General features: G+C 35.8%; 183 protein-coding genes (1 of these 183 only partly in view). 62 read left to right on the top strand and 121 right to left on the bottom strand.

Annotated features, from left to right (window positions below; genetic code table 11):
• From NTX65_13315 to NTX65_13270, 10 genes are all read left to right on the top strand, one after another.
• A protein-coding gene (locus NTX65_13315) for a proton-conducting transporter membrane subunit (GenBank protein ID MCX6170320.1) crosses the window boundary here: on the top strand, nt 1-306 show its final stretch. It extends 1149 nt beyond the left edge of the window; only the last 306 of its 1455 coding nucleotides appear in the window; its start codon lies beyond the left edge, outside the window; its stop codon occupies nt 304-306.
• A complete protein-coding gene (locus tag NTX65_13310; protein ID MCX6170319.1) occupies nt 303-1781 on the top strand; it encodes a hypothetical protein in 1479 nt (492 codons plus the stop codon). The genes NTX65_13315 and NTX65_13310 overlap by 4 nt, the downstream gene beginning before the upstream one ends.
• Nucleotides 1782-1816: 35 nt before the next feature.
• On the top strand, nt 1817-2566 hold the full coding sequence (locus NTX65_13305; protein MCX6170318.1) for a hypothetical protein: 750 nt from the start codon (nt 1817-1819) through the stop codon (nt 2564-2566).
• Nucleotides 2567-2826: 260 nt separating this feature from the next.
• On the top strand, nt 2827-3933 hold the full coding sequence (locus NTX65_13300) for an efflux RND transporter periplasmic adaptor subunit (protein ID MCX6170317.1): 1107 nt from the start codon (nt 2827-2829) through the stop codon (nt 3931-3933).
• Nucleotides 3934-3936: 3 nt separating this feature from the next.
• On the top strand, nt 3937-7080 hold the full coding sequence (locus NTX65_13295) for an efflux RND transporter permease subunit (protein MCX6170316.1): 3144 nt from the start codon (nt 3937-3939) through the stop codon (nt 7078-7080).
• On the top strand, nt 7073-8347 hold the full coding sequence (locus NTX65_13290; protein ID MCX6170315.1) for a TolC family protein: 1275 nt from the start codon (nt 7073-7075) through the stop codon (nt 8345-8347). Before NTX65_13295 ends, NTX65_13290 begins: the two co-directional genes overlap by 8 nt.
• 113 nt (nt 8348-8460) lie before the next feature.
• Nucleotides 8461-8922 carry a thioredoxin gene (trxA, locus tag NTX65_13285; protein MCX6170314.1) on the top strand — a complete coding sequence of 154 codons (462 nt, stop codon included), beginning with the start codon at nt 8461-8463 and terminating at the stop codon, nt 8920-8922.
• A gap of 228 nt (nt 8923-9150) precedes the next feature.
• Nucleotides 9151-9699 (top strand): DUF1847 domain-containing protein, encoded by a 549-nt coding sequence (locus NTX65_13280; protein ID MCX6170313.1) that lies wholly within the window; start codon nt 9151-9153, stop codon nt 9697-9699.
• A 273-nt stretch (nt 9700-9972) separates the two neighbouring features.
• On the top strand, nt 9973-10509 hold the full coding sequence (locus NTX65_13275) for a glycosyltransferase (protein ID MCX6170312.1): 537 nt from the start codon (nt 9973-9975) through the stop codon (nt 10507-10509).
• A gap of 12 nt (nt 10510-10521) precedes the next feature.
• On the top strand, nt 10522-11097 hold the full coding sequence (locus NTX65_13270; GenBank protein MCX6170311.1) for a glycosyltransferase family 4 protein: 576 nt from the start codon (nt 10522-10524) through the stop codon (nt 11095-11097).
• Between the two features lie 34 nt (nt 11098-11131).
• Here NTX65_13270 and NTX65_13265 read toward each other — a convergent pair whose 3' ends face one another.
• Both NTX65_13265 and NTX65_13260 read right to left on the bottom strand, forming a co-directional pair.
• On the bottom strand, nt 11132-12094 hold the full coding sequence (locus NTX65_13265; protein MCX6170310.1) for an ROK family protein: 963 nt from the start codon (nt 12092-12094) through the stop codon (nt 11132-11134).
• 2 nt (nt 12095-12096) lie between these two features.
• Entirely contained in the window at nt 12097-13416 is a 1320-nt protein-coding gene (locus NTX65_13260; protein MCX6170309.1) for a sugar MFS transporter, read from the bottom strand.
• Between the two features lie 482 nt (nt 13417-13898).
• Here NTX65_13260 and NTX65_13255 point away from each other — a divergent pair, with 482 nt between their 5' ends.
• Together NTX65_13255 and NTX65_13250 are read left to right on the top strand one after the other, a co-directional pair.
• Nucleotides 13899-15530, top strand: coding sequence for an ATP-binding cassette domain-containing protein (locus NTX65_13255; GenBank protein ID MCX6170308.1), 1632 nt, complete (start codon nt 13899-13901; stop codon nt 15528-15530).
• A gap of 135 nt (nt 15531-15665) precedes the next feature.
• The gene (locus NTX65_13250; protein ID MCX6170307.1) at nt 15666-16163 is read left to right on the top strand and encodes a hypothetical protein; all 498 of its coding nucleotides are present in this window, start codon (nt 15666-15668) and stop codon (nt 16161-16163) included.
• A 120-nt stretch (nt 16164-16283) separates the two neighbouring features.
• Here NTX65_13250 and NTX65_13245 read toward each other — a convergent pair whose 3' ends face one another.
• From NTX65_13245 to NTX65_13220, 6 genes are all read right to left on the bottom strand, one after another.
• Entirely contained in the window at nt 16284-16478 is a 195-nt protein-coding gene (locus tag NTX65_13245; protein MCX6170306.1) for a YwbE family protein, read from the bottom strand.
• Nucleotides 16479-16481: 3 nt separating this feature from the next.
• The gene (locus NTX65_13240; GenBank protein ID MCX6170305.1) at nt 16482-17768 is read right to left on the bottom strand and encodes a DEAD/DEAH box helicase; all 1287 of its coding nucleotides are present in this window, start codon (nt 17766-17768) and stop codon (nt 16482-16484) included.
• A 261-nt stretch (nt 17769-18029) separates the two neighbouring features.
• Complete coding sequence (locus tag NTX65_13235) at nt 18030-19349, bottom strand: TolC family protein (protein ID MCX6170304.1); 1320 nt, start codon at nt 19347-19349, stop codon at nt 18030-18032.
• An 88-nt stretch (nt 19350-19437) separates the two neighbouring features.
• Nucleotides 19438-21060, bottom strand: coding sequence for a DHA2 family efflux MFS transporter permease subunit (locus tag NTX65_13230; GenBank protein ID MCX6170303.1), 1623 nt, complete (start codon nt 21058-21060; stop codon nt 19438-19440).
• A gap of 3 nt (nt 21061-21063) precedes the next feature.
• Nucleotides 21064-22056: an HlyD family secretion protein gene (locus NTX65_13225; protein MCX6170302.1), complete on the bottom strand. Its 993-nt coding sequence runs from the start codon at nt 22054-22056 to the stop codon at nt 21064-21066.
• Nucleotides 22057-22085: 29 nt separating this feature from the next.
• Nucleotides 22086-22700 (bottom strand): TetR/AcrR family transcriptional regulator, encoded by a 615-nt coding sequence (locus tag NTX65_13220; GenBank protein ID MCX6170301.1) that lies wholly within the window; start codon nt 22698-22700, stop codon nt 22086-22088.
• Between the two features lie 634 nt (nt 22701-23334).
• On the opposite strand from NTX65_13220, the gene NTX65_13215 reads away from it, so the two are divergent.
• The 3 genes from NTX65_13215 (at nt 23335) to NTX65_13205 (ending at nt 28469) form a co-directional block, all read left to right on the top strand.
• A complete protein-coding gene (locus tag NTX65_13215) occupies nt 23335-23913 on the top strand; it encodes a DUF2911 domain-containing protein (protein MCX6170300.1) in 579 nt (192 codons plus the stop codon).
• A gap of 185 nt (nt 23914-24098) precedes the next feature.
• Complete coding sequence (locus NTX65_13210) at nt 24099-26597, top strand: PIG-L family deacetylase (GenBank protein ID MCX6170299.1); 2499 nt, start codon at nt 24099-24101, stop codon at nt 26595-26597.
• 162 nt (nt 26598-26759) lie between these two features.
• Nucleotides 26760-28469 carry a sodium:solute symporter gene (locus tag NTX65_13205; protein MCX6170298.1) on the top strand — a complete coding sequence of 570 codons (1710 nt, stop codon included), beginning with the start codon at nt 26760-26762 and terminating at the stop codon, nt 28467-28469.
• Between the two features lie 52 nt (nt 28470-28521).
• Here the strand turns inward: NTX65_13205 and NTX65_13200 are convergent, their stop codons facing one another.
• The 28 genes from NTX65_13200 to NTX65_13065 all read right to left on the bottom strand — a co-directional run bounded on the left by NTX65_13200 (nt 28522) and on the right by NTX65_13065 (nt 70847).
• A complete protein-coding gene (locus tag NTX65_13200; protein ID MCX6170297.1) occupies nt 28522-31374 on the bottom strand; it encodes a T9SS type A sorting domain-containing protein in 2853 nt (950 codons plus the stop codon).
• A gap of 44 nt (nt 31375-31418) precedes the next feature.
• Nucleotides 31419-31667, bottom strand: a complete 249-nt coding sequence (locus NTX65_13195) for a hypothetical protein (GenBank protein ID MCX6170296.1) — start codon at nt 31665-31667, stop codon at nt 31419-31421.
• 345 nt (nt 31668-32012) lie between these two features.
• Nucleotides 32013-32345, bottom strand: coding sequence for a hypothetical protein (locus NTX65_13190; GenBank protein ID MCX6170295.1), 333 nt, complete (start codon nt 32343-32345; stop codon nt 32013-32015).
• Between the two features lie 22 nt (nt 32346-32367).
• On the bottom strand, nt 32368-32997 hold the full coding sequence (locus NTX65_13185; GenBank protein MCX6170294.1) for a hypothetical protein: 630 nt from the start codon (nt 32995-32997) through the stop codon (nt 32368-32370).
• Between the two features lie 17 nt (nt 32998-33014).
• The gene (locus tag NTX65_13180; GenBank protein MCX6170293.1) at nt 33015-34250 is read right to left on the bottom strand and encodes a fibrobacter succinogenes major paralogous domain-containing protein; all 1236 of its coding nucleotides are present in this window, start codon (nt 34248-34250) and stop codon (nt 33015-33017) included.
• Between the two features lie 384 nt (nt 34251-34634).
• A complete protein-coding gene (locus NTX65_13175) occupies nt 34635-35291 on the bottom strand; it encodes a hypothetical protein (protein MCX6170292.1) in 657 nt (218 codons plus the stop codon).
• A 295-nt stretch (nt 35292-35586) separates the two neighbouring features.
• Complete coding sequence (locus tag NTX65_13170) at nt 35587-38592, bottom strand: histidine kinase (protein MCX6170291.1); 3006 nt, start codon at nt 38590-38592, stop codon at nt 35587-35589.
• 2 nt (nt 38593-38594) lie between these two features.
• Complete coding sequence (locus NTX65_13165; protein ID MCX6170290.1) at nt 38595-39329, bottom strand: LytTR family DNA-binding domain-containing protein; 735 nt, start codon at nt 39327-39329, stop codon at nt 38595-38597.
• Between the two features lie 295 nt (nt 39330-39624).
• Entirely contained in the window at nt 39625-41355 is a 1731-nt protein-coding gene (locus NTX65_13160) for an ATP-binding protein (protein ID MCX6170289.1), read from the bottom strand.
• Nucleotides 41356-41357: 2 nt separating this feature from the next.
• Nucleotides 41358-42206: an HDOD domain-containing protein gene (locus tag NTX65_13155; protein MCX6170288.1), complete on the bottom strand. Its 849-nt coding sequence runs from the start codon at nt 42204-42206 to the stop codon at nt 41358-41360.
• Between the two features lie 5 nt (nt 42207-42211).
• Nucleotides 42212-42535, bottom strand: a complete 324-nt coding sequence (locus NTX65_13150) for a hypothetical protein (GenBank protein MCX6170287.1) — start codon at nt 42533-42535, stop codon at nt 42212-42214.
• Nucleotides 42536-43160: 625 nt separating this feature from the next.
• Entirely contained in the window at nt 43161-44762 is a 1602-nt protein-coding gene (locus NTX65_13145; GenBank protein ID MCX6170286.1) for a glycosyl hydrolase family 28 protein, read from the bottom strand.
• Nucleotides 44763-44778: 16 nt separating this feature from the next.
• Nucleotides 44779-45957, bottom strand: a complete 1179-nt coding sequence (locus NTX65_13140; GenBank protein MCX6170285.1) for an oligogalacturonate lyase family protein — start codon at nt 45955-45957, stop codon at nt 44779-44781.
• Nucleotides 45958-45984: 27 nt separating this feature from the next.
• On the bottom strand, nt 45985-46761 hold the full coding sequence (locus tag NTX65_13135) for a glucosamine-6-phosphate deaminase (protein ID MCX6170284.1): 777 nt from the start codon (nt 46759-46761) through the stop codon (nt 45985-45987).
• A 62-nt stretch (nt 46762-46823) separates the two neighbouring features.
• Nucleotides 46824-48575 (bottom strand): glycoside hydrolase family 88 protein, encoded by a 1752-nt coding sequence (locus tag NTX65_13130; protein MCX6170283.1) that lies wholly within the window; start codon nt 48573-48575, stop codon nt 46824-46826.
• A gap of 12 nt (nt 48576-48587) precedes the next feature.
• Nucleotides 48588-51158 (bottom strand): family 20 glycosylhydrolase, encoded by a 2571-nt coding sequence (locus tag NTX65_13125; GenBank protein ID MCX6170282.1) that lies wholly within the window; start codon nt 51156-51158, stop codon nt 48588-48590.
• Nucleotides 51155-52078 (bottom strand): sugar phosphate isomerase/epimerase, encoded by a 924-nt coding sequence (locus tag NTX65_13120; GenBank protein MCX6170281.1) that lies wholly within the window; start codon nt 52076-52078, stop codon nt 51155-51157. Before NTX65_13120 ends, NTX65_13125 begins: the two co-directional genes overlap by 4 nt.
• A gap of 14 nt (nt 52079-52092) precedes the next feature.
• On the bottom strand, nt 52093-53334 hold the full coding sequence (locus tag NTX65_13115) for an Nramp family divalent metal transporter (protein ID MCX6170280.1): 1242 nt from the start codon (nt 53332-53334) through the stop codon (nt 52093-52095).
• A gap of 57 nt (nt 53335-53391) precedes the next feature.
• Nucleotides 53392-55143 (bottom strand): hypothetical protein, encoded by a 1752-nt coding sequence (locus tag NTX65_13110; GenBank protein ID MCX6170279.1) that lies wholly within the window; start codon nt 55141-55143, stop codon nt 53392-53394.
• 3 nt (nt 55144-55146) lie between these two features.
• On the bottom strand, nt 55147-56400 hold the full coding sequence (locus NTX65_13105) for a hypothetical protein (protein MCX6170278.1): 1254 nt from the start codon (nt 56398-56400) through the stop codon (nt 55147-55149).
• A 155-nt stretch (nt 56401-56555) separates the two neighbouring features.
• Nucleotides 56556-58256: a sodium:solute symporter family protein gene (locus NTX65_13100; protein ID MCX6170277.1), complete on the bottom strand. Its 1701-nt coding sequence runs from the start codon at nt 58254-58256 to the stop codon at nt 56556-56558.
• A gap of 35 nt (nt 58257-58291) precedes the next feature.
• Entirely contained in the window at nt 58292-59518 is a 1227-nt protein-coding gene (locus NTX65_13095; GenBank protein MCX6170276.1) for a metallophosphoesterase family protein, read from the bottom strand.
• The gene (gene uidA / locus NTX65_13090; protein MCX6170275.1) at nt 59518-61296 is read right to left on the bottom strand and encodes a beta-glucuronidase; all 1779 of its coding nucleotides are present in this window, start codon (nt 61294-61296) and stop codon (nt 59518-59520) included. The genes NTX65_13095 and uidA overlap by 1 nt, the downstream gene beginning before the upstream one ends.
• A gap of 36 nt (nt 61297-61332) precedes the next feature.
• Nucleotides 61333-62481 carry a GntR family transcriptional regulator gene (locus NTX65_13085; protein ID MCX6170274.1) on the bottom strand — a complete coding sequence of 383 codons (1149 nt, stop codon included), beginning with the start codon at nt 62479-62481 and terminating at the stop codon, nt 61333-61335.
• 257 nt (nt 62482-62738) lie between these two features.
• On the bottom strand, nt 62739-64250 hold the full coding sequence (locus NTX65_13080) for a T9SS type A sorting domain-containing protein (protein MCX6170273.1): 1512 nt from the start codon (nt 64248-64250) through the stop codon (nt 62739-62741).
• A 56-nt stretch (nt 64251-64306) separates the two neighbouring features.
• A complete protein-coding gene (locus NTX65_13075; GenBank protein ID MCX6170272.1) occupies nt 64307-67192 on the bottom strand; it encodes a TonB-dependent receptor in 2886 nt (961 codons plus the stop codon).
• 66 nt (nt 67193-67258) lie between these two features.
• Nucleotides 67259-69172: a hypothetical protein gene (locus NTX65_13070; protein MCX6170271.1), complete on the bottom strand. Its 1914-nt coding sequence runs from the start codon at nt 69170-69172 to the stop codon at nt 67259-67261.
• Nucleotides 69173-69548: 376 nt separating this feature from the next.
• Nucleotides 69549-70847, bottom strand: coding sequence for an amidohydrolase family protein (locus NTX65_13065; protein MCX6170270.1), 1299 nt, complete (start codon nt 70845-70847; stop codon nt 69549-69551).
• A gap of 105 nt (nt 70848-70952) precedes the next feature.
• On the opposite strand from NTX65_13065, the gene NTX65_13060 reads away from it, so the two are divergent.
• Both NTX65_13060 and NTX65_13055 read left to right on the top strand, forming a co-directional pair.
• Nucleotides 70953-72080, top strand: a complete 1128-nt coding sequence (locus NTX65_13060; protein ID MCX6170269.1) for a hypothetical protein — start codon at nt 70953-70955, stop codon at nt 72078-72080.
• On the top strand, nt 72071-72715 hold the full coding sequence (locus NTX65_13055; protein MCX6170268.1) for a corrinoid protein: 645 nt from the start codon (nt 72071-72073) through the stop codon (nt 72713-72715). Before NTX65_13060 ends, NTX65_13055 begins: the two co-directional genes overlap by 10 nt.
• Nucleotides 72716-72805: 90 nt before the next feature.
• Here the strand turns inward: NTX65_13055 and NTX65_13050 are convergent, their stop codons facing one another.
• The 5 genes from NTX65_13050 to NTX65_13030 all read right to left on the bottom strand — a co-directional run bounded on the left by NTX65_13050 (nt 72806) and on the right by NTX65_13030 (nt 81353).
• Nucleotides 72806-76198, bottom strand: coding sequence for a M20/M25/M40 family metallo-hydrolase (locus NTX65_13050; protein ID MCX6170267.1), 3393 nt, complete (start codon nt 76196-76198; stop codon nt 72806-72808).
• Between the two features lie 70 nt (nt 76199-76268).
• Nucleotides 76269-78887, bottom strand: coding sequence for an insulinase family protein (locus tag NTX65_13045; GenBank protein MCX6170266.1), 2619 nt, complete (start codon nt 78885-78887; stop codon nt 76269-76271).
• Between the two features lie 299 nt (nt 78888-79186).
• A complete protein-coding gene (locus NTX65_13040; protein ID MCX6170265.1) occupies nt 79187-79525 on the bottom strand; it encodes an STAS domain-containing protein in 339 nt (112 codons plus the stop codon).
• A 366-nt stretch (nt 79526-79891) separates the two neighbouring features.
• A complete protein-coding gene (locus NTX65_13035; protein ID MCX6170264.1) occupies nt 79892-80779 on the bottom strand; it encodes a homocysteine S-methyltransferase family protein in 888 nt (295 codons plus the stop codon).
• A gap of 346 nt (nt 80780-81125) precedes the next feature.
• A complete protein-coding gene (locus tag NTX65_13030) occupies nt 81126-81353 on the bottom strand; it encodes a hypothetical protein (protein MCX6170263.1) in 228 nt (75 codons plus the stop codon).
• Nucleotides 81354-81672: 319 nt separating this feature from the next.
• On the opposite strand from NTX65_13030, the gene NTX65_13025 reads away from it, so the two are divergent.
• The 4 genes from NTX65_13025 (at nt 81673) to NTX65_13010 (ending at nt 85187) form a co-directional block, all read left to right on the top strand.
• Nucleotides 81673-82776, top strand: coding sequence for a histidine kinase (locus NTX65_13025; GenBank protein MCX6170262.1), 1104 nt, complete (start codon nt 81673-81675; stop codon nt 82774-82776).
• Entirely contained in the window at nt 82773-83498 is a 726-nt protein-coding gene (locus NTX65_13020; protein MCX6170261.1) for a LytTR family DNA-binding domain-containing protein, read from the top strand. The genes NTX65_13025 and NTX65_13020 overlap by 4 nt, the downstream gene beginning before the upstream one ends.
• A gap of 458 nt (nt 83499-83956) precedes the next feature.
• Complete coding sequence (locus NTX65_13015) at nt 83957-84421, top strand: HEAT repeat domain-containing protein (protein MCX6170260.1); 465 nt, start codon at nt 83957-83959, stop codon at nt 84419-84421.
• Nucleotides 84422-84686: 265 nt separating this feature from the next.
• Nucleotides 84687-85187 carry a hypothetical protein gene (locus NTX65_13010; protein ID MCX6170259.1) on the top strand — a complete coding sequence of 167 codons (501 nt, stop codon included), beginning with the start codon at nt 84687-84689 and terminating at the stop codon, nt 85185-85187.
• A gap of 190 nt (nt 85188-85377) precedes the next feature.
• On the opposite strand, the gene NTX65_13005 is transcribed toward NTX65_13010, so the two are convergent.
• The 4 genes from NTX65_13005 to NTX65_12990 all read right to left on the bottom strand — a co-directional run bounded on the left by NTX65_13005 (nt 85378) and on the right by NTX65_12990 (nt 94428).
• Nucleotides 85378-86406: a PorV/PorQ family protein gene (locus tag NTX65_13005; protein MCX6170258.1), complete on the bottom strand. Its 1029-nt coding sequence runs from the start codon at nt 86404-86406 to the stop codon at nt 85378-85380.
• A 22-nt stretch (nt 86407-86428) separates the two neighbouring features.
• Complete coding sequence (locus NTX65_13000) at nt 86429-89728, bottom strand: hypothetical protein (protein ID MCX6170257.1); 3300 nt, start codon at nt 89726-89728, stop codon at nt 86429-86431.
• 39 nt (nt 89729-89767) lie between these two features.
• Nucleotides 89768-92725 (bottom strand): TonB-dependent receptor, encoded by a 2958-nt coding sequence (locus NTX65_12995; protein MCX6170256.1) that lies wholly within the window; start codon nt 92723-92725, stop codon nt 89768-89770.
• Nucleotides 92726-93576: 851 nt separating this feature from the next.
• Nucleotides 93577-94428, bottom strand: a complete 852-nt coding sequence (locus tag NTX65_12990; GenBank protein ID MCX6170255.1) for an alpha/beta hydrolase-fold protein — start codon at nt 94426-94428, stop codon at nt 93577-93579.
• A gap of 734 nt (nt 94429-95162) precedes the next feature.
• Between NTX65_12990 and NTX65_12985 the strand changes: the two genes are divergently transcribed.
• Nucleotides 95163-95513, top strand: a complete 351-nt coding sequence (locus NTX65_12985; GenBank protein ID MCX6170254.1) for a hypothetical protein — start codon at nt 95163-95165, stop codon at nt 95511-95513.
• 247 nt (nt 95514-95760) lie between these two features.
• Here the strand turns inward: NTX65_12985 and NTX65_12980 are convergent, their stop codons facing one another.
• Complete coding sequence (locus NTX65_12980) at nt 95761-96045, bottom strand: STAS domain-containing protein (GenBank protein MCX6170253.1); 285 nt, start codon at nt 96043-96045, stop codon at nt 95761-95763.
• Nucleotides 96046-96629: 584 nt separating this feature from the next.
• On the opposite strand from NTX65_12980, the gene NTX65_12975 reads away from it, so the two are divergent.
• From NTX65_12975 to NTX65_12895, 17 genes are all read left to right on the top strand, one after another.
• Nucleotides 96630-97247, top strand: coding sequence for a phosphatase PAP2 family protein (locus tag NTX65_12975; GenBank protein MCX6170252.1), 618 nt, complete (start codon nt 96630-96632; stop codon nt 97245-97247).
• A 35-nt stretch (nt 97248-97282) separates the two neighbouring features.
• On the top strand, nt 97283-97501 hold the full coding sequence (locus NTX65_12970; protein ID MCX6170251.1) for a hypothetical protein: 219 nt from the start codon (nt 97283-97285) through the stop codon (nt 97499-97501).
• Between the two features lie 160 nt (nt 97502-97661).
• The gene (locus NTX65_12965) at nt 97662-98372 is read left to right on the top strand and encodes an HAD family phosphatase (GenBank protein ID MCX6170250.1); all 711 of its coding nucleotides are present in this window, start codon (nt 97662-97664) and stop codon (nt 98370-98372) included.
• Entirely contained in the window at nt 98369-99583 is a 1215-nt protein-coding gene (locus tag NTX65_12960) for an acetate/propionate family kinase (GenBank protein MCX6170249.1), read from the top strand. The genes NTX65_12965 and NTX65_12960 overlap by 4 nt, the downstream gene beginning before the upstream one ends.
• A gap of 10 nt (nt 99584-99593) precedes the next feature.
• Nucleotides 99594-102068 carry a phosphoketolase family protein gene (locus NTX65_12955; protein ID MCX6170248.1) on the top strand — a complete coding sequence of 825 codons (2475 nt, stop codon included), beginning with the start codon at nt 99594-99596 and terminating at the stop codon, nt 102066-102068.
• A complete protein-coding gene (locus NTX65_12950) occupies nt 102065-102433 on the top strand; it encodes an HPF/RaiA family ribosome-associated protein (GenBank protein MCX6170247.1) in 369 nt (122 codons plus the stop codon). Before NTX65_12955 ends, NTX65_12950 begins: the two co-directional genes overlap by 4 nt.
• A 111-nt stretch (nt 102434-102544) precedes the next feature.
• Nucleotides 102545-103567, top strand: a complete 1023-nt coding sequence (locus tag NTX65_12945) for a fructose-bisphosphate aldolase class I (protein MCX6170246.1) — start codon at nt 102545-102547, stop codon at nt 103565-103567.
• Nucleotide 103568: 1 nt separating this feature from the next.
• Nucleotides 103569-105218, top strand: coding sequence for a glucose-6-phosphate isomerase (gene pgi, locus NTX65_12940; protein MCX6170245.1), 1650 nt, complete (start codon nt 103569-103571; stop codon nt 105216-105218).
• A 131-nt stretch (nt 105219-105349) separates the two neighbouring features.
• Nucleotides 105350-105538, top strand: coding sequence for a hypothetical protein (locus tag NTX65_12935; GenBank protein MCX6170244.1), 189 nt, complete (start codon nt 105350-105352; stop codon nt 105536-105538).
• A gap of 60 nt (nt 105539-105598) precedes the next feature.
• Nucleotides 105599-106591 carry a class I mannose-6-phosphate isomerase gene (locus NTX65_12930; protein MCX6170243.1) on the top strand — a complete coding sequence of 331 codons (993 nt, stop codon included), beginning with the start codon at nt 105599-105601 and terminating at the stop codon, nt 106589-106591.
• 62 nt (nt 106592-106653) lie between these two features.
• The gene (locus tag NTX65_12925) at nt 106654-107397 is read left to right on the top strand and encodes an HAD-IIB family hydrolase (protein ID MCX6170242.1); all 744 of its coding nucleotides are present in this window, start codon (nt 106654-106656) and stop codon (nt 107395-107397) included.
• A 32-nt stretch (nt 107398-107429) separates the two neighbouring features.
• The gene (locus NTX65_12920) at nt 107430-108539 is read left to right on the top strand and encodes a hypothetical protein (GenBank protein ID MCX6170241.1); all 1110 of its coding nucleotides are present in this window, start codon (nt 107430-107432) and stop codon (nt 108537-108539) included.
• A 43-nt stretch (nt 108540-108582) separates the two neighbouring features.
• Nucleotides 108583-110820: a copper-translocating P-type ATPase gene (locus NTX65_12915; protein MCX6170240.1), complete on the top strand. Its 2238-nt coding sequence runs from the start codon at nt 108583-108585 to the stop codon at nt 110818-110820.
• A gap of 367 nt (nt 110821-111187) precedes the next feature.
• Complete coding sequence (locus tag NTX65_12910) at nt 111188-111553, top strand: STAS/SEC14 domain-containing protein (protein MCX6170239.1); 366 nt, start codon at nt 111188-111190, stop codon at nt 111551-111553.
• A 10-nt stretch (nt 111554-111563) separates the two neighbouring features.
• Nucleotides 111564-114158 (top strand): plasma-membrane proton-efflux P-type ATPase, encoded by a 2595-nt coding sequence (locus NTX65_12905; protein ID MCX6170238.1) that lies wholly within the window; start codon nt 111564-111566, stop codon nt 114156-114158.
• Nucleotides 114159-114228: 70 nt separating this feature from the next.
• Nucleotides 114229-115086, top strand: a complete 858-nt coding sequence (locus NTX65_12900) for a polyphosphate kinase 2 family protein (GenBank protein ID MCX6170237.1) — start codon at nt 114229-114231, stop codon at nt 115084-115086.
• Nucleotides 115087-115089: 3 nt separating this feature from the next.
• On the top strand, nt 115090-115287 hold the full coding sequence (locus tag NTX65_12895) for a hypothetical protein (GenBank protein ID MCX6170236.1): 198 nt from the start codon (nt 115090-115092) through the stop codon (nt 115285-115287).
• A gap of 646 nt (nt 115288-115933) precedes the next feature.
• Here the strand turns inward: NTX65_12895 and NTX65_12890 are convergent.
• Genes NTX65_12890 through NTX65_12855 form a run of 8 tightly spaced genes read right to left on the bottom strand, consistent with a single transcriptional unit; the run spans nt 115934 to nt 122554 of the window.
• Nucleotides 115934-116407 carry a DUF2062 domain-containing protein gene (locus NTX65_12890; protein MCX6170235.1) on the bottom strand — a complete coding sequence of 158 codons (474 nt, stop codon included), beginning with the start codon at nt 116405-116407 and terminating at the stop codon, nt 115934-115936.
• Between the two features lie 7 nt (nt 116408-116414).
• On the bottom strand, nt 116415-117680 hold the full coding sequence (locus tag NTX65_12885) for a cyclopropane-fatty-acyl-phospholipid synthase (protein ID MCX6170234.1): 1266 nt from the start codon (nt 117678-117680) through the stop codon (nt 116415-116417).
• On the bottom strand, nt 117668-118450 hold the full coding sequence (locus tag NTX65_12880; protein MCX6170233.1) for a DUF1365 domain-containing protein: 783 nt from the start codon (nt 118448-118450) through the stop codon (nt 117668-117670). Before NTX65_12880 ends, NTX65_12885 begins: the two co-directional genes overlap by 13 nt.
• A complete protein-coding gene (locus tag NTX65_12875; GenBank protein ID MCX6170232.1) occupies nt 118444-119706 on the bottom strand; it encodes an FAD-dependent oxidoreductase in 1263 nt (420 codons plus the stop codon). Before NTX65_12875 ends, NTX65_12880 begins: the two co-directional genes overlap by 7 nt.
• Entirely contained in the window at nt 119706-120431 is a 726-nt protein-coding gene (locus NTX65_12870) for a hypothetical protein (GenBank protein MCX6170231.1), read from the bottom strand. Before NTX65_12870 ends, NTX65_12875 begins: the two co-directional genes overlap by 1 nt.
• Nucleotides 120425-121462, bottom strand: a complete 1038-nt coding sequence (locus NTX65_12865) for a cyclopropane-fatty-acyl-phospholipid synthase (protein ID MCX6170230.1) — start codon at nt 121460-121462, stop codon at nt 120425-120427. The genes NTX65_12870 and NTX65_12865 overlap by 7 nt, the downstream gene beginning before the upstream one ends.
• A gap of 5 nt (nt 121463-121467) precedes the next feature.
• Nucleotides 121468-121803: a DUF1475 family protein gene (locus tag NTX65_12860; protein ID MCX6170229.1), complete on the bottom strand. Its 336-nt coding sequence runs from the start codon at nt 121801-121803 to the stop codon at nt 121468-121470.
• Between the two features lie 7 nt (nt 121804-121810).
• Nucleotides 121811-122554, bottom strand: a complete 744-nt coding sequence (locus NTX65_12855; GenBank protein ID MCX6170228.1) for an acyl-CoA desaturase — start codon at nt 122552-122554, stop codon at nt 121811-121813.
• A 199-nt stretch (nt 122555-122753) separates the two neighbouring features.
• Here NTX65_12855 and NTX65_12850 point away from each other — a divergent pair, with 199 nt between their 5' ends.
• The 12 genes from NTX65_12850 to NTX65_12795 all read left to right on the top strand — a co-directional run bounded on the left by NTX65_12850 (nt 122754) and on the right by NTX65_12795 (nt 133869).
• Nucleotides 122754-123710, top strand: a complete 957-nt coding sequence (locus NTX65_12850) for a MerR family transcriptional regulator (protein MCX6170227.1) — start codon at nt 122754-122756, stop codon at nt 123708-123710.
• Nucleotides 123703-124182 carry a glutathione peroxidase gene (locus NTX65_12845; GenBank protein ID MCX6170226.1) on the top strand — a complete coding sequence of 160 codons (480 nt, stop codon included), beginning with the start codon at nt 123703-123705 and terminating at the stop codon, nt 124180-124182. The genes NTX65_12850 and NTX65_12845 overlap by 8 nt, the downstream gene beginning before the upstream one ends.
• Before the next feature lie 9 nt (nt 124183-124191).
• Entirely contained in the window at nt 124192-124965 is a 774-nt protein-coding gene (locus NTX65_12840) for a DUF1295 domain-containing protein (protein MCX6170225.1), read from the top strand.
• A 2-nt stretch (nt 124966-124967) separates the two neighbouring features.
• Nucleotides 124968-125420, top strand: coding sequence for an SRPBCC family protein (locus NTX65_12835; GenBank protein ID MCX6170224.1), 453 nt, complete (start codon nt 124968-124970; stop codon nt 125418-125420).
• 39 nt (nt 125421-125459) lie between these two features.
• A complete protein-coding gene (locus tag NTX65_12830; protein MCX6170223.1) occupies nt 125460-126914 on the top strand; it encodes an SDR family oxidoreductase in 1455 nt (484 codons plus the stop codon).
• A complete protein-coding gene (locus NTX65_12825; GenBank protein MCX6170222.1) occupies nt 126914-127468 on the top strand; it encodes a CIA30 family protein in 555 nt (184 codons plus the stop codon). Before NTX65_12830 ends, NTX65_12825 begins: the two co-directional genes overlap by 1 nt.
• Before the next feature lie 155 nt (nt 127469-127623).
• Nucleotides 127624-128373 carry a hypothetical protein gene (locus NTX65_12820; protein MCX6170221.1) on the top strand — a complete coding sequence of 250 codons (750 nt, stop codon included), beginning with the start codon at nt 127624-127626 and terminating at the stop codon, nt 128371-128373.
• A gap of 30 nt (nt 128374-128403) precedes the next feature.
• Nucleotides 128404-128877, top strand: a complete 474-nt coding sequence (locus NTX65_12815) for a tryptophan-rich sensory protein (protein ID MCX6170220.1) — start codon at nt 128404-128406, stop codon at nt 128875-128877.
• Between the two features lie 44 nt (nt 128878-128921).
• Nucleotides 128922-130079: a Na+/H+ antiporter NhaA gene (gene nhaA, locus NTX65_12810; protein ID MCX6170219.1), complete on the top strand. Its 1158-nt coding sequence runs from the start codon at nt 128922-128924 to the stop codon at nt 130077-130079.
• A 47-nt stretch (nt 130080-130126) separates the two neighbouring features.
• Nucleotides 130127-131137: a TerC/Alx family metal homeostasis membrane protein gene (locus NTX65_12805; GenBank protein MCX6170218.1), complete on the top strand. Its 1011-nt coding sequence runs from the start codon at nt 130127-130129 to the stop codon at nt 131135-131137.
• Between the two features lie 829 nt (nt 131138-131966).
• A complete protein-coding gene (locus NTX65_12800; protein ID MCX6170217.1) occupies nt 131967-132974 on the top strand; it encodes an amidohydrolase family protein in 1008 nt (335 codons plus the stop codon).
• Nucleotides 132975-133074: 100 nt separating this feature from the next.
• Nucleotides 133075-133869 (top strand): sialate O-acetylesterase, encoded by a 795-nt coding sequence (locus NTX65_12795; protein MCX6170216.1) that lies wholly within the window; start codon nt 133075-133077, stop codon nt 133867-133869.
• A 439-nt stretch (nt 133870-134308) separates the two neighbouring features.
• On the opposite strand, the gene NTX65_12790 is transcribed toward NTX65_12795, so the two are convergent.
• The 14 genes from NTX65_12790 to NTX65_12725 form a co-directional block, all read right to left on the bottom strand.
• Nucleotides 134309-135163, bottom strand: coding sequence for a glycoside hydrolase family 16 protein (locus tag NTX65_12790; GenBank protein ID MCX6170215.1), 855 nt, complete (start codon nt 135161-135163; stop codon nt 134309-134311).
• A 134-nt stretch (nt 135164-135297) separates the two neighbouring features.
• Nucleotides 135298-137043: a trehalase family glycosidase gene (locus tag NTX65_12785; protein MCX6170214.1), complete on the bottom strand. Its 1746-nt coding sequence runs from the start codon at nt 137041-137043 to the stop codon at nt 135298-135300.
• A gap of 85 nt (nt 137044-137128) precedes the next feature.
• Complete coding sequence (locus NTX65_12780; GenBank protein ID MCX6170213.1) at nt 137129-139873, bottom strand: alpha-glucuronidase family glycosyl hydrolase; 2745 nt, start codon at nt 139871-139873, stop codon at nt 137129-137131.
• A gap of 75 nt (nt 139874-139948) precedes the next feature.
• The gene (locus tag NTX65_12775) at nt 139949-141682 is read right to left on the bottom strand and encodes a hypothetical protein (protein MCX6170212.1); all 1734 of its coding nucleotides are present in this window, start codon (nt 141680-141682) and stop codon (nt 139949-139951) included.
• 29 nt (nt 141683-141711) lie between these two features.
• Nucleotides 141712-143193, bottom strand: a complete 1482-nt coding sequence (locus NTX65_12770; GenBank protein ID MCX6170211.1) for an alkaline phosphatase D family protein — start codon at nt 143191-143193, stop codon at nt 141712-141714.
• A 110-nt stretch (nt 143194-143303) separates the two neighbouring features.
• Nucleotides 143304-145064: a hypothetical protein gene (locus NTX65_12765; GenBank protein ID MCX6170210.1), complete on the bottom strand. Its 1761-nt coding sequence runs from the start codon at nt 145062-145064 to the stop codon at nt 143304-143306.
• 77 nt (nt 145065-145141) lie between these two features.
• Nucleotides 145142-146698 (bottom strand): glycosyl hydrolase family 28 protein, encoded by a 1557-nt coding sequence (locus NTX65_12760; protein ID MCX6170209.1) that lies wholly within the window; start codon nt 146696-146698, stop codon nt 145142-145144.
• Between the two features lie 91 nt (nt 146699-146789).
• Nucleotides 146790-148919, bottom strand: coding sequence for an alpha-glucuronidase family glycosyl hydrolase (locus NTX65_12755; protein ID MCX6170208.1), 2130 nt, complete (start codon nt 148917-148919; stop codon nt 146790-146792).
• Between the two features lie 133 nt (nt 148920-149052).
• Nucleotides 149053-150063 carry a T9SS type A sorting domain-containing protein gene (locus tag NTX65_12750; GenBank protein MCX6170207.1) on the bottom strand — a complete coding sequence of 337 codons (1011 nt, stop codon included), beginning with the start codon at nt 150061-150063 and terminating at the stop codon, nt 149053-149055.
• Between the two features lie 110 nt (nt 150064-150173).
• Complete coding sequence (locus NTX65_12745; GenBank protein MCX6170206.1) at nt 150174-150596, bottom strand: alpha-glucuronidase family glycosyl hydrolase; 423 nt, start codon at nt 150594-150596, stop codon at nt 150174-150176.
• Nucleotides 150597-150722: 126 nt separating this feature from the next.
• The gene (locus NTX65_12740; protein ID MCX6170205.1) at nt 150723-151754 is read right to left on the bottom strand and encodes a T9SS type A sorting domain-containing protein; all 1032 of its coding nucleotides are present in this window, start codon (nt 151752-151754) and stop codon (nt 150723-150725) included.
• Between the two features lie 72 nt (nt 151755-151826).
• Nucleotides 151827-152804, bottom strand: coding sequence for a PorV/PorQ family protein (locus NTX65_12735; GenBank protein MCX6170204.1), 978 nt, complete (start codon nt 152802-152804; stop codon nt 151827-151829).
• Between the two features lie 33 nt (nt 152805-152837).
• Nucleotides 152838-154679: a hypothetical protein gene (locus tag NTX65_12730; GenBank protein MCX6170203.1), complete on the bottom strand. Its 1842-nt coding sequence runs from the start codon at nt 154677-154679 to the stop codon at nt 152838-152840.
• 42 nt (nt 154680-154721) lie between these two features.
• Nucleotides 154722-157661, bottom strand: a complete 2940-nt coding sequence (locus tag NTX65_12725; GenBank protein MCX6170202.1) for a TonB-dependent receptor — start codon at nt 157659-157661, stop codon at nt 154722-154724.
• A 359-nt stretch (nt 157662-158020) separates the two neighbouring features.
• Here NTX65_12725 and NTX65_12720 point away from each other — a divergent pair, with 359 nt between their 5' ends.
• Nucleotides 158021-159274 carry a hypothetical protein gene (locus NTX65_12720; GenBank protein MCX6170201.1) on the top strand — a complete coding sequence of 418 codons (1254 nt, stop codon included), beginning with the start codon at nt 158021-158023 and terminating at the stop codon, nt 159272-159274.
• Between the two features lie 720 nt (nt 159275-159994).
• Here NTX65_12720 and NTX65_12715 read toward each other — a convergent pair.
• From NTX65_12715 to NTX65_12670, 10 genes are all read right to left on the bottom strand, one after another.
• Entirely contained in the window at nt 159995-160639 is a 645-nt protein-coding gene (locus NTX65_12715) for a fibrobacter succinogenes major paralogous domain-containing protein (protein ID MCX6170200.1), read from the bottom strand.
• Between the two features lie 248 nt (nt 160640-160887).
• Nucleotides 160888-162093, bottom strand: coding sequence for a hypothetical protein (locus NTX65_12710; GenBank protein MCX6170199.1), 1206 nt, complete (start codon nt 162091-162093; stop codon nt 160888-160890).
• Between the two features lie 35 nt (nt 162094-162128).
• Nucleotides 162129-162611 (bottom strand): hypothetical protein, encoded by a 483-nt coding sequence (locus NTX65_12705; GenBank protein MCX6170198.1) that lies wholly within the window; start codon nt 162609-162611, stop codon nt 162129-162131.
• A gap of 495 nt (nt 162612-163106) precedes the next feature.
• On the bottom strand, nt 163107-163673 hold the full coding sequence (locus NTX65_12700; protein ID MCX6170197.1) for a hypothetical protein: 567 nt from the start codon (nt 163671-163673) through the stop codon (nt 163107-163109).
• A complete protein-coding gene (locus NTX65_12695) occupies nt 163670-163801 on the bottom strand; it encodes a hypothetical protein (GenBank protein ID MCX6170196.1) in 132 nt (43 codons plus the stop codon). The genes NTX65_12700 and NTX65_12695 overlap by 4 nt, the downstream gene beginning before the upstream one ends.
• Before the next feature lie 52 nt (nt 163802-163853).
• On the bottom strand, nt 163854-164489 hold the full coding sequence (locus NTX65_12690) for a hypothetical protein (protein ID MCX6170195.1): 636 nt from the start codon (nt 164487-164489) through the stop codon (nt 163854-163856).
• 11 nt (nt 164490-164500) lie between these two features.
• Entirely contained in the window at nt 164501-166756 is a 2256-nt protein-coding gene (locus tag NTX65_12685; protein MCX6170194.1) for a WD40 repeat domain-containing protein, read from the bottom strand.
• 15 nt (nt 166757-166771) lie between these two features.
• Nucleotides 166772-167200, bottom strand: coding sequence for a hypothetical protein (locus NTX65_12680; GenBank protein ID MCX6170193.1), 429 nt, complete (start codon nt 167198-167200; stop codon nt 166772-166774).
• Between the two features lie 3 nt (nt 167201-167203).
• Nucleotides 167204-168685, bottom strand: a complete 1482-nt coding sequence (locus NTX65_12675; GenBank protein ID MCX6170192.1) for a hypothetical protein — start codon at nt 168683-168685, stop codon at nt 167204-167206.
• Nucleotides 168686-169416: 731 nt separating this feature from the next.
• Nucleotides 169417-171396, bottom strand: coding sequence for a sigma 54-interacting transcriptional regulator (locus NTX65_12670; protein MCX6170191.1), 1980 nt, complete (start codon nt 171394-171396; stop codon nt 169417-169419).
• A gap of 348 nt (nt 171397-171744) precedes the next feature.
• Here NTX65_12670 and NTX65_12665 point away from each other — a divergent pair, with 348 nt between their 5' ends.
• The gene (locus tag NTX65_12665) at nt 171745-172332 is read left to right on the top strand and encodes a hypothetical protein (GenBank protein MCX6170190.1); all 588 of its coding nucleotides are present in this window, start codon (nt 171745-171747) and stop codon (nt 172330-172332) included.
• A 106-nt stretch (nt 172333-172438) separates the two neighbouring features.
• On the opposite strand, the gene NTX65_12660 is transcribed toward NTX65_12665, so the two are convergent.
• Nucleotides 172439-173881: a serine/threonine-protein kinase gene (locus NTX65_12660; protein ID MCX6170189.1), complete on the bottom strand. Its 1443-nt coding sequence runs from the start codon at nt 173879-173881 to the stop codon at nt 172439-172441.
• Nucleotides 173882-174416: 535 nt separating this feature from the next.
• On the opposite strand from NTX65_12660, the gene NTX65_12655 reads away from it, so the two are divergent.
• Nucleotides 174417-175178, top strand: a complete 762-nt coding sequence (locus NTX65_12655) for an integrase core domain-containing protein (GenBank protein MCX6170188.1) — start codon at nt 174417-174419, stop codon at nt 175176-175178.
• A 1072-nt stretch (nt 175179-176250) separates the two neighbouring features.
• Here the strand turns inward: NTX65_12655 and NTX65_12650 are convergent.
• The 19 genes from NTX65_12650 to NTX65_12560 form a co-directional block, all read right to left on the bottom strand.
• Nucleotides 176251-178374: a methyl-accepting chemotaxis protein gene (locus NTX65_12650; protein ID MCX6170187.1), complete on the bottom strand. Its 2124-nt coding sequence runs from the start codon at nt 178372-178374 to the stop codon at nt 176251-176253.
• Between the two features lie 35 nt (nt 178375-178409).
• Complete coding sequence (locus NTX65_12645; protein ID MCX6170186.1) at nt 178410-179195, bottom strand: hypothetical protein; 786 nt, start codon at nt 179193-179195, stop codon at nt 178410-178412.
• Nucleotide 179196: 1 nt separating this feature from the next.
• On the bottom strand, nt 179197-179682 hold the full coding sequence (locus tag NTX65_12640) for a chemotaxis protein CheW (GenBank protein MCX6170185.1): 486 nt from the start codon (nt 179680-179682) through the stop codon (nt 179197-179199).
• A gap of 13 nt (nt 179683-179695) precedes the next feature.
• Nucleotides 179696-180061, bottom strand: a complete 366-nt coding sequence (locus NTX65_12635; GenBank protein MCX6170184.1) for a hypothetical protein — start codon at nt 180059-180061, stop codon at nt 179696-179698.
• Nucleotides 180058-180489 (bottom strand): chemotaxis protein CheW, encoded by a 432-nt coding sequence (locus NTX65_12630; GenBank protein ID MCX6170183.1) that lies wholly within the window; start codon nt 180487-180489, stop codon nt 180058-180060. Before NTX65_12630 ends, NTX65_12635 begins: the two co-directional genes overlap by 4 nt.
• 38 nt (nt 180490-180527) lie before the next feature.
• Nucleotides 180528-180875 (bottom strand): hypothetical protein, encoded by a 348-nt coding sequence (locus tag NTX65_12625; GenBank protein MCX6170182.1) that lies wholly within the window; start codon nt 180873-180875, stop codon nt 180528-180530.
• Nucleotides 180876-180896: 21 nt separating this feature from the next.
• On the bottom strand, nt 180897-181982 hold the full coding sequence (locus tag NTX65_12620) for a hybrid sensor histidine kinase/response regulator (protein ID MCX6170181.1): 1086 nt from the start codon (nt 181980-181982) through the stop codon (nt 180897-180899).
• A 130-nt stretch (nt 181983-182112) separates the two neighbouring features.
• Nucleotides 182113-182865 carry a LytTR family DNA-binding domain-containing protein gene (locus NTX65_12615; protein MCX6170180.1) on the bottom strand — a complete coding sequence of 251 codons (753 nt, stop codon included), beginning with the start codon at nt 182863-182865 and terminating at the stop codon, nt 182113-182115.
• A gap of 40 nt (nt 182866-182905) precedes the next feature.
• On the bottom strand, nt 182906-186178 hold the full coding sequence (locus NTX65_12610) for a PAS domain S-box protein (GenBank protein ID MCX6170179.1): 3273 nt from the start codon (nt 186176-186178) through the stop codon (nt 182906-182908).
• Nucleotides 186179-186261: 83 nt separating this feature from the next.
• Nucleotides 186262-187596: a hypothetical protein gene (locus tag NTX65_12605; protein MCX6170178.1), complete on the bottom strand. Its 1335-nt coding sequence runs from the start codon at nt 187594-187596 to the stop codon at nt 186262-186264.
• Nucleotides 187597-187939: 343 nt separating this feature from the next.
• On the bottom strand, nt 187940-188338 hold the full coding sequence (locus tag NTX65_12600; GenBank protein ID MCX6170177.1) for a response regulator: 399 nt from the start codon (nt 188336-188338) through the stop codon (nt 187940-187942).
• Nucleotides 188339-188483: 145 nt separating this feature from the next.
• Entirely contained in the window at nt 188484-189110 is a 627-nt protein-coding gene (locus NTX65_12595) for a response regulator transcription factor (protein ID MCX6170176.1), read from the bottom strand.
• Between the two features lies 1 nt (nt 189111).
• Nucleotides 189112-192096 carry a PAS domain S-box protein gene (locus NTX65_12590; protein ID MCX6170175.1) on the bottom strand — a complete coding sequence of 995 codons (2985 nt, stop codon included), beginning with the start codon at nt 192094-192096 and terminating at the stop codon, nt 189112-189114.
• A 516-nt stretch (nt 192097-192612) separates the two neighbouring features.
• Nucleotides 192613-193092 carry a hypothetical protein gene (locus NTX65_12585; protein MCX6170174.1) on the bottom strand — a complete coding sequence of 160 codons (480 nt, stop codon included), beginning with the start codon at nt 193090-193092 and terminating at the stop codon, nt 192613-192615.
• Nucleotides 193092-193547: a helix-turn-helix transcriptional regulator gene (locus tag NTX65_12580; GenBank protein ID MCX6170173.1), complete on the bottom strand. Its 456-nt coding sequence runs from the start codon at nt 193545-193547 to the stop codon at nt 193092-193094. Before NTX65_12580 ends, NTX65_12585 begins: the two co-directional genes overlap by 1 nt.
• A gap of 21 nt (nt 193548-193568) precedes the next feature.
• Nucleotides 193569-194117 carry a hypothetical protein gene (locus tag NTX65_12575; protein ID MCX6170172.1) on the bottom strand — a complete coding sequence of 183 codons (549 nt, stop codon included), beginning with the start codon at nt 194115-194117 and terminating at the stop codon, nt 193569-193571.
• A 39-nt stretch (nt 194118-194156) separates the two neighbouring features.
• The gene (locus NTX65_12570) at nt 194157-197216 is read right to left on the bottom strand and encodes a DEAD/DEAH box helicase family protein (GenBank protein MCX6170171.1); all 3060 of its coding nucleotides are present in this window, start codon (nt 197214-197216) and stop codon (nt 194157-194159) included.
• A gap of 9 nt (nt 197217-197225) precedes the next feature.
• The gene (locus NTX65_12565; protein ID MCX6170170.1) at nt 197226-198518 is read right to left on the bottom strand and encodes a restriction endonuclease subunit S; all 1293 of its coding nucleotides are present in this window, start codon (nt 198516-198518) and stop codon (nt 197226-197228) included.
• A 2-nt stretch (nt 198519-198520) separates the two neighbouring features.
• A complete protein-coding gene (locus tag NTX65_12560; protein ID MCX6170169.1) occupies nt 198521-200848 on the bottom strand; it encodes a class I SAM-dependent DNA methyltransferase in 2328 nt (775 codons plus the stop codon).
• 317 nt (nt 200849-201165) lie between these two features.
• Between NTX65_12560 and NTX65_12555 the strand changes: the two genes are divergently transcribed.
• From NTX65_12555 to NTX65_12525, 7 genes are all read left to right on the top strand, one after another.
• Nucleotides 201166-201879 (top strand): hypothetical protein, encoded by a 714-nt coding sequence (locus tag NTX65_12555; protein MCX6170168.1) that lies wholly within the window; start codon nt 201166-201168, stop codon nt 201877-201879.
• Entirely contained in the window at nt 201876-202478 is a 603-nt protein-coding gene (locus NTX65_12550) for a hypothetical protein (protein MCX6170167.1), read from the top strand. Before NTX65_12555 ends, NTX65_12550 begins: the two co-directional genes overlap by 4 nt.
• A gap of 32 nt (nt 202479-202510) precedes the next feature.
• The gene (locus NTX65_12545; GenBank protein ID MCX6170166.1) at nt 202511-203395 is read left to right on the top strand and encodes a hypothetical protein; all 885 of its coding nucleotides are present in this window, start codon (nt 202511-202513) and stop codon (nt 203393-203395) included.
• Between the two features lie 159 nt (nt 203396-203554).
• A complete protein-coding gene (locus tag NTX65_12540; protein MCX6170165.1) occupies nt 203555-204133 on the top strand; it encodes a host-nuclease inhibitor Gam family protein in 579 nt (192 codons plus the stop codon).
• Complete coding sequence (locus tag NTX65_12535; protein MCX6170164.1) at nt 204105-204527, top strand: hypothetical protein; 423 nt, start codon at nt 204105-204107, stop codon at nt 204525-204527. Before NTX65_12540 ends, NTX65_12535 begins: the two co-directional genes overlap by 29 nt.
• Nucleotides 204520-204984, top strand: a complete 465-nt coding sequence (locus NTX65_12530; GenBank protein MCX6170163.1) for a JAB domain-containing protein — start codon at nt 204520-204522, stop codon at nt 204982-204984. Before NTX65_12535 ends, NTX65_12530 begins: the two co-directional genes overlap by 8 nt.
• 57 nt (nt 204985-205041) lie before the next feature.
• On the top strand, nt 205042-205260 hold the full coding sequence (locus tag NTX65_12525; protein MCX6170162.1) for a hypothetical protein: 219 nt from the start codon (nt 205042-205044) through the stop codon (nt 205258-205260).
• Between the two features lie 345 nt (nt 205261-205605).
• Here the strand turns inward: NTX65_12525 and NTX65_12520 are convergent, their stop codons facing one another.
• The 20 genes from NTX65_12520 to NTX65_12425 all read right to left on the bottom strand — a co-directional run bounded on the left by NTX65_12520 (nt 205606) and on the right by NTX65_12425 (nt 223714).
• The gene (locus NTX65_12520) at nt 205606-206862 is read right to left on the bottom strand and encodes a hypothetical protein (GenBank protein MCX6170161.1); all 1257 of its coding nucleotides are present in this window, start codon (nt 206860-206862) and stop codon (nt 205606-205608) included.
• Nucleotides 206863-207184: 322 nt separating this feature from the next.
• Nucleotides 207185-207721: a hypothetical protein gene (locus NTX65_12515; protein MCX6170160.1), complete on the bottom strand. Its 537-nt coding sequence runs from the start codon at nt 207719-207721 to the stop codon at nt 207185-207187.
• On the bottom strand, nt 207718-208041 hold the full coding sequence (locus NTX65_12510; GenBank protein ID MCX6170159.1) for a hypothetical protein: 324 nt from the start codon (nt 208039-208041) through the stop codon (nt 207718-207720). Before NTX65_12510 ends, NTX65_12515 begins: the two co-directional genes overlap by 4 nt.
• A gap of 281 nt (nt 208042-208322) precedes the next feature.
• Nucleotides 208323-209123 carry an ion transporter gene (locus NTX65_12505; GenBank protein ID MCX6170158.1) on the bottom strand — a complete coding sequence of 267 codons (801 nt, stop codon included), beginning with the start codon at nt 209121-209123 and terminating at the stop codon, nt 208323-208325.
• A 108-nt stretch (nt 209124-209231) separates the two neighbouring features.
• The gene (locus NTX65_12500; protein MCX6170157.1) at nt 209232-209468 is read right to left on the bottom strand and encodes a hypothetical protein; all 237 of its coding nucleotides are present in this window, start codon (nt 209466-209468) and stop codon (nt 209232-209234) included.
• A 123-nt stretch (nt 209469-209591) separates the two neighbouring features.
• Nucleotides 209592-209966 carry a hypothetical protein gene (locus NTX65_12495; GenBank protein MCX6170156.1) on the bottom strand — a complete coding sequence of 125 codons (375 nt, stop codon included), beginning with the start codon at nt 209964-209966 and terminating at the stop codon, nt 209592-209594.
• A 193-nt stretch (nt 209967-210159) separates the two neighbouring features.
• Entirely contained in the window at nt 210160-211404 is a 1245-nt protein-coding gene (locus NTX65_12490) for a hypothetical protein (GenBank protein MCX6170155.1), read from the bottom strand.
• A gap of 224 nt (nt 211405-211628) precedes the next feature.
• On the bottom strand, nt 211629-212390 hold the full coding sequence (locus tag NTX65_12485) for a T9SS type A sorting domain-containing protein (protein ID MCX6170154.1): 762 nt from the start codon (nt 212388-212390) through the stop codon (nt 211629-211631).
• Between the two features lie 527 nt (nt 212391-212917).
• The gene (locus NTX65_12480) at nt 212918-213451 is read right to left on the bottom strand and encodes a hypothetical protein (GenBank protein MCX6170153.1); all 534 of its coding nucleotides are present in this window, start codon (nt 213449-213451) and stop codon (nt 212918-212920) included.
• Between the two features lie 81 nt (nt 213452-213532).
• Nucleotides 213533-213988 carry a hypothetical protein gene (locus tag NTX65_12475; protein ID MCX6170152.1) on the bottom strand — a complete coding sequence of 152 codons (456 nt, stop codon included), beginning with the start codon at nt 213986-213988 and terminating at the stop codon, nt 213533-213535.
• Between the two features lie 95 nt (nt 213989-214083).
• Complete coding sequence (locus tag NTX65_12470; protein MCX6170151.1) at nt 214084-214908, bottom strand: zinc ribbon domain-containing protein; 825 nt, start codon at nt 214906-214908, stop codon at nt 214084-214086.
• A gap of 199 nt (nt 214909-215107) precedes the next feature.
• A complete protein-coding gene (locus NTX65_12465) occupies nt 215108-215671 on the bottom strand; it encodes a HEAT repeat domain-containing protein (protein MCX6170150.1) in 564 nt (187 codons plus the stop codon).
• Between the two features lie 279 nt (nt 215672-215950).
• Nucleotides 215951-216886 (bottom strand): alpha/beta hydrolase, encoded by a 936-nt coding sequence (locus NTX65_12460; protein MCX6170149.1) that lies wholly within the window; start codon nt 216884-216886, stop codon nt 215951-215953.
• A gap of 126 nt (nt 216887-217012) precedes the next feature.
• Nucleotides 217013-217444, bottom strand: a complete 432-nt coding sequence (locus NTX65_12455) for a DUF1801 domain-containing protein (GenBank protein MCX6170148.1) — start codon at nt 217442-217444, stop codon at nt 217013-217015.
• A gap of 159 nt (nt 217445-217603) precedes the next feature.
• A complete protein-coding gene (locus NTX65_12450; protein ID MCX6170147.1) occupies nt 217604-217774 on the bottom strand; it encodes a hypothetical protein in 171 nt (56 codons plus the stop codon).
• Nucleotides 217775-217913: 139 nt separating this feature from the next.
• On the bottom strand, nt 217914-218522 hold the full coding sequence (locus NTX65_12445; protein ID MCX6170146.1) for a hypothetical protein: 609 nt from the start codon (nt 218520-218522) through the stop codon (nt 217914-217916).
• 188 nt (nt 218523-218710) lie between these two features.
• Nucleotides 218711-219637: a DUF4268 domain-containing protein gene (locus NTX65_12440; GenBank protein MCX6170145.1), complete on the bottom strand. Its 927-nt coding sequence runs from the start codon at nt 219635-219637 to the stop codon at nt 218711-218713.
• A gap of 163 nt (nt 219638-219800) precedes the next feature.
• On the bottom strand, nt 219801-220418 hold the full coding sequence (locus tag NTX65_12435) for a DNA/RNA non-specific endonuclease (GenBank protein MCX6170144.1): 618 nt from the start codon (nt 220416-220418) through the stop codon (nt 219801-219803).
• A gap of 216 nt (nt 220419-220634) precedes the next feature.
• Nucleotides 220635-221804 (bottom strand): hypothetical protein, encoded by a 1170-nt coding sequence (locus NTX65_12430; GenBank protein MCX6170143.1) that lies wholly within the window; start codon nt 221802-221804, stop codon nt 220635-220637.
• A gap of 359 nt (nt 221805-222163) precedes the next feature.
• Complete coding sequence (locus NTX65_12425; protein MCX6170142.1) at nt 222164-223714, bottom strand: YCF48-related protein; 1551 nt, start codon at nt 223712-223714, stop codon at nt 222164-222166.
• A 2071-nt stretch (nt 223715-225785) separates the two neighbouring features.
• Here NTX65_12425 and NTX65_12420 point away from each other — a divergent pair.
• Nucleotides 225786-226349: a fibrobacter succinogenes major paralogous domain-containing protein gene (locus tag NTX65_12420; protein MCX6170141.1), complete on the top strand. Its 564-nt coding sequence runs from the start codon at nt 225786-225788 to the stop codon at nt 226347-226349.
• A gap of 223 nt (nt 226350-226572) precedes the next feature.
• Here NTX65_12420 and NTX65_12415 read toward each other — a convergent pair whose 3' ends face one another.
• The 3 genes from NTX65_12415 to NTX65_12405 all read right to left on the bottom strand — a co-directional run bounded on the left by NTX65_12415 (nt 226573) and on the right by NTX65_12405 (nt 230459).
• Nucleotides 226573-226932 (bottom strand): hypothetical protein, encoded by a 360-nt coding sequence (locus tag NTX65_12415; protein MCX6170140.1) that lies wholly within the window; start codon nt 226930-226932, stop codon nt 226573-226575.
• Nucleotides 226933-226943: 11 nt separating this feature from the next.
• A complete protein-coding gene (locus tag NTX65_12410) occupies nt 226944-227270 on the bottom strand; it encodes a hypothetical protein (protein ID MCX6170139.1) in 327 nt (108 codons plus the stop codon).
• Between the two features lie 534 nt (nt 227271-227804).
• Entirely contained in the window at nt 227805-230459 is a 2655-nt protein-coding gene (locus NTX65_12405) for a DUF5906 domain-containing protein (protein ID MCX6170138.1), read from the bottom strand.
• Between the last annotated feature and the right edge of the window lie 227 nt (nt 230460-230686).

Below are 230686 nucleotides of genomic sequence, written 5' to 3'. Positions count from 1 at the left end.
TTCGGAATATTTTTCAGTGAAATAAAAATATTTGAAGGAATGCTCTTTTCTAACAAACCGGCTCTTCTAGTATTAACAATGTTCTTCCTTCTTTTTATTTTTATTAATATGGGCAAGATCATTTTCTCTATGCTTTATAAAAAAAACAATGACGATAATTCTGAAGCAGGAACTGAACATTTTGATTTTATCCACTTGACTGTAATTCTTCTTTTAATTCTTTTAACAACAATATCCGTTCTTTCACCGGATGTTATTTATCAAAACATAATTAGTATAACAAAAGATTTTGGTATGAATTTATGATACCGCTCGAAGTTCAAAATAACCAGTCATTCGATCTAGCCGTAATTCCTTTTGAGGAAAGAGAAAATTTCAGAGATACAGTCTTAGAGGAATTATCTAACGGTAACAGAATGATCGGCCTCTTTCCAATTGATAAAACTCATCCTGAAAAATTATTAGCTTTATTTGCAGAGTTGGATTCTTCGATGATTCATATAATCGGCGGAGAATTTGATGAACATAGTCTTCAATTTGAAAGCTGGGCAAATGAATTTCCACAGACTAATTACTTTGAATGTGAGCTAGCTGAAAATTATGGATATCTGCCATTAAATCATCCGTGGCTTAGACCGGTTAGAAAGCAAAATTTTATTTTGGGAGACAAGCCATATAAATTTTACAGTTTGGGAGGAGAAGAAATTCATGAAGTTGCTGTCGGTCCAATTCATGCCGGTGTTATCGAGCCGGGACATTTTCGCTTTCAATGCCACGGAGAATTGGTATATAATCTTGAAATTAATTTGGGCTACCAGCATCGAGGAATTGAAAAATTATTATTAAGATCAAATTTGGAACAAAGAATTATTCTTTCAGAATCAATTGCAGGAGATACTGTTATTGGTCATACTCATGCACACTGTAATGCATTGGAAAATTTATCTAACACACAGGTTAGTTTGCGTTCGCAAGTAATTCGTTCTATTGCAGAAGAAATTGAACGAGTTGCCATGCATTTATCCGGATTAGGCGGAGTTGCCAACGATATTGGATTTTCATTGGTTTCATCTTCGTACGGCAGACTTCGGACACTCGCAATAAATAGTCTTGCATTATTATGCGGATCAAGATTCGGGAGGGGTTTATTCGTTTATGGCGGTGTTCGCTTCGATTATAACGATGACATAATTAAAGAAACAATAGCAAATCTTCAGATCATAAAAAATGATGTTGCCGCGATAAATGAATATTTATTTTCTTCAACAGGCGTTTTAACAAGATTTGAGAATACCGGAGTCATCTCAAAAGAATTAGCTCAACAAATTGGGATGGTGGGTCTAGCAGCTCGTTCGAGCGGAATTGAGAATGATGCACGAATCCAATTTCCGTACGGTGCTTACCGTTACAATCCGGTGTCGTTATTAACTTTATCAAGCGGAGATGTTTTTGCACGCGCCCGCTTACGAGCATTGGAAATAGATGAATCGCTAAAATTTATTAATGATCAATTAGAAAATCTTCCTCAAGGTGGAATAAAATCCAATGTTGAACAAATTGCTCCAAACAAAGGAGTTATTTCAATCACCGAAGGCTGGCGTGGAGAAATTGTTCATACGGTATTCACAGATAAGAACGGAAATTTATCATTGTATAAAATCAAAGATCCTTCATTCAATAATTGGTATGGGTTAAGTTTAGTTTTACACAAAACAGCCATTTCGGATTTTCCACTTTGCAATAAAAGTTTTGATTTATCTTATGCAGGGCACGATCTCTAAAAATTTATGTTTCTAAAGTCATCAAGATATTACTTATGAATGATGCAATAAAAATTAGAATACTTCAGGGCGATCCGATCGTTCATGATGTTAGACATGTTGAATTTCCGCCCTTATATCGCGGCTTGCCTTCGATTGCGGATAAACCATGTTTGGATAACTGCAGTAAATGCGCTGAAGTTTGTCCTACTCATGCGATAGAATTGAATCCTGTTAGAATTAATTTGGGGCTGTGTGTATTCTGTCCGCTTTGTGAAGAAACTTGTCCCGAAAAAATAATTCATTTTACGAACGATTATCATTTATCGGCAAGTTCTGCAGAGCAACTTATAGTTACAAAAGAAGCGAATAAAATTACTCCTGAAAAAGCTTCGGAAAAAATAAGAAAGTATTTTGGTAAGTCGCTAAAGCTCCGTCAGATTTCTGCCGGCGGCTGCAATGGATGTGAACTTGAACTTAATGCTCTTAGCAATGTTAATTTTGACATGGGACGTTATGGGATTGAATTTGTTGCTTCGCCCCGTCATGCAGATGGAGTTGTTCTAACCGGACCAATTACAAAAAATATGGCAAAGCCGACAGATATTTGTTTTGAAGCAGTTCCAAATCCGAAAATAATTATTCTTTTCGGGGCTTGTGCAATTTCCGGCGGTATATTTCAAAATTCGGATGTGCTTGAAAGAGAATTTTTAACGAAGAATAAAATTGATCTCTTCATTCCCGGATGCCCGCCGAATCCTCTAACGTTTATTAATGGGCTACTTGATTGGCTGGACAAGAAATAGGAATAGTTTCATCTATTTTCTTAATTGGCATATGACAGACTACCTTAATTCTAAAAATGCTCTTTTTAAATCCGATTCAAAACTTATGATCTCCTCTAAATAAAATATCAATTAAGGCATCCATCAATAAGCATAAATTCAAATTCAATTTTCATCTTACTACTTTCAAATAGTCGACCTCTAGTTGATAAAATCTTGAGAAAGGAAACCTTTTCCAGAGTATTTTGTTATATACATTGACATTGTAAAAAGGAAGTAAGATGCATTTTACCAAAAAATCATATTTGCTTATCGGAAGTGTGATTCTACTTTTAACGATGATATTCATAGTTAAAATCGCATCCGGCGATTCATCAAAACGACCGATTCCCCAGCCGGTTGTAGAACTTGGAGAGCCAGCCATCAAGGAAATTCAAAAAAGTGAAACTCTCACCGGAGATGTAGCCCCAATTCAACAAGCGAATATTTTTTCTAAAGTAAACGGTAATATTGAAAGGAATTTTGTTGATATCGGCGACCGGGTTTCGGCAAATCAATTACTTGCTTTAATTGATACAACCATCTATTCACAAAATGCTAAGCTTGCAAAAGCTAATTTAATGCAGGCGGAAGCGAATAATGAGAACTCGAAACTAAATTATGATAGAAATAAAAAACTATTCGATCAAAAACTTGTTGCCCAGCAAGATCTAGATAATGCTAAAGCAGCATTTGATATTTCCGTAGCTCAGAAAGCAGCCGCACAGGCTACTTTCAATAACGCCATAACACAATTAAGTTATTGTAAGATTACCGCACCTTTTGCCGGAACTATTACAAAAAGATTTTTTGATCCAGGCTCGTATGTGTCTTCTACACAAAACAATCAAAGTTCGGTATTATTTGTTTTGATGAACGTTGATCATTTAAAAACAATTGTAAATGTTCCCGAACGTGCCGTTCCTTATTTATCCGGTATTAAAGATGTAATCCTTACAGCCGATGCGGTACCAAACAAAATATTTAACGCAAGAATAAATCGAATAAGCCAGTCAATTGACCTAGCTACACGCACAATGCCTGTTGAAATTGCAATTGATAATCCCGGCGGTTTCCTTAAACCGGGAATGTTTGTTACAGTTCAATTGATAACACAAAAAAAAATCAACTCCGAGGTAATTCCTACTGAAGTTGCTTTAAATGATGATAAAGGAGATTATGTTTTTACACTCAACCCGGATACAACCGTATCGAAAAGATATATTAAAATTGGGTTACGAATGGATGATGTGGTTGAAGTACTTTCGGGTTTGAACGAGAAGAGTAAAATTGTTTTTGTAGGTCAGACATTAATAAAAGACAAAATGAAAGTTAAAATAGCAAAGTAGAATATGTGGCTGACCAGGTTTGCACTTAAATATCCCATTACAACATTAATGATGGCTATTGCTGTTTTTGTTTTGGGATTTGTTTCTTTTGTTCAATTGCCCATCGATATGCTGCCGAACATACAGATTCCGGTAGTAAGTGTAATCACTTATAATAACGGCGCCAGTCCAACAGATATGGAACAAACCGTCACTGTTCCAATGGAACGGGCCGTGAGTTCAACTAATAATGTTAGTTACGTTCAATCAACCACAAGAGAAGGTGTATCATCGCTTCGTGTTTATTTTAATTGGGATGCAAACACAGACGTTGGGTTGATAGATGTAATTCAGAAAGTAAATAGAGTTTTAAATTTCCTTCCGACTTCTGCTTCTCAACCACTTGTTCTTCGATTTGATATAACAAACATTCCCGTATGTACAATTGCACTCAGCGGGGATTTGGATCAAAGAGCATTATACGACTTAGCATATAACGTAATTGAACCACAACTTGAACACATTCCGGGTGTTGCATTCGCGCAAGTGACCGGCGGTAGAATTCGCGAAATTCATATAAAGGTAGATCGAAACAGATTAGATGCCCTTGGCTTATCATTGCAACAAATTACACAAGCTATGTCGTCATCAAACTTAATTGTTCCTTCGGGTGATCTTAAATCGGGAGTTTTTGACTATTCGTTAAAAACAGAAAGCCAATTTAATGTTGTTCAACCAATGGGTGATATAGTTGTAAAGAATCAAAATGGTGTCGCAGTAAGAATTAGAGATGTTGCTTTTGTAGAAGATTCGTATCAGGAACAAACAGAAGTAATACGAAATAACGGTAAAGAAGGAGTTGTAATACGCGTACAGAAAACTTCAGGTGCAAATACAGTTCAAGTTGTTGATGCGGTTGTCAAAGCACTTACTCAACTAAGAGATGTTCCACCATCTATTAAAGCATCTCTGGGAACCGACCAGAGTCTTTATATTAAGCAATCAATTAGCGGTTTGATGCAGGAAGCAATTCTGGGAGCTTTTTTAGCAACGCTTGTTATTTTAATATTCCTCAGAAATTCACGTAGTGCAATAATTATTTTTCTCGCCATTCCGCTTTCGATCTTTGTAACATTTATTTTCTTCCGCTTCAGCAGTACAACACTCAACATTATGACGTTCGGAGGACTTGCGCTAGGAATCGGACGGCTTGTGGATGACTCTATTGTTGAATTGGAAGCAATCAGCCGGCATTACGGATCTAGAAAAGCCGAAGGTAAATCGAAAATGCAGGCAACTCTAGATGCCGCCTCGGAAGTTGCCTCGCCAATTTTCATTTCAACTCTTACGACTGTAATAGTTTTTCTTCCTGTAGTGTTTTTATCAGGTATTGCAAAACTTCTATTTCTTCCATTAGTCATAACAATTACGGTAGCGCTTTTCGCCTCATTCTTTGTTTCGAGAACGGTTACACCATTGCTCTGTTATAATTATTTAGAAGCCGAACGAGAAAGCGATGCTGATTCGAAAAAATTAACTCACAGAATCCAGATTTATTTCAAGAATTTATTAGAGAAAATCGATAATTCTTATCAACGGACTCTAACACAAGCATTAAAACATAAACGCCTGGTAATATTTAGCGTAATTGGTTTTGCAATTATTTCATTCATCCTTTTCAAATTTGTTGGAACAGAATTCTTCCCCGATACAGATGAAAGTCAATTTTCAGTAAATGCAAGATTACCGGTCGGAACAAGGATAGAAGAGACCGAAAAACTTGTTGAAAAAATTGAAGGAATAATCAGAAAAAATGTGCCGGAGGTCAAGACTGTTATTTCTGACATCGGAGTGCCCTCCGCAAAAAGCGGGAATCCATTTGGAGGTAATTCAGGAGGGCATGCAGCAAATATAACCGTCTCTCTAACTCCTCCGGATGAAAGGGATAGATCTGTTTTTGATATTGTAAAAACAATGCGACCGAAATTATCCTCTTTACCAGGTGCGCAGATATTTATTAATCCCGGAGGATTTTTAAAATTTCTTCTCAACTTCGGATCATCCGCACCGATAGATATTATAATCAGCGGTCATGATTTTGAGACGGCAAATAAATTAAGTCAGCAAATTTATGAGATAGTAAAATCAACACCCGGTGCAACAGATGCGCAGATCACTCGAGAATTGAATTTACCTGAATTAAATATTTCTATCAATCGTGAAAAAGCCGGAGCCCTCGGCGTAAGCGTTTCTCAAATCTCGAATACAATAACTACTGCAATCTCCGGGTCTGTAGCGTCAATATTTACGGATCCGAATACAGGAAATCAGTATAATATTTTAGTCCGAATGGCGGAAGACTATCGTGATAAAATTGATGATATTAAAAATCTTAGTGTTGTGAATACGCAAGGCCAATTAATAAAATTATCAAATCTGGTTGATGTCAAATTAGTTAAATCTCCAATTCAGATAGACAGACGATACCAGGAAAGAATTGTTGAAGTAACGGCAAACAACACGGGGAGAGACTTAGGGAGTATATCAAAAGATATTAATGATAAACTAGCAAACATTAAAATACCAACCGGGTTTCAAGTACAAGTGAGCGGAAATGTTGAACAACAGAACAAAACATTTAGTGATCTTGGTTTAGCTTTAATCTTAGCTATCCTTCTTGTTTACATGGTAATGGCTTCTCAATTTCAATCTCTAATCGATCCATTTATTATAATGTTTACCGTACCATTGGGAATGATCGGAGTTGTTTGGGCACTTTTCTTAACAGACACAACTCTTTCCGTTACTTCATTTGAAGGCGTTATTGTGATGATCGGGATTGTAGTATCGAACGGAATTTTATTGGTTGATTATACAAACAAATTGCGTAAAACGGGAATGGAATTACATGAAGCTGTAATACGAGGGGGCAAGACAAGATTAAAACCAATATTAATGACAACACTTGCAACTGTGCTCGGATTAATTCCATTAGCATTGGGGATGGGAGGAGAAAAATCCCAGGCTCCGTTGGCAATTGCGGTTATAGGAGGACTAACAGTTTCGACTATGCTTACTTTACTATTTGTACCAACTCTTTATACACTTTTTGAAGAAAGATTCGGTAAAAAGAAAAATAATTTAAATAATGAAAGTGGATATGAATAAATACCTTCTATTAATTTTTGCTTTTTTATTCGCAGTTAATTTATCCCAGGCGCAAACCGATACACTCACAGTTGAGAAATGTATTGAGATCTCTTTAAAAAATAATCCGCAAATAAAAATTGCAGAAAGTAATTATGAAGCTTCATCTGCTAACTTAACGAGCACACGATCAGTTCTTTTTCCCCAGGTTACATTTAATTCAGGCTGGAATAGAAACGGAGGAAATTTTTTCGTAGGTCCGACGGCTCGGGAAGCCACTTATGAAAACTATTCATATGGTTTTCAGCTTCAGCAGCTAATTTTCGATTTTGGAAAATCTTACACACGGTTATCCGGTACTTCCGATTTGAAAAGCGCATCAGAACAAGATCTAACTTTATCAAAACAAAATTTAATTCTTAATACATATGTAACATATTTTAATTATTTATTGGCAGTACGTATAAAGAATGCAAGCCAGGAATCCTTGAATCAAGCCGATGAACATTTAAAACAAGCACAGAGTTTTTTTGATGTTGGAAAGAAACCGCAATTCGATGTACTCAAAGCCAAAACCGATGAGGCAAATGCGCGCTTAAATTTAATTAACGCGGACAATAATATTTTAGTGAGCAAACTGCAGTTAGAGAATGTATTGAACATGAAATTACCGGTGGATTTCAAGTTAAAAGACAATCTGGAAATCACTAAAGAAAGTATCGGTTTGGAAAACGCGCTTAGCAACGCAAGAGAAAATCGCCCGGAATTCATTGGTGCTAAGTTCAGGATGGAGGCAAGCAACTCATTCCTTAATTCTGCATGGACAGCCAATCTTCCTTCAATAAATCTTTCCGGCGGATATAACTGGAGAACATTTTCATTGAGTGAAAACTTTTTGAATTCATGGAATCTTGGTATTTCAATTTCTCTTCCAATATTCCAGGGCTTCTCTTTAGATGCCGGAATCGATTTGGCGCGAGCAAATTATAAAAATGCGGAAGCTCAATTGGATTATGTTACACAAGCGATCGATCTTGATGTTCAGCAGCAATATGCAAATTTAAAATTAGCCATTGCTAAAATTGATGCGACAAAATCGTTATTGGAACAGGCTGAAGAAACTTTACGACTTGCGGAAGCAAGGTACAAACAGGAAGTTGGCAGTCCAATCGAAATTACAGACGGAAGAGTAACAATGCTGAATTCTCAAATATTGTATGTGCAGGCATTGTATGATTATCAGGTAGCATACGTACGTTTGCAAAAAGCAACCGGCGAATTAAAATAAAGTGAATTGGAATTAGTAAGAATCTTGATCATTCTTATAATTTGTCGACTTCCCTTCTCAACAAAGCAAACTAATTTTTCGACTAAGAATAAACTGAATCTTTCTCCCATATAATGCATCCAATTATTGAAGATTATAAAAAACATTATGATCCTGGGACAGAAAACAAAATCAACAATAATATTAGACAAAGGGAAAATGTGATGGTGGAAGATTTAACAAAACAAACATTCTTAGAAAAAATATTCGATTTCGAAAAGAATCAAGAATGGAAATTTGAAGGCACTCTACCTGCTGTAATCGATTTTTGGGCTCCTTGGTGCGGACCTTGCCGCATGGTAGGCCCGGTCATGGATGAACTATCTAATGATTATGAAGGAAAAGTGAACTTCTACAAAGTGAATACCGATGAAGAACAAGAGTTATCAGCTGCATTTGGTATTCGCAGTATTCCGTCATTACTCTTCATTCCGGTTAAAGGAGATCCAAAAATGGCGATGGGTGCATTACCCAAAAAAGAGATAGAAAAAATTATTGAGCAGGAATTAGCTGTTACCATTACTGCTGTAAGCTAATCCGAAATCTCGGTTAGCAGAATACGAATTCAATTTTCTTTTCTGCTGCGTTAGAAGTTGTTCCTACATTTGCCAAATAAAGGGACTCTCAATTGTGAAAAATCTAGACTCTTCAAGATCATTCCATTTGTGATAAATAAAGTAATTATCAAGAAAAATAAACTGTAAAGAAGAAATTTACTTGTCCTTACAAAATTTATACACTCAACAGTATCCGGAATCTTAATTATGGATTGTGTTCAATGTTTTCCAAAATATTGCCGGACTACAGATTCTTGCGGAACCGAGAAATTTGAGACTGACAATTTACTTTCCGATTACAAAGAATCCGAAAATCAACAGATTGTTAGATCTTCTGCTGCCTTGGTAGATAATGGGAAAGCCGGTTTATTATCCAGATTGCAGGAGATAATCGAATTCATCAAATCAATGAACTATGCAAAAATTGGTCTGGCATACTGTTACGGAATGGAACAAGACGCTAAGGTTCTTAAGGATATTTTTTGGAAAGAAGGATTAAAGCTTATAACCGTTTCCTGTACTGTAGGCGGATTATCTCAAAACGAAATCAATACATCAAGTTCCAACCATAATGTTTCTTGTAATCCGATAGGGCAAGCACAGCAGCTTGAAGCCGAAGAAGTAGAGTTTGTTTTGTTGATGGGAATTTGCCTCGGTCATGATATTCTCCTGCATAGAAATCTAAAAGTCGATTTCACAACATTCGTGGTTAAAGACAGAGTCTATAATCACCAGCCGCATCTGGCACTTCGTTAAGATTATCACATTCATCTTCATAATTAATTTTCCATTCAAAATTACACTTCTCCAAATTTTTCACTTAGATATCAAGAAACTTATTTTTCGTGTTACATCGCACAGAATATTGAAGTTATTTCTTTTGTATGCAGATCGTTTTTAAAAATCTCCCGAATTTACTCATCCACGATTAATCAGAAAATATTTGTCATTCCGGTTTTAAACCTTTTGTTATTAAGGAACATCTAAAAGTGTCACGAATAATTCCACGATTAATAGAAACTTGCTAAATTGAAAATTTTAATAACATGTCTTTCTCAAAGTTGGGGCGGATTAGAAATGTATTCGCTCCAGACAGTGGAGATACTAATAGAATCCGGATTTGAAGTTGATATCTTATGTTTTCCGAATTCTCCACTTCATCTTGAAGCCGAAAAACGGAATGTTCCAACTTGCCGGCTTGAATTCTCAAATTATTTTAGTCCCGTTCAAATTGTAAAACTCAACAAAATCTTAAAAACTAGGAAATATGATCTAATCCATGTTGAAGCTTCGCGAGATTTATGGCTGATCGTTCCAGCGCTAAAAATTTCATCACTTAAACCCCCTTTGATTTTAACAAAGCATGTTGGATCGTACATTGTTAAAAAAGATTTCATGCACAGATGGCTTTATAAACGCGTGAATCTTGCCCTTGCAATTAGTGAAGTGATTAAGAAAAACCTTATTGACACTACTCCACTTTTGGATAGAAAAATTATACTGCTCCACAATGGAATTGATGTGGAAAAATTTAATCCGGAAGGAATAGATAAATGCAGTATCTGAGATGAATTTAATATTGGCGAAGATGATCTTTTAATCGGTATGAACGCTCGACTAAGTCCGGGCAAAGGGCATGAAGAATTCTTAAAGGCAGCTCACGAGTTAATCCAACTTTTTAAGAATATTAAATTTCTTGTAGTGGGAGGACCCAGTAAAGGTGAAGATCAATATGCAGAAGAAATAAAAAATATGGCTTCGGATTTGGGATTAGACGAAAAAGTAATTTTCACAGATTTCAGGAATGATATACCGGAAGTATTAGCATCACTCGATATTTTTGTTTTCCCCTCTCATGCGGAAGCATTTGGTTTGGCATTAGTCGAAGCAATGAGTATGAAATTACCATCTGTATGTTCAAATTCCGATGGCGTACTTGATATTGCTGTTGATAAAGAGACTTCATTTTTATTCCAGAATGAAAACTACCACGACCTTACAGAGAAACTTTCAGAACTAATTACTCATCCGGAAAAAAGATTTAGTTTTGGGAATGCCGCTCGAAAGAGAGCAGTGAAATACTTTAGTAACGATTTTATTACATCTCAGTTAATTGATATCTACAATAATCAGATTATTCGAAAAGCATCTTAATATTTCAATGATGCAAGAAATTGAGTCTCATCAATTAAGTTTTGTTCAATTCATTCCATATCAATGCACTGGCACCTAAGACTGCGGCGTGTGCACCAGGCAATGCCGATGGCAGAAGTTTCACCTTGTCCTTGAATATGTTCAGCATGAATTCTTCCATGTAATGTTTTGTTGGAAGAAATATCAAGTCTCCGGAAAGTGCGAGTCCTCCGAATAGAATTATTCCTTCCGGACTAAGATGTGCAACAGCATCGGCAAGTTTTAATCCCAGCACTTTTGCTGTGTAATCGAATGCTTTTAATGCCAGTTTGTCTCCCCGAGTTGCCGCATCGGCAATATCTTTTGCGCTCAGTTGGTTGAAACTGATTCCCCTAAGTCCGCTCGGAATATTTGTTGTGCCCATTAATTCAAAAACAGTCCGGCGTATTCCGGTAGCGGAGGCATAAGTTTCAAGACAACCTTTTCTTCCGCAGCCGCATTCCCGGCCGTTCATATCCACAATTGTATGACCGATCTCTCCGGCAAATCCGTCTGCGCCGTAAACAAGTTTTCCGTTAACAACAATTCCGCTTCCAAGACCTGTACCGAGTGTTATCACAATGAAATCTTTCATTCCTTTTGCCGCACCAAAAAGCATTTCTCCTATCGCAGCAGCGTTTGCATCATTTGTAATTGCGGCTGGAAGAGAAGAATATTTCTTTACCAATTCAATAACATTCACCTTTCCCCAATTTAAATTCGGAGGAAGTTCCACCGTGCCATTATAATAATTAGCATTTGGCGCCCCTATACCGATACCGACTAATTTATACTCAGCGGAAAATTTTTTGAAATCGTTATTGATATTCAAAAACAATCTTTCGAATAATTGATTTGCATTTTGTTCCGAATGAGTGGGTATTGATGACTCATAGATGCAGTTGCCTTCTTGATCTACAAAACCGAAAACTGTGTTCGTTCCGCCAACATCAATTCCGATTGCAATTCTTGTATTCATAGTTATGCCTTAGCAGTAATGTATGATGGTTTATGTCCTTTTAACCCGTAATAAGCAACAAATATATAGCAAAGAACCGGTACAAAGAATGCGTGGTGGATTCCGATATTATCTGCAAAGAATCCTTGTACTACCGGAAGAATTGCGCCGCCAACTATTGCCGTACACAAAATTCCGGATGCTTGACCGGTATGTTTTCCAAGACCATCAATCGCAAGTGTAAAAATTGTTGGAAACATTATTGAATTGAAAAATCCGACTGCAAGAATTGCCCACATTGCAACATGACCAAATGTGAGCATTGAAATTATTACGAGTGCCGAAGCAAAGAAAGAATTAAAAACCAAAACCTTTGCCGGATTAATTTTTCTTTGGACAACCGAGCCGATAAATCTTCCTACCATCGCTCCGCCCCAATAAAAAGAGACATATTTACCGGCGTCTGAATCTTTTAAGCCGGCAATAAACGGCTGACCGAAATAATTGACTAAAAAACTACCGATAGAAACTTCGGCACCGACATAAAGAAAAATTGCAACCGCACCATAAACAAGATGTTTATAACCCCATGCACTGTCATGCAAATCATGATAATTTTTCCCGTCATCACCGCTTGCCGATATTTCGGACGCTTCAATCTTTGGCAATTTTATAATTGCAAAAATCGCAGCAATTACAAATAGTACTGCCGCTAATCCAAGGTACGGAACCTGAACCGCACTGGCTTCCGCTAACCGATATGCATTCAATTCAGTTGTATTCATCGACTTCAGTTCTTCCGCAGTTTTTACTGCAATTGCCAGAATAATAAGAGACCCAAAATAAGGTGCTATTGTATGGCCCAAGGAATTAATTGCTTGAGATAAATTTAACCGGCTCGATGCTGTTTCCGGTTTACCAAGTATGGCTACATATGGATTTGCGGCAACTTGAAGAAGTGTTATTCCTGTTGCAAGTACAAATAATGCACCGAGAAACATTATATAAGATTGATATGCAGCGGCGGGATAAAAAAGCAAACAGCCGATACCTGCCGTAATTAATCCGATTATAATTCCATTTTTATAACCGATCTTTTCAACCATCATTCCAGCGGGTATCGATATTATCGCGTAAGCAGTAAAAAAACTGAACTGGATAAGCATAACCTGTGTGTAATTCAAAGTGAAAATTGCTTTTAAATGAGGAATGAGAATATCATTCAAGCAGGTAATAAATCCCCACATAAAAAAGAGCGTGGTAAGAACCGTAAGAGCGAAATTATAATTTTGTTCGCGGTTTGTTGTTCTACTTTTGGTTGACGCCGGCGCAATAGAAGCCATTCATTACTCCTCATTAATTGAATTTTTCTATTAAAACATAGACTGAAAATAAGCAGATAAAAAATATAATTCCGTTTATTTGCAAAATAGATTTCAATTTTTTCCGCCTTTATTTCAGTTAATGCTCGAGTCCGAATGAATAGATTAGTCCGATTTTACATGAACCGGAATTTTTTTGAGATTTTCAAAAGTACATTAGGTCCAGGTGAAATATAATATGCTTTGATAAGCTGCTGCTGTTTTGTGACCAACCGAATTATTTAGTATTTTTGTACCGGAGTTTTGAATAAGAACACTCCTAAACGAAAAAATTCTTGTTTCTTTTCTCATCATTTTTCAAGATTAACCTGACTTAACCAATCTTATTCGTCTTTGCAAATACTTATTTATGCAAATAGTTCCCGTGGTAAACAAGTCAAAAAAATTATGCAACTTGGCAGAAACAGCTCACTATTTTCGAAACAAAATATTGAATAGAATAAATGATAAGCACAAACAATCTGTCTCTTAGATTCGGTAAACGGACGTTATTCGAAGAAGTAAATTTGAAATTTACACCGGGAAACTGTTACGGTATTATCGGCGCTAACGGCTCGGGCAAATCTACTTTTATAAAAATTCTTTCGGGTGAAATTGAGCAAAGCTCCGGAGACGTAATTGTAACACCCGGTGAAAGACTTACGACCTTGAAACAAAATCAATTTGAATATGATGAATACCAGGTTTTAAAAACTGTGATGATGGGGCATCAGAAACTTTTTTCTGTTATGGAGGAACGTGATACATTATACGCCAAAGCTGAATTCAGCGAGAAGGATGGAATCAGAGCTTCTGAACTTGAGGGAGAATTTGCAGAGATGTACGGCTGGGAAGCAGAATCAGAAGCTGCCGAATTACTGAGCGGTCTTGGAATCAGCGACGAACAGCATACAAAATTGATGAAAGAATTAACCGGTAATGAAAAGGTGAAAGTCCTTCTGGCACAGGCTTTATTCGGAAATCCGGATATCTTATTGCTGGATGAGCCAACAAACCATCTTGATATTATTTCAATCGGTTGGCTCGAAGATTTTCTTGAAAAATTTAAAAATACTGTAATTGTAATATCTCACGATAGACATTTCCTTAATCAAGTCTGTACGCACATAGCAGATATTGATTTCGGGAAGATTCAAATGTACACAGGCAATTACGATTTCTGGCTGGAAAGCAGTCAGCTAGCTGCAAAGCAGGCAAAGGATTCAAATAAAAAGATAGAAGCAAAGAGAGCTGAACTGCAAGAATTTATTTTTCGTTTCAGCGCCAATGCATCTAAATCTAAGCAAGCAACATCAAGAAAAAAGCAGCTTGAAAATCTTACACTCGAAGACATCAAACCTTCTTCGCGTAAAATGCCTTACATTGCTTTTAAGCCGGAGCGTGAAGCAGGCAATAATTTACTTGAGATCAATAACCTCACAAAGAATTACGGTGAAGAAATTCTCTTGAACAATCTTACATTCAAAGTTGATACAGGTGATAAGATTGCGTTTGTCGGTCCCAATGATTTACTAAAAACGACCTTATTTAATATTATTACAAGCAAAGAGAAGGCAGATAAGGGAAACTTTATTTGGGGAGCTACGACTAGATTCGCATATTTTCCAAAAGACAATGCTGAATTTTTCGACGTCGATTTGAATCTTATTGACTGGCTGCGTCAGTATTCAAAAGAAAAAGATGAAACATATATAAGGGGTTTTCTTGGAAGAATGCTCTTTAGCGGAGAAGAAACTTTGAAGAAAGCTAGTGTACTTTCCGGCGGAGAACGAGTGCGTTGTTTGTTTGCAAAGATGATGTTAACCGGTGCGAACGTTCTGATCCTTGACGGACCGACGAATCACCTTGATTTGGAAGCAATCTCAGCGCTTAATAACAGTCTAATCGATTTTACCGGAACCGTACTTTTTAGTTCTCACGATCATCAGTTCGTTCATACAATTGCAACAAGAATAATAGAAATTATACCTTCGGGAATTATTGATAAACGAATGACATTTGACGAATACTTAAATGATGCCGGAATAAAGAAGCTGCATCTTGAACTGTACCATGCCTCAGCGATAGATTTATAATTTTAATTGATATACAAATAATAATTACTGTATATTCGATATGAATCAAGTCTCTTATTATTTCCTTTTCTGATCCTCCACCAATTTTCATTAACAAACAGATTGTTTCAATAATTATTTTTGGAGAAAAATCTGATGGAAAATAAATTAAATCCACAATGGCTAAAAGCAGCCCGTTGGGTAAAAATATATTCATGGATAACAGTCATAGTAGTTTTGTACGGAGCAATTGTAACACACATTCCTTATCTCATGGGTCATCCGTGGACATTATGCGATGGCTGCAGAGATCAATTATGGTGCAATATTATTTTTCATCTTTACGAAGTGCCGCTATTACTTTTCAATGCTTACATAGCCTGGTATGGTCTAAAAACCTATTCACCAAAAGTAGCACATTCATACATGTCCTTACTATCTTTCGCTGTAGCTACTAATCTGGTATTTTTAACATTCGAGACAGTATTACTTAATACAAATCTTCATGCAAATGCTGCCGATTGGGAAAACTTTTTATCGACTACAGTAGCTGTGATTCTTGTAGCCGGTTCTTTTCTTGGAATGTATGTAAAGCAGTTACTCGTTAAAGCAGTCTATCAAAAAAATAATGAGGAGAATAAAATATATGGGTGAAAGACATTTGATGAATACTTAAATGATGCGGGAATAAATAAGCAGCGTCTTGAGTTGTATCATTCTTCTGCAATCGATCTCTAATTTTTGTTGACAAGCCGGTAATGAATTAAATGCGTACTACTCAATTATTTTTTGTACGCGTCCGACTTCACCGGTTTCAAGGCGCACTTTAATTCCATGAGGATGGTTGGAAGAATTTGTAAGAATATCTTTCACAAAGCCTTCCGTTAGTTTTTGACTCCGCTGATCTGATTTAAGTACGATGGCTACATGCAAACCTTTCTTAATATTCTGACGGCTTCTTGATTCCAAGAATCAACCTCTTCCTCTATTATTCCAAACTTTGCTTTCTTTTCTTCTGGTTCGTTTTGGTTTTGAAGCCGAAGCGCCGAAAATCTTTTTTGTTTTTGATCTTGCGTGATCAGTTTTATCAACTAACTGTTTTGGATTTTCCCAAACCCACTCCGTAAGAACGTATGGATGATTTTCAATAACCGGTATTGGTTTTGAAATAAGTTTGTTTATTTCTCTAAGGTATGCTCTTTCTTCCGAATCGCAAAGTGAAAGGGCTACTCCGCCTAATCCCGCTCTCCCGGTTCGTCCAATTCGATGGATATAAGTTTCCGGAATATTTGGAATTTCAAAATTTATTACATGCGAAAGTTCGTCTATATCAATTCCTCGCGCTGCAATATCTGTTGCTACCAAAACTCTTGTCTGCTTAGTCTTAAAATTGTTCAACGCTCGCTGACGTGCGTTTTGTGCTTTATCACCATGAATAGCCTCCGCTTGTATCTTCGCATTATTCAAAACTTTGGCCACGTTATCAGCCCCATGTTTAGTTCGGGTGAATACAAGAGCCGATGCAATGGACGGATCTTTCAACAGATGAATAAGCAGAGCTTTCTTATTGGCCTTTGCTACATAGTAGATTCCTTGCTGAATTGCTTCCACTGTTGGTGATTCCGGGGTTACTACTATTTTAACAGGATTGTGCAAGATTGTATTTGCAAGTTTTACAATTTCCGGTGGCATTGTCGCAGAGAAAAACAATGATTGTCTTTTAGACGGCAACTTCGAAATTATTTTTTTTACATCATTTATAAACCCCATATCAAGCATGCGGTCGGCTTCATCAAGAACAAATAATTTAATGTGTTGAAGACTAATATAATTTTGGTTCATCAGATCAAGAAGTCTTCCCGGAGTAGCGATCAAAATATCAACTCCAGCTTTCAATTTATCCGTTTGTGCTTTTTGCGGAACACCGCCAAAGACAACTACATTTTTTAGTCCGGTATGTTTACCGTATGCGGAAAAACTGTCTCCAATTTGAATTGCAAGTTCTCTTGTTGGAGTTACAATTAAAGAATGGATAGTTCTTTTCTTTTCGCCCTCAATTTTTTCATTATAAAGAATTTGTAGAATTGGAACAGCAAATGCGGCTGTCTTGCCAGTTCCTGTTTGAGCACAACCAAGCAGATCTTTCCTTTCAAGTATAACCGGGATTGCCTGTTTCTGAATAGGCGTGGGAATTGTATAGCCTTCTTCTGCTAAAGCTTTTTGAATTGGTTTAATAAGATTGATTTTTTCGAATGACATTAATTCATTTTCCTTCTAAATCGTTTTGTTAAAAATTTATTATGTTTTGGATCAGCAGAGAGATGAATGAATATCTTATAAAGAATTACAAACAAGGTATGTCACTGAAGCATTACAAATAATTACGTTGTAAAATTAGCTTAATTTTTCACCATCTCAAAAAGATATAAGTCGTTAATATCACATGTCAAGATAAATTGATCTATCTACCCTTCGTAAAACCTTTGAAAAGATAATCATTTGACTACGATAATGATTTCTTTACAGGCTGGTTATAGTTCTTAAATCGCCTATTGCTCTGTGAAGAGAATAATAACTTATTATACTCTTATACTCTGCCTGAATGTTGAGCAGACGGGCTTGTGTTAATGCGGTCTCTGAATCCAGCACTTCGAGGTTTGTTCCGGCACCTTTTTCGTATTGAAGCTTCGCGCGTTCAAGTGAGCTGCGAGCATAATTAATCTGTTCTTGTGTAGAGTTCATTCTCTCTACATTTGATTTCAAATCGCTTTCTGACTGGTAAACGTCAGTTGATATTGATTCTTTGACCTGTTTGATTTTTTGATCAACGGCATCTATTGCGGCATCAGCTTCATTAATTTTATTTTCTGTAAGGTTCCCGTTGAAAATCGGGACATTGAGAGAGACACCCGCAAACCAATTCCCTCTCATTACTTCAATATTAGGTTCGAATCCGTTTTTAAATCCATAGCCTAAATCTGCCTTCACTACCGGTTTATCAGTTTGACTAACCATTTCTTTTTGAAGGTTCGCGGTGTTGCGTTCACTCGAAGCGAGTTTCAACTCTACTCTCTGACTATAAGCCGCTGTAAGAAGCGAATCATCATTTAAGATGTACTTTGGAAGATCAAGATAGCCTGAAATGAGTATTTCTTTACTTCTATCCATACCTATCAATTCTTTAAGATAAAGTTCTTGTTTGTTCTTTTCGTTTTGTAAATCAATTTTTTCATTCTTGATTTCAACCATACGTGTTTTAGTACTCAGTTCGTCATAATCTGTTGCGGTGCCGTTTTTAATTCTCAATTCGGTTACTTTCAAATGTTCTTGAAGCGCGACATACTGTGTGTCTTTAACAGCAATGCTTTTTTGCAGAAACAAAATTCCGTAGAAAACTCTAACGGCTTGATTAGCCAGATCATTCTTTATCAAATCCTCATTATTTTTGATTGAACTTAGAAATGACTTAGCATACTCAACTTGCGAATCCCGCTTGTCGAAATCATAAAGAGTTTGATGAACAAATACACCGACATTGTAATTGTTCGCAGGCGCCAATTCTAAATTTTCTCCTCCTAGAGCAAAAGCCGGAATTGGACCAATCCGGGTATAAACTGCCTCCGCTGTTACATCCGGTAAATAAAAACTTTTTTGTTGATCAACGCGGAACTGTGCTGCATGCAGCTCTGCTTCTTTTTGTTTGATTAGAGGATGATTTCCGATTGTAAGTTTTATTATATCCTTTAGAGATAGAGCATTATTCTCCATGCTTTGTGCTGATGTAAGCGAATTGATAAGGCAGAGCGATGCCGCAAAAATATATTTTAAATATTTTTTCATTGTTGATCCGTAATTTTTTTAATTAAGTATTTCATTTCTTGCTGATTTCGTTTTCAATATTGTTTCAAAAACGGAATGATAACTTTCTTCAATCCATAGTCACAATTTTTTGAGCAGGTCCTTTTTTCTTCTTATAGCGTAAAAACAAAATCGGAACGACACAGAGAATTGTAATCAATGCGGCTATAAAAAAATCATCATCAACCGCAGAGACAAAAGCCTGCTGGCTCAAATGATATGCTACTAATGCATTCGCCCTCATCGCAGATACTGCATTAGTTCCACCTACAGCATGTTGTGCGTATCTTGTTAATTCCGAAACGATATTTTTTGTTGCAGGAGCATATTGATTTACTGCTTGTCCGTATGAGGTTATATGAAAAATTGTTCTATCAGTTAAAAGAGTCCCCATAAGAGCAACTCCGAAGCTTCCGCCTACTTGTCTTAACACGTTAAAGAGCCCCGAGGCCTGTGCCATGCGTTCCCTCGGGATTCCTGATAGCGCAATAGTGCTTAGCGGTGTAAATACCCACCCCATTGCCAATCCACGCAGATAAAGAGAAATCATTATTGAAGATGTTTCTGAAAACAAAGAAAGAAAATGGTTTAAAAAAAGACTTGCTGCCAAAAGAACAATTCCAATTAACGCTGGAATTTTGGGATTAATTCTATCTGCAAAGTTTCCGGCTATCGGCGACATTACTGCTTGCAAAAATCCAATCGGCAAAAAGAGAGAGCCTGCCTGGAAAGCAGTATATCCGAGCCCGTTCTGCAAATAAAGAGGAAGAAGAAAAGTACTTCCAAACATTCCCATTCCAAAAATGAACAATATAATATTCGCCATTGCGAAATTAAAATTCTTTAGCAGACTGAGATCTATCAGAGGATGTCGTACATTTAATTCGGTAATCATAAAGACAACGAATGCAATTAATGAAATTGCGAAACATGTAACTATGAAGGGTGAGGTCCATCCGCCGGTATTCCATTCTGAATTACCGTCCGATAAAGCAATTAGAAGAGCGCTTAGAAATACTGCCATTGATATGAAGCCAATAAAATCAAAAGAGCGAGTAGCGGAAGTTTTATATTCCCGTTGGATAACCAGTGTCGCAAAAACTCCTACAATTCCGACCGGAACATTCACATCAAAAATTGCATGCCATGCAAAATTATCGATCAAGTAGCCGCCGAGCGTCGGACCAAGCGAAACGGACGCGGCTGCGGCAATTGTCCAAAACCCGATTGCGACGCCTCGACGTTCCGGCGGAAATTCTCTCATAACTATTGCCATCCCTACCGGCATCATTAATCCTGCGCCAGCCCCTTGAATTACACGGAATACTATAAGAGCCGATTCATTCCATGCTAACGAACAGAGAAGCGAACCAATTGTAAAAAGACCGAGTGCTGATGCATAAGTTTTTTTATAGCCGAAATGGTCGGCAATCCAGCCTGAAGTCGGAAGCATAATTGCAAAAACAAGGAGATAAGAAGTTGCAACCCATTTTACAGTATCAACACCAATTCCGAATGTCGCCATTATTTTTGCAAGCGATACATCAACTATGGTTGCATCAAGTACAGCCATAAATGTACCGATCATTACATTTGCCAGAACCCACCATTTATATGAAGTGTGCTCATGGTGAAGCGAAGAGATTTGGTTTATAGCTGCACCGCGAATTGATTTTCTTTTGGAATTAAACATTTGTTATTTCACTTTCACAGATACTTCCACAGACATACCAGGTCTTAATACAGTTTTATTTTCATTAGCAATGTCAATTGAAATTTTTACAGGAACTCGCTGTGTAACTTTTGTAAAATTTCCAGAAGCATTGTTTGGAGGAATTAAAGAAAACTCAGATGCAGTATAATTTCCAATGTCAATAACTTTACCGTAAAATTTTACATCCGGATAAGCATCGACATCAATTTCTACCGGTTCACCCACCCGAATATGCGTAAGCTTTGTCTCTTCAAGATTTGCGGTAATCCATAAATTTTTTAAATCATAGATTGTAAATATTGGTTGACCGGGCTGAACTACATCTCCAGTAAGCACCCAACGCTTTGCTACAACACCTTCCATTGGAGATTTAATTATTGTGTTGCTTAATTGAGATTCAATTACACCGATTTGGCTTTTAGCGCTTGGAATTTTTGAAAGTTCAATGTTAAATTCTGCTTTCGCCGCTTCGAATGCACCATACAAATGATCGTATTGTTCTTTAGTAATTATTTTGCTTTTATATTCGGTTTCGCCGCGGTTAAAATCATTTTGAGCACGGTTTAAATTTACTTGAGCGAGTGGTATGTTATTCTTTACCAGTCCCAATCCGGCTTTTGCCGATACTTCCTGCGCGCGGAAATCACCGTCATCCAGCTTTACAAGAACCTGTCCGGTCTTTACAGTATCGCCTTCATCTGTCCCAAGAAAATTAATTCTTCCAAGCATTTTGGTACTTATTGATAAACTGTTAGCAGCTACATAGGCATCGTCTGTAGAAACGAAATCTTGCATATTCATATACCAAAAATATCCGCCAACCGCAGCGGCAGTTAACAAGAGAAGAAGAGGAATAATCATACGTTTCTTCTTAAACAATGGAACGTCATCTATGCTTTCATCTTTTTCATTGTCAAGAAGGGCTTCTTTTGATTCCAACTTAATTTTATCTTTTAGATCTTCGCTTTGTGCCATTTATATTCCCTTTATAAATATTTTTTTGGTTACTTTTTCTCAATACCATAAATAAAAAAATCAGTCGCAGCTTTCATTTCTTTCTGCAAATTTATATGTGTCTCATCATCAAGACTCTGCCCCTTCGCCCAACGAAGAACCCGGCATCTCAGCCCTTGCAATACATGCAGAAAGATTAATGCGGCATCTTCAGGTAAGCCGGAATTGAATTCATTTTTCAACTTTCCTTCATCAATAATTTTTTTAATTAAATCCAGCTCGACCTTTTCAAAATCCAAAAACAATTTTTTAAAGACCGATTTGATATCAAAATAAGAGTGAACACTTAGAGTACCGAGGTTGATTAAGACTTTGAAAAAAATCATTCTTTGTTCAACATATTCATGAAGTTTTTCCGACGCAGATTTCTGTTTTTCCAGTATCCGTTCAATATTTTTTTTAAGCTCGTTTTGTTCCTGTAAGATTACTCCACGGAAAAGATCTTCCTTGGTCGGAAAATAATAGTACAGTGAAGCCTTGCCCATCTCTACATCACTAGCAATCTCCTCCATTGTCACTTTTGAAAAGCCGTAATGTGCAAATCTCTTTCTAGCTGCATCAATTATGGCGTTTTCTTTCTCTTTTGGAAGCTTTTCAGATATCAAATTTCATCCTCTCGACTATTTTACTTGAACAGTCGAAACATATAATAAGTTCTACTTTAGTCAAAGAAAAATTTAGAGCAAATACTTTTAGTTAAACCGCGATTTATAACCCAAATATGTTTTTAGTAATTTCGTTTCACTATCTGTAAAGTGTCTCGTGAATTAAAAGATATAGTTTAACAAACTGTTGAAACAGTTAAAAAATCCTTGTTTCAGTTATTAACCCCGCGATTAATCGCGGGGTTAGAAACACAAAGCACAATGTTAGAACCGTTTTAACGGTTTACATTCTAATTCACACAACGGGTTATCTGTATTGATTTAACACTTAAATAATTGTTTAGAACAGTACTCGTCTTTTGTCCTTACTCTTTGAAAACCTGAACTCAACTAAGATTTGAGAATATTTATATCAGAAAGTATTTCTAATGTGTGGTTGAAAAGCCGGTTCATAAATATTCGCACTAAAATCGCCATCTCATTTCATTGGAGGTTTAATAAATAATTTTTATATTGATCAAGACTTCGGAAAGATCATCTACAAAAATTGTAAGATTGATTTCCTCTTCCTGCGCAGAAGTTTCCTATTACAGTCATCAAATATTCATTCATCAACATAAATTTAGGAGGCAGTATGAAAATAAAAGTTACACTAGCCGCAGTATTATCTTTTCTGATACTGATTTCATCTTTTACTCTTGCACAACAGAATAATAAACCCCGCGCAAGTTTAAAAGCCGGAGTCTCCCAGAGAATCGGAATTGATACAGATATTAAAATTGATTACAGCAGACCCGGCGTAAAAGGAAGAGAAATTTGGGGAAAACTTGTTCCATATGGAATGACACCCGGCGATAATTATTCAAAAGGGAAACCCTATCCATGGCGCGGAGGCGCAAATGAAAATACCACAATCGAATTCAGTAAAAATGTTTTAGTGGAAGGGAGTAAATTACCCGCCGGCAAATACGGTGTTCATTTTATTCCCGGAGAAAAGGAATGGACAGTTATATTCAGCAAAAACAACTCGAACTGGGGTAGTTTTACATATGACGAAAAAGATGATGCTCTTAGAGTTACAGTTAATTCGGTAAAAGCTCCGTTCCAGGAATGGTTGGAATATGGGTTTGATAATCTAGAGGCTACATCAACTACAGCTTATCTTTATTGGGCTGAATTAAAAGTACCGTTCAAAATTTCTGTTGCGGATTGAGCAGCAAAATTTTAGAACTTTCATTACTAACGATTGTATAATCCTGCGCTGTCAATCTGTTTGAGTAGTAGTTTGAAATGACGACATCTTTCTCAAACAGATTGATAGTTTTTGTTAAACTGTAAATTATTACAAAATATTTTTTTTGTTAGAGATTCAAAAACCTAATTAGAAATGAACTTGTTATGGATAAATCCTTCAGGAAAATCTTCTTTTACATACTACTTACATCACTCTCTTTTTCATTAAAATCAAACGCACAACCGGAAAAAATAAAGAATGGTTCGGAAATTCAACTTGCACTTGAAAAACTAAACGTTCTCGGCAGTGTATTGTATATAGGAGCCCATCCAGATGATGAGAATACCGGTTTAATGGCATATCTCTCAAAAGGGAAAAAATATCGAACCGCATATTTATCTCTCACTCGCGGTGACGGCGGACAAAATTTAATCGGTTCCGAAAAAGGAAGTGAAATCGGTATTCTTAGAACGCAGGAATTATTGCAAGCCCGGGTTATCGATGGGGGTGAACAATTTTTTACACGTGCAATTGATTTCGGATATTCCAAAACTCCGGAAGAATCTTTAGAAATCTGGGGCAAAGAAAATGTTCTTTCAGATATTGTCTGGGTGATAAGAAAATTCAAACCGGATATAATAATTACACGTTTTCCACCGGATGGAAACGGAGGGCATGGTCATCATACTGCTTCTGCGCAACTCGCTAAAGAAGCATTCACTGCTGCGGCAGATCCTAAAAAATTTCCCGAACAATTAAAATATGTTCAGCCATGGCAGACAAAAAGAATATTCTGGAATAATTTTAGACCGACTCAGGATGAAGTAAAAAATTTGTTGAATGTAGATATCGGCGAATATAATCCCTTACTTGGAAAATCTTATGCCGAAATTGCCGCAGAAAGCAGATCAATGCACAAAAGTCAAGGGTTTGGAGTTTCGGCTTTTCGAGGATCGAGAAAAGAATATTTTACATTTGTCGATGGAGAAAATCTTAATAAAGATCTCTTTGATGGGATAATAACTTCCTGGAATAGAATTAAAAATGGTGCAACTATTGAACATAAATTAGAATCGATTATAAAATCTTTCAATCCGGCTGAACCCTCAGAATCATTGGGTAAGTTGATCGATCTTTATACAGAATTAAGTAAGTTTGAAAATAATTATTGGGTTGACGTTAAAAAGGAAGAACTTCTTAAGATCATCCAACCATGTGCGGGGTTATGGATGGAGGCTGTTGCTTCCGATTATTCTGCCGCACCGGGAGATGAAGTAAATATTAAAACTACTCTTGTTGCGCGATTATCAAATAATTTAAAAGTTGAGAAAATTGAATTTCCTTCGATACCCACTAATTCTGTTGTGAACGGTAAGTTGGAAATTAATCAACCATTTAGTATCGAAAGCAAAATAAAAATTCCGGAATCATATCCGATCTCTCAACCATATTGGTCGGTAAATAAACCTTCTAAAGGATTGTTCTCCGTCTCTGATCAGAAGATGATCGGCTTAGCGGAAAATCCTCCATCGATACCGGTTAAGATATATCTCAATTATGATGGAACAATTTTAAATTTTACAATTCCTCTTTTCTATAGATGGAATGACCGTGTTGAAGGTGAACTTAACCGCCCGTTTGAAATTCGTCCGCCCGTAACAGCTAATACTAAAGATCAAGTATTTATTTTTCCGGATGAAAAAGAGGAAGAAGTAGAGATTAAATTGAAGAATAATACTTTCAAAGTCGGAGGAGAAATTCATTTTATAACAAGCGCCAATTGGAAAGTTACACCTTCGGCAATTCCTTTTTCATTTAATAATAAATATGATGAACAAACAGTAACGGTTAAAATTACTCCCCCGCCAAATTCCGATGAAGCTCAACTTAAAATCGAATTAGTTATAGACGGGAAAAAATATAACAAATCATTGGTAGAAATTTCACACCCGCATATTAAGCGGCAAATCTATTTACCCGATGATGACATCAAACTTGTTCGGCTTGACGTAAAAAAATTCGACAGTAAGATAGGCTACGTAATGGGCTCGGGCGACGAAGTTTTCGATTGCCTTACTAATATGGGTTATGATGTTACCCTGCTTGGTGATAATTTACTTGAGCAGAATAACCTTTTGCGTTTCGATGCCATTGTAGTCGGTATAAGAGCATACAATACGCGTGAACGCCTGAAATATGATCAACCGAGATTAATGAAATATGTTCAGGACGGCGGGACATTAATTGTACAATACAATGTACCATCAGGATTGCAGACGGAGAATATCGGTCCTTATCCATTTAAACTTTCTAATGATCGAATTACTGTTGAAGAATCACCGGTAACTTTCGTGAATCCCAATCATCAGCTTTTGAACTTTCCGAATAAAATTACTCTGAATGATTTTGATGGCTGGATTCAGGAAAGAGGATTATATTTTGCTAACCAGTGGGACAGCAAATATGAAACAATAATATCAGGGCACGATCCGAATGAAAAAGATTTAACTGGCGGAATGCTTTTTGCCCGTTACGGAAAAGGAATTTTTATTTTTTCTGGATATGCATGGTTTCGTCAATTGCCGGCTGGAGTTCCCGGTGCATATAGAATTTTTGCTAATATGATTTCTGCAGGTAAGTACGATGCACACTCATCAAAATAAAGAAGATAAAACGGCGGAAGAAAAGCCCCCAATCTTATCTAACTGGAATCAGCTTTACGCTATCGTTTTTATAAATATGATAGTGATGATTGTACTGTTTTACATTTTCACAAAGATATTCGGTTAATTCAAAAATTTGCTCAGAGTAGACACCGGTATTAAATGAGTTTACTTGATTGGATTGTGCTCATAGGGTTTCTCGCATTTGTTGTTATTTACGGAACATGGAAGACCCGCGGCAAGAAAAATATTCGGGATTTTCTTTTAGCCAATAGATCCACACCGTGGTATGTTGTTACTTTATCGATCATGGCAACTCAAGCGAGCGCTATTACTTTTCTCTCCACACCGGGTCAAGCTTACGTTGATGGAATGAGGTTTATTCAATTTTACATCGGCTTGCCGATTGCTATGATAATCCTATCGATCACCGCTGTTCCGATCTTTCACCGGCTAAATGTCTTTACTGCTTATGAATATTTAGAAGACCGGTTTGATTTAAAAAATCGTACGCTTGCCAGCATTTTGTTTTTGATTCAGAGGGGGCTTGCAACAGGCTTCACAATTTTAGCACCGTCTCTTATAGTTTCAATTCTTCTGGGTTGGGATATCCAACTTACGGTAATAGTGACTGGACTGTTGGTAGTTCTTTACACAGCTTCCGGCGGAACCGATGCAGTTAATAAAACGCACTTCATGCAAATGATAATCATTATGGTTGGAATGTTCTCTGCGTTTTTTATGATAATCCACGCTTTGCCAAAGGACATTTCATTTTTAGATGCGACTAAAATTGCCGGTAAGATGGGCAAACTTAATGTGATTACTTTCGAATTTGATTGGAAGGACCGATACAATTTTTGGTCGGGTTTGATCGGTGGAACATTTTTAGCACTATCGTATTTTGGAACGGATCAATCTCAAGTTCAAAGATATCTTGCTGGCAGATCAATAGCAGACAGCCGCTTTGGATTGCTGGCGAATGGCGTGATTAAAATTCCGATGCAATTTTTTATTCTCTTTCTCGGAACAATGGTTTTTGTTTTTTATCAGTTTATAACTCCCCCTCTTTTCTTTAATTCCGTTGAAAAAGAAAAAGTGAAGAAAAGTATTTATGCCGAAGAATATCAAAAACTTGAAAATCAATATTCGGAAATCCATGATAGAAAGCAGATCAAGTTAAGAGAAATGATTTTGGCGGATAAGAATAATGATAAAGGAAAATATGAAAGTGCTGTGCGGGAGATTAATGAATCGAATAAGAATGAATCAATTATAAGAAAGGAGGCGGTCAACCTGATCAAAAAAGCCGATCCCTCCATGGACACAAACGATACGAATTACATCTTCCTAAGTTTTGTGATAAATGTTCTACCCGCAGGATTGATCGGACTTATTCTTGCTGCAATTTTTTCAGCATCAATGTCTTCTACTTCGGCGGCACTTAATGCCCTGGCGTCAACTACTGTTATTGATATTTATAAAAGAATGATTCATCCAAACGGTACTGAAAAAAATTATCTTTTTGTTTCCAAACTGGCGACAGTTTTCTGGGGCTTAGTAGCAATTTCATTTGCACTTTTTGCGAATCGGTTGGGATCTTTGATAGAAGCAGTTAATATTTTAGGATCTCTCTTTTACGGAACGATTCTTGGAATATTTCTAATAGCGTTTTATTTAAAAAAGATTGGCGGAAGTGCCACATTTTATTCTGCATTAATTGCCGAGTTAATTATAATAGCATGCTATCTCTTTACGGATATACCGTACTTGTGGTATAATGTAATCGGCTGTATGATACTTATAATTCTGGCTTATCTCATCAATCCAATTTTTAAAAAATCTTCCGCAAGTTCTTCTTTGAAGATCTAAAAAAAACCGGAGAGATTTACTCCGGCTTCTATTTAATAATATTTTCTAAATTCTATTTCATTAAAATCATTTTCTTGCTTTGCACAAAATCACCGGCTTTGATAGTATAGAAATATATTCCGCTTGCCAATTCTCTTGCGTCGAACACTATTTCAAAATGACCTGGATTTTTCACTTCGTTAACTAATACTTTAATCTCTCTCCCAAGAATGTCATACACGCTAATATTAACAAAACCCGTTTTAGGTATATCGTACCGAATTGTTGAAGTTGGATTAAACGGATTGGGATAGTTTTGAGTAAGATCGTACTTTTCTGGAATATCAACTTGTTTATTTGCAACGTCTGTAAGTTTATAAGTCAATTTCCCTGAACCGCTTTGCGCTCTGTAATTTGAATTCCCTGTATACACTGCTTGGATTGTATGTGTTGAGGCAACCGAATCCTGAGGTAAAGTGTACATTAAATTTGCAACTCCGCTTGCGTTGGTTGCACCAGAGCCAATATATTTTTGATTTAATGAATCTTGAGGTACGTAATAAAACTTTAGTTCTTGGTTTGGAACACCTTTTCCATCGTTGTCATTGTCTGTTAATGCTGCTGAGAACACCACTGGCTGCCCAAAAACAACCATCGTCTCTGGTACAATTACTTTTGTAACATGTTTTGCAACAGTCAATTTTCCCGAACTACTTTGCGTGTTGTAATTTGCATCACCAGCAAAAGTAACTGAAATTGTTCTCATCACTGAATCTTGCGGTGTGATAATCGAACTGGAAACGGAATCTTGCGGTATAGTATACATTAAATTTGCAACTCCGTTTGAGTTGGTTATACCTGAATTGACATACTTATTATTTACGTAAAACCGAAGTACCTGATTTGGTAAGTTTGTATTACCGGCTAAGCCGATCTCTTGTAGTCTGGCTGTTAACAAAATTGAGTTACCCCATTTACCCGCAGCATCTGTTATTTGTACCACACAACTTTTTACTGCGTAGCCCAATTTTCCCGTGCCGCTCTGCTGGCTAAAATTTGCATCACCTACAAATGATACTGAGATAGAACGTGAAATTGAATCTTGTGGTACAGTGTAGGCTATTGAAGCAACTCCGCTTGTATTTGTTGTTGCTGAACCGATCGATATTGCCTTAGCCTGATCGCCAATTCCTTCAACTATGTTAAACTTTAGAACTTGTTTAGAAATACTATTTCCATTGTTGTCGTTGTCTGTCAATGTTGCCACAAGCTCTACCTGTTGTCCAAAAACAGCGATCAAAGGTGCTACTGATATATTTGTAAGATGCCTTACCGCAATCAATTTACCAGTACCGCTTTGCATGCCATAATTTGCATCTCCGGCAAATGAAACAGTTACTGAATGCGTAACTGAATCCTGTGGCGCTGCGATCGAACCATTAACTGAATCCTGCGGTATGGTATACATTAAACTCGCAACTCCATTTTTATCGGTTGTGGCCGAAGCAATATATACGCTATCCTGGTAAAACTTTAGTTCTTGATTTGGTAAGTATGAAGATTGTGGTGTCCCTAGCACTTGCAGTGAGCCTGTTAACAAAACTGACTTTCCCCACTTACCCGTTGCATTTGTTACTTGTATCGAAGTCATTTTTTTTAATGTTCCAGTACCGCTCTTTGGACTGTAATTTGCATCACCAGCATACGATACTGAGATTGAACTTATAACTGAATCCTGTGGTAAAGTGTACGAAATGCTCGCAGCTCCGTTTGCGTTGGTTGTACCCGAGCCGATATATACTCTTGCTGTATCTCCCTCTCTTGTTCCTGGAGAGATTTTATAAAATTTTAGTGTTTGATTAGAAACACCTTTTCCACTGTTGTCATTATCTATTAATGTTGCTGTGAACACTACCGGCTGACCATAAACGGTTGTGGTTGGTGATACAGTTAAACTTGCAACATGTCTTACAACTGTCAATTTACCAAAGCCAATTATTGAATTATAAATTGCATCTCCGGCAAACTCTGCTCTAATCGAATGTGCAACTGAATCCTGTAGTGCTTTCAATGAACTTGATGCTGAGTCTTGTGGTATTGTATAAGCAATACTCACAATTCCGTTTGCATCGGTTGTGCCGGTGTTGTTGAATATGTCCCCTAGAGGGCAATCGCATGTATCACTCTCTCTTGTTCCCATCGATACCTTTCTGCCAGGCAAGTTTGTATTACCGGTTGGGCCGGTCTCTTGCAGTCTCGCCGTCAAAAAAACTGACTTTCCCCATTTGCCGGCAACATTTGTTACTTGTAGGATGCAATTTTTCTTAGAGTCAGTTGTACCGCTAATAACAACATTACTATGAACAGCAAAAGTTGGTCCCATAGGTGAACTGTTCACAATTGCGTAAGGATATATTCGTACAGAAAATGTTGTACCACTTGTTATAGTTACACTTACGTTATGTGTAAATGGCGACATGCCAGAACCCGGATATGCTAAAGGATTAGGATTCAACAGAGTTCTGGTTACCCAGCCATCCGTTGAATAGTAAGTGTTCGATTGTATATTATTATCCATACCGGCGGCACCATAATGGAACGAAACGTTTGTAACAGTAAAACTATTTCCGCTTACAGGTAAAGCATCAAACTGAGTATAACGCGTAGCTTCTTCAGTTCCGGAAATCCAACCGGCAGTCCCTTCCCAAAGTCTTTGACCATTGCTGCTGTAATCGAACACACTCATTCCAAATCGACCGGACCCGGCACTTACAGATTCCGCAGACCCTGTTACATTGCCAACATTTACAGAAGTTAATTGTGTTGTATTATTTAGCGCCCACGTAACGGAAGCTGTTTGTGCAAATAAGTTTGCGGCAGAAAACAGTATGAAAAGAAATGCAAACACTTTAAATAGTTTTTTCATATTACCCTCGTTTGATATATAAATTTTTATTGTTGAAATAATTTTCATCTTACAATCTCTCCATTCCTGATCTTAATTGAAGTTCTGTTCTTCAGATTCTTCAAAGACAATCTTAACTTTTCTATTTTGTGGGGTGGAACATTCGGATCAATTTCCAGATCGGCTATGGCTTCTTCAATTGATTTATATTCTTTTACGTTTGCGTTGTCCGCATCTTTTTTGATAATTAGAAGAGGCGTGGAATTAGAATGCTTTTTTGTAAAGAATCCCATCAGCTTTTTTATAGTATTCAATATTATTCTGCCAGATTTTTGTACGAATCTATATGCTTGATGTAGCCGTTACAATAGCTAACAAGCGTACGGTGTGTATCGGTAAGTGAACGGTACGAATCAAGAATTAATCGGTAAGCGAAAAAGAGTTGTGCCTGTTATAGGGCGTTTTTGTTTATTTTATTTTATTTCCTTTTTTATCAATGTAGAACCAAGAGTCACTTTCCATTCTCAAATTTTAACTTCGGAAGAGATTTTGAATATGCACAATACTATTAATATCATCTAATGTTAACCGGTCTAAAACTCATTTGAATATTCAAGTAATTTTCATATTACTATTATTTAACCAAAGCAAATGACCTATTAGGTCCAGTTGAAACTACTAAACTTTATATTATTCTCACGCATAAATTCTCCAAATAATGAGTAAGCTTTATTAACACTAAATCCTTTTTTTATTGCTTGTAATAGACCTGACTTATCTCCAGTTTTTAAATTAAAAATTTGATAGAACTTATTTACTTCCTCTGGCTCTATTGTATAGATATACTCATAATCAGAATCACCCATAATTTCTTCAACGGATTTACCAATATCATAGCCATCAAAGTATAACTGGTCTTTCTCATTGAAGTAAATCTGTATGGATATTTTAATATCAGGTCTTTCTAAATAAAACAGAGTAATTTTTTCCATAGCGCGATTTGATTGGTTTGGTTTATTTAACTTTATTTCCTTTTTTATCAATGTAAAACCAGGAGTCACTTTCCATTCTAGAATGTTCTGGATCAGATTCGTCTTTTACAAGTCTACACTTTAAAGCAACACTAGCTTTATCATGCTCAAATTTATCCGCACATTCAAATTTTGGTTCTATTACTATAATCCCGTTTTTATCAGCGTAACCTATTTTTCCGTTTCGTATTATTCGAAAAAGACCATTTGCTAACTCGTCCGGACCATTATCAAACATGTATACATCAAATAAAATATTTTCATTTCTGTCAATTGCTACAACTTTCGAATGGGTTAACTTATCATCAAAAACAAATGCAAAGTTTTTAAAAGTATCAGTAAAACAATGGTTGTATTTTCCTATCGGAATGATGATCTCTCCTTTTAAGTTTCTATAACCACTAGACGTTCCATAGGGAGATTCACTATCCTCTGAAAAACTAAATAAGTAATCTGTATGAATTGAATCCACATTAAAATATCCTTGAGCTTTATTCACTCTCGGTTCAGTTCCTTTACAACTGATGAGGATAAATATTACCAACATGCTTAACAATATTTTCATTTTGTTAAATGCTCTATAACGTTTTTCAAATCGTTTTAATTTTTGCATAGATTTTATTATTTAACCTAAAAATTCTTGAGGCATCGAACACTGAAACCGTACTCCTTGGTGCTATAGAACAAGTTGATATTGTTATCATTGCCCCACAAGTACACGTAGTATGCGTTCGTAACATTGTAGTGTTCCGTAGAACTCCAAAAGCCAGTGTATTCACCAAAAACGGTGAAGTTACCATGGGGTTCGCGGTAACCCGCAAGCAAAGCAGAAAATCCACTTGTATTTGTTCCAGTATATTGGCCAATCTCTTTTAAGACATTGCTGTTATTGTTTACTGTTGTGACCAATGTTTTTAACTCAGTAATAGTTGGAATGTGCCAGCCTTCCGGCGCCATTCCTCTTTTATCATTCACCGCATACCAATTATACAGCTTACCATATTTCTTCCCTTTTTCATTATCATTTTCATAATAACACCATGCTGGTTTGCCATTCTCTCCAGATGCCATCCATTCTTCCGTTGTCTTCGCTTCTGGAATCAAATCACCATTTCTAAATCTGTCAACATTTAAATTTTCAACCGACCATTCTTGTTTACCTATTTTAACTGACCCATTAGTTTTTATTCCTTTCATCTCTCGTTTCTTTACAATACTGTCCTCGCTTTTTAGAAACACTTCTTTAGAATCAGTTCCTGTTCTGTAATCATCTTTAATTATTTTTCCCAAGTCAAAAAGCCCAATATGCTCGGTATATTTATTTACTTCGCTTTCCGCTTCTCCATTATATGTCATTATAAACTTCCCGTCTTTGTAATAAGTAATATCCGAAATGAAATCAAATTGACTGCGATTGAATAGAATTGTATACTCTTTATTGGAAAGAGTATTTACAATCAGATAAAATGTTTCTGAGTCGCCGCGGTATTGTCTGTCAATACTTTTTAAAGTTACTTTTGAATATTTCTGCTTATCAACAGGAACATTATGTAGAGAGTAACCGCTTTTATATTCCCCGGTACCGTCGTTAATTAAACACTCTCTTTCCTTTTCGATGGTATACGGATTTAAAGTATCTAAAATAGCACCGTTGTCTGGGGATATTACAATAAATGTCGAATTCGCATTTCTACCGAAAATAAAGTTCGATCCTTTAAAATAGATTTCACCAACTTGGCCTTCAATTTTTATATTCCAGACAAAGTCTTTTACCTTAAAATTATAGTCTTTGTGATTCAAAAAGGTTGTATTACAACACATAATGAATGATGATATTAAGGTCAATATGATTATTCCGTTTTTCATTTTTTGTCTCTCAGTTTATGGCATTGATTCATAAAAACTTGTCATGCTAAAATCTTAAATTCTTTTAATTATTCTTCTTCAAAACTCAAGTTCAAATTAAATTTCCCTATGATTGTCTATAGATCTCCTTCGAAGTGGCATGGGTAAAATTTGGAGTTTATTATTTGAGTACAAAATTATCAATAGCTTCTGAAATCTTTTTTCAAGAGCGGCGATATGCATCTTTTGCATTATGTTTGTCTTGTTTTATTAGACTTAGAAAAACAAAATGTGCTTCCGGATAAAATACAGAACAGTGGAACGAAGATCGCACAAATTTCTCGTCGCATCAAAGATACGCGCATTGTTGGAATACCATAATCAAGTTTTAGAATTTCATTCTTTTTACTTGCTATTCTTTTTAAGAAAATCGATCGAAGGCTGGAATGGATTGATAAAAGAAACCGTCCCAACTTTATCTATACTATAGAGCAAAGCAATCATTTTTGTGTACCGTTCCTGCTTACCGGCTTTTATATTTTTACGAGTAGTAGCATAATTATTTTTGATTACTTCTAAATTTCCAACATCGCTATCCGGGTGTTTCTTGGCATATTCACTATTAGCTAATTCATGTGCATAAGCCACGGCATTTTCTTCTGAATTCACGGCAATACCATCTTCCCAGAACTCAGCTATATATTTATCAGTACCCGCAGATTGTACCCTAACTTCCCATTCCCTTTCCAATTTTTTCTGATCATATCCTCCGATACTGGTAATAACCATCATGAATGTCCCGACATCTAAATGTGTTTGCGTCGTATAATCATTAATTGATTCAGCACCTAATGCCTGAGATTCCTTTCTCATTTCTTCAGTCCACGTTTTAGTCTGGATATCAATTAATTTGTTCTTCTCCGATTCAGGGTCGAATTGTTTTACTATTTCATCCAGATCGGATAACACCCGGTCTTTTATTGATATGAATTTTGGATCACTTTTTTCTAGATAAACAGTTGCTCCATTCTTTGTCTTAATATTACTTTTTGTTGTCTTCATAGTTTTTCCTGAATTATTTGATTGAGAGAAACAATATCCGCTGCCTAGTGAAATTAGCACACATATTGCAATAACAATTTGAGGAGAAAGCACTTTTCTTAGATGTTTAATTGGCTGCATTTGTTGATCCTTATATTTTTACAATTTTTGACGGAAGCATTCCATAGCAAAGCTTACTTATCAAACTGACATTGAGCATATTAGCTTTTTATCAAATTTATATACAATAGGTTGAGACAAAAATAACCAACAAGTGTACGGTATGTATTAGTAAGTAAAAGGTATGGGTTAAGAATTAATCGGTACCCGAAAATGAATGATCTGAATCTGGATTGATTATTTTATAAAGAGGCGGAGGAAGTGAAATTATTATTTCAGTTCCGTGAGCATTTTCATCGCGTATACTTAAGTCTTCAAACATTATCGGCTGCGGAAGATTCATCTTTGCACTAAGTAATTTCAGTCTCTCTTCAATTATCTGGATTCCCCTCGATATATGATCCTCTTCTTTTTTCTTCATGGCTTCTTTTAGTCCAATTCCGTTATCTGTTACTTTGATTATCAATGATCTGACAGTACTAGAATCAATTTCAACATCTTCAAATGAGAAAGAAACAGTAAGCAGACCTTTGATTCCTGAATCCATGATACCGTGCCATAGAGAATTTTCCACAAAGGGTTGTATGATCATGTTAGGTATCATCAAATAACCGGTATGGACATCAGTTCCGGTGATAATTTCATATGAAAAACTATCCTGGAATCTTAACTTTTCTAAATCGAGATAAAGTTTCAGCCGACTGATCTCTTCGTACAATAAAATGAATCCGCTCCCCGCTGTATCAAGATTTTTCCTCATCAGCTTTGCCATCATGGCTATATAGTCGTTTGCTTCTTCATATCTTTGAGTGTTTACAAGATACTGGACCGAGTTAAGTGAGTTGGAGATAAAATGCGGATTCATCATAGCCGAAAGCGCCTGGTGTTTTAAATCATTAATTCTTTCTGTAAGCTCCAATTGTTCATTATTTTTTTCCCTATTTAGTTTTAATCTCCAACTTAATATTAGTAGGGCTGTAATTATTAGTAAAGTCATAATGATGAGGTTAAACCAAATTGTCTCAATAAAGTGCGGGAGAATTCTAAAAGTTATTAAGTATGGTTTGCCCCAATCTGTATTCTGATCTTTGGCCATTATTTGAAGATTGTAAACCCCATACTTAAGTGAACTAAAATCAAGAAAATCATTTTTAGTCTCTCTCACATCACCGTTTAATATATATCTAAATTGCACCGATCCGGGTGAAGAATAATTAATAACTCTAAAATTTAAGTACACATTATTTTGATCGGGCTGAAGAACCAAATTGTTTTGAGATGAATAAGTAAATTGGTTTACCCGTATACTATTGATTTTGACTTCAAGAGGAAGATGCTTATAGTTGTCAAACATATTTACATCGAGAGAAGAAAGTCCGTTACTTGTACCTATATACAATATGTTCGTTCCGGAGTCATAATTAAGAGCAAGTACTTCATCTGAAGGAAGGCCTGTTTTACTATTAAGTAATTTTATTGAATTGCCGTCAATTAAATAAAGCCCCTTCATGCTTCCAACCCAAATTCTGTTTTTGCTATCAGAAACAACAGAAGTAGTAGTTGACAAATCATGATTTAATATACTTGTATAGCTTGTAACCGAATTATTATTAAGATTATATTTTGCAAATCCTTTTGCACCTGTGAACCATATATTGTTTTTAGTATCCTCATAAATTGAATTAATTTTGGAACTCAGCACAGGATCGTCTTTAAAAAAAGTTTTATTAAAATTGGTTATTTCAGATTTACCAGAACTACCTGATAATTTGCATAAGCCAAGACTTGTACCAACCCAAATATTTTTACGCTTATCTTCAAGAATTACATTTACGCGATTTTGAATAGTGCTGTCCCCAAATATTTGAATCGAATGGAAATCTGTCCGTTTATTGTAATACCCGTTAAAGCTACTTATGGAATTGCCAATACTTCCATACAAATAAGAACCATTCATTGTTTTGTAAAATGACGAGGTGACTATAAACCGGAATTTCAATCCATTACACGAGACATTTTTTATCTCAGGGTTTTCGGGTGCCCAGCAGACATACATATAATCATCAAAACTATTAATACTGTTTATGTAACCCGATATATCCTTGCCCGAATTATCTTTTACTCTTTCAACGACCCCATTTTGTAAAATACTAATGCCGTTAATCGTTCCGATTAATAATCTGCCAGATTTTTCTTTTTCGATACTAATAACATTATTATTATTTAGCCCATCATTTTCAGTATAGTTTTTTATATAAAGATTATTTAAACAATAAACGCCTTTACCGTACGTGCCTATCCATATGTTACCTTCACTATCTTCATAAAAACAATCAACCTGAGTGTTTTCAAGCCCCATCTTACTTCCCATCTCAATTATTTTACTGGAGTTGTTGGGAATCAAAAAGAAACCTTTGCCCAAAATCGAAAACCATATATTATTTTCTTTATCGCAGAATATATGATAAAACATTTTGTCGTGATGTGAGTCGATACTTATTTTTTTAATAACGCGATTATTCTTTACGAGATAGATTGATCCTCTCGCACCGATAAAGTAACTGCCGTCGCTTCGTTCGGCCAGACAATAAAAATTGGTATCAGGCAAGCCGGCTATATTCATTTTGAAAAGTAAATTATTAGTTATTTTGTATAATCCTTTTGAAGTAAGGACAACTAATTTATTGTCTAATAATTTTGCGATTCGCAGTAAATAAAAAGGGAGTGGCTCAATTATATGATCTGTAAAGTTTGTCTTTGAATTTTGATCTGTAATAAATATCGAATAGTTCGTATATGTATATATTTTCCCGTGGTAATTTAATAAATATGTTGTATTAAAATTTTTACCGTTAATTCTATCTCTGTAGTTTTCAATTTTTCCATCTTTTAAAATATTTATTCCTTTTTCATAATTACCTAAATAGATCTCACCGCTGTCTCCTTCCACCAAGGATGTTATTACATTCGAATTAAGACCATCTTTGACATTAAATGTTGTGAAATGTTTTCCATCAAACTTGTTTAAACCATTTAAAGTGCCGAACCAAATAAATCCGTCTTTATCCTGCATAATATCAAAAACAGTAGAAGAAGCCATCCCGTCCGATGAAGTATAGTGGTAATAAGAAGGGGTCTGCGAAAAAAGAGAGGCAAATTGTAAAAAACTGAGTAAAGTAAATATTTGAATTTTTTTTAACATTATCAGACAGTCTTTAGCGCTGTCTTTATTTTTTGAATAAACTCTGGGGTTTTCCGGCGTGATATTTCTATTTTACTGCCATCAATCATTGTTACAAAATTTCCGCTCAGGTTTGAATAGTCTTTGATATACTTCAGATTAATTAGGTGCGATTTGTGGATTCTGAAAAATTTTTCTTTTGGTAAATTATCTTCAAAATCTTTTAAAGTGCGGGATACAACTACATTTTTCCCCTCTTTAATTACCACTTTTGTATAACATCCTTCTGCCTCCAGTCTGATTATTTCATCTATCACAAGTACATTAAAGCCATGAGAAGCAGGAAGAACTAATTTTTCAATATCGAGAGGAGTCTCAATCTTTTTTGCCTTATTGTGAAGTAATAAAAGCTTTTTCACAGTCTGTTTTAGTTCTTTTATATTTATCGGTTTAAGAATATAATCAACAGCACCGGCTTTCACGGCTCTAATGCCGAATTCCTCATGTGCGCTGACAAATACTGTCATAAATTTGCACTCGTCGAATTCCTCAAGAAAATCAAACCCATCAAGTACCGGCATACTAATATCGAGAAAGACCACATCCGGATTATGAGCATTTACAAGTTTCTTTGCATTGACAACAGAGTCGGCACACGCAAGAATTTCAATCTCCGGGCAATATGTTTCAATGATCTTCTTAAGATTTTCCCTTCCGTGAAGTTCATCATCAATTATTATTGCTTTCAGCTTATTCATGAGTAATTATATTAAATATGTTTTGAATAATTATTTCAATCATCATAACTTATGTTTAGTTTGTGTACTACTTTATATTTGAAAATTTTTAAAAGAAAACTCCTTCAACAATATAGAATTTTGATACAACGAAAAGACGGTCTGGAAAGAAAAAGATTTTTGTTTTAAGATGATTCTCTTATCAACTAAATTGATTATAACTGATATGAATTTATCTAGAACAGTAAAATAAGTCAAGCAGTATTTTATTCGGAGTGAGTCATTAAAAATGCGGACGCAACAAGTGATAAATAATTTAAGTAGTGAACAGAATTGTAAATGTAGAGCCCTTGCCAATGTAGCTTTCTAATTGAATTGTTCCGTCGATTAATTCGATCATTCTTTTAGCGAGCGTCAAACCTAACCCGCATCCTTCATAGTTTCTTTTGTAACCTTCATCTGTTTGCCTGAATTCTTCAAATATGACCTCATAGTCATTCTCGGCTACGCCCATACCGGTATCCGATATTGAGATCGACACAATCTTGTTCTCATCAATAGATTTTATTTCCAAGTTTAGAACGATTTCTCCATACTCTGTATATTTTAACGCATTATCTAAAATATTATTTAATGCGATAGATAAGAGATCCGGATCTATAATAAGATAAATTTGCTCCGATTTTATATTGATCTTAAATGCTAAATTCTTCTCCTGGAATTTGGTGATGAATCTTTCGGAAATTTCTTTTATCAATCCCGTTATTTCTATCTGAACAAAATTGACGGGATAAGTGTTGGTTTGTAATTGAGAAAGATGAAGTACACCGTCCAAAGTTTTTAATAATCTTTGACCGGCACTCATAATATCTTTAGTCATCTCTTTTTGTTCAGCGTCTTCAAGTTCCATAGCTAAAACTTCAGAGAACCCCAGTATGCTTATTAGAGGAGTTCTAAACTCATGGCTCATATTTGCCAGCAATGCAGTCTTTATTCTATTTGATTCTTCCGCTTTTTCTTTAGAGATAACCAGCCGGAACTCGGCTTCAATCCTTTTATCAATTTCCTGATTGAGCTCAATATTTATTTTGCGAAGATCATTGGTCCTTTCTTCAACTCGTTGCTCCAGTTTGAAATGAGATTTTTGAAGTTCATCTTCCATTTTCTTTCGGTGAGTTATATCAATGAAACTTTCCAGATAAAATTCTTCGTTATTAATTTCTACCCTTGAACTTTTTCGTAGAACCGAAACGAGAGTCCCATTTTCTTTCTTAAGCAATCCTTCCTGGTTATCTATAAATTCGTTCGATCTATTTTGCGGACCCAGCGAGTACAAATATTTAGTAATTTCTTGGTCAATAAGAAATTCTTTACTCGATCCGATCATGGTTGATGCCATTTCATTCACATCAACTATCTTTTTGTTCGAAACGTTTACGAGCATGATACCAACTTGAACTCTATCCAATATATTTTTCAAATCCTTCGTGCTTTGAACATTTACCGTTTGACTTAACTGTTTGCGCTCCTCGGCTTTCTCTTTTTCCGTCTGCAGTTCAACTATCATGTTGTGATTTTCGAGAATGAGAGAGAAGATGTTTGAATAATTAGTAACGAAAAGATTTTGCACGTCATCAATAGGATGATTTTCTTTCAGTTCAATTATTGTTATTCCAAGTACACCGAACGTTCCGATCAATGGTATTATATAGAGATACTGATAGTTGAAATTGTGATCTTCCAACGAATAGAAAGTTGCAGATCCTGCTTCGAGGCATGCCGTAATTCCCCCTTTGTCGCTCAGTCTTTCGAAAAGAATAGTAGCAGTTTCCTCATTATGTTTTAATGATGCAAAATGATTGAAATCAAATGTATTCTTATTGAGCATAAACAAAGAGATATTGGTGCAGTCAAAATAATCTTTGTAAATTTTCAGACCGGCATCAATCACTTCGAATCTGGATCTTTTTTCGAACGTAGAATAATAGAATTTTGAAATTCTGTTTAATTCTTCCTCAAGAACAATATTTCCGGATGCATTATTCATCGTTAATCTACTAGTATAATCTTAATTGTGTGATTATAGTCTTCCCTCAATTTTTTGCTTATTGATTTTATGTAACCCGGTTTAAGTTTGACTGTGTTCCAGACTACATTATTTGGTTGAGATATAATAGAGCTTCCATCGAAGCCCAATTCCATAGCGTTAGCATATATATCCGCTATATAAATTGAACCCAGAAGAATATTATTCAGTTCATTCCCGTTCAGAATGTGATGATACCGTACTGTTTTTTGAATTGAAGGAGGGAGTTTCCATTTTTCCGCCAGAAGAGAACCGGCTATGGAGTGATCAGCTCCGAATACTTCCGTTTCTGCGTCTGATATAGTGATTTTCCTTACTTTCAATAAATCAAACACTTTTTGATATTCTTCTGGGGCATATTCCATAAAAATTAATTTGCCGATATCATGAAAAATTCCGGCGACAAAATAATTTTCCAAATTCTTTTCGTTAACCGATGCGCCAATAGCTCTTGCCAATATTCCAACTCCGATTGAATGAGACCATAAATCCACCGGACTATAATCTCTTAGTGCAGATTCCTTCGAAAACATATTTATAACCGAAAGAGCCAGTACAATGTTTCGCACTTCGTTAAAGCCTAGATAGAAAATCGCTTGCGAGATCGTATCAATTTTTCCGCGGAACCCGTAAAATGGTGAGTTAACAACTTTTAATATTTTGAATACCGAGGCCTGATCCGCCGAAATAATTTTTGAGATTTGGTCAACAGTATTATTCGGATCTTCGATTGCTTCAGTTAATTTAGAGTATACTGTGGGCAGCGTTGGAAGTGTATTAATTTTATTTATTATGTTTTCAATGGAAATCATTTATATCACGAGAAATGGTTTTCAAGAATTCTTTCTAAGGCCAGTTGATAAATCTCTTCTTCAAATTGATTTCCGGGCTGCCATAATATTTTTTCGCTCAACTTTATTTTTGCTTTTTCAATTATTTCAGGATCGTAGGCTTTATGTTCAAAAGGTTCATCATCGGCGACAATTATAACTGAGGAAATCCCCCATACTTTCAACATTTTTTTTTGTTTGGACTCCAGCTTTGCATTCTCTGCAAGCATTATTTGTCCATATTTATTTTTTATGGGCTCCGCGAGCTCCATTCCATCTTCAATCATTTCGACGGGAATTGATTTACTCATCAAACTTTACCCTACTTCATTTCGCTGAATATTATTTATTATTTTCCCAATCCGTCTGACAAGGAAGTTCCCCTATTATTAGCATTATCGAGTGAAAGTGTATATAATTTAATTTTATAAGAAGACTAACTTTCTATACTTAAACATTTCAATGTAAGAATTGCGGTTTTTAGATATTCCGTTTTAATACATCTTTGAGGGTATTAAAAGAAATTATTTTGTTTAGCACATCGTATTGCGGCTTGAATAAAAAGAAATTATGTGAGATTCGAGATTTCGAGCTGCTTCAAAGATTTTCAATCGCTGGTTAATTATTCACAGTGAAAGAAATGTGGTTGGATAATATCTTTACGTTGAGATTTTTGCAGAACTTAAGGCGTTCGTTAATCGGCAATAAGATTTTATCTTGAATTTTTATAATTCCTAATAGGTAATCTTCTAAATATTTGACTGTAGACAAGGAACGGTTTGGTCCGCCATTTTTTATTGAATATCAACGAGGATGTTCTACTTGTAATAACCAGTAAAGATAGACAAAAGATAATTACCTCTAAATTCATCAAGCAATAACAATCTTTCAGATTTTAATTCTCTATAATACTTTCCTGACAGATCCTTAATCGATCTAATTAATACTATTTAATAATTTTACTTGCCCTTTCACCTTTTGGGAGAAAGGTCTCTCGAAGTTTCTTAGATCGTTACCATTCAAGAAAATATTTTTTGAAACAGAATCAGATACAGATACAAAATGTTTTGCAGAACCTTTTGAAACCGAATTTTCTATAAAAACATCTTGACTTCTGGTAAGACCGATCAAATTATTTGCTTCACCGTTTACCATTGCGTCCAATTGATTAATTGCTACATCTTTTGAATCATCAAATATTATGGCGGGACGTTGATCTGTTTCCTTGAAAGAAATATTTACGTTAATAAGTTTTATTCCGCGGACATGTCTAAAATAAAATCCGTAAGCAGGAAGATTTCCCCACATCGTTCCTTCGGGATAATTTTCTTCTAATTCTGGAATTTCTGTTTTATAATCTTCTTTTTTCACACCGCCATTAAAAACAATTGTAATGTTATTAAGCATAACGTTTTCAATGTAATGGTTCGGTATTCCTGTAACTGAACAGCCGAAACTTTTAATGTTCGTAGCAATTACGTTGCCGATGCTTACATTTCTAAATTCCCCGACACCAGCAGGCGAAGCGCTTTCTGAATATTTACGTGCTCTATTTCCTAACCTTAAAAATATTGGAACATCCGGTCCATCTATGTTTATATTCGAAATTACTACTCCTTCCAGAATTCCACCGTCAACAGTTGATAAGTTTATCCCACCGTTTCCTGTAGGTGAACCGAAAATAGTTTTTTTAACCCTCGATGGTTTTATAATAATATTCGATACAGCAATGTTTCTGAAACCACCTGTTGATTCTGTCCCTAATTTAAGAGCATTACAGTGACTGCTGACAATACAATTATTGATTACAACATTTTCGGTAATATGCGGAGATGTACTCTTTAAAACAATTCCATCGTCATCTGTATCGCCAATGCAATCGGAAATAATAACGTTGCTGCATCCGTCAATGTCTATCATATCGTTATTTTGATTTGCATGATTGAAAACTTTTATACCTCTAATTACCAAGTCGTTACATGCAAGATATTGCTGCATCCACATTGCTGAGTTTTGAAGCGTTAGATTTTCAATCCTAACTTGTTCGCATTCTACAAATCTGATGATGAATGGTCTGTTTTTATAGCGGTCGGGCTTTACTTTTGTGGTTACTTTGAATGAGCCGCCTTGCCCGTCAATTATCCCTTCGCCCCGAATCGAAATATTTTTTACTTTCTCTGCATAGAATAAACTGTATTTTAGAAAAGCATCGTTGTATGATCGAAGTTCCGGCTGATGTTCGATATAATCATTTAGATTAGTGCTGCCAAGAATTATCGCGCCGTTTACGAGGTATATATCTACATTACTTTTCAACACCAATGAACCGGTTAAGTATTTACCAGGTGAAAAGAATACAGTTCCTCCTTCCTCGGCGCACTTATCAATTGCATTCTGAATCGCTTTTGTGTCTAAAGAAACACCGTCCCCTTTAGCGCCAAAATCTTTAACAAATATTTCACGCGTGGTTTGTGCAGACAAATTGATAATAAAAATAAAACTGCAGAGAGCAAAAAATTTACTCCGATCTAAATTCATAATTCCTATTCCCTAATTATTTATCGTCCCGCAAATTTACTTTCACAGTATATACTTGAGGTGTGCCGGTTTTATCTGTGCTTAACATAATATATTTTCCATCCGGGCTGAAATGAGGGTGCGGATGTGTCGGCTGTTCACCCCAAGATGAATCATGCCGAAATAATTTTTCTTCCTTTATTATTTTATCTCTGTTAAAGGTCCACATTGTTAATATCATTCCGTTGTTTTGATCAGCCACCCAATGTTTATTATCTTTGAAAACTTGCGAGTGAGCCGGGCCAACCGGAACCTCAAACATAAAATTGTCGCTGCCGTCAGGCTTGCAAGAACCAAGAAACTGTCTTCCTTTATTTGGTCCGAACATATAACGTGCGGAATATCCGAACCTTGATCCATCATAAAACCAAAATTCATGTGTTCGATGAATTCCGAATTCCTGCGGTCCAACTGGTCCCCCGTCAGTCCCGTCAATATTTATCCAAAAAAATCTTATCGGTACATTTCCAACAGTTCCCGGACCACCTTTTCTATACTGATGCTGCCAGGCATATGATATGATTTTGGGATTTGTCGGAGATGCTTGCAGATGGCTAATATTGATTCCGTAATCAGGTGAGATTTGTTTTACATCTCCCGTCACCAGATCAAACCTCATTATAGCATATGGACCCGTACTATTGTTACTGCTATAACCTGGATTTTTGTTTACTGAAAAAACCAAATATTTTGCATCGCATGTAACCGTAAATGATTTTAAATCGGCTGAAGAATTTTTAATGACAAGTTTATTCTTGAGAGTTTCATAGTTTAACACACGGATCGAATTATCAACCTCGTACCAAATCTGTTTTAATTTAGGGTAATGCCATGCCGCTCCGCTAACATCGGTAGTATTATCTGTTAATTGCGTAATAGTACCATTGCCAAGATTCAGCTTGAATAAATTAATCGCACCGGCTCTGTCTGAATAAATAATTGCATCATTTTCATCAATGAATGATTCTACATTAAAATAAAGATGCCAGTTTTTCCCAGTAGTTGTCCATTGTGTTATTTCATATTTGGTTGAATCATCAATCCACGTTTTCTTTTCACTCAGCCAGATTTTTCCGATCCCATTTTGCTGTGCAATGTTCGCTGTCGGAGAAAAAGAAAATAAAATCAAGATGCTTACTATAATTGAGTTTTTCATTTTGGCTTCTTTTCAGAAAGAATTAAACTATTCTAAGAGCGATGCCGATTCAGCATCGAGAAATAAAATAGAATTAGAATGCGTTCTTAAAATTGTCGCTGGACATTTTGTTGAGATTTCTGATTTCATTGTATTCTTCACTGCTTCAGCTTTTCTGATTCCGGGAACAACTATATTTAAATATTTGGCAGAAAGTAATGCCGGTACCGTTAAGGTATATGCTGTTTTTGGAACTTCGTCGATACTTTTGAATCCGGCATCATTTACTTGCTGTGCTTTGCATTTTTCTTCAAGCTCAACAACCTTCATAAAAGTTTTGTCATTAAAATCCGCAACCGGTGGGTCATTAAATGCAACGTGTCCGTTTTCACCTATACCCATTAGAACTATGTCAATCGGCTTTTCCCGTATTAATGCTTCATATCTTTTGCATTCTTTAGCCGTATTCCTTTCCCGAGAATTTATTAAATGAACGGACTTGAATTTAACTTTTGAAAAGATATGCTCATTTAGATAAACGCTGAATAATTTATCAGAATTTTCAGGCAGTCCGATATATTCATCCATATGAAATGCGACGATTTTTGACCAGTCAATTAATTTGTCATTACAAAGCTCTTTTAAAAATTCATTCTGCGAAGGAGCTGCAGCAAATACAATTCGTATTTCCTCTTTTCTCAATAGTAAATCGTTAATTAGTCTGCTAACATGTTGAGCCGATAATTTTCCAAGCGCCGTTCTGTTCTCCGCTACAACTGCATTCAACTTTTCTGCCGTAAAAGATCTTAATACACCTGTTTCCATTTTCTAGATTTTCCTTTGATTGAAGATTAGATTATTGATAATATTTCATAGTCATCATTTAATTATTTATTGGTCCGTAGATATTTTTCCAGCCTATCAACTTCGATTGCCGATGTAATAACTGCTCCAAGTCCACGCGGATCGTTATTGTACCTGTCTCTTGTTTTATAAAACTCTGATGTATATCCTATTCCGGTTCCGCAGCAAATATCTTTAACTATTCCGTCTTGGCTGAAATTGTTTTGCAAAGCGTTCCAGGCCTTCATAACATTAGCTGAATATTTTTTATCAATCATTCCATTTATAATTGCCCGGGAGAAACCAATGATAAACATTGATGTGCATGATGTTTCTTCGAACGAGCTTTTATCATCTAGAATTTGGTGCCACATTCCTGATTCATCTTGAAATTTTATTAATCCTCTTAAATGGTTTGTGAATATTTTCTCAACTTGTTTAAATAAAGGATGATTCTTTGGCAAATTCTGTATTAGTTCCGAGGTTGCCCATATAACCCATCCGTTAGCTCTTCCCCAAAATATTTTTGATTTTTCATTAGACTGGCTGAACCAGCCGTGCTTATACAAACCTTTCTCAGCATCAAAAAGATATTTATTAAAATTAATTACTTGTTTAGCGGCATCGTCAAGGTATTTTTTATTATGATTTATCCTGGCGGCTCTTACAAAGAGCGGAACCGACATAAAAAGATCGTCTGCCCATACGGTCCATTTTTCTGGCTCGGGACGGCATAAAGTTCCATCGCTCAATCTTGGCTGCTCTTTGTAAACGTAATTAACCATCTCATTTAGAAGCGCATCATATCTCTTAGTTTTATCAATTAATTCAAGTTCAGCAAACGGAAGAGATGGTGAACCGGCATCATCAAGCATACATTTCCGGAATATGCGGTAGAAACTCCCACGGAGATCATGATCTTTGTAATATTGTTTTTTGAACTGAGTTAAGTTATCAATGATGAAATTACAATACTCATTTACGAATTCTTTATAACGCAAGTCGTCTGTTGCATCAGATAGAGTTGCTACCGTCATCATTAATATTCCATTCGGGTAATTCCAATCTGCATAAGAATCTTTCTTAAATGTATTGAGAGGATTAATTGCAAGTTTTTTCAATAAAGCGGGTTTTGGAATAATACAATCATAATTCTTAAATGTTTTTTCGTCATAAAGACTATCAAGTAAAAGCTTGCTTGGGTAATTGTTGATGATCTTGGAAGAACCCATTTTTGATTTCACCAAGTAGCACCAAGACCATGTAAATTTCTTTTCCTGATGTATGGGTTCGAATTTAGCTATTGGTTTCTTCTCGGCAGCTGTTATTTCTCTTAAATATATAATTGAATTTTTAGTTTTTGGCGAGTAAACAATAATTCTGTTTTCACCTTTGTTAAGACTAACCGAAAAAGTATCTTGATAAGTGAACATCTCGTAAGCAATTTCATTGAAACGGAACTTTGTATGTCTTGAATTTTGGAAGACTAATTGATTATTGATCCATATTTTAAATGGTTCGGAATAGCTAATACCGAACATCAAATTTATTTTTTCAGTTGCAATAATTTTTGCGAACGCATAAACATTTGCCGTGTTCCGGTCATTAAATGCTTTTGGAAAATCAATCACCTGAAGATCAAATGAAGGTTTTTGTTCAATTTCCGTGAATTCAAAAGAAGTCTCTCTAATTACTCTATCAGCTATTCTTTTTGCAATTTGCAAAGGATCTAACTTTGTGTCCTGTGCAAATAGGCTGCTGCTAATAATCCACAAAACGAATAATGTTTTCTTCATGAAATATCTCTGCTAAAAAATAATTTTGTAACGGTTTTTTCTGCTTCTTACATCAACATCGGCTAATCTAAAAGTGAATCCCCACTCTCCGTTTGTTTGAGAAATTTTCAACATCAAATTATTTATTCCTTTTTGGAGAGGTAACCCAAAGTAGTATTCATCCGGAATTAATCTTCCGTTCGATTCACGACTGAAAACCTTTCCCCCATTAAGAAAGATTTCAATCCCATCACTAAACCCGACAAGCGTTTTTACAGTTGTGTCTTTATTCACTTCTATTGTAGCAAACACATAACTAACAACGTTCTTATTATTCTTCGGAAACATTTCTGTGAGATTAACAATGTCTTGGTATGAAGTTGCAATTCTAGACCAGCGGTACTTAGTTGAATCAAAATAAAATTCCTGCGTTACTTTCGGATGAATAAAAAATTCGCCGCCTATTTCAGCTAGATAATCGATTTTGGAAAGAGGTTTCCCGTCTCTATTGGGGAAAGGATTTACTGCAAGCCATTCTCTAAAATATTTACCCGGTAACTTGGAAATAGTTAATCTGGTTTCCTCGCTTGAAGAAATCGGAAGACCGGAATCCAGCCTTTTTAATGATTCCAGTAACTTTGTTTTAACATCAGTAAAATCATTTATTTTATTCTGATAGCCTCCGGTAATCCGGTCTAACGCATAAGTATGATTTTCTTCCAGCCAAAGTTTTTCAAATTCGAACTTCAGAGAAATTTCATTTTTAATGATCCCGCTTATCAGGTTGATCGATTCAAGTATTGATCTCCTTGCTTCCGGTCTATCATGAATAAATATTGAATCGGCACGAGAATATAAGTTGGCAGCTTTCAGCAAATTGAATCTTTCACTGGCAAGTGTGCTGTAAAGATCGCAGACAAAAAGAAAATATTTTTTATCGTTCCGGTAATTTACAGGATTACTTTTATTCATTATTGATTTTGCTTTGTCGGTTATTGCAATAACTTTATCCCAGTCATTTAATGAAACGCGTAAATGTTTTGATGAATCGGGAAGTAATTTCTCAAACAGAATTTTATCATTCATTCCATCAGTTGGTTCTAGATTTGATAATTCCAGTAACTTCCAGACAGCTTTGGTAAAATAATTTTCTTTATCGCCATACAGACCGGAATTAAAACGAGTATCAAAATCAGTTGAATCATTAGACTGCGAATTCCAGCTTTTATCAGCTGAATATGAAACTCCATACCAATCATTAGAAAAAAATGCATTCCCTCCATCGTCCCAAACGGTATTGATCATACCCATAGCACCGGATTTTACTGCAGCGTTCACAAATCCTTTAATGTTTCCAAATGACTGTGTATAGTTAGGGAATAATCTACCGGAATTAAGAACGCCGGGTGTAACAAAAAATTTAAAACCAGCTTCTTTGATCGGGTCTATAAATTTTGCATACGAATCGAGATCATCGTATGTCCAAGTTCCTATGATGATATCCTTCGGAAGTTTCTTGAATAGATCCGGATATTCCAGGAGTACATCGCCCCAAATAATTACTTGTTTACCAAGATTCTTAACAATGTTGTAAAGTTTAATAATGTGCTGATAATAAACTTCCGCATAACCGAGACTGTCAACCATTTTTTTAGAAGCGCCTTTTCCAAGGTCAAATGTTTCATCGCAATTTATACTAAAAAACGGAGCGAAAAATACCGGAACCATTTCTGAATAAATATCTTTTAAAAATTTATAACTTGCAGGAAGAAGAGGCGAAATCATTGTTCCGCTTTCTCCAAGATGTGCATACTCCGGTGTGCTCAATATATTGTTAAAATGACCGAACGATTGGAAGTTACCAATCATCATTATGTTATACTTAAAAGCATAATCTGAAATTTCTTTCCATTGCGCAATCGTAAGTGAACCGTCAACAGGTGCAAATTCTGGATGACTTTTTGTCTTAACAACGTGTTCAATGTAAGGAGTAAAAAAGTTTATTTTCATTTCGGCAAGTCTTCGTATCTGGTATTTCATAAACTCAACAGTCGGGATCGGTCCGCGGCTGATATCATCCATTACGACTCGGTATTTGAGTGAAGACCAATCCTTAATTCTCACTCCTCTTAGAAATGAATTCCTTGTTCCCCTAATCATTTGCTTTATAGTCTGGATTCCATAGAACAATCCTTTTTGATTGTTAGCAGCAATGATTATGGTTTTAGCGGTTATCAATAATTTATAACCTTCTTCACCGAGTATTTCTTCCGGAAATAAATTGTGGCTCTTACAAATCGATTTGAAATTTTTATCTTCCGATGGGATGCCGATTTGTATGGTTTCTGAAGTTTCGGATTTGAGAGAACTTGAAGTGCTCACATGTTTTTTAAAAACATCTTGCAATTCTTCGATGGCAATATTAACCGGTTCATAATTCTTGCAAAACAATTTTATCATTGGAGACGGGTTATCAAGCAAAAATTTTTCTTCGGTGAATTTGAATTCTTGAGGTTGAGGAATAACAGTCAATATTTCTTCTTGTGCCAAGATTGGCAAACTGAAGATTAAAGCAACTATACAAATGTTTATATTTTTTTTCATTTTGATGGGGCTTTTGTTTTAAGCCAATTTGATTCTAGAAATTCTGCAGCATTTTTGTATGCATCATCAAGATTATCAACAATGGATTCTTCCCCGCCAATATCAATTCCAATATCGCCATCATATTCAATTTCATGCAAAGTTTTTAAGAATTCCTTCCAGTTGATTTTCCCTTTACCGACAGCTAGATGCTCTACTTTTGATCCGCGATTATCAGATAGATGGATGTAACTCACATGATCTTTTATTCTTTTGAGTGAAGTGGTAGGATCTTCCGAATGAGCAAATAGATTGGCTGTATCAAGATTGAATTTGAGATTCTCTTTATTAACTGCATTGTAGAAATCCAAAAAAGTTTCCGCCGAATCAGTGATAACTCCTGTTGCGGGATGAAGCTGGTAAGTTAAATTATACTTATCGGCAATATCGCAGAGTGTTTTAAAAGTAGGTATCAGTCCATCCCAAAATTTCTGCCATGAAAAATCAGCCGGGTAAGAGGCGGCATTTAACACCTCATTGCTATAATGCCGTAAAATCGGAATACCCTTCGGAAATTCATACGGTGGAATAGGTGCATTATCAAGTATGCCTTTCGCGTTGAATAAAGAAGCGATTTCACACCCCTTCTCAAACAACTCAATATTATGATTGCGGATATTTTCATCCATCGAGGATAATTCGGGGAGTACCGCGCAGAAATAAGGAACATTTAATTTCAGTTTATCAAGTTTCTTTTTTATTTCATCTCTTTGTTCATATACTTGTAATAGATGAGGTTCACGTATTCCTTCAATTTCAACTGAAGTAAAACCGAGAGCATGCATTTCTTCCAGATATTTATTTGTATTTTCTGCAGGAGGAGGATAACCATATTTAGTTATCGGATAGAGATAACAACATATAATTTTTTTATTGTACAATTCAATTCCTCAATTTAGAATAAACCAAACAGAGCTACCGCACTTATGACTGACATGATGATTGTGAAAACAGCTATTAGCGACAATATCAAATTCATACCTAAGCCGATTTTATGTTCGCCCATTAACGATTTTCTATTCAGCAAAATCAGCGTAAGTATAATAACAAGCGGTGTAACTAGAAGTGTAAATGCCTGGGATGCTATCATAACCAAAACCGGCTTGCCGCCAAAAATCGGTACAATGAGACCAAGCGAAGCGTAAAAAATTATTATCGCTTTATTTCTGGTTTTCCCGAAATCCAATTCTTCTCCAAGATAATCCGAAAGCAGCAGAGGAACCAGCATATAATGAGGATAAAGAGATGATAAACCTGCGGAGACAATTCCCACAACGAACAACGAAATGGCAAATCTTCCGGCAAGCGGTTCAAGAAGACGGATCATATCGATTGCGTTTTCAATATGCAATCCTTTTGGGAATAAGGTTCCCGCAGCACACGCCATCACTGCAATGCTTAGAAGAAACATCAACGATGATGAGATTATTGCGTCTCTTCTTTCAATTTTAATATCGCTCAGTTTCCATTTTGCCTGTTTTATGGTAATAGACCTAACCACATATAAGACCCCTCCCATTGTGGTACCAAGCATTCCAGTAACAATCAAAGATGCGCCAACTTCATTCGGGATATTTGGTATCAAACCCCTTATAACAATTCCCGCATCGGGAATAACCATAAACATTGTTAATATGAATGATAAACCCATCAAAGCGACAAACACCGTTAATATCTTCTCAACAAAACTGTATTTCCCTTTGATCAATGTATATACCATAATTACAGCGAAAAAAACTGCAAGAAAAATTGTACTTATTCCTTCTCCGGAAGTAGTTAAAGGTTTCGACCACTCTTTTACTACCTCCGTAACAATCGCCATTACGCCGATACTTGAGACCATTTCGGTAAAGACCAACACGAAGAGTACAAGCAAAGCAACAGGTTTGCCGAAATATTTTTTATAGCTGAATAAAGCTGTTTCTCCGGTCACAACTGTAAATTTTCCAAAAGCCATCAGGAGAAAATATGTAAAAACACACGCTGCAAGAACAGTCCATGTAAGCATCATATTATATGAAGCACCTGCTTGAGCCATTGTTGTTACACTTCCTGTACCGATATTGTATCCAACCAATAACATTCCCGGAGCGATAGAAGAAAGAAAGATCAATAATTTTTTCTTGGTAGTTTTCATACTATTTCAACGCAATAATTTTTTATGAAATGATTTGTTAATTAATTTAAAAAACTTTTATTGTGAAACACTTTTATGAATTTTAATAGTAGATGCCCAATAAGTCGCTTGTTCTCCGTTAATACCTAAAGGCATCGAATGAAAAGAAAGAGATAAATCACCTTTAACAGGAATTGTTTGAACTCCCACTATCATTTCATATTTATTATTCGGGAATGAGACCGACTCGACCTTTAACTTTTCATCTCTTTTGTACAGTGCAACATCTGTGATCTTCACAGATGAAGGATCAATCTGACCTGAGAAGTAGATGATAACTTTATTACCGTCAATATAATTTCTAACAATTCTTGGTTTTTCCTTGTATTCGATACTTCCATCCGGAGGAATCATAAACCTGAACGGAGGACCCTCTACCAATTTATTATTTTCATATGCACCGATATCGGGGGCCTTGCCTTCAAAACTCTGCTTCCAATCAAATTCCGGGAAAGACATAATTTTACCGGCATCTATTCCCGGGCTGCCCTTTGCTAGAATCAAATTTTGTTTAACCGGATCAGCAAATTTAATGTCGCTTATCTTTCCGTAATTTTCTTGATTGTGATCGATAAAAACTTTTGCCCAAGTTCGATTTGAAATATCATAATCAAATTCATTAGTGTCGTTCCATTGGTACAGATACCAAGCAGTATCGCCTGTAAAAAAATAGGCGTTATTAAAATGCTTGAACAAGATCAACTCATCTTCGCTTCTCATCGCCTTTGCAAGGCCGTAAAAACTATTGTTAAATGCGTACATAGGAAACGAGCGCTTTCGCTGTCCACCGTAAATTTTCCAAAAACCCGTACAAACAGTTCGAGCCCATGAATCGTTATCGGTCGTGACAACATTTCCGTAATAATAAACTTCTCCGCCTTCCACATTATCAACAGACATTGTCCGGTGAACATTGTGGGATAAATTATGATAAACATGAAGATTATATGTATATATCTCGGGTTCAAAATCGTTATCGCGTACTTGAGAAATATCGTTATCATAGATTTCGATATTAGCATCAAGTCCTTTTACGCCTCTCCACCTAACGGCATTGAAGGCATTAATGATTTTGTTTCCTCTTATTACGATTGATCCGCCGGTGCCGCTGAAATCAATAATAGATCCGTTGAAATACATCATACTTCCGTGGTGCATCGAGGTCCATGCGTCAACGCCGACTTTATCAGCAACCAAATGCCAGAGCAAATCTCCGCCCTGATCCCAGAAACATTTTTCAACAAGAATATGATGTGTTTGAATACCGCCGGCAGAAATTACTCTGCGTCCTCCAAAAAATCGGCAACTTCGAAATGTTATGTATGAAGAATTTTTAATATTGATCGGATATGTCCAACCATTGATGAATTTAATTTTTTCAACAACAATCCAATTTGAGTTATTCAATAAAATCCATGAATTAGTCAAATCCATTGCGGGAGTTTCAGCACCTCCCTCAATGACCGGATATTCATTTTCATTTATAGAAAATCCTTTAATGTAAATTGGGTTTTCAGGCTTGCCGCTTTTTGAGTTGAGATTAATTATTTCTTTATAAATTCCCGGCAAAATAATAACAGAATCACCGGCTTCGGCTTTCCCGATAGCACAATTAATAGTTCTTAACGGTTCTTCAATTAACATTCCCGAATTTGAATCATAACCGTTAGTTCCTACATAAAATTGCTTCGGCTGCGACAATACAAACCCGTTTAAAAAGAAAAGAGAAATTGATGTAAAGATTAGAATTCTATTTAGGAAAGAGCGCATATTTTACTCGTTAAATTTATATTTATAATAATCGACAAGGAACCTAATTCCGAACGGTGTACCAACATCTCTTTGAGCCATCCATATTTTACCGTTTTTCCGTCTGGTTCGCAGATCAATAACAGCACCTCTTAAATTTTTATCCGGATGATTTTCCGAGAATCTGTTTGCGATAATCCACTTTGCAGATTTTTCAATATTATCTTTAAATTCATTTCCAACACCGGCTTTAACCAAACGGATCCACAATGAACCGGCAAATGCAACTGCCGAACCGGTAATAGAATTTTCATTGTCTCTGCCATCGACATAGTTTATGTAAAAAATTGTACCGTCTTTCTTCTGGGCTTTTTTAAATGTCACTAAAGTTTTCTTTGCGGCTTCCAAATATTTTTTATTGCCGGTAAGATCGAAACCCTCAAGCAGCGATTCAGCATACCATAAATTAAAACGCGGATGAAAAGTTCCTTCATCTTTATTGTTCGGCGTAAAATCCATCCATAAACCATACTGATCTTGTTTTTCAACTAGACTTTCGCACAAATCAATAAATACTTGTTTGAATTTTTCATCCTTTGTGTATACGTACATATCCTTAAAAAGAGATCCTTCGTTATTAGGGCGAGCAAGATCGAATAGAACCTGTTTTTTCTTCTCGGGCCAAAACGGACTATTATCTTTTACAACATCACCTGTAACTGGATCAACGGCGTCGTAAAATATTTTTTGTTCCGGCACATACATATTAGCCAGCATCCATTTGCCGGCTTCAGTTGGAACTTGGGCATATTTTTTAATTCCCGTGACATTGTAAAGATTGAATAATCCCGGTGTGCCGTCTGTAATAGTTGCAAATACAATATAATTTATACCGTCCCCGTGAATCGCTTTCAACATTCCATTGAGTTTAGAGTTGTCCTTAATTTGAAGACTGCACCACCAATCGCCTGCCTTCTTAGCCGACGCAAGATATTTTTTGTTTTTGGTTACTTTGTATGCTTCAACCAATCCATTTATAATTTGACCGGTGTGCCACGGCGGTTCATAATCATACCATTTCCCTTCGGTCATAACATAATCGCAACGGGACTTGCCGTTTTCATCAAGCAAGACTTTGGATGCATAATCGGAAGTTTGGGAAATCGCCTTTAATAGTCCTTCTTTAGTAATTGAATTTTGCTGTGCGGTTATAGAATGATTTATATTTAATGACATTGTAAAAAGCAGCAACAATAAAAAACTTTTTTTGATCTTCATAATTACTCCGCGGTTTATAGTCCAACAGTATTTTAAGTTATCGCTCATCTTACTCTAAGAATATTATTCCAAATTATTTTCAGTAAATAACTATGTGAATTATGTAAGTATATGACCTATGAAACTATTTATTCATTGGTAAACTGAATCTATTTTTAACCTATTCCCGCAACAAAAAGGGCAAAAGCGAATATTCCCAATACAAAAAGGGAAGCCCACAAAAATCCTACAATATCAACCCGGTATTTTTTGAAACTGAATTTTTTATGAAGTGAAAGCAAGTCAACAAGCAGCAGACTATGCCCGTTTTCTTCAAGCGATTCATTTTTGTCTGAAGATGCATGTATCGATTCACCTTCGAAAATCATTGTCATTCCGTTATTTCTCAATTTATATTCTTCACCAACCGGAGTGTGCAACAGGGCATAAAAACGGTTCAGATTTTCTTCCGGTTCACTTTTTGTAAGACTACTTACAATAATCATCGTTAAGAATCCGAGAGGCAGATACAAGGCAATTTGATATGCTGTTGACCAACCGAGTCCAAATGAGAAATACGAACCGGAATAGAGCGTTGCTAAAATAGTGACAATCAATGTTGCCCATAATCCGTATCTGTTTGCACGTCTCCACATTAATGCCATCCAAAATCCAATTCCAAAAAATGCTGTGAAATGCCAGACAATAACTAATCCTTGAATCACACTTGGAATGACTAATGCAATTGAAACACCACCAAGAATTAACAGTACTGATGACATCCTTGCAATTTTTAATTCTTTCCCAGCAGTTAAATCTTTCGTATATATTTTTTTGTAAAAATTTCTGGTAATAATTGCCGAACCGCCAACCATATAGTTATGAAGAACAGCTAAAATTGCAGCGATCATTGCAGCCACCATTAATCCCAGCAAACCGCTTGGTAATAAGTTTGCAACCATCATTCCGAATGCATTTTCTCTATTACTATTTGTTAAACCCGGATAGAGTGCCGCTGCAAGAACTCCGACAAAAGCCCAACCAAGCGTTGCAAATCGTTTGGTAAATGTTCCGTAAGTCCATCCGGTCCTGCAACTTTTTTCTGATTTCCCAGCTCCGCCCAATGCCATATGATGAGGCTGAACAACAATTCCAATTAGACCGTTGATAACAACCATAATTATGAAAAATAATGTTGCTTCTTTGGGTGCGACAAAACTGAACATATGTGCCGGAAGTTGTGCTTTGATTGCAGTGATACCTCCGCCGGCAGAAATTGCAAATGGAATTAAAAGAAATGAAAAGATTAGAATGAAAAGTCCCTGAACCAGATTAATTACTAAAGCAGATCTCAATCCACCTATTACACTATAAGCGAGAAAAAAAATTGTAACAAAGATTATTACAAATGCCGAAGAAATAGCCCCGTGAGTCACAGCTTCTATTGCGGTACCGGTTCCCTTCAGAATTAGACCTATATCCATTAGAAAATAAAGCAATGCCATTACTGAATATGAAATACCATGTTTGGTGCCGTATCTTTCTTCAAAAAAATCGCTTGTAGTAACATAACGGCATCTTCTGTACACCGGACCAAGAAGCCAAAAGAATGGAGTTACAAATAAGTACATCCACTGATACCAAATTCCACCAAGACCGATTTCATACGTTGCACCGGCAACACCAATAGCCTGATCTGTATGCGTCGCTCCGCCGAATCCATTAGCTATCATCATGAACCGGCTTCCCTTTCTTCCTGCCATAAAATAGTCACCGGTTGAGTTCACTTTGTTCTTTGTTTTAAAACCGAGATAAACTATTAATAACATGTAAAGGGCAATAATTGTTATATCTAAATAGGAAAGTCCAAAAATCATATAGGAACTCTTTCTTAGATTATTAATTCAGTAAATTATTTTTTGTTCAGCTCAAATGAATCGAATAATTCACCTGTTATAGTGTACGATTTGAAAATTAATTTATTGTTATCGACAGTAATTACTTGAAACAACTGAGTTTTCTCACCCATCTTTACCATTAGGTCTTTGTATTTAGGATTAAGAGTGTACTGTTTTGGTCCGCTTACAGACACGATATAAACCGTTCCATTTTCATTGTCGTTTACTCGCACACCATTTCTGAGTTTGTAAGTTCTTCCGTAAGTATGATCATCACCCTGAAGTACTAAATCAACTGAATATTTATTGTATAGAGGAAGTAAAATTTTTTGAATCTCTTTATTATCGCGAGTTCTTCCAGTTGAATAAATTGCCTGGTGCATTGATACAATGGTCCACTTATTCGGATTGTTAGTAAGAAGCGGTTCCATCCATTTAGCTTGTTCATCAAGTCTTTCATTGCCATCAAGCATAATAAATCTTGCGCCCTGATAATCAAAGTAGTAGCTTTTTTCTTCCATTCCCTTTATGCCATTTTCAGGTAATGTAAAGTGTGGTCTATACAATGGAGTGAATTCTTTTGTCTTAGTTTTGCCGGGGCCGAATTTTGTGTACTCATGATTTCCGGGAACAGTTACTAACGGAGTGACTTTAGAGAAAAAATCAACGGCAAAAAAGAATGCGCCCCAGAGACTATCATAATTTGGTTTATCGGTCAGATCGCCAACGAATAACCAAAACTTTGCAGCGGCATCAGTTTTATAAGCTTCTCTAAATAATCTTGAACAATGTTGTATCAGTTCTACCTGCGGATCGCCAAAATAAATAAAATCAAATTTTGCGTTCTTATCTTCTGCAGTTTTAAATTGGTTCCACTCGCTCCAGACAGAATCATGACCTACAGAATAAACATAAAGTGTATTTGGTTTCAAATTTTTCAGAATTACCGAATACTGAAATGCGTAATGAACTTCGTCAATTTTCACTGAATCGATTTTTGTTTTTAAAGATTGAACGGATTTTAAGAAGTCGGTCCAATTTGTGGCTTCGGTAAAACGAACTTCGGAATTTGAAAATTTATTGATTGTCCGCCAGGTTAATGCAATACTTGTGGCCGGGTTTTCAGTTAGATTTAATATTATTCTCTGTGGTTTATCAATTGACTGATTTGACTGCGCAAATAAAATATCCAATTGCAATAAAAGTGTTAGAAAGAAGAAGAGAGTAAATTTTGATTTCATTATTCGTTTTTCCCCCATATTTCTTTCAGCTTGAATGCAGCAAATTTTGGCGCTCTTTCTCTTGAAAATACTCCCTTCAAATTCATTATAACCCTTCTAAAATGCTGCGGAGTTCTGAAATCGGCAAAGTTCCAAACATGCTCGCCGACCATATAACTTTTTGTACGGAAGAGTTTAATATATTCTTCCAAATATTTTGCTTGATACTCTTCTGTGAACATTTGATCGGAAGTCGAATGCAGTCCGGATACAGTATCAACTCCAAACTCTGTCATTATCATCGGCTTCCGATATTTTTTATAAATCAAATCCATTTCATCTCCAAGAATCTTTACTGCATACTCAATTTTTCCGGGATACTCGTACCAGCCGTAATATCTATTGATCGAAATAATATCGCAGAATTCAAAAACCGGATCATCAACACCCGCTCTTGTACAATTCGGAACAGTCACCGGCCTGCTTTTATCAAGCGAACGCGTATAATTAAATATATCACCCCAATATTTTTTACCGCTGCCGTCATAATAACTTGGTTCGCCAACTAAGTTCGGTTCATTACCGGCAGCCCACATAATAATAGAAGGATGGTTATAATCTCTTTCGATTAATCGGCGTAAAGATTCTTTATGATTCTCTAAAGTTTTTTGATTTACAAATCTAAAGTCCAAACTCACGGCAGGAACTTCATCAATAACTAAAATCCCCTTTCTATCGGCGTAGAACATTATTTCATCCGAATACGGGTAGTGAGAAGTTCTAAAAGAATTTGCATTAATCCATTTCATCAATTCAAAATCTTTTACAATTAATGGAAGGAATAAACCTTTCCCGATAACAGAATAATCTTCATGTTTACCAAATCCCTTTAAATAGATCTCTTCATCATTAAGGAAAATTTTGTTGTCAGTGATCCTTATTTCTCTTATTCCGATCGGTAGAGAATATTCATCTATAACATCCCCTTCTTTTAATAATTTGATGTTAAGGTCATAAAGATAGGGATCCCGGTTCGACCAGAATCTGCAGCTATCAATTTTTATTTCTGTGTTCGCCGTATGCTCTTTTATTTTTTCACTCTTTGAACTTGCTGATTGTGGATCAGATATTTCAAAATTTATTTCGTTACTAAAATTATTATTGCATGTAACTTCAATGTTAGCCTGACCGATTTTTTGAGATAATATTTTTGTATCAACTTTGATTTTACTAATAAAATCATGGGGAGTTGTATAAATTATTACCGGCCTGTTTATTCCTCCGAATGGGGCAAAATCAAAACGAGCGGAAGGATATGTTTCTTCTCTAAGTCGATTCTCCTGTACATAATTTTCAGATGATATCCCCTGAGGAATAGTTTCCCCATTCAATTCGTTATTAACCATAATTACTAAGTCAAAATTCTCTCCGGTTGTAACTTTTTCCGTTATGTCAAATTCAAAAGGCAGAAATCCTTGATTGTTTTCTCCGATAAGATTTCCATTGATCCAAACTTTTGAATTAAAATCTGCAGAGCCGACCCTAAGTACTATCCTTTTATTCTTAATTTCTTCTGGCATAAATACTTTTTTGTAATACCAGGTAGATCCTACATAAAAGAGTAATCCCAATTCTTCTAACTGCTCGTTCCAGCTTCCAGGGACAGCAATTTCTAAATCACTTTGAAATCCTTTGTACCATTTTTCTTTTTCACCGATTTTATCCCGGTCAATTTTAAATTTCCAAAAGTCATTAAGTTCAATAAATGAGCGAAACTTATTTCTTATTGGGTATAACATTTTTCACCTTATAATCGAAAAAATTTAATTTATTATCTATCCGGCTAATGTATCCAGTGTTATAATTCTCTTTTTAGCGCCGCATGAATCTCTTACCATTAGCGTAGGTTTTAAAATGGTTCTATTACCAATGTCTTTATTATCTATCCGTTTTTGCAGGATATCAACTGCAAGTTCCCCAATTTTATCGGCTGGCTGATGTATTGTTGTTAATGGAATTGAAGCAAAAGAAGAAACTTGAATATCGTCATATCCAACTATTGCGATATCATCCGGAATTTTCATTCCATTTTCAGTTACAGCTTGATTAAATCCTAGTGCGACCAGATCACTGTAGACAAATAATGCATCCGGCTTATTTTCAAAGCTTAGGAATTTTTTACCAAATTCATATCCTTGCATGAAACGATCACTATACTGATCAAATTTTGCCTCGCTGAGATAGTAAACGAGGTGCGAATCATACTGAACATTATATTCGTTGAGCGCTCTGTAATAACCATTTTTGCGAACCTCACTCAATAAATTTCCTTTACCAGCATGAAGGTAGCCGATATTTTTATATCCGAGTTTTATTAGATGTTCCGTTGCAATGTAGCCGCCATATTCATGATCGGCACCGACATACCAATAATCCGGATCGTGAATATAAGAGACGATTATATAAGGGAAATTATCATCATGAAGTTTCTGTATGAAATCTGTCGCTCTATATTCCAGTGATAAGGAAGCAATTATAATACCGTCTACATTAAGTTCTCTAAACCTATTTATTTGCGCTTCTTCTTTTTCTAAACTATTTGATGAACTCGATAACAAAAAATTATAACCAAGTTCGGAAGTTCTTTTTTCTATGCTATGAATGATAAGCGAAAAGAAGGGATGTTTTAAATCTCTTAATACAACACCAATCGTTTTGTGACCGGAGAGCTCAATTTTCCTTAATGATGTTTCTGCAACAAAAGTACCTTTGCCTTGCCGGGTGAACAGAGTTCCATCGTTAACCAAATCCGAAAGTGCTTTTTTTACAGTAATTAAACTGACGCCATACTCTTTAACTAAATCATTCTGCGAAGCGATTTGCTGCCCGCGTTTTAACTCACCTCTCTCGATTTTTTCTTTTATATCAATTTCAATCTGCTCGTAAAGAGGTTTCGGATTATTAATGTCAATTCCAGTGCTCATAATTATCATTAACTCAATTGTTTAATAAGTAATTATTTGGTTTAATGTTATGAAGAAGAATCTATTAAAAACATTTAGTTTATTAGCTTTAAAATTTTTGTTACTGCCATTATTCTTAGACTAAGTGCTTGTTCCGCGATCTATGTAAGAACAGTTTAATTTCCATTGTAAAGTCCTTAATTAGAACTATGGTTGAACATTGCCAATATAAAAATCACAGCCGGGTTTTAGTCCGGCTATGATTGAACAAGTAAAAATTATTTTAATAAAACCATTTTATGTGTTGAAGAAAAATTACCTGCATCTATACGATAGAAATAAATACCACTTGGAACAATAAAACCATGTTCAGATTTACCATTCCAAACAACCGAGTAAGATCCGCTTTCTTTCGTTTCATTCACCAGCGATGCTACAATCTGTCCAAGAGAATTAAAAACTACCAGTTTAACTTGAGCGCGTTCCGGTAGAGCAAAATGAATTGTTGTAGATGGATTAAACGGATTTGGATAGTTTGCAGATAATTCATAACCGGTTGGAATTGTTGTGATATTATCTTTAACACCAACCGCAATACCGAACCATGTTAAAGCTCCAAGCGGTTGATTGGATGTACCTGCTGTATATGATAATGCTGTTGTTGGATATGCAAAATTAAATGTTCCGGTTGTGCGCAAACCTGTTGCTGTAGTACCATTATCAAGAGCTGGATCTGCCCAGTAAAGTGATGCTAATACCGCGGTATTACTTGCAATAGGTGCTAACGTAAATGAAACCCCTTCAGAAATAGTATTACCACCTGTACCGGACAAACCAATTGCGCTGTTCATCTGTGCATTGTAAGATGGCTTTGCAATTACGGTATCGCTGTAAACCGCTACTATTTCCGGACTTAGATAAAAATTATTATTATGTACTTCTACCGACTGTGTAACTCCTGCAAAAACCGTATTAGTAAGAGGACTTAATAATAACAATGCATCTGTACTACTTTTCCCCTTACCGAGGAATCCGCAATTGTAAATCAAATTATTTTTGAAAATTACAGTAGGGCATTCACCAATATCCATAACTCTTATACCCATATTGGCAAACGTATTGTGATTTACGTAAACGTAGTTAATATATCCGCCGCCATCTCTCAAAAATCTGGAAGCAATATTATAGATTGTATTATTTTCCAGATATAGTGTATCCATGGCTACACCACGATCATCTATACCTCTACCGTTAGCCCAGTCGGAAGCACAGTTTCTAAAGGTGGAACCGGTTAGATATATTTTTGAATTTTTATTATCAGTTCTGATTGCGGACTGGGCTGAGTTTTCCAAAAAACAATCATTTAATTTTAGTCTCACACCATCAGCTTGAACTCTAATAATCTGACTTAAATATGCACCGCCTTCATCCTTCGAAGTCAAATAGACGCCATTAAGTGTTACGTTAGCTTTAGCACGAAGCGGTATATCTGAGACACCTCCGGAACCAAGTCCCGGAATTAATTGTGGTCTGGAGCCTGTACCCGGAACAGCTTCTATGCGCAAAGGAATATTTGCGGTTATAGATCCGTTAAGAAGATAAATTGCGTCAGGACCTCGTTGCAATCTAAAAATTACATCGGGATTGGTGTTGGCAACAACCGCATCATTAAGAGTAGAAAAACCTGGAGCTACATCAATATAGGTTTGAGAATATGCAGATTGAGGCAATACCAGCAGGAATAAAATCACTGCAACAAGACTGGTTAATATTTGTTTACTTTGTTTCATCTTACCTCCGTTAAATAATTATTATTTGTTAGTTATAATGAGATAAAGAATACGTGCTACAATTTGTACTTAATTCCAAAATCAAGAGTCCAGCCATAAAATTCTTCGTTAGTCGGATAATTTAACACGCCAAGAAAAGATCGATCTGGAGTATTGGACAAATTATTGACATTCAAAAAAACACTAATATTACTGAATACTTTTTGCTGCAATGCCAAGTCCCATCGTGTGAGTTGGTCTGTAAATCCATCTAACTCGGCACGAGCTCCAACAAATGAAAGACTCTTTCCTTGGAAAACAAGAGAAAGTCTGCCGGAGAATCCTCCCTTTTCATATCCAATCGCAAAATTCCCCAAATAATCAGCTTGACCCGGCATTGTTCCATCACGAACAGTATCAATAATAGTTGGAGCAAAAGGTGGCAGTGGGCTTCGAGGTCCTATAGCAAAATAAGGAAACGATGTTTTTGACTTCATGATCGAAAGATTTGCATAGAATACTATACCGTCAAACGGACTTGGCAATATTGTAAGGTTGGCCTGAGCATCAATTTCTACTCCGTAAACAGTCGAAGGAGTCTCAGCATTCACTGGCTGAATTAATAAAAATCCGTTATATTTTCCTCCGTCATGAATACGAGATTGACGGATGTAATCGATATCCCAAAGTTTTTTGTAAAATCCTCCGAGTGTAAATAATCCATATTGATTATAGAATGAAAAGAAAAGATCGTAATTCCATACTTGTGTATGCTTAAGATTTGGATTTCCTTTATTAATTGTATTATCCAGGTATAATATTTCTTGCCAGGGAACTAGATTGAAATAATTTGGTCGCGAGAGAGTTTTTGTTACTGATGCTCTAACATCAAACCAATCTGTAACTCTGTATCTTAATTGAAACATCGGAAGGATATCATAGTAGGAATTTGATCCGACAGTATCTTTGGCACCTAAAAGATCCGGAGTTGAGTCTTCACCGGATGAAGGAGTTCCGGTAATACTTTTATAATCATTATAAGTCCTCTCGAATCTTACACCTGGAATTAGTAGCAACTTCGGTGTCAATCGGATTTCTGCCATCGCATAAGCAGCTGATACATTTTCTGCTGCGTTGTAATCCTGTAAATCAGTTTGAGGATTCAGAACGTATAATGATTTGCCGGATTGGAGTTTAGCATTCCTCATGTTTGAAAGAAAGTTATCTAGAGCTAATTGATCTAAACTGACCCCGAAATTATATGCACCATTTAAAAATTGCCCTACAAGATCGTCGTTAGATAAAAAATTATTCATTAATATTTGCCGACCCGGTGACAATGCAAACGGTCTGTATAAAGTATTAGGATATTTTGCGGCAATCACTCCCATTGAATCCACATTGAAAGAAGAAGTCCATAATTGTGTATTGTCTCTGTCTCTTCTGTTCCATCTTAATTTGCCACCAAATTTTAGATAACCAGCTATGTCGTCTCCGAAATCAAAATTAACTTTTGCATTTAATAATGCGGTGAAGTGATGATCCTGTACAGCATAACTTGTTATATCACTCTCTTTAAATGTTGTATTGGCTAAGTCATTTTTTACACCGAGTGGAATTAATTCAGGCCCTTGATTAATAACAATCTGATTGGTCAAAGAAGATAGTTCTTGAAAAATATTATTAAACTCTAGCGGCGTTTTCTGATTAGATTCTGAATAAGAAGCACTCCAGTCTAGTTGAAGAAGACCTAAGGTATGCACTCCTTTTAAATTAGCAGAGAAGAGATCGAGATTGATGGTACTCTTTCGTACTTCATATTGAGTTCTAGCATTGGTTATCTGATAACGTTTTCTTCTGCGGACTTCGTCACGATCGGTTTTACTCCAGAAACCGCTGAAGAAAAGGCTCCCGTTACCAAGATCGTAATCCATTGCAAGACTTGCGCCGTAACGATCTCTAATTTCCTTAGTATCCACTAGATTTAAATTATCGACTTTTACCAAGGCGCCGGTAGCTGTCTGGCTGGCGAATGAATACGCTACATTTTGTGCGTCCGAACTTCTGTTTGCTCTTTGAATATTTCCAGTCGCAATTATTCCGAAAGTATTATCTAAAAATCGGTCGCTTACCGAAAATGCACCTCTATAATTTCCGTAGTATTTTTCTTGTGAGCCATAGCCCCCTTGAAATTTAACATCCGATTGGAAATTATCGGAAGCTTTCTTTACTGTAAAGTTTACTGTTCCACCCACCGCATCCGCATCTTTATCAGCAGTTAATGATTTATAAACTTCAATTCCGGCAAGCATATCGGGAGAAATTGAGCTTAGATCAACTGACCGATCTTCTTCATCGGTAGAAGGAATTTTTTCATCATTGATTGTAATATTATTGTACTTGGGAGAAAGCCCTCTCACAATAACTTTTTGACCCTCACCGCCATCTCTCTGAAGAGAAATTCCAGGCAACCGAGCCAGGGCTTCAGCTGCGTTTTGATCAGGAAGCTCTTGGATTTTATCTTTTGATACAATATTAACTATCGAATTAGAACTCAATTGCTGATTAATAGCTGCTTGCTGTCCTTGTAGTTGACCGGTTACAACTACTTCTTTACCTTCAATTACTGTGGGTCTTAATATTATATCAACAGTTGCTGTTTTATCATCAAGCACTGTAACTTCTTTCTCAACAGTTATATACCCCACATATCTAACCATTACAATTACTTTTCCACTTTGTATCTGGGTGAGTTTAAATTTGCCATCATCTTCGGTGGCTACACCAATAGAAGTACCTTTAACTAAAATGCTTGCACCCCATAGCGGACTTTTGTCAGTAGCATCAAGTACTCTTCCCGTAATGGTTCCCTTTCCCTGCGCGTAATTCAAGGAGCTAATAAACATTAGAAGGATGAATGAAGAGAAGATGACCATGCGGTATTTTTTAGATCTCATTTTCATTGTGAGAGACATAACTCACCATATTTAGTTTTTCAATTTGATTATTTGTTTTAATTACTATTTCATCTACTGATATAGTTTATTCATGTTTGATTCATCTATAATGGAAATTTGATATCTAATTAATTGTTTAAAATCATTTAAAGGCTTTAACACACTTAAGTAAATGGGGAAAGCTTTTAATGCCGGGTATGGTGCCCAAAAGCTATCTAAATTTTTATTTGTAATAATGTTCACGTTTCCTTCAAGGACCTTAAACAAAAAATTTTTCTTATTACTTTTAATAACTAGCGATCGGTCGTCAATTCTTTTAATAGCAAAGCCGTCGCTTATTATGATGGGCTCAACAATATTTATTTCCGGTTGGGAGTCGTGATAAATTAATTCAACCCTTTTCTCAATTCTATCATCCGAAAAAATATGCGTTAATTTGTAACCTACGCCACCAGCTAACCATTTTTGGTCTCTTAATTCTCCGGCTGCACTTACAAAAAAGTTGTTCTTTTCCTTCCCGGATGTCTCGCGTGAATCAAATTCAAATAAATTTGTGAAATAGCCGTTAGAATCGTTAAACTCAATTCTTGGAGTGATTGAGATTATTTTCCCGACTTCAGGAAACGACATCGGTTCCCATCTAAAATACTGTGTTGCACTTGATGCTTGAAGAAATCCATATCCTTCAACCCATAAATTGCAAATCGATCCGCCCGCCGGCCGAAACATATATTTGCTTTTGTCCCTCTTCTCGTAATCTTTATATCTATAGTTTGATATTGTAGCCATATAATTCTTAGTACGGATAAGATCCACATCAAGAGTTTTAAAATGTTTTAGCCAATCTTTACTATCGCTCGGAATATTTTTTAGCTCAAGTTCTTTATCATAAGAAATCTGATAAGCCATAGCCAGGTTTTTTGCTTTTGTGAAAGTAGGATAGATGCATGGCGGTATGTTAAATAATAGTGGATAATGAGGACCGTATCCTAAGTATCCGTTAAATATATTTTCTCGAATTGATTTTAAATTTCTATATGCAGCAGATGCAAATTGTGGATACTCGCTTGCATACAACATAAATGTAATTTGACTTCCATCCGATGTCGCGCTGCCGTATGTTGTCCATTTGTTTGATCTAATGCCCCATGAGTTATCTATCGATCCGTCAGGATAAATAAAATAGAGGTGATTCAGCAGACTCTTCTGGACATTTTTTTCTACAAACCTGTCATTGCAATTATTAGCATAAACACCTAACCCCCACAAAGACATTTCTAAATCGTAACCGAGATCAACACCGTATTTATTATTAAAATTTCTTCCACCTTCTCCTTCAATAAAACCATCCTCATCCATCTTCGATACTATCCTGTGAGCCAAATTTTTTGCCTTAACCAGGTAAGTTGAATCAGCAATAACTTTAAATGTCTCCGAAAGAGAAGCGGTTGTTGTAGCGCAATAATTAATACTAGCAAATTCCGGACTCATTACTTTAACAAGATAGTTGGCAGCTTTTTTTAGTGAACTTTTCCAAATAATCTTCTTTTCATTGCTCAGATATTTTTCTATTGCCGGAAGAGTTTTTGCTAACATCATTAACTGGTCGGTTGTCGTTCCTGTCCACTCTTCGGGTGTTTCTTTCCAGCTACCGTCTATTTGCTGCTGAGCTATAAGCCAGTCACCCAATTCTATTGCAGCTTTCAAGTATTTAGCATCGCTTGTAATTTCGTAAGAAATAGCCAAAGGGAAGATTCCCTCACCGGCTCTTGTATGCAAGACATTACAATGTTTACACTGTATCGCTCCAAAATTTTTATCGTCTTGATTCTTGATTTGATTGTCAATGAGATTATTGGAAAGCAGTATGAGTGTTTTACTGAATTCTTTTTTTAGGTTTATATATTTATGAGAATTGGGTAGAGCTGCGGCTGTTTCAAATAGAAGAAGTAAACTTAAAAGTAGAGAACAAATCTTTTTTTTCATTTTAGATTAATCTTCTTAGATTTTAGAATTGATTCCAGCTCTAGAATAACCTTGCTCAACTTAGTATACTTAGTATGTCTGATGCGAACCTAAGCTTTCTTTCTCTCTTTGTCAAGAATTAAGATTTCTTACAAGAGGCAGCTAATAAAATTATTGGGTTGGAAATGAGTAAAATCAATTATTCCTAAGTTAATGCAAATTTTAGTGCGGAAGAATTAGGAGTGTTAGTTAGTAGGTCGGGGTTCACAGTTTGTTTTTTCCCAGCTGCTTTCTATTTTGCTAACTATAACAAAGAATCTTACAAATCAATTACTATTATTGTTCACCGAGTCATTCTTTTAAGAATCGGGAATTGATTTCTCAAATAATTCTCAAATTAAATTTTCTTCCCTTCAAAAATAGTCTCTTTAATTTTCATTTTGGTCTTCTTTCCTTTTCGGTGGAGATCGACAATTAAAATATCTGCATTATAGCCTTTTTTAATTTTTCCAAATCTAATATTTGGATTACGCATGGAAAGTAAATTAGCGGGATTATGCGAGCACATATTAACCGCTACAATAATTGCTTCCTCAAATTTCATCGCTCTATGGAGAGGATTCCACACACCCGGTTCATCGGACGAAAACCAATTTAATAAATTTGAAAATGCTTCATCCATAGTTAAAACGCTTCCGAAAAGAGCAGATGGGCGTTCTTTAACAAATAGATATTTTTTATTATCACTCAGTTTTCCCCGAATCCCCATAAAATTAAATTCATTTATACTTTTCATTCCGGCAATGAACATATTATCGGTCACAGCAATTACTCTATCGAGCCCTTTTCTCTTGATCACATCCAGCACATACGATTTATTAACATGATAGCCATCCGGAATTATTTCGGCATAAACTTCTGGAGATTTTAAAATTGCTTCTGTCATCCCTCCTCCGTTAAACGGTTTGAATGATGCAGAAGACGGTCCGTTTAAAAAATGTGTTGAAAGGATTGTCCCGTTTAATACTGCAGAATATGTTTGATTTGCGGTCGCAGTAGAATGACCGACTGTGCAAATAATTTCTTCATCGCTAATAGTTTTTATGATTTTGTTCGTCTCTCCTCCCCATTCCGGAGGCAGATTAATTATTTTAACAAAATCTCTTGATGACTTTCTGATTTGATCTATTAAAGTCCGGGTGGGTTTCAAAAAATATTTTGGATTTTGAGCTCCGCGTGATTGCGAATCTTTTATGAATGATCCTTCAACATATAATCCGTATAAAACTCTTGATAAATATGAGTCATCGGATTTGTAATCTGCAACTTTTGCAAAATTGTTCAGCGTTTGCTGCAAGGGAGCCGATATACTAGACAATAAAACTTTCGTGGTTCCCTTACTTAAATAAAACTTCAGAGCATTTTCAATTCCTTTTCTATAATCTTTCTTGTTTAAAACGAATCTATGTTTATCCTGATCATATCTACCGCAAGTTAAATCGAATCCAGCCGATCCATTCGTGTGGATATCTATAAACCCCGGTATTACGTATTTATTTTTTGCATCAATGATTTCATATTTCTTATCTCTTCTTAATTTTTTACCAATTTCCGCTATTGTATCATCAACGATCCTAATTTCCCCAGCTAAAATTTTGTTTTCAAGAACAATTTTTCCGTTTGTGATTAGTTTCATAGCCATATCTTGTAGGTTAATAACAAATATTTTACACAAAGTTACGATAATTCATTGTATGCCAAAAAACTTTTAATATTTTAGCTAACAAAAAATGTAAAAAAGATGACGCCGAAAGAAAGAATCAATAATGCAATGAATTTAATGCCGGTAGATAAGATTCCGCTTATGTGTCAATTTAGTATAGGGCATATGTTGGTGCAGTTAAAAATTTCTCCGGCAGAATTTTGGTTCGATCAAAATATTTTTACAGAGGGTTTGATCAAACTCAGAGAGATATACGATTTCGACGGCATTTTGATTAGCCTGCACGGACATGATCTCAAGTGGAAAGAGAAAGTAAAACAAATTTACAAAACCGGAGAATCCGAGATTGTTGAATGGAAGAATGGCGATAAAACGATTTGCCCATATAATGAACTTCCCTATTTCGTATATCGAACTGAAAAAGAAAAAATCGAGATCAGTGATTTTGATGAAAACCTTCTACCCGATACTTTGAATTACATACCGGTTTCACAGAATCTTCATTTTGAAATAACACCGGAAAATAAATTCGGGTCAATTGAAGCGATTGTTAAAAAGTGCGGAAGCGATTTTTCGATTCATGGGGAAATCACTTCACCATTCGATTATTTCCTAGACATTGTTGGTCATCAGAATGGGCTGCTTGGGTTAATTGACAATCCGGATAACTGCAAAAAGATTTTATCGCATTTTACAAAAGGAATAAAAAAATTAGCGTTAGAAATGTGCGCAACCGGAATCGACGCAGTAAAAATTTCATCACCGTTTGCGGGAGCCGGATTTATTTCACCTGACCATTATAAAGAATTTGTTCTTCCGTATGAAAAAGAAATCGTTTCTGCAATTCGAAAAACCGGAATGATTGTTTACACACATACTTGCGGATCAATTAATGATCGCTTAGAATTAATGTTTGATGCTGGAATAAACGGTATAGAATGCCTGGATCCTCCTCCTATCGGTAATGTGGAACTTAGTGATGCAGTGGCAAGAATTGGCGATAAGGGATTTATAAAAGGTAATATTGATTCTATTAATCTGTTGCTAAATGGAACGGAAGATGAAATTATTTCGGATGTCAAGAACAGAATTATAATTGCAGAAAATAATCCGGGATTTATTCTAAGCACTGCATGTTCAATAGCGCCAGAGACCAAGAAAGAAAATATTCTATTACTAAGAGAAGTGATTGATACATGGAAATAGATGACAAATTAGAATCTTTAAGCATAGCAATTATAAACGGGAAACATCTTGATGCCCAAAAAATAACCCAGGAGCTGCTGACAAATAATGTTTTGCCTCAAACTATCCTTGATAATGCGTTGATGAAAGGAATGGCAATCGTTGGTGAAAGATTCCGTGATCAGTTGATATTCGTTCCGCAAGTCTTGATTGCCGCAAGAGCCATGAAATTCGCAATGAAGGCTCTAGAACCTTACTTAATAAAAGGGGGGGTAGCCAGCAAAGGAAGAATTCTTATTGGAACCGTGAAAGGGGATGTACATGATATTGGCAAGAACCTGGTTGCAATAATGTTACAAGGTTGTGGATATGAAGTTATCGATATCGGGACAGGTTGTTCCGCAGAAAAATTCCATGAAGAATATATAAAATGTAATGCTGATGTTATAGGAATGTCTGCTCTTCTTACCACCACCATGATTTATATGGAATCCGTGATTAAATTTTTCCGAGAAAAAAATATTAAGATTCCTATTATTGTCGGCGGCGCACCTTTGAATCAAAAATTCGCCGATGAAATTGGTTCAAGCGGATTTGCTAGAAACGCATATGACGCTGTACAACTGGTTGATTCAATAATGGCAACTAAACATTAATAAAATTCAAAATAATATCTTATTACTGAATACATTCTTCCGAATATTTTTTCATTCGGGATAAACGAAAAATAAATTTACTACCGTTATTTATTTAGCAGCAAATTCTATTTTTGTTGTGTTCTCTTTTCCTTCACGTAAATAAACAAGATCAACCACATTACCGGGTTCAAATGTTTTTAAAGCATCTGAATACTCGCGCAGATTAGTTACTTTGAATTGTGCTATTTTAATTATCACATCACCTTTTTGTAATCCTGCTTTTGCTGCCGGCGAATCCGGAGCGAGGTCGGCAATCTTTACACCTTCACCTGAGAAGCTAAAATCGGGCATACTGCCAGTCGAGACTTTTCTTTCGCCTGCGGGTGCAGTTTGTGATTTTTTGGATTCAGTAACAACTTGTCCTTGAAATGTGAGAGGTTCTGCTCTGTCGGCTAAATACAATAATCCTTCTTGAGCAAACGCTGCGACTTTAATTAATCCGGCACCATCAATTTTATCTGCAGTGTCTGACGGTCTATGATAATCCGTATTAGCACCTGAGAAGAATTGAACTCCCGGAACACCCGCAGCAAGAAAACTTTTCTGATCGCTTGCATCCAAATCCTGTGTTACCATTTCCGATTCAACGCCTGTAACATAAGTTGCACCCATGAAAATAAATCTCCACTCACGGGCGCTTGATGTTCCCAGTACAAGCAATTTATTATTTCCTAATCTACCAACTGTATCAAAGTTAAGAACACCAATAACTTTCTTTGCCGGAAAGCGAGCCATATTTTGGACATAATATTTCGATCCTAAAAGTCCGCTCTCTTCCGAAGTGAATGCAACAAATATTACGGTCCTCTGCGGCTTCAAAGTTTTTCCGAGCAGATCTGCCAGTTCTAAAATTACCGAAACACCGCTTGCATTATCATCTGCGCCGGGATGTATCTTTCCTTCATTCCCTTTGTTTGCACTTGGCCATCCTAAGCCAAGATGATCGTAATGAGCACAAACAATTACAGATCCATCTTTAAGATTTGGATTGGTACCCGGAATGATTCCTATAATGTTCTTAACCTGTGCTTTTGTTCCTTTGGCATCAACGACTTCATCCCATTTCTGAAAATATGTTCCGTCATCTGCACCGGGGAGAAGTCCCGCGCTCTTAAATTTTTCTACAATATAATCTGCGGCTTTATTAATTCCTGGGGAGCCCGGCGCTCTCCCGGCTAATTCTTCGCTCGCAAGGTATTGAACTGTTTTCAACATTCTTTCGGATGAAAATACCGGTGTTAGCATTGCCAATGCTTTCCGTTTTGTTAATTCTGGAAGTGCATCATAATTAGTGTTCTCACCTTTTGTAATAACTTTTGCAGTAAGAGGAGAATTAACCGAACTCCATTCCCCTTTGCCTGTATTTGTTGGTTCGTTCCCTTCAAAAACCAGGTAGCTGTATTTACCGTAATGAGGTAATTTTTTGGCTAACCCTTCAACAGCTTCTTTATTTTCAGTCGAGAGATAAACAAGAACATTATTTGGATTTTCCGGATGGCGTACGGAGATAATAAAACTATTATTCGAAACCGGAAATGAATTTTTACCGAATGTAACTTCATCATTTTTAATTTCGCTGCCGTAATCTTTTAATCCTTCTTTTACAATTCCGGTGAACTTATTCTCCGCTCCGAAGATCCAGATGTTTTTATCTGCCGGAAGTTTATCATATTTGATGTCGAGAGAAACTTCTATTTTTTTAGTCTTATCATCAGACCAGATCTTTGCCAATTCCTTGTACGATTCAAGTTTTTCTTTTGAAGCCTTAGAAGGAAGAAGAATCAACAATTCATCAGCACCGAATATTTTTGAAAGTGATGGCGGAATTTCATTGTAGTTAAGTTTTCTGAATAAATTGAATTGCGGATCAATCTGAACTAATAATGGGTTTTGTGGAAAAGTGAATTCGTAATTTTGTTCTTTCGATGTCATCGGGACAGTTTTAATTACAGATGATTTTGCAAAAGAAACCGCAACCGGTACATCGAGAACAAACGCATCATCTTTCTGAAGCTGTTTTAGTGCAAATCCTAAAACATATTCATTGTTCTTCTTCTCACACTTCACATTAGAAACACTTAATTCCGGCGCCCCTTTTCTGTTGACCCATTGATCAAAAAATGATTTCAGATCTTTACCTGTCACACTTTCAAATGATGCGCGAATATCACTGTATGATGCCGCTTTGTATTTATTATCACGATAAAATTTCTGAAATCCTTTTACGAATGATTCATCACCAACAAGTCCGCGAAGCATATTCCACATCATAGAACTCTTGCCGTAACCGATTGCTTCGGAAGAGGGATTACTTCTAGAATTAAATTTGTTCAGAGGAAAATCATTTGACGGATTTACATAATCTGTATATTTCTGTAGTGTGTTCCTTCTATATTCATCTGCCTGACCTCTTTGTTCTGCAATTAGATGATCTGCCATATAAGCCGTTAATCCCTCACACCAGTTCCCGGTTTTGAAATCAACGTAAGCACTATTTCCCCAATAGTTATGAAGCAACTCATGCGGATAAGAAGAATTGAGTATAAACGGAAATCTGATTATTTGTTCTCCGAGAAGTGTAAACGAAGGCATTCCGTAGCCTGTTTCCCAAAAATTTTCAACAAGAGCAAATTTAGAAAAGGGATACGGACCAATAAGTTTTCGATACATCTCGAGATATTGAGCTGTGGTTTCCATGTATTTATTTGCGAGAGTTTCATCCGGGGTACGAAGGAATGCCATTATATCAATTGCGCCGGCGGATTTTGCGTACTCAGTAAATTTTGCCGCGATTAGATAAATTTCTTCCATTGGTTCGGGTGAATTCCAAACGCTTGTCTGCAAATCGTTTTTCAATTCATTTTGTGTTCTCTTCCCTTGACTTACTACGCTCCATCCTTTTGGCATTGTTGTAGTTAATTCAAAACTGATCCAGTTCTCGTTGAACCAAGGTACCCAGTATGTTGAACCACCGAGATAAATTCCTTTCTCATCTATTATGCCCGGAGTCTGGCTAAATCCTCGTGCATATTCCTCACCGATTTGTTTGACCGGATAGTTAATCACTCCGCTGAATTTCAGAATAAATGTTAAGTCACCTTTAATTTCATTTGAGAAATTTAGAGAGTATTTATTTTGTTTAAATTCCGCAGCAAGATTTAGATCTTCCCTGTCCATTCCCAAATCCTCTGCTTTCACACCTTCCTTTTCCAATTTTATTGTTACACCCGGTGTATCAGAAGTAATTTTCAAATCTCCGTTGAGAATGAAAGTCATTTTAGACTTTGCCTGGTCGGCCGGAATTGTTATTTGGTCAACGGCATTCAAAAAATGTTTTGCGGGATCTATTCTAACAGATAATTTATGATGAACGGTTGAATCCGCAAAAAGTGCAGTTGTAAATAAAATTAGTGTGAAGAAAAAAAATATTTTCTTAAACATCAGATTCTCCAATTAAAATTCTTTTCATACTTAATTCGTTTTTATAACGATTTTAAAATCCGCCGGCAAATCATCTTACTATCAGAGTCATTGGATTTTTAATTTGCATATATTTTTTTGCCGCTTCTTTAACATCGGCAAGTTTAACTTTTTTCAACGCGTCAAGAAAATTTTTGTCGTAATTGTAATTGATAAAGAAATAGGAAGAACTTCCGAGATAGAATGCCTGATTGATACTTGAGAGTCTTCTGAACATCATCCTTCCCAAATACATGTTGATTGATTTTTCCAATGTGTTCTGAGAGAGAGTATCAATTGCTTTCATTGTGAAAAAGCCGGGATATTGTGGAATAAGTTTATCAACATTTTGAGGTCGTGTTCCTTGATTAACAAAGAAGAGAGCTTTGTTTTTAATGACTTCAATTCCCGCGCTCATGCCATAAGCCAATCCCTGCTTTTCGCGGATATCAAAAACTATATTATCAGATAGAATTAGTGAAAGAGCTTGAAGAGCTGGTGCATCTTTTGGATCTATCTCGCTTATAAATCCGTAGAACAAATATGAGCGTTCTCCGCCGCCCGGTTTCTCAATTGCATCCGGTTTAGTTTTCATCTGGAATGTTGGTGTATAAACTGCCGGTTCATCTTTAATCGCCGAGAAATTCAAAGAACTGAAAAGTGTATTGATAGCTTCCGGACTGCCGGGTGACACAACTGAAATAATCATGTTAGACGGTTGCAAATATTCTTTTGTAAATGATACGAGATTCTCGTACGTAAGTGGCGGTTGATTTTGAGAAAAATCATTGGGCTCGTAAACCATTAACTTATATTCGGCATCGAAAGCTTTTTTCGCTTTGTCGCCTCCCATCATCATCATTCCCATACCATTGAACTTCTCAACCGATTTTTTAAATTCGGCTTCAGTCGGAATAAAATTGTTCAAGATACCATTCATATAATTGATCGCACCGGGAAGATCGTCTGCAAGTCCTTCAACTCTTATATACCCGAAATCGGGATGAAGATAGATATCATCCATTGGAATCATTGGATTATCATTAACAGTAAAAGTAAATCCGTATTGACTGCTGATCTTCTGATTCTCCGGTGAATTTAACCGTTGACCCAGGCAGTCATGAAGAATTTTTGATGCGTCTTTACCATACTTAGATTCATAAACCGCTTTGTGCTTTACCAGGTAATGAATAGCAAGAAGATTGCTGTTTTCATTCTGAACAACAATCAAATTTTTCCCCGTCGCATCATCCTTAAATTGCTTTACATTACTAACAACTTCTGAATTCTCTTTTTCATTTTTCGCAAAAGGAGTTTGGACAAGAGTTAATGGTTTGGAATTTATTTTAAGCGGTCCGAGTTCTATTGCTGCTTTATAAAATTCATTTCCGCTAAATGAAGAAAGTACGGATTCAATTCCATTCATAACTATCGAGTAGGAATTATAAATTCCGAACATATGCGGTTTTTCGATATTTTTAACAAATTCAGTACGGGCTTTTGTCGCCTCGAACTTTAGAGTCTCGGTTGGAAGAGCAAAATTTAAGTTAGCTAACTTCTCGGATACAAATTTAGTCAAAGCACTCAGATCAACATCCTTAGCAAGAATTACAGTGGCTTCGATATAATTTTTCAATGGAGAAAGTCTCGTACTCAATTTTACCGATTTTATATTCTGCTCGAATTCTGCTTTAACCGCAGATTGAACAGCATCTTGATTCTTATCGAGAACGATGCCCATCAATTGGAAATATTCATCGGATCCATTCTGCGGAATCTGATAAAACATCTGAACCACTTTATCCTTGCCGTCATAAAAACGGTAATAAACATTTTCATCATCACCGGATTTTAAGTTTGGAATTTGAAATCCCGTTGCCCATTCCGGATTCGAATCGTACTTAACCGAGCCGGGATTTGCCTTACCATAAATTTCTTTAATCATCGCAAGCATCGGCTTTGTCTGAAAATTTCCTATCACACTTAATATCATATTGTTCGGTACATAATAATTTTTATAGAATGCGTTAACATCATCTCGTTTCATGGATTGAATGGTTGAATATGTCCCGAGAGTCGGAAGCGAAAGTGCATGCCCGCCGTATAAAATTGAAATTGTATTCCGTTCCATCTGTTCGCTTGGATTTACTAAGCTCTTAGAGATTTCTTCAAGCACAATCCCCTTTTCCTTTTCAAACTTCTCATTCGGAAGAGTTGAATTGAAAATCATATCGGCTTGAATCTCCATTCCTTTTCTAAAATTTTCGGTCGGAGTTACCATCATAAAATCTGTATAATAAGTATCCGTGTGGGCATTATTGTATCCGCCGATCATATCAACATCGTCGTACAATTGTTTCTGAGGACGGGTTGTTGTTCCGTTGAATAGAAGATGTTCGAGCATATGGCTCATACCGCTCGTCGAAAATGATTCATATGCAGATCCGACTTTTATGACCATATTCGCGCCGATCATCGGTAATGCCGGATTTTCAATCAAAAGAACTTGAATTCCGTTATCAAGTTGATAGATCGAAACTCCTTTTGGAAATGCCGGAACAGATTGCTTTTGACCGTCTTTTTGAACTTTCTCTTGTGCTGAAATAGTTTGAATCAAAAGGCCAACTATTATCGTCATGATTAAAATACTTGAGAAGATTTTTCTTTTCATTTTCATATGCTCCAAGTTCAAATAAAATTTTATGATTGAATATCGAATGCAAAGATATTAAAATTTGGAATTGCAGTTGTAGAAAAGGCGGCAAGTAATTTAATTTCTCTTTAAAATTCATCAAAGGATGATTTAAGGTCCTAATCCGACTTTACGATCCGTCCATCCGTTTGTTATTGCTTCGATAACACCGGTACTTTTTTATCTAATCTGGGAATCTTCGTGGGCAACTATGTTAACTACAAAATTAGTATAATACTTAAAGACTGGAGATTCCCGCAGATTTTCATTCATTCTATTCAGCTAAAACTTTTAACTGCTTCGTCAACAGAATTATAATTCGTAAATATCGAAGTGAGTTTAGTAATTACGAGTAAGCTTTCAATTTTTTGAGTTGCGTTTGCGAGTTTTAGATCACCGCCGCCGTTCTTTATTGTAGTGTAACCGCCTATTAACATTCCCAAACCGGAACTATTAACAAAACCGGTCTCTTTCAAATCTATAATTATATTTTTCTTCCCTTCCGCAATAAGCTTATGAAGAGTGTCGCTGAACTCTTGATCTTTTGCTGTTCCGGTTATGTCACCTTTGAGTTCAAGAACAACAGCAGTGTATTTTTCCACTAAATTGATTTTCATAATTCCTCCGGTATATTTGTGATTAAACTTTCGCTAATATATCATTTTATTTTTAGCACAACAAAATTATATTGTCCTCAAGGAAATCCTAAATATAGAATCTCAATTGCTTATTTCAAGTTGCTTTAATTTTTTGCTTTCATGGACTAATTTGTTGATGGGAATATACGGCTTAATGGAGCTTACTTAAAAAATTAATATTAGTTGAATTCACTAAGAATAGTAAATTCTATTAAAAAGAATTGATCAGAAAAATTTAGAAATTGTCATAACCATTTGGAGTAAATCAAATGGATTTGCATTTGGGATCTTGTGACAAATTCTCATCTCTCCAAAAATATCTTCCATATATAGGAATATTATAAGCTAAAAATTTTTCATTTCACTTAATATTTTGTCTGCATGGCGGATATGTTCTTCAGTTGTCCCGCAACATCCGCCAACCATTTCAATACCAAGATCTACGGCTGATTTAACAAAACGCGCAAAATTTTCTGGTGATTCGTCGTAAATAATTTTTGTGTTCTCAACTCGAGGTATTCCCGCGTTAGGTTGAAGTAGTATTGGAAGTTTTGAAACAATTTTCATTTCTCGCCCGACAAGTAAGATGTCAGAAACGCCATGTCCACAATTTGATCCGATGAAATCAGCACCGTTTTTTTCAAGTGCTTTCGCTGCTTGTCCCGGGGTTTCTCCATACGGAGTTCTTAATCCTTGAGCACCATTTTCAAATGTTAATGTAACCCCTACAATTTTACTATTTGCTTTTCTAGCAGCAGCCAAAGCAATTAAAGCTTCATCAAGTGATATCATTGTTTCAATTAATATCAGATCGACTCCGCTATCATTTAGGAATTTTATCTGCTCATAAAATATGTTTTTCGCCTCTTCTTGTGAAAGATCTCCAAATGGTTCAATCACTTCGCCTAACGGTCCAACTGATCCTGCTATTAAAGCTCTATTACCAACAACTTCACGCACAGCTTTAACCGCAGAAGAATTTATTTCTTCTATTTTGCCAGCCCATGCGGTTAATTCTAATCTTTTTCTATTAGCACCGAAAGTATTTGTCTCAATTATATTTGATCCGGCATCAAGATAACTTTTATGAATTTCTTTTAATTCATCTTTATGGTACAAGTTCAATAGTTCAGGCGGATCGGAATTCTCCAATTTCAATTTCTGTATTGAAGTTCCCATGGCGCCGTCAAATAGAATCTTTTTTTTATATAACAAATCTCTGAATGAATCCATTATTGTTTAGCTCCACTAATTTAAATAGCAAATTGTACTGCATAAGATTTAATACTAAAAACCGATGGCGAAAATTACATTATTTTCATTTGATTTGGTTTTAATAAAACAGCAGAATAATCTTCGTAGTGGAATATACTCCCATGAACTGAAAAGAGGAACTTATATAGGACAGAGAGGCAAATGCAGATTTAAATTTATTTTTGAATTTTATAGATGAATATTCTTATTCTATTAAAGTGATTTATCAAAATATAATTTCAAATTTTCTTCTATTGTTTGCTCTTGGATGAGAATCTGATTTGTTAATGAGAAATATGAATGTTTTAAATAGGTAAAGGATTTATTATTTATATGGTGTAACATTTACATCGAAAGATTTATAAAATATTATTGACGTAATATTAATTATCGCAAATAAGATAAGAATTGCACCAAAAATTACTATCATACCGGATAATTCTAGCAGATTATTTGTGCCAGCTGCAACTGATTTTTCAGCTATCCAATTCGGTGCTGAAAATAACATAATACCAAATACAACAACCAAAGAGTTTGCAGTTTTGTTTTTCAATTGTTCCTCCAGCATAAGTTGTTTTTATTTCATGTTACGAAAATATTCTTATTCACCGATTCGAAAAAAAATTTATTTATTGGCTACTCATATAGACGACTAATAATATAAAAGGTTGTGCACAAAAAATGTTACCCGCATAAATTGGCTATTAGCAATTTTATTTGGCAAATCAACTCAGACATTCTGCCCGATAAAACTGATAAATTATAATCCAACCGTTCACGGATTCATAAAACCACTTAAATAATTCTATGCAATTTTAGTATTTTGAATAGCGATATTAATTCCGGAAATAATATTCCATAATGGTCCATTAATGCGATTCATTAGAAAATATTTTGAAAAAGAATTTCTCGTCAACAAGCATCCTTCATTCCATTTTATAAATACTATAGGATGGAGCATTCTTATTGCCGTAGACTGCATTATTGTAAGCCCGCAACAAAATGCCACAAGCATTACATTTTTTATAAGTAATACAATAGCATGGTCAACAGGTTATTTAATAACGATTTATCTTAGACGTTTATATAAGGATTTCCCATACAGGTCCAAATCTATTATTACCATAGGCGGATTTATTTTTACAATCTCATTTTTTGCCTCATGTTTGTTTTATCTAACGGTTAATTTTGCACGTTGGGTATATAGCCCTCCGTTTCAAAAGGAAAGCTTACAAACAATTTTTAGTTTTCAACACATTATTCTATTTTTAATTTATATCGTACCTTTATTTACAACGTGGAGTTTACTTTACTTCGGAATTAAATTTTGGATTGATTTATTAGAGGAGCGGGAAAAGGCTCAGAAAGCAAGCCTTCTTGCGCAAAGCGCACAACTTCAAATGTTAAGATATCAGATTAACCCACATTTTTTGTTTAACTCCTTCAGCTCGCTACGCGCGCTTATACGCATTGATCAGATTAAAGCTGAAAATATGTTGAGTAAATTATCAGAATTTTACAGATACACACTCGTAACGAAAAGTCATACCGAAATTCCTCTTATAGAAGAGGTTGAAGCTATAACAAATTATGCAGAGATTGAGAAAATCCGTTTCGAAGATAAAATTGAATTTGAATTCAAAATAGATACACTTGCTGAAGAATATCCTATTCCAAGTTTTTTAATTCACCCTCTTGTAGAAAATGCAATAAAATATGGTATGAAAACTAGCGAAATGCCTCTAAAGATTTGGATCATTGCTGAAGTTGAAAATAATTGGTTAATTATTCGAATCATCAATACCGGTAAATATATTAAGCAAGGCAGTGATAATAACCATGTAGGAACTGGAAATGGATTATTAAACATAAAAAATAGATTAGAGTACAGCTACCCTTACAAAAACAAGTTCGAAATCAATGAACAAGACGGCAAAGTTTGTGCAACCGTAAAAATTTTTAAGGAGCTGAAATGAATAAAATATTTAAGGCTATAATAGTTGACGACGAAAAACTCGCAAGAGAAGACATCAAGGCAATTGCAAAAGGATTTGAGGAAATTGAAATTATTGGTGAAGCAAGTAACAATATTGAAGCGAAAAAGTTAATTGATAATTTAAACCCGGATTTGATCTTTCTTGATATCCAAATGCCCGGGAGGACGGGCTTCGAGCTTTTAACTGAAATTCAAACTGATGCTAAAATTATTTTTGTTACTGCTTACGATGAATATGCAATTAGAGCGTTCGAAGTTAATGCCCAAGATTATTTATTAAAACCAGTTAACAAAGAGAGACTTGCATTAGCCATTGAGCATTTAAAACTTGAAGGCGAAATTCAGAATACCCCTTTTAAAAAACTTGAATATAATGATAACGTTTTCCTTATGGTCAATAATACATATCAGTTTATAAAGGTTAGTTCTATTATTGTCATTACTTCTGCGGGCAACTACTCAGAAATTTTGACAAATACAAAATTAAAAGGTCTAGTTCTGAAATCGATGAAAGAATGGGAATCTAGACTTCCTAACAATTTTTTTATAAGAATCCATAGAAATGCTATTATAAATCTCGAATTCTTGGAACGTACTGAAGATTGGTTCAGTTATTCTTACCAAGTATTTCTAAAGGGACTTGAAAAACCATTTGTGATGAGCAGGAGATATGCATCTAAATTGAAAGATAAAATGGTATAGATTTTAGAATTTTTCAAAGTAATCTTAAAGCAGAATATAACCTCTCGCTTAACGAATTTACCTCTAATCACAATTCAATTCAATTTTTTCAAAAATAATTCCATCTTATAAACAAAAAAATCAGAGACCTCGTTTTGATATGATAGTGAGAATTCTGAATAAATATCAGAGAAGTTTTAAGTGCGATCTAAAGGAATGCTGCTCTTTAATCGATGCAATTTGGACATCTTAATTCTCTCTAAAGATTGCTGCTAATCTTTTAGTGTAATTATCAGATTTATAAAATGTTTTAAGTGGTTGTATTGATTAATAAACGGGCGAACAGATTGCACTTTTTAACAGTCTTATGTATTGAATAAAAACGAAATATATAGATGCTAAGTGACAGAAAATAAAATTATTCTATCAGCTACCGATTATGTTTTTAAATATTTTTTAACAAAATCTCAGGAGGCCAAATGAAACCGAGATTCATTATATCGTCTATAGCCATCGCAGTTTTACTAATCACAACTTCGGCTTTTTCACAAAGCAACAATAATTTAGATGATGAATTAAAACTTAAGATTATTCAAAAGAGTCCGCTAAAGGGTTTAAAATGTACCGATGAAGCCTTGCGTCTTAATTGTGCTTTCGCCTTAGGAAAGATGAAATCAGAAAAAGCCGTCATCCCATTAATGAAAATGCTACGAGAAGATCCTTGTGAAGCGGTACGAATTGTTGCCGCACAAGCATTAATTGAAATTGGTGATCCCCGGGGAATCTATCTAGTAGGGCGCTCGGCAAAATTTAATGACTCGGAACGCGTTAGAAACGTTTGTTCAAAATTCTATTCTTATCATTTATTTTCAGAAAGTTTGGCTAAGCTGTCCGATGACTCAATTGAAGAATTGACGATGGATTTAGAGATTAAGAATCAATAATTGTTCGTGATTTTAATTTTAATTAATAATGCTCAGTTAGACTAATTATTAACATTCATTATGAAGTATAGGAAACTGCCTCAAAATATATTAAGAGGCAGCTTTCTATTCAGAGATCGAAAAAATGGATCCGAACAATAAATTTACATTAGTGTATGCTTTATCGGTGTTGATCTATCATTGCCTGTATAAAGAAAATCATTCTCCGGATGATTGGAAATGATAAGTTAATAGTATTTAGAAAACAATTAAATTTCTAATTGAATTGAACTCATTTGAACAATCCATAGAATACAGCTTAGATATTTGTGATCTTGGTATCATACTGGAGAAAACTCTTCCGGTACTTAAGATTTATGCTAAAGAAAAAGATGTTGTTATTAATTCAACTATTATTCCTCCAGTCGGGGTTAGCGGAAATGATTTCCAGTTAAGAACTGTATTCAAACAGTTACTCTATTTACTAATTAAAGAATTCGAAATGGGTGGTAAGCTTGAATTATTTTCACAGAATGAATGCCATCAAGTGGTAATCACAATAAATGCTTATGGACTGATGAAATTTGAAATAGCATACGAAGCAATTTGCAGCATAGAAGAAATTTTCTCTCAAAAATTTGCTTGGAGAACACAAGCAACAAAATTATTTTTCATATACAATACACTAAAGCAGAATCGTTCGAAAATGAGTATCTACAAGCTATCTCCTGTCCACAGAATTATCTCAATTATATTACCAGCCAACAATCCCGAAAATATTCAGTAAATAATTTTTAACCAATAGTGTTATCATTTCAAGATGAGTTTTCCGAAGCATATGCTGAAGATTTACATTTGTCATATAATATAAAAAACTTCTCCCGGGTTGGGCATACTCGGGAGAAGTTCAAAGAGAGGCAAATTATGCATCGAAAGATGTGGAGCCCTTTCTTCTCCACTTGCCTCAATATTTAGTTCTAGAAGCTTAGTGTCACTCCGAACATATGACTTGAATCGAAGTACTTTACATCTCTATAGGCATAATCAAATTTAACATCAACATTCCCAATATTATACTTAAGACCGAATCCTACAGTGTACCTATATAAAAACGTACCGGCTTCGTATTCGGGTGCGAATGTATAACCACCTCTTATAAAGAGTAAATCATTGTAACAGTATTCTGCCCCAATCTTGTATTGATCGCTGGAAAAATTGTTATTCTGAAAAGAGGATGAGAGATTAATAGTGCTGGACCCGCTTATCACTGGTTTGTATGCCAATCCAATCTCAAATGATGAAGGTAAATCAAATGGAGCCGGATCAATTTTATAATACTGTATAGGTCTTGTCAAATCCGGGGCTTCAGCTTGAATATTTAATCCGGAGCCTCCATATTTCATTTGAGGCCCAAGATTTTTCATAGCCATTGCAAAAGACAAACCATCAACACCGGCTAATCCTGAATACATCACACCAAGATTGAATGAAATACCTGTTGTACTAACAAGATTTAAAGTTTCGCTAATTAGATTTGCCGTTATTCCTACAGATACTCTATCGCTGAGATTTTTAGCAAATGTTAAACCCATCGTCATCAATTGAGGATTATATGTTTGTCCGGTCCCATCAGGATTTTCAACAGTTGTTACCGGAATATCATCCATTGAAAGTGATTTTATAGCAAATGCTAAGGAACCTATACTATTAAGTTGAACAGAAATAGCAGCATAGTTTATACCGATATCGGCTATATGTGACATATAAGAAAACGAAGCTTCAACCGATTGGCTGCCACGTGATAACCCAGCAGGATTCCAATAAAGAGCATCTAATCCCGTAAGAGAAGAAATATTGGCACCATTTAAACCGATACCGCGCGCACCAACGGGAATTAGTAGTTGTGAAGCTCCACCGGTTCCATTTCTAGATCCTCCGCTGGCAAATGTTATAGCTTGCATGACCACAAGAAGTACTATTAATATTATTTTGATTTTATTTTTCATTTTTATCCTCAAACCTTTTTTTTCAAAATTTATCTAGTATTTGCTGTTCTTGGACTATTGAAAACTTTAGAGTTTTAGTAACACCGAGATCAGGCATTTCAATAAAAGCAATGTAAAGCCCGCTTGCGGCCGGTAAACCAGAACCGTTCAACAAATCCCATCTTTCAAATTGTGAATTATTGTCTTTCTCAATTACCCTTATCATTTCACCAGCAATATTTACTATTCTTATTGTTGCTCTATTTGGCAAATGACTGAAAGTAATCCAACGGAAATATTTATTCTGTTCTTGTGTATTTACTCCGTAATAAGGATTTGGAAAGACATTAATTTTCTTAACATCATCTTTAGCAAGATCAACATCGTTACTATTTGCGGGTGCAGTAAAAGTAAACTCGTCATTTACTGAATTTGGTTTTGTTGTTTCAATTCTGAATATAGTCCCTTGTTCGGGCATAGTTGCTCGCAAGTTAGCCGGGTAGTCCGCTGCACTTACAGATCCATTATTCCAGGAAACAAGAACTAAACGAGCTAGAATTTCTCCACCCATAGTAGATGTTGCACCAGCGTCATAATCTGCTGCAATGACAGCATCGTATCCTTTAGTTCCCGGTGTATGATCGGCAACATCATAGATATAAATCCAATCTGTTTCCGTATCATCATTACCGCCTGAAAGTCCATGGTCAAGTTTATCCAAACTAAAAACACCATCTTCATCTATATCATAGATTAAAGCGCAAAGTTTATAATCGTCTGTTGGATCGCTTGGCGTTCCAATGCCGGTATTCCATATTTCAAACGGAATTTGTTTTGTAACTCCATCGGTCCATGCAAAGTTGGCTTTACTTCCTGTTGAGGTAAAACGAATTTCAAAATCATAAGGAATAATTCTTGTGAAGTTGTCCTCACGCGGAGACCGGGTTAAGAAGTATGCATAGCTTCCGTCATTTGCAGCAGTCATACCTGTTGCTATGCCCCAGACTCCTGCATGTATTTGTTGCCTTGCCGCAGGCCGGTCTTCATCATTATAAAGCGGAAAGCCATTACTGTTAAATGCATATGTACCAATTTCCGGTGGATTCAATGAACCGTTAGCATTAGCAGTTACTTTGAATGCGGTAAAATCATTTGGCGGACCTGTTACTTTAATTTCTAGTCCGTCAATAATAGGATAAGAATTATCACCGGATTGGTTAGTAATATTACTTGCCTTTTTAGCACCGGTAGTAATATCAGTAACATTCCAGACAATATTATTGGTGGTCCCAACTTTTTCAAATGTGACCTTATAAGTATGACCGGTTACTCTTGAAGGGTCTTTAACCGATACGATTACATTTCCATCCGACTTACTCGATGTCTTGGATGTATGCGTTACACCGCTAACTGAATTATCATAAGTATTAGTGTATCGAACACCAGGGTTTGGACTCTTTGGTGTAACTCTGATTGAGGTAATAGGATTTTCCAGAACTTGAGGAATTGCAAGGGGATCAGGGTTGTAGGAATACGATGTTACTGAATAATAATATTCGGATCCATTATATAGAGGTTGGCCTGTTCTCACATAATCTTGAGTTAGATCAATTGATCTAGAAATTCCGGAATCTTTACCAAACTGAACCGGTACTCGTTCATCGGTCCCAGTTCTGCTATCAAAAACATAATCATATAAAACTTTTATATTGTTCACTAAATCGTAAGTGGCAATTAATTTTGCGTCCGTTTTTAATGAAGATGACAATGGTAATTGATAAACGTTGTATCCCTCAAAATTGTATCCTCTTTGAGAATAGTTTTCAGTTTGTGCCGCAGCTGTTGGATCGCCCCAAGAAAGAATTACTTCTTTATCTAATCCCGAAGCTGTTACGATTGGTAATGCAGCGCCGCTGGGAATTTGGAAGAAATTATTATAGGCATCTTGAGCCACTCTATCATATGCTTTTAAGAGAGTAACAGAATTAAGATAATCCGTTCCCATAGCACAAATTTGAGCAACAACAACTTCTTGTGTATCTCCAGGTGCCATATTAAAAGGTCCGGAAGCAGATCCAATTCTTCTGTCGCTAGTACTAATAATTTCACCATCGAGCCAACCTGTTCCCGCAACAGGATCACCCGATAGTGTAAATGGTGTAGCTGTTGCACCTAGTCTCGCAGGCGTTCTAAAAGGTTCACCGCTTCTTCCAATTCGACCCTGGAAGAAATTATAAAATTCAGTAGTTCCTTGATATGTTCCATTGGGCGGATCTGAAACTGCCGGATCTCCTTTGGCAAAATAATAGAATGCCGTCATTGGAAGATTTCTCTTACCGGCAATTTTCTTTCCTCTAAATATTGCTGTATCAGTTGCCGATCCATTTACTATCGGGCCCTGAAAAAAATCAAAACCAGTTGCAGGTGGAATCATTGTCCCATACTTTGAATCGTGATTCGAAGAATTATAAACATAGCCTAGGCTTAAAGTAGTATCACAACCGGCCATATCATCATCTGAGAATCCTAAATCGATATCAGAAAACATACTTACATACATATCTCTGAAAGTATCTGTACTTTTATTAATCAATAAGTATTTGCGGAATATCATATTGCCTAATGGGCCGGCTTGAGAATATGCCCACATAGTCCCTTGCTCTTCGATTCCCATCGGTTGAGAGCCATGGAGAGCTGTTGTTTTTGTTGCATCCAAATCATTCGCTACATACCAAATTGATTGACTGGCACCGGGAACTCCTGGAATATCAACATCGGGATTATATCTTTTATCTCCGTCTTTGTCTTCGAATGGAGCGCCATCTTGCCATGGCCATTCTTTCCAATCCAAATCATATTGATTATATATTTCGGCAACCGGAACTCCTTCATCTCTGGATTCCATAGTAAGATCTGCAGTTTTATAATCCGGTCTTACACGGTAAATTCTATTTTTTGGTAGGTTAGGGCTTTCAGCTACACCTGGAGAAAGTATCTTGCCTGGTTGAAGTCCGGCAACGTACGCATTCCCTCCCACTTTAATGTCAGTTGCACTTCCATTAATTCGAGCTCCCCACAAAAGTCCGGATTCATAAGCTGCAGTTTTACCACTACCTTTTGGGAAAAAGAATCCTGCATTATTTGAATCCAGATCATCGGAATCGCCATCACTCCTAAAAAATGTTGAAATGTTATTTATATTAAGTCTTGTAGTGTTTGGCGAACCCAATGTTGTTTTACTTACTCGTTTTTTTGTTTCTTTCCCCTCTGCATACTGCTTAGCAGGTAAAAACAGAAAGGAAAAAACAATTAGTAACAGCATAACACTTTTCTTTATAATCATTTTTATTTACTCCCATTAATTTGTTTTCAACATTGTTTATTAATATTCCAGCCTGAGGCCTAAGCGAATCTGCCGAGGTGGACCCCAGAAATATGGGTTAGTCATTAAATAAGTGTTCGCCACTTGCTGGTATTGTTGGTAATAATCAATATTGATTGCTCTGTACATATCGGCATATCCCAACTGGTTAACAAGCTGTCCGCTTAATTGAGGATTACTTATATAACCATCATCAGTATTGGAACCGGTTCTTAAGAATACATTTTCAACATTTTTTCTATCGAAGAGATTGATTACAAATAAATAAATATTCAGTTTCATCTTATCGAAAAGGTGGATTGTCTTATCTACACGAAGGTCAACCTGGAATGAAGACGGCGTAACAGATGCATTTAATGATTCGACAGGAACTCTTCCTCTGGGATTTCCTTCCAGATCTGCGGCACCAACTCCTCTTGTAAAAGGATGTCCGCTGGAAAAATTCATTAATAATGAAGCGCCAAATTCATGAAGAAGTGATGGACCATCATTAATACCAAAGTGATAATCAAAATTGATGCTTCCTCTATAAGAATTATTAAAGACAAGTGGCGAAACATAATTCGGTAAAAATGTTACACCTTCTGCTCCTGCAACCATGCCACTGTTTGAATTTGGGAAAGAGCCTGTTCCCTGAGCATCCTGAAATGACAAAGATGCATTTATAGCAATTCTATTTATCCTGCGCATCTGGAAAGATAATTCGACTCCTTTTGTAGTAGAAAAATCTCCGTTTGCATAAACAGGATAATTTTTTGTTTGAGATTCTTTACTAGCAATGACCATTTGATACGTTACTTGATCTTTTATGTCTTTATAATACCCGGTAAGATCAAACGAAGCGAAGTCTCCAATCTGCTGCGTAAGCCCTAATTCATATTGGATAGTTTTTGTCGGCTGTAAACTGAATGCGATAGGCTGCGGAAGATAATTACCCCCGACCAAATTACGCGCAGATGCATAGTAGCCCTGATAGATATCCGCTAGGCGAGTTTGCTGTATAAATTTTCCGTATTGAGCATGAAACATTGTAACATCTGTAACAGGAAATGAAACGCCAATTCTCGGACTGAGATATGAATAAGATGGTACTCTCTTTAGACCTTCTGGAATGATATCGTAGTTGCTGCTAAAATTAAATGCTGCATCCGGGAATGTTGGATCTACAAATTCGTAAGTATCAGTATCTATGTAATCAAACCGCAGTCCTAAATTCAAGATTATATCTTCGAATGTTATTTTATCCTGCATAAATGCGGCAGCAAAGACAGGGCGATGCGGACCGAAAAATGGATCATCATTAAGTTCATTTCCTAATACATCATAACCGTAATTATTCACTCCTCTCGTTTGCATTACCTGTTCAATTGTTTTGGTACCTCTTGCACTTATCAAGCCGGCGAGAGCAACAGCAGTTCCGTTTGCCCAACTGTAATTTCGCATTACATATTTTTGATATTCACCGCCGATTTTAATTGAATGAATTTTATTTGGATCCCATGAGAATGTTCCGCTCAAAGTAAAATTCTCTCTACGGAATTTTCCATATCCGGCTAAAGGATCTCCTGGTTTACTAAAAGCAAATCCATAGACGCTAACCTGACTCGGTCTGACATACATGCTCTGGAAATTTGTGAATCCAAACTGAGCATTTGCAAGACTATCGCCATATGCCATGAAATTGTCTTTTAGGAAAGGATCATAAAATTTTTGTGATTGAAAGAAATAACCAAGAGTTATATCGTAATACATTTTATTACTAAGCACATGTGTGATTTTTACACTACCGGAACCGTTATTCGCATCGCGTTGTTCTGTTCTTGATGTGTTAAGCATATTGCTGATACTTCCGGCTACGCGATTTGAGTTCATAGGATTTTGGAAAGATTGATTTGTATATGTTCCGGCAAACCGAATTTGAATTGGATTTAGATCTACAGATATTGTTGAAGAAAATGTAACCGCTCTATTTTGATTATCTAATAGAGCTCCTCCTGGGTAAACTAAATTTATGGAATCCTGAGTTGAAGCATCTCTGTACATTCCCAAATCTATACCGGGGTAGCGCTGGGGATTTGGGTCCCTTTGATAATTGTAATTTCCAAGAATAAAAAATTTTACTTTTTCACTAAGCAATGGTCCGCTTAACGATCCTGTTAATTCATCATATCCATACCAGTACGCTCCTAGACGTTGTTTTCCATCGTATGCATTATCTTTACTCTTGAATGTAATATTATCGGTAGCATAATCTAATGTACCTTTAAAACTACTTGTACCAGATTTTAGTTGCTGGCGTATTATGCCTGCATTAGCCCCACCGTACTCTGCGGTATAACCGCCTACTTGAACTTCAACTTCTTCAACAGCATCTTGGACAACTCGAACCGCATTATTACCGGTCATTGGGTTTCTTACATTGACTCCTTCCAGATAAAAACCTGTTTCATCAATTCGTCCGCCGCGGATAAATACGGTATTGTCTTGAAGAACAACTCCTGCCGAAAGTCCAAAGATATTATTCATTCCTCTCACAGGCAGATTTTCGATATCTTCACGCGATGTAACATGGATTGCATTTGTATTACTCTTATTAACTAATTCTCTTCGAGCAACAATTGTAATTTCACCCATTGAAACATCTTGCGAGGATAATTCGAAATTTAATTCTGTCGTTAAATCGGAAGATACTCTTACATTTGTAACTGAGCTTGAGGTATAGCTAATGAACGAAGCTTTAACTTCATAGGTACCAGCTTCCAAATTTGAAATGACATATTCGCCGTTCAAATCCGTAGCAGCGCCAAATGACGTCCCGATAACAACTACATTAGCACCTATCAATGGTTCACGGGTGGCAATGTCAACCACTCGTCCTTTGATTTTCCCGGTTGCTGCAACTGCTATGGACGATGCCGTAATAAATAGTAAGATAAAAAAGGTTAGGGTTTTTTTCATATTTCCTCCAGGTAAGAAAAAATGTTCTTTCATTTCCGTAACTAGACATTCTCTGCAAATTAATTTTGGGTGCAATTTATATTTTCCGGTCGGAGACAAAAACCATTGTGTGTTAAGCGGTTTGATCGTTTTATAAACGGTTAGCAGCAAGTTTATTTGTAAAAAAAGATAAGGTGATTACTCTTTTTGTTACCAAAAAGTTAACTAGGATCATTCAAAAAAGGATTTGTCAACTACTGTCTATTCTTATCAAATAAAATTTTTTTAAAAGTTTAGTTCAGAGTATTTTGAATTAAATTATTTTCTTCCGGTTGCTCAAATTGACTGGCGATAAATTACTTATCTGATTTAATTCGCTTGTATCAGAACCGATTCAAATTCATTATTTGAATATATAATTAGGTGCAATATGAATGAATATGACTAAACCCATTAAGACTATAATCAGTCAATCTGAGTTCACCGATTGCATGATTAACCTGCACACATCATTAGCGGTTTTTATTTATTATACGGTAAAACATTCAACATGGAGTTGAATCAGATAAAGTCTTTTAACCCATTTAATACTCAGCTTCGTCCCATTCATTAGGTCCGGATTAAACTTGTTGTTTATTCTTCATGTCTTTGAAGACAAATCTTACATGACCGGTATTTCATTACTATTTTAATATGGATTTTTCTATTAATAGATGAATTAGTGTTTAAACTTATTATCCACCTAAATCGTGAGTGCTTTTTGGGAAGGACTAATTCGAAGTTTGGATTATGATCTCTTCTGAGGTTTTGGTAATCTTTAAATACATCTATAGTAAAAAAATAAACGGAACCAGATTATTATTGAATTCTTATTAATGTCTTTTGAAAAAATCCATAATCACTTTTGGTGCGTATAATTCCGGACTTAGGAACCAATCATGACCACCATTCTCAACAATATAGATAACCACTTCCACAGCATCTCTGCAGTTGCCATAAATTTCCTTCCTAATTTTAAACCCAGTGGAATTTTGAAAATACTCTACAACTGGCGTTGAACTACAACTATTTTTAGCCGCCCACAATTTTATTGCAGCATTAGCTGATAGAAGAGAAAATTTACCGTCATTTAAATTCCCTTCATAAGGTAAAACGTGATCAGTTGTACCGTTTATCATTAAGATGTTTTTTGATTGCTTTGGAAAACAATTCTCTGATAACGGTACTGAAAAAGTAGCTGCTTCAATTGCCACTGCTGCGAATAAATCTGACGCAGCACAAGCAATATATTGAGCAAATAAGCCTCCTTGAGAAAAGCCAACTGCATAGATTCTTGATGAATCAATCTTATATTCTTTTTTTATTTTATTGACAAGAAATTTTACAAAACCTAAATCATCGATTTGCAACCTTGAAGCAATATTACAATCACAACCTTCGTTCCAATTAGCTGTTTTAGCATCCGGATACACAACTATTGCTCCAAAATTTAGCGCTTCATTATCAAGTCCGGAATAATTTTCAAAATTAATCCCTGTATCACCTGCGCCATGAAATACGAACACAAGAGGTGCCGGATCTCCTTGAACTGTATATGATTCAGGGACAAAGATATGATAGGTTCTATCTAAAAAAAGAGAATCGTTTTTAACACTTGTTCTGGATTCCGGTATAATCCCCGCATCACCCGAATTACAGCTTATAGTAACTACAGCGAAAAACAAAACCGAAATTATTTTTTTACCGGTTAATAAATACAATAATTTTCCTTACAGTCTATTTTAAATCAAAAATATGTCTAATTGGAATAGTAAGTAAGTGTAAATTAAATTCTCTAGTAGTTTTAAAAAGCAGTGGTCAATACACTTATGATGTATTAAACCGAAGATCCTATATTTTGTATGGGGCAGATGTACAATATTTCTCAATCTATATTTAGCCCTTATAAAATAAAAACCTCGATAAAATTGTTCAATTTTTGCAATCGAAGATTTATTTTTAGTATGGATAATAAGGGATTCGTTGCCTCGGAGAAACGCCTCTGAAATTTGTCGATAATCACTGCTTTTTGAATTGTCACGACCATTTTGTGACCAGGCCATTTCCAAATACCTACAAATATACCATCTACACTGAACTCTTTGTTAGTGATCACTCCACTTCACTTATTCCATACTAATTATGAGGCTCAGATTGAATAATGAATAGAGACACCTTTCTTTTTTTGTAGGAGAAATAATCTATTATTCTTAGCCAATCATTTCATTATGAAAACGAATCCTAGTTTCTTTTCTCGAAGAACTCAATCAAAATAGTGATTTATTTATATCTCAAAAGAGCTTTGGAATATTCAAGCTTTCTTTAACGCAATCATATCACTTAAAAATTTTTCAATTTCTTCGATAATGAGGTAATTAAATTTCTATATTTGAATTACTTCATAACAAAAGGATTTATAATGGAATATTCGATACGTTATCTTGATGACAATAAAATAGTGGAAATAAAGTCTGTAGGAAGAACGTGTTTTAAGACTGCCGAGCTATATTCAAAAGATGCTATAAAAGTTGCTCATGAACACAGCTGTAGTAGATATTTAATAAATCATACCGATACAGACGCTTCCGTAAACATTCACTCAACCGGAGAAGAGCTTCAACAATTTGGATTTCAAATTACTGATAGAATAGCGATAGTCATTAAGCATAGCCATTCATTCGAGACGGTAAGTCAGAATAGCCGGTGGAGCGAATCTAAATATTTTGATAACGTTAAGGAAGCAGTTAACTGGCTTGTTGCGGACGAATAATTAACCGGTTTGGAGATCAAAGATTTTGAATAAAAACTGACTCGCAAAAACTATTTTTGATGTATACATTTAAACCTATCACTAGATCTTTACCATTAATCATTCACTGTGTTGTTGTGTTTCCATGCATAGTTGCTACAACTAATATTTTTCCGGAAGCACTTGGTGTTGGTTCTTCAAGTCAAGGCTAATGATGAGTTTTCTATTTTAACGTGATAAGAATATTTTATTAAATTTTTTGCTTTTATTATTTAGCAAAACTATTTACTGCTTCCTCTACAGATTCAAAATTTGAAAAGACTGTATTAAGTTTTGTAATTAATAATAAACTTTCAATTTTGTCAGTTAGATTAGCAAGTTTTAGTTCACCGTCACCATTTTTAACAGCTGTGTATCCTGCAATCAAGATTCCTAATCCAGAACTATTCATAAATCCGGTTTCTTTCAGGTCAATAATTATGTTTTTCTTTCCTTCTGAAATAAGTTTTTTTAGTGTGTCACTAAACTCGTTATCTTTTGCCGAACCAGTGATATCAGTACGTATTCAAAATTCTATCCGCCCCAATCTCAGTGTTTCTTTACTAGTATCGCGATTTTTGCTCTCAGAAAAATAAATTGTAAAATTTATCACGCCTAAGTCTTTACTCTATTTTTGTCTTGGTATCTTCAAATCAAAGACACAACTTTCTTCCATAACCATAATAAATCGTTTTTTGCTTATGATCACTACTTTTTCAAATGTTGTAACCATTTTATTGCTAAGCTTAAATTTTTTCTATCTATTCAAAAAAATATTCAAGTCCATCTTTTAAGAAATTGAATTACAAAATCCTTGAAATGATAGAATATTGATAGGTCCTTATGTCTCGGCTTAACAAAAATCTGCGATCAGAATAATTTGGTAGTAAATCCTTTACGTGAACTAAACAAAAGATGTAGTCCCTTTTTCATCCTTTTGATTGATTGCACAATTAACTGAACATGTATAACATAAAGTAAGATTCAAGAGATACTATTGCTTTAGGCATTCATTTACTAATTAAAATAAAGATTCGAATCTTTTTGAAGATTTAAATGGTCTGGATTTACTTTTCATTTATAAATAAAGTTTGCGGAATGAAACGCAAAATTTATTTATCACTCTTTCTAATCATCATATCTGGATCTTCTCTCTTTGGACAATTTGGATATGCTTTTCCTCAGTTCTTTAGAGAAACTGGCGACTTCATCAAACAACCGATTAACTGGGATGGAAGTGATTGGTTAAAATTAGGCGTTGTAAGTACGGCAACATTTTTAATGATGGAAACTGCAGATCAACCAATTTGCGATACTGTTTTAAAAGATCAAAGATATTACAAAAGTGCCCCTATTGTATTTAGCCGAATGTGGGAAGGAATATATTCACCTATTTTTAATCAAGACAACAAAACACTACCAAGTGGTTACTCTACAGCCGCGTTTATACTTTCAACTGTGCTTTCAAGAAATATTAAGTCGCCTGATTGGAAAACGCTTGTTTACTTACCGGCAGAGCTCATTTTAATTTCAAGAGTATATCAGGGTCAGCACTGGGTAACAGATGCTTTTACTAGAGCTGCGCTAGGTTATTTTGTTGCAACGTGGGTTGTTGATCATCATGAGAATAATAATAATTCAATTTTTGGAATGTCTCCAACATACCTTAAACGATTAAGATTGCGCTTTGAAGTAACTCTACGGAAACATTCATGATAAGCAATATCAATTATTCAATGGAGATAAATCAAATGGATAAATTAAATAATAGATACTTAGTCATAGCGCTGGTAGTTATAGCAGTGCTCTTTTTGTATTTCGGCAGCGGAACACTTATGGATGGCGGAATGAATGAAGGTATGCATGAAAACGGTTGGATGAGCGGCAACAACTGGAGGTGGTTCCCCACCATTGCTACCCTCGTTGTTGGTGTCTTTATCGGCTGGCTTCTCTTTAGAAAGAAAAAATAATCAGGTCAAGTTTTATTATAACAACTTTTTCGAAAAACGAAGATTAATGGTGATGAAAATTTACTAGTAAATATAATTATTAAATCAGCACACTCATTACGAGTGGCAACTGAATAAGAGAAAATGAAAAATAAAGGTGATCAATTACAAAACAAAGTAAATGAAAACAATAGATAGAATAAAGCCGCCTTACAAAAATCGCGGTGTTGGAATAGAAGGAGATGAAATAATGGAAGGGAATAAATTGAAAAGAGAAATTCCTATTACAATATTATTTGTAGATATCGGCGGCGTTTTGCTCTCCGACGGGTGGGTTCATGAGTTTCGCAAATTGGCAGCCAAGAAGTTCGACCTTGATGCCGAAGAGATGGAAAAAAGACATAACCAATCGTTCGATACTTACGAGTTGGATAAACTCACTATTGAAGAATACTTGAACCGTGTTGTATTCTACGAGAAGCGTTCGTTTACTCATGCCCAGTTTCGGAAATTCATGTTCGACCAGTCGAAACCATATCCCGAAATGATCGAGTTGATCCGCCGGCTAAAGGAAAAGTATGGATTGAAGATTATTGTTGTCAGCAACGAAGCTAGGGAACTTAATGCACATCGTATTAGGAAATTCAAATTGAATGAGTTTGTAGATTTTTTTATTTCATCATGTTACGTGCATTTGCGAAAACCTGATGCAGATATTTTTCAGCTTGCGCTCGATACTACTCAAGTTTCAAAACAACAAGTAATCTATATCGAAAACACACCTATGTTCGTAGAGATAGCGGAAGAATTGGGGATTCGAAGCATTCATCATACAGATTACAAATCCACATGCGCGAAACTGGCTTCATTCGGGTTGGAGGTTGCAGAATGACAAAGCAGTCATCCATAAAACCAACTCAGGCTAATGTACTGGCAATCAATGGCGGCTCATCGAGCATTAAATTCGCTCTATATAGATTTGGCGAAGATCTGGAAAAAAGTTTTCATGGAAGTATTGATCGTATTGGTTTGCCTGGTATGGTCTTAACATCCACTGACTCAAAAAAAAATGAAAAAGATAGCTTCCTTATCGAGTCATCTGATACTCGTACAGCATCAAATATTTTGATCGAGTGGCTCGAAGAACAAATCGATTTTTCTTTGATTACTGGCGTAGGACATCGTGTGGTTTTTGGTATGAAACACACAGAACCTGAACTCATAACAAAAGAATTACTCGATGAATTACACCGAATCAGTCCTTACGATTCTGATCATCTACCTGTAGAGATTGAATTGATCGAGGTATTACTGCAGCGGTATCCTAAATTACATCAAGTCGCTTGCTATGATACTACGTTTCACCGCACCATGCCGCGGGTTGCAAAATTATTTCCGATTCCCCGCCGCTTCGACAAAATGGGAATACAGCGATATGGATTTCATGGTTTGTCTTATGCTTATCTCATCGAAGAACTCGCTCGTGTCGCCGGTGAAAAAGTTGCGCAAGGTCGTGTTATACTTGCTCATCTCGGCAGCGGTGCAAGCTTAGCTGCCGTCCATGAAGGTAAGAGTATTGATACGAGCATGGGATTCACACCTGCCGGAGGAATTACGATGAGCACTCGTCCTGGTGATTTAGATCCGGGAGTTGTGTGGTATATGATGAAGTCGGAAAATCTCACACCCAAACAATTCAACAAACTAATAAATCACGAATCAGGTTTGCTAGGTATTTCTGAAACAAGTTCCGATATGAAGGATTTACTCGCAAAAGAAAATGATGACATTCGGGCTTCAGAAGCCATTGCATTATTTTGCTATCAGGTGAAGAAGTGGATAGGATCTTTCTCAGCTGCACTTGGCGGGTTGGACACATTGGTTTTTGCCGGCGGCATCGGTGAAAACTGCCCGGTCATCCGCTCTCGTATTTGTGAAGGACTGGGATTTCTTGGAATCGAGCTTGATGAAAAACGAAACATCGCAAACGCTCACGTTGTATCAATAGAAAACGGGAAGACAACAGTCCGTGTTATTCACACAGACGAGGAATGGATGATAGCGAAGACTGTAAATCAAATTATAAATCTTAATATTGAATAGGGACATGATCATGAAAACAAAGAGAGTGTCGAAGAAGAAATTGGTTAAAGAAGTAAGAGAAGGACTTGAAGAGAACATTATCACGAAATCTAAAAAGAAGAGTGCAAAGGATAAACCATTATCTCAAGAACTTCTGCAAAAGATGAATGCCTATTGGCGCGCTGCAAACTATCTGTCGGTCGGGCAGATTTATTTGTTTGATAATCCGTTGTTAAAGAAACCATTGAAATTAGAACATATAAAACCGCGGCTGCTCGGTCATTTTGGTACAACTCCCGGACTTAATTTTATCTATGTTCATCTCAATCGTATCATAAAGAAATACGACCTGAATATGATATATGTTATCGGACCGGGTCATGGTGCACCCGGAATAGTAGCCAATACATATTTGGAAGGAACATACAGCGAGGTTTATCCTAATATCACCCGGGATGAAGAGGGCATGAAAAAACTGTTCACTCAATTTTCTTTTCCGGGCGGAATTCCGAGTCATGTTGCGCCTGAAACGCCGGGTTCTATTCATGAAGGCGGAGAACTCGGTTACTCTCTGTCCCATGCTTATGGCGCGGCGTTCGACAATCCCGATCTGATAGTATCATGTGTCGTTGGCGACGGTGAATCGGAAACGGGTCCGCTGGCTACAAGTTGGCACTCGAACAAATTTCTCGATCCGGTTCGCGACGGAGCTGTACTTCCCATCTTACATTTGAACGGTTATAAGATAGCCGGACCAACTGTACTGGCGCGTATCAGTCACGAAGAATTAGATCAGCTCTTCCGTGGTTACGGATACAAACCATATTTTGTAGAGGGAGATGATCCCGACAGACTTCATCAAATCATGGCGGCCACACTCGATACGATTGTTGCTGAAATTAAACAGATACAAACAAACGCGCGTAACAACGGCTTTAGGGAACGACCGAAATGGCCAATGATTATTTTTCGAACTCTTAAAGGATGGACTTGCCCGAAAGTGGTTGATGGTCTGCCCATCGAAGGTACATTCCGAGCACATCAAGTACCGATTACAAATTTTGTGGAAAAGCCTGAACATGTAAAAATTCTTGAACATTGGATGAAGAGTTACAAAGCAGAAAAGTTATTTGATAAAAACGGAAAACTAATTCCCGAACTAGCTGAGTTAGCACCTATTGGTGAAAGACGTATGGGAGCGAATCCGCATGCTAACGGAGGATTTCTTCTTAAAGAATTAAAGATGCCGGATTTCCGTGATTACGCTCTGAAGATAAATAATCCCGGCGTTGATGAAGGAGAAGCCACGCGCGTTCAGGGTAAGTTCATTCGTGATGTAGTGAAACTTAACCAAACCAACTTTCGTGTTTTCAGCCCGGACGAAACTGCATCCAATCGATGGGGAGATGTATTCGATGTAACGAACCGCTGCTCAACCGCTGAAATTATTTCCATCGACGAGGATGTTGCGCCTGATGGCCGTGTAATGGAAATGCTGAGCGAGCATCAATGTGAAGGCTGGCTCGAAGGTTATTTACTTACTGGCAGACACGGCTTTTTCTCATGTTACGAAGCATTCATCCACATCATTGATTCGATGTTTAACCAGCACGCAAAGTGGCTCAAAGTAGCTCACGATATTCCATGGCGAAGTCGGGTAGCCTCATTGAACATTTTGCTTTCGTCTCATGTTTGGCGACAAGATCATAATGGATTTAGTCATCAAGATCCAGGTTTCATTGACCACGTGGTAAATAAAAAAGCGGATGTTATTCGCGTCTATCTGCCACCAGACGCAAACACATTGCTGTCGGTAACAGATCATTGCTTACGAAGCCGTGATTATGTCAATGTCATTGTTGCAGGAAAACAACCGGCGCTGCAATGGATGGACATGGATTCTGCCATTAAACACTGCACAGCCGGACTCGGTATTTGGGAATGGGCAAGCAATGACAAAGGTGGAGACCCGGATGTTGTCATGGCTTGCTGCGGTGACGTTCCAACATTGGAGACAATGGCAGCCGTTGAAATTCTTCGTAAGAATTTTCCTGAACTTAAAGTCAGAGTCATCAACGTGGTAGATCTGATGACACTTCAACCAAAGAGCGAGCATCCCCACGGACTTAGTGATAAGGATTTTGATACACTCTTCACGAAAGACAAACATGTTATCTTCGCATTTCACGGTTACCCGCTTCTGATCCATCGTTTAACGTATCGAAGATCCAATCAAGATCGGTTTCATGTACGCGGATATAAGGAAGAAGGAACAACCACAACGCCATTTGACATGGTGGTGTTGAATGAGATGGATCGTTTCCATTTGGTTGGCGATGTGATTGACCGAGTGCCGGGTTTAGGTTCGAAGGCGGCTTATGTTAAACAATTCCTCCGCGACAAACTATTGGACCACAAAAAATATATAAACAAATATGGGCAGGATATGCCGGAAATTAGAAATTGGAAATGGAATAATAACAATAACAAAAGGAGAAAAATATGAATATCCAAATAAATACAGGCCATAATATCCAAAGTAATGAGACATTAATTGCCAAGTTCAGAAGCATAATTGAAAATTCATTAAGCCGGATTAGCGATCACATTACTAGTGTTGAAGTCCACATGAAAGATGAAGATGGTGCCAAGAAAGGTAAGAACGATAAACGCTGCATGATTGAGGCACGTCTCGAAGGACGTCAGCCAATTGTTGTCACAGACCATTCGGACACATTAAACGAAGCCCTCGACAATGCTATTAATAAATTAATAAATATGATTGAAAGCATTCTAGGACGCCAAAAAGATAAAAGAAGTCACGATTCTAAACAACCAGCACCTGAAATAGAATTTCCGGAGGAGAAGTAATCGCAATGGATAAATGATTTGCATTGGCTTGTTAAAGACATTGGTGGTTATGTGTTAAAAGTGCAAATGACTGATTAATTATTAATTGATATAATTATGGAGTTAACAGAGATGAATTCACAACAGATTATAGATACCGCAAAAATGCTGGTCGCTAATGACAAGGGTCTGCTGGCGATGGATGAAAGTAATCCAACATGCAACAAACGATTTGCCAAATTGGGAATTCCACAAACAGAAGAAGCCCGCCGTTCCTACCGTGAATTGATTATGACTACACCCGGTCTAGGTGAATTTATTAGTGGAGCGATTCTCTACGATGAGACCATCCATCAATCCAAAAAAGACGGTACTATGTTTGTCAAAGTTATAATTGACGCTGGTATCATTCCGGGTATCAAGGTAGACACAGGTGCAATAGATTTAGCGAATCATACAGGTGAGAAAATCACAGAAGGTCTGGACGGATTGCGCGAAAGACTAAAGGAATATTTTCAATTTGGCGCACGTTTTGCCAAGTGGCGCGCAGTAATTGCAGTGGATGATAAAATTCCCAGTCAAGGATGCATTGAAGCAAACGCGCATGCATTGGCACGCTATGCAGCATTGTGTCAAGAAGCCGGACTCGTTCCTGTCGTAGAACCGGAAGTGCTAATGGATGGCGATCATACTCTGGAACGTTGCAACGACGTAACAGAGAAAGTTCTACGAACAGTTTTCAACCAGCTTTATACACAACGAGTTATGCTGGAAGGTATAATACTGAAACCTAATATGGTGCTTCCAGGATTGAATTGCCCTAAGCAGGAAACGATGGACGAAGTTGCTGATGCAACAGTGCATTGTCTCTTGCGTGTTGTTCCCGCTTGTGTTCCCGGTATTGCGTTTTTGTCCGGCGGTCAACCTTCTGAACTTGCATCGGCACGTTTGAATGCGATGAATGTTAGATTCAGATCACGACTGCCCTGGGCATTGACGTTTTCTTTTTCCCGAGCCATACAGCAACCGGCATTAGAGATTTGGCATGGCGAAGAGTCCAACGTATTAGTTGCACAACAAGCTCTATATCATAGAGCTATGTGCAATCACGCTGCGCGACGTGGAGAATACAATACCACAATTGAAAGGAATTAGAATGAAAATAAGCATCCCACAACTCGCTAAACTTGCTTCATGGCAGGCACTCGAAAACCATTATACGGAAGTCCGGGAATTACATCTCCGGAAACTCTTCGAAGATAATCCAATGCGCGGGGAGAGAATGACGGCTGAGGCAGTCGGCATCTACTTTGACTATTCAAAGCATCGTATAACTGAAGAGACATTAAAACTTCTTTTACAATTGGCGGAGGAGTCCGGTTTGCGGACTCGCATCGATGCCATGTTCCTGGGTGAGAAGATCAACGTCACAGAGCAGAGAGCAGTTCTACATGTAGCCCTTCGCACTCCTAAAGAGCAATCCATTATCATGGACGGTGAAGACGTTGTGCCTAAAGTTCATACCGTGCTCGAAAAGATGGCCAACTTTTCCATCCGAATACGTAGCGGTGAGTGGAAGGGTCACACCGGCAAGCCGATCCGCAATATCATTAATATCGGTATAGGAGGGTCTGACCTGGGACCGGTGATGGCGTACGAAGCATTGCGGCATTACAGCCAACGTGATCTAACCTTTCGATTTGTTTCTAACATTGACGGTACCGATTTCGCCGAAGCCACGCGTGACATCGACGCCGAGGAAACGTTGTTCATCATCTCTTCGAAAACATTTACAACGCTTGAAACCATGACCAATGCGCACACTGCCCGCGACTGGGCGCTCAAAAGCTTGAAACATCACTCAGCCGTTGCCAAGCATTTTGTAGCGGTCTCAACCAACGCCAATGAAGTAGCAAAGTTCGGCATCGATACAGCAAATATGTTCGAGTTTTGGGATTGGGTCGGCGGGCGCTACTCAATGGATTCAGCGATTGGACTTTCAACTATGATTGCCATTGGTCCCGAAAATTTTCGCGCTATGCTCGACGGTTTTCACCAGATGGACGAGCATTTCCGCACTGCCCCGTTTGAGCGTAACTTGCCGGTACTAATGGGACTGCTGGGTATTTGGTACAACAATTTTTTCAATACACAGACCATTGCTGTTTTGCCGTATGAACAGTACTTGAAGCGCTTTCCAGCTTACCTCCAGCAGTTAACTTTGGAAAGCAACGGTAAGCACGTCACACTTGATGGGGCAGAAGTAACTTACCAAACCGGACCTATTTATTGGGGTGAGCCTGGTACTAATGGACAGCACTCTTTTTATCAATTAATTCATCAAGGGACTAAACTCATCCCTTGCGACTTTATCGCTTTTCTTCAACCGCTTAATCCTATTGGTCGTCACCACGACTTACTTTTAGCTAATGTATTTGCACAGGCAGAGGCATTGGCCTTTGGCAAAACGCCACAAGAGGTTATAGCTGATGGCACACCGGCATGGCTGGCACCTCACAAAACCTTCGAAGGCAACCGTCCGTCAAGCATCATCCTAATGAATCGATTGACTCCGGAGTCGTTGGGAAAGCTCATCGCACTATATGAACATAGTGTTTTCACTCAAGGGGCAATTTGGGGAATTGATTCATTTGACCAGTGGGGAGTCGAACTCGGTAAAGCGCTTGCCGGGAGAATCATCCCGGAACTTGAGACTTTGACCAAGCACCAACTCAAGCATGATAGTTCAACCAACACGTTAATCCGGCGATATTTGAAATCCAAGGAGTTGTTGCATGGGCAATAAAACCTGTTCAATGAACATCGTTTTAAAGACAATCCACATTTTGCAGCTCAACAAGTTCTGTATCATCGAGCTATTTAAAATCGCGCCGCACGAAGTGGCGAAAGTAATTCTTTAATAGAAAGGAAAGAAACATGAATACAAATATCCCTCAACATATAACTAAACAGAAAAACGAAAAACCATATTGGAAACGAGCTCATCACGACTGGAAATTCTGGGTCGCAATTTTATTGATGCTTGTTGCAATGTTTATTTATGTGAAGTCGAACGACTTGTCAATGAGGCCTAACAAACAGATGCAACAGAAAGTCCCTTATTAGTTGGTAATGAAAATAAAGTAGTAATTAATTAAACGTGAACATGACTGCAAAGGAACACCAATGAATGAAATTGATTTGTATCCTCTGAAATTCGAACCGATATATCAGTATCGAATATGGGGTGGACGGCGTTTAGGTGAAGTTCTCTCATCACCCTTAAGTATCGATGGTCCAATCGGTGAAGCATGGATACTAAGCGACCGCGATGACCATATGAGTTGCATTGCAAATGGTCCGCTGAGAGGAGAAACCTTAGGTCAATTATTTGAAAAATTTCAGAAACAATTGTTGGGAAACTTGGCTGGGCACTTCAGCAGGTTCCCACTACTTTTGAAATTTCTCGATGCAAAAGAAATGCTTTCAGTCCAGGTGCATCCAGATGATTCACATATAGATCTACTGCCTGCAGGTGAAACAGGTAAGACCGAAGCATGGGTTGTGTTGGAGGCATCGAAAGATAGCCGCATCTATGCTGGCTTGAAACCAGGTACTACAGTTGACAATTTCCGGAAGGCAATAACTGACGGAAATGTTGCGGACAAACTAACATACTTTACTCCGAAGTCCGGTGACGGTGTATTCATACCAGCCGGAACAGTTCACACATTGGGAGGCGATGTCGTTGTATTTGAGATTCAGGAGAACAGTGATGTAACTTTTCGCTTGTACGACTGGGACCATGTTGATACAAAAACAGGTAAACAAAGAGAGCTACAAGTTGAACAAGCAATTTCATGTATTGACTTTTCGCAAGGTGCCGTGGGCCCGGTGGTGCCGAAGGTGGAGGAAGTAAAACCAGCTCTGCGGGAACGGCTTTTTCTCTGTGAACATTTTGGTTTGTGGCGACTTACCAGTGAATCGAAATTAAAAGTTGGTGAAGTTGGAATGCCCCGTGTGCTGGTATGTATTTACGGTAACGGTCAGTTGAAACATGGTAGTGAAAATTATTCCGTCGATAAAGGCGATGTGCTGCTCTTACCGGCTGTTGTCGGTGTGTGCGATTTTCTGCCCCTTAATGAAGTGTGTTTGTTGGAAATTACGTTGCCTGTATAGTTAAGAAACAAAAACATTTTTAAAATTTGTCGTGATAGAATGATTTAATAGGTAGAACGATTATGAAAAAACTAATTGTCTATGATCTGGACGGTACGCTTGCCGAAAGTAAATCGTCTCTTGATAAAGAAATGTCTTCATTGCTGCATGACCTTCTAGGTATTGTTAAAGTGGCTGTAATTTCCGGAGGTGGTTGGCCGCAGTTCGAAAAACAACTCCTCTCTAATCTTCCGCAAGATGAGCATCTGAAGAATCTATCGCTTCTTCCAACGTGTGGAACAAAGTTTTTTAAATATACTGGGGAATGGGAAAAAATTTATTCAGAAGATTTCACAGCAGATGAAAGAAAAAAAATTATCGATGCTTTTAAGAAGTCGCTCGAAGAAGCGGGATTCAAAGTTGAAAAAGTTTGGGGAGAGATAATTGAAGATCGCGGAAGCCAGATAACATATTCTGCACTAGGTCAACAAGCTCCATTAGAAGAAAAGAAAAAATGGGATCCTGATTTCACAAAACGGAAAAAAATAAAGTCAATTCTTGATCCTTTAATTTCCGGATTCTCTGTTCGAATGGGTGGCGCGACATCCATCGATGTCACCAAACCCGGCATTGATAAAGCATACGGAATCGGAAAGCTGCGGGACATTCTTGGTATTTCAATAAAAGAGATGATTTTCATTGGTGATGCTTTGTTCCCCGGCGGGAATGATTATCCGGCTGAGGAAGCAGGTGTTATTTCTATCCCGGTTCAAGGTCCTAAAGAAACTAAAAGAGTTACCGAAACGATCATCGCTTGTTTAGATTAAGATAGCCAAACAAAACCTAATAAGAGGAAATGATGAGTGGATTTAAGTTGCAGCGTTTGGGACAAATTATGGAACCGGAGTCTGGCAATCCGCAGGAAGTTGAAGGCGTCTTAAATCCAGCTGCGGTTCGCGGTCCTGATGGAAAATTATATTTATTTCCACGACTTGTAGCAAAGGGAAATTATTCGCGCATCGGAATCGCGCGTGTTCTGTTTAATGAATCAGGTGATCCATCCGGTGTCGAGCGGCTAGGTATTGCGCTTGAACCGGAAGCAGATTATGAACTTCGTTCCGACGGAAGCGGCGGATGCGAAGATCCGCGCATCACTTTTGTGGAACGATTCAAACGCTATGTAATGACTTATACTGCGCATTCACCCATTGGACCGCGCATCGCAATGGCTGTTTCAGAGGACTTGTTTCACTGGAAGCGTTTAGGGCTGGCAACCTTTGAACCGTATGATGGGATTGAGTTCGACACGGTAGATGATAAAGATGCCAGTCTTTTTCCGATTGCTGTTCCCAATCACGATGGAAAAATGCAAATGGCCCTACTTCATAGACCACTTTTTCCAGGCACTCGTCCTGAAGAAACCGCTTGCCAGTCTAAGATACGTTTGGTTGACCTCGATCATGAAAGTATTTGGATTTCCTATTGCCCTATGGAATTGGATGGACTCGAACCACATCACCTTGGATTGTTTAATTCACATCATCGGTTGGCAACTCCGGTATCACCGTGGGAACGGTTAAAAGTTGGAGGAGGTACTCCACCCATTCTAACCCGGCATGGTTGGCTTATCATTTATCACGGTGTGAGTGAAATAATGGAACAAGGTAACGATGAACATCATTTGCGGTACTCTGCCGGAGTGATGGTACTATCGGAAGAACATCCGCGCGTAATTCGATACCGTTCGGTTGAGCCGGTGCTTACTCCGTCGTTACCAAAAGAACGACACGGAACTGTTCCCAACGTTGTGTTTCCTACCGGCATTGACAGGCGCGATGATCTTGGCTCACCGGATCGTATCGATGTCTATTATGGAATGGCAGATAGCCGGATTGGTGTGGCGCGTCTTGATGTGCCGGATTTATTGCCGCCGGGGAAAGTCGCAGACCCACCGGGTGAAAAAGTGTAACGTGCAAGATTCGCAAAATTAAAATCATGAAAGGATAAACATTATGAAACATAATGACGATAAACCCAAGGTATCCGAATCGAAGCCTGCTGAAGACGAGATAGCCAAGAAAGCCTACGACATTTATTTGAAAGAAGGAAGTCCAAAAGGACACGCAAAACAGAATTGGTCAGATGCAGAAGCACAATTAATGCATGCCGGTTCCGATCATTCGCACAAACATGATCATCACGATCACCATGGTCATATGATCGCAGATTTTAGGAAGAGGTTCTGGATTTCACTCGTGATTACAATTCCAATTCTTCTTCTCTCGCCTTTGGTACAACAATTTCTTGGTCTCAAAGAAACTTTTCGTTTCAGTGGTGACATCTATGTTTTGTTTGCGCTATCATCTTTTACATTTTTCTACGGCGGTTTTCCTTTTCTAAAAGGACTATTTGATGAATTGAAAAAGAAGCAGCCCGGAATGATGACGTTAATTGCTCTTGCAATATCGATTGCATATTTCTACAGCAGTGCTGTCGTGTTCGGTGTTAAAGGGGAAGTCTTTTTCTGGGAACTTGCGACTTTGATTGATATTATGCTTCTCGGTCATTGGATAGAAATGAAATCTGTAATGGGCGCTTCAAAAGCGCTTGAAGAACTTGCCAAACTTATGCCGGATACAGCTCATAAAATTGATGATGCAGGAAATGTTACTGATGTTCCGGTTTCCGAACTTAAACACGAAGCTAAATTATTAATTAAACCCGGCGAAAAAATTCCTGCCGATGGAAAAATCTTTGAAGGTAAAAGTTCCATAAATGAAGCAATGATTACCGGTGAATCAAAACCTGTTTCCAAAAAAGAAGGTGATAATGTAGTCGGCGGATCAATAAATGGTGAGGGCTCTATAAAGATTAAAGTTGAGAAAATCGGTGATGAAACTTTTCTTTCACAAGTTGTGAAGATGGTGAAAGAAGCACAGGAAAGTAAATCCGAAACTCAGAACTTTGCCAACAAAGCCGCATTCTGGTTAACTATTGTTGCAATTACTTCCGGCACAGTAACAATGTTTGTATGGCTTGTGTTTACCGGACAAAGTTTCAACTTTGCATTATCCAGAACCGTAACTGTAATGGTTATTACATGTCCGCACGCTCTGGGTCTTGCAATACCGCTTGTTGTCGCAGTTTCAACCGCTCTTTCTGCAAAGAGCGGTTTACTAATTAGAAATAGAAATGCATTTGAAGAGGCAAGAAATATTCAGGCCATTATTTTTGATAAAACCGGGACATTAACTAAAGGTGAATTCGGCGTAACGGAAACGTTTTCATTTGATGATAAATATGATGAAAAAGAAATTCTGAAATATGCCGCCGCGGTTGAATCCGAATCAGAGCATCCGATTGCTCAAGGAATAGTTAAATCTTCAGAAGATAAATATCCGTTGAAAGATTTCAATTCAATTCCCGGCAAAGGTGCTGAAGGGAAAGTAAATGGTAAAGATGTCAAAGTTGTTAGCCCGGGTTATCTCCAAGAAAATAAAATTGAATTACAAGAAAAAGATAAGATTGAAAAATTATCTGCTCAGGGTAAAACTGTTGTTTTTGTCATCGTTGATAATAAACTAACCGGCGCAATAGCGTTAGGAGATATTATCCGCGATGAATCCAAGGACGCAATAAAACAACTTAAAGAGTTAGGTATAAAAACGATGATGCTTACCGGCGATAACAAACAGGTCGCAAAATGGGTTGCCGATGAGCTAGGACTCGATGATTATTTTGCCGAAGTGCTGCCCGGTAAAAAAGCAGAGAAGATAAAAGAAGTGCAGAGCCGCGGAATGATTGTGGCGATGACCGGCGACGGTGTGAACGATGCCCCAGCACTGGCACAAGCTGATGTCGGGATTGCAATAGGTACTGGAACAGACGTAGCAGTTGAAACTGCTGATATAATTCTTGTAAGAAGTAATCCTAAAGATGTGGTTACATTAATAAAATTTTCAAAAGCAACTTATAGTAAAATGGTTCAGAATTTAATCTGGGCTACCGGATATAATGTTATAGCAATTCCTCTTGCTGCAGGAGTTTTGTATTCAGTAGGAATTGTTTTAAGTCCTGCAATGGGTGCAGTGTTGATGTCGGTAAGTACGGTAATTGTAGCCGTCAACGCCAGACTTTTGAGAATGGATAAAAGTCAAGCGACTGAAAAACAAGGACAAGAAGTTTTGAATGACTCTAATTCAAATGAAAACAAGAACCAAGAAACAACAACAATAAAAAAAGGAACATAATCATGAATGAATCTAAATCTCTAACCAAAGACCCAGTCTGCGGAATGACCGTGGACGAAACAACTGCTATCCATGCAGAACGTGATGGAAAGACATACTACTTTTGCTGCGAACACTGTCGTCAAAAGTTTCTGTCCGCACCCGCCAATACTAAACCTAATGAAAAGTCTGGGGGATGCTGTTGATAAAATGCGGCTGCATTAATTGAAAAACTGTTAAAGTTTAGAGAATTTTTTGCCAGATGATAAAGTGGTCACTTTAAAAAAAGCTTTGTGATGAATAATCCCGGCGTTGGGTTGGTAGATTTTTATTCCATTTCAAATACCTGAAATAGCTGATTAAATCAATAACAAAAGAGATAAAAAATATGTTAAAAATAATGAATGATTTACCTGACAATGTTCTGGGCGTTTCTGCAGAAGGTAATATAACGGGAACAGATTATGAAGCTGTTTTAATTCCTGCCGTAGAGAAAAAATTGAAAGCAAACAAAAAAATCCGGATGCTGTACCATCTTGGAAGCAGCTTTACCGGATTTGATCTAAATGCTATGCTGGATGATGCGAAGATGGGAATGAAACATTTATCTGCATGGGAAAGAGTTGCATTTGTATCTGATCATGAGTTAATAAATACTTTTGCAAAATTCTTTGGTTACATGCTTTCCTGTGAACTACGCATCTTTAGAAATTCTGAATTGGATGTAGCAATAAAATGGATCAGTGAAAAATGAATGGAGAATTATGAATATGAAACCAGATTCTGACCAGCCCAAATCTACTGCAAAGGACGATTTGAAATCGATACCTCTTTCAGAAGTAGAGAAAAAATTAGGTTCTTCACCAGATGGTCTTACTCAAGCCGAAGCAGAGAAACGGTTGACTCAATATGGACCTAATGAGATTGAAGAAAAGAAAACCAATATGTTCTTTAAATTTCTCACGTACTTTTGGGGTCCAATTCCGTGGATGATTGAAGGAGCCGTAATACTGTCGGGTGTGGTAAAACACTGGCCGGATTTTTTTATCATTCTACTTTTGCTTGTTGCTAATGCGGTAGTTGGATTCTGGGAAGAACGGGAAGCGGGTAATGCCATCGCTGCACTGAAAGCAAAACTTGCAATCAAGGCACGGGTAAAACGTGATGGGAAATGGATCAATCCTGCAGCGCGTGAATTGGTGCCGGGGGACGTTATTCGATTGCGCCTGGGCGACATCATTCCCGCGGATGCTCGTTTGCTGGATGGTGATCCGGTGGAAGTTGATCAATCTGCATTGACTGGAGAGTCGTTGCCTGCCGAACGCAAATCCGGTGAGGCTGTGTTTTCCGGTTCGATCATTCGTCGAGGTGAAATTGGCGCTCTAGTTTATGCCACCGGAGGAAACACCTACTTTGGTAAGACAGCACAGCTTGTGCAAGAGGCGCATACAGTAAGTCATTTTCAAAAAGCAGTATTGAAGATTGGTAATTACCTGATCATCCTTGCGGTTGCTTTGGTGGCGGTGATTATTGCAATCGCTATTTACCGCGGTGACTCAATTATCTCAACGTTGCAGTTTGCTTTGGTTTTGACAGTTGCAGCGATTCCGGTTGCAATGCCTACGGTATTGTCGGTTACCATGGCAGTTGGTGCACGACTGCTTGCAAAGAAAAAAGCTATTGTAAGCAAATTGGTAGCTATCGAAGAACTAGCAGGCGTGGATGTACTTTGTGCCGACAAAACGGGTACTCTTACTCAAAACAAACTTACACTTGGCGATCCGTTCAGTGTTAATAATATTCCTGCCGAACAAGTCATCCTTAATGGTGCACTTGCATCACGTGCGGAAAACAACGATACCATTGATCTGGCTGTGATAGATGGACTGAAAAACAAGGATTCGTTAAAGGATTATGAAGTAGTTCATTTTCAACCGTTCGACCCTGTGCATAAACGCACTGAAGCCACAGTAAAAACCAAAGACGGCAAGACATTTAAAGTGACGAAAGGTGCACCACAAGTTATATTGAAATTGTCAGCAAATGTTGAACAAGTAAAACCGTTAGTTGAGAAGGCCGTGAATGAATTCGCAGAGCGCGGTTTTCGTTCGTTAGGTGTAGCGAAAGCTGAGGGTGATGGACAGTGGCAGTTTGTAGGAGTGCTGCCCTTGTTCGATCCGCCGCGCGAAGATGCAAAGGCAACTATTGCGACTGCGTTGCAAATGGGTGTGAAGATTAAAATGGTTACCGGTGATGCACTAGCAATCGCCAAAGAAACCGCGAAAAAATTAGACTTGGGAACAAATATTCTTGATGCCGGTGGCTTAGGAGATTCGAAAAAGAAAGAGACTGCAGAAGTGTCTGAGTCCATTGAAAAGGCAGATGGCTTTGCACAAGTATTTCCAGAACATAAATTTCATATTGTGGATGTATTGCAGAAGCGCGGGCACATCGTAGGAATGACAGGCGATGGAGTGAATGACGCTCCGGCATTGAAGAAAGCCGATTGTGGTATTGCAGTATCAGACGCGACAGACGCGGCGCGTGCAGCTGCTGCTATAGTTCTGACAACACCGGGACTATCGGTGATTATTGACGCAATCAAAGAGAGCCGTAGAATTTTCCAGCGGATGAATAGTTATGCAATCTATCGTATCTCCGAAACATTGCGCGTACTTTTTTTCATGACCCTGGCGATACTAATCTTTAACTTTTATCCCTTGACTGCTGTGATGATTGTAATGCTGGCGCTGCTTAATGACGGAGCCATCCTTTCAATTGCCTTCGACAACGTTCATTATCAGGATCAACCCGAAGCATGGAACATGCGTATGGTGCTGGGGATATCCACAGTTCTCGGTGTCATTGGTGTCGTTTCCGCATTTGGTTTGTTTTATCTTGGCGTGCGTGTCTTTCATCTTGATCGTGCACACATCCAGACTCTGATGTATTTGAAGCTATCCGTTGCCGGACATTTAACAATTTTCCTTACTCGCACACGTCGTCAGTTCTGGTCAATTCGCCCGGCAAAGATTTTATGGACTGCAGTACTCGGTACACAAATAGTGGCAACCTTGATAGCGGTTTATGGATTTTTTATGACACCGCTCGGCTGGGGTTGGGCCGGATTCGTTTGGGGCTATGCGTTGCTGTGGTTTCTCTTAAATGATCGTATAAAACTTCTTGCGTATAGGATTTTTGATCCAATCAAAATTAAGACACCGCCAGATTTGACATCACAGATTGCTAAGAGCGCGTATGAATTATACGAGCAGCAAGGACATAGAGATGGTCATGCGGATGAGGATTGGTTAAGTGCGGAAAAGAATATTCGGGAAAATAAATCCAATGAGAAGTAAAATTAAACGAGGGAAAAAATAATTTCGATAACAATTTTAAATCGACGGAGTCGGTTTTGGGAGTGAAAGAATGAACTATAGTAAGAAATTTATTGTGGAGCCTGGAAGTAGTATTAAACTTGATGATTTCAATCCGAAGTTTGAAAAAAAACTTGTGAAGAAAAAATCCTTGATAAAGGAAACCGAAAACCTCGAGCAAAAGATTGATGCATTACAGTATCGTCTTTATGCAGAACAGAAACGATCGCTATTGATTGTTCTCCAAGCTCCCGATGCTGGCGGAAAGGATGGTGTAGTCCGACATGTTATAGGCTCGATGAATCCGCAAGGTTGCCGAGTCGTCAGTTTCAAACAACCAACACCGGATGAACTTGCGCATGATTTTTTATGGCGGATTGAACGTCAGGTTCCAAAACCCGGTGAGGTAGTAATTTTCAACCGTTCACAATACGAAGACGTGCTCGTTGTACGCGTTCACGATCTTGTTCCGAAACAAGTTTGGTCGAATCGTTATGAGCAGATTAACAATTTTGAGAAACGTTTAATTGCGAACGGTACTCACATTTTGAAATTCTTTTTGCACATCAGTAAGGAAGAACAACTTCACCGGTTCAAACAGCGGCTTGAAGATCCAACACGGCGTTGGAAAATTAGTGAAGCGGATTATGCTGAAAGAGAATATTGGGAAAGTTATGGGGAAGCCTATGAAGATGCTCTCAGTAAATGCAGTACCGACGAAGCTCCGTGGTTTGTGATTCCATCCGATCACAAATGGTTCCGCAATCTCGCTATTTCACAGATCATTGTTGAAACTATGAGAAAACTTCATATCGAATTTCCGGAGCCGAAAGTGAAAATTGCCGACATACGAAAAAAATATCACAGGGCAACAAAGGATGGGAAAAAAGGTAATAAGAAGAAGAGCTAATAAATGAGCTTGACCACTGTATTAGCGCAATCGCAGACTTCAAGAATTAACGCCGCTGTATTGAGTATGACGATAAAAATATTGCCGAGGGAAAAAACGGGAAATATTGATTACAATGTTAGAAATCTTCGACTATTTGGAAAAAGCGTTACGGATTGCAACCGGCTAGAAGCTACCGGTAGTTTAAAAATTGCTTGTTGATCTCAATAGTAAATTTCATCGTTTACGTCAGAGTGGTAAAGACTAGAAACTGTTCGATGCAATCTCAAATTTCGAAGAACTGAATACAGAAGAAAAATGTTGTATGTTGGCATAGCTGCAGATTATGATAGGTTTGGTTTGAAATCGTGATTGAATGTCCATGCTCAAAATCTCATCCGCATTGAAATCACTCAGTTTAGACTCAAGGCGCTATTTTTACACTCCACAAATTAGCATGTAAAAATCACTATGAATAAATCTTCACTCAATTTTTGTTTTTGTCTTCTCAAATCAAAAGTATAACTGCAACTGGAATTTTTTCTCCTAACGAAACAATTGGAATTTCACTGCACTTTTTATAATCAATAAAATTAGATTCTTAAAAAAAATATATTCTCCGTCGTTCGCTTCTCCCTCAATGAATTCAATATATTAAAAAAAGACGATTACCAAAAAGCGACCAATTAGATAGAATCCACACCTATAGGCAAGCTACACAAACCCCTTTAAAATAAAAAAGGCTCAAAACAATTTGTCTTAAGCCATTTGCGAAGAGTCAGGGATTCGTTGCAGTCGGTGAATTCTATCCGTTATCAGACCAAAATCGAATTTATTTGAAAATGATCTCCTAAAAGTGTCCCAATACTTATTTGTCATATTTTAAACTTTTCAAAATGGGGTGCAAAATTAAATAGATTAAAAATGCAAAGATTGGAGCAATAAGCAACCATACTCCTATTGCCTGCATTGTCACATTCCAAAGAACTGCAACTGCATGAAGTGTATCATGGCTTATCATATTAACTATATCATTAAATCCATACTTCAGTTTTTCGAAACCAAATACCATTGTTCCTAATTTCATTAATGGTATTATCAGAATTAATTGAAGTGGATAAACAGAAAAATTAACCAGTTGAACCAACGGTAAATTTAATCTAAAAGTTAATGCAAACAAAGTGCAGAGCAAGGTGGTAGATCCAAGCACAGGAAACAATCCTATTACCAGTGCGCCGGAAACTCCGATTGCAATCATCTTTGGTGATGTTCCCTGCATCAGTAGTTTTTTTATCGGCACAACATATTTGCTACTAAAAAGTTTTTTTATTTTTTCAATCAAAGTCATGTCACAAATTCCTATTGTTAGGGCGGGTATAGATCATCTGAACGACACTAATATTTCTCATATCAAATGCGGCTTCACAATAACTGAAATAAAAATTCCATTTGCGGACAAATAAATTACTGAAATTCAATTTGAAAATGTCATTCAATCTTGAGTTAAAGCTGGTTCTCCATTCTCTCAAAGTGAGGGCATAATCTAATCCAATGTTTTTTAGATCGTGTAGATATAAATTACTAGTTTTATTAACCGCAGAATTTATTGCCGCGATTGATGGGAGTAAAGACCCTGGAAAGATATGTTTTTGAATCCAGTCGATACCTTTTCGTAATTGATCGTAATTGGAATCATGAGAAGTAATAACCTGGAGTCCAACGGCTCCGTCCGGCTTTAACAATTCATTCACTTTTGAAAAATATGTTGGTAAATATTCATGACCAACCGCTTCAAGCATTTCTATCGAAACAATTTTATTGTAAGAACCGGAAATATCGCGGTAATCTTTCAGTTGAACATCAATTTGTTTATCTAGATTTTTTTCTGCGACTAAATTTTTAGCGTAATCATATTGTTCTTTAGAAATTGTAATTGTAGTTATCTTGCATCCATAGTTTTCAGCGGCGTAAATAGAAAATCCACCCCATCCGGTACCAATCTCTAACACATTATCCGTTGATTTTATTTTTAGCTGACGGCATAACCTATCATATTTAGCAATCTGAGCCTTTCGCAGATCTGTTGTATCTCCCTCAAATATTGCAGAAGAGTACGTCATGCTTTCATCAAGCCATAATTTGAAAAAATCATTATTCAGATCGTAATGCTCTGAGATATTTTTCTTGCTGCCGCTTTTAGAATTGATATTGAATTTATGGTAAGCGCGATTAATAATTTTTAATAAACTAATTGGAGAAAATTTTCTGCCGGAACCGGAAACTGCGGGATTATTTTCCACATTCAATATCATCCATGAAATTACATTTGTAATATTATCCGTATCCCAATCTCCATCAACGTAGGCTTCACCAAATCCAACATCTCCAAACATCACAATCTTTTTGAAGAATCTTGTATTGTTAATTTTGATGTTAGCAATGATCGTTTTATCATTGCCGCCAAAGGTTTCTGTTTCCCCATTGGGAAAAGTAACATTAAGCTGACCTTTTTTCATTTTGTTTAAGAGCTCTAAAACTATTTTTTTATATAAAGCAGTCGTCCAGTTTGCTCTCTCTACCGCCGCACTATTTTTCATTGATATTACTTTTTCCATTTTGTTAAAGCTCCTTTCTGTAGATTTAAATATTCATTTTTTTTGAAGTAGTGTACTTTCTTTAGAATTAACTTAATTGCCTGCCAGTGAATTGCACCTATTACTTTTAATGTCACCAACGGATACTTCACAGCATATTTCATTAGATTCAAATCCGTTAGAGCACTACTTTTACCTGAAAGATGAGTGGTAAAAATCCGATTCCCTTCCTTGTAGTCATCAATCTTAATATTCAATTTGTTATCGGGAACAGATAACTGAAAATCAAAAAACACATCATGATTAATGAATGGAGACACATAAAAATTCTTTTGCATTCTTGCACGAAACTGTCCATCGTGTAAATTTTCTTTATCAATGAAAAATGGTTTCAATTCGCCAAACGTGTTACCGACTTCGGGAACCACACAAATTGGTTTATCGTCTTTATCGAAACAGAAATAAAATGAAACCGGGTTGAAATTATATCCAAAAGTCGCCACGTTTGTAAGCAGCTGAATTCTTTTTATCTCTTCTTCAACGCCATTCTCTCGAATATATTTTAATATGTTTCGCTTGACATCCGGTTTATCAAATACAAGATGATCTTGATCACGGAAATTGAATACATTGAACCGGTTCCGACTAAACAGTACGAGCCTGGAAGAGAGATTATCAATTTCATCAAGATCCAGATAAAACATAAAATACTTGTAATAGAATTTGTTTTCGGTTATTACCTTACGGCTGTGCGAAACAGTGCATTCATATAAACGTGAATTAATTACCATTTTAGATTGCCCAGTAAGTGAAAACTTAATTCCAGCGCACTTGCAAAAGCATCCTCGTGAAAACCATACTTGAAATAACTTCCGCAGAAAAATGTGTTGTTCCCCTGCTTGTTAATTTGCTGAATGTTTTCCTGCGCTTCTATCGAGTCAAGATCGAACAGAGGATGATCGTAATCAATCTCCTTTATTATCTTATCCTTGCCAACATTCCCCGGATCGTTTATCGAAACAAAGTAGTCCTGACTTTTAGAAACATGCTGAAGACTGTTCATATAATAAATTGTAGATGTCTTAACCTCTCCATTTTTCGGCTCAATTCTGTAATTCCAAGATGACCATACATTTTTATTCTTCGGCATAATCGTAGAATCCGTGTGTAAAGTTGCCTTGTTTAACTGATATTTAAATTTGGTAAGAATATTCTTTTCCAAGTCAGTCGGATCAGTAAGCATCTTCAAAGTCTCATCGGCATGAGATGCGAATATTACTTTATCAAATAGATATTCAGTGTTGTCAACTGTTGAGATTTTTACTTTTCCATTTTCTCTTGATACGGACTTAACTCCGTTGTTAACGTGAATTTTATCCTGATACTGTGCGGTGATTTTTTTACGATAACTCTGGCTTCCGTCAACAACAGTATACCATTGATGCTGTGTATCCAAGCCAAGAAAACCATGATTATGGAAAAACCTTACAAGAGTTTTAGCCGGGAATTTCAGCATCAAATCCGGCGGCGATGACCAAACTGCTGAACTCATAGGAATTAAATATTTATATAAAAAATCTTTTCCGGATCCTTTTTCTTCTACATAATCAGCAAGAGAGTAATCAGCATACTTTGGATTGGTCAACGTTTCCAGGCATTCTTTATTAAATTTATTTATTTGGAAAAGCATTTTCACAAACTTGGGATTGAAAATATTTTTTCTCTGCGCAAACAATCCATTTAAACCGGAGCCCGAATATTCCAAACCGCTCTCAAGATGAAATACGCTGAATGACATATCTGTTGGTTTAATCGCCACATCCAGTTTTTCAAATAACTTTGTGAGATTTGGATATGTTACTTTGTTGAACACCATAAAACCTGTATCAATAAATATCTCTTTATCGCTTTCCTTAACGGTAACTGTATTTGTATGTCCGCCCACATAACTATCTTTCTCGAAAACTGTAATATCATAATTCTTGTTTAAGAAGTATGCCGCACCCATACCGGCAATGCCCGTTCCAACTATCGCTAGCTTTTCCATTACTTATCACCTTTAACAGTAAAATCAATTTCTACCGAGTGACTTTTACCGTTCTCATCGTTTACATTAGATATCCCTTTGTATGATAGAATTTCTTTATTATCCAACGCATAAGTAATCAAGATTGGATCAACGAAAGCACGCAGAATAAAACTGTTTATCTCCAGCTTTAATTGCATTCCTTTTTTGTTGCCAACAGAGACAATCGAATTTTTAGAAACACGGAACCTGAAGTAATCTAGTTTTGCGGGGGCAATAAAATTAAATTCGATTGTCTCGTTATTTAGTAAACGTTCCCAGTTTTCTCTAAAGAAATAAGTTAATCCGCCATCAATTACAAAAGGCTCCTCCACCTTCAATACCTTCTCTTCAAGTTTATCATCAAAACTTTCTCTTGTGTAAACACGCACTCGGTTGTTTTGCAGTAATTCAGAACCTTCGATATAACCTGACCGCAAATCTTTAAGAACAAATTTGGGTTTAGTTAGATCATCCGTAAAAGTCATAATCCGTTCAGAAAGCAGATTATTCTTAGGATCTTTATACTTTGTTACGCTTTCAGTGATCTTGTCACCGTTGAATTTCTCTTCATGAAATTCACTATACAGAAACTTGCCGTCTTTCAGATCGAACGCTTTGCTTGAATATGTCTTCACATCAGAATTGGAATTACCAAAGTTGTTGAAACCTATTAGAGACGTAATAATTAAAAGCATGTTTAACATAATTCCCTCTTCTTAAATAAATAGTGACTTACAAACCACTCTTCGCCATTGTTGAATCCCCACAACTCAGCACAGCTCATAAAAAATACTCTCCAGTAAACCCACCATTTAATTTTGTTTTCCTCGCCATACGTTTTAGCAAATAGTTTCAATATCGAATCTCTGTTTCTGTCCATATTTGACAGCCATGCATTTGAGGTCTTTTCATAATGGCGGCCATCTACTATCCAATGATTAATTGTTTTGAATCCTTCCGTGAAATAGAGCAGAAGGTGATCGCTCGGCATTATGCCGCCGGTGAAAAAATATTTAGCCATCCAATCTGTCTCATCTTTCACTTCAAACAAGTAAGCATACTTGTGATGCGTAAAAATGTGAATGAATAATTCGCCATACGGATTAAGTAGGCCATGCACTTTACTGAATAAAGTGGAATAGTTTCTCATATGTTCAAACATTTCCACAGAAACGATCCGGTCAAATTTTTTATCAACATGAAAATGATTGATGTCTGATGTAATTACCGAAACATTATTTAATCTCCTTTTATTTGCTTCGCTGTCTATATATTCTTTTTGAGTTTTCGAGTTTGAGACTGCCGTTATTTTTGAACCGGGAAATTTTGCAGCCATGAATAATGTAAGCGAGCCCCAACCGCAGCCAAGTTCAAGTATCTCTTCATTATTTTTCACTCCTGCTCTTTTGCATGTAATTTCAAGCATATCATTTTCTGATTGATCAAGGCTGACATTTTCAGATTTCCAGTAACCACTGCTGTATTTAAGATTTTTACCTAAAACTGTTTTGAAAAATTCCGTTGGTACCTCATAGTGCTGTTCATTTGCTTCATGAGTATTTAAAGCTATCGGACTTTCCTTAAGTTGATTAACAAGCTTCATCATACTTTCATGCTGTTCTTCAACATTGGATTTTTTTTCGCTTCTTAGCCGTTCTGCTAATAACCTTCTTATTCCAAATCTTATTGCAAAGTCGGGCAATAAATCTCTTGTGAGTAATTTATCAATGTTCATTTATGTTATGCCTTTTTTAATAGAAATGCGTTGATGACCGGCTCGTTCTTATCAAGTTTGAACAGTTGAACCAATACATAAAATGTTGTTGCAATGCTTCCTAGTAGAACAAATCCTAAGAGCCATAAAATTCTAGCCAACCAGCTTTTTTCCCGGAACGCCATCCAGACAAATATGACAACAGTATTGATATAGAAGTCAATCAAAGTTGCTTTCATCCATGGAATAGATGCAAGAAAATCCCATTCCTTGAACAGATTGGATTCTATGCTGGTTGAGATTACCGTGTAAACTATATATATAAACAGAATGCTGAATACTGCGATTAAGAAATTTTTCATTTATGCCTCAATGTTTGTTAGTATTTGTCGTTAGTTGAATTATTCCAAGCCAACTCAGAAGTTTTATTATTGGGTAAGTCGGATCAAACTCGAAAAACTTAACCGCAAAATTTGTTCTGCTTGGATATTTATGATGATTGTTCTGAAATAACTCTCCCATTGTTAACATGTCTATTAATAATGTATTCTTTGAATTATCATCTGTGTCTTTAAAATTTCTGTAACCGTATTTATGTCCCATCCAATTGACTATCGAACCATGAATTGGTCCCATCAGAAAATGAACCGGTAGAAGAAAAAACATCCACCACTGTGTTGCAAAGACAACATAGAAAGCGGTATAACCGGCCCCCCACAATATTCTATGTGCCCAGCCGTTTCCAAATTCCTCAAACTTCGACCAGTCTGGAATATTCTTTGCAAAATTTTCACCGGGTTTTATTTTATTGTTGATCAAGTCCAAATACACGTTCTTAGTTTTCCACATTAATCCAAAAACACTTTTAAAATATTTTGGTGAATGAGGATCTCTTTCAGTATCGCTAAATGCATGGTGCATTCTGTGCATTATTGCGTATGCTCTCGGATTCAAAAAAGATGATCCCTGGAAAATGTAGGTTCCTATGTAGAATACTTTTTCCCAAAACTTGCTCATCTTAAACATTCCGTGAGCACCATACCTATGTAGAAAGAATGTCTGGAAAAAGAGAGATCCAAACCAGTGAACAAGAAAAAATATCAGAATTGCCATTTTTACACCTTTTAGTAACAATTACTTAAAATATCTTCAGTTACCCTTGTATAACTTTTGTATAAAAAGAAAAGTTCAATTTGCATATATTTTTATTTTTATGTGAAATATCTTGCTATTTCGGAACTAAAACTGTTTATTACGCGTTATAAATTCAAACATGTATAATATTTGTATAATATTAGAAAGGAATCTGGAATTGAGCAACTACAATATTAAAATTGCCGCCAAATTATCCGGAGTATCGGAATTGTCCATCAGATCCTGGGAAGGTAGATATTCTGCTGTTAATCCCAACAGAACGGAAAGCAACAGACGTCTTTATTCCGATTCAGATATCGAAAAATTAGTTCTGCTGAAAAAATTAACTAAGCATGGGCACAGCATTGGCAATCTTGCCGGTTTATCAATCCCGGTTCTTACAGAGATGCTTCTTAAAGTTGATTTAACAAAATCTTCCGAAAATAAATCAGCAATAGACAGCGAGTTGTCCGAGGAGGATCGAATTGTTAATAATTGTATTGAGGTTATCAGAAGTTTTGATGATAGACAATTAGTATCGCTTCTGAACGATGCTTCGGTAAAATACAGCCGTCCTGATTTAATCGAAAATATTTTGCTGCCATTAATGTTCAAGATTGGAAAATATTGGGAGAGCGGAATGCTCAGAGTATCTCATGAACATTTTACAAGCGCAGTCATAATAAAATTTCTCAATACTATAACAGATGGATTTCAAATCCATGATAATGCACCAAGAATTATTATTACAACTCCCGAGGGACAATATCACGAGGTTGGGGCTTTGATTGGTTCTTCACTTGCCTCTTCAGATGGATGGAGGACAACATATCTCGGCGCTAGTTTACCTGCAGAAGATATTGCTGCAGCAGTCATACAATTAAAAGCCCGCACTCTTTATTTGAGTATCGTATATCCTGCTGATGACCTTTCCCTAAATATTCAGCTAAGAAAATTACGAGAGATGGTTGGCGATAAAGTATTCATTTTTGCAAGCGGCAATGGTGTAATTGGTTACAAAAATACTTTATCAGAATTGGATATTCTCACCACCGATTCCCCTAATCATTTCAGAGAAATCCTGATGTCAATAAGAAAGCAGATTAACCCTAATAATGAGTACAACAATGATTGAATCTATTTACAGCGTTGCAGTTAAGTCTATGAACGGGAAAGAAATTCAGCTATCTGATTATCAAGGTAAAGTATTGTTAATAGTTAACACAGCTAGCAAATGCGGCTTTACGCCTCAATTCGAATCTCTTCAAAAGTTATACGATAAATATTCCGATAAAGGATTCTCTGTGCTCGGTTTTCCATGCAATCAATTTGGGGAACAAGATCCCGGAACTGATGAAGAGATAAAATCTTTTTGCAGTTTGAATTATGGTGTTACATTTCCCATGTTTTCTAAAGTTGAAGTAAATGGTGAGAACGCTCATCCACTATTCATATTTCTCAAAGCAAAATCATCCGGATTTTTGTTCAAGAAAATTAGATGGAATTTCACAAAATTTTTGGTTGACCGACAAGGAAGTGTTGTAAAAAGATTTAGTCCCGCAAAGGATCCAATCAGTTTAGAAAACTATATTGAAAATATTTTATAAGGGTTATACATGTTTCATATAATAGCTTTATCCGCAGTAACAGTTTTGTCATTTATGATTTTAATGTTCATCTTAGCTCAACTACTGAAAAACAATTCTATAGTTGATATCGGCTGGGGTATTGGTTTTATTCTAATCACTTCTGTTTTACTTTTTACCAAAGACTCTGCTGATCTAAAAGAAATTGTTCTCACAGCAATGATCTTGGTTTGGGGTGTAAGATTATCACTTCATATTTTCATTAGAGCCCGCGGTAAAGGTGAAGATTTTAGATATGCTCAATGGAGAAAAGATTGGGGCAAAAACGCAGTTCTCTATGCCTTCGTAAAAGTATTTCTCCTGCAAGGACTAATAATGATCTTCATCGCACTTCCAATAATGGTTGAATTTAGCAGTAACAACGACGAGCTAAATCTGTTTTCATTTATTGGTGTGTTAATTTATTTATTTGGACTTCTCTTTGAAAGCATTGGCGATTTTCAAATGTATTGCTTCAAGAGAAACCCTAAGAACAAAGGAAGGATTATTAAATCCGGCCTTTGGAAATTTACACGCCACCCGAATTACTTTGGTGAAGCAGTGCTGTGGTGGGGAATTAGCATCTTTACTATCGGTTCCGACTTATGGATAATTTCCTTTGTTGGAACATTAATATTGAATCTATTGCTTGTTTTTGTTTCAGGTGTCCCGCTGCTCGAAAAAAAATATGAGGGCAATAAAGAGTGGGAAGATTATAAGAAGATCACTCCGATGTTCGTTCCACTTGTCGGAAAGAAGGGATAGTAGTGAAGATATATAGAATAGACCGAAAACAAATTTTACCAATAACGAGAACAGAATGCTGGAAGTTTTTTTCGAATCCAAAGAATTTACAGAAAATTACTCCACCGGATATGGATTTCGAAATTAAATCTGAATTACCTCCCGCAATGTATGAAGGGCAGATAATAATCTACCGTATCAAATTGTTGCCAGGAATAAAAATCAACTGGGTAACAGAAATAACTCGTACTTATGGTAATTATTTTGTGGATGAACAAAGATTTGGACCATACAAATTCTGGCACCATCAACACTTGTTTAAAGAAGTTGAGAACGGTATGGAAGTTCAAGATATTGTTCACTATGCAATACCGTTGGGATTTTTAGGGAGATTGGCAAATTCAATATTTATTGGAGCGAGATTAGATAAAATATTTAGATACCGCAAAAATTATTTGGAAACATTCTTCAAGTAATACTGGCTGTATTTTTTAATAAAGATAAAATGAGATAACATGAAAATTCTATTAACTGGTGCAACAGGGTACATAGGTAAGCGCATTTTACCAGTTCTACTTGAACAAGGGCACACTGTAATTTGCAGTGTTCGCGATAAAAATAGATTTCCAAAAGAGGGACTTTTTGCTCATCCTAATATTTCTCTCTTCGAGGCTGACTTTCTAAACGAAATAAAATATAATGAATCATTAGATGGAATTGATGCCGCATACTATCTCATTCATTCAATGAGCTCGGGAATAAATGATTTTGAAAGGTTGGAGGAAACATCGGCGCGTAATTTTTTGAATCTGATAGAACAGACAACAGCAAAGCAAATAATATTTCTTAGCGGGATAACAAACGAAAATAAACTTTCGCGACATTTGGCTTCGAGAAAAAATGTTGAAGATATTCTTAGAAAAGGAAAAGTGCCCGTGACTATTCTCAAGGCAGGAATAATTGTTGGCTCAGGCAGTGCTTCATTTGAAATTATTCGTGACCTTGTGGAAAAACTTCCCGTAATGATTGCGCCAAAGTGGTTAAGAACCAAACATCAGCCAATCGCAATTAGAAATGTTGTTGAGTGCCTAACTGGAGTTCTGTTAAATGAAAAAACTTTTAATGCCGCCTTCGATATTGGCGGACCGGATATAATTACTTATAAAGAAATGTTATTGCAGTTTGCCGAAGTGCGAGGATTAAAAAGATTAATAATAGCTGTGCCGGTAATGACTCCCCGCCTGTCCTCTTATTGGCTTTATTTTGTAACTGCAACTTCTTACAAGTTAGCTGTTAATCTTGTTAACAGTATGAAAATTGAGATAATCGCCAAAGATGATGACCTTATAAAACTGTTGAAAATAAAATTGATATCGTACAAAGATGCAGTAAAGATGGCATTTGAAAAGATTGATAATAATTCAGTTGTATCTAGCTGGAAAGATTCTCTTGTATCAAGTTCCGGTGGAAATTCCTTGCAGGGACATTTGGATGTTCCCATTCACGGCTGTTTCTTTGATAAACGTGAGAAGGAAATTTTGTGTGATGTTGAAAATGTTTTGAAAAACATCTGGTCAATTGGCGGGGAGCGTGGTTGGTATTATGGAAATTGGTTATGGCATTTGCGTGGATTTATAGATAAACTTTTCGGAGGCGTTGGTTTAAGAAGAGGAAGAACAAATTCTGAAACAATTAATTCAGGAGATACACTTGATTTCTGGCGTGTAATAGTAGCCGATAAACTTAACATGCGTCTTTTGCTTTACGCCGAGATGAAATTACCAGGCGAGGCGTGGCTCGAATTTAAGATTATCGAAAGACAGAGAAAACTTTTTCTTCAGCAGACAGCAACATTCCGTCCTCGTGGTTTATGGGGAAGGTTGTATTGGTATTCAGTTTTACCTATTCACTATTTTGTTTTTAATGGAATGGCGAGAAATATAAAAAGCTATAAGGAATATAAATCATAATGATTATACTGATGAATATGGTTTCAGCACTGATGTTAACTATTTCTGCTCAGTTCAATTCTGCAACACTTCTAAATAACTCTATAATGAAAAGTGATGGCAAATGGCGTATCGTTAACGATAGTGTAATGGGAGGATTAAGTTCTTCAGCAGTTAGTGTAAATGATGAAGGTAAAATCTTTTTCAGTGGTAATGTTTCTCTTAAGAATAACGGCGGCTTTGCATCTTTAAGAAGTCCTATAAAAGATTATAAATTCGAAAAATATTCTGGCATTGAAATACGTATTAAAGGAGATGGAAAGCAGTACAGCATATCAATGAAAGAGACTTCATATTTTACCGGCTCATTTTATACTTCTAATTTCCAAACCGTAAATGACGAATGGATAACCTTAAAAATTCATTTTATAAGTTTTGCCCTCTATTATTATGGAAAGCAGATCCACTCCAATCCACAATTACCTTTGGACGAAATAAAGGAAATCTCATTTCTAATTGGAGAGAAGCAGGAAGGATCATTCAAAGTAGAAATTGATTTTATAAAACTTTTCTGATTAAGAACACATAAAATAATATGGTTACACATGGACCGAGAAAAATTAAATTATTATGTGAAGGATATAATATTCAAAACTTTTTCAACCATATAAAACAGTATTTGTTGATTATAATAAAGGGCGTATTGAAAACTAAAACGGATTTATAAAAAATGGAAAAGAGAATTTCACTTACAGCATCATTAATTTTATTAATGAGTGTTTGTCTAACAGCATCCTTAAATGCCCAAGTAAGTTTGGAAGTTGAAACCGGTCTTGTGAGCACCGGATATAATGACGTACGCATCCCGGGCAATGAAGGCACATTTATTTCCTTAAAAGATGATTTGAAGCCAGGCTCTGATATTTTTTACAGGATAAAACTCAATTATACTTTTAGTTCTGCTCATACTTTATCTTTATTATACGCCCCTTTAACTGTAAAATCGGAAGGACGATTAAATAAAGATGTTAACTTTGCCGGAAAGGTATTTTTAGCAAATAAAGATTTAAGTGGTTTATATAAATTTAATTCGTACAGGTTAACGTACCGTTACGATTTTGTACAAAACCCTAACATCGAATTTGGTTTAGGATTTACAGCTAAAATTAGGGATGCTGGAATTGCGCTTTCGTCTCCAGGAATATCTTCCGAGAAATACAATGTTGGTTTTGTCCCAATCATCAATTTCAGATTGCTTTGGCACGGTACTGAAGACTTGGGTATTCTTTTAGAAGGTGATGCCCTAGCGGCTAAACAGGGAAGAGCAGTTGACGTTCTTTTCGCCGCATCATATAAACTTTCCAAACAGATTGGAATTAAAGGCGGGTATCGTATTCTTGAAGGAGGTGCAGATAATGATGAAGTATACAATTTTGCCTTACTACATTACTTATCCGTTGGTATATCTTATACATTTTAAAATAATTTAAAGAAAAGAGAAGTATTTATTATGAATAGATCGAACATTATTAAACTGGCAGTATCATTATTATTGCCTCTATCCGTTGGTGCTGTAGCAGGAATGTTTACTTCTCAAGCAGTCCCGACATGGTATGCGTCATTAAATAGACCCTCCTTCAATCCTCCAAATTGGGTTTTCGGTCCGGTATGGACTTCTCTATACATTCTTTTAGGAATTTCATTCTTCCTTATTTGGAAAGAGGCGGCTTCGAAAGAGAGAAACTTGGCTATCAAGGTTTTCTCAATTCAAATGCTCTTAAACTTTTCATGGAGTTTCCTATTCTTCTATTTCAATTTAATTGGGACTGCACTTGTAGAAATTATTCTTTTATGGATTAGCATTGCTGCAATGATTTATCTGTTTTGTAAAATAAAACCGGCTGCCGCTTATTTGAATATTCCCTACTTGCTCTGGGTAAGTTTTGCAACTATTCTAAATGCCGGTTATTATTTCTTAAATTAAAAATTTTATGAAATTACTACCGATAAATACAAATAAATAAAATTATGAAACTGACAAAATTATTTAAGGAATTTTTTAATAGTCAAAAATCTGTTGGCATAGTTTTATTGCTTTGCAGCATAATATCAATTTTAATTACAAACTCAAATTTTGGGCAAGGGTATCTGCAAATCTGGCATAGTGATGTTTTCTCTAAATCTGTAGAGTTCTGGGTAAATGACGGATTAATGACAATATTTTTTCTTCTTGTCGGCTTAGAAATTGAGAGGGAAATTTACATCGGCGAGTTATCAAATATTAAAAAATCTTTACTGCCAATTTTTGCTGCAGCCGGCGGAATGCTATTCCCATTTTTAATTCACTTCTTGTTAAATCAAAACACTGCTTATCATAAAGGTTTTGGCATTCCTATGGCAACCGATATTGCCTTTTCTTTAGGGATACTTTCTTTATTAGGCAAACGGGTTCCAACCTATCTTAAAGTATTTCTAACAGCGTTGGCAATCATAGATGACCTAGGAGCAATATTAATTATTGCGTTGTTCTATTCAAAAGGATTTTCAATTGCATACTTTGCTTTAGCGGTTTTTATTTTTGCATTAATGCTCATTTTAAATAGAGTTAAATTTTATAGAATCTGGGTCTATCTAATACTCGGTTGCGTTATGTGGTTTGGTTTATATAACACGGGAATTCATCCATCAATTGCTGGAGTGCTTTTAGCATTTGCAATTCCATTCGGCAATGGCAATGAAAAATCTCCTTCATATAATTTGCAGCATCTTTTGCACAAACCGGTTGCGTTTTTTATCCTTCCTCTTTTTGCATTGGCTAATACCGCAATTCTTTTCCCTTCATCTTATCTTAACTCATTTGCCAATTCAAACAGCTACGGTATTATTTTGGGATTATTAATTGGTAAGCCTTTAGGAATATTTGTCTTTTCTATTACCGGCGTGGCTTTGGGCTTATGCTCTATTCCAAAAGGTATAAAGAAAGTACATCTTATAGGTGTTGGATTTCTTGCAGGTATTGGTTTTACGATGTCTATTTTTATTTCACTTTTAGCTTTCAGTGATAATAATTTAATTATTAATTCAAAAATTTCTGTTTTGGCAGCATCAGTTTTAGCCGGTACATTAGGATTTCTTTGGTTACATTTTTCATTGCCAAATAAAAATAGTATGACGGAAATTTCTTGAACTGATTATTTTGATATTGAGTTTAACATAAAAAAAGAGATATAAAAATGGAGAATATTATTCTTTTCCCTTTTGCTGATTACTGGATGTTTTATGTGGGTTTTATTGTCTTTGTTTTAATGATGCTTGCTTTGGATTTAGGTGTGTTTCACCGCCAGGCCCACGAAGTAACATTTAAAGAATCGTTAACTTGGAGTATTGTTTGGATTTCCCTCGCACTTATATTCAATTTTCTTTTCTTTAAATATGCCGGCTGGAAGTTTGAAACCGACGCACGCCTTCTTGCAATTCCCGGGTTTGATGGTGCAGCTGTCGCCAAACAAGTTGGGCTTGAATTCCTTACTGGCTTTATTGTTGAAAAGACTTTAGCAATTGATAACATATTTGTCTTTGTTGTCGTATTCAGTTTTTTTGCAATACCATTGAGATATCAGCACAGAGTATTATTCTTTGGAATTATCGGAGCATTAATCTTCCGCATAATCTTTATTGCAATGGGCTCCATACTTCTTCAGTATCAATGGATTGTAATTTTCTTTGGTGCATTTCTTATTCTAACAGGTCTTAAGATAATCTTCGCGCCGGAAAAGCCAATAGATCCGGAAAAGAATCCTGTTATAAAATTGTTTAGAAAATTCTTTCCGGTGACACCAACAATTGAAGGACAAAAATTCTTTATACGTAAAGAGGGAATGCTTTATGCAACACCTTTAATGGTCGCTCTTCTTTTCATCGAAGTATCGGATATAATTTTTGCTGTTGACTCCGTTCCCGCAATATTTGCAATTACAAAGGAACCGCTTATTGTATTTACTTCAAATGTATTTGCCATTCTAGGTTTAAGAGCTCTTTATTTCATGCTTGCCGGTGTTATACATAAGTTCCGCTATCTAAAATATGGGCTTGGTGTTGTGCTTGTCTTTGTTGGATTGAAGATGGCCTGGTTAAATGAAGCTTTCGGTGGAAAATTTCCTATCAGCTGGTCTTTAATAATTATTATATCCATCATAAGTATCTCAATATTCATTTCATTATTTAAGAAAGAAAAAGGAGAATAACATGTAATGCCCAATATGTAATGTTGATTTATCTCTAAGTGAAAAACAGGGGATCGAAATTGATTACTGACCTAAATGCAGAGGCATTTGGTGTGATAGGCGTGAGCGTTAGAAAATTATTGATAGGCCTTCAGAAATTGAAGAGGGTTATAAATCGAAAGAAATACAAATATGAATAATAACTTCCGCGATGATGATTACAAATATAAATCTCAAGGGCATTATAAGAATAAAAGAAAATCATTCCTTGGAGATTTGTTTGATTTTTAATTCAACTAATAGTTAGATAAAAATCTGTGATTGGATTATCGTAAAGGTGAATAATGAGATTATATAAAATTATTATTTATGAATTCCTTCTTGTTTTTTCTTCTGTGTTAATATTTAGGAGTCTCTGGATGATTTTTGATAGAATATCATGGATGAATCAAGATTCTGGAATTATGGGATCTTTAATTATAGGGATAATAATTACATTGATATCGATTATGAGTGTGCCTATTCATTATTCAATCCGATGTCAATAGTAGCATTTTAAGATGAATTTCCAGTTGCTTTCTTACTGACCTGCCCCTTATTGTTGTGCCAATGTAAATGTTAATCCGCTCTCTAGGTGAAGTGGCATCTTTCCAATCTGGTAGCATTTATACGCTTAAATATGTTTGTGAAAATAAATCTTCAACAATGGATTGATAAACCCTTTGAGATAATCAATGAAGCACTTCGGGAGAATTAGATTCAACGGCTTCTTTTCTAAAACGAAAAATATTTTTGATTGATTCAGTGCAATTCTTAATTTGTATTGTTTTTAAAAACGTTTAGGATGGAAATGGAAAAGAATAAAATATCAAGAAGGGAATTTAATTGTAGGATTGCAAAAATCGGAGTTGGATTACTTTCTGCGAGTGCTGTTCCCTCCTTGGTAATCGGAAAACAAAATAGAAGTTTCAAAGGAAATTATATTGACGCGCACCATCATCTGGATCGTGAATTTTTGACCAGTAAAGACAAATTCACTTTAGCACCAATCATGGATTGGATGGATAGAAACAGTGTTTCGCAAACTGTTGTGCAAGCGCTAATTCAATATCCCGAAAATCATTTAACAAACCAAAGTGAAAGTATTTTTTCAAGTGATGAAATTTTCGAAAAATTTGAAGAAACAAATGGCCGAGTTTTGCCTTTTTGTGTTGTCCATCCCGATGCTTATAATTCAACAGAAGAAATTGTAAAAATCCTGAAGAGATTTAAGGAAAAAGGGGTCATCGGGTTTGGCGAATTAAAACCTAAAAATGCAGAGGGGAAATCAATGAAATTCGCGCTTGACGATAAAAAAATGGTGAGAATTTATGAGGCTTGTGCAGCAGTTGATTTTCCAGTCTTATTCCACATTGACAGCTCATTCGTTGTTGATGTTCCTGGATTACCTGCCTTGGAAGGGGTTCTTAAAAAATTCCCGGAAGTAAATTTCATAGGCCATGCAACCGGTTGGTGGAATTCAATTTCAGATGATGTCAAAGACTTTAAAGGTTATCCTAAAGAAAAAATAGCTCGGGGCGGTGCGGCCATGAGGCTGCTTGAGAAATATCCAAATATGTATGCTGATTTATCCGCTGGGAGCGGATTAAATGCCATTACCCGTGACCCTGAATTTGGAAGAAAGTTTTTAATCGACTATTCACATAAATTGCTTTTTGGAACCGATACATTTGGAGGCTCTGATAAATCATCTCAATCGCATTTTGATTTTTTTAATAACATTGATTTGCCTGGTAATGTGAGGAATAAAATATGTATGGAGAATGCCCGGTCTCTTCTAAAATTAAACTCGATTTAGAACAACTAATGGAAATGAATTGTTTCATACGACCGTATTCTTTAATAAAGGAATTCTGGTGATATTAAATAAACAATGTTAATTGAAAAGCTCAGGAAAAATGATACTTATACAAACTGGAATAATTTTTTGTCTAACATTAATATTTGGTGGCCGCGTTGACTGCCAGGCGGACTTACCTGTTGATTCAGCAGTTAAGAAAAACCAGTCGCTTAATCTGGAAATTTATTTGCTGATAGGCCAATCAAATATGGCTGGAAGAGCCGATATTGAAATACAGGATCAAGACACTCTTGAAAATGTTTACTTGTTTACTGGTATCATTGGAAAAGAATGGGAAAGAGCTGCTAATCCATTGAATAAATATTCTACGGTGCGAAAGGATCTGTCGATGCAGAAACTTGGACCTGGTTATACTTTTGCCCGCGAAATAGCTAAAGCCTGCGTTGGAAAACAAATTGGGCTGGTCGTTAATGCAAGAGGAGGAACAGCCATTGCAGAATGGAAGCCAGGAACCACATTTTACAATGAAGCAGTAAAACGAGCAAAAATGGCTACGGAAAGTGGCACTTTAAAAGGGGTAATTTGGCATCAGGGTGAATCTGATGTTTCAAAAGCAGATACCTACCTTGAAAAAATTACTGAGTTTATCCAGTCACTTCGAATCGATCTTGGAATTCCGAATCTGCCATTTATTGCCGGACAACTTTCTGAAGACAAACCAGAAAGACATGCATTCAACGAAATGATTTTGACTTTGCCTTCTTTGGTTTCTCACACAGGTATTATAACCACTGAAGGTACCATTACAAAGGAAGGTACTCATTTTAATTCGACCAGTCAGCGGTTGCTTGGTGAACGCTATGCTGTTGAAATGCTAAAACTTTTAAAATAAAAAAATGCCTATCTGCTTTGCACAAGTATAGAAATTACAAGAAGGGTCTGCTTATTTGTTTGAATTTATGGGGAGTATATTTGAGGGGCACTCCTAATAATTATCCCTCACATCAACGACTGATTCATCTTAAACGTCCTTTCGGTATCAATTCTAAACAACAGTCTGAGACTTAAGATTACTTACGTTTTCATTTTGCCTAGTTACCGATTTTGTAAAAGCTTCCATTAGTTCGATTGAATGAAGAATGGTGGAAAAGTATTTTAAATCCTTTTTCATCATCAATCAAAACTTTTGTTGCATCAAAATTCTTTCTTAAGTAGGGATTACGTACCGAGGAGTCTGTTAACAGGTCATCCTTCAAGTGACGGGGTGTGTAATGATGAATTATTTTAACTTTCCTGCGTTCTCTCGATGAACAATTTTTGAACGACTTTGGTCATAATTTTTGATAAACACGGACATAATCAATTACGTAGAATACTGGAAAAGGTGTTGGTTTCGGATCACCGCCGGCAGTTCCTCCGATCGCAAGATTTATAATCAGATAATGCGGCTGCAGGAAAGGATTTTTACCTGCGGCATCTTTATTAATAGTTTCGGAAAGATCAACTGAATTCAAAAGTAAATCATCGAGCGAAATACGGATTTGAGTGCTGTCCCAATCCATACGCCAGATGTGAAAATTCTTCGCCCATTCCTCTCCTCCCAATTCCGAAACAGGCTTTCTGTAAGAATCCCATATTGCTTTCCCCGACTGTGCGGCTCCCCAGGCAAAGTTTGCAAGAATTTTTTCCTGATAATATTCCATCACATCAACTTCACCGTTATACGGCCACCCGCCACTTACGCCTTGAGTCCAAAATGCCGGCCAGAGTCCCGCACCAATATCAATCTTAGCACGAATTTCAATCCGCCCAAATTTGAATGATTTCCTGTTCTGTGTATGCAGACTTGCAGAAGTATATTCGGAATATTTTCTTTGCTCCTGCCATTTTGAACTTCCAGGTTTATATTTAGGATTTATAATGCTATCGCGCTTTGCCTCAATGATTAGAAATCCATTTTCGCAAGAGGCATTACTCGGTTTATAATATTGCAATTCCTGGTTGCGGATAAATCCAATTTCATAACCCCAGTTCTTAGGATCCGGCTGTCCGTCCTCATCAAATTCATCCGACCAGACTAAATTATATCCGTCCGAATTATATTCCGTTTGAACAATTGTATCTTTTTTACATGATATTAAAAGAAGGACTAATGAAAACGATATTATAATTACGTTGGTTCGCACAAACAGCTCCATCAGAGAACAGATTCAATAATAGGTTTGTTAAAATATTTGCCTGATAATTTTAGACATTGCCCTATTAATTGTTGTGAACGATTGAGAAATAAAAACACAAAAATATTATCTTATTATAAAAGTTATTCCAAATATTTGTTCAAAAAAGTCAGGAATACACTGGCAGTCCAAGTATACGATTGATCGCGGAATGGTTTACCTGTAACTGCATCAAAGTTTTCGGCAAATCCGTTTTGAAGACATAAATCACAATATCTTTTTGCAATTTCTTTTGCAAGTTCTTTTTCACCGCACTCATTTAAACCTTCGACGATAATATAAGTGGACGGAGCCCAAACCGGTCCGCGCCAATAACTGTCGTATGCATATTTAGGGCTTGACGGATTTTCCGTAGCCGGTCCATATTGAGTTAAAAGCCCGCTGTTTTTCAGATCGTTTACTAATTTCTTGCGAATATTTTCAGGAAGTCTTTTGCCCAATGCTATCGGAATATACGGCAACAAGCTCTGGCTGTTTTCAACATATTTATTAGTAATAGAATTTTTATAAACAAATTTCTCATCAATCCAGAATTCTTCCATCATTCTTTTGTATAATTTATCCGCCTTTATTTTCCATTCTGCCGACTCATCAGTCCTTCCTAATTTCATAGCTATTTCAGAGAGTTTATCCATCTGAATTACGAGGAATGCGCTCAGGTCAGGTCCCTCAACGGGAAAACCGGTATCAAAAACCGTTGCATTATCCCAGCCGGAATCATTTCCGTTATGATATTCAGGAATAAAATTTTTATTATCGTCTCTGTACTTAAGCCAGAAGTCTGTTAATTTTGCCATATAAGGATAAACTTCGCGGTACCGGTCCGGATTCATTACACCATTAATTTTTTCAAGCTGACCGATAGCATAGCCGTAAACAGGCGGCTTTGTAAACCCATAATGTATGAAGACATCCCGAAACCGATCGGGCAGTATTCCTAGTTCGTCCTGGTTTTCGAGAACAACCATAATCTGATCCCAGGCAATACCGGGATATGCTGAAGCCATGCCGATAGCATTAAAACAATTGTCCCAACTCCAGATATAGTTCATCCAGTTTTTTGACATCAGAATTCCCGGACGATGCATTAATCCTCTCGGATAAACTATGCTCGACCAATTAATATACAAAGCCAGGTTTTTCGCATCTTCATATTTTGCATTGACTACCGGTGATTTACCTGTGAAAGCTTCAAAATCATTTTTGGTTTTTGTTACGCATTCGTCAAATGATGAAGCATAGTCGCGGGGTTCCCATTCGGAAACATATTCTTCAATGGAAAGTTCGCATATATTGTCAACCGGAATAATTTTAATTTCGTACTCGGAATTCAATTTTGAAATCTCGATATTCCCTTTCAGACAGGTAATCATAAACCGGTCGTATCTGTCTCTACCGATGATCCTGAATTGTTTTCCGTCTGGCATTGCTATGGGATACTTAATCATGCTAGATAGCAGTTTGAAACCGTGGGGATTGCCTTGTATTCTTATCGTTTTGGGATTCTCAAAACATATTTTCAATTCGTTCTCTTTTGCATGCAATGTAGTAAGCCAGGGAGCCGCGTTAATAGAATACTCCATGGGCTTATCATTAATTCCAAGCGGAATGATTTTGAAGACCTGCCTGGTATCATATCCAATGAAGTGATTGATAAAAAGCGTATCCTGCGGAATCCGGTTATTCAAAGAAGATAATGCAAAATAAGATCCGGCAATACTGAAGGGAACTCGATTCAGGTCGAGTTTCAAATCCTGCGCAATGGAAGGAGAGTAAGAAAAGCACATTATTAAACCAACCAGTAACAGCAAATTTAATTTTATTTTCATGACTTCCTTCCGTATCAATATCATAATTGACGGAATATTTTCCACATTTTACTATTTAATCCAGTATTCCGAAATATAATTTTATCTATTTGCCTCCGACTTCCAAACTGTACTTCCTGCCGCTAAGTTTTTCAATTATCTTAATCATTTTGCTTCTGCTGTCTTTCACATCTTCAACATAATTTACCAGATTATCTTGAGTGTACTTGAACATTTTCGCATTTATATTATTCTTAAGATCATTCCAGTAAACCAGCATTTTTTCTGCCCCGGCAACTGCGTCATCAAGATTCATGAATAAATCCTGAATAACAGTTCTTCCATTTGTAAGTTTGTAATCATACTTCACAAAGTGGAAGTACGGGAGAAATTCTTCACCTTTAATGGGGTCGTTAAAAATTTTCTGTAATTCGGGAGTGTACTCCTCCATAACTTTTTTTTCCAACTCAGGACTGACGATTCCAATACCTTCTGTATTCATGCAATGAGTTGTTTTCTTTTCTATTAGGTCATCCTGTGAAGTATCAAACCAAACACCGCGGTACCCACGATATATATATTGATTTTTAAGTACATCATCAGACATAAAAAGTATCTCTTTTATTTTATCATGTATCATCTTATCATTTCCAAAAGTCAAACTAATCCATTCGTCATACACTTGTTCTAATGACAAATCCGGATTCCAAGCAAGTCTTCCCAATCCGTAATAATTAACCATATTAAGCGGGTTTGATGTCCATGCAGGCGACGGGCTGATCATTGATACACCGAGGAGACATTTAATATAGTTTTTGTTATAACTTCCTTTCCCATTATGGTAGTTATCATAATCGAGCCACCATTTCCATTTTTCAAGCCAAGACGCGGGCCAGCTTTTTGCGATAACCATTTCAGTTCCGTATGCTGTTTTTTGTATCGCGCCGTCAAGCGGAGAGATAGGCGCTGCGAGATCCCAATCAAGCGGATTTGATTTACCTACAATTGTCACGTTCTCAAGATACTTTCCGTCGTTCGGTTTATAAATGTCATATTGCATTGTATTTCTATACTCTTCGGTGATAAATGTATATCGGTATTTGCCGTAAACGAATCCTCTCAAAAGTATTTCGCCATGATAAGGCAAAAGGTTTTTAGCGATCTCATTGACCATTTTTGGCAAAGGATTTCCAAGTTGCGCCTCTGATCCAAGTTTGAGTAGGTAGCCACCAAAGTCCGGCACTCTTGCATACAGAGAATCTGCAGTTGATTTATCCAAAGCCAAAAGATAGTTGGGGGACCAATACAGTTTTATTCCGTAGTTTCTAAAAATTCTTGCAAGAGTAATAACTTCATTTAAATGATGTAGAAAATTATTTTGTTCCTGCCAATTAATTTCTGTTGGACAAACGGCATTCCAACCGGCAGAAGCTAAAAGCCGGGCCCAATCTTCAATTAATTTTGTATTCCCGGTTTTTAAATCTTCCCAACTATAAATGGAATTGTAACGGTTGCCTTCCCGATTGAACGGGTTGATTTTACCGCCATTCCAATCATCCCCATCCGTACCGCGGAACCATGACCAATGACCAACAATGCGGATTTTAACTTTTGGATTGCTGAGGACATTTAGATTAGTAAGATCTTCTTGCTGTTTAATTTTCTTAATTAATTCAAATGTACCGAAAACTACTCCGGCCGGTTCATTCGCGGCAATTACTAGAAAGGAATTACCATTAAAATTAAGAGACTTAATCACATATCCATCGTTTGTAACATTACTTAATCCTAATTGCGAGGACATTGATTTTATCAATTCCGATTCTGCCGGCGTTCCGAAAAGAATGTTACCTGTACTTTCATTTGTAGATTTAACCGGGAGAATTGTCCCGAACAATTCATTAACAGCTTTTTTAAATTCTTTACCTGCTGTATTTATCGTCGGGTTATTGCTTTGGATAATAATCTGTTTAAAGAGATCTGCGTATTTATTATCTACAATTTTGGAATTATTTAGCCATGCGTTGTATAGAACTTTATCCGAATCGTTGTACTGATATACGTTTAATTTTTTATCCGGTTTAATAACATCATCCCTATCTTTATATATTGAGTTGGTTTCTTTATATAACTTTGAAATATCAGCATCGTTAAGAACTTTGTCATAAATTCTTAAGTCATCAATAAACCCGGTGAATCCTTCGCCGATTAATATTTCTTTCAGCTCATCGGTTTTTAAAGATTCAACGTCTGTTCCGGATAAATCTATAACTGCGATCAGTTCTCCGTCACGCCAACCGGTGAACTTTTTGTTTTCATAATCGTATGCTACCGCAAATTGATGCCATTTATTCTCTTCAATCAACGCTTTATCGTGCGGATAAAATGCGTCCTCGCGCATAAGGTGGTCAATCCATTTTTCATTTTGTATTCCGCCTGCAAAATTAAATTTAGTTTCGCCTTTAAATCTCGGCTGCAGATAACCGCGATAACTTCTAAGTGCAAACGCACCGTTGTCATAATCAATCAGTGTGTAATTGTCCACCGTACTGGAATTAACCCAAAAACTGATTGTTCCCGATTTTATGGCCAGTGTTGATTTTGAGTCTGCTGGAATTGAAAAGGGTTTATCCTTCGGCATCATTTTAATACAATATTTGCCGCTTCCCATATCATAAAAATTTTTTGAGTTTATCACTGCATTATTTCCCGAACCGCTTAGATCCGCACTAGAGTTCTGATCAAAACTCCACCATCCAACCAATCCATTCCCACTCTTATCCTGAGCTGATATAGGGACACTCAAAATAAAACAAAAGATAAGACCGATAATCACCTTACTCTTTCCCATACATTCTCCGAAATTTTAGTTAAATCATAAATCCGTTATTGAATAAATATTAATGTAATTATTTTTAAAATTGTGTTAATTAATATCAACAGCCAATTTATTTTTTATATTACTCAGAATATTTTTGTCTTCGTTAATTGCCCGCGACCTGTTTGCAATGCGCCATTTCATTTCAAGTATAAATTTGTTGATATTATATCTGTGCCCGGTTTCATTATTCATCCCATAAATTACGCCCGGCATTCTGTTCATTTTGTCCAAAACGTTAAGAGCATTTTCAACCCATATCCTATACTCCGATTTCGGGTTATCCATGAATAAACGCTGTGCAAAATAAGCCTTAGTCCATTCTGCGGACAAACGGGCGGCATCGATCAGAAATTCGAATTCCTTTTTCAGGGGCATAATCTGTTCCGTTTTCAGATGCAGTTCAGCTTTTGCAATGTCGGAAAACGATTCATTTATTTGTCTAATGACTTCTTCTTTCTCTTCAATGAGTTTATTGTAAAATTCCAAATCCGGGTGATAGATTTTATCCTCGAGTTCCTTATCGGACGGATCCAGAGTCCATTTATAAATAGATCTTTCCGTAGGATGACCGAAGTAGTATTTATAGTCATCCCATTCAGAACCGATTGATTTAGTCAGCCATACTCCCAGATGATATCTGCAGTGATGATTTATAAATTGGGTTCTGATAAGCGCGGAAGCAATGTACGGTGCGGCAGCCTCATTATATCTTTTCCGTGCCCAGTCAACAGCAACTTCATTTTCACTCAAAGCGGGATCTTTCATGAAGCGGGAGAACGCATAAAGATTTATTTCGTGGCTATTTTCAAACGGTTTGTCCCAGAGAAATCTTGCACGTCCCACCATACCTGCCATTTTTTTATCAGCTGCCCGTCTTGCAAATCTTTGGATATATTCAGTTTGAGCATACGCACCTTCGGAACTTAATGCCTTTTCAACTCCGAGATCGATTTCGATGATATGTTTTTTATTCCCCACTTCTCCATGCATGCTGTCCGGCGGATAGAACGGATCGAATTCATGGAATGTGGTTTTACTCATAACTATAATATCATCGGGCAGTCTTGAGAGAGCGATTTTAAAATACTGCATCTCTTTGGGTTCGTAAAAAAAGCTTCTAAGGATCAGCTTTTTATTATATTCTTTTAAAACATCATAAATTAATTTTGTCAAACGGTAAATTCTTTCTGGCACATCGTATTTTGATTTAACTTCGGTATTCCGGAATAATTTATAATTACTTTCATGGAATGTAAGAACAAACCCGGCCGTATTGGGCATCACTTTAAGCAGTCTTTCATACCTGTCTTTGATGTACGGAAATAATCCGGGATCGTCGAAATTCACATCTCCGCCGGTAAGAAATTTTTCGGGAATATCATCGAATTCATGAATCCAGAGATAGTAAGGAATATTTTGTTTTTTAGCGAGCGAGGCGACGTATTTCAAATCGCTCTGCCAGCCGGCATGAGGTTTTGTATGGTCTTCACTTGCTGAATACAATTTTGAAAGGTGCGGATATTTTTTTTTCGGATCAAAATTTTCATCCGAGACGAGAAATCCCTCAACCGAGCGGAAAAGTCTGTGTGAAAAAATAAGAAAATTTACACCGTATGAAGGAGCTTTAAGAATAGCTTCTTCAAGTTTTGGTATATTATATTCGTGGAATTGCCATCCGTTCATTGAAAACGGGGTTGTGGATTGAGCCTCAATAAAATTACAGTCCAAGCTTAGACTTATGAAAAAATAAATTAAGAATTCTTTAATAATTTTTTTCATCCGTTCAATCCGTTTATAAAAATAATTAATTATTCTGCTATCATTTTTTCTTCGTGAAGAACTTTTCCGTCAACGCTGTAATGACTAAAAGTAAGAACCGGTTTGCCGTCAACTCTTTCAATATTTCCCCACAAAAAGCCGCCGACAATATTTAAATAAAGGTGCATCGGTTCACGCAGGTCCATACTGAATCCACCTGCGTGATCATCGGTAGTTGCACCGGTCGCAAATTCCTTTACCCCGGTTTCAGGATCAACAGATACGTATTGCCAGTGTCTATCACCTGTTACGACGAACATATTTTTCTGACTGCTGATGAATTTTCTTAGTTCATCTCCTTCGTGTTTAAATCCTTTATTGGCCAGATTATCGTTTTTCTTTTCGCGGTCGGGTCCAACCAGCGGAGTAGGGCTAATTAAAAGTTTAAATGTAGCATCCGATTCCTGAACCGTTTTCTTAAACCACTCTTTCTGTTCTTTTCCCCAAATCGTTTTGTCCGGTCCGTCAGGCATAGTATTGGGAGTTCTGAAATCTCTTCCCTCAACCATCCATATCTGTAGATCTTTGCCCCAACGGATTGTTCTGTAAGTTTGCTTTGTTATCGGCACCTGTTCTAAAAATATATCCTGCCCTTCTTTGAATGTGAAATCTCCCATCATGTCATTTTTCTTAGTAGGCCAGCAATCGTCCTGCCAGGTATCATGATCGTCTTTTTCAAAATAACTTGAAACATGTTTATGGAATTCTCTCTGGAAAGGCAGTGAATACATTCTGTTCCACTTAAATCTTGCTAGTTCCTTGCTCGTAGCTATCGGACCAAGTCTGTCGTAATAAACAATATCGCCTGTCATTACAAAGAAATCAGGATTGAACCCGTTAAGCACATTATAAATTTTATGACCGTTCAGGCTATCATCTCGTTGATAATAAGCCTGGCATGTAATTATTGAAAATTTTAATGGTTCAGCATCCTTTGCTTCTGGCGGTGTTTTAAAATTCCCCAGTATCTTTCCTTCCTCACTTACTGGACTCTTTTCATCTATCCTGCACTCCGTTACTAGTTCGTATTCAGTCCATGGCTCAAGATCTTTAAGAGAGAACTGATGTGTGAAGTCTTTTTCAGAATCCACTTTTTTCCAGGGCGTACTTTTAAGAGTGGTTTCTTTTTTTCCTTTTACCCAGTATTGAACCCTTACCTGCCCCTCTGAACCGGGGACTACATTCTGCATTTCATCCAATGAATGACCTTCTGGTATCTGCGGTTCACTGTAGATATAATGCTCAGGATTTTCCTTGCTTTTTTTACCTTTGATCATTTTAAATGGTATTCCATCGATATTGCGTTCTGAATTTTTCGTAAGCCTTGTCCAGATAATCGCGCTGTGCTGTGTAACTTCACCGATTTTTATTCCAGTGGCCTGGTAAGGAGCCTGGCAATTTGCGTTGCTGTTGAAGCCAAATACAAACAATAGAATCAAAAGGATTGATAATTTTAAGAATTTCTTTTTCATTCATCACCTCGTTTAAAAAAAATTAATTTCAGAATCGGGCTGACCTGACCCTATTTGTACTGCCAGTAATTAAGTTAGTATTGATAAAACATCTATGCGAGTTGTTCAAATTAATTTGAGATTCTCGTTAAGCTGCTTCCGTTTATTTTGTCATAAAAATCCATTGCTATGTCGGCATCTTTTTTCCAATCATATTGTCCTAAAGGATAAGGTTTTTCGTATTTCTTAATTTTATCTGCGACATTGCTGATATCTTTTAAACCTTCACCGATAGTCTTAACTAAAGCCTGGGTTCTGAATGATTGCCCCCTCATGTAAATTCTGTAACCGTAATAAGCCTTCGCCATTCCCAAAAATAGTCTGCTCGTAAGCTCCGTGCGCTCAAAAGTATTGTATAAATCAGTATAGCTTGACCGGTCTTTGAATTTATCTTTTAAATTGCCAATCATTGCCAACGCATCGGTTGCAAGTCTACGTCCATATTCTTTTTCAGTAATTACATACGAGAGATACTCTTCATTCATTAACTCTTTAGGTTGTATCCAATTATTCTCAACTACTTCCGGAATCTCTTTCGAATTCTTTTCGTCATCTGTTTTATACTTCGAAGGAGAAAGGTGATTCACAATATCAACCCAATATTGAAATTCCTTATTTACTCCATGGTTAATCGAGATTGATGGATTATCCATCCATCTGCCTGATACATGGCGTGTATATATGGAACGATAATCGAAATCCAGACTTGAGTGGTTAGCTGTGTTCAGTCCAAGTGTATAATAAGTAGATGTTATAATTTCAGGTGCCTTTTTGAATATTGATTTTAGAGGCTCTAAAACTTTTTCCCCATATCTCTCAGTAATAAAATTATTATAGATAGTTTCCATATTTATATTTGGATTTTCAGTTAAACTATGAATAGCAAATAGATTTATTTCAGACGGCCGATTAATTATTGTCGTAGAACCAAACCTGTCCGTTCTAATAGAAAATCCAATTACATTGGGGATAGATTGATAATATTCCCACCTTTTAAAATGAATTTCGGGGAATAGACTCGCAACAACACTTTGACCGTTAAACTCGTGTGTGCAATCAAATTCAATAATCACCGGAAATTTAATATCCTGAACCCACCATGCAATTGGATGGGTGATAAAAAAATCATGAGGGACTTCTTTACACATCACAATTATTTTGGGATTTTGAATAAGTTCAAAACATTTAAGAAGTGCAGACAACTCTTTACGATTATATGAAAAATCGCGGATATAGAGTTTTAGTTTCCGCTCATCAATTATAACTGAAGCAATACTATCAACTAAAGCAGCTAATTTTTCTTCTGAAGTTTTAAACCGAGAGGAGAACTGATCTTCAATACGTGAACCGGTCTCAATAAAAGTTAAAACAATCCCATTAACTTTTGGCACTAACTCGAGCATATTCCGGTAATCTTGTTTCAACCACTTCCAGAAATTAGGGTTATCTAAATCAATTTTTCCACCCTCAGCAGATCTGAATTCTTTGGGATAATAATCGAGGTTGTATAAAGCATGATCCCAAACTACAACTTCAGGAATTCCCTTCCGGTGCGCATCGTCGATAAGTTCGTTAACTAATTCTTGTTTTGGGGGATTTTTTATTTCTCTTAAATCACGAATGATGTTATGTGAAAGTTGTAAATGGTTTACATGGTATTTTACTGAGGCATTAATAACCTGAATAGCATTTTCTTTATTTGAGGAAAGTATATTCCACCCAATTACTTTATGGGGAATGGTTGATGCTCTTTCATTGTTGCAGCTTAGATTAAAAATTGAAACCGCTAAGATAACAGCGATCGTGATAATTTTCTTATATACGAGCATCATCAATCTCCTGAATTTATTTATTCAGCAACTCCGCCAATCTAGAATAAACTCATATTGCCAATTACATGTATTTTTTTTCAAAACTTCCTATTCGTAATTGATCCATTTACATCAGCAAGTCCCGGACAATCGTTTATGACAAAATCAGTAACAGTATTTCTTATTTCAACAAAACATTCGGCACCAGTTCCCTTTCTCATATTCACAGAATGCAAAGTGACGCCAGTACCATCGTCTATGATGAAGGATGGACGGTTGTCGTTTTTTTCAAAATCGATTTTGCAAACATTGAATTTCACATTTTTAATATGCCTTACATAAAATGCGTAGGCCGGTAACGGTGCTTTAAGAATATCTTTAATTAAATTTTGAGGGAATCTTTCATCATTTTCCGGAGGGTAAATTTTCGCTTTGGATAATGGTTGTTCTCCTTTTACGGTTATACTAACATTTATGAATTCGATGTTTTCAATTAGACTGTTTGCTTTTCCCCATATCACATTGCTCATTTCTCCGTTTATAGGATTTGAAATTTCTGTCGCAGTAATATTTTCAAAAACGATATTACTTATTCTGCCTGTGATATAATTTTGACCGGCCGGAATTCTTTTTACGTCGGATACTTTAATAAAAAACGGTGAAAGAACATTTTTCATAGTTATATTTTTATAAGTCAGGTTATTTATTATGCTTCCGTCATTGGACGTAATTCCCAAACCGTTTTTGCCGGCAAAATTTATTTGGATATCCTCAAAAGTGCAGTTGCTAATAGGGCCGATTGTTTCTGTGCCGAACATAATACCGTTGCATCCGGCTGAAATAGTGCAGTTTTTGACAAATATATTTGAAGTAGGTCTTATCTCGCCGAGTGAATAATCGCTTCCGATTTTGATTGCATCGTCGCCGCCTTTCTCAAGTCCGCCTTCGTATCTTACTGAATTAATTTGTGTATTAGTTATAGAAATATTGCTGCTGTTCATCATGTTGATTCCGTCTCTCCGAGCTTTCAGATTTAAATTGTCTATTTTAACGCTGTCGCAACCTGTCAAGAGAATTACATAATGAGCTCCGCCGCCACCCTTATAATCAAATGAAAGATCTGTGATTTCAATATTTCTGCAATTTTTTAGGGCAATCACTTTATCGCCCTGACCGGGTTTTACAGTACTTGACGTGGTTAATCCACCGGCATCTATAAGACCTTTACCGGTAAATTTTATGTTTGATAAATTTTCTCCCCAAAACATAGATGCCTGAATATGATAATATGCGCGGTCCATAACGTTTTCGTCAAACTGGTTACTTTCCCAGGGATCAAAACCGGTATTCATTGATTTAATTACTGCACCCGAATCCGCCTGAAGAGTTATATTACTAAGCAGGTGTATAGAATTTGTCGCATATACCCCGGCAGGAAATCTTACCGTTCCACCCCCGGCTTCACTGCATGCAATGATAGTTTTATTTATTGATTGTGTATCGTCTGTTTGGCCGTTTCCAAGTGCACCGTAATCTTTTACACTAAATACAATATCAGATTTACCTTCCGGTTCATAAGGCGCAGTAAAATTTTCGTTACAGAATGAAAAAAGGAAAATAAAAACCGGAAATACAAAGTATTTGATAATATTCATAAGCACCTTTTTCAATTTCGAACCTGGATTTTGTCTTCGAAAAATTTTAATGATTGAGTTTCAATTCATAATTAGCTAGTATTTTTAAATCTCAGTTATTCACTGCCAATCTTCCATGTTCGTCCGGAATTCCGGAAAGACCGAAGAAATAATTATTAATAGAATCTCTCCAGATTTTAGCCTGCACAAGCTGTTCTTTCAGTTTCTTCAGAATATGTTCAAACCTTTCAGCGTCTATTTCACCATTCAAGGATTTCCATTCCGTTATCATCTTTTCTACTTTATTTACGCCCTCAAAATGACTGTCGTAAATATGCTGTATTACAGTCTTGCCTGATTTAAGTTTATGAGTATAGGGTACATGATGAAAAAACAATAAAAGTTCATCCGGACATGTTTTAATATTGCCATAATATGTGGCGACTGTAGATGAATATTGATTGACGTAACCGCTTCCTGTTTCAGATGTACGGTCGTAACCCACACCAAATTTATCAGCATGATGAAATTTCCCCCGTTTTTCCGGTGCCGGGTAATAATGGGATATGTCACCACTTCCATTAGAAAGCATTCCAACACCGAGCGGTGAAGTATAACTTTCATATGTTAACCATGAGTCCAGCAACATTTTAGAAATTTTTTTAACGACTTTCTGATCATTTCCAAAAGTCATTTTGACCCATTCATCAGTTATTTGATCTGCAGGTAACGATGGATTCCATGTAAGACGTCCGAAACCAAATGTGTTAGCCTGAGCCAATAAATGACCTGTCCAATTAGAATCAGAACCTATATTTATAACGCCTGTAATACCAGTATTATTATTATTGAATAGTTTCCCGCTTATTATTTTTGATACAGTCGACTCTTTACCATTTAAGTATGTATCGAAATCTAATATTTCTTTCCACTGAGGAACCAGATAGCAAAGATGTGTTGAATGTCCTGTATATTCCTGAGTAATTTGTAATTCAAGCATCTGGTTAGTTTTAGGCATTGCTCCAAACAAGGGAGATACTGGTTCTCGAACCTGAAAATCTATAGGCCCGTTTTTAATCTGAATAATTACGTTTTCAGCAAATTCCCCATCGTCAGGGTGAAATATTGAGTAAGCCTGGGAAGCTCTGTCCATATCATTATGACCGTAAACAAATGCCCTCCATATCAGTAAACCATTGTACGGACCGAGTGCATTAGCAATCATATTGGCGCCGTCTGCATGAGACCGCGAATATTTCATCGGACCCGGCTCACCCTCTGAATCGGCCTTTACGAGAAAACCTCCGAAATCTGGAATTTGAGAATAGATCTCGCGGACCTTTTCACTCCACCATTTAATAACCTCCGGATCCATCGGATCAGCAGTGTTTAACTTCCCTATGACCACCGGACTGAAAAAATTTACAGACAGATATAATTTCACGCCGTAGGACCTGAATACATCGGCAAGTGCTTTTAACTTTTTAATGTAAGGCAATGTAAGAAGTTTCCAGCCGGTAAGATCTTGTTTAACTGTATTTACGTTGTTCACGACGCAACCGTTTATTCCAATTGAAGCCAGCATACGCGCATAATCCGTATATCTCTGCTCCAACTCAGGAAGTATATCCCAATGGAAAATTGACTCACCTGCATAGCCCCTCTCAATTGATCCTGAAGGATTATCCCAGTGATTTACCATTCTAAGTTTATTTTCCGGCTGTTGAAGTATATTAAGATTTGCAATTGGCTGATTTGTTTGCATCAATCTTAAAAAATGATAAGCACCGTAAAGCACTGCCTTATCGGATATCCCCGTTATGATTGTATGTACTTTATTATTAATGTTTACCGAAACTATTGCAAATGCATCGGGTGAATTAAACTCGGGCATTTTTGTAGATAGCAATTCTTTTATGAGAGGTGATTTTTCTAGTGAACCGATAATAATTGAACCGGAAATGGAGGGATTATTTGAAACTTTCAGTTCAACACCCAGCATATTAGAAATGCCGTAAACAAGTTCGTTCTGAGCAGAATTCAGAATATCGTTTTTATCTGCAACAACAATTTCTTTGCAAAGATTTTTATAATCTGCCAAAAATTTCGCATCCGAAATCTTACTGTATCTGAGCCAGAATTCATATCCATTTTCTGCAGAAGTTTGTTCGTATAAAAAAAATAAATTAAGGGCCAATAGAAATAATAATTTAGATTTACTCATTAAGACTATTTTAGACATAACTCACTCGTTTGAATAACACAATCATTCGGTTTAAAATTTTTTTAACTAATTATCTTCCTTTATCCTGCTTTTTACTGCAGATTAATGGAATAGAAATAAGAAATTGCGTACCTATTTGATCCGTTTGATACTATTTCATTAGCATCATTTTTTTAGTCTGATTGAACATTCCTGATTTAATTTGATAAAAATAAATGCCTGAAGGTAAGTTCACAGCATTGAAATTAACTTTATATGTGCCGCTGTAAAGCTCTTCATCAACTAGTTTAGCAACAGTTTGACCGATTGCGTTGTAAACTGTTAGTGTTGTAAAGCCAGAATTTAAAAGCGAAAAAGAAATTTGTGTTGTTGGATTAAATGGATTTGGATAATTTTGTGTAAGACTAAAATCCGTTGGTAATTCTGGTTTATAATCTTCTACCGAAGTTAACCCGGTTAGAGATGTCGGAATGGGTGTTCCTTGTCCTGGTGCATAAGCGCCGCCCAAATCCCAAATTAGCCAATCATAAAGTGCACCAAAAAGTCCAGCAGTGCTTGTATCACCTACTTTGATATAATTGTTTGTGTTAGCACCAGCTGTCGCCGTAAGAACAGGTGTAGACTTTTCATCCATATAAACATTCACCTGGTCACCCTTTAATGTAAAACGGAAGATGTGCCATGCTGTAGGATTTGGAATACTAACCTTAAGTTTTGCATTTGTTTCAGCGTATAGTGAATCAGGATAATTAAGAGTTAAATCCATACGGTAAGCGCCATCTCTCAAGGATACATACCAGAAACAATAGTTTGTCCCAGCAACTTTTGTTGCTGCAATTATTTCATCTGATGCCCTAACTCGAAAAACGCAAGTTATTCCTTTTGTCGGGTTAGCTACTGCTGCCCAGTTATTTAGCCATGATTCTTTCCGATCACCAATTAATTCGTTGATTTTATTTAACTTATTCCCGGAAATACTCGGGTCATCAATTACACTCCATAGGCTTGATGTCGAGACATCAGATTTGGTCCATAGTATACCATTCGTTGTTGTTGCTTCTGGCAGAGTGCTACAATCCCATACAGTCCATTGGGCATAAAGTTCTTCAAACGTCATTGTAAAAAAAACCAAAGCCACTAAAAATAATAGATGTCTTTTCATGTTAGCCTCCTAAGTAGATGGTTTTAGTTATAAATATCTTGCAAATTTTCTATCTCACTCAGTAATATTGTTTTAAAAATTGAATACAAGTGATATTCTATTAACATTTCCTAGAGTAGCGCCGAAATTCGAAAATGCATAATCAATTTGAGCACCCATATATTCAACTCCGGCAGCTTTGCCGAGAGCAATTCTTTTATTAGATATGATTTTTCTAGTGAACCGATAATTATTGAACCTGGAACAGAAGGTTGTAAAGAAATTTTCAAATCACCGCCCAGCATTTTAGAAATGCCGTATGTAATTTCGTTCTGAGCAGAATTCAGAATATCGCTTTTCTCCGGAACAACAATTTCTTTGCAAAGATTTTTATAATCTGCCAGAAATTTCGCATTCGAAATCTTACTGTATCTGAGCGAAAATTCATATCCATTTTCCGCAACAGTATTAATGGGGATAACAAGAAGAAACAGTAATGCGTATTTTGCTGAAAATATAGAGTGAAATCCTAATTTATATCTTAGTTTAAACATACCTCACCTACTGGAAGTACAAAACCACCTTCCCAAAGCATTTTGATTTTACATTTTCCCTTAATCTACTTAATTGCAGATTAAGGGAATGTAATTGAAATTAGACGTTTATTCCTATCGCTAAAATTATTTCAATAAGATCATCTTCTTTGTCTGGTTGAATAATCCCGACTGAATCTGATAAAAATAAACGCCGGAAGGTAAGTTCACAGCATTGAAATTAACTTTATATGAACCGCTGGAAAGCTCTTCATTAACTAATTTAGCGACAGTTTGACCGATAGCGTTGTAAACTGTTAGTGTTGTAAAGCCAGAATTTAAAAGCGAAAAAGAAATTTGTGTTGTTGGATTAAATGGATTTGGATAATTTTGTGTAAGACTAAATTCCGATGGTAATTCAGGGCTATAATCTTCTACCGAAGTTAATCCAGTCAGAGATACTGGAATTGGTGTTCCTTGTCCTGGTGCATAAGCGCCACCCAAATCCCAAATTAGCCAATCATAAAGCCCACCAAAAAGACCGCCAGTGCTTGTATCACCAACTTTGATGTAATTGTTAGTTGTAGTACCGGCTGTTGCAGTAAGTACGGGTGTAGCGTTTTCATCCATATATACGTTAACCTGATCACCCTTTAATGTAAAACGATAGATATGCCATGCTGTGGGATTTGGAATACTAACTTTAAGTTTTGCATTTGTTTCTGCATATAATGTGTCGGGATAATTTAAAGTCAAATCCATTCTGTAGGAACCATCGCGCATAGACACATACCAGAAGCAATAATCAGTCCCCGCAACTTTAGTCTGCGCAATCATTTCAGCTGACGCTCTGACTCGGAAAACAGTAGTTATTCCTTTTGTCGGGTCAGCTACCGCTGCCCAGTTATTAATCCATGATTCTTTGCGATCACCAAGAAATTCATTGATCTTAATTAACTTATTTCCTGAGATGTTAGCATCATCGACTACACTCCATAGCACTGATGTAGCCGCATCCGTTAACCCTGCTGTTTTATCAGATTTGGTCCACGGTAAACCATTCATTGTTGTTACTTCTGGTAGAGTGCTACAATCCCAAATTGTCCATTGGGCATAAAGTTCTTCAAACGTCATTGTAAAAAAAACAAAAGCCACTAAAAATAATAGATGTCTTTTCATGTTAGCCTCCTAAGTAGATTGTTTTGGTTAAAAATATCTGGTGAATTTTCTATCTCACTCAGTAATACTGTTTTAAAAATTGAACACAAGTGATATTCGATTAACATTTCCTAGAATAGCACCAAAGTTTGAAAACGCATAATCAATTTGAGCACCCTTAAATTTAAATCCTGTACCAAAAGAAAAACTCTCTACATCATAATTGAATTTATATCCTGCACGAATGGCAAATGTGTCATCAAAAACATATTCGCTACCTATATGAAAACGTTCCGAATAATCTCTCGGATTTACGCCCTCTATTGCAATAATTAATTTATGTTTTTCACTTGCTATGTTAGCCAGCCCGAATGCATCAACAGAAAAACCGACTCTATAGATTAACGGTAACACAAAATTTTCGTCAATATATTTTATTTCAGTCGAGAAATTCTGAATCGAGACGGCAACCTTCAAATCATTCCAGCCTGTGTTATAATTTGTACCAATATCAAAGGCGAATATGGATGATTTTCTGGCGATCAAATCCTGCCTGCAATATTTTACAGTTACACCTACACCAAACTTATCGCTAAACCGTTTTGCATAACTTAGACCAATTGCAATTTCAGATACGTTTAAATTTTCGGTGTCGTCATAACCTAATGAAGAATTACTGATAGCCGTCCCTTGAATCTTCCCATAATCAACATTAACAGCGCTTATTCCCACAACCCCATAATCCCCTATCTCCATTGCAGCTGAAAAAGCCTGGTGTTTTATATCAGCAAACCACATTGTATAACCAAGAAAAACAGAATGGTTCACAAGAGAAGAAAGTCCAGCCGGATTCCAGAAAACAACAGATGCATCACCTTCGAGTGTTATAAATGCATCCCCCATCCCTGCACCGCGTGCACCTGAATTGATTTTCAAAAATTGGTAACCAGTTTGAGCCACCTTCTCCAGATTATCGAATGTAGGAAAATCACGAGATTGTGAAAATGTTCTGTTTATGAACAATAAAAAGAATAAACTAAGTATGGCCGTTATGAAATAATTTTTTTTCACTCTTATCTCCATTATCTTTGGATGTGAAAATTTTTATCGAACAATAATGAATTTACCGATAGTGCTTCCTTTACCTTCTTTGCTTTCAATGTGGTAAATGTAAACTCCGCTGCTGATATACTGGTTATATTTTGAAATTTGAAACCACTCTTGTGTTCCTTCAATCGAATCATGGTCTATCTCATCTACGATATCTCCTGAGACAGTGAATATTGTAATTCTACACGGTCCGGGAAGCCCTGCGAAAAGCAGTTTGTCTTTCTGACCGGGATAATTTCCCTTTGCGGCTTTATCATAAACAAATGGATTAGGAACAACCCTTACTTCACTAAAATTATCTACTCCTTGAGCTGTTCTTGGTACAGCAGATTTTCTCGAAGTCCGAGCCCAATATTTACTGCTTTCAACACCGTTTGCATCAACTGCTGTAATATTATAATAATAGTCGAATCCCCTGTTAACGTCTTCGTCTTTGTAATATGTGCCTGTCAAATTCTCCATAAACAACGGATAAATAACAGAATCTTTCACACCTACAGCTCTGTACAACTTATAACTTTGAGCACCCGGTACGGCATTCCAATTCACTTCAACATAACCGGGACCGCTAAGGACGTTTATAGACGACGGCGGATTCAGATTATTTCCTTCCGGAAGCCGGAGTTTATTTTTCCAGATTCTACGTGCGCTGCTCAATTTATTGAAGAGATCCGTTTTCCCCCAGCGGAGGAATTCATTTTTCTGCTGAGCGGTAATCTCACCGTTTTTATACTTAAGTCCCCATTGTCTGCATTCCTCTGTGCTTCTGGCACCGACTCCGTAAAACATCACAACGTTTACGGTATCACCAAAATTCAGATTGTAAGGTCCTATTGACATATAGATTCTTGGCTGTTGTTCGGTTTTAGGATTCATACCCGGAAGATCTGGATTAATAGGATTTGGATAATTTCCTGGGGTTGTCAGATAAGTAAAAAGATCAGTATTTGACCAATTGGTTAAAGAATAATTTGAACCGCGCAAAACGGCAGTAACTTTATTGTTGTCGTTTGTCCTGTCGCTCACACCCATATCAGCATGTATTAATCCAACGCCTGAATAATAAGGCGTAAGGAATTCGTAATCAGCTCCGTATGCAGGATTTCCTTCGTCTTCGTACGGACCATTATCCGGATCATCGCCGTCCCAGCCGTAAAATATTTTAAGAGAATCCGCAGGTTCATCTCCATAATAATCCATATAGTGAGAGCTTGTCCCAGGATGGTATCTATCAGCTAAGTGTTGATCTGGCCATGAATTCCATCTTTCCATAAGAAAATACAGGTTGTTGATTTTTTGATTCGGCAGGTCTACACCGGAATACTCATCGGCTTCGCCGGTATTGATAATCATAAAGTGTGTAATGGCAAAGTCCTGGTATTTTGGATGACTGAATCCATAAGTTCTCGAGACAATCTTCAGCCCCATAGATGAGACAAGAGTCTGTTCAACGATCTGATCAGATATGATGGAGTTATCAACAGTTGTAATCGTATTTAATGATTGAGTAACATTTACTCCATCAACCGAAATTTGCGAAGGCGCGTACTTAAGATATTTGTGTGAGGATAATGCGAATAAGTCCTGCTCATAGGCGGTTTCATAATAAATTTTATTTCTGTCAGTCCAGTTACGCGACATGAAAGAAATCTTACCGCTGGTATTTGAATGATCTTCCTCATTAAAATCAGCCGGATATATAAAATTCATCGAAGATGTAGAACTAACCTCGAGCTTAAATCTTCCGCAATCAATATCCAGGCCCTGTGACAATGCATTTGCGGCAAAGAATGTCCAGATGGCGAATGTTAATAGTTTAAAATATTTAGTTCTCATAAGAGGAATTCTCCGGTTAACTATAATTTTTGTTTGAAACTGTTAAAACATAATTTTTACGCCAAAATAGATATCCCTTGTCGGTCCGTAGAGTAAATAATACATCGCTTTATCAAGGAATGTCTGGACATCAGAATCGTCATAGGTACCGGGTTTGAGTCCCTTTTTGGCAACCAATTCGAGATATTCTTCCTGGCTCACGAGCGACTGATTCCAAAATTTGTCGCTACCGTTAAGAAATTTTGAATTCAATAAATTCTGCACTTCCAGGTAGACGAACATATCGAACCCCGCAATACTTATTTTTTTTGAAACGTTGAGATCCACATTGTACCACGGGGTCCATTGAATATTGTTCTCGTCGGTTCCCGGATATGCTTCGGAATGATAAGTCAGATATTCTCCGGCTTCCCAGCGGATATAAGTTGAAAAAATCAAATCGGAAAAAATAGAATTAAGAATCGCGCTTGATTCTATTTCCGGGACTTCAAATTTCAGATTTGCCCTAAGTATGGGGCGTGGTTTGGGCTTATCGATATTAGGCGATTCAAGAACATTCTTTTTTAAAGGATCTTCATAATAAGTTTGATATCCGTACCATCCGCCTTTGCTTAATCGGTAATCGTAGCTGATGCGACCGCTAATGTATTTGCTGTACGGCAGGAGTAATTCAAGTTCAAAGCCCATAATATCCCGGTAACCGTTATTCATACTTCTCAAATATGAATAACTATATGTACTAGCTGAGAAATTAATGGTACTTATTTCACTCGATACATCTTTATAATAACCGCTCAATTTGTAAGAGAAAATATCAAATACATTGTGTTCAACCCCTAATTCATATGAAATTGTCTTTCTGAATTCAAGGTTAGGATTTCCCATTTTGTCTAAACTTGATGAAAAATTTCGAATATCTGTGTATAAATTTTCAATATTACCACGTTGGAAGAAATAACCATAATTAAAAAATAATTTAGCATCTTCAGTGATGGGGTGTGAGACACCCAATCGCGGACTGAGGACATATTTCATTTTGGGTAATTGGCCGGGAGCATAATAAAGGCTGTCGAAATTTTTCCCTTTCTGATAGTATGCGGACCATGGATCAGTAAACGCTTCAACTTCTGATTGGAACGCATCCAGTCTTATTCCAAGATTCATTATCATTCCGCCAAACTCTATTTTGTCCTGAACGTATCCCGACAACTCTAAATACGAGACATCTCTCTTTGTCCATTCTTCTGCGGGTAAATTTATATGTCCATCGTCCCAGCGATGACGGCCATAATCCAAGTACATTTTATTAAGAGCAGTTTTAAACCCTGTTTTTAAAAGGTGATTTGTTGTAATCTGGTTTGTATAATCACCCTTCGCCTGGAATGTTTCGTACCAGGTATAATCTCTCCATCCTTTATCTTCGCCGAGACGGTGGATATCGAGCACGTCTTTATATTTATTGGGTGCAAAATTAAACGGTGATTCATCCAGCCGGACACCCCCGATAATCATGATTGTGGTAGTATCTCTCCAATCAGTTGGGTGAGCCCGAAATTTTGTTCTATCATATTGCAAATTCACGTTTAAAAATGAATTCTTATTTATGATATATTTCATGTCGAGACCTTGTAGCGTACGGTAAACATCGGCGTGTACCATTCTAGTATCGGCATTATAAAGATGGCCAGCTGCTGTTCCATCCATAGCATCAATTACATTATCCCATGAATGCGCATCGACAAAAGTTGCAGGTTCAGCGTCGTAGGCCACTGAGTTTGTCTCGCCGTAGTTTCCGGTATATCTCAATTTAATTTCCGGACTAATTTTATAATCAAGTTTCAGTGTATGTGATTGATCAATAAAATCAGGTCGGGAAAACTTAAACGCGAATGATGTTCTGTCATAAAATCCGCTGTAAAAAAATGTTAATTTATCATTTGTAAAAGGAACCGGTCCTCCGAATGTACCTTCTACATACTGATCCGGTTTGTTAGCGTATTGTTGAGGTCTATGCTGAAACTTCCAGATATCTAACATATCTTGAGGAGTAGTTGCAACCCCGATAGGTCCATTGGGACCAATAATAGTCTTTTTCCCTTTATTCCGAGCCATGTACGAAGTCCAACCTTCAAAATCGGGAACGCCGTTTTTATCTCTGTCCTCTGAAGGTCCAAGGGATAAATATCTGCCAACATCCCACCAGTTTTCAGGGGAGAACAGATCCGGTCCGAAATGTTTGTGTGCTGTCGGGCTGAATCTATAGTCAACAGATAAATTGTATTTCGTACCACCATCTTTGGTAACAATATTAATCATACCAGAACGGGCATCGCCGTATTCAGCACTAAAACCGCCTGTTAAAACCTGAATTTCTTTTACAGCGGCCTGGGGTACCTTAATTATAGGTATTCCCAATCGTTTATCGTTCCCCGACATTCCATCCACAAAATATCCGACTTCATCCACCATACCACCTCTTATCGTCAGATGCCCGTACTGATCTCTATCAATTCCGACTCCCGTTGCGATCATTTCACGGAGATCAACACCAGTGGGCGAAGTTGTAATTTCGTTAGAGGTAAGAATGTTTTGTGAAAAGGATACATCTTTTCTGATTTTGTCTCTTTCGGCGACTACAATAATATCTCTGCCTAATTCAAGAGATTGTTCAATCATTTCAAAGTTTACGGTAGTGGTTCGATCAATATTTACAATAACATTTTTAACTGTTATAGATGCATATCCCAGATAAGAGGCTTTCAGAGTATATGTTCCAGGAGTGACGTCAATAATAAAATATTCTCCCTTAACATTAGACATAGCACCCGTCTTGTTCTCGATGAGCGAAATGCTTACGCTCGGAAGCCCTTCTCCTGTTTTTTTATCTTTTACTATTCCCGCAATCTTGCCATTCTGGTCAGCCAATATGAGAGAACTTGTCAAAACAAGTATGGTTAATAAGCAAATAAATTTTGTGCCCATTTTTATTCTCTTGTTATTGAAATAAATTTCAAAAAATTGATTTTAGTATTCATTTACTTAATCTTTCTTTTAATCATATAGGATTTATAATTAAGAGCAATAATAGTCCATTTATAGTGATAGGTGGTTGGAATAAACATTTTAATTAGGATTATATTATTCATAATCATAAAGAAATTAAAAAGCGTTTTATATCTCAGATAAAACAATTATTTTGACTATGAAAAATAATCTATGAGTAATACTAAAAAGAAGTAAAAAATATGTTTTTAACTTGTCTTTAACCTAAATTTAGGCTAAACCGTTTAGCAAAATTATTCATTTCGTTAAATATTTGGACAAAACTTAATGTCTGATTTATGAAGATCGATAAACCAACTGTAGATAACATTCTAACAAAAATTTATAGCAGTGATCATTTTTCCGCTGAGCTTGATAGAAAAATGTTATCATATCTTGTAGAAGCTCACTTTTCTGGAAAGACACCAAAAGAAATTGACATTGCAAAAGATCTCTTCCATAAAGACGATGATTTTAATCCTATTGATTCTTCAATAGTAAGAACTCACATATATTCCTTAAGAAAAAAACTCGATATCTATTATCTTTCTGAAGGAGCTAATGACAATATCCGTATCCGACTCCAAAAAGGTCATTACAAAATAGAATTTCTGACCACCTCAGAACCAAAGAATCCTAAAAAAATAAAATGGAATCAGTATTATACTCTTGTTTTAATCATAATACTAATATCTACTTCTATCTCGTTTTACTTCTGGCAAAAAAGTAATTCATGGGAAAGACAAATTAAAAATTTGAGTCTTGAACAAGATAGTAACCCGGTATGGGCTGATTTCTTAAGCTCCGAGTTGCCTACTTTGTTAGTAATTGGAGATTATTATGTTTATCAACGTCCTCATAAATTAACTTCAAGTGAACAATTTATTAGAGATGTTGAAATAAACTCAAAAGAGGATTTTGAAAAATTTTTAAGAAGAAATCCCGATGCAAAAGGGAAATATATTCAGACACCTCTCACATACTTAGGTATGGAAGTTCCATACGTGGTTTCAAGATTAACCAAAGTTTTTTCAGGTGATGAAAATAGATTAAAAATAAAATTAGCATCTGATTTAGTCTGGCAGGATGTGCAGAAGAATAATATTATTTACATCGGTAGCGAAAAATCTCTTGGAATTATGAGCTCTTTTCTAAAACAATTACGGTTCAAAATAAATTTATTCCCGCATAAGATATTTTATACTCCAAATTATAAAGATACAGTTGAAACTATTACACTTGAATCATATTATCGATATGGATTTCATGATGACTTTCCAATCATTGCAAAATTTCCAACCACTGATAAAAATATCGTAATGCTAGTAGTTTCCTTTTCCTCTTTTGGCCGAGTTGAAACTATAAAAGAATTATCAAGTCCTTCTCCTTCTTTTTCAGATAAATTACGTGCTAAAAACTTTATTAAAAACGAAGTGCCCCAATATTTTGAAATTTTATTTAAAGTACATGGTATTGAACGGAGTGGTTTTAATACAGAAATACTACACTTTCATGAAATCACTTCAAAAATTCTTGTTGAAAATAAACGCTGATAAAGATTTTAATTCTACTTGTATTTCAACCATAATTGTTCCTATTCATTACTTCATCCGGATTCTGAGCTAATAACACTATTTTTGCACTCCACTAATTGACATATAAAAATTCATTCTGCTTAAGTCTTTACTCTATTTTTGTCTTGGTTTCTTAAAATCAAAGACACAACTCCAACAGGAAATCATCTTTCTTAGGAAGCAACGTAAAATTCATCCTAGTTTAAATAATTCACAGAATTGTTTTATTCAGAGAGTAGTATACTCTCCGACAGCTTCATTTCTATCGATGAATTCAATTTATTTTAAAATGACAATTACCAAAAAGTGACCAATTAGATAGATTCCACACTCATGAACAGGCTACACAGACCCCTTTTAAAATAAGAAACCTCGAAAACAGCGTTTAATTGCTATAATCGAGGTTTTATTTTACTAAGCAGAGAGTCAGGGATTCGTTGCCTTGGGTAAAATGCTAATAATTTAGCCTATAAACACAGCTTTTCAGAATGTTGTGACCATTTTGTGACCGAGTCGTTTCCAAATACAACCAACTACACCGTCTACACAGTATTAAATATAGATCACACAGTTACCCGATTCATATGTCTACCTATATTATTTTAGTGTTTCTAAAGAATGAGTCAATTCATGATATGCTGGATTTTTTATTGGGTGAGGTTTTGAATAGTTACAGTTATATTCTGCAATTCAATCGTCTCAATTATAATCTTTTATACATCTAACACTAAAGCCGTAGTCCTTATAGTGGCTTGAGACATAAAAAATATTACTGCCGTAAGACAAGTTGAAAGCGTATGCTTTGTTATTATGGGACGCTGGAATCCATAAGAAAAGTTCGGTGCCGAGATCGCTGAAGCCGTTACTGTAGCTACGGAAACCAACTAGCAATGCTGAGAATTTGCTACTATTTGTTCCTGTTCTATCTACTCCGATTGCCTTCAATGCATTCCCATCATTCTTTACTAATCTAAACAAATTTTCAAATTCTTCTTCAGTGGATAAATACCAACCTTCTGGAGCTAGCACTCTTTTATCATTTACTGCATACCAATTGTACAACTTACCATATTTTTTACCATTCATTGGATCGTTATCATAATAACACCAGGCAGGTTTACCTTCTCTCCCTGCCTTCGCCCATTCTTCATTAGTTTTAGCTTCTGAAATCAAATCACCGTTTCTAAATCTATCTACATTCAGGTTTTCGGCCATCCAAATTTTATTTCCAATCTTAACAGTTTTATAATTGTTCCCATCATTTTGCGGCTCTTTACCACAACCGTTTACAAATAACAATAATCCTAATATGATAAGTTTATCAAATTTTGCGATTGCCTTCATATCAAGTGCCCACAACTTTAACGTGATTAAAACTTAATTAAGTAAGATGATTCAAACAATAAAGATCTTGGCATTTATGCGGTAACCAGAATCACAGACCATTCAACAAATCTTAAAAGAAGACTCCTCAGAAAAGTTGGTATTATTGTGAACCGGCAAAGAGATTAAGCAATGGATTACCCCAACCTGCCGGCGATTGTTTTACGTAAAATGGTACACTATAATTTTACTAAGTAGTTGAATAGCTTCTAGCTTAAATAAAATATTGTTTGAAGTTCTTTAATTTTGAGAAGAGACGATACCAAAAAATCCTGCGCAGACTGCGGTTCCAGCAGATCTCTAATAATCATATGCTCGGCATGAACAAGCGCATCTTCTTGTATCTCCATAACTCTATTGTTTAATGGCAGCCAAGTAGACTTTAACGCAAAACCCTCGCGGGCCCAAATACTCTGTTTAATTAAATTCTTGATTCGCGAATACATCGGCAGAGCATCTCTGCCATGACCGTTATCGGAAAGGTCAACTGCTTTTATTTCGAAGGGTCTATAGTTGTTTTTTTCGTGTGAGAGCCGTGCCATTTCAACTATATAAAGATTTTTGTAGCACAACCACTTTGCAGTTTCGATAATATCTTTGCAAAGTTCTTCCGCTTTTAATAAATGATAAATCTGCGAAGAACACTTGTTAATCTCACTGCATTTAATGTTAGAAAGTTTTTCCAATTCAATCAGTAAATTTTCTTTTATTATGGATTTATCCTGCTTCTGCAGCTGTCCTACAACATGATAAATGATTAAATCGAAATGATTGGTAAGAAGTTTTATTGATTCGGTCAATTCGAGAGGAATAAAGAGTTCAACAAATTCATCATAACGTTCTAAAGAGAACAGATCATCATTCTTATCTCTTGCCAAGAAAAATAAATCTTCAATTACATCATGCATTGCTGCAATAGTCACATAATTGCGATAATTAGATTCATCCAGCTTTAAAGCAAAAACAACAGCACCAACTCTATTTAAATGACAAGCTGAGGTAATACCGCATTTCCTTTTTATTCCCAATTCCAGATACAACTTGAAAACTTTCTGAATGATATCTGAATATTGTCCATAAATTTTGGCAAGAAGACTTACATCTGGAAGTTTATTGAATAAAATCATGGACTGAATGGAAAGGAGATATTCATTTGTTTCGATCACTTCGCGCATCCTAGATATTTCTGTTGAGGAGCTTGAGATATGTTTTCTTAGTACTTTTTTCAAATAGGGATTCAACTCGTAGAACAGCTTTAGATCATCAGAAATTACTTGTGCCTTATGCCCACCATAAAGTTTTGCCAAAATCTCTCGATCCGGTATCTGTTGAAGAAGAATAGATTGAAGAATTTCAGTTGCTACAGGATAATCGGGATCGTTTTGTAATCTTAATATTTCTTTTGTGTATCTCATATAATAACTTCAACAAAAAGTTCTTACCAAACAAATCATGAAAAATTTTCTTCGAATTCAGGTTGTTCCGGGTCGTATTCTTCTCGTGGAGGTATTTTAAACAATTCTTCATCCAATTTTTCCTCGATTCTAAACCCGATAAGAAATAAATAATCATTTCTTATTCTTTTTAAAGTTTGTTCAGGTGAAAAGATATATAGCAAAAAACTAATAATAATAATAATGGAGCAAATTTTTTCAAAATTTTTAAGTACTATAAAAAAATAATACATGAATGGAAGCAACAATAACGGGGCTACTAAATAGCTCACCCATTTTTCGTTGCTATTAAGAATAGTTATTAAGAACATATTGTAAATAATAAATAAAATTGAGTTTGCTATTACAAAGGAGACTAGAGCACGCGCCGGAGTTCCTAGTAAAGTAAGACTTTCATAAATGAAAGAGCCAAGAGACGGATTATAAATAGCTCTACTCGCATGAAATTTTGTTCTTATTTGTCTGCGATACAGTTTCATACATACCCCAAAAGCAATTTCAAGAATTATAAATAAGCAATTACAGCTGCACTCGATGAAGATTAATTCAACAAGTAAAAGCAAAAAATATTTTTTATTTCATTAAAAGCATTTTTCTGATTTGAGAAAATCTCCCAGCTTGAATTTTGTAGAAATAAATTCCACTCGATAAATTTGATGCATCAAAAGAATATTCATGACGACCGGATGCTAATTCTTTTGATACCAAGTTTGCAACTTTTTGCCCTAACACATTAAAAACAGTGTGTGTTGTAAAGCCTGTTTGCGCCAACGTGAAAGAAATTCTTGTGGATGGATTAAATGGGTTAGGATAATTCTGCTCTAATTTAAACTCTGTTGGTATTAGTAGTTCATTTTCAACTGATACGGGTGAATGATCCTGTTTTGCAGTAATAGTATAGTTCCATGAAGGAATAATTTGATCTGATGCGGCCCAGAAACCGACATTGTCGTCATTGGGATCAACACTGCTGGTTACCCATCCGGTGACTTTGATGTCTCGCTTTGCGGAATTTGATATGATTGTAAATCAACATACGCTGTTTGTGCATCCCATTTATCTGAAGAAATATGCATTGAAGAAAGCATTACAGGTTTAAATGCTTCACCCGGTTTATTATCTAAAACTACATTGCCAGTAACATTAAGTGAGACTGATGCAGATATTGAATTTCCACTGGGTGGTGTGATGCGTAATTGTCCATTTGCATTGAGACCGGATATAGCTGCTGAAAATGAAATAATAATATCCGCGCCATCAATTTTCCAAGTTGTAGTTATAGGAGCCCCTTGATGAAGAGTGCCTCCTGACCAAAAGGATGGGAGTAAAATAACAGATGTACCCCAACCTGAGTTATTACCATAATTCATACGGAAGTAGCTACTCTCCAAATGAAGAGCTGCGTATTGGGGAAAATCAGTTCCACTTCCATAAGCTATTTCCAGGACCGTTCCATTTTGTCTAACACTCCAGGCAGATGTTTGACAAAACGAGATTCGAAAACACATAAAGACTAACAAAGATTTTACCATAATTTTCATTTTAAGTTATCCTCCATCAAATCAATCCATTCATTCAATATTTTTAGTTTGTTCTGTGTTCGCATATTTTCGTTCAGCCAAACCATTATTGTTTGAGCGCGGTAAGTGCTTGTGTTATAGTTATTCATATTCCGCAATTACTGTTGGTTCATCTTGCACTTGTGAATGTCAATATGATATTTATATTTCAACTCTAAGACCGAGCATAATAACTTGTATGTTGTCAAATGGTTTAATTGAACCAGAACTTGATATTGAGTACTTTCTAAAATTCAAATCTAGATATGCGTTTGTATCAATTTCGAATTTTACACCCGCACCAAACCCTTGTGCCAATGGCGAATATCGCTCTTTATCGTTTATGTTGTCCGTATCTACCGAAAAAAACGTGATGCCGAAAGTTAGCATCGCATAGGGTTGCATCTTTCCATCAAAAAGAATTCGGTGAAATGGATAAACGTAGAAATTCCCAGAAACTATTCCGAGTTCGGAACCGTGATTTGGGAAATCGACTCCAAACTCGTTCTTGACTTCAATTTGATTTGTACTAAAACCACCAAAAACATCAAATCCAAGCAACTCGTTGTGTAACCCGAACTGCCCTCCAAAAATGCCACAATTACCTAATCGGCCAATAAGTTGTTCACCTCCAGTGGCATTTATATTACGGGATATTTCTTCGCTGGGAATTAAACCGCCGAGTTGAAAGCCAACCACCCATCTCCACTTACCAAATAAATCCGATGCGGTAATCAAACTGGATGTCATAAAAAAAATAGTGATGAACAATCCAAATTGCGCACATTTGTTTTTCATATTCTCTCCAATCATGATAATAAATTATTACATTCCGTTGAGCTTAATATACCATCAATCAATTTTTGTTGCTGAAGTTTTGCGGCTGAAGCCTTAAAAATTTTGTAATAGGAGGAGTCGTTGATTCTCGACATCACAATATTTTGATTGTTATGAATAGCATGATAGCTTTTTGTTTCCGTACCATAAACTTCTCTATCTCCCGGCGTTTCATAGACCTTTATTAACTCCTCAAAATTATTGGTCCAATAATATGAATCCCCATCATCGTTCTCTGGCGTAGACCAAAGAAAACTGTTTTTTGTATTGTAATAGCTACCCAGCAAATGTCCAGTTTCGATGGAAATAAAGTTAACTCTCCCGTCTACCGCAGCAGAAATCAATGTGTTATCAAGAATTATTAATTGCCATATCAATGCGGAGTGAAAGCAAAATGTATGAACTAGAGTACCTGAACGTAAATCAAATTTATTGATTCTGCCGCTTGCAGTGGCACTAAATAAAAATTTATTATCACCTGTAAGTATAACATGGTAAATGCAGCCTCCATTACCATAAAGAGATTTTTCTTTGCCAGAAGGAATGTCAAAGATTTTTATGGTCCCGTCTAAAGCGCCCGAAAACACTTGGTTGTTCTGTGAAAGAAAAATACACTTAATTGCAGAGCCATGAGAAAACGATTTATCAAGCTTATAATCCGACAGCGCCCACTTATGTATCTTGCCGTCATCGCCGGCAGAATAAAGCCAATCATCACTAAGCTGAAGAAAAACTGATTGAGCAACATCCTTGTAATCGTGCGCAATGCAGTTTGTTAACATTTTGTTTGTCTTTAAATCGAATAGAACGTACCCTCCAAAAGATTCGCGGATGTAATAGGCGATTGCAAGCAAATTATTATTAGTATTTATTTTTAGATCGCACACACAAGCTTCAGGATGATCCGGAATTGAGAATTCCTTAAATAGACTATAATCATTCATATTCCATTGATAAACCTTTGCATCCCAGCCACCCGTAAATATAAAATCACGCCCTTGAAGCGATGCAAATTCAACCGTCCTGATCGAATGTTGGTGTTTGAAAATATTTACTATTTTTCCGCTACAAAAATCGAGCAACTTTGCCGTATTATCCGCAACACCTGAAGCACAGAAATATTTTTTGTTCGGGGAAATCGCAATACTTCTACAGCCATCATTCTGGTGATATATTTTTTCACACTTCATTGTTGGAATAAAAATTCTGCGAATGGAACCGTCTTTACTGCCAGAAATTAAATAATTGGCTGGTGAGATTAATAAACTAGTAACTTCATCGCAGTGCTGCTCAAAAGAACTGCATGTTTTATCCTTAAGGTTAATCCTCATAATGGCACCGGATTTAAGTCCCACAAAAATTAAACTTGTGAGGAAATGATCTGATTTATGTTTTTCAGTTAGAAGCCTAGGTGAATGGCTAGTAATATCTCCTAACCCAATTTTAATTACATTTCCTTTCACTGATTTGTGTTCCCATATAATATTAAAATCGTAGTCAAAAACTAATACTTGGTTATCTGTCGTCAACGCAGCAACAATTTCATGACTTGCAGAGAGACTTTTAATACTTTGATTTGTTAATTTTTTTGTTTTGATCAATGTCCCTTTTTGATAATCATACATTTTGACAGAGCCATCAACATAGCCAAGTAGAATAAACTTGGAAAATGGGACTAAACCAAGGGAAGTAATAGGTGTAAGCTTTTTGTCTGATAAACATCTGACAAATTTCCAATCTGAAGCTCGATATACCTCCGCGTTACCTTCCAGGCTAGATGTGATGATGAATTTGTCTGGTGTCAAAAGTAAATTATTTATCTTCTCACTTTTTGTATGCACGTTAAGTGATTTACTAAGCGTCGTATCAAATGCAAGTAACTTACCAGAGTCTCCGGTTTTTCTATCAATTGAAATTACCCAGCCTGATGATGGCTTGAATCCACAGAAAATTTCTTTTGTATTTGCATCAAATTTTTGGGAGTGTATAACCTTACCACTAACTGCATCATAGCCCATAATTTCCGAACCATCGCCAAACGTAGCGAACAGCTCAACGAGCGCATTAGCTGATAGTAATTCATTCACTTGTTTTAATAAATTAAAATTTATTTCATGCCTGAGCTTTTTAGAATCAACTGAAGATAATATGTCATTTCTTATAGGGGTGAGTTTGTTGTTTTTCGCAAACTTGGCAAGTTCAGATTTATTTTTTTCACTCTTATCCATACAATACTGCTCCTCTTAATTCTTTTGAGAATTAAAAATTTTTGTAAGTGAACTATTCAGATGCTCATTTCCACCATAAATTTTATTCTTTGAAGCAATTCGTTTATTCAATTCTTCCTCTAGCAAATCCAACTTCAGACCAGCAACATTAAGTTCTCTGTTCAAGGGCACAGCAGAATTAGATAAAAGAAATAAAAGATGCAGATCAGTCGGTTCGGCGAACTGTTTTATTGCCGCGATTATCAATCTTTCTTCCTCTTGATAAGCCTGAGTGTTGTTTTTCAGCAACAGAACAAACTTTGAAAGGGAGTAATCGCATTTATAGAAAATTTCTCCCAGTATCTCTTTATCAAAACCAGCCGCGGCCAGCAGCAATGTGCGAAATGTTTGCTTCGGGTAATCTGAAAGTTTGCAAATATTTCTAAGTTCGCATAAATAAAGCATGATTCATTCCGTAAAAAATAGTTTTTTTAGTTCTTCTTCAAGGCGCGACTGTGTCACTTTGAATTTTTCGATATTGTTTGCAAATTTTTTTTCGGTAATTTCTATCATTTCAGGATCTCGCATGATATGATCTTTCTGATAGGTTTCTTGATCTGAATACAGTACATGGATTTCTGCTTGTATTTGAGCGAGTTCAATATTTAATAAGTTATACTCATTTAACAAAAATTTTAGTTGGGAATTAATATCGTCACCTAATACCATTAATTTAATAGTCGATACTTCTATTCCATATGCCGATAAAATCGTCTGTGCTTGAGAAACTATTCTTTTAAGTCTGGTAACGGAAAAATAATCTCCCGAAATTAACTCTGATATGTCAAATTCTTTTTTCTCGCGAATTGAAATAACTTCCTTATAAAGGGTGTTTAATTCATTTTCCTGTTCCTGAGAAAGTTTTTTACCATTTAGCAAATATATACGTCGATCCGGGTGAAGTAACTTTACTGCTAGTCGGAAATACTTGTCTGCCTCATTACGATATTCTTTTATTTCCGGACTATTCATAGGAAGGAAAGTAATCATTAAGTCCAAATCTAAATTTCTCGCAAAGGATATGTTCTGAAGCATTTTTTTCATCTCTTCTTGTTCCTTAAGCAACTCTAACTGGGCATCGCGTAAACAGTCGGCTTCTGATAAAGTTGGATCCTGTTGCTTTAAGGTAATCTGTACTTCTAGTAATTTGTTTTTATATAGTAGTTCCTTTAGCATCAACTCATCGTACGAAAATTGCTTCAGCCACTTTGCTTCAGTCAATGCGGACCGAATCTTTAAAGAATCAAGGTGCAAATAGCTGTCTCCTAGCTCCTTATGAAATGCATAAAAAGAAGCTGCCAAATGCCACCATTGTTTTTGTATGTCGACAGATTGCGCTTTTAAAAGCGAGAAATTCAATTCCCACCTTTCTTTTAAAAAAATGTTTTCCTTCTCATTTAATGAGTATGAGAATAAATCATTGAGTGTAAGTGAGAGTATATAGATTTGAAATTGATCGTTATTGGTGAATTTTTCTTTAACTGACTTATCTAATGATAACAACAACGAATACAATGCAGTTGCAGTCACTTCTAAGTTGGCGGTAAAAGTATTCTTATATTTTTCTATCTCTTCTTTGCTTGACCAAAGATCAATCCAATGCAACGGACTGCTATCCTCTTTGATCAATTTATTTTCCGTACTTGCAGCGTTGTACAAATTCTCCAGCAGAAAATCGATCTCGAAATGGTATTTCAGAAATAATATGACTATTGAGTGATATTGAAATGAATTTTGAGCACAAAGCTCGATAATGTTCGCATCTAAAAATTCCAGTGGAACATCCGCTAATTTAACTTTTGACTCTCCATTCTGCTGTTTATTTTGATTATACACTTTCAGCAGGTAGGGGTTTACAATTTCGACAAACTCAGAAGTTGTTGCAGCCATTGAGTCTAGGGTAGACATTAAACTTTTGTACACGTTACGTTCCTTCTTTTAGAATTCAGCATAACCGCCTTCCTTAATACAAAGCCAATGCCAGAAAAAATATTATTTCCTGAGTGAGTTTTTTTAACAAAAATACTGTTCTGAGAAGAATCTTAAGTGTACAGCAAAATGTAGCGTCTAAATATTTGACTTTAATTTAATGATTGTAAAGAAATTGGATTTTTTGCTCATTTAAATATTTATATAATGAATGCAAATTTTAATAACTGAGTGTAATACAAGATAGTATTGGAAAAAAATATCAATGCTAATCAACTTTCATTTGAGTTAAGTATTGTTCTTGAAATTTATTGTAGAATATTATATTCCTCAGGCAGATACAAAGATGCACGAGATAGTTTTGAACTGTACCTAAGTTCCGATTAAAAATTTTGGTATAGCTGGAGCATGCAGAGCAAGTGTCTCGAAGAGTTTGGAAGAATTGAGGAAGCACTTACTTCTTTAAATAAATCCATTGAGGTTTCTGAGAATATGGTTGATAATTTTTGCATCCGAAGATTTTATTAATGGATAAAATGGGGAGATTGGACGAAACTTAAAGAATATTTGCCGACCGCCTAATAATTATTCGTAAAAGCATGATAATATATAGCGATAGAAATTTTAACAAGGCATTAGTAATTTCAAGTGTCTCTTATCATTTTGAAATCACTAAGAATATTTAAATCACTTCAACTTGGTTTTCCTGTCGGGCGTGTATTTTTACTTTCAGAACTAGCTCCTCCACTTTCTTTTTCATATTTCTTCAACTTGTTATATAAGGTTTGTTTGCTTATACCGAGTCTTATAGCTGCATTATCCACTTTTCCATTTTCTTCACTTAAAACTTTTAAGATGTGAGCTTTCTCAACATCTTTTGATGTTTCCAGTTTTTTCCCTTCGTTATTTTCTGAATCACCTGTTTTATATTTTGAATCAGTTATTATATTAGCTGAATCTCCCCTTGATTTATCTTTCTCTACTTCTTCAGAAATCCCCGCAAAACATTTAATATCCAATTCTGATTTGTGGGAATCAGCATCTATAATTGCTCTTGCGATGGCATTTTGAAGTGCGCGGATATTTCCCATCCAGTCACGAGCTTGTAAATGTTTAATACAATCATGATTTAAGCGACTAATTTTCGTTGAATATTTTTGTCGCAACAAAATCAAAAAATACCCCGCTAATAAAGGAATGTCTTCCTTCCTATCACGGAGTGGCGGTATATTAATTTGAGATTGGTTAATTCTATTAAAAAGTTCTGGCCTCATCACAGTATCATCTTCAAGATTTTTATTTGTTGCAGCGATTATTCTAACGAAAGAAGTTAAATTTTTAATTCCCCCTACTCTTCTGAATTCACCACTCTGTAAAAAACGATATAATTTTGGTTGTAATGCTAAACTCAGTTCACCAATCTCGTCAAGAAACAGTGATCCACCATTAGCACTTTCCACCAATCCCTGTTTGAATTTTGCACCGGTGAAAGCGTTTTCTTCGTGTCCGAATAGTTCACTTTCAATAAGTTGATCTGGAAGAGAAGCACAGTTAATCGCTACGAATGGTTTATCTGCGCGGGTGGAATTTTTATGAATATAGCTGGCAAGCAAATCTTTACCGGTACCTGTTTCTCCAAGGAGTAAAACATTAATGTCTTTATTTGATATTTTTATAGCTTCATCAATTACATCTTTTTTGAAACGCCTACTGACACCAATTATTACAGATTCGTCAATATCTATTTCTTTGGCAGACTGATACTTAATTGGGATTGATTTTTTATAGCACCCCGCTAAATAGTCCGATAAACGCTTACGCAATTCTTTTAACGATTCAATAATATCATTTATATCTGATTCAGAATATTTAAACTTTTCTATAGAAATAAATCCTTTTACACAACCACCCCAAATTATTGGCACAAAATAAGCAATTGAATCATTGCTAAATTTTGCAATTTCTTTAAAAGAATTTTCAGCAAGAATTTCTTCAGAAGTAATAATCTCTTTATTATCAGCGAAAAAATTTATTAAGTCTTTGCCAAATATGATTCCTACATTATTGGAGTTCTCAGAGAGTTTGATATATTCTGCATCAATTTCATTAGTGGTTTCATTTAATAATGCTAAATAAATTCTTTTAGGAGTTAGCCAATTAAACATTCCATTTAGCATTTTGTCTATCGTTGAATCAAGTTCCATTGAAGGATGTTCAAATACTCTTAAAATATCCTTATATAAATCGTTTTTATCTTTATTTGAATTTTGCATACTCTTTGTCGCGTCAGGGAAAGAAGTCTCAACGTCATTTGATGAAGCTGATTTAGAAAAAACATCCTGTGTTTTTTTTATTAATGATTTTTCTAAAGTCATCACGTAAGGACCAATTTTTATTTCATCTCCTAGTTTCACTATTCCAGAATAATATTCAGAATAATATTCGCCCCTTTTAATGAAGGTACCATTCCTAGAGCCCAAATCTTGAATTAAATAATTACCGCCCTTATCACTGAATAAGGCTGCATGAAATCGGGATACTTCATTAGTGGCATCTTCAAGATATACATCATTCAATTCGTGCCTGCCAATTGAAATTGGTTTGCCCAATGGAACATTACTTATGTAGTCCACCATGTTGGGCTTTTTTACTACTAAGGAAACCCAAACCATTTGTAACTCCTATTCGGTAGTCTGAGAAAATAACTACGTAAAAATTATTTGAGATCTTTTCCCTATAAAAATATACAAAATTTTTTGCTAATCGATCCGTACGACTGGTTGTATATAAAGCATAAGTTGTTTTTCCAAAAAACTCTTTAGTATTACTCTGCTCTATCGGTTATACAAATACCCTTAAATATCATTCAAATAGAAGCGGGCTATGGTGTCTGGATTCCCCAATGCCTGCAGATGCTTTAATATTGTTTTTAGTTTAGTGCTTTATAATGTTTGTAAAAATGAATCGACTCACTTAATTTTTAATTGAGATCTATTTTGCACAATTATTTAGACTAGAAGATGAAAGCGAAATATTTAAAGAATAACTTGAATGTTTATTTTATTGCCGGAAGAGAAGAGACAAAGAGAAATTCGGAGATTTTTTCGGTTTTAAGCAGTTTCCGCAAAGATGTAACTATTTTGGAAATAGCCACTATTGAAAAACAGACTTTCGCTGAACAGTTAGATAAAATATCAGAAGATATATCAAATCTTGGTAATCCAGAAGAAACTGTTATTGTCAGTCGTTCTTACGGCAGTTATTTATTGTTGCATTTCAATCTTATAAAACCGGAATTATCCTTAAATCAATTATTTCTAAACCCAATGATCAGTTCCTTTAAAACAAAAGATGGATATTTTGGAATAATGCCTCCAAGATATAAAACCTTAGTGGAAGCGATAAGTAAAGAGCGGATAAAATTTAATGGAGTTGTAGAACTGCATGTGGGAGAAAAAGATTTTCACATCGATTTTGGGCTAGTGAAACTTTTGGAAAAATCCAATAAAAATTTATCTGTTATTTCTTATAAGAATGAGGGACATACATTTGAAAGGCCTTTACTTGAAATAATTATCAGCAACTTTATAAAAAGATGTTCTTTTTAAAAATAAATTCTTTCGTCTTTATTGCTTTATAGTTATCCGATATTGCCAAGAAGGCATTACCACATCCGAGGCTGCCCAGAAGCCAATGTTCTCATTACTGCTATTATTAACCCATCCAGTCGCTTTGCGGAATTTGATATGATTGTAAATCAACATACGCTGTTTGTGCATCCCATTTATCTGAAGAAATATGCATTGAAGAAAGCATTACAGGTTTAAATGCTTCACCCGGTTTATTATCTAAAACTACATTGCCAGTAAGATTAAGTGCGACTGATGCAGATATTGAATTTCCACTTGGTGGTGTAATGCGTAATTGTCCAGTTGCATTGAGACCGGATATAGCTGCTGAAAATGAAATAATAATATCCACTCCATCAATTTTCCACGTTGTAGTTATAGGAGCGCCTTGATGAAGTGTGCCAGCAGACCAAAAGGATGGGAGTAAAATAACAGATGTACCCCAACCTGAGCTATTACCGTAATTCATGCGAAAGTAGCTACTCTCCAAATGAAGAGCCGCATATTGCGGAAAATCAGTTCCACTTCCATAAGCTATTTCCAGAACCGTTCCGTTTTGTTTAATACTCCAGTTTGTCTCTTCTGATAAGGGTAGATGTTTTTCGTTAAGAACTTTTGCATTCTGTACGGTAATATTATCTTTTAAAATCATTTCTGGTCTGTTAACTATTATTGTATCTTGACCTCCCGGTGGTATTAATATTTTATTTAGATCTATTCCACACTCATAACAAGTTGAATAACGGTTCTCTTTTTTCTTCTCTATCATCATTTGCATTACTGATATTGTCTGCGCACTTACGCCTTGTCGAAGTTCACGCGGATCATTGATGCTTCCTTCTACTATCTCTTTTCTTACATCGAAGTCACTCGCAGTGGCAGTATTAAACGGAAGTTTACCGGTCAGCATTTCGTACAAGACAATACCTAAGCTGTAAATATCTGTCCGCTTATCAATATTTTCCTCTCCTCTCACTTGTTCAGGCGACATGTAAAAGAGTGTGCCCAGCTTAGTGCCGATCTTTGTCATGTTTTTATCGCCGAGTACTTTAGCTATTCCGAAGTCCATTATTTTGACGGTGTCTTTTGCATCCAGCATGATGTTACTTGGTTTTAAGTCACGATGGATAATTCCTTTACCATGTGCAAAACCTACTCCGGCGAGTATTTGTTGGAAAATATTTAGCACACGAGCTTCTTCCATTGCACCGTGTTGTTGTATTTCTTCTTTTAAGGTTATGCCAGGTGCATATTCAAGAACTATGTACATCGAATTTTGCTCTATAATAGAGTGAAACAATGTAACAATATTAGGATGCAATAATTTTGCTTGAATTATAGCTTCTTGCTTGAACCGTTTAATGAGTTCCGGATTGCGAAGCAGTTCGGGTGCAAGAGATTTGATAGCGACTTTTCTTTTAAGTTTTTTATCTTCTGCAAGAAACACTTCTCCCATTCCACCTTTTCTTATTATTTCCTTGATTTTGTAACCAGGTATTTGTGGCATTAATTCGCTTATATGAGGCATAAATATTTCCGAAATGTTTCTAATTGTTTTTCAAAATCTGTAGTTGTTCAATTCTCCATTCGTATTAAAAATAATGATAATGATCTGAAATCGCCATTATTGCATTTTATAAATTTACATGTTAAAACTGATTATTTTAAAAATATTTTTCAAATATCTCATTGCAAAATTCTCCACTGAAAATTATGTGTTCCTATTTAAAATCTTGTCCGCCATAAAAATATCATTCTGGGCTAAAAGCATTATTTTTGCTTTTCAGAAATTAACATATTAAAGACTATCTATGATAAAACTCCTTATTCAGTTCTGTCTGAATTTCTTCAAATCTAAAACACAACTCCAACTGGAAATCATCTTCCTTAGGAAGCAACTCGAAATTCTAAATAGAACTTCCAAGAAGATCCCGATCAAAAAGAAGGATCAGCTCTTCTTCCTATTCATTCGAAAAGTTTATAGTAAATGGCGAGATAGTCTAATCAACATTAAACCAGAAACAGTTATCCGTTGGCACAGAAAAAGTTTTTATGAACACCTTATGAGGAAAAAGAAAATGGATGCTGGTAGACCTAGAGTTCCTAGGGAAATCATTCAACTTATCAAGAGAATTGCAAACGAGAATCCAATGTGGGGTGTACCTCGAATACACGGTGAGATTCTAAAACTCGGTTATGAAATTTCTCAAGCTACTGTTTGGAGATATACTCCCAAAGACAAGTATAATAAATCTGGACAACGCTGGAAAACTTTTCTCAAAAATCAAGCTTCAGAAATTATCTCTATTGACTTCTTTTGTGTTCCAACTATTAATTTCAAGTTGTTACATGTTTTGGTCTTTCTCTCACATCAACGAAGAAAGATTATTCATTTTAATATTACTTGTAATCCAACTTCTGAATGGGCAACTCAGCAACTGAAGAATACCTTTTACAATTCTGATACTCCTAAATATTTAATTCGAGATCGAGATTGTAGATATGGTAATTTATTTAAGAAAAGCGTTTCAGATTTCGGCATTCGAGAAATTGTAACCGCTTATCGTTCACCGTGGCAGAATGGGTATGTTGAGAGAGTCATTGGATCTATTCGAAGAGAATTTCTAGATCACTTAATAATTCTAAATGAAAATCATTTGAGAAAACTACTGAAAGAATATTTTCATTATTACAATAATCAGCGGACACATCTTGGGCTGAATAAAGATTCTCCTGAATCGAGATATGTTCATATAATTGGAGAGATAGATAAAGTGCCGGTAGCCAATGGTCTTCACAATTACTACTTCAGAAAAGCTGCTTAATTTATTCTGCCAGATTTAATTCTAATCAAGTCGTAAGCGACCGATGTATATCCATATCTATTTTCAGAAAAATCACTAATACTTTGGAATTATTAGAATTATATTCAGTCAATGTCGGCTGGAATTTGAATTTCAAAAACTAGAATCGGTCCAAATTTTATATTAACAGACCAATTTCGGCTATGGATTTAATAATGAATAGGGACACGTCTAGGCAGACCCCATTTAAAAACAAAAACCTCGAAAACAGCATTCATTTGCTATAATCGAGGTTTTATTTTACTAAGCGGAGAGTCAGGGATTCGTTGCCTTGGTAAAATTTCGCTTGTTTTAGCTTAAATTTGCAGTTTTTCAAAATGTTTTGACCATTTTGTGACCAAGTCATTTCCAAATACAACCAACTACACCGTCTACACAGAGCATGAATTGCCGCTCCAATTCTTCATCATCTGTTTGATTTCTTTGTGGTTGAGGTTTTGAATATGGACAATTCTTTGATTACTTAGAAGTTATTTAGGTTTATGTATTGATTCGAATAGCAGGCTTTATTGAAACATTGCTTATAATTAATTCTATTTATTCCTTCAGGGAATAATTTTCATTCCATACTTTAGTAAATATTATTGAAGTAATATTAATAATTGAAAACATTACCAGCATAGCTCCAATAATTGCAATTACTCCGGTAACCTCTAATAAACTTTGCGTACCATTTGTAAATGACGTCTCAGCAATCCAATTTGAAGCTGAAAATAATACAAGACCAATTATTACAATCAGAATATTTGCAATTTTATTTTTTATTTTTGACTCCTCATTTAAATTTAGTTTGGAGTAAAAATCATATTAAGAATTTCATTATTCTAAAAATCTCTTATATACATTACTATTTATATTTTCATTTTTAGCTGCACTATGAATAAAGAATAGGGACAGAAGCAATAAATAATAATTGCGTTAGTTTTTTTCATAGTTGACTTCAGTTTATCCAGTTTGATTATATTTTTCATTATGCACTTTTTTCCCATTATATAAAGGAGGTAATAAACCTATTACCTCCTTTAAGAAATACTTAAGAATGAATTAATTTTCCATTTTTTCTTACTGCCAATTGTGTATGCGAACCATTATCCTTATGACTAATATTTTTTACTTCGAAGTTTGACTTTAATACATTATCGCTTTCATTTATTTTAAACTGAGAAACAAGATTTTGAAGATTATCAGTCAACCTATTTAGATCTTCCGCTGCTTTTGCTATCTGTTGAACGCCGGCTGCGCTTTGTTGGGTTACACTGCTTATCGATTCTATATTCTTACTGATCTGTTCAGCCGCGCTCGATTGTTCTTCACTTGCCGCTGCTACTTGTGTAGACATATCAACTACATCCTGAGCGCCGGTAATAATTTCTTTAAGTGATTGACCTGCTTTTTCAGCCAATGCTTTTCCTTTTTCTACTTCTTCTGTTCCTTGTTGCATTGATACAACTGCGCCCTCTGTGTCTTTCTGAATTTGGCGAATCATTGTAGCAATTTCTTTTGTTGCTTTGGTTGTGCGTTCTGCTAATTTTCTAACTTCATCGGCAACAACTGCAAATCCTCTTCCTTGTTCACCGGCGCGCGCGGCTTCTATGGCTGCATTCAACGCCAACAAATTAGTTTGATCTGCTATATCATCAATCACTTGAACGATCTCACCAATTTCATCACTTCTCTTGCCTAATACTTGAACTGTGTCAGCCGATCTCTGAACTACTTCTGCAATTTTATTCATACCATCAATTGTCTCGCCGACAACTTTGCCGCCTTCTTTTGCAATATTACCTGCATTTTTAGCAGCATCTGATGCCTGTCCTGAATTCTTAGTTGTTTCAAAGATTGTCTTTGTCATCTCTTCAACAGCACCTGCAACTTCAGTTGTTTGAGCACTTTGCTCTTGAGCGCCTGCTGACATCTCTTCTGTACTTGATGAGATTTGATTACTTGCACTTGCTGTGGCTTGGACTGCTTCACTAACTTCTCTCAATATACTTCCAACAGAATCTCCAAGATTATTGATGCTCTGTTTTATCATTTTATGCTGGCCTTTGTATTCTGCTGTTACTCGTTGAGTAAAATCTCCGGTTGCCATAACTTCTAAAACTTTGGCACCGTCTTGAACAGGAAGAATTACAGCGTCAAGCATTTCATTCATTCCATTAACTATGCCATTATAAGCACCTTCGAATTTTGTTACATCGCCTCTGTTATCAAGCAATCCATTTTTCGAATCTTCAATTAATTGCTGAAGTTCTGCTGTAAGCATGTTAATCTTTGCTCTTACACCTTCGTATGCATCGATACCTGCTTGTGCCTTTGAAAGCATGGAATTAAATACTTCAGTCATTTCTCCAATTTCATCTTTTGTTTTAACTTCCAAATTATTAGTTGCTTTCTCCACCTTCAGAGAAAGATTACCTTTCGACATTCCCATCAGCCCGTTGCCAAGATTTGTAATACAAACCGACTCTAACTGTTTCATCCTATCTTTTACCTTATTAACAGCTTTTGAAAAATAACCTGCAAGCAACCAGCCGATTATGACTGCTAAAAGAACACCAACAACCATGAATATAATCATAGTCCTTGATGCAGAATCCGCTTCAACAGTATTTGAATCCGATCTTTCTTTTGCAGATTTTCCGTTGAGGTCATTAATTTTATACAGTAAATCTTGTACTTTTGTTATGGATGCATCGAAATCACCTCTAAGATTTGCGAGAGCTTGATCTTGATTCTGGTTGGATAATGCTATTAATGCTTCTCTTTTAGGAAGGTACTCATTCCATGCCGCTTTGAATTCTTCAAATTGTTTCTTATCGTTTTCATCAATGTAAGTTTTTTCGTATTCAGGTATGTTCAATTTAATAGCCGCATCTCTTTCCTGTATTTGTTTAATTGCCTCAGCCTGTTTTACCGGATCTTTTGCATTAATAATTGCTTCAAGTGTATTCACTCTCTGTTTCTGAAAGTCCGTCCGAAGATCACTAATAATTGCGATAGGTACTGTATTTTTTTCGTATAAAAATGTGTCGCTGTCATCGGCTTGTTTAAGTTTCAATACCCCGATATATCCAACAACTCCGGTAATAAATGATACTAATAAAAAACTAACTAATAGTTTTGCTTTGATTTTAAGATTCTTGAACCAGTTCATTTTAGTATTCCTTATTGTTTAATAATAATGTTTTATTAAAAACTCATTGTAAAAGCCGTTACATAGTTTGTACCGCTTAGTTCGTTCCTGCCAAGAATATCATTCTGCATTCCGAATACAATTAGCAGGTTTTGAGAAAACTGATAAGTGAACCCGGGTGTAACAGAAATTTTGTTAGAATGAAATATTCTATCGTACGTTGTAAAACCATTTAATTCTGCAACGGCTTGAAAATTCTGGCTAATAAAGAGACCAAAACTTAATCCGTAATTCAGAAGATGATTGAAATCCGAAGAGCCGTTTATTTTTGAATATGTAAATATTCCATCAACGGAAAATTTATCGTTTATTTTTTGCGAAACGATGAATCCCGCAGAGTAGGAATATTTTGCCGTATAATCTGAAGAGAGAGCTGTGTCGGAAAAATTACCCGCCGGCAAAGAACCCCCTACAATAAGTGCCACATTAGTGTATTCATTTGTGACCGCGGTAAATTTAGTACCTATGAAGATATCTTGAAGTCCTGTTGAGAATGAAGTACCGAATTCTAAATTTTCTAAAACTCCCATAGTGATTCTGAAGGATAAAGAAGATACCACATGGCGGTTAGAAAGATTATCAGTACTGCCATTGATATTGTAACACTCGTGAGAGCTGAATACGGAGAACGAAGGTTCAAATTCGAAATGAACCAAAGATATTGTACTCGCACGTGGCACCAGTAACTTTGATCCTGATATTCCGCTTATTTGCCCGAATAGATTAGTATTCGCAATCAAGGATATTAATAAAATCGATATGTAGATTTTTATGCGTTTCATCTTACACCGCAACCTGTAATTGTCCCGATTCTTCTTTAAGTAAAACTTTATCAAGATCAATAAGAATTAGAAGCCGGTCGTCAAGTTTGCCGACAGATTTAATGAAGTCCGAATCTACACTTGTTACTATTGAAGGCGGTGCTTCTGTTATGTTCACCGGAATGCGTAATACTTCATTTACAGAATCAACTATAAACCCGATAGTTCTTGTCTCAATTTCTACTACAATGATTCTTGTGTCTTTATCGTGTTCCTTTTTCTCCATGTTCAATCGGGTTCTAAAATCAATAACCGGAATGACTCTTCCTCTCAAGTTGATAACGCCTTCAACGAACACAGGTGAATTAGGGACTTTAGTTATTTGTGTCATCTTGTTGATTTCTTGAACATTGAGAATGTCGACTCCAAATTCCTCGCTTCCAATCTTGAAACTTACAAGCTGGAGAAGTTCGTTGGAATCATCTTTCTTTTGATTTACGTTACTCATTTAACAGTTCTCCTTATTTAGTTAATTTGCCTTTTTCATTTATGAAATAAATTGGTTCTGCAATTTCTTCGCAGATTGCGTTTATTTTCTTGAAATCCTCGGACAATTTTTTAAAACTATTTTTGAATGGTTCATCATTACTCATAACTCCTTCCTGATGGACTGCGGCATAAACAAGTTCTTCTTTAATTTTATGTGCTCTGTTATTGAGAGAGGATAGCTCACTGTTTAAATTTTTCATTGAATGTTTTTCATACGCATTATTTTTTTCTAATTCGCCGATCAGACAAATTAAACTTTGTGAACTATGCTCCAGGTATTCGGCAAGACTCAAAACTTTTCTAAAAAAATCATAAGAAATAATTAATGTGTTTTTCATTTTGATTCTCCATGTTTATTGCTTAATGGAATTCCAAATTCAATTGTTGTCCTGACTCCTTCTTGGATTTCTATGTTTAGAAAGACGTAGTATAATTCTATTATTGATTTAACGATGGCCAGTCCGAATCCCAATCCTGCTTTGAAAGATTCTTCGTTGCGAAGTTGATTAAATGGTACAATCATTTTTTTATTTAGTTCGGGCATTCCGAGTTTACTTCGAAGATTGACTACAGGTATCACTCTTCCTCTTAGATTTACAACGCCTTCAATAAAGTCTGGTGAGTTAGGAACTTTTGTAATTTGAATCATCCTAATTATTTCATGAACCATAAGGATATCAATTCCGAACTCTTCTCTATTTAATTCAAAACTAACTAGTTGAAGAAGTTCGTTCGATTCGCTCTTTGAAAACCCCTCTCTCTTCACGCTAACCTCATGTTAATTTTTCTTATCTTTTTTATTGATTAATTATTCCCAAGGTTCTTCAAGATATTTTCAACGACTCGCTGATGTGATGATACTTCCTCAATCAAATTCTCAAACGATTTAATTGAAATACTTACACCGGTAGCCAGGCAAAATAATGTATGTTTTATCCTATCGATATTATGCTCAATTACATTTAAGGTATGAGTTATATTTTCGTAGTTACTTTCTTCCTCTTTGATACATGTTAACAATTTTTCATTTAGCAGATTTAATTGCTTCTGAAGCATAGATGTAAACATCAACACTATTTCCAAAGACAGTACAGCATCTTCTTCATTTTTCTTTTCATTGTAACCGATAAATATTTTAAATCCCTTTTTCATGTTTAACCTCTCATATATAAATCATTCTATATCGGCAATTGGTAATTGAATCGTTACTCTTGTAGCGCTTTCGGGTAAGCACTGAATTTTAAGATTGCCGTCAAAGAATTCTACAATTTTTTTTACAATTGGTAATCCCAGTCCGCTTCCGGGCATAGTTTTGTCATATTGTTTATTAAAAATGTTAATCTTTTCTATTTGTTCTTTTGTAAATCCTTTACCTATATTTTCAAAGGATAGTTCGTACAAATCGGTTTTGTTTTTTCCTAATACTTTTATTGTAGTATTCGGGAATGAAAATTTGAATGCATTTTCAGTCAATTCTTTCATTAATGCATCAAAATAAAATTCATCTATTTTTAACGGGCTTTCATCAATTTCAATTTCCGTTTTAACCATCTTTTTGGTATGTTTTTTTTCTTCATGTACCACATTAAGAACCCGCGCTGTAATTTCTTTTACCGAATTATTTTTAAGAATACTATTCTCATACAATTCACCTAATTCGTATTGTATATTTGAAAAGAGAATGAATTTTTCAATCGTTGTACGAAGACGTAATGCACTCTCCTGAATAGCAAGACCCATTTCTTCAATCTCTTTCTGTGATATAGATTTAGAGTATTCTACCATCATTTCGGAGTAACCAAGAATTGGTGTCAACGGTGTTCTTAACTCGTGCGGAACAGAGAGAGCAATAATTTCTCTAATATCCCTAGACATTTCCTCGAAATATTCTTTCTTATGTAGTCTCGTTTCTATCATTTTTAGTAGTTCGCTCGACTTGAATGGTTTTGTTAAATAACCATCGGCACCCATCGACATTCCTTTTCTAAAATCCTGGTTTGAGCTTTTGGCAGTAAGAAATACAAACTGTACTTGTTTATATCTTTTTGAGTTTTGAACATATTCAAATAATTCATAACCATTCATTTTAGGCATTATTATATCGGAAATAATCAAGTCTGGTATTTTTTGCCGTAATTGTTTTACGGCTTCTTCTCCATTAGCCGCTGTAATAACAGTATAAGATGCCTCATGAAGAATATCTATGATTGTTTCTCTGAGTTCTATATCATCTTCTATAACAAGAATTGTTTTTTGCATATTATTATTCTTTTTATATGCATATTGTCGTAATCAAATACTATTTCTATACTCAATATTCCTAAATGAGATGTTTTTATAATAAGTGGGAGGTATTAAGCACCAAGTGGTGTGGTTAAAAAGGGGCTAATTATTTCTTGAATATACTTTTAATCTTTTGAGAATAGCGTTTACTACACATAATAGTATTTCCACTATATTTCATTTTTAGAACTAGAGCGCCGTTAAAATACGGTTCAATTCTATCAATATGATTTAGATTAACAATAGTATTATGGTGAACCCTCAGAAATGTTTCTGGAGGTAAAATTTCTTCCCAACTTTTTAATGATTTTTTTTGAACTGTCTTTTTTCCATCAATCAGATTCAGGTTGGAATAATGTTCCACTACATCAATAAAAAGAATTTCATTTAATGAAACAAGTTTACTTGCTTTACCGTAATTTATAATAATTCTGCTTTCAGGAGTCAATTTTGTTAATTCGTTTTTGTTACTAATCTTTGTGCTTAATTCCTGAATTCTCTGGAGACGATCATAGACAATCTTCTGAAGTTCCTTATTTGACACCGGCTTTACTATATAATCATCAGCACCTAGTTTCATTCCCTCGCGCATAATCTTAATATCAGTTTTAGCAGTCAAAAATATAAATGGTATATCTTGTGTCTTCTTGTTTTCCTTTAATTTTTTCTTGAGTTGAAATCCGTCCAAAACCGGCATCGTTATATCACACAAGATTAAATCTGGGGTATGTTCAAGAGCTAATTTTAGACCTTCTAATCCGTTAGACGCCGTATATGTTATATTACCATCATGCTCAAAAACATCTTTAAAGGTATCTAATATTTCCTCTTCGTCTTCAATAATAAGTAATTTATACATTTATAGGACCAGCTTTGAATGACTCAAAATATATTTTTTTTCAATTAATCGGAATTATAACGATAAATGTGGTGCCCTCTTTTTCTTTACTTGTAAATGAAATTTCACCTCCCAATTTATCAACAGTTTTTTTTGTAATACTTAATCCTAATCCGCTTCCTTTAATATTTTGAGAATTAGACATTCGTGTGAACGATTGATAAACATTTGTTTTTTCTTCTTCAGGGATACCTATTCCAGTATCTTCTATTTCAAATCGCAATCGATCGGTTGATGAATTTACTCTAAAATTAACGGACCCATTTTCATTGTTATATTTGAAAGCATTTGAAATTAGATTTTCTAAAATCTTTCTTAACAATCGAGAATCAACTTTAAAATAATCCCTATCCAATTTTATATGCAGTGTTGATTTAATCTGTGGAAATGACTCACTTATTTCTTCGAATATTTCTTTACAATACTGATGCAAATATATTTCTTCTTTGTTCACACTTATTTTTTCGCTTTCCATCTTGTTTAAAAACAAAACTTCCTCCAACATATATGTCATGTTCTCAACATTTTTTCTAATTCTATTAAAGTATTTTGATTTTTTTTGAGAATCCATCGTTTCAATAGCTGATTCCAAAAAATCTGATGAAGATAATACAGTAGTCAGTGGGGTTCTAAATTCATGTGAAACCATTGAGATAAAATTATTTTTTAACTCGTTCAGTTCTTTTTCTTTCTTTAGTGCTTCTTGAATTTCCAACTGAAGTTTTTTGATTTCGGTTATATCTCTTGCTGAAATAATTACAGTGCCTACTTTGCCATTTATATCATATTCCGGCATAGCCAACAAATCTGCCCAAATTCCATTTGGCAATTTAAATTCGACACGTTGGCTTTGTGTGGTATCGAATACTTGTTTTATTAATGTTTCAAATCCATTCACAATATTTTTAGGGAAATTCAACTCGCTAAGTGACTTGCCGATATAATGACTTGTAGTTATACCAAATAAATCTTGCAAAGCGGAGTTCATATATAAAAATTGAAAGTTTTTGTTGACCCTGATTATAACATCTTTTATGTTTTCTGCAAGAGCTCTAAATGTTTCCTGCGATTGTTTGAGTTCTGCGGTTCTTTCTTCAACCATATCCACTAGATGATCTCTATACTTGTTCAATTCTTCTTCGGTTCGTTTGCGTTGTTGAAGATTCACTAACATGTTCGCAAACACTATTAAGAGACGCTTTTCGTTACCTGAAAAAGTATGTAGCTTTTTAATCCAATGAAAACCGATTGCTCCTAAGCAGTTGTCTGCATTCATTAGGGGAATACTTATAGAGCTTTTATGTCCCATACGCATAATAAAATCTCTCAGCTCTCCCGGTGATAATGTTGAGACATCTTGTATAAGCACTTGTTCACCACGCAAATGAGTCTTTAGTGTTAAATCCGGAATGTTAGTAATAGGAATTTTTTGAAAACTAGCGAACATTGATTCGATACCCAAATTACACCATTCATGAGTAGCACTGGCCACTTTATTGTCTAAGTCGTAACTCATAATATAAACTCTATCGGCATCAACTAAACTTCCTAATTCTTTTAGCGAAACTTGAATATTTGATTCAACTGTTTCCAGAGGAAGATTAATAAATGTGGTGGACATGTTCATTAAAAATTCTTGTAACTTAATAAGTAGCTTCATTTCCTCTTCAATCCGCTTGCGTTCTGTAATGTCGCGTCCAATTGATGATGCTCCAATTATTTTACCTTCCTGATCTTTGATAGGAGAGATGGAAAGTGACATATAAATTTCTTTCCCATCTTTTTTTTCTCGTATTGTTTCATAGTGATCTATAATCTCACCTAATTTCAATTTTTCAAGAATTACCGGCACCTCATTATTATTTTTAAGTGGAACCAGTAATGATATCGATTTCCCAATCATTTCATTTTCTGTATAACCATAAATTTTTTCTGCGCCTTTATTCCAACTCGTAATTACTCCATCTAAATTTTTCCCTATTATTGCGTCTTCAGACGATTCAACTATTGCGGCGAGATTATTAGCTTTTTCTTCTGCTAGTTTGCGCTCAGTGATGTCCAGATACGTTCCGAGTATGCCGATGATCTCTCCCTTAGAACTTCGCAGAGGTACCTTGCTGGTAAGAAGTGCTATGAAGTTCCCTTCAGGAGTTTTCGAAGGCTCTTCGATGTTAAGCATAGAAGAGCCGCTCTCGATGACATGATGATCATCGTTACGATACAATTCCGCCTGATCATGCCACACCATCTGGTAATCATCTTTCCCGATTACGTCCTTTGGTTCGGTAAATCCCGCATCGCGCGCAAATATCACGTTACAACCCAAGTAAATGAGATTCTTATCCTTCCAGAATACCCGCACAGGTATCGCGTCGATAATCCTTTCGATGAGCAACTGTGATTCTTTCAGTTCCTCTTCCGCAAGTTTACGTTCAGTAATGTCTTCAGCCATTCCTATAATTTCTTGACCATTTCCGTTTTCATCGCGTAGCATTGCAACAAAAAGATTAGCCCAAACAAGATTTCCATTTTTATGAACATATCTTTTTTCCATACTGTACTTGGATATTTTTCCATCAATCAAATCAGTAAATTGGTTCATATCTTTATCAACATCTTCCGGATATGTGAATTCAGTAAACTTCATTTTGGACAATTCATCATTACTATAACCGACCATATTAGATAAGGATAAATTTGATATGATCGGGTGGCCTTGCAAGTCCAGTAGTGCTATTGCGATTGGGGATTGATCAATGATTGCTCTAAAAAGCTTTTCATTATCTTGAATCCTTTGTTCGATTATCTTTCGCTCTGTAATGTCACGAATATTACATTGAACTACTTTGTGAGAGTTTACCGAATATATATTGCTTACGAACTCAACATTGATTTTTCTTCCATCGGATGTTTCAAGAGGTAAGTTTTTATAACGGACATATTCTTTCTGCTGTAGTTCTAAAAATTTATCTTTGTTAGCAACTATATTTTTAAAGGAGTTTATTTCCCAAACCTCTTTTTCAAGTAATTCTTCTTTTGAGTAACCGAGCAACTCAATCAAAAAAGGATTGACATCAATAATCTTTCCAGTTTCTATGTTGAGAATAAGTATTCCTTCTTTAATCGATTCAAAAAGACGGCGATACTGAACTTCGGAAGCCGCCAATAACATCTCCGTTTTTAGCCGGATTTCTTTTTCTTTTGAACTATCAAGTGCTCTCTTAATTGCGAATTGAAGTCTATGAAGTCTATCTTTTAGTATTAACTGTAACATTTTTTGATCTCTAATAAATTATTGAAACAGTTAATTAGTCAACTTTCTTATCTCACTTTTTTATAGCGTTTCATATAGTAGTATCAATTCATATTTGACATTATTAATACCTGGGATGCAGCACTAATTTGAGCTTGTGTCGTTGCCGCTAATGAAGATTGCGCTGCCACCTTTACTGAATTGAAAAATGCTGTATAAGCGTTGATAATTACATCAGCGGAAATTGTACTGCTTATAGAACCGCTCAGAATTGTTTTCGAGGAGCCGAATCCATTAATGCTTACATCGAGCGATTCAATTAACGAAGAGTACGCGGCTAATGTTACTTCTATCTGAGATTTAATGGCATAATGGTACTGAACATACGCGTTTGTGATAGCATTGATATCGACTGCGGTTTTTATTGATGAAGCGAGCGCTGCTCCAGCAGATGCAACGGCATTCATCTGAGCAGAAGAAGCTCCCAAAGCCTGAAATTGCTGTATCATCGCAAGGTTCAGGACAAATGAATATCTTTTGTTGAAACACTGTGCCAGAGCAAGTCTTGCAGAAGAATTCATTGAAGCTGATGAATTTATAAAGGTGGTTATACCTATCCGAAGTAATTCTGCATATACACTAGCACTGATATTATTATTTGCGTACCCAGATAATACTGTCTGTTGGAAATTGTCTTTATCTTTATCCGCTTCATCATCTGAATCTGCCGAATTGTACAACGCTAAATCAAGATTCGATTCGGCTTTTGCTTTAACCTGCATCATTGCCTGAATCTGGCTGGCAGATAATCCGAAATATGAGTTTGCCGAAGCCTGAACGATGGCCTGATACTGAGCCTGCAAAGCTGCTGCGAATGCATCTTGCGCGTCTGAATCACCGTGAAGATGCAAAGCACTATTAGTGTTAAGCATCAATTTGAGATCTGCTAAATCAAGAGAGTTAGCACGTCCCTTGGCTACCAACTTAATATAAAGATCAGTTGCAGTAGTTGACTCCACATTCAAAGGAGGAGCATAAACCGTACTTCCGCTCTCAACGGTTGAAGAAACCATCGCTTTCCACACGGTAGCCCCCTGAGTTGCAATTACAACAAGATTATTTTCGCCGTGTATATTTGTCTCGACAACAAATTTCCCCGATGCATCAGTCTGTACATTTTGTGTTGACACCGTCTTAAGTGAACCGTCTGCTTGTATTTCGGCCAAAATCACTACTGCGCCGGCTAATGAAGTCTGAATGGATGTACTTTTATTTAAAATATTGGATGAAGCCGCGGTTGTAGATAATCTTCCCGCAACTTTTGAAGTTCCCATACCACTGGAATCTACAGGGTTATCCTGTGAGCATCCCGAAATAAGGAATGCACATATTGCAATTCCTGTAAAAAGGAATCTGCTTAAAAGAATATTATTTTTCATTATTGTCTCCTTTATTAATGTTGATCTTATATGTTTAAGCTATGTACTGTTTTTATTTTTCTTTCCATATAATAACTTCTTTCTGTTTCCGTGAGAAAAATAAATTATAGAAATGCCAGTATATGCAGTACTTATGGGATAAAACCTGTGGTTGTTTTTACGACATGTAGAAATTCGAATGTTTCATTAGTTTTTATTTAAACTTCGAGCCATGTATGACGCAGGGCACATTCTCTTTTCTTACTCCAATAATTAATTTTGTTTTTCGAAACGGGGATTGGAATAACTTTGTTTAATATTCATGATCTTTAGAATAGAATAATTCTGTAAAAAGAAAAATGAGTTAGCAGCAATTTTTTTTTAATTCTTCTCCGGTAATTATAGAATTGATTAATCCGCCCAGGAACAATTTTAAAGTTATAAGATCTTTATATTTATCGAAAAAGTAGTCAATATTTGAGCTCTCATAAACTCTATAATAATATGACGGGTTACTGTTTGTAAGCAATATTATTATTGGTCTGTTTTTTAATGAACTTACTTTGGAAGTCAAGTACAGCACATCCCCTTCAAGTGTCATTTCGTCAAGAAGAAGAAGATCAATGTTCTCCTTTTGTAAAATATCTAAAGCGCTAACTGATGTGTCAGCCCTATATATACTTTTGCCGGTTCCCTCTATTCCGAGGTAATTAATCATTTTATCCCTTACAGGGTCACGGTTGTCGACATATAATATTTTCATTTTCTCACATTCGAATGATTCATGATTTGAAATTACTAAGGCGGGGATAATTTTTATGCGGAAAATTCAGAGATTTTAATGCGGTGTTTCTTTGAAATATTTTGTAATAGGAATTACTACATGAAATAAATGTACTAATTATGTTTTAAATAAGATTGTTTTCAATTGTATATTTAATTAGTAAGGCGATGGAAGTAAGATTAAGTTTTTCCTGTATCCTCGATTTATATGACGCTACAGTATTTACACTGAGATTCAAATGTTCTGCGATCCTTGTTAATTTGTAACCCTGGCCTATTAATCTTAAAACTTCAAATTCCCGATCGGATAATTTTTCGTGCGGGTATTCTTTTTCAGATTTGTTTCCATAAAGCAGGAGATCTTCTAATACTTCCTGTTTGAGATATTTACCCCCTTTCGATATTTTATTAATTGCCATTATAATTTCATTCGGTTCGGCATTTTTACTTAAATAACCGTCGGCACCTATGCTTAATGCACGCGGCCCAAATTTATCATCTGAATAAATACTGAATATCAGAATTTTCAATTCAGGATACATCGCTTTAAGATCTTTAACACAGTCGAGTCCGCTCCGGTCCGGCAGAGATATATCAAGAGTAACAATGTCGGGCTGCTCGGAGCCAAGCAGTTTCATAAGGTCCGAAATGCTCGTGGCCTCGCCGATGATTTTGAAATCTTTATTCATAGAGAATATTTTTTTTAGTCCTTCTCGTACTACTTTATGGTCGTCAGTAATTATAATATTCATTTCAGTTCTCCTGATTAATGGATTCATTCATAGGGACCTTGACTTTAATAACAGTTCCTGAGTGGACTCCGTTTTCAATCGTCAGGGCTCCCCCAATGTAAAGCGCCCTTTCTTTCATCCCTAAGAGTCCAAAAGTGTTTTTCATTTTTTCTCTCTTATTGTTGAAGCCTATTCCATTATCTTCAATACTTATTTGGATTGCTTCTTCAAGAAGCGAAAACTTAATCTTAATCTCTGACGCATTTGAATGTCTCATGGCATTGGTTAACGCCTCCTGAATAATTCTATAGAGCGCAATGTTCGTTTCTTCGTTCAGTTTGATTTCTTTGAAATCGGAAGTGACGGTACATCGCATGTTGCTGATTCTTGTGAATTCCTTAGAATATTCTTGGATTGCCGGAATTAAACCGAGATGTTCAAGGACATAAGAACGTAGTCCCTCTGAGATATCCCTTACAGACTGAATGCCTTTATCAACCATTTTTTTTACTTCACCCAATTCATTAAGGATTTTTTGCAGACTCGTGTTTCCATTTTGCTCGAGAATTTCTTTTATAAATAAAATATTCAGGTTAATACCAGAAAAAAGCTGCCCGAGTTCATCATGTACCTCCCGTGCAATTCTTTGTCTCTCGGTCTCGCGCGCATATTGTATCTGCGCGGCAAGATTCCGCAGTTCTGTTTCTGAATTCCGAAGCTGTCTCTCAGTTTCTCGAAGCTGCTCATAGTTAAGAGATTTTTCAATGGATATCGAAACATTTTTTGCCACCGCATTAAGCAGATTAATATCCTCTTTATTAAACCCCCTATTTTCTTCGTGATTATGAAGTTCAAAGAAACTTATAAGTTCTCCGTTCGATCCGAAAACGGGAATTGAAATAGCCTGCTTTATTGTATACTTCTGGACCAATTCCTGATTTATGAATGAATCGTTTGCAACAGCGTTGGTATAATAACCACTATTGAGAGATTTGAATTTCAGGCAGATTCCGTTCTGCGGATTCCAATACATCTTAAGATACTCCCAATGATCTTTATTGAAGTATCTTTTTGTCATTAGATTATTTCCGTCAATAATTGTTGCAAAACCGCATTCTGCATTCACCAATCCCAGACTTTCAATAACCAGTGCATCCAATATCTGATCTATTTCGAGTGATGAATATAATTTGGAACTTATCCTGAGTAGTGAGTCAATTGTTTCGGCATATTTTTTCCTCTCGTCTATATCGTAACAGGAACCTATATAACCCGAAAATTCTCCGTCTTGATCGTGAAATGGCATTCCGTAATCAATAATCCATTTATATTCCGCCATTCTGTTTTTTAAACGGTATTCGAGTACAAAGCTGTTTCTTTTCCTGAATGAAGAATAATAGTCATTCTTGACCCGGGGACGATCCTCAGGATGGATGTCCTCAAACCACCCATCTCCTAATTCATCTTCTAGTTTTTTACCAGTAAACGCCAGCCATGCATTGTTAAAATAGTAGCACTTTCCATCGCTGTCCGAACGCCAGACGGGATTGGGAAAATCGGAGAAGAGTTGGAGATGAAAATCCCTCGAATTAAGTAATTTTTTTTCTATACTCAGTTTTTCAGTTAAATCCCGGCTTACTTTTATGAATCCATAAATTTCATTATTACTATCCTTCAAAGAAGTTAAAATCACTTCCGCCCAGAATTTCACCCCATTCTTTTTCAGCCGCCATCCTTCATATTCGCATCTTCCCTTTTCAGTGGCAATTTTAAGTAATGCGGCAGGTCTTTCATTTTCTCTCTCTTCTTGCATATAAAATATTGAAAAGTGCTTCCCTATTAATTCCTCTTTGCTATATCCGTTAACTGATTGAGTTCCGTAATTCCAGCTAGTGATTATCCCGTTTGGATCGAGAAGAAGAATTTCAAAGTTCTTTATATCCCGCACAAGAACGTCAAATCGCATTTCAGATTTCAGTTTTTCAAGCTCTGCTTTCATGGCTTTTTTGTGATTAACCAGAATACTTTTTCGCCAAATGAATAGGAGAGAAAGAACAAATAAAAGATCTGCCGAAATAAAACCGAGTATAATATTTTCCGCAAGATCTTTAACAGGAGTATATAATTCGGATTTATTGATTTTAGTAATTAGCGTCCAGGTTGATAAGGGCACTTTTTGTAGAACTGCCACTACTCTTTCGTGTCTGTAATCAATGCCGTCCAGTGCACTCCAATCGGATTTTATTCTGCTGACTTCTTCAAGCGCCTTCCCGTATGTAGAATCCAGTAATGGTTTATCAACGGTTGAAAATTTGGGGGTGTTCAGGTAAACAATTCCGTCGTTGAACGGCTTAACAAGGAGCACTTCGAGTGTTGAAAAAATGTCTTCACGTATATTAAGCATTGCATTAAAAGTTTTCTTCGGATCAAATTTAAGAATCAAGACATATTTGTTCTTCTCTTTGTTCTGGGGACCAACTAAAGGGACATAAAATTTGGAAGAATTCCTTTCACTGAATTTATCATCTGCATCTGAAAACGTAATTGAATTTAAATTAACTGAATTCATACACTGTATTGAATCTATTCTGTCAAGATATTCTCTTTCCGGTATAACTTTATGAAGAGTCTTCCCGAAACCACTAACTAGACTTACGTTGTCGTATTGATAATAAAATTTCAAAGCCTTCGACCACTCAGACAAATTTTTAGTGCTGTTGGGATTAGTGAATGGTACAGGTGGATTATTCTGTAAATATGGATTGGTCCGCATAACTTCCAGCTGGGAATATCTTCCAGAGAGCCAGTCATTTATTTGCAAATATTTTTGGTCGGCGACTGCCCGAAGGAATAAAAGCTTCTCATCTACAATTTTTTCTTTCTGATATATATAGTAAAGGGACCCAACTAGAGCCAGAGATATGCTTATAATAAACAACGGCCAGAAAATAAGTGCAGGTGGGCTTTTAGAGAACTTCTTCAGAGAAAATCTGAAAAGACTGAACATCTCATTAACTTTCTTAATGATGATAAAACATATAAAATAAAATCTTAGTTCACAAATTGCATTCTATTGGTTGAGATGTGTACCTATTAAAAATCCTATCCGTACTGATCTCAGTCTTTCTAGACTAGAATCACTTTCTTTTCTCTCAGAAAAAAAATCGTAAAATTCATCATGCTTAAGTCTTTACTCTATTTTTGTCTTGGTTTCTTCAAATCAAAAACACAACTCCAACTGGAAATCATCTTTCTTCGGAAGCAACTTGAAATTCACAACACTTTAAATAATCAATGAAATTATATTCTTCAGAGAGTAGTATACTCAACGACAAATACATTTCCACTTTTTAATTCAACATTTTGAAAAATGATGATGACTGAAATGTGGCAGATATTTGCAGTTTTTGTTTGTTTGCATTTTGAGTGAGTAATGAAGCATGGACTTTATTACAAATTGGTTTGGGTGGTAATGTTGTTGGCAGAACTGGTGAAAAAATTGTTGAGAAGATTAGAAAATGAATTAAGTGGGGGTCGAGGCAAGTTCTTTTTCAGAGGATGATTCAGTTAAACCAAAAACGAGATCTTTCTCTACCAACTTTGTAACATTAAGTAATGGTATTAAATATTTGTTAAATGGAGTATTCTCAGTTTTGGAATGCAAAAGACCACGAGTAGTTCCAACACATATCATTAATAAGTGAGCTACAAAACCTTTGGGCAAGACAATAGAATTGGTTTCGACATTTTTAAGCAAATCCCAATCGGAAGATGCAATTTGGAAATGGCAACCACCCTCAATTAATAAAAATGGGGTGTTTGAAGAATCGTTGAATGTAAATTGTGTAAATACGCCAATAGCCCTATTGTTTTGATCGAAACCAAATCTAACATTTGTTAGTACATTCAAATTTTCATCTTTTTTAGGCGGATCACCAATAATTGCGAATTGCTCTGTTGAAACATTTAGAAGATGGAAGCTAATTAATTTAGTCTCACTCATTAGGCAGCCTTTTTTCTGTTAGAATCTCCATCCACATCCGGGCAAGTGATAGGTTCTTGCATTTCTTTATAAGACAATTTATGAGAAGGAAGAGACATTTTTTTATAAGCCGGAGGAATATAAAGACCTTCTGGGACAGATTTTATAGTTGTCTGCAATGAAGGAATATCCATGAGAGTTATTCCTAAAACAATTTCCAGTTTATAAATTGTTTCCAAAGTAAGATTTTCATTTCCCTTTACAAGTTTATTTATCTGTTGAGGAGAAATATTTAATTTCTCAGCCAATTCTTTTTGAGTAATACCTTTTTCTCTTATAGCTCTTAAAATAGTAAGAGCAATTTTAGCTGATTTATCGAGCCATTTTTCGTTGGTAACGCGCCATTTAGCTTTTTCAAGCCATTTAGAAGGTTCTTTAGAAGCAATTTTTTTTAATCTTTCGGATACTGAGCTCATATAGTTCTTTCGTTTTAAGAGTTAATCTTTTAATGCGTCTTCATCAAATATTCCTTCTGCGCGAAGGAAGGCTAAACAGTTGTCTAATCTTTGCAATTCTTTTTGAGTATGTGCGCGTTCAATCATTGTTCTTGTAAGTTTAATAGCTCCACCAGTTATGACATAATAATTTTCTGGAACTTTTATAGCGTACACTCGAATCCAGCTTTTTTCAATAATCCCATAAGCTTTGGTTTTTTCCAAGTCATCTTGTTTATATGTAATATTATCGAGAGGTTTGAAATAAGAGTTGAGCGATTTAGGACTATTTTCATCACTATTTTCGATTTCTAATAGTTGTTTTTGAAGTTCTAATGCGTCACTTCGGGTTTGCATAACGGCGTCTTCAATAGAAATTGTACCAAAGAAGCCACCAATTAAATCATTTTTATTTCTAGTAAAGAAATCTTCCAAATATTCAAGATCTTGCCATTGATCAAAAAGACGATCAAATTCGTCAGTTTCTTGATCGTCATACTTAAAAGAAAAAAGAGCTTGATTTTGAGTTTCAAATATAGTAACAATTTGCATAAAATCAACCTATAAGTTGATTTATTTTAAGGTAAAAATTCATGACATTTCTTTGAATAATTGCTGAAATAATTGAGAATCCTTCTGACTTTGCAGTAACATTCTAGCGATTGTAGCATTAAATGCTTTCTTAAAATCTTCATCGCTGGCAAAAAGTTTATAAAGATCTAATTCGTTTTTCCTTTCTTTGTTTACAGCTTTTATGATGAGTTTTTCCAATGCAATTCTTCTTGCAAGTTCGTCGGGATTATTAACGACTTGCTCTTTAAAGTTAGGATGATTGTAAACACTTCGAGCTATGTTTATAAACTTAACTTTTCTTTCATCATCAGTAACTCCCCAACTATCGAAATGTTTTTCGTTAAATGCTTTGATAATTTCATTAAGAGGATCTATAATCACCTCACTGCCATGATAGCCGCGCGGATTGGAGTTGATTGGATCGACTTCCGTTGCCGCAGGGTCAAGATCAATGCGGTAATTTAATTTTACCCGTGCGATGCCGTAACTGTTAAGATCGACATTGTTGAGCAGTTCGTCAATCTTATCTTTATCAGGATCGGAAATTTTTAGTTTTGGTATAAGAAGTTTTAGAAACCAGTAAAGCATTTCCCATTGAATGATGTTCTGTGGCATGATGGATGCAATCTGCCCATAAATCTTTACAAAATGTTTGGCTTTTATTTTGAAATCAATTTTAACTTCTTCTTCCAGTTCAAGTTCGTTATTGAAACGATTGGCATTTATATCAATCAATCCGTCGAGTTCTTCGCGGGAAACATTGTTGAAATATTTTTCATTGAATAGCTCAACCTCACTCCATTCATAAATGCCGGTTTCATCCATTTTATTCTTGAGATCGTGTAAAACATTAATATCGGTTGGCTGACTTAATGATGTTGAGGTATAGAATGGATCGAAAGCTTCTTTTATATCATCGGTAGTATTGAAGAAATCCAAAACGAAAGTATCTTTCTTATCCATCTTTTGATTTGAGCGGTTTAATCGGGATAATGCTTGCACTGCCATAACACCTTGCAGTTTTTTATCGACATACATTGTATTCAGCAACGGCTCATCAAAACCATAGAGATATTTATTGGCAACAACGAGAAGACGATATTTATCTTCTCTAAGTTTATCCGGAATATCTTTACTTGGGAAACCATTAAGTCTTTCTTCAGTCAGTTCAACACCATCAACTTTCTTTTTACCGGAGAAAGCAATAATGATGTCGAATGGAGCGTGCGCATCTTGAATAGCCCGCCGTAAAGCATAATAATACTTTATTGCACGATCAATATTCATGGTAACAACCATACCTTTTGCTTTACCTTTAAGTTTACGGGAATTAACTACATTCTCAATAAAATGATCGAGCATAATTCTAGCTTTTACTTCGATAGTTTCTTTGTGTCCTTCCACATACGTTTTTAGTTTTTTCTGCGCTTTTACCGTTTCAAAAAGAGGATTGCCTTCAGTAGATTTTAATACTTGGTAATAGCTTTTGTAAGTTGTGTAGTTAGCAAGCACATCCAAAATAAAACCTTCTTCGATTGCTTGTTTCATTGAGTAGAGATCGAAGGGCTTAAATTTTTTCTGCCCGGCTTCAAAATAGGGCTCGCCAAATTTTTCGAGAGTTGCCGGTTTTGGTGTTGCCGTGAAAGCAAAGAAAGATGCATTCTTACTCATCTTTCTTTCGTCCATTGTCTTCAGAATGAAATCTTCAATGTCTTCAAGTTCAACATCATCTTCGGAAGAGTTAAGTGCGACATTAAGTTTATGGGAGGAAAGACCAGATTGTGATGAATGAGCTTCATCTATGATAACCGCAAAATTACGATTGGATAAATCTTGAATACCGTCAACGATGAAAGGGAACTTTTGAACTGTGGAAATAATTATCTTTTTACCAAGTTCGAGATATTTTTTTAGATCGGCAGAATTTTCAGCATGGGCGACAATGTTTTTAACTTCTGAAAAGAGTTTGATATCATCGCGAAGTTGTTTATCAAGAACCTTGCGATCAGTAATTACAATAACCGAATCAAAAAGATTAAGAGTGCCGGATTGATTATATAATTCTACAAGTTGAAAAGCCAGCCATGTAATAGAATATGACTTACCGGAACCGGCTGAATGCTGAATTAGATATTTACCGCCAACACCTTTTTCTTTAACTTCTGCTAACAGACGATTAACAACCCGCAGCTGATGGTAACGGGGAAAATAAAGATTCTTTTTTACCTTCTTGGTTTTTACACCTTTCTCTTCAACTATCTTAGCAAAGTGTTCTATAATATTAACAAGATTTTCTTTAACCAGAATTTCATCAGTTAAGTATGCTGTTTTGTAGCTGGAAGGATTAAGCGGATTACCTTTACCAAAATTGAATCCTTTATTGAAAGGAAGAAAGAAAGTTTCATTCCCGTCAAGTTTAGTTGCCATAAAAATATCTTCGGTATCCATGGCGAAATGAACGATGCATCTACCAAAATTAAATAAAGGATCCGAAGGACTGCGCTGTTCTTTATATTGTTTTATTGCGTTATAAACCGATTGACCGGTCCAAAGATTTTTTAGCTCAAACGTTATGATTGAAATGCCATTAAGAAATAAAACCATATCAACAGATTTGAGCGGTTCACTTTCCGAATAATGAACTTGTCTTGTTACAGAAAATATATTTTTAGCAAAGTTTTCTTTCACTTCCGGATTAAGAGTGTTATATGGCAAACGGTAAAGAAATGTGAGATGTGCATCGTCAATAAGCAAACCTTTTTTGAGAAGAGATATTATTCCATCGGATTTAATTTTACGGTTAAGGCGTTCCAGAATTATGCGCTGCCAATTTGGGCGATCGTTTAGCTTGTTTAGTTCTTGCGGCTGTGTAGCTTCAAGGAACTGCCAGAAGATTTTTTCATCTATGCAGAATTCTTTGTTAAAGCTGGAGCTTTCTCCACTAATGTAGCCAAAATGATTAAGAGCGTAAGCGGGGTTTGGTTCTTTTACACCTATAGTTCTTTCTTCTTTACACGAACCAGTAAGTTTCAGTTCGATTAATTGTTCTAAAGCTTTTTCGTTTGTAGAAGTAACCATAAAGCCCCTCTAAGTAACTTTTATTTTTCCGGTAACTACATTTGAAATAAGAATTGATTTAAATTCTTTCAGTGTTTGGATCTGCTCAAACGATTTGACAATAGTTTTATCGTAATATTTAGTTATTTCTTCACAAGATTTGACAATGTTATTTTGTTCGTATAGTGGTGGGCACTGTATTAACAATGATTTTATCAAATCTTGGTTTATGTTCGGTTGACCCCCACCATAAGAAAGAGAAAGTATTTGGGGTCGATTTGAAATAAACCAAAATTGCAAATAACGAATATCAAAACAAACCGAATCCGACAAACAACAACAAGCTTGATTCGCAGTAACATCTGAAACTGTCAAACCAGTTTTGCCAATTGTAGCTCCATACATTGCAATTATCAATGTATCTTTTGGGTATATTTTTAATGATGTAAATCTTCTCAACGCTTTTGCGGTTATTTTTTTATTTATATCTTTTAATCTATTATCATTTAGATCACCAGTATTTACCCAACTGATTGTTCCGTTTTCATAGAATGCTGAATTACCGCTATCTGGAGTTGTTCCACTACCAATTATTCTAAACGATCGACTAATCTTTCTTACTTCCCAATGTGCTGGAATTTTGCCAATCCAATCTACACCACTGTTTTTAAGTTTTACTTTTGGTTTGATACCATTTGTAACGGCTTGGTTGATAAGAATGTTTTTTTGCTCTTTGAGTAGTTCTATTAGTTTTTCTTTTTTAGAGATTGCATTATCAATTTCGGCAAATTTTTTATCTATAAAATTTACTATGTATATCATTTCTTTCTTGTCAGGCAAACAGATAGGAATTTTCTTAAAATCTTCATAATGCATATCCCATTGACCAACACGCACACCGTATGACAAAGCGTTATAAACACCAATATAAGGATGTGATCTTAGCAGATAATGCAAATATTTTGGAAATACTTTTTCAGTTTTTAGTTTACATGTGATGTAAGCCGGGCTAACAATTCCTTCATGTTCACTTACACCCATAGAACCTTGCCATGCCTTCATTTTATTGACAACTAAATCACCCGGTTTAACTGCTTTATATGTAGAAGTATCTTGCGAAGTAACATTATGGTTATCATCTCTTGAATCCTTTTGGATTACTCCAAATTCACGATAGACGGATAATACTTGAAGGTTTGGTCTATTTTTTTCACTTTTTAATTCAGTTACAGCTCTCAGTTTTTCAATCTTCCAATTTTGTGGTATCTGTCCAATCCACTTAATTCCGCTCTCTTTATATTTTTTGTGTTTGGGTAATTGCATATTTAGCGAACCTTACGGAAGCCGACAATCTTTTTAAGCAAGCCTTTCGTTTCCTTTTCAAGAGCAAGGATTTCTTTAGTTACTTTTTCCAAAGAACGGAGCGGAGTATGTTTGTAGAAATATTTATTAAAACTAACTTCGTAACCAATTTGTGTTTTATCAATTGCCATCCATGCATCTCCAACATGGGGACGGACTTCGCGGATAAAGTATTTATAAATATCTTCCTTCAGCGGAATATTTTCATTATCACGTAACTCGCTGTCGGGTTCATATTCAATAAATTCATGTTGGTGTTTGGTTTGCCAGAAACCGTAATCGTTCAATCTTTCTTTGGTTGTTCCAAGCTGATTTAATATTTCATTGAGCTTTTCATCTTTCAGTGCATGAACTGATTTAATTACACTTTCAGCATTTTCATCACGCCAACTAACAGCATCGAGAATCTGTTTTTTCTCCGATGATGTGAGCGTAATTTCTAATTTCTTAATAGCATCAGTCACTAGCTGCTGGAAGATGTTGAAATTGTTATAGCATTTTGTACCAATTTCTTTCTGGAGAAGTTTTGCCACATCCATTAACCGCAACTGTTTTTCCCATACCTTAACATCTAAAATGGATCTGATATTCTTGGAAGGAATATCGAGCTGTTCCTCGGAAATGTGTTCTTCAATTTCCTTGTGGAATTTTTTTAAGCCATCGTAAACTTTATCCCCATATTTGGAATAGATCCATTGCATAATATCCGATAAGTAAGAAACGAAACGTAGAGTAGAAATTCGTTCATTAGTGAATTGAGATTTAAGACGCAACGGGCGTTCAACAGTAACTTTGTAATAACCAAAATCGGAATTATCAAAAACTTTAGAAACCCCGCTATTTGGCATCTCAAGAGAGATTTCTGTTATCTCGTCAATATGAGCATCGGAGAACCGGCAATTCTTCTGACCGAGATTATTTCTAAGCTTTTCGAACATGTTAGATGCATCGATCAATTGAACTTTACCTTTTCGATTCTTTGCTTTGTTATTAGAGACAATCCAGATGTAAGTTGTAATGCCGGTATTATAAAACAAATTATTAGGAAGCTGGATAATAGCTTCGAGCCAATCGTTTTCGATGATGTATCTGCGGATGTTACTTTCACCGCTTCCGGCATCGCCGGTAAAGAGCGATGAGCCGTTATGAATCGAAGCAATACGAGAGCCCAACGGAGAATCAGAAAGGCGCTTCATTTTGTTAACCATTTCCATGAGGAAAAGGAGTTGTCCATCCGATGAACGAGGGGTCGCATTTACCAATTCCCACTCGTCCCTAAAATTCTTCAAAGATATTTGGAAACGAGGATCGATAACCTCGCCTTCATCGATAATATTTTTCTGATCTGCTTTCCATGATTTGCCATAAGGAGGATTTGATAACATAAAATCGAAACGGAGTGAAGAGAAATCATCCGTTGCCAAAGTAGAGCCAAATTTAATATGTGCCGGGTCTTTCCCTTTAATCATCATATCTGATTTGCATATAGCATAAGTTTCGCCGTTTACTTCTTTGCCGTAAAGGTTAATTCTATCTTCCTTTACTTTGAAAGGGCCATCCGGATCGGTGAGATAGTTTTCAGATTCGGTGAGCATACCACCGGATCCACAAGCGGGATCGTAAATCATAATTACGGGAGGAAGTTTTTTCTTTACAGGGAGAAACAATAGATGTGTCATTAGATGAATAACTTCGCGCGGAGTAAAATGCTCTCCGGCTTCTTCATTATTCTCTTCGTTGAATTTTCGAATAAGCTCTTCAAACACAATACCCATCCCATGATTGGAAAGACCAGGTAAGGTCTTCTCATCAGGAGCTTGTATTGTTTCCGGACCAAGATTGATTTCATTCGATGTATATTTTTCTATAACATCGTGAAGTACATTTGCATCAACCATTTTCCTAATCTGCGCACGGAGATAAAATTTATCTATAATCTCTTTTACGTTATCGCTGAATCCATCAAGATAATTTTTGAAGTTGGCTTCTATCTGTGAAGGATTACCGAGCATACTTTTAAGAGTAAATTTAGATGTGTTATAGAAAACATACCCGGTTACATCCTGAAGAGCATTTGGATCAAGTTCTGTAAGTCCAACATCTTCACGTTGATACTTAACTTCTTCTTTGATTGCTTCTTTTGTGGGTTCCAGAAGAACGTCAATTCTTCTAAGAACAAACATCGGGAGAATTACATCACGGTATTTACCTCGAACAAAGACATCTCTCAGACAATCGTCTGCAATAGACCAAATGAAAGAAACAATTTTATTGTGTTGGGAGTTATCCATTATCGGTATTCCAAATTTATCAAAATAAGGTTGTTGAAAATGAGGTATTATTATTCATCAATTGTAGATATTTATTTTAAATGTATGTTCTGAAATGAAGAAAGAGATCATGAAGAAAGAATTTCCCGATTTATATCATAAAATATGTATATAACTTTCAAATAGAAAGAATTTCCTTTGTTCAAAAAGCCACAATAAGTAAATCGCTGGCAAATTATTGTTGAATTATTTTTTGAATTTAATAAACAGATAGTGTTATAAGAACCAAAACATTTTCAGGTATAAGAACAATAGTAATAACCAATCAAGGAGTTACTATGTGTTCTTTCACCCTCGGTGCAGATCCCGAATTACTGTGCCGCTTAAACGGAAAATATGTACCCGCCCACAACTACTTCAAATCAAACTCTTCTTTCGGACTAGATGGCTGTGAGGCCATAGCCGAAATTCGTCCGGGCTACTCTGAGAGTCCCATTGATACCACCTCAAAAGTATTTCAAATTCTAGAGTATGGCCACACTAAAGCACCGGACTTAGAATTTTATGCTGGTCACTTCGTAGATAACCTATCATTAGGAGGTCATCTGCATTTCTCACTTCAACCCGAACCAAATATCGTTGATGCTCTTGATACTGTATTGTATTCACTATCAAATTGTATAGACGATAGAGAACAAAGAACAAAACGAGAGAAGTGCGGCTACGGTAAACGGAAAGCATTTCGAAAACAGCCGCATGGTTTTGAGTACAGAACTCCCGGAAGTTGGCTTCTCTCTCCTTCTACTACTCTTGTAACCTTTACACTCGCAAAACTTGCGGTACTCGGAGTAACCGAAGACAATCTTGATTTCACTGAGATCAAAGGAAGGCAGCACTCGATTACATTCCTCCGTAACCTAAAAGAAAATCTAAAAACAATTCCAACTGATTGTGAGGAAGGATTGAAGGAAATGGATCTTCTTCTAAACAAAAAGTTAAACTGGAACGTAAACATTCTTCCCAACTGGGGAATAATCAAGGAGGCAGCATGAGACATTGTCATGATTGTGGATGTGAGCTCGAGGAACACTCAGTAAGGTATGCAAGAGAAGAACCGTATTGCGAAGATTGTTTTTCAGAGTCCTTTAACTATTGTAATCGCTGCGACGAAATAATATTCCGTGAAGAAACTCTTTGGGATAATGACGGTAATCCTTTTTGTAATGAGTGCTATGAGAACATGCATGATGACGATTCGCCGGACAATCCTCCAGTTTATGATTCAGACAGAAAATTAATTCTTGAGTTATCGAGAAGTTGGCTGTCTGGAAAATGCAAACACAAAACATTACTCAAGATCAACAAAAAGGATTTTCTTCTTCAAAAAATACGCGATAAAATAGGACTGATTGAATCATCACTCTACCTCTTCGGGCTGCAAGACAGAGATGAGTATCAGCTATCTGCAAGCCCAAACATCATTGATCAAGTACGAGAATTTATTCTCATAAATGGACTTGATCTAAAAGTAATTGAAGGAATCGGTTGTAACAGATTAGGGATCAGTTACTCTCTTCGTAAAGAAAATCTCGAATTAGTATTAAACCTCATTAAACAAATCTCACAAGTAAAAGAACTCGTCGAAGCATAACGATCACTTAAAACATTAAAGGAGGAAATACCATGTGCGGTATAATGGGATACTATTGCTTTCGCGATAAGAGACCAAACAAAGATCAGATAACAGAAATGTTTTCATTGCTAGAGACCCGAGGTAGAGATGCTTCGGGTTTTGCATTTATACAAGACAACCAACTAGTTGTAAACAAATCCCCCATCAAATCATCACTCTTCGTTAAGTCAGATGATTGGGTAAAATTGGAATTACCGAAGATCATGATTCTTCATACTCGCGCAGCGACGCAAGGTTGCAGTAAGAACGCCGCTAATAATCATCCGCTCTTTAACAAGCAGGGCATCGCAATAGTCCACAACGGAATTATTTATAACGACAAAGATATTTTCGGAAAGAACAAACGTGACGGTGAAGTTGACAGTGAAGCAATACTGCAAGTACTCTCTACCAGAGGTAAAGGAGATAAAATCAAACGAGTATTTGATAAACTGGAAGGAAGTTTTGCATTTGCAGCTATAGACAAAAATGAGCCCGAAAAACTTATTCTCGTGAAGAAAGACAATCCGATTGATCTCTACTACGACACAGAGAATGATATTCTCTATTTCTGTTCTGAACGACGCATCATGCAAGAAGGTCTCGGACTAAAAGCAAAGTCACACCGTGGATTTAATCTTGGTGAAGGCAACTACCATTTCTATGAAATGAAAAATAATCATGGATTGATATTCGGAAGTGAAGGTGTTGAATCATACGAACACTATCATCCACGTAAGTTTTACGAACAAGAATTTATGTACCGCTCTAGGGATGAGGAGATGATAGTTGAGTGCCCCTACTGTTTAGGAACCACAACTTACTTCTTAGGAAAACTCTTCAACAAGTGCGAATGCTGCGGAGTAGATATCAACGAGGAGGACTTGTATGTATAGTCTAAAGCTTTACCAACTAAAATACTCACAGAAAAAGATACGATGACAATCTAAATAATTAGATAGGAGGAAGAATGGATTGGCACATAATTCTAAAAATAATCAAAGTTGTAATACAAATAATTATTGACGCACTAGGCGGAGGAGACGATAAAAAAGATGGATGAAAAAACATTTCTCGAAGATCTCATAAAAGAGGCTGAGGAAAAAGAAGAACTGCGAACACAAGCGTTTTATGATTTGCTACTACTTGAAATTAGCAAGCTGCAAGATCAGATAGCTAATAACTTCTATGAAGCTGAAAAAGAAATTGAACTGATCAATAGATTTATTCTTTCTAAAAACTCAACGATTCAGAATAAAGTTGATTGGCTTGAAAAGAAATTAGAAGCATACATCAGAGAGAAAGGTGAAAAGACTTTAGAGATGCCTCACGGAACTTTGAAGATGCACAAAAAGCCGGACCGAATTGAAATTGCAGATCTTGATCTTTTCTTAAAGCACGCAAAGAAAGAAATGTTGTCTGTAATACCGGAACAAATAAAACCGGATTTAACAAAAATAAAATCCTTCATGAAAACTAACTTCCCACCCAAGGGTGTGAAAATCATTGAAGGAGAGACAGAGTTTAGTTATAAACTCAGGAAGGATGATGAAAATGTCAGACCGCAAAAAACTAGAGTTAACAGAACTGAATCAACCAGTGATAATGAAATTGCTCTTCGACAGTCCGCTTAAAGGAGAAAGTAAGTACGGGCAATACTTTGCATATGCAGTTGAATGTAACGGTGAAGAGATGACATTCTTCTCACCGAGTGATGATGTAAACGAGAAGCTGATAAATCTGAAGCGTGGATCGAAAGTTCAGATAACCAAGACGGCGAAACAGAATGGGAAAGGCATCAAGGTTGATTATGAAGTATTGGTACTTGAAGAAAAAAAAGCTGAACAAAACGGTAACGGTTCGACACACGATAACTATTATGAGTTGATGCTGCATAGCTACGAAGACGCACTTAAGATAAATGAGAAGCTTGGAGGTCTCGTTGACGTTTCGAGAATTGGAATTACTCTCTTCATTGCAAGAAGTAAAATCAACGGAAACGGATTTGGAGCAGTTACCAATGGCTGACATGAAAGTAAGATTCAAAACACTTGTCTGGACTTTCAAAGATACTTCAATTAAATACCCAGAATACTCTGAACTACCTAGAAAGAAAATAACCTCCCCGCAAGATTTTTATAATCTATTCAACCCCTTGTTAAAAGAAGAATCCAAAGAAGTCTTTCTCGTTTCCTGGTTAAGCAGTGCCAACAGAGTCCAGGGTTTTGAGATAATATCTTCCGGTAGTCTAACTGCCTCCGTTGTAGATCCAAGGGCAGTATTCAGAAGTGCGATTGTCGCGAATTGCGCCAACATTATAATAGCCCACAATCATCCTAGTGGAAATACGGAACCCAGCAATGAAGATATTTCGATAACTAAGAAGCTTGTCGAGGTAGGAAAGATTATTGAGATCAACATCTTCGATCATATCATCTTTGCTGAGGATAAGTATACATCCTTTGTTGAACGACGGCTGCTTTAACGGGTGTGTGGATGGAATTAATGAAACGAGATTATATTTTTTTTTGAAGAGGTTATTTTGGAAGATGAGGAAGAAATTGAAACTACGAACATATTCAAATTTATATTTGCTGCAATAACAAGAATATCCATAGGAGTTATAATAGGCTATGCAATGTTGCATTCTAAACTGTTGACAATAATTACTGAATGTTATAATGGATTGTCAGATACAGCAATGTTTGTTATCGGAGTTATACTTGCTTGGGGTATTCTTCACAGAGTAGCTAAGGATTAGTAGATATGGGGCCTCTGAAAAGAGGCTCATTATTTTTTCGTTTAGATAAAAGATTCATCTTCAAGCGGGCCTTATAAAGCCCGGTAAATTTTTTACAAAAAAATTTTAGAGATCGATTTATAAACCAGAAATAAAAGGGGTACGTCAATTATTCTTTGGCTTCTTTTTTCAGCTGCGTTTCCGGGCGACCTGCTAGGTGAGGTATACAATCTGGGGGCCTATTCCAATGAGCCAAGCGATTGATTTGGTTCCATTTTTTGAACCAGAAATAATCTTCCTATCACGGATCGGTCAAGAATTATTTTATCCTCGTGCTTTTTCACTAATTAAAGAGGTTATAAAGCGCTATTTAATAGTTCTACTTATTTCATAAAGTAATATTCCAGTATGAAATACTACGCGTCTCGCATCTTCAAAGCCAAGTTCTTCGCCATCTTTCAATCCAGAGTGTTCTTGTCTTTGTATAATATCTATTAGGTTATTCCAATAATCCTCTATTGCTGTTAAAAATTTTGGTATAGTTTTCCCCAATTGATTCTTGTTATAAAGAATAATTCCTTCAAGCCTATTTTTTGTATGTGTTTTATCTTGATATTTATCAGCAAGATTATATCTTAAAATTATTGAATCGATAAATTCTTGAATAGATTCACGACATAAATGACCAATTGTTGAGTAATTAATCTGGTTCTCAGCTTTCCATAATAAATTTTCAGCTTCTTTCCATTTAGCAAAAGCTATTTGATACACTACAGCAAAGTTTGAATTCGATAAGTAATTCTTTATTTCGGAATCAATTTGCTGGAACGAACCAGTATAATTTTGTTTTAAATATTCGTAATACTTTATTCCTTTTGAAGTAGGATGGAATGAAAAATCAACACTAGGATGAACATGCTTTTCGATTTTAATATAACCGGCAGCATCAAGAATTTTAAGATCAACCGTAGAAACGTCGAGAGAACTATTGGGTACTGATGGATTTACCATTGATGTGCCACTTGAACAGGTTGATACGAAAAATTCCTTTCTTTTTTCGACAGGCACGCTTCTATGCGTCTCAATAATAAAAGAAATAATAATATTTTGATGTGCCTCAAGTTCTTCAAATTCCTCAAGAAATTTATTCTTTATTTTTATTTGTGCGTCAGAATTATGTTTCTCTATAAGATGTTGTATATGGTCTGTTTTAAGATTCATCTCCTCATGAAAGCTGGATGATATCGCTAACATCTGAGCATCAGTAATAGCAGTTTGATTTATACCAGTTGAGGCCAAGACTTGTTTTATACTACTTTGCTTTTGACTAATTTCGCCTTTAACGTATATTCTTAAATAATTAATTATCTCTTCTTCATCACTTTGTGTAATAGTATTGCCTTCACCAATTTGTTCAAAAATAGTGTCAACAAATATTTGGAGATTGGCTTTAATATGTTTGACATACAAATCAGTATGGGCTTTAATATACATACCGGATTTTGTTGCATTTCTTTGAGCAAAGTCTATAGCTATCTGTTTAATTTCTTCAATTTGGTTTTTAATAGCTTCTGCGGATTTCACTCTAAATAATTTTATAGCCTTATTTCTATTGAAGCTCATACTTTACCTTAGGCTTTATAACGGCATTTCGTTTAAGCGGACGCCATAAGGATTCCGCTACAAATACAACGACTTATTGTTTATATTTTTTTATTTACTTCCGTTCTTCAACTATCACAAAAAATATTTTACAGCAAATGTAACGACCGGCTACAGCGTTCCACTTGAGACGCGGTTTATACCGCAGCGATTTTTATTGGCAGCACTTGTGGTAATATGTAACGCTTATTGGATTCGCTGTATGCAGACAACTGTTCCTCTAAAATGGTACAAAGTTGTATCTTCTCTATGCCATCATTTCAAAAAACTGCCAAATAAATCATTAGTCCTGAAAAAGAATGACACTTAAACCATCACCACGTCTGTTGTATTTTATTCCAGGTATGTCTTCTGAAGTCCTTTCAGGTATATATAAGCCAAACGCTAATTCTCCATCAACTTCAGTAGAACTCCAAAAGAAAGATTGGCCATTGCCATATGAACAACAACCATTTCGGTGGTTATACATGCCACCAAATAAGGTATATTTCGTTCCATCTTCTTTTTCAGGCAAATATTTCCATTCTACATAAAATTCTTTATACAAAAATTTTTTAAAATCTGAAAATAATGCCAGCCATTCTTCCTTGGTGGGTAAATGCCAGCCATCTGGTGCAACTTTATTAGCAGTTTCCCAATCGTACAAATAACCAAATTTAGCAACAGTATCCTCACTAAGCGTATAACTATCTTCATATGCCCAATATTTTCCATTATCAGGTTTGTAAGCAAAGTTTTCAGCCATTATTATTTGGTTTCCAATTCTTATCCATTTATATCTTCGCCCATCTCTATTATCCAAAAAAGATCCTTTATTCAATTCTTTTCCACACTTAGAACATTTCGCAATATGTATTTTATAATCATGTTGGTTCGCTTTAATTTTGCCACATATTGAGCATTTTTCACAATCCTTCTCCAAATTATGTTGCTCATCTCTGGTTTTTTCACACATCGAACATTTACAACCATTCCAATCATGTTGCTTATCTCTGGTTTTACCACATATCGAACATTTTTCACAATCTTTACTCCAAGCATGCTGTTCGTCTCTTGTTTTTCCACATTGTGAACATCTACAACCAATCCAATGATGTTGTTCGTCACGATACTTATAACAATCCTTGCATTTACATCCATTCCAAGTATGGAGACCCAATTTACATTTTATACTCATTTTGATTTTTATGGTTGTTAACACATGATAAAAAAAATACAATATTATTATTTACGGTATAACGGCATTGCAACTAAAGCGCTGCCCATAACTACAATGTGATACCGAAAAGCAAGCGCCGATAATTATTAAAATTTTATTTATCAGAACAATGTTACTTACAATGTTTGCTTTTTCACTTATTCCCAAAACTTTACCACTGCCGCAATGAAAACGCAGTCGGTTGGAAAAGCTGGTTTTGCACTTAATTATTTATTTCTTTTCCACAATGAGGACAAATGTTTTTAACAATTTGTTTTTTGGATTTTTGAAATTCTTCAACAAAACCTGCACCTAAAATCCCAGTTGGTAAAGCAAATAAACCAATACCTAAGATGGCTACAATTGAAGCTATTATTTTCCCTTCACCCGTTATAGGATAAACATCACCATATCCAACTGTAGTTAATGTGGCAATAGCCCACCACATTGTAGATGGAATGTCACCGAATTTATCTGGTTGAACACCATTCTCGAAAAAATACATTAGTGATGAAGCAATTATTAATAGGATAATCATCACAATAGAAGTTATAATCAATTCCTCTTTTTTTGATTTGAATACTCTACCTAATAATTTTAATGAAGAGACATAACGCGCAGCTTTGGCAACTCTAAAAATTCTAATTAGTCTGAAGAGACGAACAATTCTTAAATCCAAACCAACGAATGGAAGGTAGAAGGGGAGAATTGCAACCAAATCAATTAAAGCTAATGGAGTCAATGCGTAACGGAAACGACCAAGAATTGTTTTAGAATATTTTTTATCTATTACACAAGACCAGAAACGTAAAAGATATTCTATTGTAAAAACCATAACTGAGAAAAACTCAAAACCATCTAAGAAAGATTTATATTCTACTTCAATCCATTTTACTGAACCAAGTATTACAGCAATAACATTTAGGAAAATCAGTGTCATTAAAAATACATCGTCAATCCTTCCAGGTTTATCATCTGGTTTCGTATTCTCAAGAACTTCCCACACTCTAGCTTTTAGTTTCATTTTGTTCCGTATTATTTACTATAAATGTTGTTCGCAATCACTCAGATACTACAAACACTTTTTGTAAAACCCGACTCTTTTAGGTGGCTAGTTATTAAATATTTTCTTTTAATGTGCACTTGAAAAAATAACCACGAGGATTATTATTCCAATTATAACAGCTACAATTATGCAACCAACATTTAGTGTTTGTAAAAAACATCCTTCTTTTGCAACAACAGTCGGTTGTTGTGGAGAGGGTTTTTCTTTTAATGACGGATCTAAATATTCACCGCAGTGTTTACACTTTCTTGCATCAGCCAATATTTCTTCTGAGCAAAACGGACATTTTTTCGTTTCGGCCATAATTATTATTCCTTGCGTCAAAAGTTATCGAAAATATTGTATACTATTTCTTAATGATAACATCTTCATTATTAACGATAAATGGACTCTATCTGTAACCATTATTAAAAATAATTTAGAATATTATTTTATAATTACATTTTTTGGTCTATTTGTTTGATAAGAATTTCTGTTGTTTACAACTACTATCCAATTTAAGATGCTCGTAGGAAGTTGCTCATAATTATTTTTATCAAGGATACCATCATATTTATCCTTATCGCTATAGATAATAATTTTAGTATTAGAGTATATCGCCGCCCTAATTATTCCTGTAGCAAGATTTAAATCCAGTACTGCCATTTCTTCTCCGCCCTTGTGTGGTGCATTCCCCTCAATCACGATACTTCCACTAATTAAATCAACAGGCCCAGTGACCATCAAATTTGTAATTAAATGCTCGTATTCTCTAGCCATCATTTTGATAAGAATTGATTTTATCCTTTTATCACTTAACACTTTGTCGGCGGAATATTCACCAGCATATCTTTTTAGTGAGATGAATCCCTCCCTAGACTGAGCATAATTGTTAGAAATAAATAATATTGTTAAAATGAGCAGCGAATGTTTTATAATATTTCCTTTTTAAAATGTTTTACGCAATGCCGCACTGAAAAACGCTGTCCGTGTTGAGCGGCGGATTAGCTTGAACCTATTCAGGAAACTCTTTTATTTCTTTTTGTTTTATATTACCAAATAATTTATTCGCCTCTTTTAGTTCTTCGATATCAAGTTCTCTATAATTAAAAGGATCTTCGATACATAAGAATACTTGATCGAAAGTATTACCAGTTTCTATTGTGGATTTTCGAAAACCATAGCCAAATACCGAATATTTAAAATTATTCCAATTCATTTCATAGAATAGCTTTAGTCTACAGTACCGCAATACACTCTGATTAAATTTATCAGAATCACCTCCATATTGGAAATAAAATAACAACCAACATTCAGTTGTTTGATTATAGATTCCCCAATAACGTAACCCTTTACCATTCTGCATTTTTTCAAACGCATATGATATTTTTTTTGCAAGTATTTCAGCTCTAGCCCTTCGTGTAAAAATAGCCAACTCAGACGAATGTAAAAGAGTAGAATTATTTATTTCATTATTATTTCGTAATTCATCGATTATCTCATCAACTATATAAGAATCTTTATTTTCTTTATCCCTTTGTTTTATCTTCTCGGCAAATGTAGTTTCATATAATTCCCCAAAATTCTTTTCCTTTGATTTGTTCCATTCTTCCAATGGGAATTGATATTCATTCATTTTATAGAAAGCCATTAAATCCTTCTCGATACCTCTATTTATATTTAGAAATAATTCGTAATCGTAATCGAATATAGTTTTTAGAAAATTATATCGATCCTTAAAATAATAAGTCAAATCGGGAATTGTATCAGCTTCCGTGGTAAGAAATAAAAAATCAGATTTTGTGAATATTGAGATCGGGAAATTTGATTCAAGAGTTCTACGATATGATAGATAATTGATTTGTTCTGTGGATTTTTCGATATCCAGAAGAATAACGCCGGAGAAATTTTTTCTATGAAAATTTTGCCTTGTAAACTCAACAATTTCACCTATTTCATTTGTAAGCTTGAGCTGTTCTGGTGTAGTAGAAAAAACATTAAAATCGTTTTCTAACTGTTTCCGTTTTTCACGAATTTTTCTCAAATAATTTTTTGTCGATTCATTTTTAGCTTTTGCAACATTCCGCCACATAATCTCAAAAACAACAATTTGATTTCTAATCCATAACACAACATCACCAGCTTCACCACCCAAATTTATTCCATACTTTGGACTGTGAAATACAAAGCCCTTTAAATAATTTTTGCCACATAACTCTGCAAAAAGTCTTTCAGATGAATTGTTTATGATTATACCCATATTTTCAAGCTAACGGCATTGCAACTAAAGCGCCGCCCAAAACGACAATGACACTTTTAGCAACAACCTTTTTTGTTTTACAATCAACTTCGTTTTACAAATAAATTTTGAACAACAAACCTACTCTGAAATACCAATGCCAATAACTACATCAAAAGACCGACTCAAAGACGCGGTCGCTTTGTCCGAAGGACTCCTTGGGAGAGTTACGTGTTAGTTGCCAATTATTTTAGTAAAATCATTTTCCTTACTGCTTGATAAGAATTTCCAGCTTGCATTCTATAAAAATATAAACCACTTGGTAGATTCTGAGCTGTAAGTTCAACTGAATATTTGCCAGACTTTTGTCTGCCATCAACGAGAATCTTGACTTCCTCACCAATTAAGTTAAAGACTTTTAGTTTCACGTAACTATCTTCCACTATTGAGTATGAGATTATTGTAGTTGGGTTAAATGGATTCGGATAATTTTGGAATAGTGAAAATGATTTTGGTGACGATTGAAGTTCCGGTTCTTCCACTTTAGTAGGTTGCCACTTCTCAATTGTAATGGAAGTACATGAATCATAAGTAAACTTGCGCCACGTAGCTGGTGGAGTGAATGCGGGATATACTCGACACGCAAAGTTTTGAATTATACCCGACGATGATAGATATAATTGAAACTCCGTATAATCATTTCCAAATGCAGCATTCCACAAAAATTTACCTTTAATTTCCAGGGTAACTTTTAGTATCTCGCCAGTTTCTACTGTGGAGGTATAATAACCTGAGTTTGTTGCCGATAGAGTAGCGGTGCCTATACCTCCTTTATCCTTCTTGAGATATTTAATATAAGACATCCCAGAAAAAGCACCATTGGAATAATGGTATACTGTTTGTATATACTCACCTGAGGGGGAATATGTGACAAAATCTTGTGCATTTATACCGTCCATCAGCAACAGCGTAATTGCGAGAGTCAATAAAATAATAAGCTTCTTCATTTTTAAGTCTCCCATGCAATTGTTTAAAAAGGGCAATTGACACTAACGACGTTGTCTATAGAAAAGAAAGTCAAGAAAAAACAGTTCATCGTTGAGATTTTTTATCCCAATTTTCTGACTTCGGTCTCACAGACAACATTTGTTAATTTATATGTATAAAGTCTTACGACTAATATTTCGCGAGAGCTGAAAGGAAATGATATTTTGAATTTGATGACGCATGGTGGATTTATCTTTGTTGCTTTTGCAACTTAAACTAAAAAGAGGTATCTGTCAAATAATGATAGGCTAATGTATATCAATAACATTGCTTTGATGAATGCAAATATTTTATTTTCACGACCGGATCGAAAAAACGCTTGATACAGTTATTCAAAAGAACATTTTCAATTATCCGTCTTTACGGATCGGTCAAGAATTATTTTATCCTCTTGCTTTTTTTAATTATTAAAGAGGTCATACAACAATATCTAATAGTTGCAAACTTTTTGAACCGAAGACTAATTTTAATTTCCTTATCCAATAAATTATTTTGAGACAATAAGCTCAATAGGTTCGTTTCCGGGCCAATATAAAGTATATTTATTTGCAGTAGATTTTATAAAACAGGAAGTGAACAATTGCCCATCAGATAAACCATCCCAATACCTAATTGGTTTAGAGCCATCATCACCGATCACGTAGGTATCTTTTAATACTTGTTGAAAATTTACAATCTGACTTTCTCCTTCATTAGTAACTTTATTTTTATCTATTTCATCAGTAATAGTTGTTTTATGAGACATAACATTTGGTGAGCTATCGATGTTACCTCTTATAATAAAGTCATTTATTTGACCAGGATTGATTTTCGAATTAGTATTTATAAATATTATGCTAAGGCATTGATATCCATCTGGAGCAGAATTAGAAGTATATGGATCAATTTTAGTAAGAGTCACTTTCGCAATAGTTAGAATACCTACAGAAGTTTTTAATTCCGGCATTTTTTTCGAGCAACCTAAAAGAAATACTATAATTAAAATAAAGCTTATGCTATTACACAATATTTTTATTCTCATAGTATTGTCCTCCTTTTTATGTGGTATAAAGACGTTGCATTTAGTCCGCCGCGCGGATTATATATTCAGCATATGAATTTTTTATTGTTTATTAGCCATACATATAATTTCTTTTAGATCAACTTTTTGTTCCCCTTTTTTAACCACTATTATTATTGGAATCTTTAGACTTTCATCCCTTATCTGGACAAAATGGCGAATCAGAGTATCTGTTGCCACCAACATTGAGATCTTATAATTATATTTTGAAAGTATTGTCGTATCGATATTAACATTAAAACGACCTTCAGAATTTGTTTTAACAGGTTCCGGCATATCAACAATTTTACCATCCGAACTAAATTTTAATTGCCAGCCCGAGTCTGTTCCTTCAACTATTTGAACGAGGGCAGCCGGTACTGGTTTACCATCATCACTTTTAATAACACCGGTAAAATTGACCTTGTCGCTTTTTACTGGAACTTCTTTCTTGCTTTGAGTACAGCCTGCAATTAATATAATACTAATAATGATTAGAGAATCAAGAGCAGTTTTCATAAATAATTTCTCCCAAGTTAATTTTGCATTTTCTATAATGTCTAATATTTTCTCTTTTGCCTACCCCGTTTTTCCTTCTTGATAAAAGAGGTTATTCAAATAGAGCCAAATCCTTTTTTTAATTTTTTCACCTTTTTAAATAGAAAAAAGCTACCTAAAGTAGGTGGTAAAACAAAGAATAGTGTTGTAACAAACACACTAGTTAAAAAAGATGACATCTCCCAAGGTTTACCGTTTGTAAATCTAGATGAAGGATTGAAAGTATAAACAAGTATCATTATTAAAATGAGCGAAATAAATAATAGTGCGACAACAAGAAGAAAACGACCCCAAAATAAACGGATCTTTATTTTACTACGTTGCTCATTGAGTTTAATCTGGTGTTCTAATTTTTTTGCATCTGTTTCAGCCATTAATTTTATCTGCTGAATATCTGCTTCATTAAATTTATAACCACAATGTCGGCAAACCAATGCCTCTGCTTGTATATTTTCTGCACAATTAGGACACTTCTTTGATTTAGATAATTGTTGTGAAGATAAAAAAGATGTATTTATACCACTTTTAAGCATTGCAAAATATGCTTTTGTTTCGGGGCTTCTAAGTTGGATTAAATTGTTTATACCAGCTATTACAGTCCACAGAGAGCCAGCTATAAAATTTAAAATTTCCAGAATACTTATGTAGATTGGGTTACTGGTTGTTTTAGGAGGTATAGCCGAGTATCGGTTATAATTGATCAGTTCCAATATCCCAAGTACTATGCTATATATCCCTAAAAACCAACCGAGTGCTGTGAGGAAAATACCAACTAGAATATTCAAGATTCCGAAAACTAAAAATGCCTTTGCTACATTCTGAACTTTTTTAGCACCTTCCGTTGCCATTGTTTCCATGTTTCTTTCTGAGAAATTAATCATAATAAAATCTCCTTAATTAAGCTTTAATCTTTATACTTGCTCTATTGGAATCATACTCAGTGTGTTTTATCCCAGATTGGTGAACCTTCTCTTACACGAAACTCCAATTGTCTAGCTTGACTTTCAAAGTAGTCCTTAAATTATAACACAATTGCCGCCTTCGGGTGCAGCGCCCTGTTCGACAATCTGTAAATATTTCTTATTTCTTAAAAAGTCGTTTAAGCCAGCTCTTTCTTGCGGGCGGGGCTGGTTCTGAGTTAGTATTACTTACTGTTTTTTTAATTGCCTTATTGTTAAGAGTTGTCATGGCTTTTGCAGCTGATTCTCTAACAAATTGACTACTATCATTTAACACTTTCTTGATAATAGGTTCAATTGTCTTATCACCCACAATGGCAAGCTCTTCGATAACCACTGCACGAACCACTTCATATGGGTTTTCGAGTGCCTTAATCAGTGAAGGTAGGGAAGCGGAATCACCAATTCGCCCGAGACTCTCAGCAGCTCTTATTTGCACACCCGCATCTTTATCAGTAAGCAATGCATGACAAAGAGCTTGTGTCGCATCTTTACCGCCTATCTTTCCTAAAGCTGTGGTTGCTGCCCAACATAGATTATCCTCTTTAATTGCCGCGATTATGAGAGGAACTGCTAAGATGGCATCGGGGCCGATATTTCCTAATGCCTCGATGGCATTTTCTCTGGTTTCATCATCACCCTTTTTTAATATTTCAATTTGTTCGTGAATCATTGCTGATGACATAACTTTTTCCTCTATGATGTTTTGATTGTATTGTTTTACAGTTACGCCTAACGTCGTTGTCTATAGAAAAAAAATCATGAAAAAACAGTTTAGCCTTGGGATTTATTTATCCCACATTTCTGACTTCGGTTTTTCAGACAATACTCATGTTGAATATTATTTTTGTTGAACAACATCTATCTTTGTTTTGCAAACATTTAACATCAGTCTATAACGGATCGGTCAAGAATATCTTTATACTTTTGACTTTTTATTTATTACAGACGTTAGGCATATGGATTATTCTTTTATAAAATTTATTAGGTTTTTGCATAGTTCTTCTGATAAAGGTAGCTCCGGATTGCCATAACTTTGAAAATTAATTTCAGTATCGCGTGTCGGCACTTCCTTTAGAAGATGGTTCATATCTTCTATGATAGCCAATTTGGAATTCTCATTTGCTCTTGAAAGCAACTCAGCATCTTCAACTTGAATTTGAATATCGGTTGTCCCACCTATTATCAGAATAGGTATTTTTAATTTTGAAATCTCAATGCAAGGATCATATTTAAACCAGGAGATCATATAAGATTGAACACTCGGTCTGAAATACGAATTAAAATCACTTTTAACATTTTTAACTCTATAACCTTGTTTCAAACTGTCGATGATACTTCTGAATTGTTTTGCCAAATCCTCCGGCATTTTATCTCTTATTATAATTTGTTCCTCAAGAGTTTTATAAATTGGTTTTCCCGGGCCGCACAATGATATAAACTTAGTTACATCCGTTAGCCTTGAGGCTACCATACCAATTAACGAACCTTCACTATGGCCAACAACTATAATCCTTGAAAAGCGTTTATCGTTTCTTATATATTTAATCCACTCAACAGCATCGTTGATATACATATCGAATGTAAGATTTGACTCATCAACCATATTGTTGGCGCCGATTCCCCTTTTATCATACCGCAATGATGCAATTCCTTCTTTGAGAAAAAGCTCTGTAAGCATTTTATATGGATTGCCTTTACCGTAGAGATAATTATTACCATCTCTATCGGTTGGGCCGGAACCGGCTATTATCAATGCTATATCAACCGGTACTTTGGACTTTGGAATTTCTAAAGTCCCTTTAAGAATGTATCCGTTGACAATAATGGAAACTTCTTCGGCATTAATTCTAATTACGCTTAGAGTGGCTAACACTAATGCCAGAATAATATTTTTCATAACTATCCCTAATATGCCTAAAGGCATGTTATGTTAAAGACCAACACTGCCGATTTTTGAATTTTCATCTCATCTAATTATTTATTCTTTTCCAAGAACATTTTTGATTATCCGTCTCAATAATGTTTACTTCTTTTGAAGCTTCTTTATCGTTTTTATCGATTCAGCAATCAGTTCTTTCAAAACTTTTTTATCCACATCATCTAACTTTTTGATATATAAACAACTGCCTGCGCTGGTTTTATATTTTCCAAGTTTATTGAGTAAACTTTTCCCCGAGTCAAATCCACCCATCAGATATACAGTCAAATTTTGCTTGCGTGGCGAGAAGCCGGTTAACATCCAGTCACCCTCGCGTCCGCTGGCACCTTTATAATGATAGCTTCCAAACCCGACAATACTTGAACCCCACATCTTCGGCGTTTCTTTTGCAACTTGTTTCATTAATTTGAGAATCTCAAAACAATCTTCACGCTTTTGTTCATCTGCAATAGAACTCAGAAAATCTTCCACGCTTGCATCATTGGCCTTCGTTTTTAATTCAGCTTTCCTTGCCATGTCATCCTCTAAATTGGTTTCAATAAATATACAACCTTATCCAGATCGGTAAACCTTTTTAATTGATTCGTTGATCAGTTCCTTCAAAAAAAATTTCAACAACTGTAAAGTTCCTTACAAACTTCACTCTAGAGACTAATCGTTAGTTGCGACATCGAATCACGGAATTATTCTATCGTGCCATAACAGAATAAAAGCGCCCGAAGCGATGGCGAGGATTGCCATGAGCGTGCTGAGTCCGGTGAAGTAGATATTGATCAGGGGTATTAATCCACTTATGATCAACCAAATGCCTAGCAAAAGCATACCGATATTTTTTGTCAGTTTCATTGTTATTCTCCTTCTCGATAATATATTTAAGATCAAATTAAATTCGACCTGCGCTGTTAATCTCTCAATTCCTTTTTCGTAGCCTTTTGACTAAATCCTTTTTTAAGCGGTTATTTTACCTTTATTAACAATTACTATCTCATTCTATCTTTATATCATCAAACCATACTTTACTGCCGATATTTGATCCATAATTGATGCGGGCCAGTATACGCACTTCTTTGGTATCATTAGGTACAGTAAAATTAGTTTTTATTAGAGTCCAATTAGATGTTCCTTTAATTGGGTACGACGTGTGGGTTAAATCGTGAGCAACAGCCATAGCTTTATTATTATGATTATAATCCTTACATAGTACCATAATCTCAGCCGGGGCCCAAACATCTTTTGTTTTTATCCATCCGCTGATTGAATACTTTTTACCAATTATAAAATCATCAAAAGTTCTTGTCCAGTTGAACCCAAAGACATGATCTTTCGGAGGCATTGAGTCTATTGCAATTGATACCGAGTGGGAGCCGCTATGATGTTCTGTTGAATCCCAGGTAAAGGAAACAAAATTTTTTGTTTCAAGTAAAGGTGGTGAAGACCAGCCTTCAGGTCCATTTTGTGATTGGGATTTTATCTCAAAACCACCGTTGATCTCATTTTTGTTACTGGTCCCCCGGCATCCCATAATAAACGAAATAATTGCGGATAAAGAGAACACAAATAGCAACTGAAACAGAATGTTCTTTCTGTTCACCATATTTCTCCCTTTATTTAGTTACATAACGGCATGTTATGTTAAATATCAACACCGCCGAATTTAAGTTCTAAACTCATTCAATTATTTTTTCTTTTCCAAGAACACTTTTATTCATCTGTCTTTACGGATAGGTAAAGAATTATTTTGTCCTCTTGCTTTTTTACTTATTAAAGAGGTTATTTGGTAGTTTACTCAATTTCTTTTAAATATTTTCCCAACACTTTTTCGAGTTTTATCATTCTTACGACCATATCTTTCTGTATAGTTTCCCAATTAGCTTCATTGTTTAAACCACCATTAGAAATCGTTTTTATATAATGTTGTTGTCTTCCTTCTTTGTAATCCCATTCTAAACTATTTCCAAATTCATTTTCAATTACTGTTTTATTATTTAACAATTTATCAAACCGTTCCTTGTTTTTCTGCGCATCGGATGATCCAAAATATAAGTGAACATTAGATTTATTTAACCAAACAGAATAAACCCAATATAATCCAGATTTACCAGCACCGGCAGTAACCCAATTTTGATAACCAACAGGTGAAACATTGCTGAAGAGATTTGTTTTACTATTTGAATAGTTTAATAGCTGAGAAAAAAACTCAAATCTTTTTTTGTCTTTGTCACTCAAATCATTTTTGATTTTGCCAATATCACGTAATTCGTTTCCCGGCCCAGCAATAATTGTAAAAAGTGGTGCAGGCAACGATGAATCAATTTTAAAAGCACTTACCTTTATCAGGTAAAAGCGGATGTCTTCAGGAGAAATCTGATTCAAATAATTAATAACACTTACGTGTTCAGGTCTCGGATCAGGGCTAATCCATATCGCTGTTTTAGCTTCAAGGTTGGTTAAATATGTAAGCACTTTTCCTAAATGATCGTGATCTGTTTTTCCAAGTTGATTTTCGATGATTGCTAAATGACCAGAGTCGTCTTGTGCTAAAACATCCACATAAAAAGAGCCAACAGATTTTTCTATCTCAACTAAAGTAAGTTCAATACCTAATTGTTCTTTAAGATAATCTAGATTATTTCCTAGCCAAGTGGTAAAATCTTTCGCTTCATTTTTCCAGACTTCTCTCAATTCAACAGTAATTAATTTTGATATCATTTATATTCTCTCCACCATATAACTGCGTGACTTTTCAACCGTCCTCCCATAACAGCGATGCCGACATTATTAACGCAACTTTATTTTTAAAAATAACTTTGTTTACTAATCATATTGTTGTTTTTGTATTAAATCATCCATAAGACAATAAGGATAAATAAAACTAATTAAACAAAGTAAGATGGCTATGAAGTTTCTTTTCCACATCAGCCACACTCAATGTGGAATCTACTGTTGCATGGTCGGTGTTACTAAACCATCCGCAGAATAATACCTTCTTCGATTTGATAGCCTGAACAACTTTCCAGCAAAATGATGGTACTGCTGCTTTTCCAATTTTTTTATTACCGAAATAGCCACCACAAATAATATATAAACTATCTGTCTGCGACCATTTTCTTACTTGTGTCTCAATTGTTTTCCAGATACCCCTGTTTAAGTTTGGTGTTTGTGGGAGGCAGTTATAATATCTGAATGTTAACTCATCTTTTTTGCAATTGAATGCAAAATCTTCTGCATTAGCCAAATGTCCTTTATCATATGGACTTCCCTTGTAGTCTTCATCTGTGGCGGTTTGAAGGTTCGGCATATCATTTATAAATTTGAATTTCTTACGGTCACAATCACCTCCGCCTTTGTATAAGATGTAACTCACATACGTCGGTTCATGGAGAGTATTACTGAATTTGGCTTTATAAATACCTTTATCCACTTTAATTTGTGGAAAAACAAAGACCCAGGAAGAAATAAAAAGGGCAAAGATTGAAATTAACTTTTTCATTTCTCCTCCTTTTAATTTTTATTTATTAATATAACGGTATTGGGTTTAGCCCTTCGCCCATAACAGCATGCAGTTTTGAAAAGCTGACGTCAATAATTTAATTATTAATTCAATTAGTTACTACATTCAAAGAGCGACTAACATTTTTAACGAAACTCTATTACCACACGAATGACGCAATGTTTAAAGAGGTCGGTTTGGAAAACTGGTTATATGCTAATTATGAGTGAAAATAGTTAAATATGGTTTTAAGAATTCTTCTCCATAAACCGATTTCACATAATTATAATGAGTTACTGACATTGATTTTTCTATTTCATCAAGGTATTCTAAAAATTTATCTTTCTTATTTTGAGAAAATATCTGAGTATTATATTCAGAAATCATTGAGGGAATAGGGTTTTCGTATAATAACGCCTCGCAACCATTATCAATAAATATTGCATCGCAGTAAGGTAAGATATAAGAAACAATAGAAATATCATTTACCGTCCCTCGATTAGGAGGTTTCTTTTGACCAGACTTAGCTTTTCGTGCTAATGCCGTTATTAGTAAGCAATATATTTTAACGTAAGGGATAGAATCAAAGATGTCAGAATTTAAATATTCGATAATTCTTGGCAATAAATCTTTTTCTGAAACATTATTATTCTTAAATATATTTTCAAAACCACGGAATAATATTGAAGTGAATGGATTATTGATAATTTTGGGGATCAGACTAGAATCGTTTTGTGCATATAACTTAATGTTATCAAGAAAATCATGAAAAATTTTTCCACCATAAGATTTACTTTCTTTTTCATAAAATGATTGAAATGAAAAATTTTCTATTAAAGTCCATTCATCAAAAAGGTTTTTCATAATTTCATGAGTAGATTCACGAGCACGTTTAATATTTTCTATCCAGTCAACTTTATAGTCTGTTTCCAAAGTAATTATAAGTCTGCTCTGCCATGAATTTATATCATCAGAAACTACGTCAGAAGCATCTAGATCAATTTTGTTGAAATCATCACCTTTAATCCATTTCTCAGCGTGATTTAAGAACTGAGCAATTTTTATATCCATTGAATCACTGAATGTTATTCCATGACTGAATAATTCATAAATCCTCTTTAGTTCTTTGTAAAAAGGAGTAACTAATGATTCGTCTTCATGATAATAAGAATCGGGACATACAATTAATTGGAGTTTGCACAATCTTTCTATTTTTTCAAACAATAATTTCCAAAATGGATCTATTTTATTTTCTTGATATGCGTCAGTATTTGGATTCAATAATTTCATCATCTCACTTATAGCAAACTGGTCAAGATAGATTACTTTTTTATTAAGGGGTGGCAAAAAGTAAAGTTGTTCAGGCTCATCACGACTTGGGAACATACAATTACGACACCTTCGAGAATATGAGTCTTGATTAATTGATAGGACACCAAATTGTTCTTGTCCGCATTTGGGACATTTAATAAATGGTGGTGATATCAATATTTTGGGATCAAACACAAAAGTTTTCATTTTTTATTTTAGCATATAACGGCATGCAACTAAAGCGCCGCCAATAACTGCAATGACGAACTAAAAAGCCACTGCCGATAATTATTAACAATTTTATTTGATAGAACAATGTAAAAAGCAATGCTAAACATTTTCACAAAACAAGAATATTAGAATAATGATGCATGAAAATGCAGTCCAGAGGGAAAACGAATTTTATGGCATAATTACCTTAACACAAATATTTTTTAGATTCTATCAGTAAATGTTTTTCCTCCATCTGTTGTTCTTAGTATCGTTCCACCATCACCCACAATAACACCATGTTTTGAATCTAAAAAAAAGATACTATTAAGATTATATTTAGTTCCACTTTTTATTACGTCCCAAGTTTTTCCTCCATCAGTTGTATGGAGTATTGTACCTCTTTCACCAACGACTATACCATTATTTGTATCTGTAAAACACACGGATGTAAGGTCATAATCAGTTCCACTTTCTAGTTGCACCCAAATATTTCCTCCATCTGTTGTTCGAAGAATTGTTCCATCACTCCCAACAATAGTACCATTATTTGCATTTGTGAGGTGGACTTTATTAAGAATTTTTGTCGTTCCACTTGTTTGAGATATCCAAGTACCTCCTCCATTTGTCGTATGAAATATTTTCCCCTCATCACCTACAACTGTCCCATGATTTATATCTGAGAAGTAAACACCAAAAAAGCCACCTTTATGTTCACATGGTTGTTCCGCCCATGTTTGTCCTCCATTAGTAGTATGGAGAATTGACCCCATCCAATGAACGATAGTGCCATTATCTGAGTTTGTAAAGAAGACACTAGAAAGATATGTTTTGGTTCCAGAAGTTTGTGATTCCCAAGTTTTTCCTCCATCAGTTGTATGGAGTATTGTACCATCTGTTCCAACCACCGTACCATTATTAATATCTGTAAAATGAACGGACAAAAGCCCTTTTGTCGTTCCGCTTTCAATTGGCGCCCAATTATCTCCTCCATCAGTTGTCCGAAGTATTGTCCCACTCCATCCTACTGCAGTACCATTATTTTTTTCTGTAAAGCATACATCAGCAAGATCTTTGTTCGTAACATTTCTTGGTGTAATTGTGGTTAATGAAGACGTCGTTAATTTAAGATCATACGATTGATAAATTTTCGGGTAATCAATACTAAATACTTCTAACGCTTCATTATCTTCAATACTATTGTCATATGAAACTTTATACGGAGTATGTAGATAATCGTTATATGTTGGACTTAATAAATCTAGTCCTCTAACCGTATAATTTGATGAGTTCGAGGATGTTTCTCTTAAAAATATTTGCGTCTTACCGAGATTAATAATTGTATTTGGCAGAACATTAAATGTTCTTATAATAGAAGATTTACGTGGGGCACCCGGGGCTACAGCTGCTAAAATATTAGGACTATAAATAGAATACTTCTCAGGTTCGCATATTGCGCTGATGTAGAATTTTAGAATCAGTTTTTCATGAGGATCTTTGATAGTCGGGTATTTATTTTTACATATCAGCTTAAAAGATTTACTGGTGTTTGATAATTTAATATTTAGCGGATTTTCAGATGGATCCTCAGAAAACTGAAAATAATTATCAGGGAAAGTACCATCTTCATTGACACTTAAATAAATCTCAATTGTTCCAACAACTATTGATTCTTTTCCTCGATCAATATCATGAGGGTTACTAATAATTACTGTTTGATTCGAACTACAAGACATTATTAATAAAGGAAGTAAAATAAATAATGATTTTTTCATTTTCTCTCCTTCATTTTATTTAAGCATAAGAGTTAAATTCATTAAACCATTTTGGCGCTATAACTCGAAGTTTTCTAAAGAAAGTAAAAAAGTTCACACTTGTGATTTGTATGCCACTTTTCTGACTTTGGTCTCACAGACAATATTTGTTAATTTATATGTATAAAGTCTTACGACTAATATTTCGAGAGAGCTGAAAGGAAATGATATTTTGAATTTGATGACGCATCGTGGATTTATCTTTGTTGCTTTTGCAACTTAAACTAAAAAGAGATATCTGTCAAATGGTGAGAAGCTACCGGCAAGAAACGTATCCGGCTAAAAAGTATGATTCTCTGTTTCGATGATAATGTACAACAGCGCATAAGTGCTGGTTAATGGGATTGGGATAATTTTCCGAAAACGAACACCCAGTTGGATAGGTAATGATTCTAAACTAAAATTGCTATTTTCACACGCCATATATATCACAGATTTAGGTTCGGATTGAATAATGAATTGGCACAGGTATTACATATACATTTTTTTGTGTCTACCAATTGGGGGAAGCTCTTTTTCTAAGTTGCATTTATATACAACATCCTTTTTATAGATTCGGTTATATCCAAGCTTTTCTCTACACGAATTGTTTCTCTTATTTGTTCATGTAATTTTAGAAGTCTGTGGCTCTTAAGTAATTCAACAAATATTATGTAAAACACCAAATATGTGAAACCAAAAGTCAAAAGTATTTCTATTAAATTTAGTTCAGGCATGAAGAATTCTTCAATTAACAATTTTCATTTCATTATTTAAATTTTTTTTCGTGGGTAATCTAAGATAATTTATGAGACCCATAAATCGAGCGAAGGGATGAAAAAGGAACTACATCTTTTATGTGAAGAAATTTAAGGAAATTACTCGCCAATGAAGGAGGTAGTATCAATAGCGGATTTATAAGAGTCTAAGAGTTCCCATCGAACCGATAAAGACGAATTTTATCATGTGCCTGTTCATTATTCCATCAGCAATAATAATAACGATTCTGGTCTGAAATCGCTATTTTTACGCTTCTAAAATAAATCCTTCAAAACGCACCATGCTCAAATTTTTTCTAAGTTTCTTCAATTCCAGAATTTAATTACAGCTTAAAATCATCTTCCTAAAGAAGCAGCTAGAAATTCTAATTAGGTCCACAAAAAAATTCAAATCACTAGTTGGGATAAACTCTTCTTTTCCACTATCATCTCTTTCTTTAAAAATTGGAAGGAAAGTCTGGTAATCGTAAAACCTGAGACCATAATTTGATCTGGCGAATCGGAGTGTTACATGTTTTTAATGACTGATTTGATTATTGCTCTAGGTTTTTGTTGGTCCCCCCACTAGAATAGAACCAACAACTAACCCCACTCAAATACTTTTGCACCAATTCTGTAATCGTATACGCTACTTCTGGTTCCGCATATTTTTGAAATTGACAATTTCATTTTTCCTTATTCCTAGAAATTACTTGCAACGCAAATTGAATGTTTCCAATATATTATTATCGCAATTAATAAAGATTAATTAAGTGGAATGTTCTTTGCTATTAGAAGCGTTAAATAATATTTGGCACACAAAAATTATTTCTTATCCGCAGGATTTTATAGATTGTATTTTAATAAATCGAATTTGGTCCCGCCATTAACTAACAGAACCAACAACTAACCCAAACTACTTCTGCAACAATTCCCTAATCCTATTCGCTATCGCAAATGTGTATCTATCCTTCCGATTGATCTTAACACAACTCTCTATTTCCTTCCGAAATTGTCTAAGCAGAATACTGTCTAGCATTTTCTGATACTTTTTAGCATACTGACACAAAATTAAATTAATTAGCCATCGATTCTAGTTCACATTCTCAGAGCTATTTTGGCACTGCTATACCTAATCAAAGAGTATCGATTCAGCTTACGGATAATGGGACTTTGAAATTACGTTTATGTGAAATAGTGCGAATAATAAACAGTGTTTATGGATTGGCTCTTAGCCAGTAAATTTTTAGTATTTTAATCCCGCATATTTGTAATACGAAGTAAAGGAGAAAGGATTGGGTAATTTTGAGGGCAACATTTATAAATCCGTTCTAATTGGAGAGCAAGAATGGATGGTCGATAATATAAATGTGAATCGCTTCCGTAATGGCGATTCTATACCCGAAGTCAAGGGGGATAAGTGGTATAGAGAAAAGGCTGCTTGGTGTTATTACAATAATGATTCTGAAATCGGAGAAAATTACGGTAAACTATATAACTGGTATACCGTGAACGATCCAAGAGGATTAGCACCACAAGGTTGGCACATTGCGACAGATGAAGAATTCAAAACATTGATTAAAGTTGTAAAAAATAGCAGTAATGCCTTAAAAGCAATAGGGCAAGGAACCAGCAACGGGATAGGTTCAAACAGTAGCGGATTTTCAGCATTACTTGGGGGCTACCGTGGCCTCGATAATTGTTTCTTCTATATGAAGGAATTCGCTTATTTCTGGAGTTCTACTGAGGTGAGCAGTACTTACGCACGTTACCTTTACCTAAACCTTAATAATAATAATATCTGTCTGGCCGATTACGGCAAGGAATTTGGTTTTAGTGTTCGTTGCATCAAGGACTAGTTGTGCGAGACGTTAGTTTTTGTTGGTTCCGCCAGTTACTAACAGAACCAACAAACTAAACTCACACACCTACTTCTGCATCAATGACTTGATACTTTCGATTACTCCGAAGTTATATCGATCCTTGTGATCTATCTTGACCCAGTTCTCAACATCCTTCCGAAATTGCTTCAGCCGAATACGATCAAGCATTTTCTGATCAAGAATACCAAACGGAATATATTTATTCACACTCTTCCTCCCGAATGTAAACAGCTGCAAATACATTCATATCATCATCGATCTTACAATACTTTATTCCACATGCTATAATTGCTGCAACCATAGCGCCGTTAGAAATATACTTAAACTGCCCTTTGATTTTTTTTGTCCATTCTTCACAATAACTCTTAAGAGAATAGCTCGTTCTAATTGAATTTATTTTCTTTCCAATCCGTTGCTGCCCTAGCCACTCGAGACATAACATAAATTCATTTATTGGTATTGGGTCTTCTGAATACTTTAATCCAGTATACATCCCAGCGCCCGTTAATGTTGGTTCAAGCTTTAAGACTAGATTAAGTAAAAGTTCATTTGTGTCCATGATTTTGTTCCTTATTGAAATATTATTGATTTATAAACCGAAGCTGGCACTTTTCCCGATAACACACCTTTGTATATCGGCAATGATTTGTCCGTAACAACTCGGACCCAGCCAAACTTTTTCTGAGCTATATACTGGATGACCATTTCAGTAACCCAAACGCCAAGCATCTTCGTTACGATGTCGCTAGTTTTTCTGTGACCATTATCTTTCCATATTTCAAAAAGTTGGTCTTTCCCGATCTCATTTAAGACCTTGTAGGTCATGCTGTAGCCTGTCTCTTTTCTCGGTTTTCTTGTTTTCGGATAATTATGCTTCTTGTGTTTTTTATGCTTCATAGGGTTCTCCTATTAATATTAATAGATACATAGGTTAAAACATGTTTTCAGATTGCGAGTTGTGCGGAAAGCCTGGGTTGGTTTTGTTGGACCTTCCAGATAAATTCAGTTGTCAGTTTTGTTGGTTATCACCCATACAGTTTCCAGTCAGGGTTGGTTTTGTTGGTCAGCGTTAACATAAGGATAGCCAAAATAAACAGCTCCCGATCGCTTCTGGCCTAATAGCCAACCTAACCAACATAAGCCCCCATTTCCATCCATACTAAACCATAGTTTGCCATACTTTTGTCTCCAAAAAAATCTTCGTTTTTTCGCTCAATTCAAGCATTACCATACTAAACCATACTTATCCATAGTCTGGTGAACCTGGTCTGTAGCTATTTATAATTATCTATAATACTATTTACCTACCTAGGTCAAATAAAGTATGGTATAGTATGGATAGGTATGGTTTTGCTCATTTTTACCTCATTTTAACAACATTTTTTAGCACGTCAAAGTATGGTTCAAACCATACTTAGTATGGATGATTTTTCACCACTGATAATACTGTTGCCTGTTTCCCAACATGTCATTTAGTCGTACTGCTTTGATTCCGTAGATTTCTAATTTTACAGTTAAAGAGGTTTTTGTTTCCGGATTCTTTGGATAGATATTGTTAAACAACTTCAAGGCTGTATCCTTTAGAATTTTCCCTTGTACGTCAATATGAAGTACGTTTATTCTTGGATTTACTAAAGAAAATTCCTGACTTTCGTTCAACCAGTCTACATCCCCATCTTTCAGATACTTTGCAAACTCCTGGAATCTGTTCATACCTATTTTTATTAATGCAGATTTCTCATTATTCATGAATACTGTCTTGGCCTTAATTGGATCATACTCATAATTCATTAAGTACTGTGCAAATGCTGGGATCTCAACCGAAAGAGAATTTAAAAATGCTTCTGGATCGGCATTAAACCAGCTGAATTCACGTAAAGGTATTCCGGTATTAACCACATTAAATCGTCTGTCTCCATCTTCGATCAAAACTGGCACTCCTTCATTGCTAAAAAAAATACAATTAACAAAGTTCTCTATCGGGAATGGTCTAATCTGCTTTTCATTTATCCATATTTCAGAATCAGTGATAATTGCTTTTATCTTCGACTTAACACTGTTACGGGAACTATTGTCCTTGTTAGCCACTTCATTAAAAGCTATCATCATTACATTCTTTAAGTATCCATTGAATTCAGACTCTAGCATTTGGTCTTCTACTTGGATTACCTGCCTTTTACCAAACAATGGTTGCAATATGCGCTCGCGAAGTACATTCTTACCTGCTCCTTGAGGACCCTTAAAAACCCAGGCTGTAAACTGTTTCTCACGGGTTTGTAAAATTCCGGCTAACCAATTAATGAATCTTTCACACTCATCTGGCCTAGGAATCAGGTTGGCCAAAAGTTTTGAAATACTGGGACAGCTACTTGAGAGCTCGATTATTTCTTTATTTTTTTCAAACATCAGGTACCTGGAGGGTGTGAACAAATTGAAGTGCTCATTCTCAAAATCAAATTTCCTATCTAAAAATGGATTATAAACAGCTTTTAACACGGGGAATATTTCAGGCATTCGCTGTCCGCTTGAAATCATGATTTGTTCCAGAATTTCTTTTCCTACACCCAAATAAACTTCGTCTTCATTTCTGTTATAATATGCATAAGCATTTGTGGCCCTCTCGATGAAGGGGAGGTATTTGTTGGTCAACCTTTCACCAAATCCTTCCTTTTCTTTCTTGTACCTCTGCACTAACCCATTTGCTTTCACTTTTCGGTAATCGGCAAGAATATCAGTCTTATGTTTTGAAAATGTTTTACACATTTCAGAAAAATAATCTGCTCTTGTTATTTCATTTTTGATCAGTAACGCGAAACTTAGTGCTTGCTCGTAGGCCGCGCTTCTTCCAATTGCTGTTTTAATTACTTCCGGTTTACATATCTGTTTTAGTTTCCACAACTCCCCCTCTTCCGCTTCAAGAACTAATTTTGAAAAATCATCAACGCCTTTAGCGCGTACATATTCGTCTGGGTCCTTATGTGAACCAAGTTTAGTATGTTCAAGTACAAATACATTGATATTGGTCGAGCTTAGAATAATATCAATCGCCCTAAGTGTGTTTTTGGGACCGACTTTATCGTTATCGAGTGCCAGAATTACATTCTTGACCTTTTTCGAAACGAGCCCGGCAATATGCCGCTTACTAAACAAACCCTGTCCTAAGGCTACTACATTATTATATTCTAATGCAGGTAAAATAATTGCATCCGGATAACCTTCAACGATAAGAAGAGTTTCAGCCTTTTTAATTTTATTCAGACCAAACAAATCTTCTTTAACGGTTTTGAATGTACTATCATATCTCTCATAAATATCATTTCCATTCTTATCTTTTTTGGGTGATCCATCCTTATCTAATTTCTGCAATCCCTTAGAGTCAGGTACTCTTTTTATGATACCAGTAATCATACCTGAACGATTTCGGTATGGGAAGGCAAGTCTAACAACGTCTCCAAGTGCCCCCTTTAATGGAAGCCGTTTTATTTGCTCATGAAGTGCCGGAAACGTTTCATTCAGATGTTCTTTTATTTCAGCAACAGGAGGGAAGTAGAAAAATTCTGTTTCAATTAATTTGTCTTTTCCATATTTGCGCTGGTCGGTTAGGTAATTGAGTACTTCTGTGCCTTCTTCTTGATAAAGTTTTTCTTTACCCCATCGTACAACTTCTTCCAAGAGCTGATGCGCGATACGGCGGTTAATCTCAGTTTCTTTTTTCTCTGTAGGTATAGTGAAGTTTTTAAGAGAGGATAAATCTATTTCGTTATGTAGTTTGAACTTTTCAACTATCCATTTTACTGATTCTTTTATTTCATAATTAAGAGTGAGCATTACTAGATCGATCACTGAGCCACCGGCTTCACAGTTAAAACAATGACAAAGATTTGTATCGGTGTTCATTACAAAACTAGTTCCGCTTGCAGAAGGGTGACCTGAGGGACAAGAACCTTTTAGAACATTCCCGGACTCTTCAAAGTCCAGTTGTAATTGATTTGCAACTTCTTTAATAGTTACTTTTTCTTTTAATATTTTGAAAATAGATTCTGTACTTGTATTAGAACTTTTCTCCAAATTTGTTTGAAAATTCATTGTTATTTAATCCCTTGTCGAAAGATGTTAATGCGGGTATTACCTCTAGTCTATTTGAATGTATTAAAGTTTTTAACATTTTTATAGACGATGAATAAGCAATTGGTTCTACATATGATCTCATATTAAAATAATCACTTATTTGTTGTCGTAGTTCAGGGGTGTCCAAAAAGGTAAATGTCGTCGAGTTGCCGATGCGCTCATGTTTTATGAGCTGGCAATGCTGG

This window comes from Ignavibacteriales bacterium (assembly GCA_026390795.1).
Taxonomy (GTDB): Bacteria; Bacteroidota; Ignavibacteria; order Ignavibacteriales; family Melioribacteraceae; genus Fen-1258.
This window is presented reverse-complemented; position numbering and strand designations above follow the sequence as displayed.

What these genes read in the sequence shown, in the direction of transcription:
- NTX65_13310 (MCX6170319.1), top strand. Translation starts at nt 303, where the DNA reads ATGATACCGCTCGAAGTTCAAAATAACCAGTCATTCGATCTAGCCGTA.
- NTX65_13305 (MCX6170318.1), top strand. Translation starts at nt 1,817, where the DNA reads ATGAATGATGCAATAAAAATTAGAATACTTCAGGGCGATCCGATCGTT.
- NTX65_13300 (MCX6170317.1), top strand. Translation starts at nt 2,827, where the DNA reads ATGCATTTTACCAAAAAATCATATTTGCTTATCGGAAGTGTGATTCTA.
- NTX65_13295 (MCX6170316.1), top strand. Translation starts at nt 3,937, where the DNA reads ATGTGGCTGACCAGGTTTGCACTTAAATATCCCATTACAACATTAATG.
- NTX65_13290 (MCX6170315.1), top strand. Translation starts at nt 7,073, where the DNA reads ATGAATAAATACCTTCTATTAATTTTTGCTTTTTTATTCGCAGTTAAT.
- trxA (MCX6170314.1), top strand. Translation starts at nt 8,461, where the DNA reads ATGCATCCAATTATTGAAGATTATAAAAAACATTATGATCCTGGGACA.
- NTX65_13280 (MCX6170313.1), top strand. Translation starts at nt 9,151, where the DNA reads ATGGATTGTGTTCAATGTTTTCCAAAATATTGCCGGACTACAGATTCT.
- NTX65_13265 (MCX6170310.1), bottom strand. Translation starts at nt 12,094, where the DNA reads ATGAATACAAGAATTGCAATCGGAATTGATGTTGGCGGAACGAACACA.
- NTX65_13260 (MCX6170309.1), bottom strand. Translation starts at nt 13,416, where the DNA reads ATGGCTTCTATTGCGCCGGCGTCAACCAAAAGTAGAACAACAAACCGC.
- NTX65_13255 (MCX6170308.1), top strand. Translation starts at nt 13,899, where the DNA reads ATGATAAGCACAAACAATCTGTCTCTTAGATTCGGTAAACGGACGTTA.
- NTX65_13250 (MCX6170307.1), top strand. Translation starts at nt 15,666, where the DNA reads ATGGAAAATAAATTAAATCCACAATGGCTAAAAGCAGCCCGTTGGGTA.
- NTX65_13240 (MCX6170305.1), bottom strand. Translation starts at nt 17,768, where the DNA reads ATGTCATTCGAAAAAATCAATCTTATTAAACCAATTCAAAAAGCTTTA.
- NTX65_13235 (MCX6170304.1), bottom strand. Translation starts at nt 19,349, where the DNA reads ATGAAAAAATATTTAAAATATATTTTTGCGGCATCGCTCTGCCTTATC.
- NTX65_13230 (MCX6170303.1), bottom strand. Translation starts at nt 21,060, where the DNA reads ATGTTTAATTCCAAAAGAAAATCAATTCGCGGTGCAGCTATAAACCAA.
- NTX65_13225 (MCX6170302.1), bottom strand. Translation starts at nt 22,056, where the DNA reads ATGGCACAAAGCGAAGATCTAAAAGATAAAATTAAGTTGGAATCAAAA.
- NTX65_13215 (MCX6170300.1), top strand. Translation starts at nt 23,335, where the DNA reads ATGAAAATAAAAGTTACACTAGCCGCAGTATTATCTTTTCTGATACTG.
- NTX65_13210 (MCX6170299.1), top strand. Translation starts at nt 24,099, where the DNA reads ATGGATAAATCCTTCAGGAAAATCTTCTTTTACATACTACTTACATCA.
- NTX65_13205 (MCX6170298.1), top strand. Translation starts at nt 26,760, where the DNA reads ATGAGTTTACTTGATTGGATTGTGCTCATAGGGTTTCTCGCATTTGTT.
- NTX65_13200 (MCX6170297.1), bottom strand. Translation starts at nt 31,374, where the DNA reads ATGAAAAAACTATTTAAAGTGTTTGCATTTCTTTTCATACTGTTTTCT.
- NTX65_13190 (MCX6170295.1), bottom strand. Translation starts at nt 32,345, where the DNA reads ATGGAAAAAATTACTCTGTTTTATTTAGAAAGACCTGATATTAAAATA.
- NTX65_13185 (MCX6170294.1), bottom strand. Translation starts at nt 32,997, where the DNA reads ATGCAAAAATTAAAACGATTTGAAAAACGTTATAGAGCATTTAACAAA.
- NTX65_13180 (MCX6170293.1), bottom strand. Translation starts at nt 34,250, where the DNA reads ATGAAAAACGGAATAATCATATTGACCTTAATATCATCATTCATTATG.
- NTX65_13175 (MCX6170292.1), bottom strand. Translation starts at nt 35,291, where the DNA reads ATGAAGACAACAAAAAGTAATATTAAGACAAAGAATGGAGCAACTGTT.
- NTX65_13170 (MCX6170291.1), bottom strand. Translation starts at nt 38,592, where the DNA reads ATGTTAAAAAAAATTCAAATATTTACTTTACTCAGTTTTTTACAATTT.
- NTX65_13165 (MCX6170290.1), bottom strand. Translation starts at nt 39,329, where the DNA reads ATGAATAAGCTGAAAGCAATAATAATTGATGATGAACTTCACGGAAGG.
- NTX65_13160 (MCX6170289.1), bottom strand. Translation starts at nt 41,355, where the DNA reads ATGAATAATGCATCCGGAAATATTGTTCTTGAGGAAGAATTAAACAGA.
- NTX65_13155 (MCX6170288.1), bottom strand. Translation starts at nt 42,206, where the DNA reads ATGATTTCCATTGAAAACATAATAAATAAAATTAATACACTTCCAACG.
- NTX65_13150 (MCX6170287.1), bottom strand. Translation starts at nt 42,535, where the DNA reads ATGAGTAAATCAATTCCCGTCGAAATGATTGAAGATGGAATGGAGCTC.
- NTX65_13145 (MCX6170286.1), bottom strand. Translation starts at nt 44,762, where the DNA reads ATGAATTTAGATCGGAGTAAATTTTTTGCTCTCTGCAGTTTTATTTTT.
- NTX65_13140 (MCX6170285.1), bottom strand. Translation starts at nt 45,957, where the DNA reads ATGAAAAACTCAATTATAGTAAGCATCTTGATTTTATTTTCTTTTTCT.
- NTX65_13135 (MCX6170284.1), bottom strand. Translation starts at nt 46,761, where the DNA reads ATGGAAACAGGTGTATTAAGATCTTTTACGGCAGAAAAGTTGAATGCA.
- NTX65_13130 (MCX6170283.1), bottom strand. Translation starts at nt 48,575, where the DNA reads ATGAAGAAAACATTATTCGTTTTGTGGATTATTAGCAGCAGCCTATTT.
- NTX65_13125 (MCX6170282.1), bottom strand. Translation starts at nt 51,158, where the DNA reads ATGAAAAAAAATATAAACATTTGTATAGTTGCTTTAATCTTCAGTTTG.
- NTX65_13115 (MCX6170280.1), bottom strand. Translation starts at nt 53,334, where the DNA reads ATGAAAACTACCAAGAAAAAATTATTGATCTTTCTTTCTTCTATCGCT.
- NTX65_13110 (MCX6170279.1), bottom strand. Translation starts at nt 55,143, where the DNA reads ATGCGCTCTTTCCTAAATAGAATTCTAATCTTTACATCAATTTCTCTT.
- NTX65_13105 (MCX6170278.1), bottom strand. Translation starts at nt 56,400, where the DNA reads ATGAAGATCAAAAAAAGTTTTTTATTGTTGCTGCTTTTTACAATGTCA.
- NTX65_13100 (MCX6170277.1), bottom strand. Translation starts at nt 58,256, where the DNA reads ATGATTTTTGGACTTTCCTATTTAGATATAACAATTATTGCCCTTTAC.
- NTX65_13095 (MCX6170276.1), bottom strand. Translation starts at nt 59,518, where the DNA reads ATGAAATCAAAATTTACTCTCTTCTTCTTTCTAACACTTTTATTGCAA.
- uidA (MCX6170275.1), bottom strand. Translation starts at nt 61,296, where the DNA reads ATGTTATACCCAATAAGAAATAAGTTTCGCTCATTTATTGAACTTAAT.
- NTX65_13085 (MCX6170274.1), bottom strand. Translation starts at nt 62,481, where the DNA reads ATGAGCACTGGAATTGACATTAATAATCCGAAACCTCTTTACGAGCAG.
- NTX65_13080 (MCX6170273.1), bottom strand. Translation starts at nt 64,250, where the DNA reads ATGAAACAAAGTAAACAAATATTAACCAGTCTTGTTGCAGTGATTTTA.
- NTX65_13075 (MCX6170272.1), bottom strand. Translation starts at nt 67,192, where the DNA reads ATGAAAATGAGATCTAAAAAATACCGCATGGTCATCTTCTCTTCATTC.
- NTX65_13070 (MCX6170271.1), bottom strand. Translation starts at nt 69,172, where the DNA reads ATGAAAAAAAAGATTTGTTCTCTACTTTTAAGTTTACTTCTTCTATTT.
- NTX65_13065 (MCX6170270.1), bottom strand. Translation starts at nt 70,847, where the DNA reads ATGAAACTAATCACAAACGGAAAAATTGTTCTTGAAAACAAAATTTTA.
- NTX65_13060 (MCX6170269.1), top strand. Translation starts at nt 70,953, where the DNA reads ATGACGCCGAAAGAAAGAATCAATAATGCAATGAATTTAATGCCGGTA.
- NTX65_13055 (MCX6170268.1), top strand. Translation starts at nt 72,071, where the DNA reads ATGGAAATAGATGACAAATTAGAATCTTTAAGCATAGCAATTATAAAC.
- NTX65_13050 (MCX6170267.1), bottom strand. Translation starts at nt 76,198, where the DNA reads ATGTTTAAGAAAATATTTTTTTTCTTCACACTAATTTTATTTACAACT.
- NTX65_13045 (MCX6170266.1), bottom strand. Translation starts at nt 78,887, where the DNA reads ATGAAAAGAAAAATCTTCTCAAGTATTTTAATCATGACGATAATAGTT.
- NTX65_13040 (MCX6170265.1), bottom strand. Translation starts at nt 79,525, where the DNA reads ATGAAAATCAATTTAGTGGAAAAATACACTGCTGTTGTTCTTGAACTC.
- NTX65_13035 (MCX6170264.1), bottom strand. Translation starts at nt 80,779, where the DNA reads ATGGATTCATTCAGAGATTTGTTATATAAAAAAAAGATTCTATTTGAC.
- NTX65_13025 (MCX6170262.1), top strand. Translation starts at nt 81,673, where the DNA reads ATGCGATTCATTAGAAAATATTTTGAAAAAGAATTTCTCGTCAACAAG.
- NTX65_13020 (MCX6170261.1), top strand. Translation starts at nt 82,773, where the DNA reads ATGAATAAAATATTTAAGGCTATAATAGTTGACGACGAAAAACTCGCA.
- NTX65_13015 (MCX6170260.1), top strand. Translation starts at nt 83,957, where the DNA reads ATGAAACCGAGATTCATTATATCGTCTATAGCCATCGCAGTTTTACTA.
- NTX65_13005 (MCX6170258.1), bottom strand. Translation starts at nt 86,406, where the DNA reads ATGAAAAATAAAATCAAAATAATATTAATAGTACTTCTTGTGGTCATG.
- NTX65_13000 (MCX6170257.1), bottom strand. Translation starts at nt 89,728, where the DNA reads ATGATTATAAAGAAAAGTGTTATGCTGTTACTAATTGTTTTTTCCTTT.
- NTX65_12995 (MCX6170256.1), bottom strand. Translation starts at nt 92,725, where the DNA reads ATGAAAAAAACCCTAACCTTTTTTATCTTACTATTTATTACGGCATCG.
- NTX65_12985 (MCX6170254.1), top strand. Translation starts at nt 95,163, where the DNA reads ATGGAATATTCGATACGTTATCTTGATGACAATAAAATAGTGGAAATA.
- NTX65_12975 (MCX6170252.1), top strand. Translation starts at nt 96,630, where the DNA reads ATGAAACGCAAAATTTATTTATCACTCTTTCTAATCATCATATCTGGA.
- NTX65_12970 (MCX6170251.1), top strand. Translation starts at nt 97,283, where the DNA reads ATGGATAAATTAAATAATAGATACTTAGTCATAGCGCTGGTAGTTATA.
- NTX65_12965 (MCX6170250.1), top strand. Translation starts at nt 97,662, where the DNA reads ATGAAAACAATAGATAGAATAAAGCCGCCTTACAAAAATCGCGGTGTT.
- NTX65_12960 (MCX6170249.1), top strand. Translation starts at nt 98,369, where the DNA reads ATGACAAAGCAGTCATCCATAAAACCAACTCAGGCTAATGTACTGGCA.
- NTX65_12955 (MCX6170248.1), top strand. Translation starts at nt 99,594, where the DNA reads ATGAAAACAAAGAGAGTGTCGAAGAAGAAATTGGTTAAAGAAGTAAGA.
- NTX65_12950 (MCX6170247.1), top strand. Translation starts at nt 102,065, where the DNA reads ATGAATATCCAAATAAATACAGGCCATAATATCCAAAGTAATGAGACA.
- NTX65_12945 (MCX6170246.1), top strand. Translation starts at nt 102,545, where the DNA reads ATGAATTCACAACAGATTATAGATACCGCAAAAATGCTGGTCGCTAAT.
- pgi (MCX6170245.1), top strand. Translation starts at nt 103,569, where the DNA reads ATGAAAATAAGCATCCCACAACTCGCTAAACTTGCTTCATGGCAGGCA.
- NTX65_12935 (MCX6170244.1), top strand. Translation starts at nt 105,350, where the DNA reads ATGAATACAAATATCCCTCAACATATAACTAAACAGAAAAACGAAAAA.
- NTX65_12930 (MCX6170243.1), top strand. Translation starts at nt 105,599, where the DNA reads ATGAATGAAATTGATTTGTATCCTCTGAAATTCGAACCGATATATCAG.
- NTX65_12925 (MCX6170242.1), top strand. Translation starts at nt 106,654, where the DNA reads ATGAAAAAACTAATTGTCTATGATCTGGACGGTACGCTTGCCGAAAGT.
- NTX65_12920 (MCX6170241.1), top strand. Translation starts at nt 107,430, where the DNA reads ATGAGTGGATTTAAGTTGCAGCGTTTGGGACAAATTATGGAACCGGAG.
- NTX65_12915 (MCX6170240.1), top strand. Translation starts at nt 108,583, where the DNA reads ATGAAACATAATGACGATAAACCCAAGGTATCCGAATCGAAGCCTGCT.
- NTX65_12910 (MCX6170239.1), top strand. Translation starts at nt 111,188, where the DNA reads ATGTTAAAAATAATGAATGATTTACCTGACAATGTTCTGGGCGTTTCT.
- NTX65_12905 (MCX6170238.1), top strand. Translation starts at nt 111,564, where the DNA reads ATGAATATGAAACCAGATTCTGACCAGCCCAAATCTACTGCAAAGGAC.
- NTX65_12900 (MCX6170237.1), top strand. Translation starts at nt 114,229, where the DNA reads ATGAACTATAGTAAGAAATTTATTGTGGAGCCTGGAAGTAGTATTAAA.
- NTX65_12895 (MCX6170236.1), top strand. Translation starts at nt 115,090, where the DNA reads ATGAGCTTGACCACTGTATTAGCGCAATCGCAGACTTCAAGAATTAAC.
- NTX65_12885 (MCX6170234.1), bottom strand. Translation starts at nt 117,680, where the DNA reads ATGGAAAAAGTAATATCAATGAAAAATAGTGCGGCGGTAGAGAGAGCA.
- NTX65_12880 (MCX6170233.1), bottom strand. Translation starts at nt 118,450, where the DNA reads ATGGTAATTAATTCACGTTTATATGAATGCACTGTTTCGCACAGCCGT.
- NTX65_12875 (MCX6170232.1), bottom strand. Translation starts at nt 119,706, where the DNA reads ATGGAAAAGCTAGCGATAGTTGGAACGGGCATTGCCGGTATGGGTGCG.
- NTX65_12870 (MCX6170231.1), bottom strand. Translation starts at nt 120,431, where the DNA reads ATGTTAAACATGCTTTTAATTATTACGTCTCTAATAGGTTTCAACAAC.
- NTX65_12865 (MCX6170230.1), bottom strand. Translation starts at nt 121,462, where the DNA reads ATGAACATTGATAAATTACTCACAAGAGATTTATTGCCCGACTTTGCA.
- NTX65_12860 (MCX6170229.1), bottom strand. Translation starts at nt 121,803, where the DNA reads ATGAAAAATTTCTTAATCGCAGTATTCAGCATTCTGTTTATATATATA.
- NTX65_12855 (MCX6170228.1), bottom strand. Translation starts at nt 122,554, where the DNA reads ATGGCAATTCTGATATTTTTTCTTGTTCACTGGTTTGGATCTCTCTTT.
- NTX65_12845 (MCX6170226.1), top strand. Translation starts at nt 123,703, where the DNA reads ATGATTGAATCTATTTACAGCGTTGCAGTTAAGTCTATGAACGGGAAA.
- NTX65_12840 (MCX6170225.1), top strand. Translation starts at nt 124,192, where the DNA reads ATGTTTCATATAATAGCTTTATCCGCAGTAACAGTTTTGTCATTTATG.
- NTX65_12830 (MCX6170223.1), top strand. Translation starts at nt 125,460, where the DNA reads ATGAAAATTCTATTAACTGGTGCAACAGGGTACATAGGTAAGCGCATT.
- NTX65_12825 (MCX6170222.1), top strand. Translation starts at nt 126,914, where the DNA reads ATGATTATACTGATGAATATGGTTTCAGCACTGATGTTAACTATTTCT.
- NTX65_12820 (MCX6170221.1), top strand. Translation starts at nt 127,624, where the DNA reads ATGGAAAAGAGAATTTCACTTACAGCATCATTAATTTTATTAATGAGT.
- NTX65_12815 (MCX6170220.1), top strand. Translation starts at nt 128,404, where the DNA reads ATGAATAGATCGAACATTATTAAACTGGCAGTATCATTATTATTGCCT.
- nhaA (MCX6170219.1), top strand. Translation starts at nt 128,922, where the DNA reads ATGAAACTGACAAAATTATTTAAGGAATTTTTTAATAGTCAAAAATCT.
- NTX65_12805 (MCX6170218.1), top strand. Translation starts at nt 130,127, where the DNA reads ATGGAGAATATTATTCTTTTCCCTTTTGCTGATTACTGGATGTTTTAT.
- NTX65_12800 (MCX6170217.1), top strand. Translation starts at nt 131,967, where the DNA reads ATGGAAAAGAATAAAATATCAAGAAGGGAATTTAATTGTAGGATTGCA.
- NTX65_12795 (MCX6170216.1), top strand. Translation starts at nt 133,075, where the DNA reads ATGATACTTATACAAACTGGAATAATTTTTTGTCTAACATTAATATTT.
- NTX65_12785 (MCX6170214.1), bottom strand. Translation starts at nt 137,043, where the DNA reads ATGAAAATAAAATTAAATTTGCTGTTACTGGTTGGTTTAATAATGTGC.
- NTX65_12780 (MCX6170213.1), bottom strand. Translation starts at nt 139,873, where the DNA reads ATGGGAAAGAGTAAGGTGATTATCGGTCTTATCTTTTGTTTTATTTTG.
- NTX65_12775 (MCX6170212.1), bottom strand. Translation starts at nt 141,682, where the DNA reads ATGAAAAAAATTATTAAAGAATTCTTAATTTATTTTTTCATAAGTCTA.
- NTX65_12770 (MCX6170211.1), bottom strand. Translation starts at nt 143,193, where the DNA reads ATGAAAAAGAAATTCTTAAAATTATCAATCCTTTTGATTCTATTGTTT.
- NTX65_12765 (MCX6170210.1), bottom strand. Translation starts at nt 145,064, where the DNA reads ATGATGCTCGTATATAAGAAAATTATCACGATCGCTGTTATCTTAGCG.
- NTX65_12760 (MCX6170209.1), bottom strand. Translation starts at nt 146,698, where the DNA reads ATGAATATTATCAAATACTTTGTATTTCCGGTTTTTATTTTCCTTTTT.
- NTX65_12755 (MCX6170208.1), bottom strand. Translation starts at nt 148,919, where the DNA reads ATGTCTAAAATAGTCTTAATGAGTAAATCTAAATTATTATTTCTATTG.
- NTX65_12750 (MCX6170207.1), bottom strand. Translation starts at nt 150,063, where the DNA reads ATGAAAAGACATCTATTATTTTTAGTGGCTTTGGTTTTTTTTACAATG.
- NTX65_12745 (MCX6170206.1), bottom strand. Translation starts at nt 150,596, where the DNA reads ATGTTTAAACTAAGATATAAATTAGGATTTCACTCTATATTTTCAGCA.
- NTX65_12740 (MCX6170205.1), bottom strand. Translation starts at nt 151,754, where the DNA reads ATGAAAAGACATCTATTATTTTTAGTGGCTTTTGTTTTTTTTACAATG.
- NTX65_12730 (MCX6170203.1), bottom strand. Translation starts at nt 154,679, where the DNA reads ATGAGAACTAAATATTTTAAACTATTAACATTCGCCATCTGGACATTC.
- NTX65_12725 (MCX6170202.1), bottom strand. Translation starts at nt 157,661, where the DNA reads ATGGGCACAAAATTTATTTGCTTATTAACCATACTTGTTTTGACAAGT.
- NTX65_12720 (MCX6170201.1), top strand. Translation starts at nt 158,021, where the DNA reads ATGAAGATCGATAAACCAACTGTAGATAACATTCTAACAAAAATTTAT.
- NTX65_12715 (MCX6170200.1), bottom strand. Translation starts at nt 160,639, where the DNA reads ATGAAGGCAATCGCAAAATTTGATAAACTTATCATATTAGGATTATTG.
- NTX65_12710 (MCX6170199.1), bottom strand. Translation starts at nt 162,093, where the DNA reads ATGAGATACACAAAAGAAATATTAAGATTACAAAACGATCCCGATTAT.
- NTX65_12705 (MCX6170198.1), bottom strand. Translation starts at nt 162,611, where the DNA reads ATGAAACTGTATCGCAGACAAATAAGAACAAAATTTCATGCGAGTAGA.
- NTX65_12700 (MCX6170197.1), bottom strand. Translation starts at nt 163,673, where the DNA reads ATGAAAATTATGGTAAAATCTTTGTTAGTCTTTATGTGTTTTCGAATC.
- NTX65_12695 (MCX6170196.1), bottom strand. Translation starts at nt 163,801, where the DNA reads ATGAATAACTATAACACAAGCACTTACCGCGCTCAAACAATAATGGTT.
- NTX65_12690 (MCX6170195.1), bottom strand. Translation starts at nt 164,489, where the DNA reads ATGAAAAACAAATGTGCGCAATTTGGATTGTTCATCACTATTTTTTTT.
- NTX65_12685 (MCX6170194.1), bottom strand. Translation starts at nt 166,756, where the DNA reads ATGGATAAGAGTGAAAAAAATAAATCTGAACTTGCCAAGTTTGCGAAA.
- NTX65_12680 (MCX6170193.1), bottom strand. Translation starts at nt 167,200, where the DNA reads ATGCTTTATTTATGCGAACTTAGAAATATTTGCAAACTTTCAGATTAC.
- NTX65_12675 (MCX6170192.1), bottom strand. Translation starts at nt 168,685, where the DNA reads ATGGCTGCAACAACTTCTGAGTTTGTCGAAATTGTAAACCCCTACCTG.
- NTX65_12670 (MCX6170191.1), bottom strand. Translation starts at nt 171,396, where the DNA reads ATGGTTTGGGTTTCCTTAGTAGTAAAAAAGCCCAACATGGTGGACTAC.
- NTX65_12665 (MCX6170190.1), top strand. Translation starts at nt 171,745, where the DNA reads ATGAAAGCGAAATATTTAAAGAATAACTTGAATGTTTATTTTATTGCC.
- NTX65_12660 (MCX6170189.1), bottom strand. Translation starts at nt 173,881, where the DNA reads ATGCCTCATATAAGCGAATTAATGCCACAAATACCTGGTTACAAAATC.
- NTX65_12655 (MCX6170188.1), top strand. Translation starts at nt 174,417, where the DNA reads ATGAGGAAAAAGAAAATGGATGCTGGTAGACCTAGAGTTCCTAGGGAA.
- NTX65_12650 (MCX6170187.1), bottom strand. Translation starts at nt 178,374, where the DNA reads ATGAACTGGTTCAAGAATCTTAAAATCAAAGCAAAACTATTAGTTAGT.
- NTX65_12645 (MCX6170186.1), bottom strand. Translation starts at nt 179,195, where the DNA reads ATGAAACGCATAAAAATCTACATATCGATTTTATTAATATCCTTGATT.
- NTX65_12640 (MCX6170185.1), bottom strand. Translation starts at nt 179,682, where the DNA reads ATGAGTAACGTAAATCAAAAGAAAGATGATTCCAACGAACTTCTCCAG.
- NTX65_12635 (MCX6170184.1), bottom strand. Translation starts at nt 180,061, where the DNA reads ATGAAAAACACATTAATTATTTCTTATGATTTTTTTAGAAAAGTTTTG.
- NTX65_12625 (MCX6170182.1), bottom strand. Translation starts at nt 180,875, where the DNA reads ATGAAAAAGGGATTTAAAATATTTATCGGTTACAATGAAAAGAAAAAT.
- NTX65_12620 (MCX6170181.1), bottom strand. Translation starts at nt 181,982, where the DNA reads ATGCAAAAAACAATTCTTGTTATAGAAGATGATATAGAACTCAGAGAA.
- NTX65_12615 (MCX6170180.1), bottom strand. Translation starts at nt 182,865, where the DNA reads ATGTATAAATTACTTATTATTGAAGACGAAGAGGAAATATTAGATACC.
- NTX65_12610 (MCX6170179.1), bottom strand. Translation starts at nt 186,178, where the DNA reads ATGTTACAGTTAATACTAAAAGATAGACTTCATAGACTTCAATTCGCA.
- NTX65_12605 (MCX6170178.1), bottom strand. Translation starts at nt 187,596, where the DNA reads ATGAAAAATAATATTCTTTTAAGCAGATTCCTTTTTACAGGAATTGCA.
- NTX65_12600 (MCX6170177.1), bottom strand. Translation starts at nt 188,338, where the DNA reads ATGAAAATATTATATGTCGACAACCGTGACCCTGTAAGGGATAAAATG.
- NTX65_12595 (MCX6170176.1), bottom strand. Translation starts at nt 189,110, where the DNA reads ATGAATATTATAATTACTGACGACCATAAAGTAGTACGAGAAGGACTA.
- NTX65_12590 (MCX6170175.1), bottom strand. Translation starts at nt 192,096, where the DNA reads ATGTTCAGTCTTTTCAGATTTTCTCTGAAGAAGTTCTCTAAAAGCCCA.
- NTX65_12585 (MCX6170174.1), bottom strand. Translation starts at nt 193,092, where the DNA reads ATGAGTGAGACTAAATTAATTAGCTTCCATCTTCTAAATGTTTCAACA.
- NTX65_12580 (MCX6170173.1), bottom strand. Translation starts at nt 193,547, where the DNA reads ATGAGCTCAGTATCCGAAAGATTAAAAAAAATTGCTTCTAAAGAACCT.
- NTX65_12575 (MCX6170172.1), bottom strand. Translation starts at nt 194,117, where the DNA reads ATGCAAATTGTTACTATATTTGAAACTCAAAATCAAGCTCTTTTTTCT.
- NTX65_12570 (MCX6170171.1), bottom strand. Translation starts at nt 197,216, where the DNA reads ATGGTTACTTCTACAAACGAAAAAGCTTTAGAACAATTAATCGAACTG.
- NTX65_12565 (MCX6170170.1), bottom strand. Translation starts at nt 198,518, where the DNA reads ATGCAATTACCCAAACACAAAAAATATAAAGAGAGCGGAATTAAGTGG.
- NTX65_12560 (MCX6170169.1), bottom strand. Translation starts at nt 200,848, where the DNA reads ATGGATAACTCCCAACACAATAAAATTGTTTCTTTCATTTGGTCTATT.
- NTX65_12555 (MCX6170168.1), top strand. Translation starts at nt 201,166, where the DNA reads ATGTGTTCTTTCACCCTCGGTGCAGATCCCGAATTACTGTGCCGCTTA.
- NTX65_12550 (MCX6170167.1), top strand. Translation starts at nt 201,876, where the DNA reads ATGAGACATTGTCATGATTGTGGATGTGAGCTCGAGGAACACTCAGTA.
- NTX65_12545 (MCX6170166.1), top strand. Translation starts at nt 202,511, where the DNA reads ATGTGCGGTATAATGGGATACTATTGCTTTCGCGATAAGAGACCAAAC.
- NTX65_12540 (MCX6170165.1), top strand. Translation starts at nt 203,555, where the DNA reads ATGGATGAAAAAACATTTCTCGAAGATCTCATAAAAGAGGCTGAGGAA.
- NTX65_12535 (MCX6170164.1), top strand. Translation starts at nt 204,105, where the DNA reads ATGAAATTGCTCTTCGACAGTCCGCTTAAAGGAGAAAGTAAGTACGGG.
- NTX65_12530 (MCX6170163.1), top strand. Translation starts at nt 204,520, where the DNA reads ATGGCTGACATGAAAGTAAGATTCAAAACACTTGTCTGGACTTTCAAA.
- NTX65_12520 (MCX6170161.1), bottom strand. Translation starts at nt 206,862, where the DNA reads ATGAGCTTCAATAGAAATAAGGCTATAAAATTATTTAGAGTGAAATCC.
- NTX65_12510 (MCX6170159.1), bottom strand. Translation starts at nt 208,041, where the DNA reads ATGGATGTAAATGCAAGGATTGTTATAAGTATCGTGACGAACAACATC.
- NTX65_12505 (MCX6170158.1), bottom strand. Translation starts at nt 209,123, where the DNA reads ATGAAACTAAAAGCTAGAGTGTGGGAAGTTCTTGAGAATACGAAACCA.
- NTX65_12500 (MCX6170157.1), bottom strand. Translation starts at nt 209,468, where the DNA reads ATGGCCGAAACGAAAAAATGTCCGTTTTGCTCAGAAGAAATATTGGCT.
- NTX65_12490 (MCX6170155.1), bottom strand. Translation starts at nt 211,404, where the DNA reads ATGGGTATAATCATAAACAATTCATCTGAAAGACTTTTTGCAGAGTTA.
- NTX65_12485 (MCX6170154.1), bottom strand. Translation starts at nt 212,390, where the DNA reads ATGAAGAAGCTTATTATTTTATTGACTCTCGCAATTACGCTGTTGCTG.
- NTX65_12480 (MCX6170153.1), bottom strand. Translation starts at nt 213,451, where the DNA reads ATGAGAATAAAAATATTGTGTAATAGCATAAGCTTTATTTTAATTATA.
- NTX65_12475 (MCX6170152.1), bottom strand. Translation starts at nt 213,988, where the DNA reads ATGAAAACTGCTCTTGATTCTCTAATCATTATTAGTATTATATTAATT.
- NTX65_12470 (MCX6170151.1), bottom strand. Translation starts at nt 214,908, where the DNA reads ATGATTAATTTCTCAGAAAGAAACATGGAAACAATGGCAACGGAAGGT.
- NTX65_12465 (MCX6170150.1), bottom strand. Translation starts at nt 215,671, where the DNA reads ATGTCATCAGCAATGATTCACGAACAAATTGAAATATTAAAAAAGGGT.
- NTX65_12460 (MCX6170149.1), bottom strand. Translation starts at nt 216,886, where the DNA reads ATGAAAAATATTATTCTGGCATTAGTGTTAGCCACTCTAAGCGTAATT.
- NTX65_12455 (MCX6170148.1), bottom strand. Translation starts at nt 217,444, where the DNA reads ATGGCAAGGAAAGCTGAATTAAAAACGAAGGCCAATGATGCAAGCGTG.
- NTX65_12450 (MCX6170147.1), bottom strand. Translation starts at nt 217,774, where the DNA reads ATGAAACTGACAAAAAATATCGGTATGCTTTTGCTAGGCATTTGGTTG.
- NTX65_12445 (MCX6170146.1), bottom strand. Translation starts at nt 218,522, where the DNA reads ATGGTGAACAGAAAGAACATTCTGTTTCAGTTGCTATTTGTGTTCTCT.
- NTX65_12440 (MCX6170145.1), bottom strand. Translation starts at nt 219,637, where the DNA reads ATGATATCAAAATTAATTACTGTTGAATTGAGAGAAGTCTGGAAAAAT.
- NTX65_12435 (MCX6170144.1), bottom strand. Translation starts at nt 220,418, where the DNA reads ATGAAAAAGTTAATTTCAATCTTTGCCCTTTTTATTTCTTCCTGGGTC.
- NTX65_12430 (MCX6170143.1), bottom strand. Translation starts at nt 221,804, where the DNA reads ATGTTCCCAAGTCGTGATGAGCCTGAACAACTTTACTTTTTGCCACCC.
- NTX65_12425 (MCX6170142.1), bottom strand. Translation starts at nt 223,714, where the DNA reads ATGAAAAAATCATTATTTATTTTACTTCCTTTATTAATAATGTCTTGT.
- NTX65_12415 (MCX6170140.1), bottom strand. Translation starts at nt 226,932, where the DNA reads ATGGACACAAATGAACTTTTACTTAATCTAGTCTTAAAGCTTGAACCA.
- NTX65_12410 (MCX6170139.1), bottom strand. Translation starts at nt 227,270, where the DNA reads ATGAAGCATAAAAAACACAAGAAGCATAATTATCCGAAAACAAGAAAA.
- NTX65_12405 (MCX6170138.1), bottom strand. Translation starts at nt 230,459, where the DNA reads ATGAATTTTCAAACAAATTTGGAGAAAAGTTCTAATACAAGTACAGAA.